Source organism: Rhodohalobacter mucosus (genome assembly GCF_003150675.1).
GTDB classification, from domain to species: Bacteria; Bacteroidota; Rhodothermia; order Balneolales; family Balneolaceae; genus Rhodohalobacter; species Rhodohalobacter mucosus.
Map to the genome: position 1 here is coordinate 115,343 of NZ_QGGB01000007.1, position 230,686 is coordinate 346,028.

Annotated in this window: 191 protein-coding genes, 7 tRNA genes and 1 pseudogene (1 of these 199 only partly in view); 109 read left to right on the plus strand and 90 right to left on the minus strand. The window is 46.7% G+C overall.

Features of this window, described 5'->3' with window-relative positions; all coding sequences use genetic code 11:
• Positions 1-109 precede the first annotated feature (109 nt).
• The 4 genes from DDZ15_RS10020 to DDZ15_RS10035 all read left to right on the plus strand — a co-directional run bounded on the left by DDZ15_RS10020 (position 110) and on the right by DDZ15_RS10035 (position 4,835).
• Complete coding sequence (locus tag DDZ15_RS10020) at positions 110-1,237, plus strand: glycosyltransferase family 4 protein (RefSeq protein ID WP_109646962.1); 1,128 nt, start codon at positions 110-112, stop codon at positions 1,235-1,237.
• Between the two features lie 20 nt (positions 1,238-1,257).
• Positions 1,258-2,367, plus strand: coding sequence for a glycosyltransferase family 4 protein (locus DDZ15_RS10025; protein ID WP_242978979.1), 1,110 nt, complete (start codon positions 1,258-1,260; stop codon positions 2,365-2,367).
• 84 nt (positions 2,368-2,451) lie between these two features.
• Positions 2,452-3,696: an aminotransferase class I/II-fold pyridoxal phosphate-dependent enzyme gene (locus DDZ15_RS10030; RefSeq protein ID WP_109646963.1), complete on the plus strand. Its 1,245-nt coding sequence runs from the start codon at positions 2,452-2,454 to the stop codon at positions 3,694-3,696.
• Positions 3,693-4,835 carry a GNAT family N-acetyltransferase gene (locus tag DDZ15_RS10035; protein WP_242978981.1) on the plus strand — a complete coding sequence of 381 codons (1,143 nt, stop codon included), beginning with the start codon at positions 3,693-3,695 and terminating at the stop codon, positions 4,833-4,835. Before DDZ15_RS10030 ends, DDZ15_RS10035 begins: the two co-directional genes overlap by 4 nt.
• Positions 4,836-4,859: 24 nt before the next feature.
• On the opposite strand, the gene DDZ15_RS10040 is transcribed toward DDZ15_RS10035, so the two are convergent.
• Positions 4,860-6,029, minus strand: coding sequence for a glycosyltransferase (locus DDZ15_RS10040; RefSeq protein WP_109646964.1), 1,170 nt, complete (start codon positions 6,027-6,029; stop codon positions 4,860-4,862).
• Positions 6,030-6,348: 319 nt separating this feature from the next.
• Between DDZ15_RS10040 and DDZ15_RS10045 the strand changes: the two genes are divergently transcribed.
• Positions 6,349-7,743 carry a class II fumarate hydratase gene (locus DDZ15_RS10045; protein ID WP_109646965.1) on the plus strand — a complete coding sequence of 465 codons (1,395 nt, stop codon included), beginning with the start codon at positions 6,349-6,351 and terminating at the stop codon, positions 7,741-7,743.
• Between the two features lie 190 nt (positions 7,744-7,933).
• Positions 7,934-10,345 carry an alpha-ketoacid dehydrogenase subunit alpha/beta gene (locus DDZ15_RS10050; protein ID WP_109646966.1) on the plus strand — a complete coding sequence of 804 codons (2,412 nt, stop codon included), beginning with the start codon at positions 7,934-7,936 and terminating at the stop codon, positions 10,343-10,345.
• Between the two features lie 166 nt (positions 10,346-10,511).
• Here DDZ15_RS10050 and cyoE read toward each other — a convergent pair whose 3' ends face one another.
• Positions 10,512-11,420, minus strand: coding sequence for a heme o synthase (gene cyoE / locus DDZ15_RS10055; RefSeq protein ID WP_109646967.1), 909 nt, complete (start codon positions 11,418-11,420; stop codon positions 10,512-10,514).
• Positions 11,421-11,743: 323 nt separating this feature from the next.
• Between cyoE and DDZ15_RS10060 the strand changes: the two genes are divergently transcribed.
• The gene (locus DDZ15_RS10060) at positions 11,744-12,667 is read left to right on the plus strand and encodes a COX15/CtaA family protein (RefSeq protein ID WP_109646968.1); all 924 of its coding nucleotides are present in this window, start codon (positions 11,744-11,746) and stop codon (positions 12,665-12,667) included.
• Between the two features lie 7 nt (positions 12,668-12,674).
• Here DDZ15_RS10060 and DDZ15_RS10065 read toward each other — a convergent pair whose 3' ends face one another.
• Entirely contained in the window at positions 12,675-13,007 is a 333-nt protein-coding gene (locus tag DDZ15_RS10065) for a MerR family transcriptional regulator (protein ID WP_199222937.1), read from the minus strand.
• A gap of 72 nt (positions 13,008-13,079) precedes the next feature.
• Here DDZ15_RS10065 and DDZ15_RS10070 point away from each other — a divergent pair, with 72 nt between their 5' ends.
• Together DDZ15_RS10070 and DDZ15_RS10075 are read left to right on the plus strand one after the other, a co-directional pair.
• Positions 13,080-14,048 (plus strand): glycosyltransferase family 2 protein, encoded by a 969-nt coding sequence (locus tag DDZ15_RS10070; RefSeq protein WP_242978983.1) that lies wholly within the window; start codon positions 13,080-13,082, stop codon positions 14,046-14,048.
• A 10-nt stretch (positions 14,049-14,058) separates the two neighbouring features.
• On the plus strand, positions 14,059-14,883 hold the full coding sequence (locus DDZ15_RS10075; RefSeq protein WP_109646970.1) for an SAM-dependent methyltransferase: 825 nt from the start codon (positions 14,059-14,061) through the stop codon (positions 14,881-14,883).
• 17 nt (positions 14,884-14,900) lie between these two features.
• Here the strand turns inward: DDZ15_RS10075 and DDZ15_RS10080 are convergent, their stop codons facing one another.
• The gene (locus tag DDZ15_RS10080) at positions 14,901-15,191 is read right to left on the minus strand and encodes a hypothetical protein (protein ID WP_146198568.1); all 291 of its coding nucleotides are present in this window, start codon (positions 15,189-15,191) and stop codon (positions 14,901-14,903) included.
• A 61-nt stretch (positions 15,192-15,252) separates the two neighbouring features.
• Positions 15,253-15,936 (minus strand): SOS response-associated peptidase, encoded by a 684-nt coding sequence (locus DDZ15_RS10085; RefSeq protein WP_109646972.1) that lies wholly within the window; start codon positions 15,934-15,936, stop codon positions 15,253-15,255.
• A gap of 445 nt (positions 15,937-16,381) precedes the next feature.
• Here DDZ15_RS10085 and DDZ15_RS10090 point away from each other — a divergent pair, with 445 nt between their 5' ends.
• Positions 16,382-17,374 carry a c-type cytochrome gene (locus DDZ15_RS10090; protein WP_109646973.1) on the plus strand — a complete coding sequence of 331 codons (993 nt, stop codon included), beginning with the start codon at positions 16,382-16,384 and terminating at the stop codon, positions 17,372-17,374.
• A gap of 60 nt (positions 17,375-17,434) precedes the next feature.
• Here the strand turns inward: DDZ15_RS10090 and DDZ15_RS10095 are convergent, their stop codons facing one another.
• The 10 genes from DDZ15_RS10095 to DDZ15_RS10140 all read right to left on the minus strand — a co-directional run bounded on the left by DDZ15_RS10095 (position 17,435) and on the right by DDZ15_RS10140 (position 22,350).
• The gene (locus tag DDZ15_RS10095) at positions 17,435-18,511 is read right to left on the minus strand and encodes a rod shape-determining protein (protein WP_109646974.1); all 1,077 of its coding nucleotides are present in this window, start codon (positions 18,509-18,511) and stop codon (positions 17,435-17,437) included.
• A gap of 177 nt (positions 18,512-18,688) precedes the next feature.
• Positions 18,689-19,375, minus strand: coding sequence for an SDR family oxidoreductase (locus DDZ15_RS10100; RefSeq protein WP_109646975.1), 687 nt, complete (start codon positions 19,373-19,375; stop codon positions 18,689-18,691).
• Between the two features lie 23 nt (positions 19,376-19,398).
• A complete protein-coding gene (locus DDZ15_RS10105; protein ID WP_109646976.1) occupies positions 19,399-19,563 on the minus strand; it encodes a YqaE/Pmp3 family membrane protein in 165 nt (54 codons plus the stop codon).
• Positions 19,564-20,380: 817 nt separating this feature from the next.
• Positions 20,381-20,453 (minus strand) — tRNA-Glu (locus tag DDZ15_RS10110).
• A gap of 84 nt (positions 20,454-20,537) precedes the next feature.
• Positions 20,538-20,614: transfer RNA gene (locus DDZ15_RS10115), tRNA-His, on the minus strand.
• A 36-nt stretch (positions 20,615-20,650) separates the two neighbouring features.
• Positions 20,651-20,723: transfer RNA gene (locus DDZ15_RS10120), tRNA-Glu, on the minus strand.
• Positions 20,724-20,836: 113 nt separating this feature from the next.
• Positions 20,837-20,907: transfer RNA gene (locus DDZ15_RS10125), tRNA-Cys, on the minus strand.
• Positions 20,908-20,921: 14 nt separating this feature from the next.
• Positions 20,922-20,995, minus strand: a tRNA-Arg gene (locus tag DDZ15_RS10130).
• 130 nt (positions 20,996-21,125) lie between these two features.
• Positions 21,126-21,199: transfer RNA gene (locus tag DDZ15_RS10135), tRNA-Pro, on the minus strand.
• A 191-nt stretch (positions 21,200-21,390) separates the two neighbouring features.
• Positions 21,391-22,350, minus strand: coding sequence for a glycosyltransferase family 2 protein (locus tag DDZ15_RS10140; RefSeq protein ID WP_109646977.1), 960 nt, complete (start codon positions 22,348-22,350; stop codon positions 21,391-21,393).
• A 67-nt stretch (positions 22,351-22,417) separates the two neighbouring features.
• On the opposite strand from DDZ15_RS10140, the gene DDZ15_RS10145 reads away from it, so the two are divergent.
• Complete coding sequence (locus tag DDZ15_RS10145; RefSeq protein WP_109646978.1) at positions 22,418-23,521, plus strand: hypothetical protein; 1,104 nt, start codon at positions 22,418-22,420, stop codon at positions 23,519-23,521.
• A gap of 79 nt (positions 23,522-23,600) precedes the next feature.
• Here the strand turns inward: DDZ15_RS10145 and DDZ15_RS10150 are convergent, their stop codons facing one another.
• The 3 genes from DDZ15_RS10150 to rpsT all read right to left on the minus strand — a co-directional run bounded on the left by DDZ15_RS10150 (position 23,601) and on the right by rpsT (position 28,140).
• Positions 23,601-26,186 carry an ATP-dependent Clp protease ATP-binding subunit gene (locus DDZ15_RS10150; RefSeq protein WP_109646979.1) on the minus strand — a complete coding sequence of 862 codons (2,586 nt, stop codon included), beginning with the start codon at positions 26,184-26,186 and terminating at the stop codon, positions 23,601-23,603.
• A 167-nt stretch (positions 26,187-26,353) separates the two neighbouring features.
• The gene (gene gpmI / locus DDZ15_RS10155) at positions 26,354-27,877 is read right to left on the minus strand and encodes a 2,3-bisphosphoglycerate-independent phosphoglycerate mutase (RefSeq protein ID WP_109646980.1); all 1,524 of its coding nucleotides are present in this window, start codon (positions 27,875-27,877) and stop codon (positions 26,354-26,356) included.
• A gap of 11 nt (positions 27,878-27,888) precedes the next feature.
• Positions 27,889-28,140: a 30S ribosomal protein S20 gene (gene rpsT, locus DDZ15_RS10160; RefSeq protein WP_109646981.1), complete on the minus strand. Its 252-nt coding sequence runs from the start codon at positions 28,138-28,140 to the stop codon at positions 27,889-27,891.
• A gap of 128 nt (positions 28,141-28,268) precedes the next feature.
• Here rpsT and cmk point away from each other — a divergent pair, with 128 nt between their 5' ends.
• Positions 28,269-28,934, plus strand: coding sequence for a (d)CMP kinase (gene cmk, locus DDZ15_RS10165; protein WP_109646982.1), 666 nt, complete (start codon positions 28,269-28,271; stop codon positions 28,932-28,934).
• Between the two features lie 55 nt (positions 28,935-28,989).
• Positions 28,990-30,948, plus strand: a complete 1,959-nt coding sequence (rpsA, locus tag DDZ15_RS10170; protein ID WP_109646983.1) for a 30S ribosomal protein S1 — start codon at positions 28,990-28,992, stop codon at positions 30,946-30,948.
• Between the two features lie 89 nt (positions 30,949-31,037).
• On the opposite strand, the gene DDZ15_RS10175 is transcribed toward rpsA, so the two are convergent.
• Together DDZ15_RS10175 and DDZ15_RS10180 are read right to left on the minus strand one after the other, a co-directional pair.
• A complete protein-coding gene (locus DDZ15_RS10175) occupies positions 31,038-31,289 on the minus strand; it encodes a hypothetical protein (protein WP_109646984.1) in 252 nt (83 codons plus the stop codon).
• Positions 31,290-31,535: 246 nt separating this feature from the next.
• Complete coding sequence (locus DDZ15_RS10180; protein WP_109646985.1) at positions 31,536-32,534, minus strand: AAA family ATPase; 999 nt, start codon at positions 32,532-32,534, stop codon at positions 31,536-31,538.
• 147 nt (positions 32,535-32,681) lie between these two features.
• Between DDZ15_RS10180 and DDZ15_RS10185 the strand changes: the two genes are divergently transcribed.
• The 3 genes from DDZ15_RS10185 to nuoK all read left to right on the plus strand — a co-directional run bounded on the left by DDZ15_RS10185 (position 32,682) and on the right by nuoK (position 34,396).
• On the plus strand, positions 32,682-33,497 hold the full coding sequence (locus DDZ15_RS10185; RefSeq protein WP_109646986.1) for an undecaprenyl-diphosphate phosphatase: 816 nt from the start codon (positions 32,682-32,684) through the stop codon (positions 33,495-33,497).
• Between the two features lie 78 nt (positions 33,498-33,575).
• Positions 33,576-34,097: an NADH-quinone oxidoreductase subunit J family protein gene (locus DDZ15_RS10190; protein WP_109646987.1), complete on the plus strand. Its 522-nt coding sequence runs from the start codon at positions 33,576-33,578 to the stop codon at positions 34,095-34,097.
• A complete protein-coding gene (nuoK, locus tag DDZ15_RS10195; RefSeq protein WP_109646988.1) occupies positions 34,094-34,396 on the plus strand; it encodes an NADH-quinone oxidoreductase subunit NuoK in 303 nt (100 codons plus the stop codon). Before DDZ15_RS10190 ends, nuoK begins: the two co-directional genes overlap by 4 nt.
• 199 nt (positions 34,397-34,595) lie before the next feature.
• On the opposite strand, the gene DDZ15_RS10200 is transcribed toward nuoK, so the two are convergent.
• A complete protein-coding gene (locus DDZ15_RS10200) occupies positions 34,596-35,825 on the minus strand; it encodes an MFS transporter (RefSeq protein WP_109646989.1) in 1,230 nt (409 codons plus the stop codon).
• 283 nt (positions 35,826-36,108) lie between these two features.
• Between DDZ15_RS10200 and DDZ15_RS10205 the strand changes: the two genes are divergently transcribed.
• The 6 genes from DDZ15_RS10205 to DDZ15_RS10230 all read left to right on the plus strand — a co-directional run bounded on the left by DDZ15_RS10205 (position 36,109) and on the right by DDZ15_RS10230 (position 42,180).
• Complete coding sequence (locus DDZ15_RS10205) at positions 36,109-36,864, plus strand: GNAT family N-acetyltransferase (RefSeq protein ID WP_109646990.1); 756 nt, start codon at positions 36,109-36,111, stop codon at positions 36,862-36,864.
• 70 nt (positions 36,865-36,934) lie between these two features.
• Entirely contained in the window at positions 36,935-37,714 is a 780-nt protein-coding gene (locus DDZ15_RS10210; protein WP_109646991.1) for a lysophospholipid acyltransferase family protein, read from the plus strand.
• A 131-nt stretch (positions 37,715-37,845) separates the two neighbouring features.
• Entirely contained in the window at positions 37,846-38,994 is a 1,149-nt protein-coding gene (locus DDZ15_RS16730; protein ID WP_158278677.1) for a hypothetical protein, read from the plus strand.
• Between the two features lie 285 nt (positions 38,995-39,279).
• The gene (locus DDZ15_RS10220; protein ID WP_109646992.1) at positions 39,280-39,987 is read left to right on the plus strand and encodes a hypothetical protein; all 708 of its coding nucleotides are present in this window, start codon (positions 39,280-39,282) and stop codon (positions 39,985-39,987) included.
• A 641-nt stretch (positions 39,988-40,628) separates the two neighbouring features.
• On the plus strand, positions 40,629-41,312 hold the full coding sequence (locus DDZ15_RS10225) for a helix-turn-helix domain-containing protein (RefSeq protein ID WP_109646993.1): 684 nt from the start codon (positions 40,629-40,631) through the stop codon (positions 41,310-41,312).
• Between the two features lie 46 nt (positions 41,313-41,358).
• The gene (locus tag DDZ15_RS10230; RefSeq protein ID WP_109646994.1) at positions 41,359-42,180 is read left to right on the plus strand and encodes an N-acyl homoserine lactonase family protein; all 822 of its coding nucleotides are present in this window, start codon (positions 41,359-41,361) and stop codon (positions 42,178-42,180) included.
• Between the two features lie 341 nt (positions 42,181-42,521).
• On the opposite strand, the gene DDZ15_RS10235 is transcribed toward DDZ15_RS10230, so the two are convergent.
• The 4 genes from DDZ15_RS10235 to DDZ15_RS10250 all read right to left on the minus strand — a co-directional run bounded on the left by DDZ15_RS10235 (position 42,522) and on the right by DDZ15_RS10250 (position 48,634).
• Positions 42,522-45,176 carry a TonB-dependent receptor gene (locus tag DDZ15_RS10235; protein WP_109646995.1) on the minus strand — a complete coding sequence of 885 codons (2,655 nt, stop codon included), beginning with the start codon at positions 45,174-45,176 and terminating at the stop codon, positions 42,522-42,524.
• Between the two features lie 47 nt (positions 45,177-45,223).
• Positions 45,224-46,222, minus strand: coding sequence for a FecR family protein (locus tag DDZ15_RS10240; RefSeq protein ID WP_109646996.1), 999 nt, complete (start codon positions 46,220-46,222; stop codon positions 45,224-45,226).
• Between the two features lie 27 nt (positions 46,223-46,249).
• Positions 46,250-47,923: a DUF5666 domain-containing protein gene (locus tag DDZ15_RS10245; protein ID WP_109646997.1), complete on the minus strand. Its 1,674-nt coding sequence runs from the start codon at positions 47,921-47,923 to the stop codon at positions 46,250-46,252.
• 84 nt (positions 47,924-48,007) lie between these two features.
• Positions 48,008-48,634 (minus strand): RNA polymerase sigma factor, encoded by a 627-nt coding sequence (locus tag DDZ15_RS10250; RefSeq protein ID WP_242978985.1) that lies wholly within the window; start codon positions 48,632-48,634, stop codon positions 48,008-48,010.
• Positions 48,635-48,884: 250 nt separating this feature from the next.
• Between DDZ15_RS10250 and ettA the strand changes: the two genes are divergently transcribed.
• Complete coding sequence (gene ettA / locus DDZ15_RS10255; RefSeq protein ID WP_199222949.1) at positions 48,885-50,528, plus strand: energy-dependent translational throttle protein EttA; 1,644 nt, start codon at positions 48,885-48,887, stop codon at positions 50,526-50,528.
• 193 nt (positions 50,529-50,721) lie between these two features.
• Here the strand turns inward: ettA and DDZ15_RS10260 are convergent, their stop codons facing one another.
• On the minus strand, positions 50,722-51,153 hold the full coding sequence (locus tag DDZ15_RS10260; protein WP_109646999.1) for a hypothetical protein: 432 nt from the start codon (positions 51,151-51,153) through the stop codon (positions 50,722-50,724).
• Between the two features lie 87 nt (positions 51,154-51,240).
• Here DDZ15_RS10260 and aspS point away from each other — a divergent pair, with 87 nt between their 5' ends.
• Positions 51,241-53,016, plus strand: a complete 1,776-nt coding sequence (aspS, locus tag DDZ15_RS10265) for an aspartate--tRNA ligase (RefSeq protein ID WP_109647000.1) — start codon at positions 51,241-51,243, stop codon at positions 53,014-53,016.
• 48 nt (positions 53,017-53,064) lie between these two features.
• The gene (locus DDZ15_RS10270; protein WP_109647001.1) at positions 53,065-53,769 is read left to right on the plus strand and encodes a DUF429 domain-containing protein; all 705 of its coding nucleotides are present in this window, start codon (positions 53,065-53,067) and stop codon (positions 53,767-53,769) included.
• Positions 53,770-53,893: 124 nt separating this feature from the next.
• Here DDZ15_RS10270 and sthA read toward each other — a convergent pair whose 3' ends face one another.
• Entirely contained in the window at positions 53,894-55,339 is a 1,446-nt protein-coding gene (gene sthA, locus DDZ15_RS10275) for a Si-specific NAD(P)(+) transhydrogenase (protein ID WP_109647002.1), read from the minus strand.
• A gap of 210 nt (positions 55,340-55,549) precedes the next feature.
• Between sthA and DDZ15_RS10280 the strand changes: the two genes are divergently transcribed.
• Positions 55,550-56,158, plus strand: a complete 609-nt coding sequence (locus DDZ15_RS10280) for a superoxide dismutase (RefSeq protein ID WP_109647003.1) — start codon at positions 55,550-55,552, stop codon at positions 56,156-56,158.
• A gap of 94 nt (positions 56,159-56,252) precedes the next feature.
• On the opposite strand, the gene DDZ15_RS10285 is transcribed toward DDZ15_RS10280, so the two are convergent.
• Entirely contained in the window at positions 56,253-57,080 is an 828-nt protein-coding gene (locus DDZ15_RS10285; protein ID WP_109647004.1) for a hypothetical protein, read from the minus strand.
• A 134-nt stretch (positions 57,081-57,214) separates the two neighbouring features.
• Between DDZ15_RS10285 and DDZ15_RS10290 the strand changes: the two genes are divergently transcribed.
• Positions 57,215-57,661, plus strand: a complete 447-nt coding sequence (locus tag DDZ15_RS10290) for a BrxA/BrxB family bacilliredoxin (RefSeq protein ID WP_109647005.1) — start codon at positions 57,215-57,217, stop codon at positions 57,659-57,661.
• Between the two features lie 106 nt (positions 57,662-57,767).
• Here DDZ15_RS10290 and DDZ15_RS10295 read toward each other — a convergent pair whose 3' ends face one another.
• The 3 genes from DDZ15_RS10295 to DDZ15_RS10305 all read right to left on the minus strand — a co-directional run bounded on the left by DDZ15_RS10295 (position 57,768) and on the right by DDZ15_RS10305 (position 64,107).
• Positions 57,768-59,552 carry a SulP family inorganic anion transporter gene (locus tag DDZ15_RS10295; protein ID WP_109647006.1) on the minus strand — a complete coding sequence of 595 codons (1,785 nt, stop codon included), beginning with the start codon at positions 59,550-59,552 and terminating at the stop codon, positions 57,768-57,770.
• A 105-nt stretch (positions 59,553-59,657) separates the two neighbouring features.
• A complete protein-coding gene (locus DDZ15_RS10300) occupies positions 59,658-61,784 on the minus strand; it encodes an amino acid permease (protein ID WP_278336128.1) in 2,127 nt (708 codons plus the stop codon).
• A 163-nt stretch (positions 61,785-61,947) separates the two neighbouring features.
• Entirely contained in the window at positions 61,948-64,107 is a 2,160-nt protein-coding gene (locus DDZ15_RS10305; protein WP_109647008.1) for a cation:proton antiporter domain-containing protein, read from the minus strand.
• A gap of 587 nt (positions 64,108-64,694) precedes the next feature.
• Here DDZ15_RS10305 and DDZ15_RS10310 point away from each other — a divergent pair.
• Positions 64,695-68,369 (plus strand): hydantoinase B/oxoprolinase family protein, encoded by a 3,675-nt coding sequence (locus DDZ15_RS10310; RefSeq protein WP_242978988.1) that lies wholly within the window; start codon positions 64,695-64,697, stop codon positions 68,367-68,369.
• Between the two features lie 63 nt (positions 68,370-68,432).
• Here DDZ15_RS10310 and DDZ15_RS10315 read toward each other — a convergent pair whose 3' ends face one another.
• Positions 68,433-69,515, minus strand: coding sequence for a S1 family peptidase (locus DDZ15_RS10315; RefSeq protein WP_109647010.1), 1,083 nt, complete (start codon positions 69,513-69,515; stop codon positions 68,433-68,435).
• Positions 69,516-69,649: 134 nt separating this feature from the next.
• Between DDZ15_RS10315 and DDZ15_RS10320 the strand changes: the two genes are divergently transcribed.
• The 12 genes from DDZ15_RS10320 to DDZ15_RS10375 all read left to right on the plus strand — a co-directional run bounded on the left by DDZ15_RS10320 (position 69,650) and on the right by DDZ15_RS10375 (position 91,452).
• Entirely contained in the window at positions 69,650-70,912 is a 1,263-nt protein-coding gene (locus DDZ15_RS10320) for an NRAMP family divalent metal transporter (protein ID WP_158278678.1), read from the plus strand.
• 78 nt (positions 70,913-70,990) lie between these two features.
• Entirely contained in the window at positions 70,991-72,172 is a 1,182-nt protein-coding gene (gene lysA / locus DDZ15_RS10325; RefSeq protein ID WP_242978989.1) for a diaminopimelate decarboxylase, read from the plus strand.
• A gap of 475 nt (positions 72,173-72,647) precedes the next feature.
• Positions 72,648-75,797, plus strand: a complete 3,150-nt coding sequence (locus DDZ15_RS10330; protein WP_109647012.1) for a glycoside hydrolase family 2 TIM barrel-domain containing protein — start codon at positions 72,648-72,650, stop codon at positions 75,795-75,797.
• Between the two features lie 28 nt (positions 75,798-75,825).
• Complete coding sequence (locus DDZ15_RS10335; RefSeq protein WP_109647013.1) at positions 75,826-77,769, plus strand: Ig-like domain-containing protein; 1,944 nt, start codon at positions 75,826-75,828, stop codon at positions 77,767-77,769.
• A 160-nt stretch (positions 77,770-77,929) separates the two neighbouring features.
• Positions 77,930-78,766, plus strand: coding sequence for a glycoside hydrolase family 16 protein (locus tag DDZ15_RS10340; protein WP_109647014.1), 837 nt, complete (start codon positions 77,930-77,932; stop codon positions 78,764-78,766).
• A gap of 95 nt (positions 78,767-78,861) precedes the next feature.
• On the plus strand, positions 78,862-82,281 hold the full coding sequence (locus DDZ15_RS10345; RefSeq protein ID WP_109647015.1) for a hypothetical protein: 3,420 nt from the start codon (positions 78,862-78,864) through the stop codon (positions 82,279-82,281).
• A gap of 26 nt (positions 82,282-82,307) precedes the next feature.
• On the plus strand, positions 82,308-83,600 hold the full coding sequence (locus DDZ15_RS10350) for a glycoside hydrolase family 17 protein (protein WP_242978990.1): 1,293 nt from the start codon (positions 82,308-82,310) through the stop codon (positions 83,598-83,600).
• Positions 83,597-85,099 carry a glycoside hydrolase family 30 protein gene (locus tag DDZ15_RS10355; RefSeq protein ID WP_199222938.1) on the plus strand — a complete coding sequence of 501 codons (1,503 nt, stop codon included), beginning with the start codon at positions 83,597-83,599 and terminating at the stop codon, positions 85,097-85,099. Before DDZ15_RS10350 ends, DDZ15_RS10355 begins: the two co-directional genes overlap by 4 nt.
• 35 nt (positions 85,100-85,134) lie before the next feature.
• Positions 85,135-86,697 carry an MFS transporter gene (locus tag DDZ15_RS10360; protein WP_109647016.1) on the plus strand — a complete coding sequence of 521 codons (1,563 nt, stop codon included), beginning with the start codon at positions 85,135-85,137 and terminating at the stop codon, positions 86,695-86,697.
• A gap of 43 nt (positions 86,698-86,740) precedes the next feature.
• Positions 86,741-87,649: a glycoside hydrolase family 17 protein gene (locus tag DDZ15_RS10365; protein WP_109647017.1), complete on the plus strand. Its 909-nt coding sequence runs from the start codon at positions 86,741-86,743 to the stop codon at positions 87,647-87,649.
• Positions 87,649-88,566, plus strand: coding sequence for a glycoside hydrolase family 17 protein (locus DDZ15_RS10370; RefSeq protein ID WP_109647195.1), 918 nt, complete (start codon positions 87,649-87,651; stop codon positions 88,564-88,566). Before DDZ15_RS10365 ends, DDZ15_RS10370 begins: the two co-directional genes overlap by 1 nt.
• Before the next feature lie 192 nt (positions 88,567-88,758).
• Positions 88,759-91,452, plus strand: a complete 2,694-nt coding sequence (locus tag DDZ15_RS10375) for a helix-turn-helix and ligand-binding sensor domain-containing protein (RefSeq protein WP_109647018.1) — start codon at positions 88,759-88,761, stop codon at positions 91,450-91,452.
• A gap of 96 nt (positions 91,453-91,548) precedes the next feature.
• Here DDZ15_RS10375 and DDZ15_RS10380 read toward each other — a convergent pair whose 3' ends face one another.
• From DDZ15_RS10380 to DDZ15_RS10415, 8 genes are all read right to left on the minus strand, one after another.
• Positions 91,549-92,361 carry a glycoside hydrolase family 16 protein gene (locus DDZ15_RS10380; protein ID WP_109647019.1) on the minus strand — a complete coding sequence of 271 codons (813 nt, stop codon included), beginning with the start codon at positions 92,359-92,361 and terminating at the stop codon, positions 91,549-91,551.
• Positions 92,358-94,583 carry a glycoside hydrolase family 3 N-terminal domain-containing protein gene (locus DDZ15_RS10385; protein WP_109647020.1) on the minus strand — a complete coding sequence of 742 codons (2,226 nt, stop codon included), beginning with the start codon at positions 94,581-94,583 and terminating at the stop codon, positions 92,358-92,360. The genes DDZ15_RS10380 and DDZ15_RS10385 overlap by 4 nt, the downstream gene beginning before the upstream one ends.
• Positions 94,584-94,843: 260 nt before the next feature.
• On the minus strand, positions 94,844-98,233 hold the full coding sequence (locus tag DDZ15_RS10390; protein ID WP_242978992.1) for a peptidase MA family metallohydrolase: 3,390 nt from the start codon (positions 98,231-98,233) through the stop codon (positions 94,844-94,846).
• A gap of 12 nt (positions 98,234-98,245) precedes the next feature.
• A complete protein-coding gene (gene rnr, locus DDZ15_RS10395; protein ID WP_109647021.1) occupies positions 98,246-100,402 on the minus strand; it encodes a ribonuclease R in 2,157 nt (718 codons plus the stop codon).
• 23 nt (positions 100,403-100,425) lie between these two features.
• Positions 100,426-105,129, minus strand: coding sequence for a translocation/assembly module TamB domain-containing protein (locus tag DDZ15_RS10400; protein ID WP_109647022.1), 4,704 nt, complete (start codon positions 105,127-105,129; stop codon positions 100,426-100,428).
• Between the two features lie 34 nt (positions 105,130-105,163).
• Complete coding sequence (aroB, locus tag DDZ15_RS10405; RefSeq protein ID WP_109647023.1) at positions 105,164-106,261, minus strand: 3-dehydroquinate synthase; 1,098 nt, start codon at positions 106,259-106,261, stop codon at positions 105,164-105,166.
• Positions 106,239-106,802: a shikimate kinase gene (locus tag DDZ15_RS10410; protein ID WP_109647024.1), complete on the minus strand. Its 564-nt coding sequence runs from the start codon at positions 106,800-106,802 to the stop codon at positions 106,239-106,241. Before DDZ15_RS10410 ends, aroB begins: the two co-directional genes overlap by 23 nt.
• Positions 106,803-106,806: 4 nt before the next feature.
• Positions 106,807-108,396 carry an NFACT RNA binding domain-containing protein gene (locus DDZ15_RS10415; RefSeq protein WP_109647025.1) on the minus strand — a complete coding sequence of 530 codons (1,590 nt, stop codon included), beginning with the start codon at positions 108,394-108,396 and terminating at the stop codon, positions 106,807-106,809.
• 110 nt (positions 108,397-108,506) lie between these two features.
• Between DDZ15_RS10415 and DDZ15_RS10420 the strand changes: the two genes are divergently transcribed.
• The 27 genes from DDZ15_RS10420 to DDZ15_RS10550 all read left to right on the plus strand — a co-directional run bounded on the left by DDZ15_RS10420 (position 108,507) and on the right by DDZ15_RS10550 (position 132,642).
• Positions 108,507-109,085 carry a hypothetical protein gene (locus DDZ15_RS10420; protein ID WP_242978994.1) on the plus strand — a complete coding sequence of 193 codons (579 nt, stop codon included), beginning with the start codon at positions 108,507-108,509 and terminating at the stop codon, positions 109,083-109,085.
• Between the two features lie 423 nt (positions 109,086-109,508).
• Positions 109,509-110,864 (plus strand): lysine-sensitive aspartokinase 3, encoded by a 1,356-nt coding sequence (gene lysC / locus DDZ15_RS10425; RefSeq protein WP_109647027.1) that lies wholly within the window; start codon positions 109,509-109,511, stop codon positions 110,862-110,864.
• A gap of 10 nt (positions 110,865-110,874) precedes the next feature.
• On the plus strand, positions 110,875-111,549 hold the full coding sequence (locus DDZ15_RS10430; RefSeq protein WP_109647028.1) for a dihydrodipicolinate reductase C-terminal domain-containing protein: 675 nt from the start codon (positions 110,875-110,877) through the stop codon (positions 111,547-111,549).
• Positions 111,549-112,433, plus strand: a complete 885-nt coding sequence (gene dapA / locus DDZ15_RS10435; protein ID WP_109647029.1) for a 4-hydroxy-tetrahydrodipicolinate synthase — start codon at positions 111,549-111,551, stop codon at positions 112,431-112,433. The genes DDZ15_RS10430 and dapA overlap by 1 nt, the downstream gene beginning before the upstream one ends.
• 26 nt (positions 112,434-112,459) lie before the next feature.
• Positions 112,460-113,206 (plus strand): 2,3,4,5-tetrahydropyridine-2,6-dicarboxylate N-succinyltransferase, encoded by a 747-nt coding sequence (locus DDZ15_RS10440; protein WP_109647030.1) that lies wholly within the window; start codon positions 112,460-112,462, stop codon positions 113,204-113,206.
• Positions 113,207-113,278: 72 nt separating this feature from the next.
• Positions 113,279-113,719 (plus strand): single-stranded DNA-binding protein, encoded by a 441-nt coding sequence (locus DDZ15_RS10445; RefSeq protein WP_109647031.1) that lies wholly within the window; start codon positions 113,279-113,281, stop codon positions 113,717-113,719.
• A 120-nt stretch (positions 113,720-113,839) separates the two neighbouring features.
• On the plus strand, positions 113,840-115,255 hold the full coding sequence (locus DDZ15_RS10450; RefSeq protein WP_242978996.1) for a hemolysin family protein: 1,416 nt from the start codon (positions 113,840-113,842) through the stop codon (positions 115,253-115,255).
• On the plus strand, positions 115,242-116,297 hold the full coding sequence (gene murB / locus DDZ15_RS10455; protein WP_109647032.1) for a UDP-N-acetylmuramate dehydrogenase: 1,056 nt from the start codon (positions 115,242-115,244) through the stop codon (positions 116,295-116,297). The genes DDZ15_RS10450 and murB overlap by 14 nt, the downstream gene beginning before the upstream one ends.
• Before the next feature lie 19 nt (positions 116,298-116,316).
• On the plus strand, positions 116,317-118,194 hold the full coding sequence (locus DDZ15_RS10460) for a DUF2779 domain-containing protein (protein ID WP_109647033.1): 1,878 nt from the start codon (positions 116,317-116,319) through the stop codon (positions 118,192-118,194).
• A 62-nt stretch (positions 118,195-118,256) separates the two neighbouring features.
• Positions 118,257-119,747, plus strand: coding sequence for a M48 family metalloprotease (locus DDZ15_RS10465; RefSeq protein ID WP_109647034.1), 1,491 nt, complete (start codon positions 118,257-118,259; stop codon positions 119,745-119,747).
• Between the two features lie 15 nt (positions 119,748-119,762).
• Entirely contained in the window at positions 119,763-121,055 is a 1,293-nt protein-coding gene (gene purB, locus DDZ15_RS10470) for an adenylosuccinate lyase (RefSeq protein WP_109647035.1), read from the plus strand.
• 106 nt (positions 121,056-121,161) lie between these two features.
• Positions 121,162-121,485, plus strand: coding sequence for a hypothetical protein (locus DDZ15_RS10475; RefSeq protein WP_109647036.1), 324 nt, complete (start codon positions 121,162-121,164; stop codon positions 121,483-121,485).
• An 86-nt stretch (positions 121,486-121,571) separates the two neighbouring features.
• Complete coding sequence (gene guaB, locus DDZ15_RS10480; protein WP_109647037.1) at positions 121,572-123,047, plus strand: IMP dehydrogenase; 1,476 nt, start codon at positions 121,572-121,574, stop codon at positions 123,045-123,047.
• Between the two features lie 61 nt (positions 123,048-123,108).
• Positions 123,109-123,957 (plus strand): M23 family metallopeptidase, encoded by an 849-nt coding sequence (locus DDZ15_RS10485; protein WP_109647038.1) that lies wholly within the window; start codon positions 123,109-123,111, stop codon positions 123,955-123,957.
• Positions 123,958-123,972: 15 nt separating this feature from the next.
• Positions 123,973-124,419 (plus strand): bactofilin family protein, encoded by a 447-nt coding sequence (locus DDZ15_RS10490; protein ID WP_109647039.1) that lies wholly within the window; start codon positions 123,973-123,975, stop codon positions 124,417-124,419.
• Positions 124,420-124,458: 39 nt separating this feature from the next.
• Positions 124,459-124,632: an AtpZ/AtpI family protein gene (locus tag DDZ15_RS10495; RefSeq protein WP_158278679.1), complete on the plus strand. Its 174-nt coding sequence runs from the start codon at positions 124,459-124,461 to the stop codon at positions 124,630-124,632.
• Positions 124,633-125,019 (plus strand): hypothetical protein, encoded by a 387-nt coding sequence (locus tag DDZ15_RS10500; RefSeq protein WP_109647041.1) that lies wholly within the window; start codon positions 124,633-124,635, stop codon positions 125,017-125,019.
• Positions 125,020-125,034: 15 nt separating this feature from the next.
• Entirely contained in the window at positions 125,035-126,093 is a 1,059-nt protein-coding gene (gene atpB, locus DDZ15_RS10505) for a F0F1 ATP synthase subunit A (protein ID WP_109647042.1), read from the plus strand.
• Positions 126,094-126,128: 35 nt separating this feature from the next.
• Entirely contained in the window at positions 126,129-126,350 is a 222-nt protein-coding gene (locus tag DDZ15_RS10510; RefSeq protein ID WP_109647043.1) for an ATP synthase F0 subunit C, read from the plus strand.
• A 35-nt stretch (positions 126,351-126,385) separates the two neighbouring features.
• Entirely contained in the window at positions 126,386-126,904 is a 519-nt protein-coding gene (gene atpF / locus DDZ15_RS10515) for a F0F1 ATP synthase subunit B (RefSeq protein ID WP_109647044.1), read from the plus strand.
• A gap of 11 nt (positions 126,905-126,915) precedes the next feature.
• A complete protein-coding gene (gene atpH, locus DDZ15_RS10520; protein ID WP_109647045.1) occupies positions 126,916-127,458 on the plus strand; it encodes an ATP synthase F1 subunit delta in 543 nt (180 codons plus the stop codon).
• Positions 127,459-127,477: 19 nt separating this feature from the next.
• Positions 127,478-129,094 (plus strand): F0F1 ATP synthase subunit alpha, encoded by a 1,617-nt coding sequence (gene atpA / locus DDZ15_RS10525; protein WP_109647046.1) that lies wholly within the window; start codon positions 127,478-127,480, stop codon positions 129,092-129,094.
• Positions 129,095-129,097: 3 nt separating this feature from the next.
• Complete coding sequence (gene atpG, locus DDZ15_RS10530; RefSeq protein WP_109647047.1) at positions 129,098-129,991, plus strand: ATP synthase F1 subunit gamma; 894 nt, start codon at positions 129,098-129,100, stop codon at positions 129,989-129,991.
• Positions 129,992-130,116: 125 nt separating this feature from the next.
• Complete coding sequence (locus DDZ15_RS17070) at positions 130,117-130,434, plus strand: GIY-YIG nuclease family protein (protein WP_423242073.1); 318 nt, start codon at positions 130,117-130,119, stop codon at positions 130,432-130,434.
• A 27-nt stretch (positions 130,435-130,461) separates the two neighbouring features.
• A tRNA-Ser gene (locus DDZ15_RS10540) sits at positions 130,462-130,546 on the plus strand.
• 99 nt (positions 130,547-130,645) lie between these two features.
• Entirely contained in the window at positions 130,646-132,028 is a 1,383-nt protein-coding gene (locus tag DDZ15_RS10545) for a TolC family protein (RefSeq protein WP_158278680.1), read from the plus strand.
• Positions 132,029-132,045: 17 nt separating this feature from the next.
• On the plus strand, positions 132,046-132,642 hold the full coding sequence (locus DDZ15_RS10550; protein WP_109647050.1) for an MlaC/ttg2D family ABC transporter substrate-binding protein: 597 nt from the start codon (positions 132,046-132,048) through the stop codon (positions 132,640-132,642).
• A 123-nt stretch (positions 132,643-132,765) separates the two neighbouring features.
• Here the strand turns inward: DDZ15_RS10550 and DDZ15_RS10555 are convergent, their stop codons facing one another.
• A complete protein-coding gene (locus DDZ15_RS10555) occupies positions 132,766-133,533 on the minus strand; it encodes an NRDE family protein (protein ID WP_109647051.1) in 768 nt (255 codons plus the stop codon).
• A 113-nt stretch (positions 133,534-133,646) separates the two neighbouring features.
• Here DDZ15_RS10555 and DDZ15_RS10560 point away from each other — a divergent pair, with 113 nt between their 5' ends.
• The 3 genes from DDZ15_RS10560 (at position 133,647) to DDZ15_RS10570 (ending at position 137,519) form a co-directional block, all read left to right on the plus strand.
• Entirely contained in the window at positions 133,647-136,220 is a 2,574-nt protein-coding gene (locus DDZ15_RS10560) for a SpoIIE family protein phosphatase (protein ID WP_109647052.1), read from the plus strand.
• Between the two features lie 79 nt (positions 136,221-136,299).
• Complete coding sequence (locus tag DDZ15_RS10565) at positions 136,300-136,818, plus strand: thioredoxin family protein (protein WP_146198570.1); 519 nt, start codon at positions 136,300-136,302, stop codon at positions 136,816-136,818.
• 41 nt (positions 136,819-136,859) lie between these two features.
• Positions 136,860-137,519 (plus strand): metal-dependent transcriptional regulator, encoded by a 660-nt coding sequence (locus tag DDZ15_RS10570; RefSeq protein ID WP_109647054.1) that lies wholly within the window; start codon positions 136,860-136,862, stop codon positions 137,517-137,519.
• A gap of 14 nt (positions 137,520-137,533) precedes the next feature.
• Here DDZ15_RS10570 and DDZ15_RS10575 read toward each other — a convergent pair whose 3' ends face one another.
• The gene (locus tag DDZ15_RS10575) at positions 137,534-138,358 is read right to left on the minus strand and encodes an NAD(P)H-binding protein (protein ID WP_109647055.1); all 825 of its coding nucleotides are present in this window, start codon (positions 138,356-138,358) and stop codon (positions 137,534-137,536) included.
• A 273-nt stretch (positions 138,359-138,631) separates the two neighbouring features.
• On the opposite strand from DDZ15_RS10575, the gene hemG reads away from it, so the two are divergent.
• Complete coding sequence (gene hemG, locus DDZ15_RS10580) at positions 138,632-139,975, plus strand: protoporphyrinogen oxidase (protein WP_109647056.1); 1,344 nt, start codon at positions 138,632-138,634, stop codon at positions 139,973-139,975.
• Positions 139,976-139,999: 24 nt separating this feature from the next.
• Here the strand turns inward: hemG and DDZ15_RS10585 are convergent, their stop codons facing one another.
• Positions 140,000-141,508 carry a hypothetical protein gene (locus DDZ15_RS10585; RefSeq protein WP_109647057.1) on the minus strand — a complete coding sequence of 503 codons (1,509 nt, stop codon included), beginning with the start codon at positions 141,506-141,508 and terminating at the stop codon, positions 140,000-140,002.
• Positions 141,509-141,593: 85 nt separating this feature from the next.
• Here DDZ15_RS10585 and DDZ15_RS10590 point away from each other — a divergent pair, with 85 nt between their 5' ends.
• The 9 genes from DDZ15_RS10590 (at position 141,594) to surE (ending at position 148,061) form a co-directional block, all read left to right on the plus strand.
• Entirely contained in the window at positions 141,594-141,971 is a 378-nt protein-coding gene (locus DDZ15_RS10590) for a carboxymuconolactone decarboxylase family protein (protein WP_109647198.1), read from the plus strand.
• 20 nt (positions 141,972-141,991) lie between these two features.
• Complete coding sequence (locus DDZ15_RS10595; protein WP_109647058.1) at positions 141,992-142,759, plus strand: M90 family metallopeptidase; 768 nt, start codon at positions 141,992-141,994, stop codon at positions 142,757-142,759.
• Between the two features lie 294 nt (positions 142,760-143,053).
• Positions 143,054-143,515: a YehS family protein gene (locus DDZ15_RS10600; RefSeq protein WP_109647059.1), complete on the plus strand. Its 462-nt coding sequence runs from the start codon at positions 143,054-143,056 to the stop codon at positions 143,513-143,515.
• A gap of 208 nt (positions 143,516-143,723) precedes the next feature.
• A complete protein-coding gene (locus DDZ15_RS10605) occupies positions 143,724-144,365 on the plus strand; it encodes a hypothetical protein (RefSeq protein WP_109647060.1) in 642 nt (213 codons plus the stop codon).
• The gene (locus DDZ15_RS10610) at positions 144,362-144,976 is read left to right on the plus strand and encodes a histidine phosphatase family protein (RefSeq protein WP_109647061.1); all 615 of its coding nucleotides are present in this window, start codon (positions 144,362-144,364) and stop codon (positions 144,974-144,976) included. The genes DDZ15_RS10605 and DDZ15_RS10610 overlap by 4 nt, the downstream gene beginning before the upstream one ends.
• A gap of 52 nt (positions 144,977-145,028) precedes the next feature.
• Positions 145,029-145,718: a bifunctional demethylmenaquinone methyltransferase/2-methoxy-6-polyprenyl-1,4-benzoquinol methylase UbiE gene (ubiE, locus tag DDZ15_RS10615; RefSeq protein WP_109647062.1), complete on the plus strand. Its 690-nt coding sequence runs from the start codon at positions 145,029-145,031 to the stop codon at positions 145,716-145,718.
• Between the two features lie 155 nt (positions 145,719-145,873).
• Entirely contained in the window at positions 145,874-146,311 is a 438-nt protein-coding gene (gene fabZ, locus DDZ15_RS10620) for a 3-hydroxyacyl-ACP dehydratase FabZ (protein ID WP_109647063.1), read from the plus strand.
• Complete coding sequence (gene panB, locus DDZ15_RS10625) at positions 146,308-147,135, plus strand: 3-methyl-2-oxobutanoate hydroxymethyltransferase (protein ID WP_109647064.1); 828 nt, start codon at positions 146,308-146,310, stop codon at positions 147,133-147,135. The genes fabZ and panB overlap by 4 nt, the downstream gene beginning before the upstream one ends.
• 161 nt (positions 147,136-147,296) lie before the next feature.
• Complete coding sequence (gene surE, locus DDZ15_RS10630; RefSeq protein ID WP_109647065.1) at positions 147,297-148,061, plus strand: 5'/3'-nucleotidase SurE; 765 nt, start codon at positions 147,297-147,299, stop codon at positions 148,059-148,061.
• A 216-nt stretch (positions 148,062-148,277) separates the two neighbouring features.
• On the opposite strand, the gene DDZ15_RS10635 is transcribed toward surE, so the two are convergent.
• Together DDZ15_RS10635 and DDZ15_RS10640 are read right to left on the minus strand one after the other, a co-directional pair.
• On the minus strand, positions 148,278-149,108 hold the full coding sequence (locus DDZ15_RS10635) for an esterase/lipase family protein (protein WP_109647199.1): 831 nt from the start codon (positions 149,106-149,108) through the stop codon (positions 148,278-148,280).
• Positions 149,109-149,121: 13 nt separating this feature from the next.
• The gene (locus DDZ15_RS10640; RefSeq protein ID WP_109647066.1) at positions 149,122-149,619 is read right to left on the minus strand and encodes a hypothetical protein; all 498 of its coding nucleotides are present in this window, start codon (positions 149,617-149,619) and stop codon (positions 149,122-149,124) included.
• Positions 149,620-149,813: 194 nt separating this feature from the next.
• On the opposite strand from DDZ15_RS10640, the gene DDZ15_RS10645 reads away from it, so the two are divergent.
• The gene (locus DDZ15_RS10645; protein ID WP_109647067.1) at positions 149,814-150,956 is read left to right on the plus strand and encodes a hypothetical protein; all 1,143 of its coding nucleotides are present in this window, start codon (positions 149,814-149,816) and stop codon (positions 150,954-150,956) included.
• Between the two features lie 242 nt (positions 150,957-151,198).
• Here DDZ15_RS10645 and DDZ15_RS10650 read toward each other — a convergent pair whose 3' ends face one another.
• On the minus strand, positions 151,199-152,287 hold the full coding sequence (locus tag DDZ15_RS10650; RefSeq protein ID WP_109647068.1) for a GNAT family N-acetyltransferase: 1,089 nt from the start codon (positions 152,285-152,287) through the stop codon (positions 151,199-151,201).
• 169 nt (positions 152,288-152,456) lie between these two features.
• Between DDZ15_RS10650 and DDZ15_RS10655 the strand changes: the two genes are divergently transcribed.
• Positions 152,457-153,422 carry an L-lactate dehydrogenase gene (locus DDZ15_RS10655; RefSeq protein WP_109647069.1) on the plus strand — a complete coding sequence of 322 codons (966 nt, stop codon included), beginning with the start codon at positions 152,457-152,459 and terminating at the stop codon, positions 153,420-153,422.
• Positions 153,423-153,537: 115 nt separating this feature from the next.
• On the opposite strand, the gene DDZ15_RS10660 is transcribed toward DDZ15_RS10655, so the two are convergent.
• Both DDZ15_RS10660 and DDZ15_RS10665 read right to left on the minus strand, forming a co-directional pair.
• The gene (locus DDZ15_RS10660) at positions 153,538-154,260 is read right to left on the minus strand and encodes a carbonic anhydrase family protein (protein ID WP_109647070.1); all 723 of its coding nucleotides are present in this window, start codon (positions 154,258-154,260) and stop codon (positions 153,538-153,540) included.
• Positions 154,261-154,494: 234 nt separating this feature from the next.
• On the minus strand, positions 154,495-154,800 hold the full coding sequence (locus DDZ15_RS10665; RefSeq protein ID WP_109647071.1) for a hypothetical protein: 306 nt from the start codon (positions 154,798-154,800) through the stop codon (positions 154,495-154,497).
• Between the two features lie 357 nt (positions 154,801-155,157).
• Here DDZ15_RS10665 and DDZ15_RS10670 point away from each other — a divergent pair, with 357 nt between their 5' ends.
• From DDZ15_RS10670 to DDZ15_RS10685, 4 genes are all read left to right on the plus strand, one after another.
• Positions 155,158-155,547 carry a DUF2914 domain-containing protein gene (locus DDZ15_RS10670; protein ID WP_109647072.1) on the plus strand — a complete coding sequence of 130 codons (390 nt, stop codon included), beginning with the start codon at positions 155,158-155,160 and terminating at the stop codon, positions 155,545-155,547.
• A gap of 57 nt (positions 155,548-155,604) precedes the next feature.
• A complete protein-coding gene (locus DDZ15_RS10675) occupies positions 155,605-156,642 on the plus strand; it encodes a DUF6340 family protein (RefSeq protein WP_109647073.1) in 1,038 nt (345 codons plus the stop codon).
• Positions 156,643-156,771: 129 nt separating this feature from the next.
• Positions 156,772-158,088, plus strand: coding sequence for an alpha-amylase family glycosyl hydrolase (locus tag DDZ15_RS10680; RefSeq protein ID WP_109647074.1), 1,317 nt, complete (start codon positions 156,772-156,774; stop codon positions 158,086-158,088).
• Between the two features lie 257 nt (positions 158,089-158,345).
• Entirely contained in the window at positions 158,346-160,082 is a 1,737-nt protein-coding gene (locus tag DDZ15_RS10685) for a phospho-sugar mutase (protein ID WP_109647200.1), read from the plus strand.
• A 338-nt stretch (positions 160,083-160,420) separates the two neighbouring features.
• On the opposite strand, the gene DDZ15_RS10690 is transcribed toward DDZ15_RS10685, so the two are convergent.
• From DDZ15_RS10690 to mtnA, 4 genes are all read right to left on the minus strand, one after another.
• Positions 160,421-161,020, minus strand: coding sequence for an acyltransferase (locus DDZ15_RS10690; protein ID WP_109647075.1), 600 nt, complete (start codon positions 161,018-161,020; stop codon positions 160,421-160,423).
• A 180-nt stretch (positions 161,021-161,200) separates the two neighbouring features.
• Positions 161,201-162,409, minus strand: a complete 1,209-nt coding sequence (locus DDZ15_RS10695) for an acyl-CoA dehydrogenase (RefSeq protein WP_109647076.1) — start codon at positions 162,407-162,409, stop codon at positions 161,201-161,203.
• 226 nt (positions 162,410-162,635) lie between these two features.
• A complete protein-coding gene (locus tag DDZ15_RS10700) occupies positions 162,636-163,826 on the minus strand; it encodes an acyl-CoA dehydrogenase family protein (RefSeq protein ID WP_109647077.1) in 1,191 nt (396 codons plus the stop codon).
• A gap of 175 nt (positions 163,827-164,001) precedes the next feature.
• The gene (mtnA, locus tag DDZ15_RS10705) at positions 164,002-165,057 is read right to left on the minus strand and encodes an S-methyl-5-thioribose-1-phosphate isomerase (RefSeq protein ID WP_109647078.1); all 1,056 of its coding nucleotides are present in this window, start codon (positions 165,055-165,057) and stop codon (positions 164,002-164,004) included.
• A 309-nt stretch (positions 165,058-165,366) separates the two neighbouring features.
• Here mtnA and DDZ15_RS10710 point away from each other — a divergent pair, with 309 nt between their 5' ends.
• Both DDZ15_RS10710 and DDZ15_RS10715 read left to right on the plus strand, forming a co-directional pair.
• The gene (locus DDZ15_RS10710; RefSeq protein WP_278336127.1) at positions 165,367-165,573 is read left to right on the plus strand and encodes a YgaP family membrane protein; all 207 of its coding nucleotides are present in this window, start codon (positions 165,367-165,369) and stop codon (positions 165,571-165,573) included.
• 156 nt (positions 165,574-165,729) lie between these two features.
• A complete protein-coding gene (locus DDZ15_RS10715; RefSeq protein WP_109647079.1) occupies positions 165,730-166,779 on the plus strand; it encodes a TIGR00341 family protein in 1,050 nt (349 codons plus the stop codon).
• 48 nt (positions 166,780-166,827) lie between these two features.
• On the opposite strand, the gene DDZ15_RS10720 is transcribed toward DDZ15_RS10715, so the two are convergent.
• A complete protein-coding gene (locus tag DDZ15_RS10720; protein ID WP_109647080.1) occupies positions 166,828-167,994 on the minus strand; it encodes a ribonuclease D in 1,167 nt (388 codons plus the stop codon).
• A gap of 203 nt (positions 167,995-168,197) precedes the next feature.
• Between DDZ15_RS10720 and DDZ15_RS10725 the strand changes: the two genes are divergently transcribed.
• Both DDZ15_RS10725 and DDZ15_RS10730 read left to right on the plus strand, forming a co-directional pair.
• Complete coding sequence (locus DDZ15_RS10725) at positions 168,198-169,076, plus strand: hypothetical protein (protein WP_109647081.1); 879 nt, start codon at positions 168,198-168,200, stop codon at positions 169,074-169,076.
• A 112-nt stretch (positions 169,077-169,188) separates the two neighbouring features.
• Complete coding sequence (locus tag DDZ15_RS10730) at positions 169,189-169,542, plus strand: LytR/AlgR family response regulator transcription factor (protein WP_109647082.1); 354 nt, start codon at positions 169,189-169,191, stop codon at positions 169,540-169,542.
• A 234-nt stretch (positions 169,543-169,776) separates the two neighbouring features.
• Here DDZ15_RS10730 and DDZ15_RS10735 read toward each other — a convergent pair whose 3' ends face one another.
• Entirely contained in the window at positions 169,777-170,295 is a 519-nt protein-coding gene (locus DDZ15_RS10735) for a hypothetical protein (RefSeq protein WP_109647083.1), read from the minus strand.
• A gap of 307 nt (positions 170,296-170,602) precedes the next feature.
• Between DDZ15_RS10735 and DDZ15_RS10745 the strand changes: the two genes are divergently transcribed.
• Positions 170,603-171,850 (plus strand): glycosyltransferase family 4 protein, encoded by a 1,248-nt coding sequence (locus tag DDZ15_RS10745; RefSeq protein WP_109647085.1) that lies wholly within the window; start codon positions 170,603-170,605, stop codon positions 171,848-171,850.
• 119 nt (positions 171,851-171,969) lie between these two features.
• Positions 171,970-172,908, plus strand: coding sequence for a D-2-hydroxyacid dehydrogenase (locus DDZ15_RS10750; RefSeq protein ID WP_109647086.1), 939 nt, complete (start codon positions 171,970-171,972; stop codon positions 172,906-172,908).
• 59 nt (positions 172,909-172,967) lie between these two features.
• On the opposite strand, the gene DDZ15_RS10755 is transcribed toward DDZ15_RS10750, so the two are convergent.
• Positions 172,968-174,521 carry a M20/M25/M40 family metallo-hydrolase gene (locus DDZ15_RS10755; protein WP_109647202.1) on the minus strand — a complete coding sequence of 518 codons (1,554 nt, stop codon included), beginning with the start codon at positions 174,519-174,521 and terminating at the stop codon, positions 172,968-172,970.
• Positions 174,522-174,733: 212 nt separating this feature from the next.
• Here DDZ15_RS10755 and DDZ15_RS10765 point away from each other — a divergent pair, with 212 nt between their 5' ends.
• Complete coding sequence (locus tag DDZ15_RS10765; protein WP_109647088.1) at positions 174,734-176,290, plus strand: FAD-dependent oxidoreductase; 1,557 nt, start codon at positions 174,734-174,736, stop codon at positions 176,288-176,290.
• Positions 176,291-176,324: 34 nt separating this feature from the next.
• Here the strand turns inward: DDZ15_RS10765 and DDZ15_RS10770 are convergent, their stop codons facing one another.
• Entirely contained in the window at positions 176,325-177,278 is a 954-nt protein-coding gene (locus DDZ15_RS10770; RefSeq protein WP_109647089.1) for a M23 family metallopeptidase, read from the minus strand.
• Positions 177,279-177,588: 310 nt separating this feature from the next.
• Positions 177,589-180,279 carry a DUF5916 domain-containing protein gene (locus DDZ15_RS10775; protein ID WP_109647090.1) on the minus strand — a complete coding sequence of 897 codons (2,691 nt, stop codon included), beginning with the start codon at positions 180,277-180,279 and terminating at the stop codon, positions 177,589-177,591.
• 306 nt (positions 180,280-180,585) lie between these two features.
• On the opposite strand from DDZ15_RS10775, the gene DDZ15_RS10780 reads away from it, so the two are divergent.
• Positions 180,586-180,804 carry a CsbD family protein gene (locus DDZ15_RS10780; protein ID WP_109647091.1) on the plus strand — a complete coding sequence of 73 codons (219 nt, stop codon included), beginning with the start codon at positions 180,586-180,588 and terminating at the stop codon, positions 180,802-180,804.
• A gap of 215 nt (positions 180,805-181,019) precedes the next feature.
• On the opposite strand, the gene DDZ15_RS10785 is transcribed toward DDZ15_RS10780, so the two are convergent.
• Both DDZ15_RS10785 and DDZ15_RS10790 read right to left on the minus strand, forming a co-directional pair.
• Positions 181,020-181,487, minus strand: coding sequence for an META domain-containing protein (locus DDZ15_RS10785; RefSeq protein ID WP_146198571.1), 468 nt, complete (start codon positions 181,485-181,487; stop codon positions 181,020-181,022).
• Positions 181,488-181,609: 122 nt separating this feature from the next.
• On the minus strand, positions 181,610-182,056 hold the full coding sequence (locus tag DDZ15_RS10790; RefSeq protein WP_109647093.1) for a DinB family protein: 447 nt from the start codon (positions 182,054-182,056) through the stop codon (positions 181,610-181,612).
• Positions 182,057-182,317: 261 nt separating this feature from the next.
• On the opposite strand from DDZ15_RS10790, the gene DDZ15_RS10795 reads away from it, so the two are divergent.
• Positions 182,318-182,950, plus strand: coding sequence for a Crp/Fnr family transcriptional regulator (locus tag DDZ15_RS10795; protein ID WP_109647094.1), 633 nt, complete (start codon positions 182,318-182,320; stop codon positions 182,948-182,950).
• A 156-nt stretch (positions 182,951-183,106) separates the two neighbouring features.
• A complete protein-coding gene (locus DDZ15_RS10800) occupies positions 183,107-183,325 on the plus strand; it encodes a YgaP family membrane protein (RefSeq protein ID WP_109647203.1) in 219 nt (72 codons plus the stop codon).
• A gap of 132 nt (positions 183,326-183,457) precedes the next feature.
• Here DDZ15_RS10800 and DDZ15_RS10805 read toward each other — a convergent pair whose 3' ends face one another.
• The 9 genes from DDZ15_RS10805 to DDZ15_RS10845 form a co-directional block, all read right to left on the minus strand.
• A complete protein-coding gene (locus DDZ15_RS10805) occupies positions 183,458-184,678 on the minus strand; it encodes an ABC transporter permease (RefSeq protein WP_109647095.1) in 1,221 nt (406 codons plus the stop codon).
• Positions 184,679-185,122: 444 nt separating this feature from the next.
• Positions 185,123-186,007, minus strand: a complete 885-nt coding sequence (locus DDZ15_RS10810; RefSeq protein ID WP_109647096.1) for a hypothetical protein — start codon at positions 186,005-186,007, stop codon at positions 185,123-185,125.
• Positions 186,008-186,202: 195 nt separating this feature from the next.
• Positions 186,203-186,871: a cytochrome c biogenesis CcdA family protein gene (locus DDZ15_RS10815; protein ID WP_109647097.1), complete on the minus strand. Its 669-nt coding sequence runs from the start codon at positions 186,869-186,871 to the stop codon at positions 186,203-186,205.
• A gap of 4 nt (positions 186,872-186,875) precedes the next feature.
• A complete protein-coding gene (locus DDZ15_RS10820) occupies positions 186,876-187,439 on the minus strand; it encodes a peroxiredoxin family protein (protein WP_109647098.1) in 564 nt (187 codons plus the stop codon).
• A gap of 137 nt (positions 187,440-187,576) precedes the next feature.
• The gene (locus DDZ15_RS10825) at positions 187,577-189,037 is read right to left on the minus strand and encodes a sensor histidine kinase (protein ID WP_109647099.1); all 1,461 of its coding nucleotides are present in this window, start codon (positions 189,035-189,037) and stop codon (positions 187,577-187,579) included.
• 17 nt (positions 189,038-189,054) lie between these two features.
• Positions 189,055-189,777: a response regulator transcription factor gene (locus tag DDZ15_RS10830; protein WP_109647100.1), complete on the minus strand. Its 723-nt coding sequence runs from the start codon at positions 189,775-189,777 to the stop codon at positions 189,055-189,057.
• Positions 189,778-189,906: 129 nt separating this feature from the next.
• Complete coding sequence (locus tag DDZ15_RS10835) at positions 189,907-190,581, minus strand: ABC transporter ATP-binding protein (protein WP_109647204.1); 675 nt, start codon at positions 190,579-190,581, stop codon at positions 189,907-189,909.
• Between the two features lie 2 nt (positions 190,582-190,583).
• Complete coding sequence (locus DDZ15_RS10840) at positions 190,584-191,843, minus strand: ABC transporter permease (RefSeq protein ID WP_109647101.1); 1,260 nt, start codon at positions 191,841-191,843, stop codon at positions 190,584-190,586.
• Positions 191,840-192,937 carry an efflux RND transporter periplasmic adaptor subunit gene (locus tag DDZ15_RS10845; RefSeq protein ID WP_109647102.1) on the minus strand — a complete coding sequence of 366 codons (1,098 nt, stop codon included), beginning with the start codon at positions 192,935-192,937 and terminating at the stop codon, positions 191,840-191,842. The genes DDZ15_RS10840 and DDZ15_RS10845 overlap by 4 nt, the downstream gene beginning before the upstream one ends.
• A gap of 256 nt (positions 192,938-193,193) precedes the next feature.
• Between DDZ15_RS10845 and DDZ15_RS10850 the strand changes: the two genes are divergently transcribed.
• Both DDZ15_RS10850 and DDZ15_RS10855 read left to right on the plus strand, forming a co-directional pair.
• Entirely contained in the window at positions 193,194-193,472 is a 279-nt protein-coding gene (locus DDZ15_RS10850) for a hypothetical protein (protein WP_109647103.1), read from the plus strand.
• A gap of 50 nt (positions 193,473-193,522) precedes the next feature.
• A complete protein-coding gene (locus tag DDZ15_RS10855; RefSeq protein WP_158278681.1) occupies positions 193,523-194,728 on the plus strand; it encodes a 6-bladed beta-propeller in 1,206 nt (401 codons plus the stop codon).
• Positions 194,729-194,759: 31 nt separating this feature from the next.
• Here the strand turns inward: DDZ15_RS10855 and DDZ15_RS10860 are convergent, their stop codons facing one another.
• The 3 genes from DDZ15_RS10860 to DDZ15_RS10875 form a co-directional block, all read right to left on the minus strand.
• A complete protein-coding gene (locus DDZ15_RS10860; protein ID WP_109647105.1) occupies positions 194,760-196,241 on the minus strand; it encodes an MltF family protein in 1,482 nt (493 codons plus the stop codon).
• A gap of 345 nt (positions 196,242-196,586) precedes the next feature.
• On the minus strand, positions 196,587-196,961 hold the full coding sequence (locus DDZ15_RS10870; RefSeq protein WP_109647106.1) for a hypothetical protein: 375 nt from the start codon (positions 196,959-196,961) through the stop codon (positions 196,587-196,589).
• Between the two features lie 127 nt (positions 196,962-197,088).
• Positions 197,089-198,114 (minus strand): GlxA family transcriptional regulator, encoded by a 1,026-nt coding sequence (locus tag DDZ15_RS10875; RefSeq protein WP_109647107.1) that lies wholly within the window; start codon positions 198,112-198,114, stop codon positions 197,089-197,091.
• Between the two features lie 125 nt (positions 198,115-198,239).
• Between DDZ15_RS10875 and DDZ15_RS10880 the strand changes: the two genes are divergently transcribed.
• On the plus strand, positions 198,240-198,515 hold the full coding sequence (locus DDZ15_RS10880; RefSeq protein WP_109647108.1) for a DUF4242 domain-containing protein: 276 nt from the start codon (positions 198,240-198,242) through the stop codon (positions 198,513-198,515).
• A gap of 27 nt (positions 198,516-198,542) precedes the next feature.
• Here DDZ15_RS10880 and DDZ15_RS10885 read toward each other — a convergent pair whose 3' ends face one another.
• From DDZ15_RS10885 to DDZ15_RS10900, 3 genes are all read right to left on the minus strand, one after another.
• Positions 198,543-199,094 (minus strand): hypothetical protein, encoded by a 552-nt coding sequence (locus DDZ15_RS10885; protein ID WP_146198572.1) that lies wholly within the window; start codon positions 199,092-199,094, stop codon positions 198,543-198,545.
• 135 nt (positions 199,095-199,229) lie between these two features.
• Entirely contained in the window at positions 199,230-202,808 is a 3,579-nt protein-coding gene (locus DDZ15_RS10895; RefSeq protein ID WP_109647111.1) for an ABC transporter permease/M1 family aminopeptidase, read from the minus strand.
• A complete protein-coding gene (locus tag DDZ15_RS10900; protein WP_109647112.1) occupies positions 202,805-203,707 on the minus strand; it encodes an ABC transporter ATP-binding protein in 903 nt (300 codons plus the stop codon). Before DDZ15_RS10900 ends, DDZ15_RS10895 begins: the two co-directional genes overlap by 4 nt.
• 191 nt (positions 203,708-203,898) lie before the next feature.
• On the opposite strand from DDZ15_RS10900, the gene DDZ15_RS10905 reads away from it, so the two are divergent.
• From DDZ15_RS10905 to DDZ15_RS10915, 3 genes are all read left to right on the plus strand, one after another.
• Positions 203,899-205,050, plus strand: coding sequence for a sensor histidine kinase (locus DDZ15_RS10905; RefSeq protein WP_146198573.1), 1,152 nt, complete (start codon positions 203,899-203,901; stop codon positions 205,048-205,050).
• A complete protein-coding gene (locus DDZ15_RS10910) occupies positions 205,047-205,757 on the plus strand; it encodes a LytR/AlgR family response regulator transcription factor (protein ID WP_109647114.1) in 711 nt (236 codons plus the stop codon). Before DDZ15_RS10905 ends, DDZ15_RS10910 begins: the two co-directional genes overlap by 4 nt.
• A gap of 112 nt (positions 205,758-205,869) precedes the next feature.
• Positions 205,870-207,525, plus strand: a complete 1,656-nt coding sequence (locus DDZ15_RS10915) for a serine hydrolase domain-containing protein (RefSeq protein WP_109647115.1) — start codon at positions 205,870-205,872, stop codon at positions 207,523-207,525.
• Between the two features lie 27 nt (positions 207,526-207,552).
• On the opposite strand, the gene DDZ15_RS10920 is transcribed toward DDZ15_RS10915, so the two are convergent.
• Both DDZ15_RS10920 and DDZ15_RS10925 read right to left on the minus strand, forming a co-directional pair.
• Positions 207,553-208,587 (minus strand): serine hydrolase domain-containing protein, encoded by a 1,035-nt coding sequence (locus tag DDZ15_RS10920; RefSeq protein WP_109647116.1) that lies wholly within the window; start codon positions 208,585-208,587, stop codon positions 207,553-207,555.
• Between the two features lie 368 nt (positions 208,588-208,955).
• Complete coding sequence (locus DDZ15_RS10925) at positions 208,956-211,676, minus strand: cation-translocating P-type ATPase (protein ID WP_109647117.1); 2,721 nt, start codon at positions 211,674-211,676, stop codon at positions 208,956-208,958.
• 331 nt (positions 211,677-212,007) lie between these two features.
• Here DDZ15_RS10925 and DDZ15_RS10935 point away from each other — a divergent pair, with 331 nt between their 5' ends.
• Both DDZ15_RS10935 and DDZ15_RS10940 read left to right on the plus strand, forming a co-directional pair.
• A complete protein-coding gene (locus DDZ15_RS10935) occupies positions 212,008-213,225 on the plus strand; it encodes a serine hydrolase domain-containing protein (RefSeq protein WP_146198574.1) in 1,218 nt (405 codons plus the stop codon).
• A 226-nt stretch (positions 213,226-213,451) separates the two neighbouring features.
• Positions 213,452-214,087 (plus strand): DUF481 domain-containing protein, encoded by a 636-nt coding sequence (locus DDZ15_RS10940; RefSeq protein WP_199222940.1) that lies wholly within the window; start codon positions 213,452-213,454, stop codon positions 214,085-214,087.
• 326 nt (positions 214,088-214,413) lie between these two features.
• Here the strand turns inward: DDZ15_RS10940 and DDZ15_RS10945 are convergent, their stop codons facing one another.
• From DDZ15_RS10945 to DDZ15_RS11010, 14 genes and pseudogenes are all read right to left on the minus strand, one after another.
• Complete coding sequence (locus DDZ15_RS10945; RefSeq protein WP_109647121.1) at positions 214,414-214,965, minus strand: dihydrofolate reductase family protein; 552 nt, start codon at positions 214,963-214,965, stop codon at positions 214,414-214,416.
• Between the two features lie 93 nt (positions 214,966-215,058).
• Positions 215,059-215,652, minus strand: coding sequence for a hypothetical protein (locus DDZ15_RS10950; RefSeq protein ID WP_109647122.1), 594 nt, complete (start codon positions 215,650-215,652; stop codon positions 215,059-215,061).
• A 67-nt stretch (positions 215,653-215,719) separates the two neighbouring features.
• Complete coding sequence (locus DDZ15_RS10955; protein WP_109647123.1) at positions 215,720-216,658, minus strand: NAD(P)-dependent alcohol dehydrogenase; 939 nt, start codon at positions 216,656-216,658, stop codon at positions 215,720-215,722.
• Positions 216,645-217,606 (minus strand): annotated as a pseudogene (locus DDZ15_RS17075) (alpha/beta fold hydrolase). Before DDZ15_RS17075 ends, DDZ15_RS10955 begins: the two are co-directional and overlap by 14 nt.
• Positions 217,607-217,638: 32 nt before the next feature.
• The gene (locus DDZ15_RS10965; protein ID WP_158278682.1) at positions 217,639-218,448 is read right to left on the minus strand and encodes a CPBP family intramembrane glutamic endopeptidase; all 810 of its coding nucleotides are present in this window, start codon (positions 218,446-218,448) and stop codon (positions 217,639-217,641) included.
• 25 nt (positions 218,449-218,473) lie between these two features.
• Positions 218,474-219,367, minus strand: coding sequence for an alpha/beta fold hydrolase (locus DDZ15_RS10970; RefSeq protein WP_109647125.1), 894 nt, complete (start codon positions 219,365-219,367; stop codon positions 218,474-218,476).
• Positions 219,368-219,384: 17 nt separating this feature from the next.
• Positions 219,385-219,570 carry a hypothetical protein gene (locus tag DDZ15_RS10975; protein ID WP_109647126.1) on the minus strand — a complete coding sequence of 62 codons (186 nt, stop codon included), beginning with the start codon at positions 219,568-219,570 and terminating at the stop codon, positions 219,385-219,387.
• A gap of 19 nt (positions 219,571-219,589) precedes the next feature.
• On the minus strand, positions 219,590-219,919 hold the full coding sequence (locus DDZ15_RS16735) for a zinc-binding dehydrogenase (protein ID WP_109647127.1): 330 nt from the start codon (positions 219,917-219,919) through the stop codon (positions 219,590-219,592).
• On the minus strand, positions 219,840-220,490 hold the full coding sequence (locus DDZ15_RS10985) for a hypothetical protein (RefSeq protein WP_109647128.1): 651 nt from the start codon (positions 220,488-220,490) through the stop codon (positions 219,840-219,842). The genes DDZ15_RS16735 and DDZ15_RS10985 overlap by 80 nt, the downstream gene beginning before the upstream one ends.
• Before the next feature lie 617 nt (positions 220,491-221,107).
• Complete coding sequence (locus DDZ15_RS10990; RefSeq protein WP_109647129.1) at positions 221,108-222,241, minus strand: serine hydrolase domain-containing protein; 1,134 nt, start codon at positions 222,239-222,241, stop codon at positions 221,108-221,110.
• Between the two features lie 100 nt (positions 222,242-222,341).
• Entirely contained in the window at positions 222,342-222,620 is a 279-nt protein-coding gene (locus DDZ15_RS10995) for a helix-turn-helix domain-containing protein (RefSeq protein WP_109647130.1), read from the minus strand.
• A complete protein-coding gene (locus DDZ15_RS11000) occupies positions 222,617-222,973 on the minus strand; it encodes a type II toxin-antitoxin system RelE/ParE family toxin (protein WP_109647131.1) in 357 nt (118 codons plus the stop codon). The genes DDZ15_RS10995 and DDZ15_RS11000 overlap by 4 nt, the downstream gene beginning before the upstream one ends.
• 318 nt (positions 222,974-223,291) lie before the next feature.
• Complete coding sequence (locus DDZ15_RS11005; protein WP_109647132.1) at positions 223,292-225,001, minus strand: ABC transporter permease; 1,710 nt, start codon at positions 224,999-225,001, stop codon at positions 223,292-223,294.
• Entirely contained in the window at positions 224,998-226,464 is a 1,467-nt protein-coding gene (locus DDZ15_RS11010) for a phytoene desaturase family protein (protein WP_109647133.1), read from the minus strand. Before DDZ15_RS11010 ends, DDZ15_RS11005 begins: the two co-directional genes overlap by 4 nt.
• A 448-nt stretch (positions 226,465-226,912) precedes the next feature.
• Here DDZ15_RS11010 and DDZ15_RS11015 point away from each other — a divergent pair, with 448 nt between their 5' ends.
• From DDZ15_RS11015 to DDZ15_RS11035, 5 genes are all read left to right on the plus strand, one after another.
• Complete coding sequence (locus DDZ15_RS11015) at positions 226,913-227,608, plus strand: Spy/CpxP family protein refolding chaperone (RefSeq protein WP_109647134.1); 696 nt, start codon at positions 226,913-226,915, stop codon at positions 227,606-227,608.
• A 112-nt stretch (positions 227,609-227,720) separates the two neighbouring features.
• Positions 227,721-228,242: an RNA polymerase sigma factor gene (locus DDZ15_RS11020; protein ID WP_109647135.1), complete on the plus strand. Its 522-nt coding sequence runs from the start codon at positions 227,721-227,723 to the stop codon at positions 228,240-228,242.
• Positions 228,243-228,274: 32 nt separating this feature from the next.
• Positions 228,275-228,769: a hypothetical protein gene (locus DDZ15_RS11025; protein WP_109647136.1), complete on the plus strand. Its 495-nt coding sequence runs from the start codon at positions 228,275-228,277 to the stop codon at positions 228,767-228,769.
• Entirely contained in the window at positions 228,766-229,209 is a 444-nt protein-coding gene (locus tag DDZ15_RS11030; protein ID WP_109647137.1) for a hypothetical protein, read from the plus strand. The genes DDZ15_RS11025 and DDZ15_RS11030 overlap by 4 nt, the downstream gene beginning before the upstream one ends.
• Positions 229,210-229,450: 241 nt before the next feature.
• A protein-coding gene (locus DDZ15_RS11035) for a Gfo/Idh/MocA family protein (RefSeq protein WP_109647138.1) crosses the window boundary here: on the plus strand, positions 229,451-230,686 show its 5' portion. The gene runs 165 nt beyond the window's last position; only the first 1,236 of its 1,401 coding nucleotides appear in the window; its start codon is at positions 229,451-229,453; the stop codon falls past the right edge of the window.

Here is a 230,686-nt window from a genome sequence, read left to right on the forward strand (position 1 = left end):
ATTTGCAGCGTGTATACGGATGGCATATAAATTCGATTCGTACTGTGCCCAAAGCATGAGGAGACACTCCGACAGAAGATACAAAGATGGCGCTTGCATTTAAAACAGCATGACTGAAATTCGTGTAGCACTATTTACCGGGAACTACCATCATGTACGCGACGGCGTATCTCTTACACTCAACAGATTGGTGGCCTACCTGATGGAAAATGGCGTGAAAGTACTGGTTTTAGGCCCAACTATTGAAAATCCCGCCCTGAAACATAACGGTACCCTTGTTCCGGTTCCCTCTATTCGGCTTCCGGGCAGGCCTGAATACAGGATCACCACATCGTTTCCGGCTGAAGCGCAAAAGGAGCTGGAGCAGTTCAGCCCCACTCTGGTGCACATTGCCACACCCGACCTGCTGGGTTTTAAAGCACTGAAATGGGCTGAAAAGAACGAGGTGCCCGTTGTATCATCATACCACACCCATTTTACAAGCTATCTGAAATACTACAAATTATCTCTTATTGAACCATTTCTGTGGAAGTACCTGAAATGGTTTTATGCGCGATGCAGGCACCTCTATGTGCCCACTCCTTCAATGGCTGAATGGCTGAAGGAAAAGGGCGTTGAATGCGAACTTAAAATATGGGCAAGGGGGATTGAAAGCTCAGAGTTCAGCCCCCAGAATAGAGACCTCTCGTGGAGAAGATCGAACGGATTTGAGGATGATGATCTTGTCATCACCTTTGTATCGAGGCTTGTTTGGGAGAAAAACCTAAGATTGTTTGCAGATGTAGTAAAACGGCTGATGGAGAAATATGACAATGTGAAAGCATTGATTGTTGGAGACGGTCCTGCAGCTGATGAATTAAAGAAGATGTTCCCCGAAGCGGTATATGCAGGATTTCTGAAGGGGGAGAATCTCTCCAAAGCGTATGCGGGAAGCGATATATTCTTTTTCCCATCCGACACAGAGACATTTGGCAATGTTACCCTTGAGGCCATGGCAAGCGGCCTGCCCTGCGTTGTGGCCAATGCTGCCGGCAGTAAATCGCTGGTGCAAAACAGCGTAAATGGTTATCTGCTTCCGGTTGAGGAACCGGAAGCATTTTATACAGCCCTGGAAAAATTAATATTGGATGATCAGCTGAGAGAGGAAATGGGGGAAAAATCGGTTGATATGGCACAAAATTACTCCTGGGAATCGATTAACGGTAAACTGCTTGAATACTACAGGCAGGTTGTCTGAAAAAAGGATCGTAACAAGATTTGAAAATTCTCTATATATCACATCTTCATCCACCTGCCGGAAAGCCGCTGAAAAATCTGGGCGGAATGCAGAATGTCAGTATGCAGCTGGTAAAAACGATGGAAAAAAGAGATGACGTGGAGCTGTTTACCATTATTCATCAGGCATCCTGGAGAATGATTGGTCTGAAAACATTTCTTTTTCTGTTTACGCTTCTGTGGAAAATACCCGCTGCCATAAAAAAGCATAATCCGGACGTGATTCTGTTCTCATCGATGGTAACCGCTGCAATTCTTCCCTTCCTGTTGAAAAAACCATCTGTACCCTGTGCTACGATCAATCATGGCCAGGACGTAACTCTTCCGGTTAAAATCTATCAATGGTATTTACCCATTGTTTTCAGGCACCTTGACGGTGTAATATCTGTTTCGGAAGCTACCCGGAGGGCATGTATCAGTCGTGGCATGAAGCCAGAGAAAGGAGGGGTGCTTCCAAACGGCATTCATACGGACGTTCTGGCAGAGTTGCCATCAAAAGAAGATGCAAGAAAGCGCATCGAAAAAGAGTTCAATATAAATCTGAGCGGTCGTTATATTCTATTATCGGTGGGTCGCCAGGTAAAAAGAAAAGGTCATGCGTGGTTTATTGACAATGTTTTGCCAAATCTTGAATCAAATGTGATATTCTTGATTATTGGAGACGGCCCGGAACATGAAAAGATTTGGCAGGCGAGGGAGAGAGCTGCGGGGAAACAAAATATACTGATTGCAGGTAAACAACCTGATGCGGTACTGAATGCAGCTTACGCCGCTGCAGATCTTTTTATTATGCCCAACATCCCGGTTGAGGGAGACATGGAGGGTTTTGGAATTGTATTGCTGGAGGCAAACCGTGCAGGTGTTCCGGCTGTTGCGGCCGATTTGGAGGGAATCAAAGATGTAATTGTTCAGGGAGTGAATGGTTACAGGGTCCCGAGCGGAAACGCCGAAGAGTTTGCTGAACGAATAGATGAAACCCTAAAAAATGAATTGAAAGAGCTGTCTTTAAAAGCCAGAGAATTTGTGATAAATACATTCAGCTGGAATTCGGTTGTCGATAAATATGTAACATTTCTGAAAAGACTGAATTAATCGCTTAACTCTGGCGTTTCGATAATTTGATAGAAACGTAATACTAGGTATATTTACCTGTTTAACAAAACGCAACACTCCGACATGGCCGACACTACAGCCAAAACTACATATTCGAAGGTTTTTCAAAAAGCGTACGATTTTACAAAGGCTGATGAAATCAAGGAGATGGGTCTTTACCCGTATTTTAAACCTCTTCAGGCCACCGACGGAACAATTGTTAAAATTGAGGGCCGTGATGTTATCATGGCAGGATCCAATAACTATCTGGGCCTTACCAATGATCCGCGCACCATTAAAGCGGCTCAGGACGTAATTAAGTTTTACGGTACCGGCTGCACAGGATCAAGATACCTAAACGGCACGCTGGATCTTCACCTCGAGCTCGAGGAGAAGCTTGCTGTATTCATGAACAAAGAAGCCTGCGTACTGTTCAGTACGGGCTACCAGACCAATGAAGGGTCTATTCAGACAATTGCCGACAGAAACGACATTATTTTTTCCGATAAGGACAATCACGCTTGTATTGTTGTGGGAACGCAGGTGTCGAATGCCAAAACTGTTCGATACCGTCACAACGATATGGACCACCTCAGAAATCTGCTCGCAAAAGCGGATCCGGATGCAGGAAAGATTATCGTAAGTGACGGAGTGTTCTCGATGTCGGGTACGCTTGCAAAAATTCCGGAAATGGTTCAGATTAAAAATGAGTTCGGAGCAGGCCTTTATCTTGACGATGCGCATGCAGTAGGGGTGATAGGTGAAGGTGGACGAGGTTCTGCCTCTGTATTCGGCCTGATGGATGATGTGGATCTGATCAGCGGCACATTCTCGAAGTCATTTGCTTCACTCGGCGGATTTCTGGTAGGAGACAGAACCGTTATCGAATACATCCGTCATAAGTCACCCGCCCATATCTTTAGTGCGAGCATGCCGCCTGCGAATGTTGCAACTGTCCTTAAATCTCTTGAAATACTGCAAGAAGAGCCATGGAGGCTTCAGCGGCTGGAAGAGATATCTACCTACATGAGAACAAATTTGAAAGAGCTCGGATTTAATGTATGGTCGAGCCAAACCCCCATTATACCTGTTGTAATCGGTGAGATGATGAAGTGTTTCCAGTTCTGGAAAGACCTGTTCGAAGAAGGGGTGTATGTAAATGCAGTGGTGCCACCTGCTGTTCCGAGAGGACAGGCCCTGGTGCGCACAAGTTATATGGCAACCCATACAGATGAACACCTCGACAGGATTCTCGATGCATTCCGCACCGTGGGAATAAAACATGGAATTATTGATAAAAACGGAAAATCGCTGATAGATGTAGAGTGAAGCCAGTGGACCAGGCCCCTGTAACCAACAGCATCACCATCGTTACAACGGATGCGGAGAAAAAAGAATTTATCCGTTTTCCATACCATCATTACCAGGACGAACCCTTTTGGGTCCCCCCTCTGCTGATGGAGCAGAAAAAGCTCCTTAGCACCAAAAAAAATCCCTTCTTCAATAACGCAGAGATGGCTCTGTTTTTGGCAGAGCACAATGGAGAGCCTGCAGGCAGAATTGCAGCGATTATTGATCACAGATATAATGAATATCACAATGAGAAGACCGGCTTTTTTGGGTTCTTCGATGTGATAGATAATCAGGGAACTGCTGACCTCCTTTTCAGAATTGCAGAAGAATGGCTTCGCGAAAGGGGTATGAATGAGGTTATGGGACCTGCCAATCCCGGCATGATGGATGAAATCGGAATACTTGTGGAGGGTTTTGAAAAGTACCCTACCATACTTATGCCCTATCATAAGCGCTATTATGATAAAATACTGCAACAAGGAGGTTATGAGAAGGCGATGGACCTTTTTACCTATCTTGTAACGCAGGATTCGGTTGACCGCGAGCGAGCTAACCGTGCTGTTGAAATTGTAAAAAGAAGGCTTCCTGATATACGAATCCGCCCAATCAATCTAAAAAAGATTGGTGAGGAGATTAAAATTATCAGAAGCATATTTAATGCTGCCTGGAAAGATAACTGGGGCTTTATTCCGCTATCGGAAGAGGAATTTAATTCGCTTGCAGCTCACCTGAAAACCATTGTGGACCCCAATTTTGCCCATGTAGCTGAAATCAACGGGGAAGCAGTGGGGTTTTCCGTGGCGCTTCCTGACTACAATCAGATTCTGAGAGATATGGACGGAAAATTGTTTCCGTTTGGATTTCTGAAAATACTGTTGCGGAAAAAAAAGATCGATAAGATACGCACAGCACTGATGGGTGTGAAGCCGGAACATCAGGGGAAAGGAATTGATGTGCTTCTGCACCGCGAAGCTATTGAGAACGGCCTCAAACAAGGCATGTACTCTTCGGAAGTAGGCTGGATTCTGGAAAACAACGTGCAGATGATAAGGGTGGCAGAACGTATAGGCGGCGAGCTGGACAAGGTTTACCGCATGTACCGGAAAAAACTTTGACGTTGCAAGGGCGGCAATCGCCGGTTAGCTGAGTTTTTTACGGCGCATCTTTTCATATATGCTAAAAAGAAGATCAAAATGTTCATCTACAGTGCAGATCAAATCTTCTGCAGCCTGTAATGCTGCCTGGCAAAGCTCACTTCGATCCCGGTTTGAGATAGACAGAAGGGCTTCGGCGAGCTCATCTTGCTTACCGGTTGCATAGATTTCCGAGTACTCTTTGCCGGCAAGTTCTACAGCTCCTCCGCGGTCGGGAACCACAATTGGCAGACCGCTGCAAAGTGCTTCGGCAACGACAAGACCATATGTCTCAGCTCCTGAGCCGTGTACAAAGAAATCTGCACTTGCCAGAATATCTGCAAGATCATCCCGGTTTGAGGTAAATCCCATCAATTTTACATGGTCAGACTTGTCCGACTTATGTTTAATCCACCTCTTGAGGGGTCCGGACCCGAAAATAATAAGCCCCATCTCTTTTTTTTCAGAAGCCTTAATAAATCCATCAATAATAGTGCTGAGGCGTTTTTCAGGATGAAAGCGGCTAATGCTGACAAAGAGTGATGCATTTTCACCCAATCCAAGCTCTCTGAGTAACTTCTTTCTGAGTTCATTGCTGCGGCGCTGAGGAGAAAAAAAGGATTTATTGATGCCGAACGGTACTGCAACAGGGTTTTTGAGCCCAAATTCACGAACCCGGGCCTGAAGCCACTGTCCGCTTACAATGGTTGCATCAAATTTGTGACTGAGACGCTTCAGGTAGTTCCAGTAAAACCCAAACATCCGGTCAACCTGATCCATAGAAATCAGGTTTCCCAATAGTGTTTGCGGATAGACGGCAACAGGGTCCTGGTGGAAAATGAGGGATTTTACCGCATCGCCCTCCCAGTTTCCCGCAAAGTGACCGCCGGTCCACGCAGATGATCCTTCCACAATGTCTGGTTTTTCCCTGTCAAGAATCCGATGTACCTCCTTTTGTCGCCAGAGAATTACATATCTGGGATCAAGCGGAAGCGGAGGCCCTTGTACCCATATCACCCGACCGCCAAAACGCTCCTCTTCTCCGGCTTCGCGGCCCGGAGCAACCACAATCATCTCATGGCCGAGTCTTGCTGCTGCCTTCAGCTTTTGATTAATATAGGTTTTAACACCGCCGCCCTGGTCGGTATAGAATTCAGCGACGTCAATTACTTTCATAGAATAATGATTGGATGGAACGGCCCGAACGGTCTTGCGGCAGTATAATGACTCCGGTTATAAAAAGTGGTGCTGCAGGCCATTTTCCTCTATAGGGTTTACTTCTGTGACGATTGATGAAAAGTAGCGGTTTTGAATTTGTATGCAAAAGATCTCACGCAGAGAAAGATCAACCTAACCATTCATTGAGAGCATTATGAGAAATATGCAGAAGGAGATGAACGTAATTTAATGAATTATTGAAAGCGCTTTTCTTCAAATTCAGGCGAAAATTCCATACATTTTAAAACTGTAAGTAATGCGAAACCAATAGAAAAAGATGAGCGATTACCGTATCGAGAAAGATTCCATGGGTGAAGTGAAAGTGCCTGTTAATGCTTATTATGGTGCCCAGACACAGCGTGCTTTTGAAAATTTTCCGATCAGCAGAATAAGATTCAGCCGGTCATTTATATCCGCTCTTGGCCAGATTAAAAAATGTGCAGCGGCCGTAAACTCAAAGCTTGGCTTAATTGATAAATCTGTTGCTGATGTGGTACAAGAGGCTGCCGGAGAGGTAATGGCAGGGAAATTTGACGATGACTTTGTACTCGATATTTTTCAGACCGGTTCAGGCACTTCCACGAACATGAATGCCAACGAAATTATTGCCAGGCGTGCCAATGAATTGATTAATGATGCCGAATCGCCCATCCACCCAAACGACCATGTAAACTTCGGGCAGAGTTCAAATGATGTAATTCCGACTGCCATCCGGATTGCGGCCGTAACGGATGTGCGGAAGAATTTACTGCCGGCCCTTGAGCATCTGCATAGCACACTTCTAGAGAAGGGTGAGCAATATAAAGAGGTAGTTAAAACGGGCAGAACTCATCTGATGGATGCTATGCCGGTTACATTTCTGCAAGAATTCAGTGGATATGCCAGACAGGTTGAGCTTGGCATGGAGAGGCTGCGTTCGGCGTTGGGCAGAATGGCTGAACTGCCACAGGGTGGAACCGCTGTCGGTACAGGAATCAATACGCATAAAGAGTTTGGCAGGCGTTTTGCGGCTGAGCTTGCATCCGAAACAGATTTCGAATTCAAAGAAGCATCCAATCATTTTGAGGCGCAGGCTACCGTGGATGCACCGGTTGAGCTTAGTTCACAACTGAAAACCATCGCTGTCGGGCTTATGAAGATTGGCAATGATTTCAGATGGATGAATTCAGGTCCAAACAGTGGTATCGGAGAGGTTCAGCTTCAGGCCCTGCAGCCGGGTTCCTCGATCATGCCCGGAAAAGTAAATCCGGTGATTGAAGAGTCGCTCACCATGGCCTGTGCACAGGTTATCGGAAACGATACAACCATTACCGTAGCAGGTCAATCCGGTAATTTTGAACTGAATGTCATGCTTCCTGTAGTTGCGCACAATCTGCTGCAATCAATTGAAATTCTGGCTAATGCTGCAAGAAATTTTGCGGAACGTTCTGTAAAAGGTTTGAGCGTTCGCGAAGAACGGATACAGGAAATGGTTGGGAAAAACCCGATTTTGGTAACCGCCCTGAATCCGCTGATCGGATACGACAAAGCGGCAAAAATCGCAAAGAAAGCATTTTCGGAAAACCGTGCGGTTTTTGAAGTGGCAAAAGAGATGACCGACCTGTCGGATGAGGACTTGCGCAAAGCGCTGGATCCCATGAACATGACATACGGTGGTTTCACGGAGTCGTAAAATATTTTAGGTACGGGAACAATTCTCCCTTATTTTTCTTTCTGTTGATTTTCAGAAACTTTACTTATCCGAGAAGCCGGACGAGTTAAGTACAATAAATTATTCATCAGGTTGATACAGCATACAGGCTAAACGTTAGCCTGCGGTGCAACGGTTTAACAGGTAAATATTCAGATATAATTACTGATTTATGAAGAGCAAAGAAGCATCTAACACCACCTATTCAAAAAAACAAACCACCGAAATCCTGAATGATTTCAAACTTGCCTGTATGAGCCGCCAGATGTCGTTGCTCGGACGAAAAGAGGTGCTGACAGGAAAAGCCAAGTTCGGAATTTTCGGCGACGGCAAGGAGCTTCCTCAGTTGGTGTTGGCAAAGTTCTTCAAAAAGGGAGATTTCCGTTCAGGATATTACCGCGATCAGACTCTGATGATGGCAATTGGAGAACTTACAGTGGAACAGTTTTTTGCCCAGCTGTATGCCAATCCCAGTCTCGAAGAAGATCCGCATTCCGGAGGACGCCAGATGAATGCCCATTTCGCGACACGCCTGATCAATGAAGACGGTAGCTGGAAAGATCAAACCGCAACAAAAAATACATCCGCAGACCTATCTCCCACGGCCGGACAGATGCCACGACTTTTGGGTCTTGCTCAGGCATCGAAGGTGTATCGCGAAAACGAGCTTCTGAAAGACTGGAATGAATTTTCTGATAACGGCAATGAAATCGCCTGGGGCACGATCGGAGATGCCAGTACATCGGAAGGATTGTTTTGGGAGACCGTAAATGCAGCCGGTGTACTTCAGGTGCCAATGGTTCTCTCTGTGTGGGACGACGGTTATGGAATTTCGGTTGCTAAAAAGTACCAGACAACCAAAGAAAGTATTTCAAAGGTGCTAAGGGGATTCAAGCGAACCAAATCAGAACCTGGATTTGAGATTTTTACTGTGAAAGCATGGGATTATGAAGAACTTCTTACCACGTATCATGACGCTCAGACTGTGGCGCGCGAAGAGCATGTCCCGGTTCTGATTCATGTAGAGGATGTAACCCAGCCCCAGGGACATTCCACTTCAGGCTCTCATGAACGGTATAAAAACGAGGAACGGCTGGAATGGGAAGTTGAACACTGCTGTATAAACAAATTTAAAAATTGGATCCAGAATGAAGGGATTGCAGGCAGCAAAAAACTGCAATCAATTGAAGATGAAGCAAAAAAGGAGGTAAAAGAGGCGCAAAAAAGGGCATGGCAAACTTTCCAGGAGCCCATTAAACAGCAAAAAGAGGAGCTTCTGGCACTTTTCGATAGCCTTTTACAGACTTATGGTGATCAAAACCGGCTGACCGAGATTCAAACTCAGCTAAAAAGAAAGAATAGTCCCCTCCGCAAGGATGTGATCTCTTCGGCAAGGAGAGCTCTATTTGCATTGCGGGGTAAAGAGTCACAGGCCATGTCCGACCTTAAAAACTGGCTGGAGTCTCTGAATGAGGAAAACAATGAATTCTTTAATTCAAATCTTTACAGCGAAACGCCAAAGTCACCCGTTCATGTGGAAGAAGTGCCGCCTCAGTACGATGAGGAAGCAAAAAAGGTGGATGGCAGAATGGTTCTTCGCGATAATTTTGACACCCTGTTTGAAAAAAATCCCAATACGATTGTGTTCGGGGAGGATGTGGGAACACTCGGTGGAGTGAACCTGGGCCTTGAGGGTTTGCAGGAAAAATATGGCAAACTGCGGGTAAGCGATACCGGGATCCGTGAAGCTACAATTCTGGGACAGGGTATGGGCATGGCTCTGCGGGGTCTGCGGCCTATTGCAGAGATACAGTATCTGGATTATCTGCTCTATTGCTTTCAGGGCCTGAGCGATGATGTGGCAACGATCCGTTATCGTACTGTAGGCGGACAGGCTTATCCGCTTATTGTGAGAACAAGGGGCCACAGGCTGGAGGGAATCTGGCATTCCGGCTCACCAATGGGTGTGCTTGTAAATGGCCTTCGCGGAGTTCATGTATGCGTGCCAAGAAACCTGACTGATGCTGCAGGTTTCTACAATACCCTTTTGCAGGGAGACGACCCTGCACTGGTTATAGAGCCCCTCAACGCATACCGCCTCAAAGAAAAACTGCCCCAAAATCTTGGTGAATTTACAGTACCTCTCGGTATTCCGAAAATTATCCGGGAAGGCACGGATATTACCGTCGTATCCTATGGCTCCACCTGTAATATTATTGAGAGCGTGCTCCCGGATCTGGAAGATGCAGGGATTTCGGTTGAACTGATTGATGTGAGGACACTACTGCCATTCGATCGCAACAACATGATCGTTGAATCACTGAAGAAAACGAATCGAATCCTTTTTGTTGACGAAGATGTGCCCGGAGGCGGTACAGGGTTTATGATGCAGCAGGTAATTGACGGGCAGGGCGGCTATCGTTATCTCGACAGCGAAGCAAAATGCCTGTCAGCTAAAGATCACCGCCCGGCATACGCATCCGACGGGGACTATTTTTCCAAACCGGCTGCCGAGGATATTATCGAAGCTATCTACGAAATCATGCATGAGGCGAACCCTGCGATGTACCCTTCAATAAGGTAACATTGCAGGTGAAGTGCATTATGTGAATCCGTGTGAAAGCTCATTTCTCTTAATCTTCTAGGGAAAGGAAATGCCCAAATTCATCTGAGCGGATGGCTTATGTATGGAGCAGGAAGGGCATGCATTGCAGATTGACTGCTGCGCAGCTACGGAGTTATTAAATGGCTCAAAGGATCATCCAGTCGAGGAAAATGAAGATCCAGATAATTGGCAGGTAAACAAACGAGGCGAACATCAGCGATTTGGCTGTAGGGTTGTCGCGGTAATACGAGAACCGGATGCCATACCAGATAAAGCCCAGTGTAGTAATGATTGATCCTGAGAGATAGAGCCAGCCAAGCAGTTCCATCACATACAGCTTGTAAACTGTGGGAATTAAAATTAAGAGCGGAATCATAATCCAAAGCACAGTTTTTAATCCGCCCGGATCATTTTTTGGAAGCATTTTAAAACCTGCGTGCTCATAATCATCCCTGCAAACCCACGCAATTGCCATTACATGGGGGATTTGCCAGCAGTAAATGAGCCCAAACAGAATCCACATCCCGTGTTCAAAAACGGTGCCTGTAGCAGCAGCCCATCCTCCCACAACAGGCAAGGCGCCCGGAACAGCCCCGACAAATACATTAAGGGCGGAAATCCGTTTAAGAGGAGTATAGGCAAACAGATAGATGATGGTTGTGGCAAGGGATACAAGCCCTGCCACAAAGTTCACCAGCACAATCAGGTAGATGAGCCCGGCTAAAATCAGTCCCATTGAGAAAATAAACCCGTTTCTGGCAGAAACCCTAGAATCAGGCAGAGGTCGTTTACTTGTGCGGCGCATCAATCCGTCTACACCGCGTTCCATGAACATGTTGTGTGCGGCTGTACCGGAAGCGATCAGCCAGGTCCCGAGTGTAGCGTGCAGCATCAGTGTAAAGCTGAAACCTGCCGCCGATCCCATAAGGAACCCGATGAGCATGCTGGCCACCACGGTAAAAGTAATGCCGGGCTTGGTCAGCTCAAAGTAGTCGCTGGCTATGTCCAGAAAAGTTCTGGGTGCGCTTCTGATTTCTGTATCGGTTTGACTCATTGATCACTGTAAATTTTAATCGCCAAAAAATAACCAATTTGAATCTGAATTGTTACTCAAAAGTTGGGCAATAGGATCCCGCCCGGTATATGGTTAAAACGGCTTCCCAATAACTCTTGAACCCTATATTACGTATTTAGAAACCTGACTTGATTACACTATGAATAAGTTATTATGTAAGAAATTTTTCGATCTGTGACGAATTCATTTAACAAGCTAATGGTTTAGGTGTTAACTTTAGCATGCACAGGCTGCTTAGTCTTAAAATTGCAGGTCAGCACGTTCAGGGCCAGTTAAGAATCTCATAGTTTCAAACAGATAAAATGACATTAAATCTCTATCAAAAAACGGCTATAACCACAGTTATTGCAACGCTGGTTTTAATTTTTGTAGGAGGTTTGGTGAGAGCGTCCGGCGCGGGACTGGGTTGTCCGGACTGGCCGCAGTGCTTCGGTATGTGGATTCCGCCAACCAGTGCAGCAGAACTTCCCCCTCAATATGATGCATCACTGTTCAATCCGCTTCACACCTGGCTGGAGTATATCAATCGCCTGGTTGGGGTACTGATTGGACTGTTTATTACAGCTACATTTTTGATTTCATTCAGATATCGAAAATCAGACCCTGTAATAACGGCCTTTTCGGGTTTGGCATTTGTGTTGGTGATTTTTCAGGCATGGCTGGGCGGCCAGGTAGTCCGGTCGGGTCTGAGTGCAGGAATGATAACCATCCATATGCTTATGGCCATGACCATACTTGCAGTACTTTTGTATGCAAGTTTTCGGGCGATGAACAGCCGGCTGATTTCGCCTATTTCACCGTCTACACGGAAAACGCTGCTGTGGGTCTCGGGAGGGATTCTCTTCTTTACACTTATTCAGATGGTTCTCGGTACGCAGGTCAGAGAGGAGGTGGATGTAGCAAAAAATGTGCTTGAACTCCCCCGGGAGGGATGGATTGAACACCTGGGTTTTATTTATGAGATCCACCGAAGTTTTTCATGGCTGGTGGTGATCCTGTCGGGTGCACTTATCTATTTTAACCGGAAATTGAACGTACCCGGACGCCTCAGTAAACTGGGATGGATCATCGGTGTACTGGTTTTGCTGCAGGTGATTGCCGGAATAGGTCTCGAAAGGCTGTTGATGCCCGGTGCTCTGCAGGTTGTTCACCTAACCGGAGTAGCCGTGCTGATATGTGCGGAACTGCTATACCTTCTAATCGCGGTATTCTCCAAAAAAACCTGATTTTCGATCAGAGTTTCTCAAGAAGCTTGTTCAGAAATAATTTTACTTCATTCAGATCTTTTTGCATTTCAGCAGTCAGAACCTGATTGCTTTCATTTGCGGGATCCTGGTCTTCTCCTTCAATTATTTTTTTGGCTCCCGCAGTACTGTACTTTTTCTCCTGAACCAGGTGTTTCAGTTTCAGTATCAGCGTAATGTCCTCCTCACGGTAGGTACGGTTGCCCGCCTTGTTTTTACGGGGGGAAAGATCTTTGAAAACGGTTTCCCAGTAACGGAGTACGTGTGGTTCAATATCGGTGATTTCACTTACTTCACCGATTGAGTAATACAATTTCTTCATGGCAATGAAATCCTTTATTTTCAGCTTTGATCAAAAAGATATTCCATTCCAAAGTAATAAATTTGAAGACGATTGGAGGAAAAAAAATCAGATATCGGGGAAAGCGATAAAAGCGGCTCTCCGGAGGTGAGTGTTGTAATACCGCTTCTGAATGAAGAAAGCTCCCTGAGAGAACTTGCTCAACTCATTGGGAAGGCCTTGCAAGGGACTGCCTACGAAATTGTGTTTGTGGATGACGGTTCTACAGATGGTTCATGGGGTGTTATTCGGGAGTTGCATGCCCTGAACCCGAATGTCCGGGGAATCAGGCTTCGCCGAAACTATGGTAAAAGCGACGCTCTTCAGGCCGGTTTTGAGGAAGTCCGGGGTAAATATGTTGTAACCATGGATGCCGATTTACAGGACGATCCCAATGAGATCCCGGAAATGATAGAGATGCTGAAAGGCGGCAGTGATTTGGTAAGCGGATGGAAAAAGGTTCGTCATGATCCGATCACGAAAACGGTTCCCTCACGTTTCTTTAATGCGGTTACGCGATGGACAACCGGCATCAGGCTCCACGACTTTAACTGCGGGCTGAAAGCATACCATCGAAAGGTGACGGACGAGATCTATCTTTATGGTGAACTCCACCGCTATGTTCCTCTTCTTGCAAAGTGGAAAGGGTTCGGGAATATTTCCGAAAAGCCCGTTAAGCATCATGCACGCAAATACGGGAAAACGAAATTCGGACTGTCAAGATTTCTGAACGGTTTTCTGGATCTGGTAACCCTGCTCTTCGTGAATCGGTACATGCAGCGCCCCATGCATTTCTTTGGACTTTTCGGAGTCATCTTTCTCATCGCCGGCGTGGCTATAAGCGGATATCTGGCCGTCATGAAAATCTTTTACGGAGAGAACCTGGGCGACCGCCCGCTGTTGTTTCTGGGCATTCTGCTCATTGTGGTCGGAGTTCAGTTCTTTTCCATTGGATTCCTGGGTGAGATGATCAACAAGGGGCAGGTAGACCGCCAGAAACCCTCTATCGCCTCCATACTCTGACCAGCTGCTTATGAGCCGTATCGCGTACGACCCCGTCAAGGATAAATTTGCACGTATCATCCGTCACTCGGAATTACTGAGGCGAATTTTTTATGCCACACTTGACCTGGTATTTTTGAGAAGCTGGCATATCAGAAAGGTACTACGTGAGCACTGCAGAAAGCTTGACCGGCAGGGCGAGTGGCGTTTACTGGATGCGGGATGTGGTTTCGGTCAGTATGATCGGTTTATTCTCGATGAATTTGATCATGTGAAGATTACATCCATAGATATTAAAGCCGACTACATTGAGGATAATACATCTTTTTTCAGCGAGCAGATTTCAGAGGGTAGAATCCGGTTTGATGTGGCTGATTTGCTTAATTACCAGGACGATACAGAGTATGACGCCGTAATCTGTATTGACGTGCTTGAACACATAGCAGAAGACAGAAAGGTAATGCGAAACCTTAGCCGTTGCATGAAACCGGGTGCATATTTTTTAATGCACTCGCCTTCGCACTACTCGGCTGAGGATGCGGACGAGGATGATTCGTTTGTGGATGAACATGCCAGAGCCGGGTATTCAAAGGAAGAAATCGGAAGCAAGCTGATGGAGTCGGATCTGCATCCTCTGAAGATTCACTATACCTACGGGAAGTGGGGGCATCGCGCGTGGACGCTTTTGGTAAAATGGCCGATGGTATGGTTTACCCGGTTTGGCCTCCCGGCCGCCATTCCTCTGCTGATCTACTATCCGGTTGTAACACCTGTGTCGCTCTTGATGAATGCGGCCGATCTCTACACTGCAAATAAGAAAGGAACGGGGATTTATGCACTTGCCCAAAAGATCTGATCTCCCTGAACATTATTCTATTCGTTGAAAAAAAGCATCTCGTCTACCTCCTGTACCATCTTCCAGGAGATGGTTGACGTATCGAATACCAGGTGGAAATACCTTGCGCTATCCGTTTTTACCACGTAGTGATAGTGAAAACCTTTTCCAACACGCTCTCTGTGAACCTGGCGGATCTGGGCAATCCGGTGTTTTTCCCCTTTTCTGGTTTCAAACCGGTATGGGGTGATGTGATGCCTTAAGGATGGATTTGCAAAACCTCTTACTACATTCAATACATTGATCGGTGGATATTTCTCTTCACTCATAAACTGCTCCGTGTTAATGGAAAAACAGTTTACACATATATCACACATATATCAACCGCGGTCAGGAAAAAAGATCCTGATAGGGCTCAATCAGGCCCTCGCCCGTATTACGAGCGTTGTTAACGCGGGTATCTACCCGGTGATAGGTGATATCGTTATCTGGCCAGGGGTGAAGCAGATCCTGCAGCATATCTTCAGACTGGTTTTCAGGATTCAGCCAAATGCGAAGCTCGCTGTCGGCAAGCATAGCAGGCATACGGTCGTGAAGGTTCTGAATTGGCTTGTTGGCCGGAGTGGTTATGATGGTATAGCTGTTAACCACATCACCGGAATCCGATTTCCACGTCTCATACAATCCGGCCAGGTTTATCAGGGAAGATGCCTTTTGAGTAATATAGTGAGGTATTTTACCCGACGAGGTGTTCTTCCACTCATAAAACCCGCTGGCTGGTACCACGCAGCGCTGTGAACGGAACGGTTTGCTGAAAGACTTTTTCTTTGCAAGAGTTTCGCAGCGTGCATTAATCATTGAATAACCTGTATTGATGCTATCTGCCCAAAAGGGAACCAGACCCCACCGGAAAAGATTGATTACCCGCCTGCCTTCATGAGAAAGCACAACGGGCATCTGTGCGGAAGGGGCCACATTATATTTAGGGCTGAATGTAAACGTGCCTTCCTGAACAGCACCGTATTTACGTTCCAGTTCTTCAAGAGTTGCTTTTAAAACGTATCGTCCGCACATAATATGGTTATTGATTGGATATGGCCTCAATAAACGTGAATTCCATGAGAGGAATTGAACACCAAAAGGGGGGTGCTCATTACTATTCCTAACACCGGGCTGCCGTTAAATTACTAAATAGATCCGACAGAATGCAGATAAACCGGGGTTACCGCAGCTGGTTTGTCGTAATGGCAGGCAGAAAAAAATATAGTTTTTGGTGAGTGATTAAGTATGGTTCAGGGTGCTGAGTTAAGCTGCTGTTCTCTTATTTCTTTTCGATTTACGAGTGAGGTCTGAATTGGTGGTACATGTGTAAATCCATGCTGCCCATTGAGAAATGGAAACGACAAACCTGCTGATTATTGCGGATTTTCAAAAAAATGCATTACTATTGTCTTTGGAGTTGCTATTCCTGTCCGGCCAATATGGTAAAGACCCGGCATAACTAAACAGTGGGGGATTGATGAAAAAAGTAGTGAGAATTGTGCTGTATCTGCTTATTGTGGTGATCGCAGCAACGGCAGGGGTTGTTGCATTCATAGCTTTCGCCTTGCCAAATACGAAACCTGCCCCCGCGATGAGCATTGAATTAACGGAAGAACGCATAGAGAGGGGAGAGTATCTGGCAAATCATGTAATGCTCTGTATGGACTGCCATGCCGTTCGGGATTTCAGCCTTTACGCAGCACCCCCGAAACCGGGAACAGAAGGCGCAGGTGGGGACGTCTTCGATCAGAAAATGGGTTTTCCGGGTCGGTTTGTATCGCGCAATCTTACACCTGCAGCACTTTCGGATTGGTCTGACGGTGAAATCTTCAGGGCGATAACGACGGGTGTATCCCGGGACGGTACAGCACTGTTTCCCGTGATGCCGTATCCCAATTATTCCAGGCTGGCTGAAGATGATATTCAGGCTGTTATTGCATATCTGAGAACGCTGGAACCTATCGAAAATGAATTGGAAGGATCAAAACCTGATTTTCCGGTCAGCGTACTGATCAATACAATGCCCGTGAAGGCAGACCTTCAGCCAAGGCCATCAAAAGACGATGTGGTTAATTATGGAAGATATATCATTACAGCGGCGTCATGTGGTGACTGCCATACCAGAATGGAGAACGGAACGTATGTAGGAGAGCCCTATGCGGGCGGTAATGAATTTATAATGCCGGATGGATCTGTAGTGCGTGCAGCGAATCTGACTCCGCACGAGACCGGTATTGGCAACTGGACGGAAGAGTTGTTTATCAACCGATTCAAGATGTATGCCGATAGTTCGTACAATCCACACCTTGTTGAGGCAGGTGAAATGCAAACCATCATGCCCTGGCTTATGTATGCAGGCATGGATGAGGAAGATCTTTCAGCGATGTTTTCATACCTCCGCACTATTGAGCCGGTGGAAAACAAAGTTGTAAAATTTACACCGCCCCCCGAGTTTCAGGAAGGCGATTAAACTTATGAGGGCGTGCCGTAATAGGGTTGCTTCTCATTCCGCAAAAATATCCCCGGATATTCAGGAAACCACAGCGCGGTAAAAGTCCAGATTGTCGAGAACGGCGCCCGTTCCGCGGACCACGGCTGTTAGCGGGTCTTCTGCAATGTGCACCGGCAGATCGGTCATCTCTGTTATTCTCTTATCCAGATTTTTAAGCAGGGCACCGCCTCCGGCCAGAATGATCCCTCTGTCCAGGATATCAGCTGAGAGCTCAGGAGGTGTTTTCTCAAGTGATTTCACAATAGCCTCGACAATGGCATTAACCGAGATGGAAATGGCTTCCCGCACATCCGCAGAAGTAATGTGAATGGTTTTGGGTATGCCGTTAACCAGGTCGCGGCCTTTAATATCCATCTCCAGCTCTTGTTCAAGAGGAGAAGCTGAACCGATCTCACATTTGATCTTTTCAGCTGTCCGTTCACCTATAAGAAGATTATGGGTCCTTCGGAAGTAGCTGATTATGTCATCGTTCAGTTTATCGCCTGCCAGGCGAACAGATTGTGCATGAACAATTCCTGAAAGAGCGATTACCGCAATCTCGGTTGTTCCGCCACCGATGTCAACGATCATATGGCCTTCCGGCTCATGAACGTTGAGGCCAACTCCGATAGCAGCAGCCATGGGCTCTTCAACAAGATAAACCTCTTTTGCACCGGCATTCTCCGCACTGTCGCGCACAGCTCGTTTTTCAACGTCTGTAATACCGCTCGGCACACAGATCACAATTTGCCGGGTTGTGGAGTACCAGTTTTTCTTTACATTCTTGATCATACCCCTGATCATGTGTTCTGCAGCTTCAAAATCGGCAATCACACCGTCACGCAATGGTCTTACAGTCCTGAGTTTGCTGTGTGTTTTTTCATGCATAAACCAGGCTTCCTGACCTATACTGACAGGCATTCCGTCTGTGTTGAATGCGACAATGGAAGGTTCACGCAGTACAATCCCATTGCGCTTGGAAGAAATCAGAGTATTTGCTGTACCAAGGTCAATTGCAATGTCATTGTAAAAGAGATCCAGCAAACCCGATTTTTTCTCTACAGGGTGAAGATTTCCGTTCTTGTAATGGGGATTTTCGGCTATAGCTGGTTCCATGGAGTGTTCTGATTAAGAGCTGAGAGAGTACGGTGCCATAAAGGTTCAGGCATTTGAGTATTAGTAAAGAGTAATCATGCCTGTATCCGTTACAAAATAATTCAATGCCTGCAGAGCCCGATTGGCTGCTTGTGTGAGGCAATGGCAGTGAAGTACAAAAACCGGATTGGTTACATATTAGCCTGCGGTTTTACCCGGCTGGAGAGACCTGACCTGAATGTTGGTGTAGTGGTGATTTTTAGGCATACTCAGAATGTGAATTACGGATTCAGCAAGATCACCGGGGCTAAGTTTATTCTTTTTTGAATCAGAAAAACCTGTATCAACAGAGCCCGGAGAGAGGCAGCTTACCTTTATTCCATAGTCGCGAAGCTCCAGATGAAGCGATTCTGTTAAACCCACAACTGCATGCTTGGTTGCACTATAGCAGGCCATTCCTGCTATGCCATTTGTACCTGCACCGGATGAGACATTAATAATATGCCCTTCCTTTCTCTCCTTCATATCGGGCACCAGAAGCCTCGTGGTATAGAATATTCCGTGAACATTGAGGTCGAAAAGGTTTCTCCAATCATCGGACGCCATATCTTCAAAACTACCTTTATAACCTGCCCCTGCATTATTAATGAGAATAGGTATGTGCCGGCCAAGTTTTGTTCTTGTATCCTCAAATCCTTGTTGAACGGAAAGCTCTTTTGTAAGATCGACAGAGAAGTGGTGAAAATTTTTGTGTGCAAATGCTTCAGGTTTGGTGCGGCTCCATCCTGCGACGACGGCTCCTTTTTCAATCAATGCCTTGGTTATTGAGAGTCCGATTCCGCGGCTTGCACCCGTTACCAATGCAGTCTTGTCTTTGATGTTCATATGTGGTCGACGATTAATTTTAATCAGGTATCGTGTTTAGCAATAACCCAAACAGCATGAATGATGCCCGGAATATAACCAAGAACGGTGAGCAGGATATTGAGCCAAAATGCTCCTCCGATTCCCACAGTCATAAAAACACCCACAGGTGGCAGAAGTATGGCAAGAATTAGACGGATTATACTCATGAGATATTTGGTGTGGAGGTTAGCAGGTAAATGGAATTCAGCTTTAATAAAGGTAATCGAAGGCTAAAAAGAAAAATTGAAAAGGTGCAGAGGCAGCACCTGCCATAATCCAGGTCACCATCGGAAAATAGATCCTGGAAATTCAAAAAAAGGAGAGGAAGCGGATAAAAGGCTGGAAAAAAGGATATCTCTGAATTAAGAACATTCGAGATAAGGAAGGGAATTGTAAACGTTTCCCATTCAGCGGAGGAATTTTTAAGTGGAACCCGGTGCTGCCGTTGTGAAAGGGTGCGGCAGTGAAAGTTGGAAAGGAAGTTCTTAGGACTGAGAAACCGGATACGGGCTCATGAATTCCAAGCCTATATCATTCGGAGTGTGGGATATTGGAATTTGGAATTATTATCGCTGTGCGAAATTAAAGTACCGCGTACGGGATTTTCCCTCAGGGATCCCTATGGGGGAACCCGGTGCTGCCGCTGTGAAAGGATGCGGCAGTGAGAGCTGGAGAGGAAGTCGTTAGGACTGAGAGTCCGGAGAAGGGCTCATGAATTCCAAACCTATATCATTCGGAGTGTGGGATATTGGAATTTGAAATTATTATCGCTGTGCGAAATTAAAGTACCGCGTACGGGATTTTCCCTCAGGGATCCCTATGGGGGAACCCGGTGCTGCCGTTGTGAAAGGGTGCGGCAGTGAATGTTGGAGAGGAAGTTGTTAGGACTGAGAGTCCGGAGAAGGGCTCATGAATTCCAAACCTATATCATTCGGAGTGTGGGATATTGGAATTTGGAATTATCATCGCTGTGCGAAATTAAAGTACCGCGTACGGGATTTGAACCCGTGCTACCGCCGTGAAAGGGCGGCGTCCTAGACCCCTAGACGAACGCGGCTTATCCGTTGTGAAGCGTGTAAATTTACAGTGAATAATATAAATACGCTATACGCTTGCACACTGAGTAAATGTTCTTAGAAAATGGGGAGCCTGATGGGATTTGAACCCACGGCCTCCAGGGCCACAACCTGGCGCTCTAACCAACTGAGCTACAGGCTCCGTAAATGAAATTATCTTCGCTGTGCAAAGTTAAAGTACCGCGTACGGGATTTGAACCCGTGCTACCGCCGTGAAAGGGCGGCGTCCTAGACCCCTAGACGAACGCGGCTTTGGGTTGTTGATTTTTGATTGTCGGCTGTTGGATGGCAACACATCGCCAACCGGTCAGGCCTATTGACTTATCAATCAAAAATCAACACTCATAAATCATCAATAAAAAAGAGGCGACAGGCGGATTCGAACCGCCGTACGAGGTTTTGCAGACCTCTGCCTAACCACTCGGCCATGTCGCCTGTTAAATTATCAGTACGCCCGTCAGGACTCGAACCTGAAACCTACTGCTTAGAAGGCAGTTGCTCTATCCAGTTGAGCTACGGGCGCCAAACCGGATAATTCAGAAATTTACAGTCATTTCCGGGTCCATACTTCAATAAAACATGTCAAATAGTGAAAAATTTCTGGTCGCTCACATTAAACAAAACCAGAATTTTCTACTGTACAAAAAGTAAAGTCGGGGAGACAGGATTTGAACCTGCGACCCTCTGCTCCCAAAGCAGATGCGCTACCGGGCTGCGCTACTCCCCGAATAAATCATGATGCACTGCATGGCTGCTAACCGAGGCAGTGAACAATCCGGTTTACAAGTATCATAATGTCAATGAGCTGATTTTGCCATTCGGCGGGGCTTCTGCGCCCTTCAAATCAGTTTGTCAAAAGAATTAAAAGATAAAGGATTTGAATTCTGAATGCAACGAGATGAGGTCAAATTCTTTAAGCTAATCTCTTATCTCCCTAAACATTTCCTGTATCAAGCCGGCGCCATAAGCCGTAAGCTGAATGAAAGCTGCGGGCACTGAAAGCAGAGCAACGTTGAGGCTTTTTGATATCCTGTAACTGTCGGTAAATAAGAGAGCGGCGTAGAGGAGATACAATAACGGGAGCATACCGGCAACCGGCACCCTTAAAACAAGAAAAAGCAGTGAAGCAGGTATACCGATCAGAAAAAGAACCGGGAGCAGATGGATTGTTTGAAGCTGGTCGGGATAAAACCTCCGGATATTGACTCTTGCCCGGCCAAAGAAGTGAAGCTGCCGGAAAAACTGGCCAAAATTTGTGCGCCGTTTGTGGTAAACGTAGGCATCTGGAATAAGAGCCGTTCGAAATCCGGACTTAATGATTCGCAGGCTGAACTCAATATCTTCTCCCATTCTTGTAATTTTGTATCCTCCTGTTTGCTCAAAAACCTCCCTTGAAATACCCATGTTAAAACTTCGGGGGTGAAACTGGCCGATTCTTTTCTTGCCGCCACGGATACCCCCGGTCGTCAATGGGGAGGTCATACTGTAACTGATGGCTTTCTGTACCGGTGTAAAAGACGGGTGAGCCCTGTCAGGACCACCCCAGCAATCTATCCTGGCCGACTTGATTTTTCGATTTACAGCTTCAAAATAGTGTTCGGGTATGATACAGTCTGAGTCAAATACGACAAAATATTCGCCCTTTGCGCGTTCAAATCCATAATTTCTTGAGAATCCTTGTCCGCTGTTTTCTTTATAGTAGTATCTTATATTCAGCTTGCCGGAATACCGTTCAGCAATGGATTCACATCGTTCATCCGAACCGTCCTCAATAATAAGAACTTCAAAATCGGTAAATGTCTGACGGGTAAGGCTGCTCAGCAGTTCGTTAATCTCATCCGGGCGATTGTATACCGGAACAATAATCGAGTAAAGCATGTATGCATTTCATGAAGAAATTTTCGTTCTTTAGTGCCATCAATATAAAACATTATAGTTCCTTTCAATGAAGCATCTGTTGGTTTTCGCCGTATTATCACTATCAATTCAATCTGTTATTGCACAATCGGTAACCGTCTCAATTGCCGATGGACAAGCAGGAAGAACTGACGATCAGGTCGTTCTCAAATCCGGGGTTGCGGAAGTTACAGGTAGCGATCTTTCAGTAAAAGGAAACAGGGTAACAAATACCATGTCCTGGTCGGTTTCTCCCGGTGGGAATAAAATCGGGGCGATGACAAGAAATGGTATGGTAGCTTACCGCATGCTCGACTATTACGGTAATTCAGTTGCAAATACGGAACTCGAATTTTTCAACTCTTCCGATGAAAGTATTGCGGTATACCAATTTGATGACGGACGGGCCGTTGCGAGAGACAATATTGCCAACTTCACATTTTTTGATGCGGACGGTTCCGTAGTGTACTCCATATCAAATAGTTCACAGAGCTCAGGCGGAGAACAGATTTCCCGCCTTGCTGCCGATCCTGAAGGAAAAACTATCGTTCTGTATAATCCGGTAATCTCCTACGATAGCCGAACAGGATCAAGAGCCCAGATTGTATATGGGCAAGGGGATGTTACAGAGTTTTTCAGATCTGACTCAAGGGAGATCAAACAGGTGCGTGTAGCGGATGATGGCCTGTTCATTACGGTTTTGACAAGCGGCCAGGCCAGCGACCGCGTGCATGTTTACGACCGCTTTGGAAACGAAATTCATACGATGGATCTTGAACCTGAACGGCTGGGTGTGACCCTGAGCGGGAGAGGAGAATTTCTTACTGCCTACGGTGCAGGGAGAGTGCAGGTATTTAACATCATAACAGGTGAAAGAGTAGGCAGCAGCAGCTCCCGGACAGCGATTCTCTACGGAGAATACATACCTGAAGATGAAACCATTCTTGTCTTTGGAGGAAATGCTTCCGGTTCATCCGTAGCCGATGCAACCGTGATAGCAGTTCATGTGGGAAGGAGACAAATTGCAAGAACCAATCTTGACAGAACTGCGGTTATGCGGGAAAAAGATTATCTCTCTATTGTGCGAACGTCCACGGGAACTTACCGCATGAAAGGTCTGAATCAGGAACTTGAAATACGCACTTCATTTTAAAAAAAATGAAGGAAAACCGGCCGGTTGGACTATCAGTCAATGATGATCCGGGCCGGTTTGCTCAAGGCAAAAGCCGGGTTTATGCGCTGGCTTCTTGCTCAGATTCGGATTCAGTACCTGAATCTTCTTTTTCTCCGCTGCCGGAAGCTGTTTTCTCAGGTTCTGACCAGTCAAACTCTAGTCCGTCCCTGGATTTATTCATCTTTATCTTGACAATTGATCCAGCGGGATGTTCTACGCCTAAGAGCTCTTCTGCAAGCGGATCTTCCACGTACTTTTGAATAGCTCTTTTTAGCGGTCGTGCACCAAACTTGGGGTCAAATCCTTTATCTGAAATAAAATCTTTGGCTCCTTTGGTGATTTCAAGCTCATAGCCGAGATTTTCAATCCTGTTAAAGAGCTCCTCTGCAAGGATGTCAATAATTTTGAAGATATCCTCTTTTTCCAGCGGACGGAATGTAAGTACATCATCTATTCTGTTCAGAAACTCAGGGTTGAAAACCTTTTTCAGTGCATCCTGAATAGTTGATTTCATTTGGGCGTAGTCGAATGCCTCATCCGAGGACGAGAATCCAATGCCTTTACCCATGTTCCGGATGTCACGCGCGCCAATATTGGAGGTCATGATAATTATGGTATTTCGGAAGTCCACTTTTCTGCCCAGACTGTCCGTGAGTATACCGTCATCGAGTACCTGAAGCAGGATATTGAACACATCAGGGTGGGCTTTCTCAATTTCGTCGAGCAATACAACACTGTAGGGTTTTCGACGGACTTTTTCTGTAAGTATTCCGCCTTCCTCATACCCCACATATCCGGGAGGAGCTCCAACCAGCCGCGAAACACTGAATTTCTCCATGTATTCACTCATATCGATTCGTATGAGAGCTTCCTCCTTGTCGAACAGATACTTCGCAAGTACTTTAGCCATTTCGGTTTTACCTACTCCGGTAGGTCCGAGGAAGATAAAGGAGCCTATTGGGCGAGCAGGATCTTTGAGTCCGGCGCGGGTTCTCTGAATTGCTTTTGTAAGCTTTTGAATAGCTTCGTTCTGGCCCACAATCTTGCTGCTGAGCTCATTCTGCATTTTGAGTAGTTTCTGGCCCTCTTTTTGTGAGATTTTATTGACCGGTACACCACTCATCATTGCCACGACCGAAGCCACATCATCCTCACTTACATCAAAAACAATATGCTCTGATTCCTTCTCCCACTCTTTCTGAGCCTGATCAAGTTCTTCCATGAGGCGCTTCTCGGTATCCCGCAACCTGGCTGCTTCTTCGAACCGCTGTTTTTTCACCATGGAATTTTTCTCATGGCTGGTTTTGTCAATCTCCTCTTCAAGCTCCAGAATATGATCCGGTACGGTTATATTTGACAAGTGAACACGGGCGCCTACTTCATCAAGGGCATCGATAGCCTTATCGGGAAGGAAGTGATCCGTTACATACCGGTCGGTAAGTTTTACACAAGCTTCGATAGCTTCCGGTGTATATCGGACGCTGTGGTGCTTCTCATACTTGTTTTTAATCTGGTTGAGAATTTCCTTCGTTTCATCAACGGATGTGGGCTCAACCATAATTTTCTGAAAACGCCGCTCCAGAGCTCCATCTTTCTCAATGTACTGGCGATACTCATTTAATGTTGTAGCACCGATTGCCTGCACTTCGCCCCGGGCCAGAGCGGGCTTCAGCATGTTGGACGCATCAAGGGAGCCGCTGGCGCCACCGGCACCTACAATTGTGTGGAGCTCATCAATAAACAGAATCACATTGTCTGTTTTTTCAAGTTCACTCATCACGGCTTTCATACGCTCTTCGAACTGTCCGCGGTATTTGGTTCCTGCAACAAGTGCTGCAAGGTCGAGTGCTATTACGCGCTTATCATACAGAACTCGTGAGACCTTCCTTTCAACAATACGGGAAGCCAGTCCTTCGGCTATGGCTGTTTTACCGACTCCGGGCTCGCCGATCAGTACCGGGTTGTTCTTTTTCCGCCTGCTCAGTACCTGGGCTACGCGTTCAATTTCTTTTTCCCGGCCAATGATTGGGTCGAGTTTTCCATCTTCGGCCAGCTGGGTTAGATCCCTTCCAAAATTATCAAGTACGGGTGTTTTTGACTTTTCCATTTTCTTTTCTCGTGAACTGCCTGATGATTGAGATCCTCTTGGAGGTTGTGATATGCTTGCAGAAGCTGATCGGGCATCATCCTGATCCGTGTCGCGGGTATTGCCTGAAATAATCATGTCGAGTTCTTCCCGGACTGCATCATAGGAGACGTTGAACTGCTGCAGGATCTGGGCCGCGATGTTTTCTTCATCGCGTAAAAGAGAAAGCAGCAGGTGTTCGGTTCCGATCGTGTCGCTTTTATAAAGTTTGGCTTCGAGGTATGTAATCCGTAAAACTTTTTCCGCCTGTTTGGTGAGGGGAATGTTGCCTACGGTGACTGTACCTCCGGTTCCTCGTACGGTGTCTTCAATGGTCTTTTTAAGCTTGAAAAGATCACAATCAAGATTCTTCAAAATACGAATCGCGACGCCGTCACCAAGCCGGACAATGCCCAGTATTAAATGTTCTGTACCGATGTAGTCATGACCCAGCCTGAGAGCCTCTTCCCGGCTGAACTGAATCACGTCTCGGACTTTACTAGAAAAATTACCCTCCATAACGGGACCTGCAGCGATTTAACTTATTAAAAAAAATTAGTTACTGAAATGGTAACGAGCGAACGAAACCTTTAGTTCATATACAGTACGAAAGTAGTATGGAGCCATACGAAATGCAAACGAATTGGTAGAATATAAGGTGAATTCTGACGGCGGTGAAGTGAGTGTCAGAAGAGCGAACTGCCCGTCATCTCTTCGGGCTTTTCAATATTCATCATGTGGAGAAGAGTAGGGGCAACATCGGCAAGAATTCCCTGGGTAAGATCAACGCTTTTATCTTCACCTACAAGGATTACGGGAACGGGTGCAGTTGTGTGTGCCGTGTGCGGGCTGCCGTCTTTTTGAACAAGACAATCGGCGTTGCCGTGATCGGCAATGATCAGTACCTGGTAGCCGTGTTCGGTGGCTGTATTCACGACTCGTTTCAGCTGATGATCAACCGTTTCGACAGCTTTTATGGCCGCCTCCATAACGCCGGTATGGCCAACCATATCCGGATTGGCAAAATTGAGTACCGCCAGGCTGTAGGTTTCTTTTTCAAGCTCCTCACAAAGACGGTTTGTAACCTCTTCAGCGCTCATTTCAGGTTTCAGGTCATAAGTAGCCACTTTTGGGCTCGGCACCATAATTCTGTCTTCCCCCGGATTGGGGATCTCCTCGCCGCCGTTGAAGAAATAGGTTACATGCGGGTATTTTTCTGTTTCCGCTATGCGAAGCTGCTTTAACCGGTGGGCACTCACTACTTCTCCCAGGGTATTTTTCAGACGAACGGGAGGGAATGCCACTTCGGCAAAGCTGTTGAACGTATCATCGTATGATGTAAACGTAACATAGTGCAGATCGAGTGGCCTGGTTTCAAAAGGAACATCTTCGTTCTGAAACAGAGCTTTTGTGATTTGCCGTGCTCGATCTCCGCGGATGTTATAAAAAATTACAACGTCGCCCTTTCTGATTCGGCTGTTCTCAGTTGTTTTAATGCGATGCGGGAGTATGAATTCATCCGTTATATCGTCATTGTAACTCTCACTGAAAACCTTTTCGGCCGAGTTGTACACCGCTCCTTTGCCGTCAAGAAGAAGTTCGTATGCTTTCCGGGTTCGTTCCCAGCGATTGTCGCGGTCCATAGCATAGTACCGCCCTACGATTGATGCGAGTGTTCCTGTACCGATTTCTTCTGCTTTCTCTTCAAATTGGCGGGCATATTCAGCGCCACCGTGAGGCGAAGTGTCGCGCCCGTCTGTGAAAGCGTGTACAAAAGTATGCTCGATGCCAAAATGGTGCGCCATTTCAAGCAGGGCGAAGAGGTGATTGTTATGACTGTGAACCCCTCCGTCAGAAAATAGCCCCATGATGTGAACGCGATTTCGGGAGGAGGCTTTTTCAAAAGCTTTAGTCAGAACGGAATTTTCAAAGAAATCCCCGTCACGAATTGATTTATTAATTCTGGAGAGCTCTTGCCATACAATTCTTCCGGCACCTATATTGAGGTGACCAACCTCTGAATTGCCAAACTGACCCTCAGGAAGCCCTACGCTTTCTCCGCTTGCAGAAAGCTTCGAGTTGGGGTAGTTATTTATGAGGGAGTCGTAAAATGGTTTATCGGCCTTGTCAACAGCGCTAACGTCGGGATTGTCTGCAATCCCGAATCCGTCCAGAATTACCAGAAGAGCTTTCTTTGTTGTATTGGCCAAAGGAGAGGGGATTACAGATTATTAACGTGCCGGGTAAGTTTCGCTTTTTTGCGGGCCGCGTTGTTGCTGTGGATAATCCCTTTATTAGTAAGTTTGTCAATATAACTGGTTGCAGCTTTAAGATGCTTCTCAGCTGACTCTTTATCAGTTGCGTTGAGAACATTCTTTATCAGTGTTCTCATTCTTGAGCGACGGGTGTTGTTGTGCTTTTTACGCTTTTCGTCTTGTCGAAGGCGCTTGATTGCTGATTTATGCTGTGGCATAATGCATTGGTGATTACAGTTGAATACTCGTTATCTTAAACAGATTCCAAAATTACGGGTTCTGAATCCAACTTACAAGAATGGATTGAATGTTAGACTATAAAAATTTATTTTAACTGTTCTCTGAAATGATCATTGTCATCGATGGGCCGGCCGGGTCCGGAAAAAGTTCTACCGCCAAAGCGATAGCCAACAGCCTTCATATTCAGTTCCTGGATTCAGGGGCTTTGTACAGGGCGTTAACATATCTGTGGTTGAGGCGTGGAAAACCGGATAAAGCCGAATTCTTTGAAAATCTGTCTGAAATTGAATTGCAAACCGATTACAGCAATCAGGTTTTTCATGTTCAAGCCAACGGTGAAAATATCACCGATAAGATCCGGTTACAGGAAGTTGCAAATCATGTGAGTGAAATTGCCTCTGATCCAAGATCGCGTTCGTTTGTAAATGGTTACATGAAAAAATTGGTTGCACAGGGTGTTTTTGTAGCTGACGGGCGCGACCTGGGTACGGCCGTCTTTCCGGATGCCGAACTGAAATTTTACATGGATGCGTCACTCGATGAACGCGCAGCGCGCCGGTTCAAAGAGATCGAAGGCACAGAAAACGACGTTACCCTGGAACAGGTGAAACAGAATCTTGCAGAACGTGATCACAAAGACTCAAACAGGAAAAGTGATCCGCTTCGCAAGGCTGAAGACGCTATTGTAGTAGATACCTCAGGCAAGTCATTTGAAGAACAGCTCTCGGAGATGCTGGAGATCATTGACGAAGAACTTAAACTGAAACCTTAATTAAAAATCCCGTTTCGAACGTCGGGACGTGGCTCTGTTTTAACAAATAACCTAAATGACTGAAGAACTAAACAATAAAGAAGAACTGAACGAAGAAGCTGAAGCTGCAGCTGAAACCAAAGAGACAGAAGCAGCAGAAACAGCCGTGATTGCAGAAGAAGCCGGCAGTGAAAAACAAGAGAATGAAGATGAAGAAGTTGCCGTAGCCGCAGAAGAGGAAAATACCATCCACACATTTGACGGTGAGGTTGAGGGTAAAACCTACACCTTTGATGAACTGCAGGCAGCATCAGAAGACTATACCGATGAGGAATTTCATGAGCTCGCGGGCATGTATGAGAACACGCTCAGTGAAATTGAAGAAAAAGAGATTGTTACCGGAATTGTAGTTTCCGTAGATGAAAAATATGTCATTGTTGACATCGGTTTTAAATCAGAAGGAATTGTTCCCGCCAACGAATTTTCAAACAAGGTACTTGAAAATCTCCAGCCCGGTGATGAAGTGGAAGTGTTTCTCGACAGGGTTGAAGACCGTGAAGGCCAGCTTATTCTCTCCAGAAAGAAAGCTGACATACTTCAGGCCTGGGAGACAATTGAAAAAGCTCACGAGACCGGAGAAGTAATCGAAGGTTATATTCAACGCCGCATTAAAGGCGGTATGGTTGTGGATATTTTCGGCATCGATGCCTTCCTGCCCGGCTCACAAATTGACGTACGTCCTGTTCGCGACTTTGACGCCTATGTGGGCAAAACCATGGAGTTCCAGATTGTGAAGCTCAACATGCAGGCTGAAAACGTTGTGGTATCGCACCGTGCGCTTATTGAAAGCGATCTGGAAGATCAGCGTCAGGAAATTCTTGAAACCATCGAAGCCGGTCAGGTTCTCGAGGGTATAGTTAAAAACATTACCGACTTCGGTGTGTTCATCGATCTTGGTGGTGTTGACGGACTGCTTCACATCACGGATCTCTCCTGGGGTCGCGTAGATCATCCGGAAGAGATTGTGCGGCTTGACCAGCGAATGAACGTAGCGGTTATTGACTTTGATGAGGATTCAAAGCGTGTATCCCTTGGACTGAAGCAGCTTCAGCCGCATCCGTGGGACGATATTGATATCAAATATCCCGAAAACATGCGAGTTCAGGGCCGCGTGGTATCCATAGCAGATTACGGAGCATTCATTGAGCTTGAAAAAGGTGTTGAAGGCCTGATTCACATTAGTGAAATGAGCTGGACCCAGCATATCAAACATCCCTCTCAGCTTGTTCAGAAAGATGACATTATTGAGTGTGTTGTTCTGAACATCAATGAGGAGGAGAAAAAGATTTCCCTGGGCGTGAAGCAGCTTGAGAAAGATCCATGGGAAGATCTTGCAGAGCGCTACCCAATCGGATCCAAGCATAAGGGTGTAGTTCGTAACCTCACCAACTTTGGTGTATTTATTGAGCTTGAGCCCGGAATTGACGGTCTGGTACACGTATCTGATCTCAGCTGGACAGAAAACGTAGATCACCCCAATGAAGTGGTTGACAAAGGTCAGGAGCTGGAAGTCGTAATTCTGGCTATCGATTTTGAAAATCGACGCATTACACTTGGCCATAAGCAGGTTCAGGACAACCCCTGGGAACAGTATGCAGAGGAGTACGGCCTGGGTGCGAAGGTAGAAGGAAAGGTTACCAAAATTACCGACAAGGGTATGTTCATTGAACTGCCTTTGGGAGTGGATGCCTTTCTTGCTGCTGACAAGCTTGCTGAACCGGTCGACAGTCTTAAAGACGCATTCAGTGAAGGTGATACCGTCGCAGGGTTTGTTGCAGAATTTGATGAGCCCAGCAAAACGATTGAAATATCACAAGTTGAAGGCGAGCTGAAGAAAGCCAAATCCAAGACAAGGAAGAAGGTGAAAAGCGAAAACGTTGAAACCGGAACACCGACACTTGGTGAAGTTTCAGGTCTTGCCGAAAAGCTTGCTGAAAAGGAAAAGAAAGACAAAGAAGCTGATGAAGAGGAGTAAGAGACTCTGACATCGGTAATTTGTAAAGCTTGCACAAAAAAGGCTCCATTCAGGAGCCTTTTTTTTTATCCACTAAGTTTATCAGTGATTCACTTGTCGATATAGAAATAGATCAAATTCTTTGAGCTGTCAGAATTACTGCGGATCTTCGTATTGTTCTCTTTGTTGTACGTGTAGGCAATATTTCTGATAGAGTTCAACTCTTTCTTGTCACTGTACTTAATTTGCAGTGCATCCCCGCCCGGCTTTAAATCACCCAGTTTCTCTTTTAATTTGGAATATTTGGAACTGCTTTTTCTGGAAACACGTACTTTTGAGCGGGGAACAAGTTTTACTTTCATGATATGGAGGTCAGTTATTTGATATAATTAAAAATATATCCTGACATAAAAATATAAAAATCTCTCAAAATCAACCCGAACAACCCCGAATAATAAAAGTATTTGATTACGGTCTTTACTTAATCCGGTTTTATATTTTTGATATAAATGCCGACAGACCTGAACTATAGAGAGATACTATTGTTTGGATGTAAACTAGCTTGAAGTATTTAATGACGGTTCGAAATCGGTTGAAAAATAAACCGTTTATGGAACCTGTACAGATGAAAGGATCTTTTGTACAATATCTTCAGGTGAAATATCTTCTGCCTCAGCCTCAAAAGTGGGTATAATTCTGTGACGCAAAACATCCTGTGCAATCACTCTTACATCCTCCGGAGTAACATAGGCACGGTGTTCCATGAAGGCATGTGCCCGTGCTGCAAGATTCATATTGATGGAGGCTCTTGGTGAAGCACCGAAACTGATTAACTCCTTCAGATCGGCCATATCGAAGCGGTCAGGATATCGGGTCGCGAAAATTAAATCAACGATATAGCGCTCCACTTTCTCGTCTGTATAAATTTCATTAATTACGTCACGGGCTTTTAGAATGGTTTCGGCATCGGTAACCGGTTTCAGTTCCGGTTTTTGCCCTGTTTTAGCCATACGACGCATAATCTCAAGTTCTTCACTCTCGGTTGGATATCCAACTTTGAGTTTCAGCATAAAGCGATCAACCTGAGCTTCAGGCAGATTATAGGTCCCTTCCTGTTCAACCGGATTTTGCGTGGCAAGAACGAGAAAAGGTGCTTCAAGGGGAAACGTGGTTTCGCTTATGGTAACCTGCTTCTCCTGCATTGCTTCAAGGAGTGCACTCTGCACTTTGGCCGGAGATCGGTTGATTTCGTCAGCCAGTACAATATTTGCAAAGATAGGACCCTTTTTGACGGTGAACTGCGACTCCTTCTGATTATAGATCAGGGTTCCGATCAGATCGGCCGGCAAAAGATCGGGTGTAAACTGGATCCGTTGAAATTTGGTGTTGATCACTTTTGCCAGGGATGAGACGGTAAGTGTTTTCGCAAGTCCCGGAACGCCCTCAAGCAATACGTGCCCGTCGGCAAGCAGACCGATCAGCAGGCGGTCAATCATATACCTCTGACCTACAATTACCTTATCAAGTTCACTGTATATGTCATCGATAAATGCACTGTGGAGCTCAATTTTCTCGCCCAGTGCGCGCATATCCACATCGTTGCTCATTAGGAATCTTTACTATGGGTTAACTTTAATTTTTGATACATTCATCGGCTGTAAATGGCAACTAAAGAACGAATAATTTCAATCAGCTGCAAAGAGATTGCACGTAAACGGGTTTCGTTAGGGTGTTCTGCATAAACAGTATTCACTATGGATTTATTACAGGCAATTTTATTGGGGATACTTCAGGGAATTACCGAGTTTCTTCCCGTCAGCAGTTCAGGGCACCTGGCCCTGGCGCGGGCACTTGTCGGCAGAGAGCTGGTTCCGGGGATAACATTTGAAATTGTTGTCCACTTCGGTTCTTTCTGCAGTATTGCATTCTATTTTCGGGAACGGTTATTCGCTATTCTGAAAGATTTATTTACAAGCTTGACACCGTCAGGAATAAAAGCAGGAAGACTTCGCACTGACGGAAATACACGGTACAGTTTCATCATTCTGCTAAGTATGATACCTGCCATGCTGGTAGGTTTTACACTAAAGGATCAAGTGGAAGAGATCTTTATGAATCCTGTAATGGTATCGGGTATGCTGCTTGTAACCGGTACACTTCTCTTTTCGACAAAATTTGTTAAGCACCCTAAAAATGAAGTGGATGTAAAAAGAGGTCTGATAATGGGCGTGGCACAGGCATTTGCCATCCTGCCCGGCATTTCGCGATCCGGTTCAACCATCTCTGTGGGGCTTTTCAGCGGAGTAAAAAGGGAGAGCGTGGCTGATTTTTCCTTTTTAATGGTTCTTCCCGTACTGGCTGGTGCCATGCTGCTTGAGCTACTGGAAATAGCACAAAACGGGATTGAATATGGAGCGGTACTTGCTTTAATCGGTGGATTTGTTGCATCCTTTACGTCCGGTTACCTGTCTCTGAAATATCTGATTATCCTGCTCAGAAAAGACAAATTCTATTTATTCTCATTCTATTGCTGGGCGGTTGGTATTGCAGGATTGATTTATTTCATTTAATCACTAAAAGTGCAAGGGTTCCCTTGATGCCATTTTTAAATTTGGCTACCTTAGATGCCGTCTAATCAAACCTGAAAAATGGAAATATACATTTTTGTCGTTCTGTCTGTTCTCGCCATTGCATCGGCACTGGGCATGGTAATGTCGAACAGCACAGTAAACAGTGCACTATTGCTCGTGGTAAATCTGGTAACTCTTTCGGGTGTATACCTTCTGCTCCAGGCTCAGTTCCTGGCACTTATCCAGATTCTGGTCTATGCGGGAGCAATTATGGTGCTTTTTCTCTTCGTAATTATGCTCTTGAACGTTGACAAAGAGGAGAGCCTTTTTGACAAGTTCAGAGTGAAATACCTTTTGGCCTTTTTGTTGGGTGTGATTGTATTTGCACAGATTTTATACAGTATTGGCGGTGTAACGGATATGCTGCCGGAGATCTCCTCCGAAATGATACAGGTGGGTACCGTCGAATCCCTGGGGGATGTGCTTTACACAGACTATCTTTTTGCATTTGAAATGACCGCTATACTGCTAACCGCTGCCGTTGTAGGAGCTCTTATGGTTGCCCAATTTAAGACGAAGCAAACCGGAGAAACAGAATGATAGGAATTGATTGGTATCTTGCCCTAAGCGCTGTCCTCTTTGTGATTGGCATGATCGGTGTACTTATTCGGCGGAATGCGATTGTCATTTTTATGTGCATTGAATTGATGCTGAATTCCGTGAACCTCGCTTTGATCTCTTTTAGTGCCTATCATGGTGATGTGGCAGGTCAGATTCTCGTATTTTTCTCGCTTTCTGTAGCTGCTGCAGAAGCTGTTGTGGGACTGGCTATTATCATTGCAATCTTCCGGAACAATCTCTCCGTAGACATTACAAGGGTGAACCTGCTGCGTTGGTAAACAGACCATGTTCTGTGTTACCGCAAATCTGAATATTCATTTGCAGTTGCCTATCTCAGAGGCTTCAGAATATAGTTTGTGCTGTCCGTTTCAACCGTCTGTGTGAATGGAATATGTATCCGTGTGGGTAAGAGAATGGAGCGTGCAGTATTGCAATTTCCCGGAATCCCATGGGCTCTAATCTAACCGCCGGTATTCACTATTCCATATCGTGTTCAGCGGGGGTATCGTCAATGGTATCAGCATGCGCTTTGCCGGGTCGAATCAGAAAGATGCAAACCAGCAGAAATAGAACACCGGCCAGGGCTGTGACATAGAATGTACCTTCGAGGCTGATATGCAGATAGACCAGCCCCAAAACATAGGGCCCCAATGCCTGTCCGACCCGCATAACCATCCAGTTCACGGAAAGAAAAGCAGCCCGGAAATCGCTGGGGGCATAACCTGTAAGCAGATTCAGAATGCTTGGAATATTCATACCCTGTGCTACACCGAAGAGGCTGATCGGCAGAATAAAGTACCAGATATTATCAATTACAGGTACCATAAAGAAGATAATGGAATAAAGCAGTGCAGCTGCTGTAATGAGGTTTTTTTCACTGAATCGCAGTGCAAGTTTTCCAAGCTGAGCGGATGTGATTGCCGTAACCAGGGATGAACCCGATAAAATCACACCTATGGCAAATGAACTCTGACCAAATTTTTCGTCCAGCAGAATTGTAAAAAAGGTAATGTAACCTCCATAAAGTATGATGAATGTAAGGAACATACCCAGAAACAATCCAAGCACCATTTTTGACATCAGCGCGGATCTGATTTCGCGGAAGTAAAGCTTCATTTCCATTCCGTTTCCCGTGTTTTCCTGTTTGAGAAAGAAAAGGGCAACGAGTCCAACAGGAAGTGCCAGCAGGCTGAGAAAAAACGGGTAATACCATCCCATTATCGCGAGCGCGCCTCCGATAGCCGGATATAGTGCCGTTCCTATACTGAGAACGCTCCCGTTATATCCCATTACAACCGCGCGTTTATGCCCTTCGTAAAGATCACCGATAAGGGTGAGATTAAGAACTCCCAGGGCTGCACTTCCAATACCCTGAAATACCCGAAAAAGAAGCAACTGGTTAAAACTGTCAGCGTAGGCACAAGCCGTTCCTGCAATTCCAAACAGGAATAGTGAAGGGACCAGGATAACTTTTCTGCTGTACCGGTCGGCCAGAATTCCAAATATAGGCGTGAAAAAGATTCCGGGCAGGGTAAAAAATGTAATGAGCAGCCCGATTTGTGCAGATGAAACGCCTAAAGAACGCGCTATGGATGGGAAAGCTGGAGCAATACTTGAAACTCCCATTACTGCAGAGAGCGTTATACCAAAAATGATATAAACGTTGAACTCCTTAAAGGGTGATACTTGCTGCCTGGTCGTATTCAAAAAAAATGAGGATTGTAGTTGGGTTAGTTTAACCTGTCATAGTTAAACTGCCGTCTATGCAGGGCCGGTGCAATATAAAATAAAAAACAGTCAGGGTTCGACTCTTCATATGTCCGTTCAGTTTTATTGGATTGGATGGGTTGCGTTGGCAGCCTGATAGAACGTATTTTGTAAATTGTGAGTTACAATTAACCCTGAGCATAAAATTAGGTTAAAAAGTTTCAGGTAATCTTTGTACAATTGCGGGGATTGAAATACTAATAAATAGAATCACAGACACGATTTGCTAATAAAAAATCAGGTGCTCTCTGATATAGAAAGCAAAAAGTATACGATAAAATTTGCCAGAACAGAAGATGAGGTCGATGCTGCCCTTCAGCTGAGGTACCGTGTTTTCAAAGAGGAACTGGAGCGTCAGTTTACTTTTTCCGGGGAACGGGATAAAGATGAATATGATGATCAGGCCCATCACCTGATTGTTGTGGATAATGATTCAGAGCAAGTTATCGGTACCTACAGATTGCAAACATACGAGCAGGCCAAAGCGGGCAACGGTTTTGTCAGCGAAAAACGTTTCAGGCTTGATCAGTTTCCGGACCATGTAATAAAAAATGCAGTGGAAGTGGGCAGAGCCTGTATTAGTCCGGAGCACAGAAGCGGAAGAGTTCTTTTTCTGCTTTGGAAAGGTTTTGCCGGTTATTTGACTCACTTCGAGAAACGCTATCTTTTCGGGTACGCAGCTTTTGGAACAACCGACTTTGGACTCATTCTCAATACCTGCAGATACCTCAGGGAAAGGGGGTATTACCATCCGGATTTTTACATTGAGGCAAAACCCGAATACAAGATCAACCCGGACCTGAAATATGAAAAATCGGACAAGATTGACCTTCCTCCACTTTTTGAAAACTATCTGAACGTTGATTCCACCGTTTGCAGTGAGCCATCCTTTGATAAAGAGCTGATGCTTGCCCACTGTTTGATTCTGCTTGACGTTGAAAACATATCCGACAGAACCAGAAAACTCTTTTTCGGCTGATTTTTTTTGGATTTGAGCGGTAATCATCCGTGCTTTTATCTGCACGCTGTCAAATCAACTTACACTACAGATGCGAAAATTCAGATCCATATTCAGGGTTTCATTGCTGATAGTGTTCACAATGATGACGTATCTGCTCTACCTGGTACCCTATCTTTTTTTCAGGTTGGCCGGATTTAATTACCATCCCCTGCGTAATCTCCATATGCGCACCTGGTCGAGAGGGGTGTCGAGAATCCTGAATATCAAAATCAATGTAGAGGGCAAAGCCCCCGAGCCGCCGTTCTTCCTGGTGTCGAACCATCTGAGCTATATTGATATCGTACCCATGTTTCTGAACCTGAAATGCACATTTGTTGCAAAGAAAGAGGTAAGAAGCTGGCCTGTACTTGGCTTTATGGTTGCAACCATGGGGGTTATATTTGTAGACAGATCACGTAAACGGGACGTAAAGCGCGTAAATTCGATTCTAACGAATAGTCTTACCCGGTACCAGGGTGTGGTTGTATTCCCGGAGGGAACCACTTCTGGGGGAGAGAAGATACTGCCATTCAGGCCGCCGCTTCTTGAATTCCCTTCAACCATGGAGATTCCGGTTTACTATGCATCGATTCGCTATGAAACAGATACCGAAAGAGGCGACCTGCCGGCAGAACGCAGTGTTTGTTTCTATGGTGCAAGGGATCCATTCCACAAACATGTGATGATGCTTGCGGCCAATCGCAGAATAAATTGCACGATGAGTTTTTCAGATACGCCGGTTACCAGAAAAAACCGAAAGGAGCTGGCCAATGAACTTCAGGAAAGGGTGAGTGAACTATTTGAACCAATGGAATCATCAAAGGGATAAATACTTGTCAAGCCGGGCTTTTAAAAAAAAATTAAACATGACTAGGGGGGAGGGTGCGTGTGATCTGTACTATACACACATGACCATACACGCATAATAATAATTCAATCAAATCACTTAACCCCAGAATTATGAACATGTTTAAAAAAATACTCCCATTCTCACTGCTTGCAGCTGTGCTTTTTGCCGGATGTGATGTAATGGACACTAACCTGGACACAGAGCCTAAATTGCAGGTTCAGATGCAGGTCAATTCCACAGGTTCCTTTGCTAAACAACTAACAGCAAGCCAGGATGTTACCAGCTTAGAGATCACAGAAGTGAAGCTTTATGTTGAAGACTTTGAACTTGACGGAACGCGCGGTACCGAAGATTTTGAGCTGGAAGATATCATCGTAAATCTGCCGCTTGACGGTACCCCTCTGGTAATCACGGAAAAGGAGATTCCCGCCGGCTTTTATGATGAATTTGAGCTGGAAGTGGAACGACCGGACGATGATGAATTTGTATCCGATACCGATATCATTGATGAATCTGGTCGCTATTCCATTGTAGTAAAAGGTGCCTTTAACGGTGAAAACTTCATGTATCGCTCGAAAGAGGACTTTGAAATTGAAATGGAATTGCATCCGCCTCTCGAAGTAGGTGAAAACGAGAATACAGCGGTTGTCGTTGAAATTGATATTGACAAATGGTTCCGTGACTCATCAGGCAACCATCTGGATCCGAATGACGATAATAACAGGGACAATATCGACAGCAATATTGAAAATTCATTCGAAGGGTACGAGGATGATGAGGATGATGACGACAAATCTGAAGATTCTGAAAAGGCAGAAGCCAAGGCTTACTTCAATAATACAGGTGTTGATTCAGACGCCAGTGGGTATGCTGAGCTTGAGAAACGCACGTACCGAACCGAATTCAAGGTAGAAATTGAAGACCTGGATGTCGGAACGTATGAATTATGGGTTGCCGGTGAAATGCGTGCTGAAATTGAGGTAAAGCAGGATGAAGACGGCACAGAAGGTGAGATCGAATTTCGCAATCCTGCAGAATCTGGTAAGCCAATGCTGGACTTTGACCCGTTGGGTGAGCTGATTACCATTGAACAGGACGGCACCGTGTTCCTTTCAGTTGAGTTCCCTGCTGAATTGACATACGACGACGACGATGACGATGATGAAGAAGATGACGATGACGATGATGATGACGACGATGATGAAGATGATGATAACGACGACGATGACGACGACGATGATGATGAAGATGATGACTAAGTCGGCGTTTTAAATCGAACCTTTCAAGCCTGCCGGAGTAGTACCCGGCAGGTTTTTTTATTTCATAACGGGACGCTGCCGGCTTAAGCAAGAAACGATTCTGATGAAGGTGGTTTTTTGCCTCCCGGAATTGCTAACCTCCTGCTGCATCTATGGGATTGCCCGCAAATAGACTGATAAATCTGAGGTGGATAATAAATGAGTTTGCGATTAGGGGTAAGGCGGGTTCTCATCTGTAATACTTACACAACACAATACATAGAAACTTTACCTAAACAGAGAACGATGTTTCGAATAATAAAAACCATACCCCTTATACTGCTTACAGGCCTGATTGCCGCATCATGTGATTCAACCAGCTCCGTACCTGGAGAGGAAGCCTCACTGATGCTGCAGATGCAGGTGCAAACACAAAACATTACTGCCAAATATGTCCAGGGTCAACAGGATGTGTCCGGGCTGACTATTGATGAAGTGAAGCTTTACATTGATGAGATGGAGCTGGAAAGCATCGAGAATGATTCACTCGATTTTGAGATAGAAGATTTCATCGTAAACCTGCCACTGGATGGTTCCCCGCTTACGCTTACCGAACAGGCACTGCCGCAGGGCATCTATGATGAATTTGAACTCGAAATTGAAAAAGCTGAAGATGACATAAACGTCAGCGATAGCGATTTCAGAGACGAAACCGGCACATATTCACTTGTTGTACTGGGAACTTTTAACGGTGAAAGCTTCATATTTCGGTCTACGGATGACTTTGAGCTGGAACTGGAGCTGAATCCACCTCTTGAGCTTACCGGGGGAGAGAGCTCGATTCTTCAGGTAACAGCAGATGTATCAAGCTGGTTCAAGGGTGCATCCGGTGAAGATCTGGATCCAAATAATGCTGATAATTTTGAGACCATCAATCAGAACATTGAAAACTCATTCGAAGGATATGAGGATGATGTTGATGACGATGATGATGACGATGGTGATGATGACTAATTCAAGTTTGTAATACCCCGAATAAGCCAAGGGCCAGCCGGTAGATCATCGGCCGGCCTTTCTTTTTTTCTCCAAATGTTGATCTCTTGAGAGTGCAAAATTAAGTCTGTTTAAGTTGCTTCAATAAAAAAATAAGTAAAACAAGCTTGAAACAACCTGATTCAGATAGATTTCAGATAAGTGTCTTGGAGCAGTTAAATGGGGAGAATGTCTGTCTGGTGAAGAAGGGGTGTTCGCTCCCGAACTAAAAATATTTTTTTCGGAGATGCCCTAAAGCCAGACATGTGCGCTAATTTAGGCACCGGGCAGGTATGAAGTGGCAATTATCGGTAAGGCAAATGCAACAAAACGGAAAAAAGGTTTCATTTCATTGCTTGACTACCTTTTAATATGTTAATACTACTTCAATGACCTTTGACCGTAACACTTATTTGGAAGAATTGAGCATGCAAAGGCTTCGCCCATAACTCTGCGTTTTTCATCTCATGTAATGGTCAATTTTTGAAATCATAAATCATTGTTATTTCTTCAATGATTTATTGAAACATATATTTCCATAAATTTTCGCAAAAACAATCCAAAATACACTTTGTATTCTAGATGATTGTCTGATTTTTCAGGGTCAGCATGGCAGATCAGAAATGCATGCTCATCACTATGTTCAATATGGTCTGAGTAATTCTGATTCTATTAAACTCAGCTCCGAAGAATGGGCTGAGTCAATACGAGTACGGGCATTTATTGTGCCTTCTGATGTATCTCATCAGATAGAGTTAGACGGTTCAGAAAAAGTGCTCATGATTTGGCTGGATCCTGAATTTTCAATCAAGAGGTCGATGACTGATGCAGATATTATAAATACTTCCTTAGGGAGTCTTGAATCTGATTTAAAACCATATGCTGTGCAAACTTTGAATTGTGAATCAGCAAATCAAATTCGGGGGATTATTACAGGTTGGCCTGCAGCAGACGCTATGGATAAACTGGACAACCGGATTTCTGAAAGTATTAAGTGGATTAAAAGTCGCGTAAAAGATCAAACGATAACGGTAGAACATTTGGCTGAAACTGTCTATCTAAGTCCGGGAAGGTTGATGCATCTGTTCTCTGAGCAAATAGGTATTCCGATACGTAAATACATTTTGTGGCAGCGACTACGGGCCGCACTCCTCAAGCTGGCTGATGGAGAGTCTATCACTGAAGCTGCCTACTATGCCGGTTTCACGGATTCTCCTCATATGAATAGGGTTTTTAAAGCAAATTTTGGCATTACTCCATCAAAAATATTCAAGAACAGCAGGTTCATACAAGTGATTGGCTGTTGACCATGATATCCTATAGCTGAACAATAAATCAGTTATAGGAGGTATTATGGAAATTTTCCCACTACAAACAGGGTCTGTTAAGGTAAAGAAAGCTCAAAAATCACGTGAAAAAGGAGGGATGTTACGTGTTCTCACTTCTGAAAAATGGACAGACTGGTTGCCTATTTATGCCTGGTTGATCAAGCACCCTGAAGGAACATTTGTAGTTGACACCGGAGAAACTTCTTTAACATCCCGTAGCGGTTATTTTCCCAAATGGCACCCTTATTATCGATATGCGGTCAAGATGGATGTATCCAGAGATGATGAAATTGACCGACAATTGGCTCGATATAATGTTGACTCCAAAGATGTTGATAAAGTAATACTCACACATTTTCATACAGATCACGCAGGTGGACTGTATCATTTTTCAAACAGTGATATCCTTGTACCCAAATCAGAATATCAGAATGCAAAGGGCACAATAGGAAAATTGAGAGGTTACCTGCCGCAGCATTGGAAGGATTGGTTTAAACCCGATGAAATTGAATTTAAAAAACAGAATTATGGTCCGTTTGCAGAGTCATACCCTGTAACCAAAGATGGAAGCATTATGGCAGTACCAACTCCAGGTCATACTCCGGGTCATCTTTCAGTGGTTGCTGATACCGGTGATAAAAAAGTATTCCTGGCCGGAGATACCAGTTATACAGAGCAACTACTAATAAATCTCCAACCGGACGGAGTAACTCCTGACACAAAACAGTCGTTAGATACACAAATGAAGATATTGAAACTGGCTGAACAGGGTCCGGTTATATATTTACCTTCACATGATCCTGAGGCATCTCGTAGACTCAGTACAAATAAAACTTTAGCTGTATAAAGAATTAAAAAATATGGGAGTGAAGTATAGGTTGGTTCATAATGAATGATTATAACCAGGTTAAAACTATAAGTTGAATAGGATTCCCATACGCCGTGATTGCAGCATAGCGGGGATTGATGGAATTTTGCGCTGACCAATAAATCCATCTTTGATTTCCCGGTAGTAATTAGAGCGAAAAAAGTTCTTGATTTATAATCATGAATATACACGTAGGCCTATCAATGCAAATACGCTTACACCGTTACTCTATGCGTGACAGGTCAGTCTGAAATGATCAGCCCTTTACGCCTTATGACTTGCTAAGGATTCAATAGATAGGACTGAGAGAGTACAAACATTCAAAAACTGACAGAAATCTTAAAAGAGGGCTGAAATCCCAGGTCAAGAACATCAACCGGTATGGGACTCAGGCGGGGCACAGGTTGTGTGTCATCAAAATTAAATGCGTAATCGCGGTACCAAACATTGTCGTTGTCGAGCAGATTATAAAGTGTAATTTCTGCCTTAATATTGGTGTTTCCGGCCGTTACAGCGTAAGAGATTCCCGCGTCAAGGCGCCGGTAGGAATCAAGTCGCCGCGTTGTGGTGTCACTGCCGAATGTATAGAGTTTATTTGGCGCTCCGCTCATCATAAGCCAGGAGAAATACAGATTTGGGCCATTATTTACAGAGTATTCGGCCGTGGCCGTGTATGTGTGGGTTCGATCCCAATCGGCAAAGAATGGCTCCCCTTCAAGAAGAAATGGGTTGGTAAAGGTCATTTCTGAGAGTACATATGTGTGCGTAAGCCTTAAGCGGTTCAAACTATTACGAAGCAGAAGCTCGATGCCCCGTGCTTCTCCGTTATTTTGATAAAACCAGGGAGTTTCTGAGAATGTGTTTGCAAGCGATCGGGTATTTAATTCATGACTTCTCAGATTTTCGTACTCTTTCAGGTAGGCTTCAGCCTGAAGGTAAAACCAGGATGCAGGGGTAAATGAAAAGCCTGCAAGATATTGATCCGATGCAGCTGGTGGCTGGTTTGCGGTCGAAAGTGTCCAGACATCAGCGGTTGTATTATTCTGGAGGGTTACTTTATGAAGGAACTGAATATTTCTTGAATACCCGGCGTAAAGCTTCAGTTGTGAAACCGGAAGTAAGGTGAGCTTCCCCCGGGGGGCATAATAAAAATCTTTACCCAGTGTGTAGTAGTGTGTGCGTATTCCTGCCTGCAGCTCCAGAAATGAAAATGGTTTCCACCGATTTTGAAGATAAAAATCTGCCAGATGCGCTCCCGTTTCGCTTGAATAAGATGGGCGGTCAAAAGATTGTTCACTGTATTCGGCATAATAGTAGTTCCAGTTTGCACCGATATTCAGCGTAAGATTGGTCAGGTTTAGCTGAACATCCTGATGCATGCGAAATTCATTCATTGCGCTTCGGTTAAGGAAAGGATATGCAAAAACCAATACAGACTCAGAACCACCTGAATCGGAGATCCGGCTGTAAATAAAATCATCCTTCCCAAAATCAGTTGTATAAGCGCTAAGGCCTAATAGAGTGGAACTGAAGAGCGATCTGCTCAGTTCTCGTTCATACCTCATGCTTGCAAGTGCATTGAACCACTCATTGCGCGACTCGATATCTTCTAATACAAATCTGCTGTCAGCTGAAAGTGATCTCGTCTGCCGCTGGGCGGTTTGAGATATGTTGTTACCTCCAAAATATCCGCTGAGTATTAGCCTGTCAGCTTGTTTGCCTTCCAGATAGAGCTTACCGTGCAGATCATAAAAATGAGCCGACTGATCGCCGGGCTCTACAACGTCATTGGTAAAATCGGGCTGATCTCCGGGCACTTTTCTTGGCCGCTCAATATTGAGTCCCCATCGGATCAGTTCCGGATTGTTGAACCAGGAAATCTGGTCCAGATAGGAGGTTCTTGCAGACAGGAGCCAGCTGCCGCGGTTTCCCAGCGGACCATTCAGTGTGCCATTGATGCTTGTATTGCTGATTCCTGCACTTATTTCAGTTTGGTTCATTGATCCTGTACGGGTAATCAGGTTCAGTGTGCCGCCGGTAGGTGTGTCGATTTGAGCAGGGGATACACCGTAGTAAAAACCTGCCGATTGAATGGCATCGGGATTAAAACTGTCGAGCAGCCCAAACAGATGGCTCTGATTGAAGATGCTCATACCGTCCAGTAGTACCCTGAAACCGTCCGGAGTTGATCCCCGAATGTTGAGCCCGTTGTTGATAGCTGCACTTTTGGATACGGCCGGGAGGCTCTGAAGAGCCCTGATGGAATTTGCTTCACCCAGCGGGCTGAAGCGTGCTGCATCCAAAAGCCCGGAAAGCAGTGAATCAGACGGATTGTATCCTGTAAATCCGGATATCACGATCTCCTTTCCCGTATAAGAGGTGGGTGAAAGTCTTACGGTTAAATCGTTGACGATGGGCGTTTCAGCGGGCTTGACGGTTAGAGTGCGTTTCTCAAAACCAAGGTATGAAACAGTAAGTGTCAGGGAATCGCCGGGAGATCTTTCCCGAATGTTAAAAATTCCGGAAGTATTCGTTGTTACGCCCTTCAGATTTCCATCGATCTGCCAGCTTACAGTGGCGAATGGAAGCCTTTCCCCGGTACTTGCATCTACTACCTGTCCGTTGATGCTTACAGATCTTGATCTGTTACTTTCTGAGTGGAACCTGACCAGCAATACCTGCTTGCGATCATCGTCAACTACAGCATCTATATTCTGCTCTTTAAGACGGCTTGTAAGACGGTTAAGTATGTCGGTTGTATCACCTGAGGTCGAAAAATCCAGGGTTATCCCTGCCACTTGCGATTCGCGATACAGAAAGTAATACCCTGTCTCTTCCTGAATGGAAATAAGAATTTTTTTAAGGGGAGCAGGGTCCGGAGAGCCATTTGATTGACTATATGCAGAGGACGGCAGTAAAACAAAAAAGATAAGCAGATATACTGCCCATCCCCGGAATTCTGGCTTAGTCGTCATAGCTTATACGAGTGCCCCTTTCGCTGCTGTTATAGTTTTATTGACCGTCAATTTACCCTGAATTCATACTCTCCGCTATCTGTTTCAATGAAACTGCCGCCAAGAACGGTGCCAAGATCCCTGAGGGTTTGTTCCCGGTTGTCAAGCATCACCGAGCCTCCCAAAAGTTCATTTTCAAGAGATGAGGGTACATCTATGCGAATGCCGTAGTGAAATTCAAGTTCATTGAGAATATCGTTAAGAGCGCGGTTACGGAAGGTGAGGCGGTTCTGTGTCCACTCTGTTATTTCGTCAGCGTTCGAGGTAAAAGGACCACTCAAAGTTAGAGCATCCGTAATCTCAGCTGCCTGTCCCGGTTCAAGGACGACCTCTTCGCTTGATTCTGTGTTAGCAAAACGAACTGATCCTTCAATCAGATCCACTCTTGTCCGGTCATCCCTCTCATAGAGGTTAAATCGGGTTCCCAAAACGGTTACCTCACCCCGTCCGGCTAAGACGCTAAACTCCCTGGAAGTGTTTCTTGAAACTGAAAATAGAGCCTCACCGTCGAGCCTGTACAGTTGTTTATTTTCAGAAAGGGATATTTCGTATATGGAAGAGTTGGGCCGCAGTGTAACCAACGATCCGTCAGTCAATTCAACTACCCGGACAGAGGTATCGGCGGAAGCAAGAAGCTCAGGGCCGGACTCCCTGATGAGCATGACCGTAATCAAGGATGAAACTACAAGCAGCAAAACCGCAGCCGCTGCTTTAAACCACAAGCTTCCTGTATCAAATGGCAATATACGGGCATTCCTTCCTGTCCTTTCGTTGGTTTCCGATGTGACGTTAATTTCAGACTGAAGCTGCTCCCAGACACGATCTTTGCCTGTGATTGTAACGGAAGATTCCAGCCGGTCAAATTCCTCTTTGGATGTTTTGAGAAGGCGGTAGAGCGGATCCTGTATCTCACCGGCCGACACAGCCCCTTCAAGCATCCTGGAATGAGCTTGTGCAAGCACTCTGTCGGGGCTGTTTTCCGGTAATATGTCGGTATTTTCGGTCATTCCTGCTTTACTTGTGCCTATAGTCTGTTAGTCGTCTCCTTCCCCTTCACCTTCATCATCGTCATCATCATCGCTCTCATCAAATTCTACCTGGAGAGCAATCCATAAGTTGTTGGAAGAATCAAAGTAGATAGTTGCTGCAGCCTCTACGTTGATTCCTTGTGAAAGTGCGGTTTCCACATCCTGCAGGGTTGCGATTTTGTCCGGATTGATCACAGTTTCGTCTGTGATTTTGATCGTCTTTCCGCTTAGAACGGTGAAGGTATTATCGGTACCGTCAACAGATACAACCGGTTCATCAATTTCCTGTACATTGTACGTAAATTCCACTTCCTCAACGATGAGCCTGCCCGTTGTTGTTTCAACAACGAATTTTCCATCAGCAAATACGGGTAGGCTGTCTTCAATAGCATTCTGTACTTCCTGGAGGGATAAGAAATCACTGTCGTCATCAATTTCTGAGGTTTCAGTCAGATAATAAGTATCACCCGACTGAACGGTGAAGGCATTGTCGTTCAGGTTCACCGATAGTATGGCTTCTTCAAACTCGTTGGAATCATCTTCAAATTCCACTTCAGAGGCTGTCCAAAGGTTCTCGCTCTCTTGATCTCTGATATAATCACCCTCCGCTTTAACGCGATTGTTTTCGCTGAGTGCAGCTGCCACCTCCTGCAGTGAAAAGTAGTCACCGTCATCTTCAATCAAGGTTTCTGCTGTCAACCTGATTCTTTGTCCGTTCGCAAGGACAAAAATATTCTGAGTCAGATTCACTTCGGCAATCCGCCCTTCAAACTCATCATCATCAAAAACGGTGCCTTTATCCAGGCGGACCCGGAAAACATCAAAAAAGTTTCGAAATTTTAGCAGTGCTGTACCATCGCCTGCAAACTCAAGTGTTCCGTTTACGATCTTGGTACCTTCAGATGCAGATCCGTTTTCTCTTATTGTGGATTCATAGCTGAGAGCTCCGGTTACTCCCGATCTGAAATTCCTGTTAGCTTCCACATTCTCTTTGTTGATGGAGACATTCAGAAAATTCATATCCAGTATATACTCTCTTTCGAGACGGCTTCCGTCTGGTTGAATGATCGAGAAAAATCCCTCCCCCGAGTGAATGCCATCGATCAGTAAATTCGGACTTGCACCTGATATCCCGTCAATGAAAAAGCGGTCAACCCGTGAAAAAACGGAGAGCTTGTCTGTGGTTTCAATGCTTCCTGATTTAGAGGATAAAAATTCTACGGATTCAATGGAGCTGAAATTTTCGACAGGATTTTCAATCAGGTTGCCCTGGCTGTTTCTGAATGTGTAGGTAAGTGAAACATCACTGCTCACCTGCTGACTACCGATCACTTCTTCTTTAACGTACCCCACATTATGCTTTCCTGTGACAGGATCATATGAATAACTGTAGTTCTGCAGGTTCGTTTCAGATCTCAGGGAAAGAATGGAGGGGCCTTGCCGCAATCCTTCAGCATCAGGAACCGCAAAAGCTTCTGTAAAGTTGGAGAGTACTCCGTTCTCGCTTTCTGAAACAGATTCACCGATAATCTGTCCGGCAATTCTGAATTCGTTTTCATTTACCGGCAAGGCGCCATTATTGAGGTTATCAATTGTGCATGCATGCAGCAGAATGGCTGCTGAAGCCAGTAAAAGCGGGAAAATAAATGAGTTGAACCGTATTTTGGTTGATTGCATCATGTTTCTGAATCAGGATATTAATATCGCGTCTACCTTAAGTACAGATGAAGGGGCAGTGTCCCCCTAATGCCAAGGACAAATTTATTACAAAAATCGATTCAAAATTTCGTCACCGTAAACTGTTTTAAGGCCTTCTCGTATATCTCTGAATGCAAGCGCCATATGGTTTTCAACGGTTTTAATACTGATGCCTATTGTTTCTGCAGTCTCCTTGTAGGTAAACTCTTTCATAAAACAGAGCTGAAAAACGGTTCCGCGCTTTTCAGGCATAGCAACAATTAATCGCTGAATCTGATTAAGCAGCTCCCTGTGCTCCATTTCTTTTTCCGTAGTTTTTGCTGAACCGGAAGCTGAATCCTCAGCAGGGTCTGTATTTTGGTCAAACTTTGAATGATACTCAATGTGGTTTAACATTCTGGTGTAGGCTATGCGAAAAAGAAAGGCTCTCAATGATTTGGTTTCATCAATCGTGTTTCTTTTTTCCCATATCATCAAAAAAGCTCGTTGTGTGAGATCCTGTGCCTCATCATGATTCATGCCCCGGCTTATCAGAAAGCGATAAACGGGCTCATAATGACGATCAAAAAATGTTTCAAAAGCTTTCTGATCACCCTTCCTTATCGCAATCGATAATTCGCGATCGTCCAGTTCGCCGCTTTTTGAAAGAGCGAGAATCAGGAAAACAGATTCTATTCCGGGCAGGTGTAGCACGTGTGTAGGTTTGGCTTATGTTGCTAAAAAAATAAAATCTACACTATTTTTTTGTGTAACTGCAAATAAAGCTGATAGAATGATATGCAGTAGCGATTGACCTCTTTTGATTTTCAGTTTTATCATGTGCAGACAGACTCAATACAAGGCTTCAGAAATTTCTATCTCTTTACTCTGAACCACATTATATTTGACAACATTTTTAACGTAACGGAGTGTAAGTTTGAGCGATCAGAAGATTATTTTTTCGATGGTTGGGGTAAGTAAGGTCTACAAACCGAACAAAACGGTATTGAAAGACATCTACCTCTCATTTTTCTATGGCGCCAAGATCGGTGTTCTTGGTTTAAACGGTGCAGGGAAAAGTACATTATTGAGGATTATTGCCGGAGAGGACGAAGATTATCTTGGAGAGATTTCGCGGCAGAAGGGAATTTCGTTCGGCTATCTTTCACAGGAACCACAGCTCGATGATTCCAAAACGGTAAAAGAGATTGTGGAAGAAGGTGTGCAGGAAACCATAAATCTGATTAAGGAATATGAAGCCGTAAATGAGGGTTTCAGCGATCCGGATGCCGATTTTGATGCACTTATTGAAAAGCAAACAAAACTTCAGGAGAAGATAGACAGGATAGGGGCGTGGGATATCGATTCGAAACTTGAACAGGCAATGGATGCACTGCGGTGTCCGCCGGGCGATACAAGTATAGAGGTGCTTTCGGGCGGTGAGCGGCGAAGAGTAGCGCTCTGCAGGCTGCTTCTTAAAAAGCCCGATGTTCTCTTGCTCGACGAACCTACCAACCATCTGGACGCGGAGTCAGTAGGCTGGCTGGAACAGCATCTGGGCCGCTATGAAGGAACCGTTATCGCCGTAACCCATGATCGCTATTTTCTGGATAATGTGGCGGGATGGATCCTGGAGCTCGACCGGGGTGAAGGTATACCGTTTAAGGGTAATTACACTTCATGGCTGGAACAAAAGCAAGAGCGGCTGGCTGTAGAGGAAAAACAGGAGTCGAAGCGCCAGAAAACACTGAAACAGGAGCTGGAGTGGATACGGCAAAACCCTAAAGGGAGGCGCGCGAAGAGTAAAGCAAGAATAAATTCCTATGAGGAGCTTCTTTCAGAAGAGCATCAAAAAGTGCGTGATGAGATGGAAATATTTATTCCTGCGGGCCCCAGGCTTGGCGATAAGGTGATTGTTGCCGACCACGTTAGCAAAGGGTATGGTAATAAACTGCTGGTAGAAGAGATGAATTTCGATCTGCCTCCCGGAGGTATTGTTGGAGTGATCGGTCCGAACGGTGCGGGTAAAACCACTCTTTTCAAAATGATTACCGGCGAAGTAAAACCTGACAGCGGAACCATTTCAATCGGAGATACGGTAAAATTGGGATATGTGGACCAGAAACGTCCGCTCGATCCATCCAAGTCCATTTGGGAGGAGATATCGGGAGGCCAGGATTTGATTAAACTGGGAAATCGTGAGGTAAACTCAAGGGCCTATGTGGCACGATTTAATTTCAGCGGGGGGGATCAGCAGAAAAAGGTCAATGAAATATCAGGTGGTGAACGAAACCGGGTGCACCTGGCAAAAATGCTTAAGGAGGGGGCCAACGTGCTGTTGCTGGATGAGCCTACCAACGACCTCGATGTAAATACGTTGCGGGCGCTGGAAGAAGCCATGCTCGAATTTGCAGGTTGTGTTGTTGTTATTTCGCATGATCGTTGGTTTCTCGACCGTGTTGCAACCCACATACTCGCTTTCGAGGGGAACAGCCAGGTTTATTGGTTTGAGGGCAATTACCAGGAATATGAGGAAAACAAACGTCAACGGTTGGGAATTGATGAAGATCAACCGGTTCGGATCAAGTATAAAAAGCTAACGAGATAGGCATTGAAAGCGCGCTGCTCGATTCTCTGAGGGATTGGCATTTTTTTTGGATCCCGCAGAAGAGTCACAATGATAACATTCGGAGTCTCGCAGATTGGATTTCTGAAGAGGGAAATGTGCTTTAGGTTGATTTTTCAAAAATCTGCGAAAGCACCTGAAGCGCAATATCAGGCCGGATTTGCAGATAACTATCTTAAAGGCCGATTAACCTGAATAACAGGTACATCCCCAGAATGGATTTCAGGCTCCATAGAAGGGTCCGCCAGCGATTGGATGAGACCAGCTTTTTCGCAATGCTCTCTTTGTATCCCCCGGCCAGTTTTTCATGCAGGGGTACCTGGATAAAAAAGGTTATGAGCCATACCAAAACGACCACTCCAAGGCCTATTCGGTGCAACATCAAATAAGGAATGGTGCTGAGTGAGAGTAAAATCGAAGATCCTAGCTCAACCAGCATCACGGGAACCACGACAATCGATATTCTGGATTTGTGGAAGCTCATCCATGTTGAATAACTTTTCTTTTCAAAGCCGTGAAAAGCCGGGTAGTGCACAATCTGGACTGTCCATATCAACCCGCATAAAAAAAAGCTGCTGAACAGATTAAGAATCAGGGTGAGTTCCACAGTGAGGTAAGCGAATGGTTTCAGGATTCTGTATTTTTACCGTCTTGAATAGGAAACGACTTTATAAGCACTAAATCAATATATTTTATGAGCTGGAACCGAACCCACACCTGTGGTGAACTTACAAGCGATGATAAAGGAGAAGAAGTTGTACTGAACGGGTGGGTTTCAACGCGGCGGGATCTTGGCGGATTAATCTTCATCGATCTTCGCGACCGTTACGGAATTACTCAGATCCGTTTCGATGAGACCAACAGCAAGCTTCACAGTATGGCTGAAAATTTACGGTCGGAATATGTAATAGGTGTCAGGGGCACGGTAATCAACCGCAGCAAGGAGACTATCAACCCGAATATGAAAACGGGTGAGATTGAGGTTGATGTATCTGATATGCAGATCTACTCAAGGGCGGAAACCACGCCTTTTGAGATCAAAGAGGATATATCTACAAATGAAGAGATCCGAATGCGGTACCGCTATTTGGATCTTCGCCGCCCCGACCTCCAGAAGAATATGCTTCTGCGATCGCAGGTAACACAAACGGTACGGAATTTCTATCATGACCGGCAGTTTGCTGAGATAGAAACGCCGGTTCTGATGAAATCGACGCCGGAAGGTGCGCGGGATTACCTGGTACCAAGCCGGGTAAACCCGGGTAAATTTTTTGCACTCCCCCAAAGCCCGCAAACCTATAAGCAGATCCTGATGGTTGCAGGCATGGATCGCTACTTCCAGATTGTTAAATGTTTCAGGGACGAAGATTTACGCGCCGACAGGCAGCCTGAATTCACCCAGATAGATGTTGAAATGTCGTTTGTTGACGAAGGCGAGATTTTTTCTATCCACGAAAAACTGATGAAAACGATCTGGAAAAAGCATCTGAATACAGATATTGACGCGTCATTTCCCAGAATGACATACCGTGAGGCTTTGGAAACTTACGGAACCGACAAACCGGATCTCCGGTTTGGAGTGCCGATTCACGATATTTCGGATGTTGTAAAAGATTCCGGCTTCAAGATTTTCAATACAACGGTGCAGAAAGGAGGCCGTGTGGTTTCGATAACCGTGCCGGGTGAGGGAACGCTGGGCCGAGGGGCGCTCGACAGGCTTACAGACAAGGCTGTATCTCAGGCAGGTGCCGCAGGCATGATATTTATGCGCCTGGATGGTGGAGAAATCACGTGCAGCGTTGGCAAGTTCCTGGATGATGAAACCATGCAAAAAATGGCTGACGAATCGGGAGCAAAAGACGGAGACCTGGTACTGATCCTGGCAGGTCCGGCGCCCGATGTATACAAGCAGATGGGTTCGCTGCGTCTCATAGTGGGTAATGATTTTAACCTGATCAACAGATCCCTATTAAAGTTTCTTTGGGTAACGGATTTTCCGCTTGTTGAGTGGTCGAAGGAGGATAAAAGATATTATGCCCTGCACCATCCGTTTACAGCGCCCAGACCTGAAGACATCGACAAACTGGAGTCCGATCCTGAACAAGTGAATGCAAGGGCATACGATTTGGTTCTGAACGGTAACGAAATTGGAGGTGGCTCAATCAGGATTCATGATCATGAGGTTCAGCGCCGGGTATTCCGTGTGCTGGGCATTGATGAGGAAGAAGCAGATGAGAAGTTCGGTTTTCTTCTGGATGCCTTCAAATATGGCGCCCCGCCCCACGGAGGGATTGCTCTCGGACTTGACCGAATGATTATGCTGATGGCAGGAGCCAACAGTTTAAGAGACGTCATTGCGTTTCCAAAAAATCAAAAAGCGCAAAGTCTGATGGACAACTCACCGAGCGAGGTGGACGAAAAGCAGCTTAAAGAACTGCATATCGCCCTGCGTAAACCTGCTCCAGACTGAGCAAAACGTACAGATTGCACTTAATTTTAATACAAAGTTAAAGAACCATTGAAAACTGCCGGAATAGATGGCTGTAAAGCCGGTTGGCTTTTGATCACATTTGACAAGGAGCCGGCCTACAACGTATTGAGAACGGACGAAGATCTGAAGAAGGCGCTTGAAGAGTACGAGCGTGTTTTTATTGATATGCCAATCGGTTTGGAGGATGAAAACTATACGCGTGAATGCGACAGACTGCTCCGCGAAAAACTCGGTTCGGAATACGCTTCAAGCGTGTTCAGCCCGCCCATACGCCCGGCACTGCATGCTCCCTCTTATGCTGAAGCCAATATGCAGAGTTATGAATTCACTGAAAAGAAACTGACTTTGCAGGCATGGAACATAACGCCTAAAATCAGGCTGTTGGATCAGCTTCTGATTCAAAATCCATCCTGGCGGGAAAAGGTACTGGAAAGCCATCCTGAAATCCTGTTTATGAAGTTGAACGGGGGGATGATTTATCAAAAGAAGAATACAAAAAAGGGGATACGGCACAGGCTTGACCTGGTAACCGGCCGCGAGCCTGTGGCAGCGGACTTTTTCCGCGATATCAAAGAAGAGTATCGTAGAAATGAAGTGGAAGAGGACGACATTGTGGATGCAATGGCGCTTGCACTCGGAGCTTTGCAATCGATAAAGAAGGGAATTAAAACACTTCCTGAAAACCCGGAAAAAGATTCAGAGGGCCTGCCAAAGGCAATTCACTACGTATAGATGAAGGCCATTCATCAAAACCTATTCATCACTTGCGGGCTTACAGAGTGAGAATTATTGTTAGGGCGCAGAAAATTTAGGCCGGCAGAGGTTTGAAATATCTATGTAGTCTTTTTTGGTGGATTTACCGGTTCAGAATCTTTTTGTACTTAACACCTGCCTGGTAAACCCGGTTCACGCCATTAAATGCCGCTATTCGGTATGCCTCCGAATAGGTTGGATAATTCAGAACGTTCTCGATAAAATACTTGATGGATCCCTCGTTCGACATAACCGCCTGACCCAAGTGAATCAGATCTGTTGCCTGGCTGCCAATAATATGCACCCCGATAAGTTTGAGGTCATCGGTCTTGAAGACCAGTTTTAGCAGACCTTCCGTTTCATAACTTACGTCGGCCTGGGTGGTATTCTGGTATTGGGCTCTTCCTACCGTAACATCAATTCCCATCTCTTTTGCCTTCTGTTCGGTGAGCCCGATTGCAGCAATTTCCGGAATAGAATAGATCCCGAACGGAGTGTCGCCCGAAGGAGATTCATTCGGCATATCGAACATTGCGCAGGAAGCCAGACGCCCCTGTACAAATGACGCTGCAGCCGAAGAGGGGTTTCCAATTACATCGCCCGCAGCATATATGGACGGTACCGTGGTTCTCAGTGAGTCATCCGCTGAGATATAACCGAACTCATCGACCTCGATATCCAGTTTGTCGCTCCACAATGATTCTGTATTGGGTTTTTTGCCACCAACATAGAGGATATGATCGGTTTCCGAAACCTGCATACGGTCTGTATCGTTTTGTTTGAAGGCAACTTCCATGCATGTTCTCAGGGCATTCCTGCTGACGCTTTTCACCTCCGATTCCCAGAATATCTGGATATTCCTTTTGTTCAGAATATGTACAAGTTCATCCTTTATTTCACTGTCAAGAAAAGTGAGAATATCTGATGTATCACTTAAAATTGTAATGCGTGTGCCAAGGGCTGCAAATATGGTTGCGTACTCAAATGCAATTACACCGCTCCCCACAATCACCAGCCGCCGGGGAATATGCGTAAGCCCCAATATGGAGTCATAATCCAATACGTTTTTGTGATCGATCTCAAAATTGTCTGGTTCTTTGGGACTGCTTCCGGTAGAAATGAGGATGTGATCGGCTGTGTAGGTCTGTACTTTGTTGAGGTGGTCGCTCACTTCCACAGTGTGTTCATCCAGAATAGTACCGCGCCCCCTGGCCGTATCAATTTTATTCTTGATGATATCCCGTTTTACTTTCTTGTTCTTACTCTCCAGGATTGTTTTTTTGTAAAGAAGCAGGTCCTCCATCCGAAACTTTTCGTAAGGCTTTCGCCCTTTTTCATCCCCAAATTGAGCATGAAACTTTTGAATCAGATTGGCCGCTTCACGCAATGCTTTGCTGGGTACGGTTCCTTTATGAAGCCATGTACCGCCCAAACGGCTTGTGTCTGCTTCTACGATTAATACGTTTTTATCGAATTTTGTGCTCTGCATTGCACAAGAGAAACCGGCAGGGCCACTGCCGAGAATGATTACATCGTAATCGTAAGCCATATTTGCCGTTTAGAATTATGAATATTGATGAGTTGAATTTACCGATGACGCATTCCCTCATCAAACAAAATGTAATGTTTAATTTAAAAAAGTTTGATGGAACGTTTTTTACGCAGTAGTTTTTCTTAATAGAGGATGGAATTACGTAACGCATTGCTCTCAATAGCGTTGCAGAAATTTAAATTAAAACGAATAAACGGAAAAACTGATATGTCTTTCAAACTACCAGACTTACCTTACGATTTTGATGCTCTTGAGCCGAGCATAGATGCGCGAACGATGGAGATTCACCATGGAAAACACCATCAGGGGTATACTAATAAGCTGAATGCCGCTTTGGAAGGGCATGAATTTGCCGATCTTCCTGTCGAAGAGGTGCTTAGAAGGATCAATGAAGTGCCTCAGGAAGTGCGTCAGGCCGTAATTAACAACGGCGGCGGTTATGCCAACCACAAATTATTCTGGACAGTATTGTCTCCGAACGGCGGCGGTGAACCTTCAGGTGAGCTTGCTGATGCCATAGACAAGGCTTTCGGCAGTTTCGATGAATTTAAGGATACATTCAAAAGTACTGCTACCTCACAATTCGGATCCGGTTGGGGATGGCTTTGCGTAGATGGAAACGGCGGTTTGAAAGTACTTTCAACCGCTAACCAGGACAGCCCGCTTATGAATGGCCTTACGCCTATCCTTGGTGTTGATGTCTGGGAACATGCATACTACCTGCACTATCAGAATCGCAGACCGGATTATGTGGATGCATTCTGGAACGTAGTAAAATGGGATCAGGTAGCAAAAAACTATGCAGACGCCAAATAAGGTGACCTGACATTCTGCACTAGCGTGCAGATAAATGATGTACTATAAATGCCACCCGCTTCAACTGCGCGGTGGCATTTTTTTTGCAATCGGTCTAACGCAGATCCAGTCTTACCCATTTTTCAAATTCCCCAAGACTCCGGCTTATATCCTGTCTTCTCGGCTGCCGCTGTCTTTGATTGCCATAAATGCCGCGCTGCCGATCCATCGTTGGGCTGTAGTCGCTATCGGTATTTATTCTGAAGGAGGGGGTTTCAACAGCCAGCCCAAGCCAAACGTCATTACCGTTGAATCCATAAATGGAGTCACCGTTTCTGGGGATTTTCAACTCCAGTGAGATATACCTGCTTCGATTATCAGCCGCAATTTGCATGCCATCCACTTCAATCCGGGTCTGATCTACAAACGCGTATTCCGGATTTCTTCCATCCGGTCTTTCCACAATCAGAATTCTGTCGAATATCTGTTCTTCAAGATTTTCCAGCATGTCCAGGTTCGCAGGCTTCGAAAACCAATCCGACTCTGTGAGAAAATCATTAAACACCGCAGGATTTTCGCGCAGCAGATTAAAAGAACCCGATGGATAACCCACTCCGGTTTTATTTCGCTCCTCTTCATTATCGCTCAGATACACAATCAACCCCGACTGCCTGATTGTGCGATCCCTGAACGGGCTGGTAATTTCAATGAAGAGATACAGATTCTGTTCATCATACCTCGCGTAGTAGTTAATGCCCTCTTCAGGCATGATGAGTGTCTCGCCCGTGTCCCAGTCGGACAGGCTGCCGTCAATTACAGGAGTATCCGATGTCTCCGGAGGGGTAATGGTGCTTGTACTTCCACATGCTGCAAAAAAAATCAGTGATGCAGACAGCAAAAAAAATAAAGCAAAAACATTAAAATTGAATTTTCTGCGAATCATATGTGGTTATTTATTGCTTTGAAATTGAAAAATGACAGAACCGGAAACCGAATCACAGGCTCCAAAAAATGATGAATTTTTCATATCTTAAGCCCGAATTAAAGATAACAATCTAATTTTAATCAACACATAATATGCAATTTGGATTTGGTGTAGGCCCCGACACGTCCTGGATGAGAAAAGAACTCACCGACCTTGGCATTGAGGAACTTAAAACTCCCGAGGATGTTGACCGGGCCATGAAAGAATACAACAATGGAACCATGTTAATGGTGATCAATTCAGTGTGCGGCTGTGCAGCAGGCAATGCACGACCCGGTGCCGCCATAGCACTGGAGCAGTCTGAAATCAAACCGGACCATTTGGTTACTGTCTTTGCCGGCCAGGATAAGGAAGCAACGGCACGTGCAAGAGAATATTTCAGTGAGTACCCTCCATCCTCACCTTCATTTGCTTATTTCGTAGATGGTGAGATTAAAGCGATGGTTCCGCGGCACCGCATTGAAGGCCGTACACGCGAAGAGGTTGCACAGGATCTTAAAATGGTATTTGACGCCTTTAAAGGAAAAGAGTCTGCATAAGCGCTGCTCGATCTTCCTGTAAACCTGATTAAAAAGCCTTTCAGAACTCTGAAAGGCTTTTTTTATTTTAAACAATACCATCTGAGCCCCCGCTGTGAAAGCCCATTCAATCCATACGATTCAGGTACGCATCCAATCTGCTCTCTGATTTTTCACTGCCGGATTCGTCATCAGAGCTGTCGCTGTCTGACTGATCCAGTTTTTTCAACAGGTAGGTAACAGCTGCATGGGGACTTCTGTGAAAGTGGGTACCCCCAAGCTCCCGTGCGAGACCCGATCGGGTTAACAGGACCTGCACAGGTGTCTTTAAGCCTGCAAAATGCAGCTCTATCTGCCAGTCCTCCAGGGTTCGTGTAACAGACCGGAGTGCGTCAATTGCGGTCGTATCCATATCATTAATGCTTTTTCCATCGATGATTACAGCACGAATCTGTTTGCTTCGCTCACCGCTCTGCTGCAGTATAAAATCTTTTATGTAGTCTGCATTGTTGAAGGCCAGTGATGAATCAAAACGAAGAATCAGAAGCTCATCAACGGGTTCTGCGTTTTCGTTTCGGTTCATATCCCTGAACGTCCGGGTGCCTTTTATGTGGCCAAGTACAGCCAAATTGGGCCGGCTTGTCCGATACAGCATCATAAAAAGAGAAGCTCCAATACCCATCAGTATCCCTTCCTGAATGCCGATAAATATAATGCTGAAAAACGTAAAGACAGCTATATATGCATCATCGGGTTTGGTTTTGAAAAAATATCTCAACTCACTGATACTGATCAGTGAAAGAGAAGCCATTATAATAATTGCAGCGAGAGCGGGTACGGGAATAAAATAGAAGAGCGGTGTTAGGAACAGGAGTGTAAGCGCAATGACAGCAGCACAAACAACATTTGAAAGGGAGCTTTTGGTACCGGCCTGATCACTTACAGCCGTTCTGGTAAAACTTGCCGAAATGGGTGGGCTCTGAAAAAAACTGCCGACCATATTTGCCATTCCCAGCGCAAAAAACTCTCTGTTAGCACTAATCGGATACTTATACTTGTTGCCGAATGATTTACCGAGTGAAATCACAGACATCAGCTGTATAAGCACCAGTGTGGTAACGGTTGGAATCAGACGTCGAACATCTTCAAGCGTGAACTCATGAATGCGAAATGACGGAAGACCTGAAGGAATAATACCAATTACATCTACCTGATTTTTGTCCAGATTGAAATACCACACTGCAAGTCCGCCTGATGCAAGCAGCAGAAGTGCCCTTGGAAACAGGGGGTTGATTTTTTTCAGTATCAAAAGGAGCAAAATGCCTGAAAAACCAATTCCAAATGCGGTAAGATTGATCAGTTCAATCTGATCGAGCAGCTGTAAAAACAGAACTGTAACATATTGTGATCGCTCAAATTCCAACCCCATCAGGTTGCCCAGCTGACTGAAACCGATGATGATAGGTGCAGCAGCCATAAATCCATATATGACAGGTTTTGAAAGCAAATTCACCAAAAACCCCATGCGCAAGAGTGAAAATGTTACATGCACGATGCCAACAAGAAGGGTAAGCAGCAACACGACAGAGACGTAGGCATCTGACCCGGGTTCAGCTATCAGAGAAGCTCCGGAAGCGATAATGATCATATCAGTAGCTACAATACCCAGGGCCAGATGGCGGGAAGTTCCGAACAGTGGATATACAAGGAGCGGTATGAGAGACCCGTACAGGCCATATATCGGAGAGAGCCCTGCAATAACCGCGTAAGCCATAACCTGGGGAACTTCAATCACCCCAACGGTGATACCCGATTTAAGATCTGCGGAAAAATCTTTTTTAGTGTAACCCGGCAGCCAATTAAGTATGGTCAATTGGTTTTTCAGCCAGGAGATGAGATCAGAAACATTCATCTGGTAAAATGCGTGAACGAAACGAAACGGATGCAGCTACTGAAAATGTAAAATATATTTTCCCATTCAAAAAGAGTTGCGCGGGAATACATTGCAAAAGGTATGTCAGCTTTTCAGATACTGTTTCTTAAGTTCCTCGATGTCGTCCTTTTCACCAATAATGGACAGCTCGTCATCTTCTCTAAGAACCGTATTACCATGCGGAAATATGATTTGCCCGCTGCGTTTGATTATGGTGATCAGACTTTCTCCGGGCAACACGAGATCTTTAACTTTTTTGTGAATAAGTTCACTTGTGTTGCCTTTTGAGTAGATCGTCAGGTTTATAAACCTCTCATCCCTGAGAAGGATTTCACGCAGTTCAGCTTCATCTTTTGCATCATTCCAGCGGGAACAGAAATCAACGCTGTCTATCATTTCTGCCAGGTGAGCAAGTATCCTGAGATGCTGTCCAGATTTCTTATTGGAGCTTACAAGATAGATCAGTGCGTGGAGCACATCGTCATCACTCTCTTCGGTATCTGCTACATTTACAACATTCTCATTATCTATTCTGATTCCCTCTTTTACTCTGACCAGTACGATTTCCGTATCAGTACCGGAATCTATGCGAATGTGCTTAAGGCCTGTATTATTGCCGACGGGAAGCACGCCCTCTGATGATTCATCATGAAAAAGTTCAACCAGGGTATTCGTGGGCAGGCCAACACGATCTGCGAGTCGTTCTGATACTCGCTCGGTTATCTCTTCAATCTGCTCAGCTTCCTGAAGCTCAATCACGATAGATCTGCCGACAGCTCTTTCGTATGGATCTTCTTTTCTGAGTCCTTTTTCGCGGAGAATACCCCTCATCTCCCATTCCAGCTCTTCATACTGCATTTTACCCAAACGGGCATGAACATGGAAAATGGCTCCAGAGCGTTTCACTTTTTTTGAAGCATAGTAGTGGAAGTATGCAATGCATGCTATAATCAATCCAAGAGTGAAAAGTACCGAAAGCACGCCCATCTCGGCAATCAGCCATATACTGATTAAGATGCCTGCAACCTGAGTCCAGGGATAGAGAGGAGATTTGAAACCGGGGTCGTACTCTTCAATACGGCTTTCCCTCATGATAATAACGGCCAGGTTCAGCAGGCCGAATATCAACAGCATAAAGGCGCTGGCAAGTTTGGCAATATCCTCCACATTCAGAACCAGGATAAAAAAGATCATTACCGATGATGTTACCAGAATTGCAATGGTTGGTGTACTGTGCCTGCCTATTGCGGACAGATCTTTCCAAAGCAGATTGTCTCTGGCCATTGCAAACGGATATCGTGCAGCCGACATAATTCCTGCATTTCCGGTTGATGCAAAAGCGGCGATAGCTGCAATTACAATAAGTATGATTCCCGCCTGAAATGGCATCCAGTCGAGAAATTGGCCGGCGGCAGTTGCTACGGGAGTAAGATCTTCTCTTAGGCTGTCGGGGTTTAAAACAGCGACCATAATGAAAACCCCAACCACATAAACAACGGTGGCCGTTATGAGAGAGAGGATCATTCCCAGCGGAATATTACGGTCGGGATTCTGTACCTCCTCCGAAACACTGGCAACCTGGGTCAGACCTGCATAGGAGACGAAGACAAGCCCAACTGTGCCTATTAACCCCTCAAATCCAAAGGGGGTGAAGGGCTTGAACTGGTTTTCCACAGTATCATAAAATCCAAGGCTGAATATTTCTGCCAGTCCGGCAATCACGAAAAAAATCAGTATGGAGACCAGAGTAACAACAAGTATGCCCTGCAGCCCGGATGTTTTCTTGACGCCGAAGATGTTTAAAGCGGTAAAAAAAAGCGTGAACGCAACAGCTACGGGTTTGATCGGAATCTCGTAGAATATGGCGAGGTAAGCCCCCATTCCCACCAGGGCAAATGCACTTTTAAAAATAAGCGCCATCCAGGTGCCAAGCCCGCCAACCGTGCCCACCATGGGTCCCAGACTTCGGTCGAGAAAGTAGTATGGCCCTCCGGCTCTGGGCATGGCGGTAGAGAGTTCAGCTGCGCTGAGCATGGCAGGTAATACCATGATACCGCCAATCAAATAGGCCAATACTACAGAGGGCCCCGCCTGGGCGCTAGCAAGGCCGGGGAGTAGAAAAAACCCTGAGCTAAACATAGCCCCGGTGCTGATCGCGTACACATCGAATAGGTTCAGCTCTTTTTTGAGTCTCTTTTTATTGAGTAAAATGGCTGCTTCAGTTAGGTTAAGCCGTACACATCCAGCGTGCTATCGATATCAATTCTGAATAACCGGCGTTGGTTCGGTTTATATTAATCGCTTGACCTTTTCAAATCAACCAGAAACAATTCCGTTCCGAAAAAAGAAATTTAGTTGGCTTTTCTCTAAAAAACTATGTGTTGAATACAATTACGGGGCAGTCAGACATCTGAATAATGTTTTCAACACGTGGACCCAGGTAGAGTCTGCTTGAACCCGGCCGGATATTCGTCCCGATAATAATGAGATCCATCATGTTGCTTTCTGCAACTTCCCTGATTACCTCTTCCGGTGCGTCACCCCAACGAACCATAGCTTCCGTAGATACTCCAAATGCGGTGCCCAGCTCCTTTAGTTCATTTACCATTTCGTGTGCAAACAGATTCTTGTTCTGAACCTGCTGTTTCTTGAGATAATGATTCGGGCTGGCATCATTCATGATCACATTAAGAGCGAGCACCTCTTTCGATCTGTCCGGTCTGGCAATGAAAAATGCAAGTTCAGCAGCATTTTTGGATGCTTTACTCCCATTTGTAGGAACAAGAATCCTTTGTGGGGACCATGATTCGGGTATGCTGCCGGCTTTTACAATCATGGTGGGGCAGGGTGCAAAGCGCGTTATGAAATCGACAATGGGGCTGAAAAGGTGATTGCTGTCATCGCTCTGTTCGGTAGCACCCAAAATTATCAGGTCATAATCCTTTTTGGATTCATCCAGGATCACATCACCCGGTTTGTCGCTCACAACGACTTTCTTCAACACCTCTTTGATATTGAACCCGGAGGCAAGCTGGTTCAGATATTTTTCGCACTGTGATTTATTTCCTTCCTCAACCACGGAAATCAAGGTAAGCGATAAATCGGTTTCCTTGCCAATCAGCTCAAGTAGTTTGGCTTCGGTTGTCTGTATCTCGTTCTGCATGTCGGCATCCATTTTACGCGACCGTACCGGAAGCAGCACGCGGTGGATGTCGGCTACCATGCTTTCTGATTCAAGCTCTTCTTTCTTCAGCCTCTCTTTTTCTTCTTCTCCTATTTCAACGCGTTTCAGAACGTATCGAAGGGCAACGGGTGCCATCAGTGAGGTGGCAATGGCCATCACCACAATGATAGAAAACATATCCTGGGACAAAATACCCAGCCGGAGGCCGATCGTGGCAATAATAATTTCCATGGCTCCGCGTGCATTTAATCCTGCCCCGAAACTGAGTGAGGTCCAGTGATCCTTCCCGCCGATTACACGCGCACCAAAATATGTGCCCACCACCTTTCCGATGGTAGCAATGCCGATCACCACCAGGGTTATCAGGATCAAAGTTGTATCAAAAAGATTGATAATATTGACCTTTAAACCCGCAACCGCAAAAAAGACCGGGGCAAAAATACCAAGAGCAAGGCTTTCCAGTTTGTGGATAACATCTTCCGGAAGCCGCGGCATCATGCCGAAGATAATTCCCATCACAAAAGCACCCAGGATGGCTTCAAGATTTAATAGCTGGGTAATGGCACCCCACAGAAATGCAAGTATGATGACCAGCGACAGGAGCCTGTCAGAACTGATAATTTCATCCTGAACATATGTGAGCAGCTTTCTCACCATCCACCGGCCAATAGTGAAGCTGAGTATCAGAAAGGCCAGCACGCTCCCGACCGTAGTAAGCACAGTACCGGTAGTTACGGCATCGCCGGCTGCGATACCGGCAACTGTTGAGAGCATAATCCAGCCAATGGTGTCGTCGCTCATACCGGCAGCCAGAATGGTTTGACCAATGTCCCGACGCATCAGGTTCATATCCATCAAAACCTTTGCAATAACGGGTATGGCTGAGATTGCCATTGCTGTAGCTACAAAGAGAGAGAAAACCAACCGTTCATTCGAATCGGCAAGCAGAAAGTCGGGAAGATTCTGGCCCAAAAAGAATCCGGTAATAAAGGTAACCGTAATACCCCCGAATGAGACCCCAATGGCTGTTTTGGCGTGACGTTTAATCAACTGAATATCGGTTTCAAGGCCCGTGATAAGCAGGAGAAACATGGCGCCCAAAAGCGATATGACCTCCAAAAGATAGCCCTGTACCTCTGTTTGGGGGATAACGAGCTCGTTCACAACCGGGAAGAGGCCGGATAAGAGGGATGGCCCAAGCAGTATACCAGCCAGAATTTCACCGATTACAGAGGGCTGACCAAGCCGTGTGGCTATCTCTCCGAGTGCCCGGGCAACAAAAAGTAAGATAGCAACCTGCAAAACAAGCAGAAAAATGTCATGATGCGGAGCAGCTGAAAATACGTCCATTACAAATGAAGTTAGGGTGAATCGGGATGGTTAAATGATTAAATTTTCGTCACTAGATGATAGAATCAAGTTTTTACAACACACCCGTATAATATAGCATTTCCAAGGAATAGTAGAATGGCCGGAATATTAAAATATTTGGTGAACCTGCAATCCAGACACACATTTTAAGGGTGCACAAGGATATCCGGAACCCGACTAAGCCGATAAGCTTCAGCAGTTTTCTTTCATTAAGTCGGAGAAGCATGTGCCGGATAACCTGGCTGACTCATTACAAATAAATTTCAGGCTAAAGTGAATCGGATGTGTATATTTGACCCCGGCTGCAGGGATATCATTTGGTGTGCCCGGAAATATTTTCGCAGAAAAATGAGGACAGAAAAGATTATGCCAGATCCATGTTGAGTGAGGGCCAGAACACTCCTTTCAAACTCTTTATTGATACGGGCGGTACATTTACGGACTGTATTGCTGTGGACGCGAATGGAAACACACATCGATGCAAGGTACTCAGTAACAGTACAATACGGTGTTATGCCACCATTGCGAATAACAAAAAGACGGTTCTTACAGATACCGGGTATAGCGTGAAAAAGGATTTTTACGAAGGCTATACGTTTGCTCTTACAGGCCGGCCGGATGATGCATATAAAATTATCTCTTCATCCGAAGGTGGTTCATCGCTGGAGCTCGACAGGGAACTTACTTCGATATCCAGTAACAAATTTCCCGCTATCATCAGCAGTCCCGAAGAGGCACCTGTATTTGCATCAAGGCTGATTACAAAAACCGCCCTCAACGAGAACTTCCCGGATATACAGATGCGGCTGGCTACAACCAAAGGCACCAACTCGCTTCTGGAAAGAGAAGGAGGGAAAACCCTTTTTTTGATAACGGAAGGATTTGCTGACCTGCTTCGGATCAGAAATCAGCAGCGTCCAGATCTTTTTACACTTAATATCAGAAAGCCGCAGCCTTTCTTTCATTCCCTCTTGGAGGTGCCCGCCCGAATGGACTCAGAGGGCACTATCATCAGGCCGTTGGATACCGCCTTGCTCAGGAAGAGGCTGCAGCCGCACCTTGAGGGAGTGAACGCCGCCGCCGTTTGCCTTATGCACGGATACAGAAATCCGGATCATGAGCGTCAAGTCCGACAACTATTAACTGAACTGGGAATTGAACGCATATCCCTTTCATCTGATCTCAGTTCAGCCATTAAAATCGTACCCCGTGCCATTTCATCAGATATCAATGCATTTTTAGCGCCCGTAATGGAGTTGTACCTGGAAAATATCTCTCAAACTGTGGGTGGAACATCACTCAGGGTGATGACCAGCGCGGGGACCCTGGCTGCTTCCGAAACCTATAAACCGGTAGATGGTCTTCTCAGCGGGCCGGCCGGCGGAGTTACCGGAGCAGCAGCCATTGGGAAACGGAATGGATTTCACAAAATAATTACGTTCGACATGGGCGGCACAAGCACCGACGTGTCCAGATATGACAGCGGAATTGACCAGGTTTACGAACACAGAGTAGGCGATGCTGAACTTGTTTCTCCGGCCGTGGATATCGAAACCGTAGCAGCGGGCGGCGGGTCTGTTTGTGGATTTGATGGCATCAGCCTTACTGTTGGACCCGGAAGTGCGGGGGCCGATCCCGGCCCGGCATGCTATGGGTTGGGTGGCCCACTTACGCTCACGGATGTAAATTTGCTCTCAGGCCGTCTTCATCCGGATAATTTCAGGATATCCATTCAGATTGAAGCTGCAGAAAGTGCCCTTGAAAAAGTACTGAATCAGGTGAATGCTTCCCGTGAGACGGCTCTTGAGCGCAAGGACCTGCTTTCCGGATATCTGGAGATCGCAAATGAGCGTATGGCCCAGGCAATACGGAGTATCTCTATCCAGAAAGGATTTAATCCTTCGGAATATGCGATGGTCGCTTTTGGAGGGGCAGGGGCACAGCATGCTCTGTCAGTTGCAGACAAGCTGGATATGCTATCCGTACTGATACCGTCAGATGCAGGACTCCTGAGCGCATATGGCCTGAAACGGGCACTCAGGGAGGAGATCGCACTGAGTCAGGTACTAATGAATTTAAATGAGTTTGCCTGTGAGATTGAAGAACGTTTCAATCAGCTTGAAAAGAGTGCACAAAGCCGTCTGACGAATCAGGGTGTTGACCCGAATTACATGGAAACAGTACACCGATTGATTTTCCTTCGATTTTCGGGACAAGACACCTCACTTGAAATTGAATGGAGCCCTTCTGATGATGCAGTATCTATTTCAAAAAAATTCAGTGCTTCATACAAAGATCAGTATGGGCACATGCCGGCAGGTCGTGTAATCGAGGTTGAAGCTGTTCGTGTTATCGTGAGAGAGCTGGATATGGAGAGTGAATCTGTTTCAGATGAGACGGCATCGCATGGAATGGACACATCGGCGCCCTTGGAAACGGCAGATATGAACAGTGAAACAGACGTTGCGTGTAAGGTATATCATAACCGCGATCTGAAGCCCGGTGACAAGATATTGGGGCCCTCCATGGTATTAGATCCTTTCAGCACACTGCTGATCGACAAAGGGTGGCGAGCCCGCATGCTGCAGGATCGAACATGGCATATTGTTAAACAGAATACCGCTCAGAATGTGCACGATAAATCTTCAGGCCGCTCCCGCGAAGTGAATCTCCAGCTTTATATCAACCGTTTCAGGTCCGCAGCTGATCAAATGGGAGAGATGCTCCGTAAAACAGCTCTCTCCGTTAATGTAAAGGAGAGGCTTGATTATTCGTGCGCTCTTCTCGACCGCAACGGATACCTTGTTGTGAATGCGCCTCATATCCCGGTTCATCTGGGAGCCATGGGAACATGTGTGAGATCATTGATTCAGCAAATCGAAAACGGTTCAGAGTCGTTTATAAACGGAAGCGGAGAAGAGACAGATTTTGAAGAAGGTGATGTTATCATTACCAATCATCCGGGATATGGAGGGTCTCACCTGCCAGACGTAACCATTGTAACCCCTGTTTTTTTTAAGGGAGAAAAAATAGGGTATGTAGCAAGCAGGGCTCATCATTCTGAAATTGGGGGGAAGCGGCCGGGATCGATGCCGCCCGATGCCCGCAACCTGGAGGAGGAGGGTGTTGTTATTCCCCCGGCATTTCTGGCGCGAAGAGGTAAATTTTTCTGGAACGAAATTCGCCATATGCTGGAAAACAGTCCATGGCCAAGCAGGGCGGTAAATGAAAATATTGCAGATATGGAAGCTGCAGTTGCAGCCAATCACAGGGGGGTTGCTGAACTCAACAAGCTGGCCGGTACCTATGGAAGTACGGAGCTGGTTCAGTACATGGAAGAAATTCGTCACTATGCATCCCGGAGAATGAAGCGCGCGCTGAGTAAACTTGGAACGGGTTCGTATTCTGCATCGGAACGGCTGGATGACGGATCAAAACTGGAGGTACTCTGTGAACTCACAAAAAACGGCCTTCGTGTCGACTTTTCCGGAACTTCTCCTGTAACGGATGGGAACCTGAATGCGAACCCCTCTATAGTGAACAGCGTACTGATGTATGTTCTGAGGCTGATTATCGATGAGCCGCTTCCTCTCAATGATGGAATACTTGATCCCGTAGAGGTCATTTTACCGGAGTGCATGCTGAATCCAGATTTTTCAGGCAGCGCAGCAGAATGTCCTGCCGTAGTCGGAGGCAATACGGAAACGAGCCAGCGCCTTACCGATACACTCCTGAAAGCCTTCGGTCTCTCCGCATGCAGTTACGGAACCATGAATAATGTGCTATTTGGAGATGATACATTTGGCTACTACGAAACGGTGGCAGGAGGAACCGGAGCAGGCGACGGCTTTCATGGAGCGGATGCCGTTCATCAGCATATGACCAATACCCGTGCAGCTGACCCGGAAGTTCTTGAGTACCGATATCCGGTCAGACTTGAAAGGTATGAAGTACGGAGAGGGTCCGGCGGTATCGGTGCCTGGAATGGCGGAAACGGTATTACACGGGAGATGACCTTTTTGAAGCCTGTGAGCCTGTCTGTTCTTACCCAGCACAGAATCATAGAGCCCTATGGTCTAATGGGGGGCGGAACGGGCAGCAGCGGAGTACAGTATGTGGTAAGAAAAGGAAAGGATAACGAAGATAAACTGTCCTGGCGCGATGGCGCTGAACTGAATACGGGCGACAGATTTATACTGAAAACACCTGGTGGGGGCGGATATGGTAAAAAGGACAGCTGAAGTCAGTAAGCTTACAGATACCCTTGAAAAGTGCCCGGAATTATGATCACAGAGATTAATTTATCAGTTTGAAAAATCGGGTTGGGGGATCCCATTTCGGCGAAGTACCGTTCTGTTGTCTTCATAAAAATCAGCAATCTGATTGATGTCCACTCCAAAGGAAATCCCGTAATTTATGCGCGAGGTTTCCTGAATGATCGGTATTCCGGTAAAGGGGCGACCGTGACTCATTTCAATACCCTGTCTATAATCAGGGGAAAGATAAAACTCTTTTTCAGCTGAGGCGGATGTGAGCACTCCCATCCACTCAAGCCCGCGTCCGTCATTGCGAACCGTAAACATGGGACCCCCGCTAAAACCACGGTTGAAAATGGCATCTACGGCAAACGTTCTGCGACTGTTGATCTCTTGCTTGCTTACCATTCCGCTGGTAACCATTCGGACTCCCCTTGGATAACCAAGCACATATACTCTGTCGGTCCAGTCCAGTTTATCAAAATCTCCGGCAGAAATAGCCAGTGGTTCAAGGCCGGGGTCACCATCTCGTCCCCATCTGTAGAGTAAAACGGCCAGATCCATTACAGGATCATTTGCAAGAACCTCAAACTCAAAAACACTGTTGCCTCCAAAAAAGAAGTGGCTTACAGATTCTTTAATCGACACCGCTTCTACCCATCGATCGTCTTCCGATGGGTTTTGGGGAGCGTAGTGGTAAACCGTATCGGGAAAGGTAACCGTATGGGAAGCAGTAAAGAGCGATGAGTAACCGTTTCCGTTCGACATGATAATTGCGGTGCCCGCATTGGAATGCGACTCGATAAATGTATGTGCGGATAGTGATTCCAGATTCACCGTATCTGCCTGCGTTTCAGTAAGCCCTGAACCTGAATGAAGCTGATACGTTCGATAGGTAACCGTATTCTGAATACGCACAACCGAGTCGAAGCCTTCTTTGATCTGATCTCTTATCAGGTCCGAGCCTGTATCACTCAGGTAAGTGTTTGTACGGTCGGTGTATGGAATGATGGTTTCGCCGGAGCCCGAACAACCCGTAACTGCCGGCAGTACAGGCAGTAAAAAAATGATGAGCCCAATAATTTGGCAGCAGTATTTGTTTTTATCCGATCCGAACACGTTCTTCAACATTACGTTTCAGCCAGCATGGATCACGGGTTCCAGGATGCATGCTTTTCATTACCATAATAATCAGAATCTATCAAAGATTGTAAATAAGCAGATATTACCTGAAGGATCGTTTACTACATATTCTATTCTGGTCGGTGATTTCGGCAGCTTTTATCGGTCCCGGCACGGTAACTACCGCTGCATCTTCCGGGGCAGGTTATGGTTATGCACTCATCTGGGCTCTCATATTTTCAACATTTGCCTGCTATATTTTGCAGGAAACATCCGCCAGAATAACGGTCGCATCGGGGAAAAACCTTGGAGAGGCCATGAGGCTTATTTACGGCGGAACAGTTCCGGGCAAGATTCTCATCTATCTGTCGCTCGCTGCAATCATAACCGGCTGTGCAGCTTTTGAGGCGGGTAATATATTGGGGGCGGCTGCAGGAATTAAACTGGTTTTACCCGGTATACCGAATGTACTGATTGTTTCGGCCATCGGGTTAACGGCAGGATTGCTGCTGTGGGCAGGTTCCGTTCGGCAGATTGCACTTGTGCTTGGAGTGATTGTAGCGTTTCTGGGTGTCTGCTTTCTGATAACGGCATTTATGGTACCTGCGGATCCCAGAGGCCTTATTACAGGGGCTGCCGTGCCGTCTATTCCCTCCGGGTCGGAGCTCCTGGTACTTGGATTGATAGGCACAACGGTTGTACCCTATAACCTTTTTCTCGGGTCGGGAATGAAGCACGGCCAGACTGCTGCTGAGATGAAGGTGAGCCTCTTCATTGCAATCGGACTGGGAGGACTCATCTCAATCGCGGTGCTTATAACGGGTACGGCCATTGCGGGATCATTCACTTTTGGAGCCCTCGCGGATGAATTGGCCAGGCTGATAGGCCCTGCCGGTCCATGGCTTTTGGGTGCCGGTCTTTTTGGAGCAGGACTCAGCTCTACGCTTACGGCTGCACTTGCGGCTTCTGTAACCGCATCTTCCATTTTCGGACAGGTTGAGAATACCGGCAACTGGACCCCAGAAAGTGCGAAATTCAGACTGGTATGGGGATTTGTGCTTGTTACGGGTATGGTATTCGGATTACTGCAAGTACAACCCGTTCCTGTAATAATCCTTGCACAGGCCCTGAACGGAGTTTTTCTGCCGCTCATCGCGGTTGTACTGTTCCTGCTGATCAATCATTATGGGCTGATACCGCCTTCATATCAAAACGGATGGCTCTATAATTTACTTACATCCATTGTGGTGTATCTAACATTCCTGATAGGATGCACGAACCTGATACGAGTCTACACATCATTGACGGGAAGCACGCAGCCGGCACAATCCTGGATTGTCGGGATCTCACTGGTACTGTTTTTAATCATTTGCGGTCCTGCTATCGGCAGAATTGTGCGGTCATAATCGGATAGGGTCTGTTTTTCCATTTCGGGTATAGCTGAATTTTAAGGGGTAATTCCGTATTCTTTATGCCCTTTCAGAATGAACTATTACCTGATGTTTGAACCCGGCCTTATTGAAAAATTTAAGGAGTTAAAAACCCCTTTTTATTACTACGACCTGGAGCTGCTTAAGCGTACCCTGCAGGAGGTAAAAGTACACGGAATCGACAAGGGATTTCATGTACACTATGCAGTAAAAGCAAATTTTAATGTTGAACTGCTTAAAATAATACGTCAGTCGGGGATGGGTGTCGACTGCGTGAGCGGTCCTGAAATTGAACGTGCTGTCGAGACGGGGTTCAGTCCGTCCCAGATTGCATTTGCCGGGGTAGGTAAAACCGATGATGAAATTCGAACGGGGTTGAAGCACAATATCTTCTCTTTTAACTGTGAATCGCTTCAGGAGCTTGAGGTGCTTAACGGGCTGGCTGAAAAAGAGGGACGCACAGCCAGTGTGTCAATTCGACTGAATCCAAATGTGGAAGCGAAAACGCATCGATACATCACCACAGGTCTCAATGAGAATAAGTTTGGTATTACAATCGAAAAGTTACCGATGCTATTTTCCATTCTGCCTGAACTGGATCATTTGAAACTGACGGGGATACATTTTCATATAGGATCGCAGATCACCGAGCTGAAACCATACTACGACCTTTGCGAAAAAGTTGAAATTGTTCAACGCCTTTTTGAAAAGGAGGGACACAAACTGCAGCACATAAATGTGGGTGGAGGATACGGCATTAATTATCTTGAACCGGATGCAGAACCCATTCCGGATTTTAAAGCATTCTTCCAGGTTTTTGAAGAGAATCTGACTCTTAGAAAGAATCAGCAGCTGCATTTTGAACTTGGAAGAAGTGTTGTTGGCCAGTGCGGGAGTCTTATATCGAGGGTACTCTATATCAAAGAAGGTCTTGAGACCAATTTTGCAGTACTTGATGCCGGGATGACTGAACTCATTCGGCCTGCTCTCTACCAGGCAATGCATCGTGTGGATTCGCTTACATCAAACATGTCACCAAAAATGTATGATGTAGTGGGCCCTATTTGCGAATCATCGGATACATTTCGTCAGGGAGTCTGGCTTCCGGAACTCAGGCGCGGCGATTTGGTGGCTATACGCAGTGCGGGCGCCTATGGGGAGGTAATGAGCAGCGGGTTTAATCTCAGGGAGAGGATTCGTTCATATTATTCGGATTTTGCAAAATCCACATTATAGAAACCGCCTGAATAAATAGTTACCGAAGATTTTATTTTTCCGGACCCATTTCAGGTCAGGGTGTGCTGTCTGGTGCAATCAATTTACACCGGTATGCAGCTTATAAAAAAATATCTCCGTGTATGTTCTAAAGATATTGGTGATCGTATTCGAAAAGGGTAAACCATGAGCTCCTTCTTACGAAGACCCTCTTGTAATCAACCGGATTCTGCATTGATTTATCTTTAAAAACTATATACAAAATCAAAAATTTTGCACTTTATGAAACGATCAGAAAAGCACCCTATCTGCTGATATACAATAAAATATAGCAGTTTCACCTTTAAAAAAGCGCTTTTCTGACCACTTGTATATGAGATATATATATTGCGTTAACAATTCCGGGTGATTACTCTGTACATTATAACTGGTTGTAATATCAGTTGTATACAAATTCACACGTAATTGGTGAACAGATCAAACAAATGGGATTTTTATGAAAGCAAAGACATTCCTCTTTTCTCTGGCTCTTCTTTTTTCAACTGCTGCCATTGCATCAAGTTCGTATGCGCAATCCACAAATGTAGAGGTGGTGGAAAGCAGCGATGGCTGGCGTTTGATGGTTAATGGTGAAGCGATGATGGTGAATGGCATGAATTGGGATTATTTCCCGATTGGAACCAACTTCGATTACAGCATCTGGAACCAGCCTCCAGATATCATCCAGATGGCTCTTGACAATGAAATGAGCATGCTCAAGGCCATGGGTGTTAACGCCATTCGCGTTTATACCGGGATTCCGAAACAGTGGATTGAGTATATCTATGATAATTACGGAATCTATACCATGCTTAATCACTCTTTTGGGCGGTACGGACTCACCATTGATGGTGTATGGATGCCAAATACGGATTATTCCGACCCTAAAGTAATTGACCTTCTCATTAGTGAGGTAACCGAACTTGCCGAAGAGTACAGAGGTACGCGCGGGCTGCTGTTATATTTGCTCGGGAATGAAAACAACTACGGGCTTTTCTGGGACGGTGCTGAGACTGAGGATATTCCGATCGAAGACCGCGCATCCACGATCAGGGCACGGCACATGTACAGCCTCTTTAATGAAGGTGCGCTTGCTATCAAAGAAGTAGATTCATCTCGCCCTGTAGCCATGGCCAATGGAGACCTCCTTTTCCTCGATCTGATTACCGAACTGGTGCCGGACGTTGACATTTTTGGTGCAAACGTGTACCGCGGTGTTTCATTTACCGATATGTATACACGCGTACAAAATGAGTACGGAAAACCGGTGCTGCTCACGGAATTTGGTGCGGATGCATTCAATGCCAAGACAAATCAGGAAGATCAGGTTTGTCAGGCATACTATTTCCACGGCAATTGGAAAGAAGTATATGAGTATGCGGCGGGATTGGGCAAAACCGGTAACTCAATCGGTGGATTCTCATTCCAGTTCAGTGATGGCTGGTGGAAGACTGGACAAACCGTGGAACTGGATATTCATAACACGGAAGCCTCATGGGCAAACGGCGGGTATCAGTGCGACTACGTTGAAGGCCAAAATAATATGAATGAGGAGTGGTTTGGAGTAGCTGCGAAAGGTCCGACCGACCATCGCGGTATGTACGATCTCTACCCAAGGGCGGCATACTATGTATTGATGGAAGTTCATGACTTTGATCCGTATGCACCGGGAACCACGATGGGAGAGATTGAGGAATATTTTGAGTCGATATCCTTACAGGAAGCACGGCTGAGAGCCCGTAGTGATAAAGCAGCGCTAGAAAGTCAGCGCAGCAGTTTGATCAGGCTCAGTCGGTTTACTGCTGAATTTTCTACATTCAATACGGGAGGAAGTTTGCTTACAACCCCTGAGGAAGCCAATCCCCGTAACCCGGTTTATCCCAATCAACAGGGTTTTGATCATATGCAGTCTATCTATCTCGGCGTTGAGGCCAATCCTGCTCCAAATGTGAGGGCAGAGGCGGAGTTTAACATTCTGGGAAACGTGGCTCAGAATCCAATTGATGAAATATTTTATGAAAACCGCGGACGCCCGGTATTATTGGAAGGAGTAAATGAGGAAGTTACGGTTGAATCACTAAAAAGGGTGCAGCTTTACAGGGCTACGTACGACTGGAACCATCAATGGTTCGACCTGACCGGTTTTTATCGAAGCGGAAGATATCACTGGGGGTATGAAGGGGACTTTTTTGGTCTGTACCCCGAAGCCAACTACGGCCCGAATATTGATATTTATAACGGTATAGCACCGTTCGGTTTTGAAATGGAAGGGAAGCAAAGTCTTGATGGTTTAAAGCTGGCTTTTGGACCGGAACTATGGTGGGGAGCGAACCCCGCTGTGCTTCTAAAATACACCAGAGAGGTGTCGGGATATGAGGTTACCGGTATATTTCATGAAGACATTGAAAGACAGTCAACGGCAGTCAGTTCGTTTGCCATACCGCAGCCCAAAACCAGAAGGTTTACGCTTGCCGTATCTAAAGAGATTGGCAAACTGGGTGTTGATGTTGGCGGCATGTGGGGAGGCCAGCCTCTGAACGGAAGAGTATTTCAGCTTGTAAGGGAGCAGGAGGACGGAAGCTTTCGGGTTTTCCAGGATGAGATCAAGCCGATGGATAACTGGGGCGGTAAAATCAAAGTTACCTATGAGGGCGGACGTTTTAACTGGTATGCACAGTCTGCACTGATGGGCCTTGTAGCAAGAGGCGGATACGATCAAACTCAGACATTTACCGGATGGAGACTGAAAGATACCGGAAGCGGAAATCAGTATAACGTTCTCTCGGGGCTTACATACAGTTTTGGGAATCTTCAGATCGCACCGAACTTCTTATGGCAAAAGCCGATTGAAGGTCCTATTCCGGGTGATGTACAGGCACCGGGTCGTCCCAGGAATATCATCGACGACCCTTTTGCTGTTCGCGAAAACCGTGAGACCATTGCCGGAGAGATTCTTTTTACGTACGACCCCACACCGGCTACCTGGATGTATCAATGGGATAGCGACAATGCAGAAAATGCAGACTTTGCCATCAGTGCGGGTTTCGTCTATCGCCACCATCCAACCACACAGGATGCGGCTATTGGTATTTTCCCTGACGGACGCACCACGTTTGCCTTTCCGGGAGCACCATCCGCAGAAGACCTGTGGGAAGTGCATGCACGGGTAGTTTCAAAACCGACTCGCGAATTTGGGGTAATTGCTATGCTGTACGGTGGCAAGGGGCAGGCCAACGGTGACGATGAACGCATTATATACCGGTATGGCGCGGATATGCGTGTTCTTTATAAAAACCTTATGCTAAATTCTTTTGTCAGAGTGGATGACTGGGGTCCCTACGATTATCATCGTGACTTTAACCTCACATTCCCGCTGCAGACGATGGCAGACCTTTCACTCACACTGGGTCAGCCAGACTGGTGGAATATGCCTGCAACACGGATTGGAGTACGGGGTACATGGCGCTCGCTCGACAGGTTTTCACCCCGGTACGCGCCTGTGCAAAGTGTAGATGCAAACGGAAATACAGTTATCAACCGTGATATCACCGGTTTCGATAACGGCACTGAGTGGGAATTCAGAACCTACGTTCAAATACATATTTAATTCATTTCAAATTAAGCCGGTCAGAAAAATGAAGACAGAAAAACAAAACGGTTATCAAAAAATTATTTTTTCCGGTCTGATACTGCTTCTTGCAGTCTGGGGCTGTGAGCGGAGCGTTAGCGATCTGGAGGAAGCAGATTTTCCCGACAATCCGAACGTATTCCTTGATACATTCAGTTCAAGCCTGAATTATGCTGTATTTGAGGGGGCCGTTCCTGAAGCGTTTCAGGTGGATGAAGAGGAAACCTACGACAACACCATTGCATCCATGCGGTTCGATGTTCCCGATTTTGGCGATCCGAGGGGAAGCTATGCTGGAGGAGCATTTTTTACCTCTGTGCCACGGGATTTAACCGGTTATAATGCACTTACCTTTTGGGCCCGCGGCGATCAATCAAGTACGATTGGTGTGATGGGGCTTGGTATTGATCTGGGTGAAAACAGGTTTCAGGCCTCGGTCACAGACATTCAGGTATTTCGAAACTGGAAAAAATATATTATTCCGATTCCCGACCCGGAAAAACTGGTTGAGGAGAGCGGTATGCTGTTCTATTCTTCAGGTCCGATAGATGGTGAAGGCTACACGTTCTGGGTGGATGAAGTGAAATTTGAAAACCTGGGAACCATAGCTTTCAGATCGGCATCCATTTTCAATGGAGATGACAGAAATGTAACAGCTCAAAATGGCCAGACGGTCAATATTGAGGGGCTTGTTTCGACACACGGACTACCTGACGGAACCGATCAAACCGTGAACACGTCACCATTCTATTTCACGTTTACATCTTCAAATGAATCAGTTGCCCAGGTAGCCGATAACGGTGAAGTTACCGTTGTGGGAGAAGGTCAGGCTGTAATTACCGCACAGTTCAGAGGCAGTGATGCCAATGGCTCACTGACGGTAAATTCATCGGGTGAAGCTGTAGAGCCTGAGGATCTGCCCCCGGCGCCAACGCAGGATCCGGCAGACGTCATTTCAATGTATACAAATGTCTACGATAATGTTACCGTTGACACATGGAATACAGGTTGGGAATTCTCTACGGCCCAGGAATCATTTATCCAGATACAGGGTCAGGATGTAATTCGTTACCAAAATCTCAATTTTGTCGGAATTGAATTTGCATCAGAAACCATCGATGCCTCGGGTATGACACATTTCAGGCTCGATATCTGGACTCCGGATCCAACGGATCTGCCGAATGAGTTCAAAGTACTGCTGGTAGATTTCGGTGCAGATAATGTATTTGGCGGAGGGGATGACTCGCAGCACGAAGTAACATTTACCAGCCCTGTGCTGTCCACAGAAAGCTGGGTTACACTCGATATTCCACTGAGTGATTTCAGCGGACTTCAAAACCGTGAAAACCTTGCGCAGCTTGTTCTTTCAGGGGATCTGCCGAATGTATATGTGACCAACGTATATTTCTACGCAGGCGAAACAAGCGAACCAGAAACACCTGAGGCGCCGGCGCCAACTCCTACTGAAGACGCTGCAGATGTAATAAGCCTCTTTAGCGATGCTTATTCTGACGTAGCTGTGGATACCTGGAGAACAGACTGGTCTTCTGCTGTTCTGGAAGATATTGATATACAGACCAACGCAACGAAGAAATATTCAGCGCTCGATTTTGTGGGTATTGAAACCACAGGCCAGAATCTTGTGGATGCATCGAGTATGGACTTCATGCATATTGATCTCTGGACACCGAATATGACTACAGTTCGAATCAAGCTTGTGGATTTTGGTGCCAATGGGGCATTTGATGGCGGTGACGACTCGGAACATGAAATTATATTCGACAACCTGCCTACTTCACAGTGGAATTCACTGAAGATCCCGATGTCTGATTTCACCGGGCTGCAGGCACAGTCGAATCTTGCTCAGTACATCCTGTCGGGCTTACCGGCCGGTCAGGGTATTCTGTATGTCGATAATGTTTACTTTTCAACGGAAAGTGCGCAGCCTTAGGCCGTTGGGGATGATTATTTGAACTACACGTAGTAAAAAGGATAGATTTATCCATTCAAGACAAAAGACAGATATTTCCGGGGAAGTCGGATCACGTACTGATACTTAACCGGGAATATCTTCATTTAAAAACAAGTTCTCAGAAACTAATAAGCATACAATGACCAGATCAGCTTTATTTTGTGCAGTACTCATATTGACATTTCTCACAACAGCTTGCGGAACGGAAAGCAGTTCTGAAACTGATGGGGAAGAAAGCTGGCAGCTTGTATGGAGTGATGAATTTGACGGAACGGCCGGTACTGTTCCCAACAGTGATAACTGGACCTACGATATTGGAAGGGGCAGTAACGGCTGGGGTAATCAGGAGCTGCAATACTACACGGATCGTCCTGAAAATGCGTCACTCGACGGTGACGGAAACCTGGTAATTACCGCAATAAGAGAGTCATTTGGCGGTGCATCATACACCTCGGCCAGAATTCTGACTCAGGATCTTTTCGAGCAGCAATATGGCCGATTTGAAGCGAGATTGAAAACTCCTTACGGACCGGGTATATGGCCTGCATTCTGGATGCTGGGTTCAAATTTTGAAACCGTTGGCTGGCCAACGTCAGGAGAAATTGACATTATGGAACTGCGAGGCCAGGAGCCCAGTAAAATAGCCGGCTCCATACACGGTCCCGGATTTTTTGCAGGTAATGCGATTACAAGATCCTATACTCTGCCGGACGGCCGGTTTGATACCGATTATCATCTGTTTGCCATAGAGTGGTCGCAGGATAAAATTGATTTTTATGTGGATGACGTACGCTATCAGACGATTACCCGGGCCGATGTAAGCAACAGAAATGGTACGTGGGTATTTGATCAGCCATTTTTTATGATTATGAATATTGCCGTTGGAGGTACTTATGTAGGTCCCCCGTCTCAGCAAACTACATTTCCACAAGAAATGGTCATCGATTACGTAAGAGTGTATTCTAAGGCTGAATAAAAGGGGACAATTCTGCCGGGGACGGGGTATATTAAAGGCTGGCTGTTTGGCTATTGTTAATCTATAAATACATTAATACTAAAACGGGATCTATTTTGAGCAGCGACATTTCCATTCTGGAATCTGGAAACGAAAAATGGTTTAAAATTACCAATTTTGATCACCAGCGCCCTTTCTTTATGAGCGTGGTGAGCGATTCAAATCACTGGATGTTTATTTCAAGCAACGGTGGGCTTACCGCAGGCCGGAAAAATTCGGAATTTGCCCTGTTTCCGTACTATACAGATGACAAAATTACGGATTTAGCAGAAACTACAGGCAGTAAAACCATTTTCCGAGTTGGAACCGGTGATGCCGCACTGACCTGGGAACCCTTTTCAATCAGGAACCAGGGAAAATTTGACATTACCCGCAATCTCTACAAGAACAAGTACGGCAACAAGGTCCGGTTCGAAGAGGTAAATCACACCCTGGGGCTCTCTTTCAGCTATGAATGGAATTCAAGTAACCTGTTCGGATTTGTAAAAAAATCCGCCTTGCAGAATTTGTCAGGTGAGACTCAACATGTTGAATTGCTCGATGGTATTCAAAATGTGCTGCCCTATGGAATTGAAAGTGCCATGCAGTCTGCCTCGAGCAACCTCGCTGATGCGTACAAGCGCAGTGAGCTGGTCAAAGATACAGGGGTGGGTATCTTTGCACTGAGTGCAATTATTGTGGACAAAGCTGAGCCTAGTGAGGCACTCAAGACTAATATTGCCTGGTCGCTGGGCCTCGATAATCCGACGTATCTTCTCTCGTCACTGCAGCTAAAGCATTTCAGAAGCGGGGAGAACGTACAGCAGGAAACAGATATAAAAGGAGAGAAGGGAGCCTATTTCGTTCAAGCCGGCATAACACTTGGTTCTGACGAACAGAAACAATGGAACATCGTTGCCAATGTAAATCAAAATCAGTCGCAGATTATCGCATTGAATAAAGCAATCGGTGAGGACGAAGATCTGAAAAGCCGCCTGGAAGAGGATATTGACAGAGGAACGGATAAGCTCTTCAGGCTCACGAATGCAGCCGACGCCATGCAGCTCAGCTCTGATGAATTGAAGAATGCGCGGCACTACTCGAATGTGCTTTTCAACATTATGAGAGGGGGTATATTTGATGATGATTACAGAATAGAGAAGCGTGATTTTCTGTCATACCTTGAGGGAGCCAGTCGTGACGTATACCGGAAGTACCACACTATTGCGGACTCCCTCGATGAGATATTTGACAAATCTGATCTTGAGCGCGTTATATCTCAATATGATGACGCAGATCTGAAGAGGCTTGCGATAGAATATCTGCCACTGAAATTCAGCCGCCGTCACGGCGATCCTAGCCGCCCATGGAACAGGTTTTCGATTAACACGCGCAGCGAGGTTGATGGATCCAAAATCCTCGACTATGAGGGAAACTGGAGAGACATATTCCAAAACTGGGAAGCTCTTGTCCACTCCTACCCCGACTTTATTGAAGGAATGATCTACAAATTCCTGAACGCCTCTACTTTTGACGGATACAACCCGTACCGGGTAACAAAAGGCGGATTCGACTGGGAAACCATCGACCCGGATGATCCATGGTCGTACATCGGTTACTGGGGTGATCATCAAATTATTTACCTGCTCAAATTCCTGGAGTTTTACAGAGACTTGCAAGCTGATGCAGCAGACCGGCTTTTCAAAACGGACTGTTTTGTATATGCGAACGTACCCTATCGCATCAAGTCGTATGGAGAGATATCAAAAGATCCTAAAAACACCATCGATTTCGATGAAGAGAGCGATAGTGAAATTCGTCAGAAAGTTGATCAAAAAGGAGCCGACGGGGCCCTTCTGTCGAGTTCCCGCAACGACATTCATCATGTAAATTTTCTTGAAAAGATACTTGCTACTGTCCTGTCGAAAGTATCCAATTTTATACCGGAAGCCGGTATCTGGATGAATACACAGCGACCCGAATGGAATGATGCCAATAATGCTTTGGTGGGGAATGGCGTTTCGATGGTTACCCTGTACTACCTTAGAAGGTTTTTGAATTTTCTGGAAGACGTTTTGACGGATTCGGATACGGATGAGGTTCTTGTATCGGAAGAACTGGCAGGTTTTTTCAACAGGATTTCTGAAATTCTCAGTCAGAACCGTGATCTGCTTGACGGTCATTTGGATGACGGGAGCAGGAAAGCTGTCACAGACGCTTTGGGAATGGCAGGAAGTGATTACCGGCACAACATATACGACAATGGATTCAGCGGCGACAAACAGACTGTTACCACAGATGAAATAGCTGAATTTGTTCGGATAGCGTTGGAGTGGACAGATCATACTATCTCTTTGAACCGAAGAGATGATCATCTATTCCACGCATATAATCTGATGAGTATAAAACCGGACGGAATATCTGTTTCAAGGCTTGATGAAATGCTTGAAGGGCAGGTGGCCGTTTTGAGCTGCGGCATTCTTGATGCGAATGAGTCGCTGCAGCTCCTGGATGCTCTTCGAAATAGCAAGCTGTACAGGCCGGACCAAAACAGTTACATGCTCTACCCGAATAAGGATCTCCCCGGGTTTTTGGAAAAGAATACCATTCCAGAAGAGCTGGTCAAAAAATCCCGCCTGCTGATGCAGATGGTAAGTGATGACAACAAGAGTATCATAAACAGGGATGTTGAGGGAGGGTATCACTTCAACGGGAATTTCAGGAATGCAGGCGACCTGAAAAAAGCACTCGAAAAACTCAAATCCACCAAGTATGGAGATTTGATTCATGAAGAGGAGGAGTTGATACTCGATATTTTCGAAGAGGTTTTCAATCATAAAGCATTTACCGGCAGATCGGGGACTTTTTTCGCTTATGAGGGTTTGGGCTCCATATACTGGCATATGGTATCCAAACTGCATCTGGCCGTAACTGAAGTATGCCTGAATGCGGTGGATAAGCAGGCTGATGCGGATGTAGTCGGTCAGCTAAAAGAGCATTTTCATGAAATTGGAAAGGGAATAGGAATTCATAAATCACCTGAACGGTATGGAGCATTCCCGACAGATCCCTATTCTCATACACCGTTTCACAGAGGAGCCCAGCAGCCCGGTATGACGGGGCAGGTGAAGGAAGATATTTTGGTACGACAGGGTGAACTGGGACTATCGATTGAAAACGGACAGCTGTTTTTTGAGCCTGTATTATTGCAAAAAGCCGAATTTTTACAGGAAGAAGCTTCTTTTAAAGCAGTTCCGGTCGGGAAAGATGAAACGAGCATTGAGCTGCTCCCCGGATCTCTTGGTTTCACCTGTTGCCAGGTTCCGGTCATATACAGGATATCAGAAAAAGAAGGGATTGAGGTTCAGTTCGCGGACGGACAACGCAAGCGATTTGACAGCCTGAATATGGACGAAGAGACCAGCAGGATGATATTTGGGCGAACCGGTGATGTGCAGGCCATTCATGTTGAGCTGCATCAGAGCCGCTTATCATGATGATATGAACGAATAAAAATGAGATAATGATGGTGAAATGTAAGCTTTTCGCAGCTGTGCTGGCAGCTTTCGTTATTATGACATCCTGTTCGCAGGAACAGCACTCAGCAAATGATTCGGGTGGTATCACGGCAAGCGAGATACTGGGGGATCCCTACTATCGAGCGATTTCTTTTGGAGCGTATCGTGAAGACACAAGAGAGATTCAGCCTACAATTCCACAGCTTAAAGAGGATGTCAGGATTTTATCGGCTATGGGCATTCGGTTGCTCAGAACCTATAACGTTCATTATGATGAAGCGGCCAATTTGCTTCAGGCAATCCGTGAAATAAAAGAGGAGGATCCGGATTTTGAAATGTATCTGATGCTGGGTGCCTGGATAGATGCAAAAAATGCCTGGACGGATCAGCCCGACAGAATACGCGATGAGGATGCTGAGCAGAATGCCGTTGAAATAGATCGCGCAGTATCACTTGCCATGGAGTACCCGGATATTGTTAAGGTGATCGCAGTGGGTAATGAAGCTATGGTGCACTGGCAATCGGAGTACTATGTAGAACCTCAGATCATTTTAAATTGGGTGAAGCACCTTCAAAATCTAAAAAATGAAGGAGTGTTGCCTGAAGATCTGTGGATCACAAGTTCGGATAACTTTGCCTCGTGGGGTGGCGGCGACAGTGTTTACCATAAAGAAGCCTTAAATGAGCTGATACGTGCAGTGGATTTTATCTCCATGCATACCTATCCCATGCACGACACTCATTACAATCCGGAATTCTGGGGCGTTCGCGAAGGTGAAGAGAACCTTTCTGATATGGAAAAGATCGAATCGGCCATGCTCAGATCCCTGGATTATGCAATTTCACAGTATGAGAGTGTAGTTGATTACATGCAAAGTATCGGTGTGGACAAACCTGTTCACATTGGAGAAACGGGTTGGGCAACGATCTCAAATGAATATTATGGACCCGATGGGGCCAGGGCTACCGATGAGTATAAATCAGGGCGCTACCACGAGCTGATTCGTGACTGGTCTGATCAAAACAGGGTAACGGTTTTCTATTTCGAAGCATTTGATGAGAAATGGAAAGATGCGGAGAACCCCATGGGATCAGAAAATCACTTTGGCCTCATTAATCTTCAGTCGCAGGCCAAATATCCAATCTGGGATCTTGTGGATGAAGGGGTTTTCGACGGACTCACCCGGGATGGAAAACCCATCACCAAAACGTATGGGGGTGATTTTGAGGCTATGATGCAGGATGTATTGGTTCCGCCCCATGAAAGCGAAATTGAGGCTAGAATGGAGGGCCAATGAACCGTCTTGTATTCAAACATATGGCATGGCTGGTACACCTCTCGTTGGCGTTGGTTTTTATTTCAGGGTGTGAAAATGAATCGGAACAAATGAATGCACAAATTTTTGAAACCTCAGCAAACGGGAACCAGCTAACAGAACTGACTGAATTTGTTGATGCAGAGCAGCGTGTTGAGATATCGATTTTTCCAAACCAGGAGTTTCAAACAATTACAGGTTTTGGGGGCTCATTTACTGAAGCATCAGCTTATTTACTGAATCGGCTGAGCAGGGAAAACCGAATGAAGATCATTGAAGCCTATTTTGGTGAATCGGGTGCGAGATACTCATTGACGCGTACCCATATGAATTCAAGTGATTTTTCTCTTAGAAACTACTCCTATGCACCGGTTCCCGGAGATACCCAGCTTGAACACTTTTCAATTGATGAAGATCGTGAGGATATCATCCCCATGATCAAGGACGCCATGGCGGTTTCTGAAGAAGGGTTTAAAATCATTGCTTCACCCTGGACGGCACCACCATGGATGAAAGACAATAATGACTGGCGCGGGGGAAGGCTTTTGCCGCAATACTACGATACCTGGGCGCTCTTTTTTGAGAAATATCTTAAGGCATATCGTTCGGAAGGAATAGATATATGGGCATTCACAGTTGAGAATGAACCGTTGGGCAACGACAGTAACTGGGAGAGCATGCACTTCACACCAGAGGAGATGAATGAGTTTGTTAAGAATCATTTGGGTCCGGAGCTTAGAGACTCGGGTGAAGAGGTTAAAATTTTTGGTTACGATCAGAATCGTGATGCAGAATTGATTGAGTGGGTTGATGTGATGTACGATGATAAAGAAGCTGCAGCCTACTATGACGGAACAGCGGTGCATTGGTACGGAAGCACATTTAACTACTTTCCGGATGAACTTCAGTATGCACACAGCAAAGCACCTGAAAAGCACCTTATACAAACAGAAGCAACCGTAGATGCAGAAGTGCCAAGGTGGAGAGAGGATGCATGGTATTGGTCAAAAGAAGCGACAGACTGGGGCTGGGACTGGGCACCTGAGGAGAGAAAACACCTTCATCCAAAATATGTGCCCGTGTATCGTTATGCGCGTGACATAATCGGCACATTGAATAACTGGGTTGACGGGTGGGTAGACTGGAATATGGTACTCAACAGACAGGGTGGTCCCAACTGGGCCAAAAACTGGTGTGTGGCTCCTGTTATTGTAGATCCGGATGCGGATGAGGTCTATTTCACTCCCCTCTATTACACGATGTCACATTTCAGCAGATACATTCGCCCCGGAGCGGTTCGAATCGGTCATACCCATACTGATGAAGATCTTATGGTAACTGCCGTAAAAAATCCGGACTCCTCCATCGTAATTGTTGTGCTGAATCAACATGAGCAGCCAAAGGCTCTGAATATATCCCTTGAAGGAAAAACGCTGAACCTGGCTATCGATCAAAGGGCACTGCAAACCATTGTATTGTAAAAAGTAAGTAAGCAACTGAAATTTAATAGAAACTGATGTCAAAATATAAAACGCCAAAAAAAGATAAGGTCCCGTTTTTTGAAAAAATGGCATTTGGTTCAGGGCACTTTGTAATAAATATGTTACCCGGTGCATTGGGCTTTTTTATGTTCTTTCTGCTCACGGCTTTTGGCATAGACCCTCTTTATGCGGGAATCCTGGGCGCTCTTCCCAGATTGTTTGATGCGATAAGCGATCCGATTATGGGCTTTATATCGGATAATACAAAGTCGCGTTGGGGACGCAGGAGACCCTACATTTTTGTAGGTGCTATTTTAAGCGGGGTCTTTTTTGCACTCTCGTGGCAAATGTATCCCGAAAATTCCCAGCTGTATAACTTCTGGTATTTCCTGATTCTCTCCATTTTCTTCCTGGCCGGCAATACGATGTTTGCAACACCGCTGGTTGGGCTGGGTTACGAAATGACTCCCGACTATAACGAGCGCACACGACTGATGGCGTTCGCAAATACGATGGGGCAAATCGCCTGGATGATTGTCCCGTGGTTCTGGGTTATCATAGCTGATCCCCAGGTGTACGCTGCACAGGACGTTGGGGTTCGGGAAATGTCGATAACGGTGGGAGCTATCTGTATCGTGCTTGGAATATTGCCGGCCATTTTCTGTAAGGGTATTGATTCATCGAAAATGGAGAACAGAAAGGAAATTAATTTTCATACACTTGCAAAAAATGTGAAAGAGCTTTGGGAGGGCATCAAAATGGTGTTCCAAAATAAGCCTTTCGTGAAACTTTGCGGCGCCACATTTTTGGTTTTTAACGGATTCCAGATGGTGGCGGCATTCAGCGTATACATCATTGTATTCTATATGTTCAACGGCAGTTATGAAAATGCGGGTACATGGCCGGCATGGTTTTCGACAATAACTGCAGTGATGACGGCGTTCGTCGTAATTCCCATCGTGACCTGGCTGGCCAATACGTTTGGGAAAAGAAAAGCATTTATCATCTCAACTGCGCTTTCCATTATTGGATATATCCTAAAGTGGTGGGGATTCAGCAATGAGCTCAATGCCAGCTTCAATGAAACTCAGCTCGCAGCATTTCTCAACAGCTTAGTAGGTTCAATATTCAATTTTCTCAATCCAATGCTGGAATCTTTGGGAATGTCGTGGTTCAGTATTGATGCCAGTGCCGGTGCTCCCTGGCTTATCTTCCTTCCTATACCGTTTATGGCGTTTGGACTGGGAGGTTTGTTCACCCTCATGATGAGTATGACGGCCGATGTCTGTGATCTGGATGAACTGAAAAACGGAATGCCCCGTAAGGAGGGCACATACGGTGCAATCTATTGGTGGATGGTTAAGATTGGGCAGTCTGTAGCCCTTTTCCTGGGGGGACTTGTTCTGAAGCTGGTTGGTTTTGTTTCAGATGCTCCCACCCAAACCGCTGATACGATGTTCAGCCTGCGCATTGCTGATATCGTAATCCCGTCTGTAACTGCAGCAATCGCGATTTGGGTCATGTACAGCTACAGTCTTACGGAGGCAAGGGCACGAGAGATTAAGAAAGAACTGGAAGCCCGAAGAGGTGAATTGTAGGTTCAGCTTTTACTAATTTGAAAAACGATTAAAGGTATAAACCATGTCATTTAGAAAAGAAAAATTCCTTTCATACCGTGAGTCGGATGTTATCTCACGGGTGAATTATCTGGACGACCTGTCGGATGATGAAATAAAAAACCTTTTTCTGGAAGTGCTGTACAATGGAGTCCATGGATTTTGTTTCAGCCTGTACGAAGAGGGACAAAAGCCCGGCGACATCATATCCGGAGATCAGATTCGCAAGCGAATTGAGATCCTGAACAAATACACGGGATGGATACGGTCATTTTCATGTACGGAGGGTAACGAACTTATTCCAAAAATTGCGAAAGAGTACGGGATGAAAACACTCGTTGGTGCATGGCTTGGAAACGATGAAGAGAAGAACAGTGAGGAGATTGAAAATTTAATCAAACTGGCTGAAGAAGGTTATGTGGATATAGCCGCGGTTGGTAACGAAGTACTTTACAGGGGAGACCTGACCGAAAGCAAGCTTCTTGAATACATGAATCAGGTTAAGTCCGGATTACCGGATATTCCTGTAGGTTATGTTGATGCGTATTATGAGTTTGTACAGCGGCCTGAAATAAGTGAAACCTGCGATGTAATACTCTGTAACTGCTACCCCTACTGGGAAGGAACTCACTTTAAGCATTCGTTTCAGCATATGAGACAAATGTATCATCAGGTTGTAGATGCGGCACCCGGCAAGCGGGTTATTATCACCGAAACCGGCTGGCCAAGCAGGGGAGAAGGTTTGGGTAATGCAGAGCCATCCGAACGGAACGCGATGATGTATTTCATCAATACCGAACTTTGGTCCAATGATGAAGATATTGAGGTTTTCTATTTTTCTTCATTTGATGAGGACTGGAAAGTGAGCGCAGAGGGTGATGTGGGCGCTTACTGGGGAATCTGGGATAAAGTCGGCAACCTTAAATACGGATGATGAATACATTTCAAAAACTGGGCTTAGAACCGGGTATGGCAATCTGTTATTCCGGTTTTAGGGAGGGCCAGAATCCAGGGGGTGTTTATCCTTCATATGATGAAGTACGGGAAGATCTTCAGCTGTTAAAGGGCCGTTGGAAATACCTGCGGCTATTTGATTGCGACAAGCATGGGGAAACCGTTCTGGAAGTCATAAAAAATGAGCAATTTGACTTCAAAGTTATGCTTGGTTCCTACATTGAAGCGGAACTGAATAATTTTAACTGCCCCTGGAACGGAGGCGTATATTCAAAAAAACAGCTTGAAAAAAATGCTCGCGTTAATGAGGAAAAAATAGCCAAGCTGGCCGAATTTGCTAACCTCTATCCTGATATCATCTTTTCACTTTCTGTCGGCAATGAAGCCTGTGTTGACTGGACCGACCATTACGTACACGAAAGCAGGGTTCTGGAATTTGTCAAAACCGTGCAAAATAGAGCCAATCAGCCGGTCACATTTTGCGAAAACTACGCTCCATGGCTCTACAAACTTGAAAAATTAGCCCACGGCGTCGATTTTATCTCTATTCACACATATCCCGTATGGGAATATAAACACATTAGTGAAGCACTTGATTACACAAAAGAAAATTACCATTCAGTTTCGCAAAAATATCCTGATATTCCGGTAGTTATAACTGAAGCAGGCTGGGCAACCAATTCCAATGGAAGGGGAATCCCGCCCGATAACGTAAACGAAGAATTTCAGAAAATCTATTTTGAAAAGCTGATGGAGTGGTCAGAAAAAGAGAACATTCTGGTCTTTTTCTTTGAAGCTTTCGATGAACCGTGGAAAGGCTCGCCTGAGCCCCTGGAGCCTGAAAAACATTGGGGATTGTATAAAATTGACCGTACTCCAAAGCTCGTTCTGAAATAAGAATGTTCTGTAAAAAAACGGTTCAGGGTGTCATTGTAAATGAGACGGTAAAAAAGCGGAAATTATCTATTCTATCTCAACAGGTATTTGTGAACCGCTAACCGGATAGAAAGGAATAAAGGAGCAGGAGCTTGCATTTGCCGGATCAAATATTTTTCGGTCAGAGCTATAATCATTTATTACTTTTTATTCTTGAAAACAGCATTCATATATCTGATTTCGCTCCTATGCGGAATTGCAGCGGCATCCGCACAGCAGCTTCCCGAAAAAGGTGTACCTGAGCTAAAAAGTTATACTCCTTCGGAATATAAAAACAGCGGTAAAATTTGGGATATTGATTCCGCTTCAAACGGTATTGTCTACATGGCAGCCGATAAAGGTCTTCTGGAATATGATGGCAAGAACTGGAAGATTTATGAAGGAAGCAGCGGTTTCACCCGTTCTGTCAATGTAGTCAGCGATTCACTTATCTATACGGGATCGGATCTTGATTTCGGCGTGTGGCAAAAAAATGTCTATCAGGACTTTGAATACAGATCACTCTATCCTTTCAGGGAAGATCTGGCCGAGATAAGTGAGGAATTCTGGGAGATACATCGCGTTGGTGAAAATATCCTGTTTGTCTCAGATTTTAATATCTATGCTTACCGTGATGATGCCCTTACAAAGATTGCGGCTCCGGAGGAATTTGTTGGCAGCTACTCGCTTAACGGAGATGTCTATTTTGCAGACAAGAGCGGCGGCTTGTTCCGTATGATCGACTTGTCGCTGGAACAGGTGGCCAATTTGCCGGCAGGGTCCGATTTCGAAATTACCGGAATGTATGAACATGATGAGGCAATTGTGCTGGTGACCTACAACTCCGGGCTTTATCGATACTCATCGGGTAATTTAGCTCCTATAGACACCCCGTTGTCACAGGAGCTTAAAGCTGCAACAGTTTTTAGTTTTGAACCTGTTGAAAATAATTACCTTGCTTTTGGAACCGTACAAAAAGGGCTTTTTATCAGTGATCTGAACGGGAACATCGTACATCATATAAACCGGAACAAAGGCCTGCCCAATAATACAATTTTGAGTACCCACTTCAACGTTGCAGGCCAGCTTTGGCTTGGAATGGATTACGGTATTTCATCCTTAAAGCTGCGCGATGAACTGACGTTCATTTACGATTACGAGGGTAATTTTGGAACAGGCTATACTGCCTTGCTGAAGAATGGACGTTTCTACCTGGGTACAAATAAAGGGCTTTATCAATCCAGCTGGGAACAGCTAAACAATAATTCAGAAGCATACAATTTTGAACTAATACCGGGAAGCGAAGGGCAGGTTTGGACCCTGGAAAATATTCGCGATGATCTCTTTGCAGGCCACGATCGCGGACTCTTTCTAATTAACGATAACAGACTGGAAAGGTTAAGCAGAGAGAGGGGTTTCTGGACATTGGTTCCTTACAGAGATGTACTGCTAGGAGGCACGTACAATGGAATTTTTGCTTTTGAAAAAACAGGCGGTACCTGGTCATTTAAAAAGCAGATTGAACTTATTGCAGGATCAGCCAGCCAGATACTTGTCGAGGCGGATGATATCGTATGGGTGAATATTCCAAACTACGGTATCATACGAATGGTTATGGACGATACCCTTTATCCGGAAGAGAGATCCATCTTTCTAAGCGATACCTTTCGGGGTGACGATCCATATCTGGTAAAAGAAGGGAACAGAATAACGGTACGTACGGATCAGTTTCAATACGCCTATTCTGCTGCCGACAGCACATTTAACGAAGAAAGGGTGCCCGATTTTACTGCGAAGCCAGAAAATTCACTACCCGGGATATTTCAGCCGGACAGTCTGAATTCACAATTTGAGTTCCTCCCTCTCTATAACGGTTTTGGATTAAAAAATACCGGTCAGGATCAGGATACGCACGTTGTAAACGGGGAAATTATCTTCCGCAGGTTCGAAGCATTCAATAACGAAGAGCGATTGGAACTACACCGCGGACAAGCCGTTCCATATCGCTATAACAATGTGCATATTACATATCTGATCCCAAACAGGGAAGATCTGCTCTACCAATACCGTCTTGGCGATGAAGGAAACTGGAGCTCCTGGTCTGCTGATACAGAACTTGAACTGGTTGACTTGCCCTACGGTGAACATCAGCTTTTTATCAGGGCAATGGTAAACGGTTCTCCAACCGAGGCTGCTGTATTCATGTTTGAAATAACCTCTCCCTGGTATTTCAGCTGGTATGCCTACGTTGTATATGTTCTCCTGCTTATCACTATGGGATATCTGATCTATTTGTGGCAAAGTGTTACACTTAAACGACAGGAAAAATCATTGCAGGAAAGTCAGCAACGGTCGCTGCGGGAGCAGGCCGAAAAACACAGGCGTGAGATACTTTTGATGGAGCAGGAGCGCCTTCAGACTGACTATGATAAACTGGAAAAGCAGTTAAAAAACAAAACAATAGAGTTAGCAAATAAAGCAAAGGAAAATCAGGACAAAAACCGGCTTTTGGTACGGCTGAAGAACAAGCTGGAGGCTGCACAACAGAAACCGGAAGTACCGGCCTCTTTCTGGAATGAGATACACAGGCTTCTTGACTCTTATATCAATCTGGAGGACAATACATTTGAGATTCAGATGGATGAACTTCATCAGGAATTTTTCCAGAGGCTGAAAGATCGCTTTCCCGATCTGTCAAGCAATGATCTGCGACTCTGTGCATACCTGAAGCTTGGTTTCAGCTCCAAGGAGATAGCCGAATTTTCGAATATTAAGCCATCAAGTGTGTATATAAATCGCTCGCGCCTGCGGAAAAAACTCAACCTGGACGCTGACGAGGATTTGACTGACTTTTTAAATGCGATTTAAAAGCAACGTCAAAGAAAAAAGCCTCCACGTCAGGGTAAGTCAGTTATAAGATGAGGCACCTGTTACGCAACAGATAAATCATGCAGGTGCAGAATGTCATTTTTTATATACCCTTACGTAGTCAACCTCAAGCGCCTGGGGAAACGGGGTGGTTTCGTCAGGGTTTGGTAAAAAATTACCGCCGACAGCCAGGTTCAGAATGATATAAAATGGCGTGCTGAAAGGATCAAATCTGGCATCAATGTCAGTGAAGGGTACGTGCAAAAATTCGGTTTCATTTAAAAACCAATGCAGGCCTGATTCGTCCCATTCCAGCGCATAAATATTAAAGCTCTCGCTTAGTTTGGCTGACTGCACGGTATGTGTGTCGGTTATATATTTACGGCACTCAAGAGAGGTGCCTTCACAACCGCCAACCCAAAAATGAACCGCAGCACTCGTTGTATAGGGTTCGTTCCCCCGATACTCCATGATATCAATTTCCCCGCCGCGCGGCCAGCCGTCATCCCTCATAGGCATCAGCCAGAAAGCAGGCCAGAATCCTTTACCCTCAGGCATGCGTATACGGGCTTCAAAGCGGCCGTACTGCCATCCTATTGATGTACTGTCAGTCGATATCCGCGCGGATGTATACTCTTTCCCTCCGAATGCTTCGCGCTGTGCAACAAGGTGCAGAACCCCATCCTCAACGTATGAATTTTCAGGTCTGTCGGTATAATATTGCAGCTCATTGTTATATGCAGGCCCTTCCCAGTGAACCCAGGTTTCTCTGTCAATGCTGTTTTCCTCAAATTCCTCGCTCCACACAAGCGTGTATTCCTGCCCGTTGTCCTGTACGCACGATGAGACGATAAAAAGAGAAATGATAAGGAGTGGTGTGGCGGAACCAAGGATTCTGGATCGGGTCATTTCAGTATAAATGTTTCTGTTAGCGGACCGGCATTAACCGTAAAACGGCCCGGTTCAAGTATGGGAATCCCCTTGCTGTCGGGATATGAGAGAATTTTTTCAGGTTGAATTTCAAATGTGAGAGTGGCTTTTTCACCGGGTGCCAGTTCTACTTTTTCAAAGTGTTTAAGTATTTTTACCGGGCGTGTAATTCGCCCCGCAAGATCGCTGATAAACCAGAGAACGCTCTCCTTGCCCGTAACATCACCCGTATTGGTAATTGTCACCGATGCAGTCAGTACCTTTCCGGCTGTAATTTCGGTAGCTGAAAGCACAAGATTATCGTATTCAAAGGTAGTATAGCTGAGTCCGTCGCCAAATTCAAAAAGCGACGTGGTTGCGTTGCTATCCTGTATGATGACATTGGCCTGATCCCTGTTAAAAAAATAGACGGCGCTTGGTTTATGATGGTAGTTTACAAAATGGCCCGTATGCTGCGGGTAGGAGAAGGGCAGCTTACCGCTGGGTACGGTTGTACCGCTCAGAAGGTTAGCAATGGCATCCGCACCTTCAAATCCGGGCAGACCGGCAAAGATAAATGCATCCGTTTCTTTGATGATATCCGTAATGATTCGCGGCCTGCCTGCAATCATAATCAGTACGGTTGGTGAAGCTGACCGGTTCAAAAGGGCAATTTCATCAAGCTGGCGGCCCGGCAGCCGTAAGTCGGTAACATTGCCCACAAATTCCGTATAGGGCTCTTCTCCGGCGGCGTAAATAAGGAGGTCAGCACTTGAAGTACTTTCTAAAAAAGTTTTTTGTTCGGTTGGAGTACCGTCAACCGGAATTGAGTCCGCATAGTGAATTGAGGCATTTGGATACTTTTTCTGCAGTGCATCGCAAAGTGTATTCATCCCTTCAGGATACTGATCCTCACTGCCTCCCTGCCAGCCAATGGTCCAGCCACCTGCCAGGTTCCTTTTACTCTTTGCACAGGGGCCGAATAGAAGGATGTTGTCGGGATTCTTCAACGGAAGAACATTCCCGTCATTTTTTAAAACAACCAGTGATTCTTCGGCAGCCCTGAGTGCCTTCTGCCTATGACTTTCCATCCCGATTCGGTTCATACGGTCGTTGCGCGGGTAGGGATGTTCAAAAAGTCCCAGATCAAACTTTAGTTTTAATATCCGCCGTACCGATTCATTAATTCGTTTCTTGCTTATCCGTCCATCTTTCACGAGCGACAGCAGTGCCTTATTGAATTCGAGGGTTGTCGGAGTCATATTCATATCAATACCGGCTTCAATAGCCATATAGGTAGCCTCCTGATAATCTTCGGCAACTTTATGAAAGTCGACCAGTTTTCCGATATCATCCCAGTCGGTAACCACAACACCGTCAAATCCCATCTTTTCGCGAAGCAGGCCGGTTACAATCTCTTTTGAAGCGTGAACAGGTACGCCGTTGATTTCACCGCTGTTCAGCATCACCGTTTTGAGGCCTGCATTAATAGCAGCCTGAAATGATGGCCTGTGCATCTCATGAATCATCTGCATGCTGACCTGTACGGGTGATCTATCCCATCCCGATGCAGGGTTCGAGTACGCAAGAAAATGTTTCGAGGTAGCTGCAGTACGATACGGTGCGATATCTTCATTATTCTGGTAGCCGCGTACATAGGCCGCTCCCATCACCGAGGCAAGATGAGGATCTTCTCCATAGGTTTCCCAAAACCGCGGCCAGTAAGGGTTGAGCCCTAGGTCGAGTACGGGAGCAAATGTCCAGTGGTGGCCAAGATCTGCCGATTCAATTGCGGTTATTCTGGCTGTTTCAAAACTGTGAGATTCATCAAAGGTGGCCCCCAGATTGATATTGTGGGGAAAAATTGTGCTTCCGCTCAGATAGCTTGCGCCATGCATGTGGTCGATACCGTAAATAATCGGGATTTCAAGCCGGGACTCTTTTACAGCTATCCTGGTCAGACGGTTCATGAATTCGTACCACTGATCAGGTGCAACAGCTTCACCGTTTAAGAATGAACCAATGTGATGGTCACGGATCAGTTCAACAGCTTTTTCTTCTACAAGCTCAACGTTGCGCTGGTTACCCGTTTTATTGATTAGGGTAATGTCGAGCTGAGTCATCTGCCCGATCTTCTCATACAGAGTCATCCTCTGCAGAAGGTCTTCCACACGTTCATCGATGGGGGCGTCAGGATTTTTATAGAGAGCTTGTGCAATCATCTGAGAGGGTCTGCAGGCAGTTATGGCCAATGGCAAAAGATGGGGAAATAATAAGCAAACGTTGCTATTTCAGTGCTGAAAAAACGGAGAATTGAGACATTGAAGACAGTTTCAACGGTTAGTATCAGTGAACCCCCGCAACAATGTAAAAAGGAATTCCTTCAGATGGTAAACAAACTGTTCCTTGAGGTGTCTGATGAGATTGATGGTGCGATGCCTCACAGGAAGGCATCGCACTGTAAGTGAAATCAGAATCGGGATTAAAAGTCGATCCCAATGGTGAAATAGTGAATTGGATTACCGCCAAATCCTCCTCTCTGATAAGGCCAGCCGATATCATACCGGAAGGGAAGTCCAAGCAGAATGGTTCGAAGTCCAAAACCGGCGCCAATCAGAACATCTCCGTCTACAAATGTAACCGGAATATCACCTTCCTGGGCGGGACCGTCGCGCAACAGTCCGGTTTGTGGATTCAGAAACTCGTTTCGTTTGTTACCAATCTTGAAATCAAGATCGGATTGGTTTTCAAAATAGACTACCGGATTCCCATTCTGGTCTGAGAAACGGGCGTAAGGGATGTCGAAACCCCAGGCGGCGCCTGCATCCACAAAAGCCACGGCGGTAATATTCCAGAGCGGCAGTATGGGAAGTGGGCCCGGAAGTACTGCGGCAAACAGAGGAAATCGGAATTCAGCGTTGATAAGTGAAAAACGATCACCAAAAATGGTGTTGAACTCGTGGCCGCGGAGAGGTGTGGCCGGTAATGTGAAAAACGTATCGGCCAGACGCTCAAAAGGTATTTCCGCATCAGACCACTGCTGATTTATCCAGCCGAGCATACCTCCCATGAAGAAAGTTTGTGAATCACGGCCATGGCTGACCGCACCTGCTCCTCGAAGCGCGATGGAGTATTGTGAGCCGAGGTCAATGTATTTTCGATAGTCACCCAGCAGTGTGGCAAATTGTGGTGTTTCAGGCCCGAGCGGCGGACTTGCGGATAGCTGCAGGGAGTAGCGGCTGCCTCCGCGGGGTGTGATAAAGCCCGGAATGGTGTAGTCGCCTGTAAACGTAACCTGGGGATAGAGAAAATAGCTGCGGTCATTGCTCAGGGTTGCATCACCGAAACTTTGTACCGAGCTGAAATCACGCGCAATTCCGATCCCGGATATTCCGTAGTCGAATCGCTGAAAACGGTTCAGCGGGTACTGAAAGTCAACGGAAAACCCAAAGGTGCGAAAACGCAACAGCTCGCCAAAAAAGGTCTGATAATTCCTTGACTGATGGAAAAACGAGGTAAAGAAATTCGTACGGTTCTTCTTATACGCATACTGAACCGTGTAGTCACTATTTCTGAGATCAAAGACAAGGTTGGATCCGAACGAAAGTTCATGGTCCCCGAAAAGATCGGTAAGCGTTACAAACGCAAACGCTGATGATCCGTAATAGGTACTGAGCTGACCCGCTGCATAACTAAAGTCGGGAGTAAACCGAAGCCGGTACTCTTTTGGCTGATATAATCCTTCGTCGGTAACGTTATCGTCGGGCTCAAATTTTTCCGGATCGTCAGTAAGCTCAATTGTTGAATCACGCACCACTGATTCACCAAACTGATAGTTCCGGAAATCAATCCGCTCGGTTTGGGGTCTCTCAGCCCGGACGGTATCCTGATTGGTTGTGTCCGGTGCGGCTTCAATCATCCTTTCAAATCCGGTGGGAGGTGCATCGGTAAGGGTTCGGTAGCTGATCATATTCCCGCGTTCACGATTATCAATCATCTCCTGTGCAAATTCCACTGCAGGCACACGATCTCCCGGAGCAGTTGACGCGCGCTCCTGAGCCCATTGATTGGGTCTGAGCTGGCGATCCATTCTGCGCTCAAAAGGTCCGCGAAGCATGAAGATGTCTGGAAATCCTCTGTTCAGCGAATTAAAGGCCAATCGTGTACCATCGTTCGAAACGGAAACTTGCATCACACCTGATTGCAGGTCGGTAATAGGATAAACTGTACGACTGGCCAGTTCATACTCATAAACATTGGGTATTCCGTTTTGATCGGAAACAAACAGCATTCTGCCATCAGAGGTAACCGTTGGCTGAGTTTCAGACCAGGAAGGAGTATTCGTAAGACGAGTTATCCGGCCACCGCTGTCATTGATACGGTAAAGGTCTGTCTCGTAAAACTCGGCATCCTGCAGGATGGAAAACCCGGCCAGAGCATCACCTGGCTGAAGCTTATCGCTTCGGTTTGAAACGAAGAAAATTGTTTCGGAATCAGGTCCCCACTCCGGGTCGTTATCGCTGTACACGTCATTGGTCAGATTTTGAAAATCACCTGTTTCCAGGTTGTAGACAAAAATATCCTGATAGGGGCCAATGTTTCCGTCAAAGGCAATTTTACGGCCGTCAGGCGACCATGCCACAGAATTAATGGCGTCCACGTCCGGAAATTTAATGGTTCTGGAATTGCCGGATTCATATTCAACAATGGCCAGGTTATATGTGCCTTCAGATTTACTGGAAAGCGCCAATCGGGTACCGTCAGGAGACCAGGAGAGATTGGGAATCAGAATATTCAGTTCCTCAAACATTGGATTATCAGCGCTGCTTACCAGTGTCTTCAAACGTTCGCCGCTGTTTGCATCCACGACCACAATATCAAATACTCCTCTTCTGTTGGTGATCATTGCAATCCTGTCACCCCGGGGAGAGATTGTTGGGCTTGTGTTGTAGGAACCTGATCGGGCGCGAGTCGTAATCTGGGTAGCTACACTATTCAGTGACTGACGGTCGGCTACCTCGGGGAAATAGCGCTGCCGCCAGTATTCCAGCCAGCGGTCGGAAAGCTCATCTATTTCAAGCCCAAGCGATTGTACCAGGGATTGCTGAATATTTCTTGTGGTTTTTATTCTCTGAAGAATCTCAGTGATTTTCGGCCTGCCATATTGATCTGCAATGTAGTACCAGAAAGCCTGTCCGCCCCGATACGCAAAAAACCCACTGAGCTGGGTGATGGGAGGGAGGTACTGGTTCAGAACCGCGTCCCTCATAAACATATCGGTCTGAGTATCCCATCCAAGCGCCAGGTACTCTGCAAGTCCCTCTTCAAACCACAGCGGGAACCGCAGCTGAATATTGTTTTGCACGATCGACTGTACCGACCCCCCGTAGTACACGTCATTGATATAGGCATGGGTCAGCTCATGCTGAAGCGTCCGGCGGAAATCAGCATAATCGCCCATAAAGGGCTGTGTCATCCTGTTCTTAAATTTATCTGTAACACCACCGATACCCTGTGCATCGACCGGCAGCCTAACAACATTCGTTTGTGAAAAATCGCTGTGGGAATCGTAGATAATAACCGGAATCCGGTCGGTGAGCTGATCGCCGAAGTCCTGATTCAGCTGTTTGAGAGAACTTTCAAGTGTCTCGGCCGTAAACTGAGCCAGATGATAATTCTTGGAATCGTAATAGTATATATCGAAATGATCGGTTTCGATATACCTCCAGTCAAATTGTTCGTACTGAACCCTGTTTTTGCCGAAGAAGAAGTACTGTGCAAAAAGGTTTTCAGCAGCCAGAGAGACTATGAAAATGGAGAGGAAACCGGCAATGAGTGATTTTTGAAGCAAACGCATGGTGATAAGGTTCACGAAATAATAATTTTAGGATCGGGATAATTCCAGGTCAATCTGGCGTTTTTCAAGATCGGTTCGAACTACTTTTACGTTGATTGCATCGCCCAATCGATACTTCTTACCCTTTGATCGTCCTGTCAGGCAATGCAGTTTAGGGTGATAAATATAATAATCATCCTTCAGGTCGCTAACGCGAATCATGCCTTCACAGTATATATCATTGATCTGGACATAGATTCCGTTGTCTGTTACACCACTGATGGTTCCCGCAAATGTTTGCCCAAGTCGTTCAGATAGATATTCAACCTGTTTGAGTTTCACGGAGTCCCGTTCAGCTTCTACAGCGTAACGTTCTCTTTCACTGCAATGTTCACCGTTTTGCGTAAGCTGTTCATAGGTATATTCGGTTGCACCTGCACTATACCTCTTCAGCAACCGGTGAACAATGACGTCAGGATAACGGCGTATAGGGCTTGTAAAGTGTGTATAATTTTCAAAACCAAGACCGAAATGCCCGATATTTTTTGGCGTATACTCAGCCTTCGCCATTGCACGAAGCATGAGTCCGTTAATAATCTTCTCCAGGGAGGTCTCTTCAACCTGCTGCAGGAGCGAGTTTATTTTTTTGGGAGTAACATTCCCATTCAGGTCAAAATTGATTCCGATCGGTTTTACGGTTTCCCTGATATTATTCAGCTTTTCAAGGTCGGGTTTATCGTGCACCCGATAGAGAAAGGGGTGGTCGTTTTTTGAGGTTTTACCCCCGCCCTTTTGTTTTCGCAGAGACTGTACATGTGTGGCAACGGTCTTGTTTGCCATCAGCATGCACTCTTCAATCAGGCGGTGTGCAAACAGTCGTTCTTTTACAATGACGTCCACAGGTTTCCCGTTTTCATCCAAAACAAATTTTGGTTCCGGTGTTTCAAAATTGATCGAACCCTCATTGAAACGCCTTTCCAATAGTGTTTTGGCGAGTTTCTCAAGAATCTGAAGTTCATTAATAAATGGATGATCTGCGTTGCCGTCCAGAATATCCTGTACTTCGTCATAAACAAATCGCTGCTTGGAGTGGATTACGGTCTCCTCGATACTGTAATTGACCAGTTTGCCATTGGGTGCAATTTCCATGAAGCAGCTGTAGGCAAGCTTATCTTCATTGGGGCGAAGACTGCAAACTCCGTTGCTCAGGCGTTCGGGCAGCATGGGAATGACCCTGTCTACCAAATAGACGCTTGTGCCCCTGTGAAGGGCCTCTTCGTCGAGTATGGATCCGCGCGGCATATAGTGGGTAACATCTGCAATATGCACACCCAGGTAGTAGTTTCCGTTGTTCAGTATTGCGATGCTCAGGCCGTCGTCAAAATCTTTTGCATTGGCCGGATCGATGGTCATTACGACTTCATCGCGCATGTCTCGCCTGCGTGCAATCTCATCTTCCGTGATATGGTCCGGAATACGTTCCGCAAACTCCTCTACATGATCAGGAAATGAGGATGCAAACTGTTTCTCAGCCAGGATTGACAGTACATTGGCTTCATTGGTGCCGGCATCTCCCAGGGATTGTACAACACGTGCTTGAGGATATCCCCGAACATCATCCCACTGCACCAGGTTGAAAGTTACTTTATCACCCGGTCGTGCGCCGTTTAGATCGTCAGGGTCTACAAAAAAGTCTACACGTGAAGATTGCTGGTCCGACTTGATGAGGTATGTGTTTTGGGCAACCTTTTCAAGCGTACCCACAAAAAGGGTTCTTGAACGCTGTACCACTTCTTCAATGCGGCCCATCGGCTTATTGCTCTTACGGTGATAGCCCATCAGTTTTACTTTTACGATATCACCATCCAGTGCGGTGCCAAGAAACTTATGGGATATTTTAATGTCCTGGTCACGCCCTTCCACAATCACATATCCGTCGCCATGACTTGTTACGTCGAGCTTACCCTGTACAAATGATTTGTCGGCCTCCGCAACTTCATTGAGCCGTACAAGATTACCTTTGGTAACCCTGATATGACCAAGCTGTTTTAGACGATTTATCGATTTTTTTAGTTTTTGACCACCCTTCTTCTTTTTTAAAGAAAGGGCATCTTCCAGAAGGGGGATAGGTATGGATGCATCCGGGTAGGATTTGAGGAGCTCAATGATTTTACGTTCGAGGGAGCTCAATTTATTTTGACTCATAGAGATATTTTGATATTAAATTATTAATTAATGGCAGCAGAATTACCGGTAGAATCTCCGGTTTCATCTTCAGTTTCCTCTTTTCTCTGTATTCCGAAGAACTTTCTGATACTTTCAGATATATTTCTGCCAAAGTCTTTCCAGGTATTGAACTGAAAGCGGGCTTCAAGACCTACCCCGTTCATTTCCTGAGTTTGTGTATTGCCTGATGCAGCGTTTCCTTCACGTGCAATAAGCGTAGGATCCTGTCTGTGGAACGCTGTGATTGAAAAAGTGCGGTTTATCCTGTAGGTGGCACCCAGGTCGCCAATATCGCCTTGTTCACCGGTAATCTGGCCTTCGCGCCTCAAAATTACTCGATCGTCAAAAAGCCTGAGCGCAACACCCAGGTCAACTTCATCAAAAGCCGTCAGGTTCAGGTCAATATCGAATGTAATATCACTCCGCAAAAGGGAGTTGATCTGGTTTGACAGCAGCGGATTGATAACCTGACTTGTCAGAAGTGGATTCACCACAGCAGCCGTACCCGAGATGCCTTCAAGGCCAAGGCCCTGTGCCTGGGATGATGGCAGGAAATTACCGCTAAGCAAAATACTGGTGGCCTGGATCAGTTTTTCCTCCTCATTCTGATTCAGGCTGTTGATTTGCGTGGCGAGTGCGGGATCAAGTGTCCCCTCAATGCCGGTTGGTACACGGAAAAAGAAATTGTTTTCCACAGCCGAAATGGTGCCGCCAATCTGGAGAACAAGCTCAACAGGAATTCTCTGGCCAACCTGCTGCGTGCCGGTTGATCCGAGCAGGGATGAGATAGAAGGCCTTGCCCTGTACACAGCAGTCACATTAAGGCTTGCGTCTATCAGATCACCCTGCCAGCTGATCGCCCCGCCTTCCTGAAGCGTAAACCGCCGTGTAAAGATGTCGCCGCTTACAAACTGATAGTCTCCGCCCTCAATATTGAAGCGGCCGAACATGCTGACATCCTGGTCTTCCAGCCGCAGACTGATCTGACCCGTACCGTTTGCGCTGAGAACTTCATTTGTAACGCGGTCAAAAATTAAATCAACATTGAGCGGATTGGGTGCGGTAAACTGAAGATCCATCGTAAAACGTTCAGCAAATGTGAGATCGTCAGGGATTTCCTCTCCGTCACCGTTTCCTGTTCCGCCGCTCCCGGAAGCCCGTCGCTGGAGGGCTTCATCGAAAGAATCAACAAACTGGATGAAACGCCTGTCCTGCTCAAATTCCGTCTGCTCCTCAAGAGGAATGGATATTCTGGAATTCTGTGAAAGTGTAACGGCAGATAAAGTCCGGATATATGGGCTGAAATTTGTACCTGTGATCTGAGCTTCCCCGGTCCCATAAAGCTCTCCGTAAAAGGGAATATCCGGATCATAGGGGTTGTTCATAAACTGAAGGTTGTTCAGCTCAAGATTCAGGTCGATATATGTGGTGGGTGAAAAGTTATCGAGGTCAACCTGACCTGTAAGCTCGCCGGTACCACCAAAATTATCAGTCAATTCAAGACTTCTGAACAGCAATCCTTCTGTCTTATTGAACTCAATCAAGCCGTCAACCATGTACTCAACATTGGTAAATGCAGGCACACCATAGACGTCGGCGACGGTGAAGGTTGCTTCAAAATCAAAATCGTCTCTGTTCCCTCGAATAAACCCGGAGCCATTCGCATTGCCCTCCATATCCGTAATTATATTGGGAGTAATGACGGGAACGATCCACATATCGATTTCTCTCAGATCAGCGTCAAAATAGTAGAGGTCTTCTTCGGAATTTGCGTCATCCGGAAGGCGGAAGTACCCGTTAAGTCGGATATCCTGGCCAATGCCGTCATTGCTGCGGATATAACCCGAATATTTATCGGGATCTGTAAATATTCGAATATCGGTATCAAATCGCTGTTCCTCTGAATTCAGCACACTGTTGAGGGACAGATCGCCAACCAGCCGGCCGTTAAGACGTGTTTCTTCAACCTGAATATTTCCCTGAACGGAAGGTATTTGTGTAAGTGAACGTGTGGTAAACTCACCGTTCATGAATCCGGAGAACGAGACCCGGGCTCCGATCAGATTGGATATGCGCGACAGGTCCAGATTGGAGACACGATATTGTACCGCATCTTCGGGATCCGGACTGAGCGTACCGCTGATTTCAATCAGATCTTCGTCACTGGTCAATATCATGTCGGTGACCGTAAGGGTGTTATTGTCACGGAACTGAAGAAGCGGGCTTCCCTGAGTAGCCCAGCTGTACTCTTCTGAGCCAAAATCGAACCGGTCAATCTGAAGTTCAATCAGGTTCTCGCTGAGCACACCGGTTATGGATGACCGTACACTGATACTGTCTGACCGTACCAGCTGCTGCTCAAGCTCAATAAAATCATTCCTGGTTGTCAGGTTGAGGAAACTTTCGGTAAAGTTCATATCTGAAACCGATGCCGAAGAAGCATTTACCTGAAAATCGATCAGGCTGAATGCACGAAGCGGCCGGTCGTGACGCAAATTGAGCGTCAGGCTTGAATTCAGATTTTCAAACCGTGCATTTTCAACTGTAAGTGATTCATCGAACAGGTTTCCCGAGAGCTGAAGCCGATTGGTGTTTGCGGTAAGAGAAGCACTGAGCCGGGAGCTGCTCTGCGTTTCGGGCAGTGCAGGCAGGTAATTACGGAGCAGATTAATATCCTTTAGCGTGATCATAAGATCCAGGTCAACATCCGCTATCTCTTCGGATTGTGGAGAGCCGGCTGCTCGGGCCAGGTTAAATGAAAAATTGTCGCTTAAGAGTATCTCTTCGTTGATCCTTTGTTCAAGGTATCTGCCCCAGTAATGCATCGCCTCAATCAAAAGTGAAGGGGAAAGGGTGCCTGATATTTCGCCATCAAAAAAAGAGCTGGTGAATCGAAGGGTTTTGTCGCGCGGATCAGGCTGATTGATGTCTGCATAAAGCTGGTGAGCCCGGAGCCGGTTTGGGCCGATGGCAGAAGGGTTCATCTCCAAATTGATACGGCCCCAGATATCCTCGAAAGAGCTGCCCATGATGTTGGCCGTAAAACTGCCGTTCAGATCCGTTTCCTGTCCGTCAAAAAATTCTGTGTAGGGTAACAGATTCAGATTATCAAAAATGGTTTCTGCAAAAAGATGATGCCGGGAGTCGTTGTTACTGTAAAAACCGCTGCTCCGGACCGAAGAAAATATATCCCGGGCTGAAAGGGTGTAGTCGTAACGGTTTTGGCTGTAATCTACGCTGCCTTCAAGCTGTCGGAGCGTGTGTCCTGCAAGCACCGATTCATCCAGATTTACGGTAAGTGAGTATTCCGGAGAATCCGTAATACCCATTCCGGAACCTGAGATGAGGCCCGTGAGCATTGTTGTTTGCACCGTATCGCGCAGAAATGGTGAGAGCGTAAGCGAATCGGCTTCAATGCTGAATTCATAGGCGGTTTTCTGACCCGCTGGCAGCTGAACAGAGGCATTCAGATTGAGGCCGCCCAGCCCGGTTTCCATCGAAAGTTCTGACCTGAGCTCTGTTTTGCTACCGTTCAGGTCACCACGAAATGTTGTTATGTCGTATCGTGAAAGGTCCGTTTCAGGCAAATAAGGCAACAAAGCGAATGTTAGGTTATCCGGGTGAAGTACCAGGTTTTCGAGCTGAATATCGTAGCTGAGATCATCGGTTAGCAAATCCCTGCCAACACCGCTGAACGTAAGAAAGGATTCGTCGACGGAAGCCTGAAAACGGTCGATAAAAAATTCGTCTCTGTTCCCTTCAGCGATCAGTTCAAAACTCAGTTCTTGTTCAAAATCAGGATAGTCCGGAAAATATCTGCGGATAAATGGAGTACTGAGAGTAGAGTTTCTGAACTCCGCAGTAATATCGGCATTGCGAAACTGCTCAGCCGGACTATTGCCAAAAAGGTTTACGGGAGTTGCTTCAAGGCCGAATTGCAGCTGACCCAATCCGGTTCTGATCCTGAAACTGTTCAGTTCAAAAAAGCGATCGTCACTGTAAACTTGTCCGCTGGTGGTGATATATTCGTAGTCTGAGTCAGGTATTGTGGCGTTGATATTCAGAATATCTGCAAAAATCTGAGAGTCTGTAATTTCTATAAACAGAGAGGCATTAACTTCACGAAAACTGAAAGGGGTTCGGATCTCCAGACCTTCAGGTATATTGATCGATTCCTCAACCTGCACCGTGCCATTGATAATGTTCAGATTGGGTGCGAATATATTGAGTTCGCCAACAAGCACCGGTTCACCGGTTTCAAGCAGGTTTTTGCTTCGAAACTCTTCCTTTTCACGAACTGCCTGCCCAAAATTGAATACACCATCGGTTCTGTTGAGGACAATGGAGGGCTCGTAAAGTTCAAAGGATGAGATCGTAATATTCTGCTGAATCAGTTCCCACCAATCGAAGGTTGCTTCAGCCCGGCCGAAGGAGAGTACGGGATTCAATGTGTCGGATGGAGCAAAAATACGGCCGTTCGTTACCTCCGCCTTCAATGGAAGGAACCCCGAAACATTCTCTATCTCAAGCGTACCTTCATACTGTTCATTAAAACGGTCCACCACTTCATCTTTCATAAACTCCCTGGTTTGAGGCAGCTGCAGAATCAGAACGGTGGCCGTAAGGATACAGAAGGCAGTAAGCAGTACTACTGCAACCGTAATCCAGAAATATCGCCAAAGTTTATAAAGCCAGCGGTATATCAAAGGTTATGTCTGTAAATACATTAGTAATTGGATATCAGAGGCGGTCAAAAACAACGTCCCACGACTCTTTCAAATAAGACTCCTTATTAACTGTCTTAACTACAGGATGTTGCCATGAATCGAGGAGCACAAAATGAATATCCCGATTTTTGTTTTTTTTATCGGCTTTCATGTGGGCGACCAGCCTTTCATAAGATAAGGCATCTTTATCAACTCTGTAACTGTACAGGCTGCCGTACTTTTCGAGCTTGTCACCCGCGGCGTCACCGCCAGTCAGAAGTGAAAGCTTCTGTGCCGCCAGCATCCCCAGGTAAACGGCCTCCCCATGACTGATGGTTTTATAGCCGCACTCTTTTTCAAGTGCGTGGCCAAAGGTATGCCCGAAATTCAGAAATGCCCTGACTCCCCGCTCATGTTCATCTTTCTCTACAATATCGATTTTTACCTCTGCACACGTACAGATCAGGGATATCAGATCGTCATGATCGTGCTCATAGTAGGGGAGTGAGGAATCGAGAAAAAATCCGGTCTGCCTGAAAATTTCATCATCGCTGATGGCTGCATATTTCAAAATCTCGCTTAATCCATTAATCCACTCGTTGCGCGGCAAAGTCTCAAGAAAGGAGATATCTGCAATGACACCGGCGGGCTGATAAAAAGAGCCGATCAGATTTTTCCCGATCTGATGGTTGATTCCCGTTTTTCCCCCGATGGAACTGTCGACCATGGCAAGCAGGGTGGTTGGAATGTGGTAGAGCGGTACACCGCGCAATGCCGTCGCAGCCGCAAAACCTCCCAGATCGCCGGTCACGCCCCCGCCTATTACAAGCACCGGTGAATTCCTGCGGACTTTATTTTCAAGCAGGAAATCAACAACCCTCTTCCATTCGGAGAACGACTTGCTGCTTTCGCCGGCGGGAACAATAAACGTTGAAAAATTTTCAGATCGGTTTTCAATAATACCGCGAAGGCGTTCTCCATGAAGACGGTGCACGTTTTCATCGATAATTACAAACAGGTTCCGGCAATCGTGACGGCTGCAAATGTCAGACAAAGCACGGCTGAGAATGCCATTGCCTGCTGAGTAAATGTATGTGCCCGTGCGGGTATTAACTTCGATGTCTCTGTTCATAAAAAGCCAGTTTGTCAACGATCACTGCTGCGATTTTGGGCGGTGTAAGATCCCCGGTTTTAATTGTTAGATGCGCCTGCGAATAATACGGGATTCTTTGCTCCATTAATGAACTGATTTTATCGAACAGATCACTCTTTTCCGCACTATTTTCGGCAATCATGGGACGTCCGTCTTTACGGTGTAGCCGTTCTGCGATGTCATCAATCGGAGTCTGGATAAAAACCAGCCAGCCGTTCAGCTTAATGTGATCGGTTAGGTGCTGGTTTTGCAGAGATCCGCCTCCAAGGGCAATCACTCCGGAAAGACTTGCAGTAACATCAAGAATGGTTTCTCGTTCAATTTTACGGAATGCTTCTTCACCTTCTGTTTTGAAAATCTCCGGTATGGAATTTCCGGTTCTTTGTTCTATTAATCTGTCCAGATCATGAAAGGAAACATTCAGAAGTTTTGCGAGCTCCTTTCCAACGGTTGTCTTGCCTGAACCCATCATACCGCACAGGAAGACAGCTTGTTTAATTGGTTTAATGTTAACATTCATGCTATCACGACAATTTATGAGGCTTCACCATTTCCACTTCTTCACGCTGTACCCGTACAGTTCCGGCGGGGGCCCCTTTGGGTTTGGTTACGTATTTTCTTTTCGTAATGATTACAGGGGCGAGCCTGCTTCCTCTCGCTTTTGAGTTCCAAGCGGCGGCAGATGCTGCTTTTAGAAGCACAGATTTGGGAGGCATCTCTTTTCTGTTATCCATTCTGATAACTACGTGTGAACCGCTCACACCCCTTGCGTGCAACCAGATATCTTCTTTATGAGCGCTGGTCGTAAGGGCATCATTGCTTTTCGCGTTTTTCCCGATCCAGACGTCAAAACCGTCAATCTCGGTTTTTCTGAATGGAAGCGGGGCTTCGCTTTGTACTTTACTGAGAATGCCCAGCCGTTTCAGCGAATCTTCATAATGGCTGTACCAGTCGTCAAACTCGTAAACCCGTTGCAGTGAATCGAGTGAGTGCAGTAACTCCGTGAGTTCTTTATACTCTTTTTTCATCGTTTTCAGCCTTCGTTCCGATTCTTCCACGTTTCGAACAGCCTTGGCGGATTTATCGTAATATCTCTCCGCATTTTCAGCAATGGAGAGGGAGGGCTTCACCGGGATGTTTACCGGCTGATTGTTATTGTAGAAATCGGGCAGCTCTATGGACCCAGACTCAGCAGGTAATGATTCATGGGCATGAGCCATCAGTATATGTCCGAATTTTTCATATTCATCCGCTCGTTGCAATCCTTTTTCAGCGTTCGAGAGCTGTGCAATGGCAGCTTCATGCTTTTTAACCGAGTGTTCAATTTTCGGGCGAAGATTGCTGATTTTAGCTGAAAGGCGCCGTTCGGAGGATGTTTTGTAGTATGCGAATTTTATCGCTTCGTTCACGTTTTCAAACTCCCTGCGTGTGGGTAACGGCAACAGCGATTCCGGAATAAGGCAGAGATTCCCGTCTTCAAGAATTCTGAATGCGGGCCTGTTTTCCATCGCATCTACAATCTTATCCGTTATGCTCAGTACCTCCCCGGCCTGCATGTCATCAAACTCATAGTGACTGATTAGTGGATCAATAAGGTGGCGGGGGAAGGCGGGATATTTTGTTAAAATCATTTTGCGCGGCGAATCTTTTTCGGCCGCCCGCGGGGATGTTTTTCTTGGAGCTCTGGGCGATGGGGGAGGATTATCTTCAAAACGGATGCTTTGCTTAAAGGCTTCTGTAACGCGGTCATTTTGAATGAGAAATACGTTTGGATGGTTTCCAAAGGGTAAAAAAAGCAGTTTTAACCCCGACTGAAACAGAACGGTAACAAAACGGTCATTCTCTGCCAGTAAAATTTTTATTAATTTATCTTCACTTAGTTGATCAAAAAAAGTTTTTACGTTACTCTTTTTAGGAGATCGGTAGTCATCAAGAAAAAGAGCTGTCTCACTTGAATTTGTGCTGAATATCAGCCTTTTTTTTAATGATTGAGAGGTCTCCAGATAGAGTTCCCATACATCCTTATGTGGAGAATAGCTGAACAGGTACCTGCCACCAGCCAGGGTGCTTTGGAGGTATTCTGACAAATGGTGTAATGCGTAGTAATTATTCATCTGAGTGAACGAGAACCATAGTCTTTAAAAAGCAATTTATGCAATATCCGATTTTTCAGTCAGTGGTAAATAAAATAAACAGCTCACTGACCAAGAGAAACATCGACGTTTTGAAGTTAAAAACATGGGAAGAGTCAAAAATTAATGCTGCAGGTCTGGAAATTGTCATTGACCTGAAAAAATCCACGAATCATCTGAAACAGCTCAATATTAATTTTGACTGGGACAGATTCAGGGAAGCAGCTCTTGCAAATCAGCTAAATGGTACTGACGAGCATCCAATGCTCAAACAGAAGCATCTTACGTCTGCGCGTGTTTCACCGAGCATTGATGTTGAACTGGTATGGCATTTTGACGAACAAACGTCGCAACCCGCAACTTCAAAAGGCGATGCAGACTATCGGATTCAAATGGCTGGTGAATGGATGGAAATTGTGAGCCGGGAGGTGAATGAGTTTCTTGCCAGCGATGACATCATAACCCGGTGGCACCTTGAAATAGATGGGGACGCAGAAGGACGATACCTTAGTGCCATAAATCTGATTTCCTATTTTCAGTTTTCCATGGAAAACCTGGAGAGCCTGAATGAAGTGCTCACATTTGTTGATCGTAAACTTACACACCTGCTATTTAAGGCAAACAGAATTATCAAGATTGCTGACAAAAAAGTAGACCTGGCAGCAGCCTGATCTTATTCTGAGTTTCGGATATAAAAAAAGGACGCATGATCCATGCGTCCTTAAAATCCTTGAAGCGCCTCAGCTTACTTTTTCTTCTTATGCCTGTTTTTTCTCAGGCGCTTTTTCCTTTTATGCTTAGCAATTTTTGCTCGTTTTCTTTTCTTTCCGCTTGGCATGAATAATCACCCGGTCTGTTACTGTTAAACTTGCAATTATGTTTACGTTAGGCAACTATGCCTTCGTACAGAATTACAAAATACAAAACTTTCCGGTAAAACGATACCATCCATCTCTCAGCGTTCCGTACTCGCGAAGCCGTAAGATAATCAGGGGAGCGAGTATAATATTGGGAGAACACTTTTCAGACAATATGAGATTCAGAAAGAGAGGTTTTTTTTGTATTTTCTAAAGCTGTGAAAATTGATCAAAAAAATGCCTGACCTGCTAAAAGTTGCCAAGTTTGGGGGTACCAGCATGGCCGATCTGGACGCCATGAAACGCTGTGCCCGTATCGTCACTTCCGATCCCGATAAAAAAGTTATTGTTGTCAGTGCCACATCAGGCACCACAAATCTACTGTCCTCACTTTTCGATCATGTTGAGACCGATCAAAAAATGGAAATCGTAGATAAAATTCGCAAAAAACATCTTGAGATTTGCACCGGACTCGTTCACTCAACGGAGGTGGAAAAAGCAATTCTACAGGTGATGGATTCACTGGTCGCATTGGTTCAGAATCAGCATATGATGACACCGCGGATACAGGATGAGATCCTGTCACATGGAGAGCTGCTGTCTTCGGCTATTTTTACGGGACTGCTGAAAGAGTATGATACGGGGGAGGTGGACACCAGGTGGCTGGATGCCAGAAAAATTATTACCACAGATCGGTCGCACACAAAAGCTCAACCCGACATATCTGCGATTGCAGGCAATGCGGAAGATCAACTGATTCCGCATCTTGAATCGGTCCGTTTCGTAACCCAGGGGTTTATTGGGAGTTCCCCCGATGGAACTACAACGACACTTGGGCGGGGCGGGAGTGACTATTCTGCAGCCCTGTTTGCAGAAGCCATACACGCAGATGTACTTGAAATATGGACGGATGTTACGGCAGTGTACACTACAGATCCGCGTGTGGTGCCGGCAGCCAGGCCAATCACTGAAATAAGTTTTGATGAAGCGGCCGAACTTTCCGTTTTTGGAGCGAAAGTTCTTCACCCGGCGACCATGGTTCCTGCTGTCAGGAAGAACATCAAAGTGTATGTGGGGTCAAGCATGAAGCCTCAAAAACCGGGAACATGGATCATGAAAGATACACGCAGCAAGCCGGTAATCCGAGCCATAAGCCTCAGGAGGAATCAGACTCTGGTTACGGTAAAAAGCCCCGACATGCTTCACCGCCACGGATTCCTTGCAAAACTTTTTGATGTATTGTCAAGGCATCAGGTGAGTGTTGACCTTGTTACAACCAGTGAAGTGAGCGTATCGCTGACCGTTGATACGGATATCCAGTCGACTGAACGCGATTCCCTGAACGAGGACGTTTTATCGGAACTTAGAACCTTCAGCCAGGTTGACGTAGAGAAAGACCTTTCGCTTGTTGCACTGATCGGTAATAACCTGCATGCAACCTCAGGGCTTAGCGGACCTGTTTTCGGTTTGCTTGAGGATGTCAACGTAAGGCTCATTTGTCACGGTGCAAGCTCACACAATCTCTGTTTTCTGGTAAGTCAGACAAGTGCGGAAAAAGTGGTTCAGGTACTTCATAATCGTTTCATTAAATAACAGGCCCGACATGAAAATTTCAGTAATTGGAACCGGAAAAACGGGAAGTTCCGTAGCCGAACTTCTGGGCGGAGATGCCGTCTGTTTTAACCGGTCAAATCCGCCGGATGCAGAGAAGGTCTCGAATACGGACGCTGCGATCGTATTTGTGCCGCCGGATGCCGCAGCCGAAATCTCGGATGTACTGCTCGAAGCAGCCATTCCGTCCGTCTGGGGAACCACGGGTTATGCATGGCCGGAAAATTTACCGGATCGCGTTAAAGATGCCAATTCAAGATGGATTATCGGTTCCAATTTCAGCATGGGAATGAACCTGATCCGAAAAGCACTTCGGATGCTCGGCAGCGGAAGCAGCCTGCTCGATGATGCAGAATTTCATATTCATGAAGTTCATCATAAAGAAAAAAAAGATGCACCCAGCGGAACGGCATTATCGTGGCAGGAGTGGCTGGGTCAGGATGCACATATTTCATCCGACAGGCAGGGTGATGTAAAAGGTATTCATTCTCTTCACATCAAAACCAAATATGAATCCATAACATTAAAGCATGAGGCGCATTCACGCAAATTATTTGCAGAAGGAGCCGTTTGGGCAGCTAAATATCTGCTCAGACATCCGCATATTGATCCCGGTGTATACACCTTCGCATCCATTTTTGATAAAGCATACAGGGGAGGTTTGTGATGACTGACTCACCCGTTCTTTGGACCGCACTTATCACCCCGTTTCATGAAGATGGGTCGGTTGACGAACAGACTCTTGTAAAACTTGCAGAATTGCAGAATAAATCCGGAAACGGAATTCTGCTGGCCGGCAGTACGGGCGAGGGACTGGCATTGACGCATGATGAAAAACGGCAAATTACAGAACTCGTATGCAATCTTGGGCTCAACGTTCCGATTATGGCCGGAGTGGGTGGATTTAACCTGAAAGAACAAACAAGCTGGATAAAAGAGTGTAACCGGATTGGAGTGGACGCATTTTTGCTGGTTACCCCTCTCTATGCAAGACCGGGTATTGAAGGCCAGACAGAGTGGTTTATGAAACTTATGGACGCTGCAGAAAAACCGTGTATGGTCTACAACATTCCATCGCGGACGGGGGTTAAGATGCCTGTCCAGGTTCTGAAGAATATACGGAATCATAACCGTTTTTGGGCTGTTAAGGAGGCGAGCGGAAGCATCAGCGACTATCTGGAGTTTAGCGAAACCTGCCCTGATGTACCTCTTTTCAGTGGTGATGATGGCCTGCTCCCCTTTTTCTCAGCTGCAGGCTGCAGCGGACTGGTTTCTGTTGCTGCCAATGTTTGGCCCATGGAAACCGGGCTCTATGTTAAAAAATGCCTGGAGCGGAATACGGAAGATCTGTTTCCTGTATGGAAAAGAGCGTCCGCAGCCCTTTTTACCGCACCCAATCCGGTACCGGTAAAGGCGCTGATGAAAGAGAAAGGCATTATTCCGCGCATTCAACTCAGGCCGCCGCTGTCGGAAAAGGATTTGTCCGGTATTTCAGTTTTAAATGCTGCCGATATGAATGTTGCGGAGTGGTATAAAGAGAATACAGAATAAAAAACGAAACGACAGGTTGATAATTTATGAGCTGGAAAGAGATTCTGGATAAGCTGGAAAGCGGTGAAATACGCGCTGCTGAACCTGAAGGTGAAGGTTGGAAAGCCAATGTGGAAGTGAAGCAGGGTATTCTGGACGCATTCAGGGAGGGTAAAAATGTTAACTATGGTGGAATCTATGAGGGTTTCGTAGACAAGAGCAACATTCCTCCCAGAATGTTCGAGGCAGAAGATGGAGTACGGCTTGTTCCGGGAGGTTCCTCCGTACGAAGAGGCGCCTACGTGGCAAAAAGTGTTATCATCATGCCGCCCGCCTACGTCAATATCGGCGCATACGTTGATGAGGGATCAATGATCGACAGTCATGCGCTGGTCGGCTCCTGTGCACAAATCGGCAGAAATGTCCATCTTTCAGCGGGAGTACAGATTGGCGGTGTTTTAGAACCCGTGGGCCTGAGTCCCGTCGTGATTGAAGACGATTGTTTTATTGGTGCAGGTTCGGTTATTGTGGAGGGTATACTGGTGAAAAAAGGAGCTGTAATCGCACCGGGAGTAACGCTCTCAAAGTCGGTTCCGGTTTATGACTGTGTAAATGAAAGGCTGCTTGGAAAAGGGTCACCTGTACCCAAACGTGCGGTAGTGATTCCGGGGTCACGTCCAATCAATAACGAATGGGCAAAATCGCAAGGTTTATCTGCTCAGTGTCCTGTTATTATTAAATATAGAGATGAAGGAAGTGATGCATCGCTGGAGCTTGAAACTGCACTCCGATAAAAAAGTGTGTAAGGGAATTGAAATTTTCAGTTCTTACAAATAGAACATTAACAAAAAAATTGAGGATTCGATATGAGTTCATTAAACAAGGCAATGGTTATAGGAAGGCTTGGTGCAGACCCGGATGTGCGGTACACACAATCCAACACCGCTGTGGCTACCATGAGTGTGGCTACAACGGAAAGATATAAAGACCGTAACGGAGAGCTGCAGGAAAATACTGAATGGCACAGAATTGTAGCGTGGGGCCGACTGGCTGAGATTTGCCAGCAGTATCTCAAAAAAGGATCTTTGGTTTACTTTGAAGGCCCTATTCAAACACGAGAGTGGGAAGATAAAGAAGGCCAAAAGCGGTATACCACTGAGATTAAGGCATTGAACATGCAGATGCTCGACAGCCGGGGTGACTCGGGCGGAAGCAGTGCACCGGCATCAAAAAGCAACAGGCCGGCGAAAGAGACTGTAGAGATAGACGACAGTTTTGACGATATGGACGATGACCTGCCTTTTTAAAGGTAATCTCCATAAAATTTGAATGAAGTTTTGTACATTCAGAGATGGCGTTCAATTTTTTTGATCGCCATCTTTTTTTGATCATATTTCATCAAATCAAAGTTAATTCAGGACCAGTTTTTGGAAAAAAAAGACGAGCCTCCGAGTACGAGGTCGGGATTAAGCTTATTGTTTATCCCGGCATTCATTATTGCGGCCAGCGGCGCACAAGCCATAGTGATGTCAGAACTCGCCGTTCAAACCGCTCTTATGATTATCGGATTGGTATTGAGTGCAACATACTCGGGATCTGAAGTGGCATTCTTCTCCCTTGTCAATCAGATCGATAAACTGAATACGGATGGTGATTTTGGGAAGAAAGACACCCGCATTCTCAAAATGCTCCAAAAACCGAGAAAGCTGCTGGCCACTATCCTGATCGGAAATACATTTGCGAATATTGTTAGCTCCGTTCTGGCTGCGGTGATAACCGGTAAAATTGTGGCCTATTATGGATTTCCCGCCGCGATAGTGTATACCGTTGAGATTGTGGTTCTCACCTTTATGATTCTGATTCTGAGCGAAATCACACCAAAAATAATTGCAATCAATAACCCGCTGAAGGTGTCGCGGAGTATGAGCGGATTTATCTATGCCAATTTTATTCTGTTTACCCCTGTTTCGAAACTGATTGCAGAAAGCACAATGAGCCTTGAGAAGTCTCTGCCTAAACCCAATATCAGAATGACGGCAGAAGACCTTAAAACAATGGCGGAAATGAGTGAACAGGAGGGGTCTCTGAAAGGTGATGAAAGGGAAATAATTGAGAATGTGATTGAGTTCGGAAACATTACCGTTCGTGAGATAATGACATCCCGCGTCAATATTGTGGCGGTTCCGGTTACCGCAGGCCTTCCTGAAGTACTGGAGCTCATACAGGAGAAGGGTCTGTCAAGAATGCCCTTATTTGAAAATGACCTGGACAATATTATGGGCGTAATTTATTCCAAAGACATACTGCCTTATATCAACACAGAGTTGATTGATAGCCCTATTAACTGGAAAACCATTGCCAGAAAGGCACTTTTTATTCCGGCAACGAAAAAGCTCGACGATCTTTTAAGAGATTTTCAGCAGGAAAAAACACACATTGCCATCGTTGTGGATGAATACGGCGGAACAGAGGGGATTGTAACCCTCGATGATATTCTGGAAGAGATTGTGGGGGATATTGGCGATGAATATGATGAACAGGAAGAGAAACTGTTTACCAAATTTAAAAACGGCGTTTATATTTTTGATGCCAAAATCGACCTCGATGATCTCGATGAAATTCTTGGAACAGAAATTTCAACGGATGAGGATGAATACGAAACCCTTGGGGGATTGGTCTATCATCTCACAGAGCGAATTCCAAATGTAGGTGAGAGGCTCAATTACAAAAACCTTGAGCTTACCGTACATTCGGTGAAAAATAACCGTGTAAAAAAACTTCGCGTGAAACCGGATTTTACCATACAAGCCAAACCTGATAAAAGGCAGGATGAAGGCATCTGAGTTACCCGAAAAAGGTAAGCCGAAAATAAAACACCGGGTCAGTCTGCGCCCATTCAATACCCTCAGTGTGGAGGCCACTGCAGAGACCTTCATCGAGATTCTTGAAAAAGAGGATCTTCAGACTCTCTATCGTGAAGGTTTTTTCAGGAAATTTGACCCGTTTATCCTGGGAGGCGGCAGTAACGTGCTGTTCAGGGATAATCCTTCCCGGCCGGTTCTGAAAATCTCGCTGAAAGGAATCGACATCGTGGCAGAAAATGACAGCAGTGTTCAGGTTCGGGCCGGTGCCGGTGACGTGTGGCATGACCTGGTTGAGTTTGCCGTACAGAGAGGATATGGCGGGATTGAAAATCTGGCACTTATTCCCGGCACAGTGGGGGCCGCCCCCATTCAGAATATTGGAGCCTATGGTTCAGAAATTGAACAGGTATTCAGCTCTCTTGAGTTTTTTGACGTGCAGGAGGGCACTTTCAGAAGCTTTACCCGCGAGGAGTGTCATTTTGGGTACCGTGACAGCATTTTTAAGCGTGATTTGAGAGGAAGGGCCATTGTTACCTCGGTTACGCTGAATCTTACGAAGAAAGATCATAACCTGATTACGGACTATTACTCACTTACACAACGTCTCAGGGAAAAAGGAATTGAAGATCCGGGAATAAGAGATATTTTTGATGCGGTTGTTTTCATCCGGAAATCCAAACTGCCCGACCCGAAAGAGATCGGAAATGCAGGAAGCTTCTTTAAAAATCCTGTGATACCCCGCGATCAGTTTAAGCAGATTCAGAGAAATCATCCGGACATTCCCTTTTTTGAAGCTGCGGAAGGGTACATAAAAGTGCCGGCCGGCTGGCTTATTGAACAGTGTGAGTGGAAGGGAAAAAAAGTAGGTAAAACAGGCACGTACGAGCACCAGGCTCTGGTTATCGTAAATCATGGTTCCGCTTCAGGAAAGGAAATTTATCAGCTTGCAGAGAGAATACAGTCCTCCGTATTCGAGAAGTTTGGCATTGCACTCACACCGGAGGTTAACATTGTGGGTTAAAACCAAATCAGACATATAGATGCGGATTTATGACAATACATTTCAGCAGGCAATATCGTGTCCTCTGAAAATGTACCATGTTGCTTCTAAATCCGGGGGTTCAAACAGCAAGGTAGCTTTCCGGCACCGGAATAAGCTCCTGCTCAGGGATGTGATTTCACTCCAATTCAATAACCGCAGGTTCACTTCCGACTCTCTTTCCGAAGCGGAAAAAGAAACATCTGAATGGCTTCAGGAAGATTCGGTGACCATCTGCGGAGCGGTATTGAGAAAAGGTATTTTTGTTACCAGAATACCGATTCTGGTTAAAGAAAAGGATAACTATACCATTATTCAGGTTCATGGTAAACTCAGGAAAAGATCAGAGCATGATGAAGTACAATTTCCTGTAAGGAGCCGCAGTATGGCAAATTATCTGTTAAAAGCCGCATATCGCTCATTTGTGCTGAATGAGTGCATGCATGCCTCATCCTTGCACACCACGCTCTGTTTTCCCAACAAAGCATACCGCAGTACCGATGCAAATCTTTTTCAATCATTGAGCCGGATACGGGAGAATTCAGATACTTCTGATCTTGCGGAACAAACAGAAGAACTTTTTGTGACTGTTGACGCCACCAAGGCCGTAAATAATGTTGGAAATGCCATTCCCGAGTTGGTCTCACATCGAACATTTACAGGAATGTCTGTGAAAGAATCCTGCAAGTTTATCGAAGACACACCGCTTGAGGACGGCAATATTCTTGATATAGGCATTCACAGAGAATGTAAATACTGTGATTTCAGGCGAATGCCTGCCGGGAAAGGAGATGGTGACGGGTGCTGGAGGTTGTTTTTTCCGAATCATTCTGTTGTTTTTCCCGACCTCCACGTATATGAGCTGATTGGCCATGGCAATGACACAGAGACTGCAAACGGATTTTATTATCAGGAGCAGGTACCCGCTTCGGAGCCCTTCAGTTCCTTCGGAAATATTGAAAAACTCAGCGGTGAGAAGTTTACGATTCATAAGAGACGCATGCTTCAGCTACTGAAGTCGAAAGAGGTCCGGCTGCCTTCCCTTTGGGCCCGGGCAGGAATCCGTGAATTAAACCGGTTAAACTATCCGCTTCATTTTCTGGATTTTGAGGCAGCTACCTTTGCATTGCCCCTTGAACGCGGCGAACACCCGTATCAGCCCGTTTATTTTCAGTTTTCCTGCCATACACTTCACAAAAATGGCACCATTCATCATCATGACTGGCTTGACCTGGATCCGGAACGGACCGATGTGCACGTATCATTAATTGAAAAACTGAGTTCAGTGCCTGGAATCGAAGAAGGAACGGTAATTCAGTATTCTCAATTCGAATATCGCGCCATGAAGAATATTCTGAAACGCTTCAAAAAGAATGCAATGCGATATGAAGCCGGAATAGATGCCCTGGAGCAGTTAATGAGAGGTGCCGGATCAGGCAATCCATCAAGATTTCTTGACCTGAGCCGGGTAATTGAGGAGTACTATTACAACTGTTACATGAATGAGGGAATCGGACTAAAACATGTTCTGAAAAGCATTTTGAACTGGCAGAAGCATGAGGGATCCGATACTGAGAAAAATGTTAAGATACATGACGTGAATATTGACCTCTTTGAGGCTCATTCACCGGATGGTCAGCCCGACCCCTATTTATCACTCTCTGAAAACGATGAGAGGATCGGTGACGGTTCGGAAGCGATGAACGCCTGGCTCAGTCTGAAAAGCGGTTTGCTCGGCAGTGAAGAAATGAACGTGATTCCGGCGCTTCTTCGAAGATATTGTGCTCTCGACTCCTATGCACTGGTAATCCTTTTCAGGCATCTTCGTAGTTGTTCTGTACAGGTAAAAGGAGATAAGGATCTCATTATTTTTAAATGATCATCGATAATGCGGAGCTTAACCCGTAACTTTACTGCGAATTCTTATACAAAGCCAATATCATGAAACAGTTATTGTTACATCTGATTGCCACTCTTACTCTGTTTGCGTTTGTATCGTCCTGCTCGATTCAGGAAAGCCCGATTACAGGATCAAAAAGAGCTTATGCCTACAGCTGGGAGCAGGAAATAGAATTAGGACGAAATGCCGACAGTGAAATTGTAGCACAGTTTGGGGAATATCCTGACGAACAGGTGGCTGGTTATGTTGACAGGCTGAGCCGTGAGATTCTCGGTGAAAGCCATCTTCGCAGGGAGGATGTACCGGAAAAATATCAGAATACGGAGTTTACGTTCCGAGTTCTCGACAGCCCGGTTGTAAATGCATTTGCCCTGCCGGGCGGTTACGTTTATGTAACAAGGGGGCTGCTTGCCCATCTGAATAATGAAGCCCAGCTGGCTGTTGTTCAGGGGCATGAAATCGGACATGTTGCCGCCCGGCATGCTTCCCAGCGAGGGCTTCAGCAAACGATCGGGCAGTTTGCAGTTGTTGGAGGTGCAATTCTGGGCCAGGAACTTCTGGGGCTGCCGGGTGAAAGCCTGCTGAACCTGAGCAGTACTGCTGCACAGCTCCTTTTTCTCAGCTACAGCCGTGACAATGAGAGAGAATCTGACAAACTGGGAGTGGAATATGCCGCGATGAACGGTTATGCGGCAGAAGAGGGAGCTGAATTTTTCACAAGCCTGAAAAGAATCTCGGAAGAATCGGGGCAAACCATACCAAATATGCTATCGAGCCACCCGGATCCCGGTGAACGCGAGCAGAATATTCCGCGTATGGCCCGTGAGTGGGAGGAGAAAGGCTATGAACAAACCATTCGCAACACGGAAAGCTACATGCAGATGCTGGATGGTATCATCTATGGTGATAATCCGCGGAATGGTTATGTAACCGATGGGCGATTTGTACATCCTGAAATGCGTTTTCAGTTCAATGCGGCCGAAGGATGGCAGGTGATAAATGAAGCATCGCGTGTAATACAGGTGAATGAAAATGGAAATGCAGTCATCATTTTCAGTATCGATTCAGAAGCAGACGGTGCGCGGCAGTCGGTTGAGAAGTATGAGGGTGAGGAAGGCTTCACAACGCTTGAAAGCGGAGACGTGGTGACAAGCGACAGATGGCCGGCATACCGCGGGGTCTACAGCGTTCAAACTGACAGCGGGGAACTGACTGTGCATGTAGTCTCGGTAGAGTTTAACTCCAGGGTGTATCAATTTTTGAGTTATACAAGTTCTGAGGCCTATGATGATTTTGAACCCGCATTTGATGGTGTGTCACTCTCTTTTGATGAACTGAGTGATCCGTCAATACTGAATATTGAGCCTGTTCGCCTGCGGATTGAAAGAACATCAGAGTCCGCACTGTTCCGCAATCTGCTTCCCGGAACCCTGCCAATGGATATTACACCCGAGGAGATTGCCATTTTGAACCAGGTAAATCTGGACGAGCGGATTGAAGCGGGCACCTTTATTAAAATTCCAACTCAATAACGTAAAGACCTATTTATGATTGATCGATATTCCAGAAAAGAGATGACCGATATCTGGAGTGAGCGTAACCAGTTTCAGGCATGGCTCGATGTTGAACTGGCAGCTTGCAAGGCGTGGAGCCGGATTGGAAAAATTCCTGAATCAGATGTTGAGAAACTCTACGAAAAGGCTTCCTTTGATATCGACAGGATCCATGAAATTGAAAAGGAGACACGTCACGATGTGGTTGCCTTTACGCGTGCTGTATCGGAAACGCTGGGTGATGAGAAAAAATGGGTTCACTACGGATTAACATCCACAGATGTTGTGGATACTGCAAACGGATTTCGGCTGAAACAGGCAAACAGTCTTCTGCGGAAGGGTTTGGAGAGGTTTTCGGAAGCACTCGCTGAAAAGGCAAAAGAGCACAAGTTTACCGTAATGATGGGCCGCACGCACGGTGTGCATGCTGAACCAACCACTTTCGGACTCAAGTGCGCCCTCTGGTATGCTGAGATGCAGCGGAATATGGAGCGATTTGAGATGGCTGCAGAAGGCGTCGAATTCGGAAAATTGTCGGGAGCGGTAGGTACGTTTGCGCATATACCACCCGAAGTTGAGAAACTGACGTGTGAATTTTTAGGCCTGAAACCTGCACCGGTTTCCACACAAACGCTTCAGCGCGACCGGCATGCCTTCTACATGGCTACCCTGGCACTGATTGGCGGCACCCTCGAAAAAATTGCCGTCGAAATCCGTCATCTTCAGCGAACGGAGCTGCGCGAAGCAGAAGAGTTTTTCAGCAAAGGCCAAAAGGGTTCATCGGCTATGCCTCACAAACGAAACCCGATCAGCTCGGAAAACATCACCGGCTGTTCACGTGTTTTGAGGGGGTACATGATGTCTGCATATGAGAATGTACCGCTATGGCATGAACGGGATATTTCACACTCCTCCGTTGAGAGGATTATACTCCCGGATGCAACGATATTGCTTGATTACATGCTTCACAGGTTTTCCGGTGTGATTGAGAAGCTGATGGTGTATCCTGAGAATATGCTTCAGAATATGGAAAAAACGCACGGTCTTGTATTCTCCCAAAGACTTCTGTTGATGCTTATTGAAAAAGGATTATCCCGTGAACGGGCATACGATACAGTGCAGCCCCTGGCAATGAAAGCATGGGAGGAGAAACGGCCATTCAGAGAGTTGGTCCAATCGGATAGTGTAATCAGCCGGAATCTCAGCTCTGATGAAATCGAGGAAGCTTTCAATACGGACCACCATACCCGCAGGGTGGACGAAATCTTCAGGCGGGCAGGATTGTAAAAAACCGGTTGAAAACATCTCTTAAAAAAATCTGAGAGGGGGTGACACATAGATGTCACTTAGCGGATTTACATTGTGAATAAAACATAAACAAACGGAGTTCACAATGACAAATCAGGCTGTTAAAACAAAACCGGTATTCAGGGCAGAGCCCATTCTCAGAAGCATATTCAGGAAAGCGGAGGTTGAGTACAAAAAAACGGACGAAACGTTCCGCATGCTCGGATGGTCGGAGCTGCCGACAGAATTAAAAATCGCAATTGAAGATGATGTGAAAGGATATGTAGAAGAGCTGGCCGGAAGCTATTCAACGAACTGCCCGTTTGTTCAAAAAAGACGGGAGAGCATCGACTTCTGGATAAACAGTTATCTTGACGGTATCTGCACACTTGACACCGCAATGGAAGCACTTCGCCTGAAACGTTTGTGATGGTGTTTTAAATCATGGAATTGGGGTGAAGAAGTTCATGATGATTTGTTATCTTTACCAAAACGTGAACGAAGCGAAGTATTTTAATGAACAACTCTTCTCCTTTCTCAAGGATAACCCGCCAGGGGTTAACCTACGATGATGTATTGCTTGTACCCAATCATTCCAAAGTATTGCCCCGCAATGTGGATACGTCCGTGCAGCTTACACCAACGCTCAGGCTGAATGTGCCCATTTTCAGCGCGGCCATGGACACCGTTTCCGAATACAGGATGGCTATTGCGCTTGCAAGGGAGGGTGGAATTGCCATGCTCCATAAGAATATGACAATCGAGGAACAGGCCGAACATGTACGGCTTGTGAAACGGAGCGAAAGCGGAATGATCGTGGACCCTGTAACCCTGCCGGCAGACGCCACCGTCAAAGATGCCAGGGCATTGATGCAAAAGCATAAAATTGGCGGAATTCCCATTGTTGAGAGCGACAACCGCCTGATAGGAATTGTGACCAACAGGGATCTGCGTTTTGAACATTACGTAGATAAAAAGCTGGGAACCATCATGACCAGCGAAAACCTGGTAACGGCCAAGGAGAATACCAATTTGGAGGAGGCGGAAGAAATTCTGCAGAGGTATAAAGTTGAAAAGCTGCCAATCGTTGACAGTAAAAATATTCTGGTCGGCCTGATCACCTTTAAAGACATTGAGAAAAAGATGAATTTTCCCAACGCCTGCAAAGACGATATGGGAAGACTACGCGTGGGAGCTGCGGTTGGCGTAACGCCTGATACCATGGATAGGGTAAATGCCCTGGTCGATTCCGGTGTGGATATTATAACGGTGGATACGGCCCACGGCCACTCAAGCGGCGTAATCGATATGGTTCGAACCATTAAATCTGCTTATAAAGATCTGAACGTGGTAGGAGGCAACATTGCCACCCGATCGGCAGCCGAAGCTCTTGTAGAAGCGGGGGCTGACGTGGTGAAAGTAGGGGTTGGGCCCGGATCGATTTGTACCACACGGGTTGTAACCGGTGTAGGGGTTCCGCAGCTTTCGGCCGTGATGGAAATATCAGAATTCACTTCCAAAAAGGGGATTGGTCTCATTGCTGATGGCGGGATCAAACAAACAGGTGATATTCCCAAAGCAGTGGCCGGCGGAGCGGATGCGGTGATGATGGGTTCCATGTTTGCCGGTGTGGATGAAAGTCCCGGGGAAACGATTATTTACGAATCCCGCAAGTATAAATCATACAGAGGTATGGGCAGCCTCAGTGCCATGAGCAGAGGGTCGAAAGACCGGTATTTTCAGGATGTAGAGGACGATCTGAGAAAACTGGTGCCTGAAGGTATCGAAGGCAGGGTGCCTTACAAAGGCTATCTGAGTGAAGTGGTTCACCAGATGATCGGAGGCCTTCGTGCAGCTATGGGCTATGTTGGTGCTGCCAATATCGATGAGCTGAAAAACTCTGAATTTGTCCAGATATCGGCAGCCAGTTACCGGGAAAGCCACCCTCATTCAGTTCAGATTACCAAGGAGGCTCCCAACTATTCTGTCTAATTGGTAACGAATACCGCATAAATCTCTCTTTTATGAATAGACTGTACAACCAGACAGAGTTATGTGGGATTTTCTGAGAAAAATTTTTTCCGAGCGTGACGGAGACGTAACCGTTGTGGTTATTGATGAACAGGATCCAAATGGGTCCAGCTCATTTAAATTGAGAGCGGCTGATCTTGTAAAACTGGCGCTGCTTGTGGTGATGATTTCGGTGACTATCACGATAGTCATGTTTTTTGCGACGCCTCTCGGATCTCTCTATCAGCACCAGCAAGACGCCGACCTGAGACAGAGTGTCCTTGATATCAGCGATAGGGTTATAGCATTGCAGGATTCGCTGGAGGCAAGAGACAGCCAGCTAGCAAATATGAGAGAAGTACTTCGGGGCTCGCGAGACACCACATTTGCGGTGAACAACAGTGAACTCCAGATGCAGGATAATGAAGTTGTTTCTGTTTCGGCTGGCGAGGATCTTGTACAGGCTTATGAGATGCTGTCGCAAAATGAAATTATTCTTTCCGGAAATGTTGGCAGTACGTCCGACTTCCCCGCAGACGCACCTTTGCAGGGTACCCTCACTCAGGGATATGATGCATCGGTTGGCCACTATGGATTGGATATTGCAGCACGACCGGGTACGGAATTCAGGGTTCTGGCAGACGGTACCGTTATTGACCACGGCTGGTCGGTGAACTATGGCTATATTGTATATGTACAACATGCGGGCGGTATCATCAGCGTCTACAAACACGGTGCAAGATTATCGAAACAAAAAGGGGATTTTGTTTTAAAAGGTGATATTCTGGGCGTGATTGGCGATACGGGAGTGGTTAGCTCCGGTTCTCACCTTCACCTCGAAATCTGGAAAAACGGCGTTCCCCAGAATCCATCAATGTATCTGCTTAACTGAGTATCAATTAATCTTATGTTTAACAATAAAAACGACAATAAAGTGAACGGAACACAATCATCTCAATCACCAGCACTGAACATGGTCAGTGAGGGAACGACATTCAAAGGTACCATCGATTCATCCAACGACATTCGCATAGCCGGTGTGGTTGAAGGTGAAGCCATAACAAAAGGAAAGCTTATTATCACCTCTTCCGGTGTGGTAAACGGCGATTCAAGGGTAGGAGATGCTGACGTAGCCGGTAAAGTGGAAGGCACCCTGCACGTGGGAGGCAAACTCAATTTGCGGCAATCTGCAGTGGTAAATGGTGATGTGTACACGAAAACACTGATCGTTGAAGAAGGCGCGCAGATTAACGGAGCTTGCAGAATGGGGACTGAGGGCAAAACATCATCTTCCGCCGGTTCCACTGTTTCAAAATTGGGCGCCGATTCCAAGGAAAGAACAGAGAGTAAATAATTGCTGCGGGGACCCGGATTTAAGTCATATCTGCAATATGTGTCATTCGGCACTGAGATTGCTGTTGCAGTGGGTGCCCCGATACTATTGGGTTACTGGCTCGATACAGTTTTTGATACATCACCCTATCTTACACTTTCAGGGGTGCTGTTGGCGGTGATTTTGTTCATACTCATGCTGATCCGTCTTATTCGAAAACTAAACGAAGAATAAATGGGGAACTCTCAGAAGCAGATTCCAGCCCGGATTGTTGCTGCTTTGGGTATATACGCATTTTTACATCTGATTACGGCTTTATTCTTACCCGAAGGAACAGTTGCCGGATGGATAGCGGGTTATATTCTTGGATTGCTGGCTGTTATAATGCACTATTTATTCTCACTCTTTACCCGCAAGGTGGATGACGCCCATTTTGCTCCGGTCTTTTTGGCGGGTCTGCTGCTTCGCTTTCTGATAGTACTTTCCCTGTTTCTCGTTTTAATTCTGACTGAAAAATTTGATCAATTTAGCTTTACTGTTGGTTTCTTAATTTCTTATATTTTCCATTCTGTAAACGACGTGATTTTATTAAATAAGAAACTAACAAACCTTTCAGGTTAAAATCCTGCTGTTGTAATGACCCAAATTGTGCGCCGAGTTGTTGCCGCTGTACTGTTCTTACTGGTGCTTAATCCTGTTTTACTGGCTGCCGATCAAACTGATTCCGAGAGTGAAGAGCCCGTTATAGATGTGATGGGCAAAGTGGCTGATCATGACTATTTTGAAACGGCGGTCGGCAAAATCTATCTTCCCAGAATTCTTTTTGTAGGTTCTACTCCCTATTTCTACTCCAGTACAAAGAGTATGCTCGAATCCGGCGAATTCACGGAGACCGAGCAGGGGCTGATGCGTGCAGATGGTGCAATGATCACTTTAGACATGTCGATTACATCACATCTGGTTTACGTATGGTTGGGCCTGCTTTTTACGCTATTCATTACTTTATGGGCAGGTAGAAAATACAGGTCAGGTACCGGTCGCGAAACCGAACCCAAAGGTGTATTGTTTAATATGTTTGAGGTGGTATTCGTCTTTATTCGAGACGACATCGCCAAGGAGTTCATACCGCACAATAAGTATGAGAAGTATGTGCCGTACCTGTTTACCATCTTTATGGCCATTGGCTTTATGAATATGGTAGGTCTTCTGCCATGGGCCGCAGTGGCAACCGCTGATCTTACCGTAACGGCTACTCTGGCCGCAATCACTTTCTTTATCACTCAGTTCAGCGGAACGAAAGATCACTGGCAGCACGTATTTGTATTTCCCGGAGTGCCTGCCTGGACGAGAATCATCTTAACGCCCGTTGAAATTATCGGGTTGTTTACCAAGCCGTTTGCCCTGGCTATTCGTCTTTTTGCCAACATGCTCTCCGGTAAGATCATGATCATCAGTATTCTGGGGCTGATCTTTATCTTTACGGACATGTTTGGGGCGGCGATCGGTGCAACCTCAGGGATTGTTTGGGTTGCTCTGACAGCGGCCATCTATTTCCTGAAAGCATTGGTTGCTCTGATTCAGGCATATGTATTTACGCTTCTTTCAGCGGTTTTCATCGGTATGGCTGCAGAGGAGCATCATCACGAACATGATGAAACGTCGGTTGCTCATGCACAGGACGTACAAATTCAATAACAATCAATAATCAAAACAAACAAAAGGTAAAAACTATGGGTTTTTTAGCAGCAGGCATTGGTGCCGGAATCATTGCAGTCGGTGCAGGTATCGGAATCGGAATGATCGGTAAAGGTGCTACAGAAAGTATTGCAAGACAACCTGAAGCGGCCGGCGACATCCGCGGTGCCATGCTTCTTACCGCTGTATTCATTGAGGGTGTTGCACTTATCGGTGCGATTGTATGCCTTCTCCTTGCACTCGGCATTGGCCAGTAATTAACTGATACAACACTCAATAAAGAGGATGTAAGATGCTACACTTTTTGGCAGGTGGAGGGGGACTTCTCTCATTTAATACAGGATTTGGAATCTGGGTGGCAATTTCCACTCTGGTGTTTCTGTTTTTGATGAATAAATACCTGGTTCCCCCCATCATGAAAGCACTGAATGAGCGGGAAACGAGGATCAAGGACTCTCTTGAATCTGCCGAAAAAGCTCTTGCTAAAGCAGAGCAGGTCTCAAAAGACAATGAGAAAGCACTGCGGGAAGCAGAACAAAAGGCACAAAAAATTCGCAAGCAGGCTTTGGAAGACGCAGAGCTGATGCGATCTGAAAAGATCGAAAAAGCAAAAGAGGAAGCTGAAAAGATTCTTGAAAATGCGCGAACAACCATCGAGCAGGAGAAGCAAAAAGCACTTGTTGAATTGCGGAATGAAGTGTCGGAACTGGCAATTAATGCGGCTTCGATGATTATGAAATCAGAGCTGGATCAGGCAAAGAATAAAAAACTGGTTGATTCATTCATCAACGACCTGTCTAAACAGAACTGATCGATATAATTATGGTTTCCAAAGCAGCTCGCAGATACGCCAATGCCCTTCTTGTTACAGCCATCGAGCAGGATATGCTTGAGGATATCAAGGAAGATATGGAGTTAATTCATGAGACCATTGCAGGTTCCTCGGAACTCTCCCTGTTTCTGAAGAGCCCGATCATCAGGAATGATGTCAAGAAATCGGCACTCGAGATGATATTTGACGACAAGGTTCAGCAACTGACTTCCAGCCTCATTGCTATCCTTTCTGATAAGAGCCGGGAAGGACTGCTTTTCGGCATAAGCGAAGGATTTATGAAGCTCTATAATGAGCATCACAATATCATTGAGGTGGATGTTGAAACAGCATTTGAGCTCAACGAGGCACAGCAAACAAGCCTGAAAAACGAATTGGAAACCGTTACAGGCAAAACCATTAAAATGCGGATCGAAAAAAATGAAGACCTCATTGGAGGTCTCTCTGTCCGCATTGAAGATACCGTTTACGACGGTTCAGCCAAGTATAAATTAAATCAGCTTAAACGAAAGTTTACTACTGCTGTAGAATAAAAACCATTTAGGATACAAAATGAGTCAAGTCAGACCAGACGAAGTTTCGGCCATTTTACGAAAACAGCTTTCCGGATTTGAATCTGAAGCCGATGTTTACGATATGGGTACCGTTTTGGAAGTGGGTGACGGTATCGCCAGGGTATACGGCCTGTCGAAAGTACAGGCGGGTGAACTGGTTGAGCTTCCCGATTCCATTGACAGTGAAGGCCAGCCGGTGCGGGGTATGGTACTTAACCTTGAAGAGGACAATGTGGGTATTGTACTCTTTGGTTCCTCGAGCGTTGTTGAGGAAGGTCATACCGTAAAGCGTACAAAAAGTATTGCATCACTTAATGTTGGTGACGGTATTCTGGGACGTGTTATTGACCCGTTGGGTCGTCCGCTTGACGGACAGGGAGAAATCACGGGCGATACTATAGAATCACCGCTTGAAAGAAAAGCTCCGGGCGTAATCTACCGGGAACCGGTAAGTGAGCCGCTTCAGACCGGTATCAAGGCTATCGACTCCTTAATCCCCATCGGGCGAGGTCAGCGTGAGTTGATTATTGGTGACCGTCAAACCGGTAAAACGGCGGTAGCTATCGATACGATAATTAACCAAAAAAATACACAGCAAACGGACAAGCCTGTATTTTGTATTTACGTGGCCGTAGGTCAGAAAGGATCCACCGTTGCGTCTATTGTGAATACCCTGAAAGAGTATGGTGCCATGGATTATACCGTGGTTGTATCCGCACCTGCCAGTAGTTCTGCTCCGATGCGCTACATTGCACCCTTTGCCGGTGCCGCGATTGGTGAGTACTTCAGGGATACCGGACGACACGCCCTTGTAATTTATGATGACCTCTCAAAGCAGGCTGTTGCCTATCGTGAACTCTCCCTGCTGCTGAGACGTCCACCGGGACGTGAAGCGTATCCGGGTGACGTATTTTATCTGCACAGCCGCCTTCTGGAAAGAGCGGCCAAAATCATCGACAATGATGAAGTGGCGAAAATGATGAATAACGTTCCGGAAAGCCTGATGCCCAAAGTGAAGGGCGGTGGGTCTTTGACGGCCTTGCCGGTTATTGAAACGCAGGCGGGCGACGTTTCAGCGTATATTCCGACCAACGTAATTTCGATTACTGACGGTCAGATCTTTCTGGATACGGATCTTTTCAACAGCGGTGTACGGCCTGCCATTGACGTGGGTATTTCCGTATCGCGTGTGGGTGGTTCTGCACAGGTGAAGTCGATGAAGAAACTGTCTGGTACGCTGAAGCTGGATCTTGCACAGTACCGTGAACTGGAGGCGTTTGCCAAATTCGGTTCAGACCTGGACGCTGCTACCCAGCGCCAGCTGAAGCGGGGTGAGAGAACGGTGGAACTGATGAAACAGGGCGAATACCAGCCGCTGCCTGTCGAGCAGCAGATTGCTCTGCTGAAAGTTAACAGTGAAGGTATCCTTGATAAGCTTCCTGTAACCAAAATTCAGGCGTTCGAATCGATGTTTCTTGAAACACTCAGTGTGCGTTTCTCCAAGAAACTGGATGCACTGGCCGACAGCGGGGTTCTGGATGATGCGTTTGGAGAAGAGATCATCGAGACTGCCAATACAACCGTAGATCAATTGATGGCAGAGGTTGAGGCATAACCCATGGCAAACCTTCGTGACATACGGAACCGGATTTCATCCATTGAAAACACGCAGCAAATCACAAAGGCTATGAAAATGGTTGCTGCTGCCAAGCTCAGAAAAGCGCAGCAGCGTATGCTGGCAACACGGCCTTATGCCAACAAGATACAGTCTGTTGTCGGAAGGTTGGTGGATGGGTCAGGCTCGGATAATGTGTTACTGCGACAGCCCGAGTCAACCGAACGCGTCCTCATGATTGTAATAGGATCCGACCGGGGTCTTTGCGGTGCTTTCAATAACAATTTGTTCAAGGTGGTTGAGGAAAAGATCCGTACCAAGTACGCTGAGTTTCACGAAGAGGGCAATCTTGATATTATCACTGTTGGCCGCAAAGCAGATGCGTATTTCAAAAAGCGTAAATACAATGTTACCGGATCGAATGTAGGTTTCTTTGATAAGCTGAATTATGAGTCGACGGCTGAAATCATGGAGAATGCGATTGCATGGTTCAGCGATGGATCATATGACAAAGTGGTTCTTGCCTACAATGAATTCAAATCTGTGATTGCGCAAAATAGATTGGTTGATGAAGTACTGCCGATTCAGCCGGATAAGATCGCAGGAGATAACGAAGAGCCCGATTCCGGCAACGGTGATTACTTATTTGAACCGGATACGGAGACCATTTTGCGTGATATTCTTCCTGCACACCTTAATATGCAGCTTTGGCGTGCGGTATTGGAATCCAATGCCTCCGAGCAGGGAGCTCGTATGGCGGCAATGGACAACGCCACCGAAAATGCCAAGGAACTTGAGCGTGAACTGAGACTCGAGTACAATCAGGCTCGCCAAAGTGCTATTACAACAGAGATATCTGAAATTGTATCAGGTGCTGCAGCTCTGGAGGATGCATAAAAAGCTTTTTTGCAAGGTGATTAGGTAAAAATTATACAACCTGTTATTTTTAGTTTTTCCGGAGGGATGGCAGAGTGGTCTCCCATAGGGATCCCTTCGGGGGAATGCGGCGGTCTTGACACGTAGTGATCCGCCGGTTGGCGGAAAAACCGTTGAGGCGCAAGTCTCCGGTAAGCTCTTTAAACATACTGAGGTTGAGCTTGTACAGCGCGTATATTTTGCAAAGTGAGAAAAATTTGTCTCATTACTATGGTCACAGCGGTGACTTAGATAAAAGACTTAAAGAACACAATGCTGGTAAAGTGCGTAGCACGAAAGCTTACAGACCCTGGAAATTGATCTATTTTGAAGAGTTTCTGACGAAATCGGAAGCATACAAAAAAGAACAATTTTTCAAAATTATTGATGGTTATAACTATTTGAAATCAAGTGGTATAATCTGATTTAGTAGTTAACGAATCTCTATTTTTGGAGGGATGGCAGAGTGGTCGAATGCGGCGGTCTTGAAAACCGTTGAGGCGCGAGTCTCCGGGGGTTCGAATCCCTCTCCCTCCGCTTTTAAAAGCCCCGGCTTTCAGCATGGGGCTTTTCTTTTTAAATAAAACTGAGGTATTTGCGTTTGTGGCTTTGAAATGTGAACACCAATCCTCCACCATGATCAAAAGAATTCTGCTTGTCCTGATGCCTGCAGTATTGTTTATACAGCCGCAAATCCGAGCACAGGATACAGTTCGTGTAAATCTAACTGAATTTATTCAGCGCGGTCTTGAGAAATCCGGACAAGTTGCCTACCAAAGGGGTGCAGTCGATCTTGCAGAAAATAGAAGCGATCAGGTTCGGTCCCAGCGATTTTTGCCCAGCTTCCAGCTGAGTACCCAGCATGGTGTGGTGCCGGGTGTTAATTCGCCCCTGGGACTGCCTGACAGCCAGCTCTATCTGGATCCAAATTTGGAAAACGACTGGGAAAACTGGGCGGTTTTTACACGGGCTGAAGTTCGTGCAGTACAGCCTGTTTTCAGTTGGGGAGCCATCACAAAAGCGATAGAAGCAGCTGAAGCCGGTGCTAAAGCGGCCCAACATCAATTTAGTGCCGCCCGATCGGAGGCAGAGATACAGCTTTATGATCTGTACTACAGTTTTCTCCTGGTAAAAGAGATTCAGGTTATTTTGGATGATGCATCTGAACAGATTACCAGGGTGGAAGAGCAGATAGAAGAGATGCGCGAAGAGGGTAACCCGGATCTGGAAGAATCTGACGTATTCAAATTCGAAATATACCGGTCAGAGTTTGAGATAAGAAGAAAAGAGGTGGAGGAGAGTGCTGCTAGAGTGCGCAGGGTCTGGGAATATATACTGGGTGATGAAAACAATGAGGTATTCAGGCCCGCTCAGCAATTTCTCGACCCGGTTCCTTTTGAACTTGAAGCTTACAGCTACTATCAGCAGATGGCTATGAATGAACGTGCAGAGCTGAAAGGTGTTGAGTACGGCATTGATGCACTCCAGAAAACATCTGAAGCGGTGCGTTCTCAGCAATATCCGCTACTATTTATGGGCTTGTCGGGCAGCTACGCCAACACACCGAATCGACCGCGACAAACCAATCCGTTCATTATAAACAGTACCAACTACGCATCTGCAGCGGTTGGCTTCGGAATAAGGCAAAACCTCAATTTTGGATCCATGAAAGCTTCCGTGGAAAAAGCCGATATTGAATACAGAAGGGTCCGGGACCTGAAAAAAGCACTTACGGACGGCATTGTGCTGGAGCTCACTGAATCTTATCAGGAAGCTGTTGTTGCCGATGAAAGGGTTAAGCGTACAGACGAAGCGCTGGTCACAGCACGTAACTGGGTTAGAAATGAACAACTTAACTACGATATCGGTTTTGGAGACGTGGAGAACCTGCTTGAAGCTGTTCAGAAAGAATTAGAATTACGTGTTGAGCTGAAACAAAATGTGTTCGATTTTAATAAGAAGGTTGCAGCACTGTATAAGGCTTCGGGTATCCCCATTTATCAATTGAGCACGAATTAACCATCAGGAATAGCGACATGACAAAGAAATTCTTCTTTTTAATTACAGTTTTTATGTTCATTGGCAGTACGCTGATTGCGCAATCTGCAGAGCAGGAAATCAGAAGCATGCTGGATGAGCGTGACGAAGAGATAAAGGAGCTTCTTGGTCCCGAAGGAAATCAGTATTCCCAGGAACAGCGCGACAGGTTAAAAACCATTATCAATGATATTATAGATTACAGGGCCATGGCAAGGCAGGCTCTGGGATCTACCTTTGATGAGATTTCCGATGAGAAGAAAGATGAATTCGTTAACCTTTTTTCCACAATTATCAGAGACAATTCGCTTAACAGGCTGGATATCTATCGCGCAGAAGTGACCTACGACGAAATCAACATAAGCGATGGAAGTGCAAATGTGCGAACCACCGCACAACTCGACAATGTTCGAACTTCCGTTGATTATGTAATGGAACGCAACAATGGCAACTGGGTTATTACGGATATGTCGATAGATGAAGTTTCCACTGCAGAATCGTATAACCGCCAGTTTCAGAGCATAATCAGACAGCACGGGTTTGACGCACTCATGGAAAGCCTGCAGCGCAGAGCTGCCAGATCCTCCACTACGTAGCAATTGCCTGAATACATACTGCTAAATGCTCGATAAGCTGTCAGAAATATTCGCTGCCCGAATGCGGCCAGCCTCAGGTTGATTGAGAGATAACTGATCGTCCGGACACAACCGGTATCAAAGTTAAAACTTATACGAAACCGTACCTTCTGCCTCGTCCGTGCTCTTCTTGTAGGTCTTTTCGGTGAACGTGTTTAATTTCCCGGTATTTGAACCGGCTTTGATTAGCGTGGAACAGCGCGTTCCATAGGATTCGGATGTGATAAATATCGATGATACCAGCCGTTCCATCTGCGGCGATAAGCCTGTTGACGGAAGGCGATCGTCGGGAAAAATTTCCCGGTCTCTTAATAGCTCAAAAACTTCATTGTCCAGGTCTGCCCGCCTGTGCTTAAGGATTTGCCTGAAACAGCCTTTAGCCTTTTCTGTTTTTGGCCAGGGTGTGTCCAGAAAAGCATTGCTCAGGGTATGTATACCGGGCGCTACTTTTGATATTTCGTCAAGCTCATTTGAGTAGTACCAAAGTTCGGTTGTTGTACCGGCAATAAGATTAAACCCGTTATACTGATCCGCAGTGCCTCTGAGTTTTTTTAAATAATCCGGTGCCTCCATTCCGGATGTCAGATAGGCGGTTACGATATCGCCGCGACTGGGTGCATTGTCCTTGATATTCTCAATGTCTCTGTAGTTGGTGATTGCAGCAAAACGATGATCACTGGTGATCCCCAGCCAGGTGCCGCCGGCCTTAAGATCCCGTCCCGCAAGCAAGCCGGGGTGATCATACCAAAACGTTGCAGGCTGGGCGGGCCGGTCGTAAAATTCATCCCGGTTGGATGCAAAAATCAGAGGATAATCGGGGTCTGCCTGAAATGCAAAAACTGTAAGGCACATTTTGAATAGAAACCGTTTTTTATAAACTTAAAAATTATGAAACATATCCATGTAAAATACGATGTAATCCGGCGGATATCATTTTTTAAGAATCGGGATTAAAAAAGAATAGTTTGGCCACTTTCAGTGATAGTACAAAACGGGATTGGGGACTGGTAATAGCCGGCTTTTTGGGCCTAGGTCTTTTCTTTTGGTTTTATGGCATCTACCATCCTTTGAGTGTATCTGAGAATCAACTCTCAGAAACCGATGCTATTCAAAAATCGGAAGTAGTTTTCAGAAGCCTGGGCTACACGTCCGATTTTGAACCAAAAGCAAGGTTTATGGCGAATCCGCGGCTTCTGGATTCCCTGCAGGTAAGGATGGAACTGGACGAATACGGCGAAAATAATGAGATGCGCAGGCGTCTTCCTGCATACTTTTGGGAGTCCTCTTTTTTCGTAGGTGAACCGCAAGGCGATAATCCGCTTCTCGATTTAAGCGCCACGCGAGTAGTTCAGATCCTTCTGAATGAGGATGGCGATTTTCTGGGTATCAACAATAACACCAACGTACTGCCATCAGCAGGATTTAATTCTGATCTTCTGGAGGGAATATTGGGTACAGAGATATCCGGCTCATTGCCTCCCGATTCACTCCCGGTAAACCGCATTCAGTTCAGGTTCGACCCGGATGATGAAGAAACGGAGACTGGTCCGTCTTCAATTGATCTCAGTCAGATCAATTATCTGAACAGGGTAGCTGCTGAAGATATTGCGCGTTATTACCTGGGTTTGTCTACCTGGGAAGAACAGGAATTGATCGTCTCGAATGTCGAGGCTGTAAATGCGGATGGAACAGGAGCCGCCCTGGTTACATTTGTCAGGGACAATGAGATACCAGGGTATCCTACGGAAGTAAACCTGACGGTTCTGGCAACGGGTCAACTGATCTCGATGGGTTACACGCTTTTGGAAAGTCCGCCTACCGGTATCGCTCAGAGCGAGCTTGTGAATAATATTCGCATAGGAGCTGTACTTCTGGGGATATTCTGGATTTTAATCCTGTTGATTATTCGTTTCCGGATGAGGCTTATCGACATGAAGGCTGCAGTGCTTGTTGCCGTTCTTGCTGGATTCACTCTTCCGTTTATCGTGCTCATGCAGCTGCTGTACCAGTTTTTATACAATTTCGGTTCTTTCTCACTCTCATATCTGGTCACCGTCCTTACAATTCTTGGGATAACTGCTGCACTCACATCTGTGATCTACTTTATGGTAACATCGATTGCAGATTCCATTACCAGAGAAAAGTGGGTTGACAAACTCAGGACCGTGGACCTGATAAGGATTGGTCATTTTGCAAGCCGTCCCGTGGGCCTGGCGCTTTTGAGGGGTACACTCTATTCGTTTGTTTTATCAGGCTTGTGGGCTCTGATGTATGCCCTTTTACCGGGTTATCTTACAGTAGAGGAGGCCTTCTACGGGTCGAGTACGTATCTGCCGGGCGTGGTAACAACTCTTGGCAACCTCCTCTGGATCTTTATTATCTGTGAGGCGGTATTTCTGATAGTAATCTCATATTTAAGATCATATAAGAAGTCAGCAGTTACAGTAATTCTGGCTGCAGGAGTCATATTCGCTTTAATGAATCCTCTCGCAGTTCAGGTTGGACCGTTTAGCACCGAGATGTTGCTGCTTGGATTGATAGGGATTTCAGCGGGTTTAATCTACTATTACGAAGATTTCCTGACCGTATTTGTTACCCTTTTCTTTACAACCGGATTTCTTTATTCCCCGTCCGGCTGGCTTGTGGATCATTCGCCCGATGTAACGCTGATTTATATTCACATGGCACTGATCGTTCTTACGCTCATTGCAGGTATATACTCCATAAGGAAGGGAAAGTTAAACAGTGATATACCTGAATTTATTCCAGAGTACATTGAGGAGCTCGCACAGGAAGAGAGAATAAAACAGGAGCTGCAGATTGCAAGGAAGGTTCAGCAGTCATTTCTGCCGGTAAGCACACCCGATTTCAGGGGGCTGGAAATTGCTGCAATATGTAAGCCTGCATATGAAACGGGTGGGGACTATTACGACTTTATTGAACTGGATGATGACACACTGGCTGTAACGATTGGCGACGTTAGCGGAAAGGGCATTCAGGCTGCGTTTTACATGACGTTTACTAAAGGTGTACTTCATGCCCTTTGCAACGATTTCTATTCAACCATTGATGTGCTCTCTAAAAGCAATACACTGTTCAGGAAGAACGCGGATAAAGGAACATTTATCTCACTTATTTTTGGGGTTGTTGATCTTAAAAACAGCCTGTTCAGGTTCTCGCGCGCAGGTCATAACCCCTTACTCTATTACAGTATCAAGGAAGAAAAGCTTCATGAGTATACTCCCCTTGGCATAGGTCTTGGTATGGCGGATCAAGAGGTCTTTGAAAAGAACACAAGTGAACAGTCCATTAAGCTTGAAAAAGGCGATGTGCTGATCATGTTTACGGATGGTGTGGTTGAAGCAGTTAACAACAATGACTCGTTTTATGGTGAGGCACGGCTTCAAAAACTGATTCGTGCAAATTGTCATTTATCTCCGGAGAAACTGCTTAAGGTAATTGTGGATGATTTGGAGAGATTTTCTGATGGTGCCAGTCAGCATGATGATATGACAATGCTGATTATCCGGAAGCAGTGACCGGCCGCAAAACAGAGGAAAAAGTAAGAATAAGCCTCAAACATCACTTTTTTGCGGGAACTTCGTTATTTTGAATGTTATGAAACTTTCCGCACTCTATTTCACACTGTTTTCATTGATTTCGGTAGTCATGCTGAGCTCTACCGCACTGGCACAGTCTCAAAGCATGGAAGCTGTTGACCGGAATATCAATCCCGTTAGCCTGGAGGAAGCTTTAAAAGCAGCCGCCAGGGAGGAGAAAAAGATACTTATCGACGTTTATGCTGAATGGTGTCCCTATTGCCAGAGAATGCACAGCAACGTATATACAAGCGAAGAAGTGCTAAAAGCCATTTCAGAGTATTTTATCTGGGTGAAAATCAATGTGGAATCACCTTCGCCGGTTAGCTATTTCGGTACAGAAATGACGGAATCACAATTTGCATCGGCACTTGAAAATGAGAGTGTGCCAACAACCTATTTTCTCAATTCGGAAGGTGCAATCATAGGTTCTCAACCGGGCTTTATAGAAACAGAGGTCTTTGCAGCACTCCTTACGTTTGTGGGCAGCGATGCATACCTTGAACAGTCTTTTCAGGAGTACACCGGGCGCAGGTAAACAGACCACCTTTTTATTTCAGAATTTATCCTACTAACCACATGTCCCGCAGTCAGTCAGTTGAAGATTATCTGAAAGCAATTTACAAGCTGGAGAACGAAGAGGAGGGAGGCGTCTCCAACTCACGGCTGGCCTCTGAGATGGAGGTGTCAAATGCATCGGTTACAAATATGGTGAAACGACTCTCGGACAGAGGGTTAGTTGACTATACCTCGTACTACGGATCCAGGCTTACCGCTCCGGGCAGAAAAATTGCTCTGGAAATTATTCGCCATCACCGTCTTCTTGAGCTGTACCTGAAGGAGATGTTGGGATATTCCTGGGATGAGGTGCATGAGGAAGCTGAAAAGCTGGAGCATCACATTTCCGAGCAATTTGGGGATAAAATTGCGGAGATGCTAAATGATCCGCGATTCGATCCGCATGGAGATCCCATTCCAAGTAAGGACGGAGAGATGCCTGTCATGAAAACCTATCCGCTGTCAGAGTTCGAAAGCGGCCTGCATTGCATGATTAGCAGGGTAAAGGATCAAAACCCTGAATTGCTGCGCTACCTGGAAAAGCTGGGGCTGATTCCCGGTGTAAAACTGAGAATTGTTGACAGGGAGCCTTTTGATGGACCCATTACACTTGAAATTGCAGATAAGAAAATATCCATAGGCTACAACGTAGCCGAAAGCATTTTTGTGATTCAGGAGTAATAATCAGTCTCTGCTTATGGAGTGTGATCCATGGGATTGGGGTAGGTAAAGCTGAAATTCAGCTCTTTCTTCAGCTTTTTATTCGAAACCACCCGATAATCGATGGCCGGAGTATCTTTGAATTCAGGCGGCGGAAGTTCAAAATGCCGTGCAGCTGACGTATAGAATTCACCTCGCGGCGGATGTCCGTCCGATACCACATTGAAGATCTCATTTTTTATTTCCTTTCCAAGCACTTCAGCAATAACCCGTATGCAGTCATCCTGATGGATCAGGTTAACCGGTTTCAGCGGATCACGGAGCCCTTTTCTTCCGGAAAGATATTTGATGGGGTGCCGGTTGTATCCGTAAAGACCGCCAAGACGCAGGATCACGTATTCGAGACCTGACTCCATAATGACGTTTTCGGCCTTCAGAACAGCCTCACCGGATGGTCTTGCTGCAGTACCGGGTTTGGCGTGCTCCTCGGTTGTTAACCCTCCTGTGCTGCTGTAAACAGATGTGGAGCTGGTAAAGATGATTTTAGAAATGCCGCCCTCTGCAGCCCGTTTCAGGATATCTGAAATAAGTTGGGGGTATGAGTCCGGTGTCGGATCTGTACCGGCGGAAGGTGGTATATTCAGAATCAGGATATCGGATTCCCAGAAGGATGCGGAATCAGAATCGTGTAAATCGTCAGGCAGACGAATCAAATACGATGTTATACCTGCCTGTTTGAGCAGCGGTAATTTACTTTTTGAGGTGGTAGATCCTTTCACTGCAATGCCGGACACCTCTTTTTTTAAAAATTGTGCAAGCGGCAATCCCAGCCACCCGCATCCCAATATTGATACAACCATTTGAAAAAACGTTTAATTGGGCAGAAAAGGTAATCACTGATTGATGATAAATAAAGAAAAAGTGGCGATCGTTCAGCAGGTCAGATTTGCATTGTACAGTTTGCCGTAAAACTGAGAATGCGGCGTAAGGCAGAAATGACAAAGAGATTTAAATTTATACGGAACAAAGAATAGGAATCCATGTTTTTTCCATGATAAAGAAGCTTATTTTATACAAACCGGAAGTAAAGGTAAATTAACGGCCGAAAGTACGGTCCAAAAAGCTGAAGTGTCTTGTCTGAAAAAAAAATAGCCGTCATCGGAGCGGGGATTACAGGTCTTGTTACTGCCTACATTCTGCAGCAAAACGGAACCCAAACCCACCTTTTTGAAAGAAGGGCAGAAGCGGGCGGTTCAATAAAGACAGAAAGAAAAGAGAACTGGCAGTATGAATATGGACCAAATACACTGCTTCTGAAAGACAGAGAGGTGGCCGACTTTTTGAGCCGGATTCAGTTGAATGATGCGATTGTAGAAGCCAACCCTGCCGCTTCAAAACGCTTTATAGTAAAAGACAACACCCTGATGGCGTTGCCATCATCTTTAGCTTCCGCAGTAAAAACCCCGCTTTTTGGATTTGGGTCGAAGCTGCGAATTCTGGCCGAACCTTTTATCGGGAGATCTCAGGACCCCGATGAAACAGTGGCATCATTTGTGGAGCGAAGACTGGGCCGTGAGGTTCTGGATTACGCCATCAATCCATTCGTAGCGGGTATATTTGCATCCAATCCGGAGGATCTGGCTGTACGGCATGCATTTCCGCTTCTGTACAATCTGGAAAAAGAGTACGGTTCACTTGTAAAAGGAACGGTTTTGGGCCGTAAAAAACGAAAAGAAAGCGGCCGTGTGAAACGGAAGCTTATTTCGTTCAAAAACGGGATGCAAATGCTCACTGATACTCTCTCAGAGAAGATGGAGCACCTGAACCTTGAAAGTGAGGTTACCGAAATTCTGCAGTCATCCGATGGGTGGACTTTGCGTGTGAACGGAAAGGTGAAAGGTCCGTACTCCGATGTTGTAGTGAATATTCCGTTGTACAGGTGGGGAACCGATTTGCTGCCGGTACCGGATTCGATGCTCAGTAAGCTTCAGGAAGTGACATATCAGCCACTTTCGGTTATGATTGTGGGATATAAAAAAGCCGATATCGATCATCAACTGGATGGGTTTGGTTTTCTTGTACCTGAAGCTGAAAAGAGGTCGATTCTGGGGGCGCTTTTTTCATCGACCCTGTTTCCGGGCCGCGCACCTTCCGATTCGCATCTTCTTACCGTGTTTATTGGTGGCGGACGCCAGCCCGAAGCAGCTGCCCTTTCGAGCGAAGAGTTGTTTAAAAGAGTGGAAAAAGAGCTTTTTGAGCTTATCGGGCTAACAGGCGAACCTGTCATGAAAGACCATATTTACTGGCCAAACGCAATACCATCGTATCATCCCGGTTACGATGAAATACTGAACGTGTTCGATCAGATAGAGAGTGAACTTCCGGGGCTGCACCTTGCAGGAAATTTCAGGGGTGGGGTTTCAGTACCCGATTGCATCAAAAACGGAATGGAGCTGGGCGACAGACTTTCGGGGTGAAACGGAAAGTGATAGCAATCAGTATCAATTCTGCTCTTCCGGCCTTGACGAAAAAGTCTCCACCACCTGCTGCAGCAGATTTTTTCCGAAAAGCATCACGCGTTCCTGATTGCCCAGCGCCAGGAACCGGAGAAGAAGCCTTAAATCATCCATCAGCTTCGGCGGATCGGTGACCAGGGTTTCATGTTCGATCACAAAATCCCAGTCGATAGGGTGGTCGAATTTCACACCGTGTTTCTCCATGGATTGACGGTAGATATTTGCAATTAATCCATAGCCGATGGTTGTAGGATGAAGTCCGTCAAGACTGAAAATGCCGCCGCGGTCAATCTTGCCTGTTTCACGGTTGAGGCGCAGGTAGTCGGTCGAAATCTTCGGATATCCGTTTTCATCAACCATAAACGATGTTTTGGGGTTGCGAATCAGCGCGTCGATAAAATCAGTGGGGTAGGGCTGGATGCGCTCTCCCTTATGTCTTCGGCGCGCGGCAGCTTTCACATACCGGCCTACGGGAACCGTGATGAAACCAAACTCATCAGCCTGTTTTCTGATGATCTGATTGTACTGATCCACAATTTGGTCGAGAAGGATGGCGTCATTTCGTGTAAGGTGAGGATGCTTTACCGGATCAAAATCTTCATCCCAGATCCAAAACCGTGCATAGTAATCATAGTAACCGCTTTCAGGTTTGCTTCCGTCCAGATTTACACCCCGAATAGCGGGTGGAATGGTGATGTAGGGGATGGTGGGTACAAAAACGCGTTTGATATCGAGGCCTGACAGTGATGTATAGAGTGTTCTGAGCTCCTGCTCAAAATGCTCGGGTCTGAACACCGTGCACTTGCGGTCAGGATAGGGTGCATTCAGGTCACTCTCTTCCGAAAAGGCGATCTGAAGCTTGGTGGCGGCGCCTACGACATTATTATGACCGATACATACAATAAGATTTTCGATACCCCCGTCTTCCTGCAGTTCGATAATGTTATCGACCATGGTATTTTTCTGGTAATGATCACTGAATGACGGGTTAAGTACCATTCGTGCTGTGGTATACATCGCCTTGTCGGGCAGTACACTGAAAACTGAGTAGCGCGTTTTCTTTTCCTGAATGTGAAAACGGCAAAAATCATCATTAATCAGCCAGCAGTCACTGATTGAAAAACCCCAGACTCCCTGATTGTGGAAAAGCTTGTGCTGATCTGTAAAGAGTTCCTTTTTATTCCCTTCCCAGTAGGATTTTATTCTCCGGAGAGTGTTATAAACGTATCGTCCGGCCTTTACCGAATTCCAGAGATTGACGGAGCTGCCCAGTTCCTGCTCAAGTCCACGAATAAGCACCTCCATATTAATGGGAATGCCCGCCTGAGCAGTAAACGAAGGGAGGTCGAATACTGCTTTGTTGTTCATCGATCGCGCCAGAATGGCCGGGAAACTGAGATCGGTTCGGTAGATACCGCCGTTTTTGAATCCCTGGGCCATACTGTCGCCCATGGCTACCAGCTTATGTTTGTATGAATTGCGCCTGAAAAACACGTGATGAATTGCTTACCTTGATTTTTGTGAGTTTGTTATCAGAAACCCTCCGCCGTTGTACAGATCTCAAATAATGAATAAGAATATGTCGTCAAAACCAAATCCTCTTCAGGAATTTCGTGATACCCGAAAGATAATGAATGAAAAGATCATGAACCTTGATCACCTGGGTATCAAGCGGTTCTTTAACCTCGATACAAATACCTATAAGGATGGTGCTCTGCCGGGTAAGACTAAAGAGCTGCTTGGCCTGGTTGCCTCGGCTGTTCTTCGGTGCAATGACTGTATCGATTATCATCTTGAGCAATGTGCTGAAAGCGGATTCTCAAAAGAGGAAATTGTGGACGCACTGAATGTGGCGCTTGTGGTGGGCGGCAGCATTGTGATTCCGCACATGCGTCACGCCATCGCTACACTCGAACTGCTTGAGGAAGAAGGAACTCTCTCAGCGCCTCTGCGGTGAAAAAAAGATGAAGAATCTGTATGCCCCTGTTTCAATATCTGCGACGAAAATGGATTGCACGCAAACCGTTTCCCGACAGCTGGAAGAAAGTCCTTGAACAGAAGGTGCCCGTCTGGAGAAGGCTGCCCTCAGCGTACAGGGAAGTACTGCAACAGCACATACCTATCATCATAGCCGAAAAAAACTTTGAGGGTTGTGCCGGTCTCGATCTCACTGAGGAGATGAAGGTGATCATCACCGCCTATGCGTGCGTACCAATCCTGGAGGAAACCGCAAATTACTATGAGGATCTTCAGGCGATCCTGGTTTACCCCGACAGCTATGTGGCACCGGTTATGGAGTATAATGAGGGCGGTGTGGTAACTGAAGGCTTTGAGCCGAGAAGCGGGGAGTATTGGGGCACGGGGAATATTGTGCTGGCATGGAGCGAGATTGAAAAAACACTGCAGGGTGAGGCATCCGGACAAAACCTGATCTACCATGAATTTTCACATCTGCTCGATGATCGATACGGCCTCACATCGGGTGTTTCGGATGAGGGTGAAATAATGCGCGAAGACGAATGGACCCGCACACTGGCCAAAGCGTACAGAAAGCATCTCAGCAATATGCGAGGGAATCGACGATCGGTTTTGGATGAGTATGGGGCCACCTCGCCCGCCGAGTTTTTTTCGGTGGCTTCTGAAGCCTTTTTCGAAAGCGCCGATGAATTGTTCAGGGAAATGCCTGATCTCTACCGCATCCTGAAGGATTTCTATGGCCTCGATCCCATCTCGTGGAAGGGGTAGCGGCTTTTCAAAAAATGAATCACCGCGGAGGCGCAAAGGGCGAAGAGGAGGAATAGGTGAGCCGTTGGATAATATTTACCCTAAACATCGCTCCAGCCGGTTTCAATGAACCGGGAATAGATATAGTAATCATATCGACTTTCAGAGCAGTACACACCTGAATGCACCACAACCCGTTTTCGAAACCCCTATATACTCCGCGGCCTTTGCGCCTCTGCGGTGAACCAAGCCGTTTTAACTCCTGAAGGGAGATGCGTATTTTTACCTGTTCACAAACAGCAATTAATATAATCCATGCGAAATAACGACATTCTGAAAAGCCTGCGGTATATACTTGATATTAATGAGGCCGAAATGGCACAGATTCTGAAACTGGCCGGCTATCAGCCCAAACGCTCCGAGATCGAATACATTTTTGAAGAGCATGACGATGAGGCACCCGACACAACCCATGAGCTGACGGCCCATTTTCTGGATGGGGTTATCTTTCACAAAAGAGGCAAAAGCGATAAGCACCCGCCTCAGCCCATTCGCTATCCGGTAACCAATAACATGGTGTTAAAAAAATTACGCGTGGCGTTTAAACTAAGGGAAGACGATATACTGGAACTTTTAAAACGTACGGGATTTAAGATCTCATCAACAGAACTGAGTGCTTTTTTCCGAAAAGAGAATCAAAAAAATTACCGTCCGGCAGGCGATCAGGTTCTCCGCTATTTTTTGAGAGGCCTGGCGGAAAGAGAAAGGGGGAGTTAGGGGTATTGAGTAGTGTGTATTGAGTGTGAAGCGGATGCGATGCGGATCAATTTCAGTAGTAGCTTACAACGAACAACGATATAACGGCTATCCCGAAAAAGTCATAATTCTGGACATGAAACCCTCCTGTTCCCAAACAGGGTAACGGATTGATGCTCCAGCACTGTATCTATGATCTTATGCAATATCGGGCTATATTTAGTGCCCTATGAATAAAAGGACGTCACACTCCCTCAATATACTTGAAACCCCTTTTTCAACGGTAACATCTGCCGGCCATTGGTTTCATGCCACACGAAAAACAATTGAAGATTTTGTGCCCGGGCTTCTTAAAAAGTATGAGTACGAAACCCTGATTGCGAAGGCTGTTGCATGGATCGATAGTGCCGATTCGATTGCCATGCTGCTCTATTTTATCCTGGCTTATACCACCGATGTCTGGGTGGCCGCTGTGCTTGCCCCGATTTTTCATTTCTTCTGGTATCACAACAAAAGCGGATTTGTCAATATCACGGTCACACCCATTCTATCGCTGATTAATAAGGATCTCTTTCAAATTACTGTCGCCGCCATTGCGCTGAGTTTTATGGGTATTTATGGCATGTACACTGCACTGATTTTTGGCATTATTTACTTTTTTCTGTTTAAAGTGGGGCTGCTCCGAAGATTATGGGACAGTTTGGACAGGCGTAAAACATCCAGGGGGAACGGGCTGCCGCTCAACGATCGTGTACTGAAGATGATAATGGTGCGTTATGCACTGTACGAAAATATGCCGCCACCCGAGGTAGAGAGACTTGAACGGCATGTTGAGCAAGCCGTTATTGATTTTAACACCAGGAAAAAATGAAAAAGATACGGTTATTCATCGCACGGCACGGACAAACGGATTATAACAGGAGAGGTCTGCTGCAGGGGCGCGGTATCGATGCGCCGCTCGACGAGACCGGATTCCGGCAGGCTGACCTGCTTTCAACATACTTGAGCGGATATGACACGGACGGTTTGTACTCCAGTTCACTGGTGCGAACGTGGCAAACCGCTGAACCTCTTCGAAAAGCCAAAAAAATGGACATTGTCCGTGAAAAAGACCTGGATGAGATGCATTTTGGTGAATTTGAGGGCAAACCGTACCTGGACGCCGCCAGGGAGTTGGACAATATCCAGAAATTCTGGAAACGGGGAGACCTGGACGTGCCTGTACCCGGAGGGGAGTCGCCCCGTCAGGTTTTTGACAGGGCCAACGCTGCTTTTCATGACATTGTAAGGAAATTTTCCGGTACGAGCCTGGTAATGATATTACACGGGCGGCTGATCAGGATACTTGTTTCGGAATGGCTGGGGATGGGACTGAAGAATATGCATAAAATTGAGCATCAGAACGCGGGAATCAATCAGCTTGTTTATGATGGCAGCTTTAAAGCCGTTTATCTGAATAAAACCGATCACCTGGTTTCATAAACGGCATGACTGCTTTGAACAAGTTGAATTTAAACATAGTGATTTAAAGAGTATGAGTGAGAAAGTAAGATCCATGTTTGCAGATATTGCTGACGATTATGACCGGATCAATAGTATTCTGTCTTTTGGTGTACATAATGCATGGAGAAAAAAAACTGTGCTGGAAAGCGGTGCTGCACCGGGCGATCGCGTACTCGATTGTGCAACCGGAACCGGTGATCTTGCCCTCGAATTCAAGAAAACTGTAGGGCATGAGGGATATGTATTGGGTACGGATTTCTGCAGGGAGATGATAGAGCACGCTCCCGGCAAGGCTGAAAACCGAAAGCTGGTTGTAGATTTTGAAGTTGCCGACGCCATGAACCTGCCCTATGAGGATAACGGTTTTGACATAGCCAGTATCGCATTTGGAATCCGAAATGTGGATGATCCGTCCGTGGCACTGAAAGAGATGGCCCGCGTCGTAAAACCCGGTGGCCGCGTGGTGGTTCTGGAATTCGGGCAGCCTGAGGGGATGATGAGCTATCCGTTCAAAATGTACAGCAGACACGTTATGCCCGCAATCGGTGGGTGGATCAGCGGTAACCGGGAAGCTTACACATATCTGCCGGAAACCAGCGCAGCATTTCCGGCCGGTGACCTTTTTTTAAAGCTCATGGAAGAGACCGGTTCATTCGCTTCTCAGCGTGCCGTAAAACTTACAGGTGGAATTGCTTACGTCTATGTGGGTACCGTGGCTTAGATTTACTATATTCAAATCCTGCCGCCGGCCTTGATTGTTGTGACAGACTGTAATCAAAATACACCAGGCGTCGGTGCCGGGCAGCAGTTTCGGGAAGTACCCGTTTCCTGCTGATGGAAAATATTGAAATGTGTTTCAAACTATAACGACGACAGATGGATGTAGAAGAGATCAAAAAGTATATACCGCACCGGTATCCGTTTCTATTAATCGACAGGGTTCTCGAGCTGGAAGAAGACCGTATTGTTACCATAAAAAATGTCACCGTTAACGAAGATTATTTTAACGGCCACTTTCCGGGCTCTCCGATCATGCCGGGTGTGCTCCAGGTGGAAGCCATGGCGCAAAGCGGAGCGCTGATGATTATGAAGAATTCGGTTGATGATCCTGAAAAAACCCTGATGGTTTTTACGGGAATAAAAAACGCCAAATTCAGGAAATCGGTGGTTCCGGGAGACCAGCTGCGTATGGAAGTTCAGATGGTGAACCGGCGTCGAAATTTTATCACAATGATCGGAAAGGCGTCTGTTGATGGGAATGTGGTTTGCGAACTGGAAGCTTCAGCGGCGCTCGTACCAAAAGAGAAAGCATGAGCACAGAATCAGGAAACGACCGTCCCGAGAAAGTAACTACGCAAACCGTTGTGGAGATGAAGCGCAACGGGAAAAAAATCAGCATGCTCACCGCATATGATTATACCATGGCGGGAATCATTGACGGAGCCGGAGTAGACGTTATACTGGTGGGTGATTCGGCAAGCAACGTCATGGCCGGATATGATACAACCGTACCGATGACGATTGAGCACATGATTTACCACACCTCTTGCGTGGTTCGTGGTGTGGACCGTGCACTGGTCATTGCAGACCTTCCGTTCATGAGTTACCAGGTTACGGCCAAGGAAGCGTTGATTAATGCGGGACGAATGATGAAAGAAGCCGGTGCGCATGCTGTAAAGCTGGAGGGCGGGAAACCGATTGCAGCAACCGTGAAGCGAATTGTAGAAGCCGGTATACCGGTTATGGGCCATCTTGGGCTGACCCCGCAGAGCATCTATAAATTCGGAACCTACAAGGTGCGTGCCAAAGAGGATGAAGAGGCCGAACAGCTGCTGAAAGATGCAAAGGTTCTTGAAAAAGCAGGTGTATTTTCAATTGTACTCGAAAAAATTCCTGCGCCACTCGCCAAAAAAGTAACTGAATCTGTGTCTGTTCCAACAATAGGTATTGGGGCGGGTCCGCATTGTGACGGGCAGGTTCTGGTTTTACATGACATGCTTGGGCTGAATAAGGATTTTTCACCCCGTTTTCTCAGGCGCTACGCCGATCTGCATGAGTCTATGACAAAAGCCGTACAGCACTACATCCAGGATGTGAAGAGCGGTGACTTTCCCAATGAAAATGAACAGTATAAGTGATTTGGGCAGACGTCAGACGTGAGCCGGAGAATCAGTACGAAGTACAACGCATTCATTTGCAAAGCAGTGAAACTGTAAATCTCTTTCTTGCTTTTACACTTTATCACATCATCACATACATACTCTTACACATTAACACGTAAGCACATTGGTTTTTAGAAATGCAGCAATCCTCAAAACCCCTTATCCTTGTCTGTAACGATGACGGGATTTTTTCACCCGGTATCAAAGCGTTGGCTGAGGTAGCCGATGAGTTCGGGGATGTGGAAATTGTTGCCCCCGACAGGCAGCAGAGCGCAGTGGGACATGCCATTACGGTATCCACACCTCTCAGGGCGCGACCTTTTCTTATTGACAACAGATTCAGTGGCCAGGCGGTAACCGGTACGCCCGCCGATTCTGTTAAGCTTGCCCATAATCAGCTTTTAAACCGTAAACCGGACCTGGTGGTAAGCGGCATTAATCATGGAAGCAACGCAGGAATCAATATACTCTACTCCGGTACGGTCAGTGCTGCAACTGAGGGCACCATCCTGGGATACCCCTCCATTGCTTTCTCCTGTACCGATTTCAAGGAAGATGCGGATCTGGCCGGATGTCAGGACGCTGCACGTAAAGTGATCGGGTATGTACTGAACCATGGTCTCCCGAAAGGTGTAACGCTTAATGTGAATGCTCCGGCCGGTTCGCTGAAAGGAATTAAGTGGGCGAGACAGGCCAACAGCCGTTATGTGGAGGAATTTGAGGGACGCGTGGACCCGCAAAATCGCTCCTACTACTGGATGACCGGAAAATTCCAGCTATTGGATGAGGATGAACAAAATGATATCGCCGTACTGGATAAAGGATTCGCCTCAGTTACGCCGATTCAGTACGACCTGACCGCCTATTCACTCATGAATGATTTGAAGGATATTCAGCTGTAGGAGACATTGATCAGAGTATCAGGGTTAAAGTGTGTCGGTGTCATCAGGCAGAGGTCAAACTTCAGACGGAAAATCCTATAAAAAGCCGTCTGAAATATTCTATCTCATTACTCACTACTCACTACTTCATTCTGCCTTTTCCCTTTTCACTACTCTCTACGGCCGTCTGACGTTTGAAGTCTCCCTTTCAAAGACTCATAACTCAGCACTCCAATTTCACAGCCCTTTCTCTCTCAGATTGATCACAATATCCTTCCACATCTCTTCCACAAGCGGCTTGCGCTCTTTGCTTACCTGGATGTCGATCTGTTCAAGGTGACTGATGGGCTTGGTGCCCAGATGTTCGCCCCATATACCGCTCTTTGCAGTCACGAACGCATCATTTTCTCCTTCCCGCTGATAAATGAGCTGATTTTGAAGACGATATATCGGGTTTAAAGGATGCTCTGTACCCTTGCCGACAGCAGCGCTTACTGAGAAATAGGCAACAGACTCCTGGTCGGGCGTCTCCGGGTTGAACTCGTTTTCCACATACTGCGGGGTAAGCTGCTCCACGGCTGCTGCTGCGTCACTTCTGCTTCCGGGCAGTATATTCTCACCCAGCCAATTCATCAGCTCATTCAGCTTGTCTTTCAGAAGTTCCGGGGCGGTTAATACAATATCTGCAAGGCTTGTTCCGTGGTGGGGTGTAGAAATCGTGGTAAGGGAAGCAACGGAACCATCCATGCCAAGCCGTGTAATAGCAGCTCTCATATCGAGCCCGCCCATGCTGTGTGCCACCACGTTCATTTTTTCGTAGCCGTATTGTTGTTGAAGCTGCACAATTCTTTCAGCCCACTGTTCGGCACGTACCTGAATAGTTGAATAAGGGACAATATTGGGTGCAAAGGCTTCTACTCCGTAGGATCTAAGCCTCATGCAGGGGTCATGAATCGGTGAAGGCTTTATAAGCATTGAAATACCGCCATAACCGTGACAGAGCAGTACCGGATATTTCAGCTTAATTATTTCAGGCTGCGGAAACTCCTTCAGCTGAAATTTTTTCATGTATTTTTGGGGTTCAATCCACTTCATGGGAAGCCTGACCGGATGAGGTTGAGGTTTGAGACTGCCGCACGCGCAGTTCGGGATCATCAATAATGATAACGGAGCTGAGAATATTGTCGTTTAGCATAAAATGTAAATTCAGTGTGCGTGCAGGGAACTCTACAAGTCCAACTGTGGATACTCCGTAGGGCCAGACTGCCTGCTGTAAAGAGTAGTGCAGGGAAGTTTTTGAATATCCGGGCGCTACATACACCCGATACACGCTTCGCGAAAAAAGAGAGTCGACACGTACCGTATGTTTTTGGAGCTGTGAGCTCGAAAGCCCGGTCTCCTCAAGTGCAGATGAAAGAAGGGAGTCGAGCTGGGAAGCTGATTGCAGCCTCTTTTGGACTACGGGCTCACTTTTCCATAGTAACAGGGCTGAAAGCAGGGTGCTCGCAAAGAGCAACCCGGTGATCCAGCGTCTCTTTTGAATGCTTTTCTTCAGATTGTAAGATGAATCGTCAGTCAAAACCGTCCATTTAATGTTTGTACATACCGTACTCTGCTTGTACTTTCTGATGATAGTCAGGCCTGAGTAACAAGATACTTAAAAAAACAACGCAGAGTTGTTCTCCGGAGTAGCTGGCGCGATATTCTTGCCGGTTGCCTGTGAGTACATAACAGGCCGGATACACCGGCAAATGTAAGCATTGAATCTTATTGATGGCATATACTTTTCAAAAGGTAAGCAGCAAAAAACAGGCTGATCTGTTTTATCAATTTCCCTTTCAGATCTACCGGGATTATCCGAAGTGGGTGCCGCCATTCAGGTTTGAGCTGGAAAACATTTTTGATCCAGCAAAAAACCCCCTTTTTGAACAGGGCGAGTGTGAACGCTACCTCATGTTTGAGGGAAATGAACAGGTGGGGCGGTTTGCGGTAATGAACCACGCCGAGCGCGATGCAGTGTTCGACCCGCCTCTGGGTGGTTTTGGATTTCCGGAGATGGTCAATGACCAGGCGGTTGCAGATTCTCTGATTGGTTTTGTGAAGGAGTGGCATGGTAAAAGAGGATACAAAGCATTTCGGGGGCCCGTTAACTTTGGTGAAAACATAAACTGGTGGGGGCTGCTGGTTGAAAATTTTGAGGAACCCCCTATTTACGGCATGCACTACCACCCACCCTACTATCGTCGGCTGCTGGAAGCTACCGGCGCCGAAAAAATGGACGATCACTGGAGCTACAAACGTGATTTTTCAGATCCGCTTCCCGAACGTCTGGTACGCATTACAGATAGAATTGAGAGCCGGCCCGGTGTTAGCATACGTTCATTTGATATGAGCAATCCGGAACAGGATGCGGAGCTCATTCGGAAAATATACAGCAGAGCCTGGAGAGACCAGGATATCGAGGAGCGTGAGCATGAGTTTACAGAACTGACACGTGAAGATGTGCAGCAAATGGTAAAACAGCTCAAAAAAATTATGATTCCGGAAAGTGTTCTGCTTGCATTTGTTAATGGAGAACCGGCTTCCTTTATCGTTTGCGTGCCTGACTTGAATGAAATTTCAGCCGAGACGGGCGGCAGGCTGAAATTGTGGCATCTGCCGAAACTTTTTCGATTCAAAAAAAGGGCCAGGCACTTGAGAACAACGGTTTACGGAACGTTGCCAAAGTATCGCAAACTGGGTTTAGAGGCGCTTACGTTCGTTCGCGGCATTCAGATGACCCACGCCGCTGCTCCAACGCTTGAGTACCTTGAGGGGGCATGGGTGAGTGAAAAAAACTGGCTGATGCAGCGAAGCCTCGAAGCACTTGGCTGTCACCATCATAAAACGCACAGAACGTACCGCTGGGAGGTGTAATGTTATGCCACGAATCAGCTTGCCCCGATACAGGGTTGTCAATTAACGGTATTAGTGGTTGGCAGGGGGGGCGATGTGAGTTTCGAACCGATAAAAAATGTCCAGAAAACCAATCCAGACTTTCCCGGTTTCACTGTTTGTCGGTTTCCCCTTGCTAATGAAAACTAAGGGTCGCAAAATATCAATCACTAACATATCATTTTACTCCATACTCCATACTCGATACTCACTACCATCCCCCATCACACAGTCAGTTCCAGGTTCAGCCAGTCAGGACGCCCGTCATCCTGCAGCTCTTTGTAGATTGCCGGATTCTGTGCGTAGAGATACATTTCGCTTTGAACCGATACACCCCTGCATGATTTTAAGAGATCGAAAACAGGATCCTTTTTTTGCGCATAGAGGGTAATCAGGGTGTATTCGGATCCCCGATACGTGTTGTTTACATGGTGAAAAAGGGTTTTAAGCGCATCAGGACTGTCCTTGTGAGCGTAAAGAACCATAGAGAGCTGTTTCAATGGTTGATTGAGCCGGATAGGCGATGGCAGATTCATGACAGGAGAAAATAGCTTCAGTGCACCATTTACGAGACGTATAGCGGGAGTCAGTTCCAGTACCTGATAGCTTTTATAGAGATGCTCATCCCATAGTGCGGTAACCGCTTTGATCCGCCCGTTTTCACGTGCTACCAGAAAATTGTTAAGGGAAAGGTTCTCCAGTGCACCCAAATAATGTGTAAGGGTGGATTCATTGATTACCGGAGCAATCCGGAAACGTCCGGCGTACGATTGGTACACCTGAACAAGCTCCGAAAGATCCTCAACGGTGGGATGGCCAATGGTAAACCGGGGGTCTGTTTTCAGATTGAACAGCGGCAACAGGTTGAAGATGCGGTTGTCTCCAAGATGAAAAGCCTCCGGAATTCCTGCCCGACCACTGGCAAAAACAAGAGAGTTCTGATTGGATTTCAAAAAATTACCGACTACAAAGTCAGTATCTGAGGATAGTACATGATCAATTGCTTTTTTAACCATACGGAAAGCGGTGAGCCCTTTACGATATGCATCGTCGAGCCGAAGATCCATCATATAGGCAAACTTTCTGGGTACTCCGAGTACGGTTGCCATGTAATGAATGACGCCCACCTGACCCACAATCTTGCCATCATCCTCCACCACATAGTGCCATGAATCCGAATCAAGAAGCTTGTGAAGGGTATTAAAGCGCGGCGATCTGTTTACAAAAAATGTGATCATCCCTTCCTGATGGCATCGTTTGGAAAGAGCCTGTATCTGATCATTATCCGATTTCCCGGCAAGACGGATCTGCATGTGGCTTGTACCTGAGTTTTTTTAACACATTCAATAACATAGGAAATTTGAGATAAAGCATCGACGATACCAACACCATGTTGTGAAGTTCGAAACGTATGGGACAAGGATGCCGTTGTGTATTCAGGGCGAACAAACCGCAAAATTCAATCAATAATCAGGTATACGAATGGAAAAAAGCGAACATCAAAACTGGCGTTCAAGAAAAGTGGCCATTGTAGGGGCGGGAGCCGTAGGAGCCACATTTGCATATGCCATGGCCCAGAACGGGTCGGCTGACGAAATCTGTCTCATCGACCTGAACGAGGAACTATGCAAGGGGCAGGTTCTGGACTTGTCGCACGGGCTTCCGTTTTACCCGACAATCAATATCTACGCCGGTTCCGAAAAAGATTACGCTGATGCGGATGTGATCGTAATCACTGCGGGTGCAGCCCAGAAAAAAGGCGAAACCAGACTCGATCTTCTCAAAAAAAACAGTGTTATCATCGAAGGTATCGTTGATCAGATTACGGCACAAAACTCACAGGCGGTTATTGTCGTTGTAACCAATCCGGTGGATATCCTTACAAAAATTGCTCTCGAACGATCGGGATGGGACCGGAGCCGGGTTATCGGTTCGGGTACGGTACTCGACAGTTCACGTTTTAAATATCTGCTCAGTGAGTTTTTTGATGTTTACGTGGGAAGCATTCATGCGTATGTTCTGGGCGAACATGGTGACAGTGAGTTTGCAGCATGGTCGATGGCCAATATCTCCGGTGTTCAGCTGGATGAATATTCCAGACAACTTGGAATAAAAGACTGGGATCATGAAAAGGAAAAAATTGAGCACGAAGTCAGAAATTCCGCCTATCACATTATTGACTACAAGGGTGCAACCAATTTTGGAGTCGGACTTGCCCTGGTTCAGATCGTAAGTGCGATTCTGAAGAATCAAAGAAGGGTGTTGACGGTATCGTATCACCTTGAGGGTGAATATGGTATTGAAAACATAAGCCTGGCAACTCCCTGCCTGATCACACAACACGGTGTAGAATCCATTGTGGGTACCGAACTTACTGATGATGAGCAGAATAAGCTGTTTCGATCTGCAGAGGTGTTAACATCGGAGTATGACTCCCTTAAAGCGTAACCGTATCAGTTAAACGAAGCATCTGCTAAAAAAAGTGCGCCCCGGCTTTGCATGTAGCAGCAATGCACCGGCGACGCACCTGAGTAAGTGACGTATACTTAATTACTGCACGAGTTTAGTCGAGCATGGTAACACGGCCTGTATCCAGATCATAAAAGGCACCGGCAATCACAACATCACCGTTTCTTTCCAGTTCTGCAATGATTGGGCTTCGCTCACGCATTTGCTCGATGGTGTAGCGAACATTGTTGTTTACTACATCGGTTACAAAGCTGTCATTTTCCGTGGTGGTTTCACCCTCGTAACCTTCCTCTGTACGTTCTACAGCAGGCTTGATTTTAGAAAGCATGGCCGTAATGTTGCCCATCTGAACGTCGTCAATGGCTGATTTAACAGCACCACAATGTTCGTGGCCCATAACAAGTATCACTTTGGATCCCGCTACGGCAGTGGCAAATTCCGTGCTGCCAAGTATATCCTCGTTTACGAAGTTACCGGCGACACGCGCTACGAAGATGTCGCCAACGCCTTTGTCAAACACATGCTCAACGGGCACGCGGCTGTCAATGCAGGAGATGACAACAGCTTCAGGGTACTGACCATCCGCGGTTTTGCTGACTTGAGCAGAGTAGTCGCGCGGTGTAAGATTATTGTTTACATAGCGCTCGTTTCCTTCCTGTAAATCCTGAAGGATTTCATCGGCTGTCAAAGCCTGCTGATCTTCCTGCGTCATGACGTCATCAACAAGTTCAGCTTCAGCTGATGCGGACTGTGAATTCATATCAGCGCCCGAACAGGCTGCGAAAAAGAGAAGAATTGCCGGAATGATTAATTTCATGGCTATATGTAGTTGTTTCATTGTGTGTATGGTTTTGATTGTGTTTACTTGTTTTTGATGTTTGTTTAACATGCTTCTGCAGGTCAGACTCAGGACATACGAATCGGACCTGTTTATAACGGATTTGCCGGGATAGCGAAGCCTTTGGAGGCCATGCAAGCAGGGCAGGGTCCTTTGTTTGCCTGCTATCTTACCCCGGCCTGTATAGAATAATCCGTGGATTTAGGGCAGGTATCAGACTAAATCGGGGGGAGGAGTGGGCACTACCACAACGGTCCTGGCCCTGGGGTCAGTGAAAAATGCGCCGCTGCTGTACGGAACAGCTTGTGGTTGGAATGATGTATTGCGGATATGGACATCATCTTCTTTACTCAGCTCTTCCACCGTTTCGGAGAGTGTGTTAACGAGGTTATCGGATTGTGACTGTTCAACCGGCGCCGGGGCAAAATGCTCCGAATCCAGCGTATGCTGAATACTTATCCCCAGCAAAAGCGGGACAAGCAGCATAAGAACAAAGCCGTATTTCCGAAATAAATGCATTATAGTAGAGTCGGTTGTACTGAGTACCTCAATTTCGGCAGTTCTCAGATCATGGTCAAATAATCAATTCAGAAAACAAATCGTTCTCTGCACAAAAAATAAATTCGAATGGTTAAATCGTTGACCTGAAAGATCTAAACGCATTCTTCCGTTACTGAATATCCTCTGTTAAAAAATTTGCCGCAAAAATTTCCGGATAAACCTCCGAAGCGTATTGGTAAGGCAATATACCCATTCTGAAAATGCACTACATTTTGTATACTGAAGACTAAGGGAGAATAGTTAACTGCCCATGATTTATGGTGTTTTGCTTACAAATAAATAGATAAAACAGACAGATTCTTAAATCAGGTGATTATGATGAAATCAATTTTAGGTACTGCTATACTACTTCTTGCTTTTCAGTCTGTTGCTTCAGGCCAGACAATAGCTGTAGAGGAATTTGAATTCGGAACGGCTGTTGAAAATCGTCAGATCGTAAATGCAGACTCCGCCTTTTCAGCCGATGTAGGGCAGGTTTTTTGTTTTACACGAATAACGGGTGCAGAGTCGGAAACATCCGTAACCCACATCTGGTATCTTGATGGGGTTGAAATGGCTACTGTTGAGCTGCCGGTTCGCGGAACCGACTGGAGGACCTGGAGTTCCAAAACCATATTCTCTGACTGGACGGGAGAATGGAGTGTGGATGTGCTCGACGCTGAAGGGAATATGCTGATGAGCAAATCATTTACGGTTGGGATGTAAGAATAAGGCAACAGGGATGGAAATAGCATTAACTATTACCGCTAAAAAATACGGTTGATGAAACAGACGCTGTCCGTTTTTTTACTGATGTTATTTACAGGATGCAGTGCGACCAACACTCTAACACTCAGCGTGATGGAACCTGCGGCTGTTCATTTATCTCCTGAAGTTGAGCGGGTGGGAGTGCTCAACAGAACGCTCTCCGAAGAGCCGCAGAGAGCACTGGAAACCCTTGATCAAATCTTTTCTGTGAAGGGTCCCGAACTTGATAGCCTGGGGGCCGAAGCCGGCCTTGACGCACTGAAAAGGGAGCTCTCTATGAACAACCGGTTTAGTGACGTTGTGTTTGTACGGGCAGTTTGGCTTGAGAATACGCCATACGGTACTTTTCCCTCTCCGCTTAGCTGGGATCATGCAGAACGTATCTCCCGCGAGAATGATGTGCAGGCGATCTTTTCACTTGAGTACTATGATACGGACTCCAACATCGGATACTCCACCAGAACTGTGATGGTAGAAGGACCGCTCGGTATCGAAGTACCGGTTCTTGAGCATATTGCAGAAGTGCAGACATCGTTGGAAGCCGGCTGGCGAGTGTACGATAGTGAGGCCATGCTGATCAGAGATGAGTTTCTTACGGGAGATGAGGTCCTTACCATAGGCAGCGGAATCAATCCCGGTGAAGCAGTAAAGGCACTTAGCGGACGCACAGAAGCTGTTCAGGCGGTAAGCCGGGAGATGGGTATGGCTTATGCACAGCGGGTTCTTCCTTACTGGATACGTGTTGAACGGGACTATTTTGTAAAAGGCAACGATCAGTTTGAGCTTGCAAAACGACGGGCACAGACCGGCAACTGGGAAGGGGCAGGGGAGATTTGGTTCAGACAAACGCTGCATTCGGATCCCAGGATAGCCGGCCGGGCTCATTACAACATGGGCATCATTTCGGAAATAAACGGCAATCTGGAAGAAGCTATCGATTGGGTACGAATGGCCTATGAAGATTACGGGGAAAAGAGAGCACTCGACTACCTGCGGATTTTGCAGAACCGCCTTGCCGCTGACGCAGTACTGAAACATCAGCAGACTCAATAGTCCCTCTTGATTTATTATTCACCCGCCTGCCACCGATTTGAACAAAGGACTCTGCACACTTGATTGCCGCCTTTTGAGAACCCCCTTGTTATTTAAGCAATCTTAAAATAATATTTTTCAGCATTCACAATGGAAAACCCCTATAAGCCTCAACCCTTTGTTACCATCTCAACCCCTGAATGGGCGAAGGAAGCTGCAATCTATCAAATTAATACGCGTCAATTTACCCCAGAGGGAACCTTTCAAGCAGCTGAGAAGCACCTGCCGCGGCTCAAAGAGCTTGGAGTGGATATTCTCTGGCTGATGCCTGTGCATGAGATCGGCGTTCAAAACCGAAAAGGATCGCTGGGCAGTCCCTATTCGGTGAGGGACTATTACAGCGTGAATCCGGAATTCGGTACAAAGGATGATCTGAAGCATTTTATCAGCCGGGCCCAGGCTTCAGGCTTCAGGGTGATTCTGGATTGGGTACCCAACCATACGGCCTGGGATAACCCGCTTGTGCAGGAACATCCCGAATGGTATGCGCGTGACTGGAAAGGGGATTTCAGGCCTACTCCGTGGTGGGATTGGGACGACATCATCGAACTGGATTACAGCCACACGGGGCTCCGTGAATATATGGCTGAAGCCATGACATACTGGATACGTGAAGTGGGATTCGACGGGTTCAGGATGGACGTAGCCGGTTTTGTGCCAAACGATTTCTGGGCTCGCGTCAGAAAAGAACTGGATGAAATCAAACCGGTATTTATGCTTGCAGAGTGGGATGCGCGCGATCTGCATGCGAAAGCCTTTGATATGACCTACGCCTGGAGCTGGTGGGATGCGGTGAAAGCAGTGTCAACCGGCGGAGGTTCGCTTCAGCAGCTTTTCATGTACTATTCATGGAATGAACGGGCATATCCAGATGAGGCCATACGGATGACCTTTGTGACCAACCACGACAAGAATGCATGGGAGGGAACCATGTTTGAGAACTTTGGCCATGCGCTGGAAGCGGCCATTGCTCTCTCTGTGGTGGGTGAAGGGATGCCGCTGATCTACAACGGACAGGAAGCGGGCAACGACCGTGCGCTGGCTTTCTTTGAAAAAGACCCGATCGAGTGGAAAGACCATCCGATTGGTACCCTCTACAGGAAAATGATCCGCCTCATGAAGGAAAATCAGGCTTTATGGCATGGCCGCTGGGGCGGGCGGATGATACGGGTGCCGAATAGCTCCGAGGAAAAGGTTATCAGTTTTGTGAGAATGAAGAATGGAAACAAGGTTTTTGCTGTGATTAACTTTTCGGAAAAAGAGAAGGAAATTCAGTTCAGTGGCGATCTGTTTCCCGGAAGCTATCTGGATACAGAAGCTGGCAATAAACTGACTCTGAAAAAGGATTCAACACTCAAGGTTCAGCCCGGAGGATTCCGGATTTTTACGGCTAGGCCCGGTTCATAAAAAGTTGCTTTCAATCACGATCGGATGTTCGTATCCGATATACACTCTAAGAATAATCTAATTTCAATTTTATTGGCAGTTGTAGATTATGAAATATCATCAGGAGCGCGTTGAGTTAGCAAAGGGAAGGAGCTGAAACAGGCTTCTTCCTTTTTTTGGCAATCATCTTTTCAGGAACCACACTTCATTCAGCAACATCATTTCTTTACCTTAACCGTAGCAGTTCAACCCATAAATCAGGAAAAGATACTTTGTCCATGAAAGAACTTGACCAAAACGTGCAAAACCGGGTGAATGCCTGGCTGGAAGGGAATTATGATGAGGAGGCCCAGGCTGATATCCGAAAAATGCTTGATGAGGAAAAATACGATGAGCTGACCGATGCCTTTTATAAGGATCTGGAGTTCGGTACCGGCGGACTCCGGGGGATTATGGGTGTGGGTACCAACCGGGTAAACCGCTATACGCTGGGCATGGCAACGCAGGGGCTAAGCAACTACCTGAAAAAAGTGTATCCTGATGACGAGATCAGCGTGGCCATCGCTCACGACAGCCGCAACAATGCCACGATCTTTGCACGCGTTGTGGCGGATGTTTTTTCCGCAAACGGTATCAAGGTATTCTATTTCGAATCTCTGAGACCAACTCCCGAGCTTTCGTTTGCCATTCGCGAACTTGGATGCAAGAGCGGAGTGATGCTGACAGCGTCCCACAACCCGAAGGAGTACAGCGGATATAAGGCGTACTGGGATGATGGCTGCCAGGTGCTGCCGCCGCACGACAAGAATATCATCCGTGAAGTTCAGGCCATTGAAAGCGTTGACCAGGTAAATTTTGAGGGAGATGAAGATCTGATAGAGCTCATTGGTCCGGACATGGATGAAAAGTTCATCGATACGGTTGTCTCCACATCCGTGAACCGGGATGTGATCAAAAAGCAGCACGACCTCAATATCGTCTTTTCCCCCATCCACGGTACGGCTGTTGATATCGTGCCCCGCGCTCTAAGGAAGCTCGGTTTTGACAATGTAAACCTGGTGGAAGAGCAGTGCACCATCGACGGTGATTTTCCAACCGTTGTCTATCCGAATCCTGAGGAAGAAGAGGCACTCAGCATGGCGCTGGAACAGGCCCGTGAATCCGACGCCGACCTGGTGATGGCCACCGACCCGGATGCCGACCGCGTGGGCATTGCGGTAAAGAACGAAAAAGGGGAGTTTGAGCTGCTGAACGGCAATCAGACGGCTGTACTCCTGTTTCACTACCTGCTGACGGCCTGGGAAGAGGCAGGCAAGTTTCGGGGAAATGAGTACATCGTCAAGACCATTGTAACCACCTACCTGATCGATAAGATTGCCGCTTCAATGAACGTAACCTGTTACAATGTGCTCACAGGGTTCAAGTATATTGGCGACCTTATGACGAAAAAACTGGGTGAAGAGGTCTTTATCGCAGGCGGTGAGGAGAGCTACGGCTACCTGGTGGGCGACCACGTTCGCGATAAGGATGCGGTGGTATCGTGCACGATGATTGCAGAGATGGCCGCGCACTATAAAGAGCAGGGCCGGTCCCTGTATGAAGCGCTGATTGATGTCTACACCGAATACGGATTCTACAAGGAGGAGCTGATCTCCCTTACAAAAAAAGGAAAGAAGGGCGCGGAAGAGATCAAGGCGATTATGGAAAAACTGCGGTATCAGCCGCCGTCCGAGATTGCGGGCTTCAAGGTGAAAGCCATTCGCGACTATCTGATGCAAACCGAAAAGCATGTGGAGTCGGGACGGGTGAACAGTATCGATTTCCCTGCATCCAACGTACTGCAGTTTATCACTTTGGATGATTATATCATCTCCGCCAGGCCCTCGGGAACCGAACCGAAGATCAAGTTCTACATCAGTGTGAATGGCAGGCTAGATTCACGGGAAGAGTACCGGCAGAAAGAGAAAGAGCTGGATCAGCTTATCGGGAAAATAAGGAAGGGTCTGGATTTTTAATCAAGATACAAGGCTCACGGTGCAGTCTACTACGCTAAAGCTTCGCAGATCAGGAAAGCTACGTAGACCAGGGGGGCAGGGTGCAAGGTGTCAGCTGTTAGTCCGCAGGACGACAAACACGAGCGGGGAATTCATTCCCCGTGGCGACAGGGTGCATGCTGCAAGCGACAAGCTGCGCGCAACAGGGCGCAAAATATTTTTGAAATCACAAATCGCAACTTCATGCGTCTCACTTTCTCTTCACGGTTCTAGGATACGCTTCGGATCATTTTTGCCATATGCCATTTCACTTGACAAATCTGCGCAAATCCTCGAGAAATAACCAGGTATGAATTTTTTTAAGAGGACTTTTTCCTTGATTTCCAGGTTTGGTAGCCCGGCTCCTGATCGTTTCTGTCTTCGGGAATTTCGCGAAGCGGTTCACACTCTTTTAGCGTTTCGTGCAGCTGCTTCGGCAGGCGCTGATACCAGCCGGTACCCTCTGTTTTCCAGGCTGCCATCTCGTCGGTGACATCCTTCACGATTTTAGCGGGATTGCCCACCACCACCTTCCGGTCCGGAATGGTCATCCCTTCCTTCAGAAATGCGAGTGCTCCGATAATACACTCTTTCCCGACCGTCACATTATCCATTACCACCGCGTTCATGCCCACCAGGGTGTTTTCACCGATGGTGGAGCCGTGAATAATGGCCCCGTGCCCGATGTGTGCCGCCTTGTGCAGCGTTACCGTCACGCCCGGAAACATATGAATGGTGCAGTTCTCCTGAACGTTGCAGCCGTCTTCAATCACGATCTTGCCCCAGTCGCCCCGGATCGCCGCACCGGGACCGATATAGACATCCCGCCCGATAATCACATTTCCGGTCACTGCAGCGAGAGGATGGATGTAGGCCGATTCATGAATGACGGGCTTGTAGCCTTTGAATTCGTAGATCATGGTTCAGGGTACAAGGTACAAGGTTCAGGGTTTCCCGAAGTCTCGGGACTGCGAACTGTACGCAGCAGGGTTTAAGTTTCAGGCAGCAAGCGTCAGGCTACAAGCTGCAGGCGACAGGACTTACGCATCATCAAATAATCAATCATCAATAATAAATCATCAATCATAAATCGCCAATCGTCAATCGTTCCCTTTCGGCGTAAACGCCTGGATGCCGGTAATTTCGCGGCCCAGGATGAGTCCGTGGATATCGTAGGTACCCTCGTAGGTGTTTACGGACTCCAGGTTCACCATGTGGTGGATCACGCGGTACTCGCCGGTGATGCCGTTGCCGCCGTGCATATCGCGGGCTACACGGGCAATTTCGAGTGCCTTGCCCACATTGTTTCGCTTTGCCAGGGAGGTCATGGAGGGATGATCGCGTCCCTCATCCTTGAGCTTGCCCAAACGCCATGCCAGCATCTGCATCGAGGTGATGTCGGTAAGCATATTGGCCAGCTTGGTTTGAGGCAGCTGGTTGGCCGCTATCGGCTTGCCGAACTGCTTGCGGTCGAGAACGTACTGCCGGGCCTTTTGATAGCAGAATTCAGCGGCTCCGACCGCTCCCCATGCGATGCCGTACCGTGCGCTGTTCAGGCACATAAAAGGGCCTTTTAACCCTCGTATATCGGGAAACACGTTCTCGTCGGGAATGAATACATCCTCGAACACCAGTTCGCCGGTGGAAGAGGCGCGGAGGCTCATCTTGTTGTGTGTAACCGGCGCTGAGAATCCATCCATGCCCTTTTCCACGAGGAAACCGCGGATCACCGGCTTGTCATCCTTGTGCTCTTTGGCTTTAGCCCAGACCACGGCAACGTCCGAAATGGGGGAGTTGGTGATCCACATTTTGGCGCCGTTCATGATCCATCCGCCATCGGTCTTTACGGCAGTGGTTACCATAGATCCCGGGTCAGAACCGTGATCAGGTTCCGTGAGTCCAAAGCACCCGATGATTTCACCGGTTGCAAGACGCGGTAAAAAACGCTGTTTCTGGTCCTCGGTACCAAAAATGGAAATGGGATACATCACCAGGGATGACTGCACCGACATGAATGACCGGTAGCCCGAATCGACCCGTTCCACCTCGCGGGCAACGAGTCCGTAGGCCGTCTGGCTGGCACCCACGCCGCCGTACTTGGGATCGATGGTGGCACCCAGCAGGCCGAGGTCGCCCATCTCTTTGGCGATCTCCATATCAAAAATTTCTTCCTGGTTGCCTTTCAGGGCACGCGGTTCCAGCTTCGACTGGGCATAATCGCGCGCGGTTTCCATGATCATTTTGTCATCTTCGGAAAGCTCCGATTCAAACAGGTAGGCGTCATCAATATTAAAGGGGTTTCGTGCCATTTAAACAGGTGATTAGCTGTCAAAAAATTTAAGTTTCTGAAATGTAAAGAAACTAGAATTGAATACAGAATGGTTTTCACCGCGAAGAATGGTTTGGTTTTACCGCAGAGGCGCAGAGTATCGCGGGGAATTAAATTAATTCCTTAGAAATATTTGAGTCAATTAGAGCTCCCCTTAATACTCTCTGCGACTTTGCGCCTCCGCGGTGAGTTCCTTAGGTCAGAGCTCAGGAGTTATAACCCATTTCATTCTTCAATTCTCTTGCAAGAATCAACCGCTGGATCTCGGACGTGCCCTCGCCGATGGTCATCAGTTTCACGTCGCGCATGAACCGCTCTACGTGGTACTCCTTGGTGTAGCCGTAGCCGCCGTGAATCTGTACCGCATCGAGCGTGGCTCGTTCGGCCATTTCGGACGCAAAGAGTTTGGCCATGGAGGCCTCTTTGGTGAAGGGACGTCCCTTATCCTTCAGCCATGCGGCTTTGTGAACCAGCAGACGTGCCGCTTCGATCTCCACCGCCATATTCACCATTTTGTGTTCAATTGCCTGAAAATCACCGATCGACCGGCCAAACTGCTTGCGCTCTTTGGCGTACTTCATCGACTCTTCCAATGCGCCGCGGGCAATACCCACCGAAAGCGCGCCGATACCGATTCGTCCGCCGTCGAGTACTTTCATCGTATCCACGAAGCCCATGCCCAACTCGCCAAGCAGATTGCCTGCCGGTATTTTTACATTATCAAAAACCACCTCGGTGGTGTCGGAGGAGTTCATCCCCAGCTTATGCATCGGCTCACCGGGCTTCACTCCCTCCATGGACCGCTCCACGATGAACGCACTGATGCCCTTCGTGCCTTTATTGGGATCGGTCTTTGCCAGCACCACATAGGTGTCGCCCACAGAGCCCTGAGTGATAAATATTTTGGAACCGTTGATGATCCAGTGGTCGCCATCCCTGACGGCCGTTGTTTTCATACCGGAGGCGTCGCTGCCTGAACCCGGCTCGGTCAGGCACCAGGCGGCCAGCTTTTCACCCTGTGCCAGGGGGGTAAGAAATTTCAATTTTTGTTCATGTGATCCGGCAAGGGCGATGTGTCCGCTGCCAAGTGATGTATGCGAAGCGACGGTGAGCGCCAGGGATGCATCCCACCTGCCGATCTCTTCCAACGCCAGGCAGAAGCTGACGGTATCGAATCCGGCACCGCCGTACTGCTCTTCGTGGTAGATGCCCATCAGGCCCTGATCGGCCAGCATTTTTACAATATCATGTGGAAATTTCTTGGAATTGTCGCGCTCGATCACGCCCGGGGCGATGTGGCGATCGGCAAAGTCGCGAATGGTGTCGCGAATCATCGACTGATCGTCGGTCAGGTCGAATGATAGTGAAGCTGTGTTTTCAAGTACGTCTAAGGCCATGTATAAAAATCTTTTTGAGTTTATTGGAACCGCTTCCAAAAGGTAACGAATTTGAGCGGGTTTTCATTTACAGAATTCTTTAAAGTTTACAGATTGAGTGTCATCGGGCTGTCTGAGACGAGTGTTTCCCTGAAACGGCATTGCGATGCAGGCAGATAGAGCTGGAGGGTTCTTTTTAGTCCTGAAAAAGTGTCCGAAGGCTTTTACTGTAATCGGGGTGTACTATTCCTTTTTCCGTTATGATTCCCGAGATCAGCCTTCCAGGAGTTACATCAAATGCGGGATTGTAAACCTCCACTTTTTTGGGGGCTGTGCGCTTATTTCCAAAATGGGTCACTTCGTCCTCATCGCGAAGCTCTATTTCAATGCTTTCGCCATTTTCCAGTTTTAGATCGATGGTGGAGTAGGGTGCTGCGATGTAGAAAGGGATATCATGCTCTTTTGCAAGCACTGCCAGCGTATAGGTACCTATTTTATTGGCTGCGTCCCCGTTTGCGGTGATGCGGTCAGCCCCGGTTATGACCAGGTCCACTTTTCCGGTCTGCATCAGGAATCCGGCCGCCGAGTCAATATTAAGGGTAAAGGGAATTTCCGCCTGCTGAAGCTCCCATGTGGTGAGCCGTGCTCCCTGCAGAAGCGGTCGTGTTTCATCCACCCACACGTGTTCCAGCTTGCCCGCATGGAAGGCGTGAAGGATAACGGAAAAAGCCGTTCCGAACTCGCCCGTCGCCAGTCCGCCCGTATTACAGTGGGTGAGAATGCGTGCGCGGTCGGGCACTATCTCAAGTCCATGCTCTCCGATTGATTTGCAGAGCCTGCGGTCTTCGTCGTGAATTGTTTTTGCCGTTTGAAGCGCCAGCTGTTTCAGCTCGTCAATGGATTGATCCTTTTTGGCGTAGATCACGTCCATCATTCTCTGCAGAGCCCATGATAGGTTCACTGCAGTAGGCCTGGAAGAGTTGAGGTAGTCCGAAATGCGTTTACACTCCCGATAAAAACTGTCAAAACCATTCAGATTGGTTAATTCACGGATTCCAAGGTAAAGGCCGTATGCACCCGCAATACCGATGGCCGGAGCGCCGCGCACGCGAAGCTTTTTGATGGCTTCCCAGACCTGTCCGGCAGAATCAAGGTCAGCGTAAACTTCCCTTTCGGGCAGGAATGTCTGATCGAGGATGCGCAAGCGATCGTTCTGCCATTCAAGGGATTTAAATGGGGATGTGAAAGTCATACGTCAAGTTCTGATTACGCTACAAAAGAGTGTATTTAAAAATAATGATAATAATTGACTATACCGGAATGTAACACGTATAAGGGAATCCCTTATGCGCGATTAGGTGCGAGCATGACTATCGATTCAGGGTAGCGACTCTAATCTTTAAATGGCGCATAAGCTATCATATGGATGAATCAAATACAGATCTCCGGGTAATCAGGAACCTGTTTACCCGGTGGTAAAAAACCCTTAACCGGTTTTTTGGAGTTTTAATCAGGAAGGTCCGGTAAGTAACATAAATAAAGATAGAGAAAGGTGATTGTTATGATTTTGAAAAAGAATGTAGGATATATGGATTCCATCATCCGCGTTATTTTAGGTACGCTCATTATAGCAGCAGGGCTATATTACGATAGCTATTGGGGATTTATCGGATTGATACCCGTGATTACCGGTGCAATATCGTTCTGCCCGATTTACAGGCTCTTTAAACTGGAAACGGTTAATCCTAATGCTGAACGAGCGAATTAGAAAAAACTTCACACGTACTTACTCTAAGAAGGCAGGTTTAAGCCTGTCACCATATCTGTCGAGATAGGATAAGGGGCGGTTTCTGATTTGGAACCGTCTCTTTTTTTTTGATATTCTGCCTGGATAACATCAAAACTACCATTGTATCTGATCCATATGGCATTACGTCTTATTCAAATACTGCCGCCGCCTGATTTTAAGGATCATGAATCGCTTATCGATCACGATGCTGTTGTTGACTCATGGATTGAGCACGAGGAGCAGGGACGTACGACCATTAACATGCTTGCAGATGTTGAGCTGACTGAAAACATCCTCAACGAGCTCGATCAGCAGTTTACCACAGAAGAGGACTACAGGATTATCCTGCTGCCTGTATCCGCTACGCTTCCGTCGCATGTACCGGACGATGAAGAGGATGAGGAAGAAGATGACGGACAGGGAAAGCGTACAATGCCCGGTACAAAAGGCGATGAGAAGGAGAAAGAGGAGGATAAGCGCGTAAAACGAATTTCCAGGGAGGAGCTTTACGAAGAGATCAAGAAAGTAGTTGACAGTTCCTGGGTGTATATGTTACTGATTGCGCTATCAGTGGTTGTGGCAGCAAACGGCCTTATCCGGAACAGTGCCGCCATGGTAATAGGCGCGATGGTCATTGCTCCCATTCTGGGGCCGAATGTTGGACTCTCCCTGGCAACTACGCTGGGCGATAAATCCCTTTTAAAACGATCCCTGAAATCAATTTTTTATGGCTTTTCACTCACGCTGCTCCTCTCTGTTCTGATGGGGCTTGCTATTGAATTCGATGAAACCGTGTATGAGATCGCATCAAGAACGCAGGTCAGTTTTGCTGATATTGCACTGGGGCTCGCAGCCGGTGTAGCCGGATGTTTATCATTCACCAGAGGCGTTTCTGCAGCCGTTATCGGCGTGATGGTTGCAGTTGCATTGCTGCCGCCTCTGGTTGCAACGGGCCTTTTGCTGGGTAGCGGTCAGATTGAACTCGCGATGAGGGCAGGGCTGCTTACCGTAACATATATTATTTGCGTAAACCTGGCAGGGGTTCTCACGTTTTTCCTTCAGGGGATCAAGCCCCAGAGCTTCATCAAGCAGAAAGAAGGTGAGGAGCTCAGCATATACGCCATAATTGTTTGGGCGGGAATGCTGATTGTGCTCGCATTGATTATCTATTACGAATTTATGTAATTGATCCAAGAAGCAGAACACTACAAGCGCCCGGAATGTGAGCAGTAACTATGCGGAGAGCAATTCATCCACCAGGGAACGGTCAATTTTAAGTTGTTTACTGTACGATTTCAGTAAATCAACTTTGTATTCTTTCAGCTCGGAAGTGTCGCCCACCACGATCTGCTCTATGATACGGTTACTGAAGATAAATGTAGTGGCCTGCTCACCATACTCTTCCCGAAGTTTATCTTTCACAGGCTTAAAGATTTGAGTATTGAACCGGTTCACCTCACTTTTTCTGCGCTGCATAGCACGAAACTCCTCTTTACTGAGCGGTTTCTGAGCCGGTTTTTCAGGTGACAGTCCCATTTTTCTGGCTTCATTCTCCTTTTGCCGAATTAACTTTTTCAGTTTCTGCTGGAAGTGAGGTGTCTTGATTTTGCGAAAAATGCCGTTAAGGCCCAGAAAATTATCGGCCAGCTGCCGGTTAACGGCCATCTTCTTTAACAGTTTGTTTGGAATGACCTGAAATCCGGGTTTATTGTATGAACGTGCGGTTTCTTCTCGTAAACTGACGAGAGCTTTATAGATATGCCATTCAGTTTCGCTGAGGTTTCTTTTGTCCTTCTCCTTGAGAACACCATTATGGTCCTCGTCTGAATAGTCCAGATCATCCCAGACTTGATTTTCCTCCTGAATCCAATGGGAGATATTTTTCTGCTCTGCTTCGGAGTGCAGCAGCGAGTGCAGGTCAAGAAGATGCAGCACATCCTGAGCTGCATACCGGATCTGATTTTCTGTAAGCGGACGCTTAAACCAATTGCTTCTTTGCGAGGAGGCTCCCGTATCCACATTCAGAACATCTTCAAGAAGTGCATTGAGAGAGCAGGGAGGATAGTTGAGAAGACTTGTGGCAATATTCAGATCATAAATATTGCGGGGGAAGCAGCCCAGCGAATGTAAAAGCCGCAGGTCCTCACCAAAAGCAAATGTAATTTTTTTGATATCCGGATTTTCAATGACCGGAAAAACCTGTTCAATATCGACTTTACGGCTTAGCGGATCGATCAGGTAACAGGAGCTGCCGTCAAATATCTGCATAAGGCAGAGATTGAATCCGTACCGGTAAAAATTGCGGTCAAATTCGAGGTCAATTGCAATCCTGGATGCCTTTGAGAGGGTGCCGGCAACACGGGACAGGTCGGAGTCAGAATTAATATAGTGTACGGACATATAAGCGCTTATTCAGATGCGCAGACAATGTAGCAAGATGTACGCGAATTCAAAAAAACAGGGCCTCTGATTCAGAAACGAGTAAATAAGGGATGACCCTATACCGAAAGGTTTCAATGGTTTGTAATATGAATGCATCGTTGATTGATAACCGGATGTACGGTGACATTACCCTGTACAAGTAAAATTTAAACGTAAAAATCATGCGGGATTCCGGATTAAAGGAAAAAGATCGAATCGTAACTGTATTGGTGATATTCATCGTTTTGCTGGCGGGTGTTGCCGCTTCAGCAGGCATCTTTTCAGGGTCGGGGCCGGGATCATTTGAGATAGAGAGTGTTCGGGGTGAAACGGTTCAGATTTACGGGAAAGGAATATATAAACACATGTCGGCAGACGTTGCTCCGCAAGGTATTGCACAGGATGTGGTAACTCTGTTTATTGGCATTCCGTTGCTGCTGATTGTTTTCTGGCAAACCCGAAAGGGTTCGTTGAGAGCACGGTTTTTGCTGGCCGGAGTACTCGGGTACTTTTTGGTGACCTACCTTTTTTACCTGGTGATGGGTATGTATAATGCACTGTTCCTGGTGTATGCAGCCCTTCTGGGGCTGTCTTTTCATGCATTCAGTCTTGTCATGATCAGTCTCGGTTCACTGGATTTACAGCAGCTGTTTACTGAACGCACGCCGCATAAAGCCGCAGGTGCTTTCCTGATGATTGACGCCGTGCTGATTGGCGCTCTCTGGCTGCAGATTGTGGTGCCTCCGCTGCTCGACGGCACAATCATACCCCTCCAGGTGGAGCACTATACCACTCTGATTGTTCAGGGGCTTGATCTGGGGTTGCTGCTTCCGCTGGCTTTTGTCGCCGGCTGGCTGTTTTACAGGAAAAAACCTTTTGGATACCTTCTGGCGCCTGTATATCTGGGGTTTCTTTCGTTAATGATGACAGCACTTGTAGCAAAAATCATTGGCATGGGAATCTTGGGACAGAATATTATCCCGGTGATCTTCATCATTCCGGCGATCACACTGATATCGGTTTATTTGCTGGTCAAAACTTTAAAAGTTATTAAACCGTGAATAAAACCGGGATTCGGGGTAACCAACCGGCGAATCTTCCGTACTACTTGTCGATACCACAGCAGGGATTGGATCCTGCTACAAGAGTGTGTGCAACTAAAAGCCGGATGGAATGAATGAGCCAACACGCTTATCGCTTCACGACAAGGTGCTTTTTGAAGATGGCAGCCACTGCTGCCTGGTAGCACTACGGGAAGTCAGATACTTTGAAACATTCGGCAATTACAGCAAAACTTTTTTCCCTGAAGGATCGCTGCTGATCCATCGGTCATTGAACTATCTTGAGTCCAGGCTGCCTTCAGATCACTTCTTCAGGGCCAATCGTCAGTTTATTGTCAATTTTTCACATATCCAAAACGTACACCTGCTGAAAGATTCCACCTATTCTATCGTAATGAGCTGTGGGAAACAGATCAATATATCCAGGAGGCGGTCTGCGGCATTCCGTGAGTTGCTCTGCTTATAGCACGGACCGGATCAAAAAGTGATTAAACGTTCAGGTATAATGGAGGGGCCTTTCAAGGGAGTGAATATCTAAAATACATGTTTGAGAGGATAAGATGGGAACCCTGCCACGTCAGTGCAGGCTTCGGTCAGATTCGTGTTGGTTTGGAGGGCTTATGCGACTACTCTTCTGGCCGAAACAAAACAGGGTTCCATTTTATAGTTGGATTATTAAAGAACTGATTAAAATTCAGATTCATGAAATGCGATCAATCGGTTTAGCGTACTGGTCAAAATGCTCTACACGGACTTCACCATCCCGGCTCAGTACCACTTTGTAGGTAATTTTATTTTTGTCAAAATTGCGGATCTCGACCTCATTGCCGATCATGGTCCACGATTTGAATTCATCCGAAACAAGTACTTCACAAAGGTGTTTGGGAAGTGCAACGTTACGCTGAATCACGGTTGCCCTGAGAAGTTCCCCGCGTGCGTTGTAGACGGCATAAACCTCCTCATTTTTCGATTTGCCTTCTACCACATAGTTGCCGGTCATGTTGCTGCCGAGAATAACCTCTTCGAGATTACTTTGATTGAAGGGATTGTTGCTTTTAAGGCAATTCAGATCCTGAAAGCAGGCCAGGTTCCCTTCATGAATCGTTAGCGAGTTCACAAGGGTGTCAGGGTTCGAATGTTTATTCGGGTTGTTATCGTACGAATCCGATGTGGCTGCAAAAGCAAGCACAGTGGATAGAATTAAATTGCTGAGAGTCATAATATTGGGTTTTAATTGAGGGTTAATGGCAGATACGATCTTTCAATTCAGGCTGTTTCGCTTTTAGAGCTTTCTTTTTTTGAACGGCATTATCAGGTGATGAACGGATCCCGTAATCGCTGTCCGGATGAGTTTTTTGAACCTAAAGGCAATGGTGAGGAAAAAACTGTTTCAGCAGCAAAAAAGCATCTGCTGCTATCATAGCTGTTTCATTGATTCAGGCTTCAGTTTAATCAATAGTTTTCGACAGGTATTGCATGGAATTAATAGAACCTGATTCTTACAAGTGAATTGAATAGCTTTCAGCATGAAAGATTCAAAACACATTCTGATAATAGGTACTGTATGGCCTGAGCCTGATTCTTCAGCTGCAGGAAGCCGGATGATGCAGCTGATCAATCTGTTTCAAAAAAGCGGCTGGAAAGTAACCTTTGCAAGTCCATCTGCAAAAAGCGAACACTCGGAAGACCTGGAACAGCTGAACATTCGATGCGCCGCCATTGAGATGAACAGCTCGACATTTGATGACTTTATCAGGAAGGAGAAGCCTGATGCGGTTATGTTCGACCGGTTCATGATTGAAGAACAGTTTGGGTGGAGAGTGGCCGAAAACTGTCCGGAGGCAATCCGGATACTCGATACGGAAGATCTTCACTGCCTTCGTAATGCCAGAAAGAAAGCCGTTGAAGAAGGCCGCTCGTTTGCGGAAAAGGATCTCTTTCTGGACAACATGGCCAAACGGGAAATTGCAAGCATCTACCGGTGCGATCTCTCTCTGATTATTTCAGTTTATGAGTACGACCTGCTTCGATATCATTTCGGCATTGATAAATCATTGCTTTGTCATTTGCCCTTTTTGTTCGAACCTATTGAGGAATCCCAAAAAAATTCGCTGCCCTCATTTGATGAACGCTCAGGATTTATTACGATAGGTAACTTTCTACATGAACCAAACCGGGATGCGGTTATACAGCTGAAGGAGCAGGTATGGCCGCTGATTACCAAAAAACTGCCGGAAGCCAGATTGCACGTTTATGGTGCGTACCCCTCTCAGCATATTTTTGATCTCCATAATGAAGAAGAGGGCTTTTTAGTGCATGGCCGAGCAGATGATTCGTTCGACGTGGTAAGCCGGGCAAAAGTATTGCTTGCCCCTCTGCGTTTTGGTGCAGGCCTGAAGGGCAAACTGATCGAGTCGATGATTTGCGGAACACCAAGCGTGACAACCACGATCGGTGCAGAAGGCATCAACGGGTATCTGCCCTGGCCCGGTGCAGTGTCTGAAAATCCGGAAATATTTGCAGCATCAGCTGTGGAACTTTATCGCGATAAATTCACCTGGCAAAGGGCCAGTGAATACGGATTCAAAATACTGGAACTGCGTTTTTTAAGAGAACGGCATGAAAAGCGATTTAAGGATACCCTTAGGGAGCTTATGTCGGGGCTGGTTGAGCATAGAAAAACGAACTTTACAGGTGCCATGCTGATGCACCACACCATGGCGGGTACGAGATACATGTCGAAGTGGATAGAAGAGAAAAATAAAATCAAATGAAGTCAACCTAAGAAGGTTAAAGCAAAGGAAAGAAAAAGAATTCTTCTCAGCGATCTTATTGGATAATTCTGCAACTGTGCAGGCGACCAGGCCGAAATTCAAATATCAGTCATATTACAATGAAAATCGTATTTCTCGATGCCTCTACCGTGGGTGACGTTCCGAATCTGGATTCTCTTAAGGAGATGGGTGATGTGACACTCTACCCGGTAACCAGGCCTGATGAAACAGAGGAACGTATCCGTGACGCAGAGGTCATCATCACAAACAAGGTGGTACTCGACAGGAAATTGATGAGCGGAGCGGCAAATCTGAAACTGATCTGTGTGGCCGCAACCGGAATGAATAATATTGACAGGGAAGCTGCAGAAGAACTCGGGATACCTGTGAAGAATGTGGCAGGTTATGCGTCGAACAGTGTTGCGCAAAGTACGTTTGCGATGGTCCTGCATCTGATGCAGGGAATTTCATACTATGACAGGTACATAAAGAGCGGAGAGTACTCGAAAAGCCCCATTTTCACACATCTGGGAAGGCCATTTCATGAAATTGCCGGCAAGCAGTTCGGTATTATCGGCCTGGGAAGCATCGGCCGCAGAGTGGCATCGATAGCGGAGGCCTTTGGGGCGAATGTAGTTTACTATTCAACAACAGGTAAAAATACCGATCAGCCTTATGCGCTTCTGGGTCTGACAGAACTTTTAAAGAGCTCGGATTTTGTATCTGTCCATGCGCCGCTGAATGAGCAAACTGAAAACCTGATAGGGTACAAGGAAATGAAGCAGATGAAATCATCCGCACTTCTGATCAATACGGGTCGCGGAGGCATAGTTAACGAAGAGGATCTGGTCAGAGCCATCGATGAGAAGCTGATTGCAGGTGCTGCCCTGGACGTATTTGAGAAGGAACCTCTGCCCTCTGATCACCCGCTTCTGAGGGTTCAGAATCCGGAGAGGCTGCTGATGACCCCGCATATGACCTGGTCGAGCGTGGAGGCCAGGACGGAGCTGATTGAGGGGGTGAAGAGCAATATTGAGGAGTTTGGTCAGCGGAGCTGACAGCTTTGTTTGGGAGAGCAGAGCTCTCCCAAAGCATCCCTCCAATAGCCCCTATCACATCAATTGAGTCCGCCACGGCGGTTCGGTGTTCTGGGATTGGGCCAGGTCATCTGTTCACCGGTTCGCGGGTTTATGGGAAGTACTCTTCGTTCACGTGAGGTTTTCTCCGGATCCTCACTGGCCATATAGGCAAGCGTGGCTATCAGGATCACGTTATTACGCACGTCATCAAATACCAGCTTATCATAGGTATCGCGGTTGGTATGCCAGGTGTAGTTCCAGTACGACCAGTTGAGTGAACTCAGGAAAAATCCCGGTGCACCGGCGCTTACAAAGGAGGCGTGGTCGGAACCGCCTCCGCTTGGCATGCCCGGAAAGGTAGTTTCAATATGTTGCGTTACATCACGCGGAGCGGCCGACAACCATCTGCCGAGGTAGTCGTAGGAATTCACAAAACCCTGACCGCTGATGCTTACTACACGGCCGGTGCCGTTGTCCTGATTAAACAGAGCCTGAAGCCCCTCAACAATGTCAGGATTGTCCTCCACAAAGGCAGCAGATCCGTTCAGGCCCTGCTCTTCAGCTCCCCAGAGCCCGACCAGAATGGTTCTTTTTGGGTTGGGATAGATTTTCTTGAGTATCCTGGCCACTTCCATCATGGTAATGGAGCCTGTACCGTTATCGGTGGCGCCGGTGCCAGCTTCCCAGGAATCGTAATGTGCAGAGAGAATAATGTATTCATCGGGCTTCTCGGTTCCGCGTATCTCCGCTATCGTATTGAAAGTCGGAACCACACCATGATCTTTGGATTCTGCCCGAACACGGATAACGGGATCGTGTCCGCTTTCAACCAGCCGGTAGAGCATACCGTAGTCTTCGAGCAAAATGTCGATGGTGGGGATGTTTTCCGTACCGGCCCCGAAAATTTTATTGGTACCGAATCCCTGGCTCCAGTTCGACATGATGATACCCGCCGCACCTGCTTCTTCGAGAGCCTGAACCAGGGTTCTGTTGTTGTGGCCGGTATTGGCAATTCGCTCTCTCCAGGCACGTGTTGCATCCTGTCGCTCCTGACGTATTTTCTCCAGCGATTCCTCAGTGGCAAACTCCTCCCAGTTATAGTCGGGACGGCCGGTTGGCTGGTGCATGGAGATCATGACGAATTTGCCTTCCGCATTCGGAAGCCAGGCACTGAACTCTTCTTCATCAGACACTTCCGGAATAATTACCAGTCCGGCTTCCACGCCGCCTTCAGGAGTGGGAGGGCTCCACGCAAGCTGCATCGCTTCGAGGGTTACAACGCGGGGTGAAATCATGTCTACATGAGTTATGCCGCGCTCCCAGCCTCTCCATTCTCCAAATTGTTCATTTCTGGCGGTTATTCCCCAGTTTTCAAACGTTTCGACAGCCCAGTCGTGTGCGTGCTGCATCTGCGGGGTGCCGACCAGACGGGGACCAATTACATCCATCAGGTGATGAGCCATCTCTTCGATCTGTGAATTTTCGGTGGCTTCCAGTACAATTTGTTCAACAATTTCGTCCTGATTCTGTGCAACGGCAGTAAAAACGAGGCAGAGAATCAGAAGGGCAGACATCAGGCTTTTTTGGATCATGGGTGAATAGGGTTGGTTGATGTTGGAATCGGTAGCATTCATAGGCTGAAAGTACTGTAATTGAACGGAAAAAAATCGTAAAAAACGGCTAACGGCAGAAGCACGCCGGATCCCCGCGCTGCTGAAAAAAATAAAACCTCCCTGCCGGCAGAATTCCGGATGATTCTGCCTACCTTTAAAAGATCATTCAACTTCTGAAAAAGACATTCAGCGTGAAGAAAGAAATCAATATTCGGGTGGATCCTCAAACGGCGGCCGAACCCGGATTGCTAACATCATTTATTGCCGCAAAAGAGGATCTTCCGGAGGATGAGATCCGTCATGTAGAGATACTCAGGCGCTCAATCGACGCGCGGCAGCGCAACGTGATCATTAACCTGAGGGTGGAGGTGTATATTGATGAACCGTTCATGGAAGAACCGGTTACGCTACCCGACTATCCGAATGTTCGAAATGAAGAGGAGGTGCTGATCATCGGAATGGGTCCGGCCGGACTCTTTGCTGCACTCAAACTGATCGAATGCGGCAAAAAGCCGGTGATTCTGGAGCGGGGGAAGGATGTAAAAGACCGGATTCGCGACCTCAAGGCGATCAACGTGGATCATATTGTAAATGAGGATTCCAACTACTGTTTTGGCGAGGGCGGTGCGGGCACCTACTCCGACGGCAAGCTGTATACCCGGTCGCACAAGCGCGGCAACGTGGAGCGAATTCTTAAGCTGCTTGTCGGCTTTGGTGCGGTGAAGGATATCATGGTGGATGCCCATCCTCATATCGGCACCAACAAGCTGCCGCCGATTATCGCTTCCATGAGAGAGTGCATCCTGCAGCATGGCGGTGAGATTTATTTCAATACCAGGGTGACAGACTTCATTCTGGAAAGTGACTCCATAAAGGGCGTAAGAACACAAGGCGGCGGGTCGTTCAAAGCAGACAGTGTGATCCTGGCAACGGGTCACTCAGCACGCGATATTTTCAGGCTGCTGGAGCGCAATGAGATTGAAATTGAGCTGAAACCGCTGGCGGTCGGAGTACGGGTTGAGCATCCGCAGAAACTGATCGACTCCATACAGTACAGCTGTGATGTGCGCAGCGACTACCTGCCGCCTTCGCCTTACAGCATTGCAAAACAGGTGGGCGATCGCGGCGTTTACAGCTTCTGTATGTGTCCCGGCGGGGTAATTGCTCCCTGTGCCACAAGCCCCGGAGAGATTGTGACAAATGGCTGGTCGTCATCGAGAAGGGCGCGGGCTACAGCCAACTCCGGAATTGTAGTGGAACTGAGCAAAGAGGACTTCAAACCGTTTAAAGAGCACGGAGCACTCGCAGCCGTAGAATTTCAAAAAGTGATTGAGAAAAGGGCGTGGGAGGCAGGCGGTAAAACTCAGACCGCTCCGGCTCAGAGGCTGACTGATTTTCTGGAAGGCAGAATCTCGCAATCTCTGCCGAATACCTCCTATACGCCGGGTGTCCGCTCCGTTGAGCTGGCTGAAGTTCTGCCCGGATTTATTCATGAAGCACTAAAACGCGGATTTGTCAAATTCGAGCAGTCGATGAAGGGATACATCACGGAAGAGGCCATTGTACACGCACCGGAAACACGAACGTCCTCACCGGTTCGTATTCCGCGCGACAGGGAGACCCTGCAGCATATCCGGATCAAAGGACTCTATCCCTGCGGGGAGGGAGCAGGATATGCGGGTGGAATCATTTCTGCCGCAATGGACGGTGAAAAATGTGCCGCTGCTTGTGTTAATCAGAATAGGTAAAAAGTGCCGGGTGCATGGAGCCGGATGCACGTACTCAGTTGCTTCTTGACCACTTTCTTCGTTCCCGCCGGCTCATTTCGGATGTAATCACTTCTTCAGGGTGTACACTCTCGTAAAGTTCGTTGCTTGTTACATGCAGCGATCTGTTTTGTGTGGTTCTGAAGACTGGCTTAATGTATCGCCAATTGCTGACACCATCAGCATCCGCGGGATTGAAAACCACCGAATCGTCATTTCGATAGTATACCAGCATGCGTATCTGATTGCCGAGTTCAAATTCATCTCCTGCCATTTTGCCGAGCGGCTGACCCGGATAAACGGTTTCGCCTTCACTTACATAAATTTCATCGTCTCGGAATACGGAGTACCGGGCGAAAGTACAATCTTCATGAACCACGGTAACCGTGTTTCGGTTGCTTGTATACAGCAAATTTGAACCCGGATCATTCTCACCATCCTGTACATCGACCACCACACCTTTCCGTGCCGAATAGATCTCTGTTTCATTTTCGGTTCGGAATGAGATGGAATACCAGTCATCGGGTGCTTCCCGGTTAACCATTTCACCCAGGTAACTCAGTTCGGAAGCCCTGGCAAACGTCCCTTCCCTGAATGGGAGCAGATACTCTACATCATCGGGATCCGTATCCAGACAACCAGAGTGGTACCGCGTACTGTAACGGAAATGGCTCTGTTGGTCGGACCACTGCTTTGACAGTGTGAGCAGGCGGACTCTGGCCCCGCTTACATTTCGCGAGAATGGCAGAGCTTCCGACGCATCGAGGTTTCTGAGATCGGAAAAACCAATAGTAACGATCATCGGTATGGGAGTCCTGTTTATGGCATAAAAAGAATAGCCGTCACGGTTATTTGCTTCATAAGTTACTTCAATGGGGCGGTGCTGGGCATTGGCGGAATGTGAGAGTCCACTCAGCATAATTGAGCACAGAATCCATGTTGAAAATGTAAGAATCTGTTTCATATCCATTATTTCAATTCCATTCAGATAATAATTTCAATATGATATATATCATATCCATTATAAATAATCAAAGCACATTGGCGGAAACAGGTTAGGCCCCGGAGGTTTAAGGTGGATCAATCCTGAAGTGCATATCGGTTGCAAACTAAGCGTCGTCTGCAGGGTATCCAGAGGGATTCACCTCAGTCAAAATGGTCGCTTTAAAGAGTGACGTTTCTTATGAATGCGTGCACACAGAATTGATATCTATTCAATAATAAATCATCTCCTCTTTGATCATAGAGGAGATGATTTCAATCTGCTTGCAAGTAGCAGGTTACGATCCCAGCCAATAGGAGAATTTGACCAGGAAGGTGTGAGTGGCCGGCGTGCTGAAAAGATCGCTGAATGTATCGCCTACGTCCAGGCTGCCGCTGTTACGGTAACCAGATCGGGCCTGCGACCAAACAAAAAAGATGGTGGACCCCGGGCGATATTCCCATCGGACTACGGCATTTCCGAGCAGCGAATGGATATTAAAATCGGGATTTGGGAGCTGAAATGCATTGCTTGAACCGGCGGGACTCACTTCATAGCGGTTGCTTGCCGGGTTAAACGATATGTTCCCGGTATCTTCACCGTATACCTCATAATCCATAGAGCCGGGACGGTCTAACTCTTTAAACCCGCTGAAATGTCCGGATGAAATAAACGGCTGTGCAAACATCTGGAAGCTGAGAGAGGGACTGAATGTCCACTCCATTCGTACGGTCGCGGAAACTGTCTGCTGACGGAGGTCTGCAAAGACGTACCTGTTCCCAAACGTGGCTGTCTTCTCGGGGGTTGCTACGCTCGACACATACTGGGTTTTATTTTCTCTCACGGAAAATGTCGGTTCAACGGAGATGTTTGCGGCAGGGTGAGGCCGGTACTGAAAGCGTACAGAACCGGTTCCTGAAAAACCGCCAAGTTCATCTGCTTGCCGCCGGGCAAGAATGCGAACCCGCAGGGCTTTTCTGTTATCTGAACTGAGTATCATTGCAGATGACATAGAAGCGGGTCGTCGTGCAACGGGCCCGCCTCTGGTCAGCTTGTCGTCGACGGAGCGCACAGAAGCAAAAACCTCCGTATTGAGCGACCAGAAGTTGCTGAAGCGGAATGATCCTCCAACCCCGTGCAAATTATTCACGTAGTCTCCACCCGAGTTGAATGTATTGGCAGAAAACAGATACGTGTTGAAGTTGCGAAGCCAGCCCAGGCCGGAATTGGGCTGCTGATAGATCTGCATGGCGGTTGTGGTTGTCCGGTCTGCTATGGTCTGAAAACCAAGGTCATTCACTTCAAAGCCCGGGGTGACGTGATAGGCACGAACCTGCGAAATCCAGTGTCTTGTTTGGCGGGTAATCATTACATCCCCATACATTCCGGAAAGAGAGGTTTTTTTTTCATTCAGTGAAAGGTTGTCCGCATCGGGCCTCTGAAAGTAGCGTGCACTGCTTAGCTGCAGAGAACGAATTACTTCGCTGCTGCCGCTTACATGGCTGGCTGCAAACCGTCCGCTGATCATGTATTTGTTATTATTCCAGCGGTGCTGGCCATCCATTCCTGCCGTAAAGGCGTTGTCGGCAAGCAACCTGGTGAGGTTGGGGTCACTGTTTTCGCGAAGCACGGAATTGAAGATGATTCCGGCTACGCTGTTGCCGTCATTGAAATCCCGCTGAAAGCGAGCTACACTATAGTTTGTAAACGGCTCTACGCTTGCTGAAAGGGTTTCACCGCTGCCATTGGTGTAGGCTGCCTGCTGTTCCGTGGTTACGGCGTTCAGAAAACCCAAAGACCAGCCACCCGATGTTTTGCCGCTTAGCTTCACCGCACCGATAATAGGCGTTGATTCCGGCATGTTACTGAATTCGGCTCCGGAGGGAATACGGCCCTGTGGCGCCCTGCCGATTCTTCTGGAGTAAAAAATGGTGGGTACATCACCCAAACGCAGCATGCTGTTGGTGCTGAAATCGAAAATTTCAGTTCCCTCAAGGAAAAAGGGCCTCCGCTCTGAAAAGAACGTTTCAAATGCTGTCAGGTTCACCTCAGCCGGGTCTGCCTCAACCTGGCCAAAGTCCGGATTAAGGGTAGCGCTCAGCGTAAGGTTGGATGTAAGCCCGTAGGTAACATCTGCTCCTGCCTGCAGGGAGGATTCATATTCATTCAAAAATGGATTGCCGTTCGAAAAAGGTGAGCGATTTAACTGTGATGAGAGGTATGGAACAATTTCCAGCTGGTTCTTTTTCGGCAGATTATTGAGTTCCGTTAGCCTTCCGAACTTAGATACAATTCCTGCATCATCGGGCGGCGTGGGCGCCCAGTACGACTCTTCATCACGGTCTGCAATATACCGGGAAAAGTTAACTCCCCATCCTTCGCGCATCTCCTCAGATGACTCATCATATCGCAGCTGGGAAAGCGGTATTCTCATCTCAAGGGTCCATACATTGTTTTCAATAACAGATTTACCCTGCCATACGGCATTCCAGCTGATATCCTCCCGGCTGTCATTGTAAATCAGCACATCCTTTTGGACACCGCGCGGGTTGAGTGCAAATACAAATGCGGTGCGCTGGTCGTTATAGCTGTCGATGCCCGCAAAAAACCAGTCGCTGTATCCGTCTCCGTCTCTTCTGAAAAGAGTCGAAGCAATTGAGTCGGCAGAACTGTAACGGAGAGTGGCACCAATGTATATCGCGTCATCATCATACAGAATCTTTACGTCAGTCTGTTCAGAAGAGGGTTTGCCGGTGTCGGGTGTTCTCTGTGTGAATCCGCTGATAGTTTCGGACTGCTGCCAGGCTGACTCATCCAGTATCCCGTCAAGCTTTACGGACCCTTTTTCCAGGTGGGTCGCCTTGTAGGTAAAAACGGTGGACGGCTTGTGCGGACCAAGATCTGTGGAGTCAGGATCATCTGTATCAGCAGGTGCAAAAGCCAGAGCGGAAATGGCCGCTAAAATGATAATAGATATTGTAGATTTCATGATAGGGTAGATTTATTGATAGATCACACATCGAAGAGAGGAGCGCCGGCAAGTTCTCCAATCCTCTTGCTGGCAATCGATTACGGGATGCCGCCCGAATAAGTTTCAAAATTATTTCAGAGGGTATCTTTGCTGTTCAGAAACAGAACAGTAGAAGGAAATTGCGGAGAAATCATTTGGATGAACCGAAATGAATAACCAAAAGAATACGCCTGCACAGATTTGGATAGGTATATAAATAAACGATACGAACTGCTTATCCGTTATGTATAGAAAGGCTAACAGCAACGAAAAACAGGAGAAACCATGAGTAATCTGGACCTAAAAGGAAGCTGGAATGAACTGAAGGGAAAACTGAAACAGGAGTACGGGGAGCTTACCGATGACGATCTTGCTTACGTTGAGGGCAAGGAAGATGAGCTGATTGGCAGAATTCAAAAAAGACTTGGTAAAAAACGCGAAGAGATTGCGGCTGAGATTAAAGACTGGCTTGAGGAGTTTGAGGGAGAGCAAGAAAAGGCATAATCAGTTAAAATCGGCCGGAAATGGATAACATTTCTTCAATAAGAGTTTTTCTTAAGTTTTCAGTTATCGTATTGCTTCTGCTTACAGCCGGTGTTTAGGCTACTGGCATGCACACCGTTTTTCACGGTGCGAATAAGCCATTCGAATTATGCAACAGACATAGGCGGGCAGCCAAAATGATCTGAAAGCAGCAAATTTAATCTTGAGCAGGAAGGCTATATCCTCTTTATCCGGGTCTTGGTGAATGTAAGCAGAACGTCTCCGTCAGGTTTCAGCAGTGAAAGCTCTGTAAAGTCCTCATTGAATTGATAATGAGTGACGGTATTCAGCCTGTCGAAAAACGCTGTCTCGGAAGCCTGGTTGACGCATGTCATTTGGGTGGCAACAATATCACCGAATGTGAGAGTACCATCATCGCCGGGCAGATATGCGCCTGAAAAACGGTTGCATCCTCCTGAACCAAAAATTCGGTTCTCCTCCAGACCGAAAATAAGCATTGGAATCTCTTCCGCGGATGTTGCCTCTTGAGAAAGTTTGGTATCTGATGACCCAATCAGCTGCCATTCCGTATTAAAGAACTGATCCGGAAGGCCGGTTTTTTCGATGGTACTTTGATTGGCTGCCGTACTGCATCCGGTGAGGACTGCAAACAGCATCAGGACGATGACAATGGGTAAACGCATGATAAACGAAGTGGCAAAGAGAGATAAAAAGTTACATTCTACAGATCCTTTCACTCATGCTATGTAAAAAAGTTCCCTTGGAAGGATGTATTTGAGAAGAAATAGAAGAAACGGATCAGACCCTATTTTTCTTCCAGAACTCTTCGCAGATAGTTGATCTGTCCCAGGTGATAGGAGAGGTGCGTGGAGAGATGAATCAGCATAAAAGAGGTGGTCATCTCATATCCGAATACGGGTTCGGGATACGGCTTGGACAGATCACGCTCACTTAGACTGCGAAGGGTTTGTGAAACCGTTTGGCTTGCCTTATCCAGGCCTTCCAGAAGTTCTGCAACCTGCACATTCTTTGAGTCGAATTCTGCAGTGCGGTTCCGCACATAGCCTGTATTACCGAGAATGCTCCCGATGTAGTGATTCAGGTTGCCCGTCAGGTGCAGGGCAAGATTGCCTGCTGAATTGGAAATACGGCCGGTTGTTTTCCAGAGGTTTTCTTCTTTCTGAAAGGATTCGATTTCCAGTTTCAGTTTTTGAAGATCCCGTTCAAAAATTGTGATGAGCTCCCGGATCATAGGTCAGATCTGTTTTGGTTCGTTGAGAAGTTGAGTTGCAGACAGAATACCCCGCTCTTGCGAAATATAAAACAGAAAGATGATGTTTTTGGATAATCTGAAACCAAACAATTGTCCAGCGGGATGGCGGTAACGGAAGGTACAGGATTTCTCCGGTTTAACTTGAATATTGACTTACATGGAAATTATTTCTAACTGTTCATCCTGACAGAAAAAGAACCGGTATTTATTAGCTCCGAAAAATATAACCTTCGTTTTCTTATGACAATAACACAAAAGCTTCGACACGCTTTTCCTCGCCTGAATGATGAATTGATTTCGGAAATTGAGTCGAGTGCCCTTAAGAAAGATATCCCCAAAGGCACCGAAATATTGAGAGAGGGCCAGTATGTGTCGGCCGTACCGATTGTTCTGAGCGGGCTTATCAAAGTCTACAAACAGTATGAAGCTAGAGACCTGCTGCTTTATTATATCAAGCCGAATGAAAGCTGCATTATGTCGTTTGCAGCCGGTTTAAGAAACGAACCGAGCAATGTTTTCGCCTTAACAGAAGAGAACACCACAGCCCTTCTGCTGCCGGTTGATAAGATATCGGGGTGGATGAACCGGTACCCGGACCTGAACTCCCTTTTTTTCCAGCAGTACAACCTGCGTTACGCTGAACTGCTCGAGACCATTCAGAATGTACTGTTCAATAAAATGGATCAGCGCCTCTATGATTATCTCAGGGAAAAATCGGAGCTGCTAAACAAGAACCCGTTGAAAATCTCCCACAGGCAAATTGCAGCCGATTTGGGAACTGCGCGGGAGGTGGTGAGCAGGGTTATGAAAAAGCTCGAAAATGAAGGGAAACTGGAGCAGAATACGGATGGAATTAAAATTTCAGGGTTGTGACTTTGGTCACTGAAGCGGGGATGTAAGGAGTGTATGTTCTGGTAAGAAAGATGTAGTGAGGGTATTAAAAGCTCTCACAAATCAGTCGCCTGCAAATGTTTGATCACAGGCGACAATTCTTTGATTCAAAACCTGAACATGAAAAATACCGGAACAATGAAAAAAAATATGGGAAGTGCAGACCGCATTATCAGAGTGATTTTGGCTGCCGTAGTTGCAACACTCTACTTTACAAACGTAATCACGGGAACGCTGGGAATCGTACTGATGGTGGTTGCCGCTGTTTTTGTTCTTACCAGCCTGATCAGTTTTTGTCCGCTTTATGCTCCTTTTGGACTTAAAACCTGTGCAGTGAAAAGTGATCAGACGGCTTAAACTGGCTTGGTTTGAAGCAGAATTTAGCGGCTCAGCCGGGATTGTTCTATAGCTTGAATCCGGAGGCAAAGAGGGTGGTGGAAAAGCAATAAGATTATGATTCAACATGATCCTTATTGGAATTGAATCGAATCACTCTCTTCTCAATGCATCAATTGGGTTTAACTGGCTCGCCTTCCAGGCAGGAAAGGTACCGAAGAGTATTCCGATAAACATTGATATAACGGTAATTAGGCCTATCGTGAGAAGCGAGAATGCGGGGCTAAAAGAAACCTCAACGATTCTGTGGACTATGGGGACCACCGCAAGTGATACCAATATTCCAAACAGGATTCCGACCACTGTCCCGAAGAGGGAGATTACCATCGATTCGGACAGAAACTGGATATAAATATCCCGCTTTCTTGAACCGACGGCTTTACGAACTCCAATTTCTTTGGTTCTCTGGGTCACAGAAATCAGCAGTACATTCATTACCCCCACGCCACCAACCACTACGGAAATACCGACGATTAGTCCCATGATAATTCTGAAGAGCTGAAAGCCCTGCATTGTCTGAGATACACGAAAATCCTGACTGAAGATCCTGAAATCATTGTCGGTATATGGGGAGGAAGCAAGCCATTCGGTTATGGATTCTTTGATCACCGGGACATCTGCAACATCCGTTGCTTCAAGGGCTATAAACGGTGGATTATCGAGCAGCAACTCCCCCTTCAGGTGATCTATCGGCACCACCAGTTCAGGGCTTGGTGAATAACCGTCCACAATCCCTATCACTTCAAAGTTCACGCCGTCCAGGGTCAGCCCGGAACCGACAATTTCTTCCGGCTGATATGACGGGCCGCCAATTCGCGCGGCCAGGGTTGTATCCACAACGGCAACCCGGCGCTCAAAATCCGTGGAATCTTTTCCAAAGAAATGGGTACCGTAATTAACGATGAATTTATCCGTGTTCCCGGAGTCCGAATAATAGACCAGTGAACCGGTGGTCTGTTTCCCTATGATTATTTCTCTTGCCACCTCTGAAACTCTGAAAGATGATACCGGTACTGTAATATTGGAGATCAGCTCACGATGAATGCTGCGCGTAAGAATAGCCGGATCTGCTTTTTTGATCGAAACGCCATCAATAGTCTCTGAAGTTGCGCTTGAAACCTCCACAACTTTCACCGAAGTTGTATTGCTGATCTGCTCTCTTGCATATTTTTCAAGCCCGTCGATCATGGACAGGATCACAATAAGAGCTGAAACTCCAATGATAATCCCGAGTACAGAAAGAAGCGTATGGAAAAAATTGGTGCGGATATTTTCCAGGGCATACAGCAGGGCGGATTGGAAGGATTTCAGCATGGGGATCCAAATTATGGGTTAAATCCTGAGTGAGAGCGTCAGGTTCCTCGGAATTTTTTTTAAAATGCAGAAATAGGTCATAAATCAATCAATTCATGCATTTCAGGCGTTGTTCTAATGAATAAAACTGCCGGAACCAACAGGTCAATATCAGATGGATCCAACCGTTGGAAGATCTGTTTTGTTAAATCCATTATCTCAGATGATGCCTTTATGGCCCAGATGATTACGTTTTAGGGTAATACGGCACCGCTACCCAAAAAGTTATAAGGGCTTGTTACTTTCCAACTTCATTTATAGGCAAGCATCCGGGTGTACCTTTTAAATTTTCCCGAAAAGAGAGCCGGCCGCCAATCGAAAAAGGGTGCGTTATGGCGGCATTTATTACCTGATGGCAGTTCCGGTGTTGAAGATTGCACTAGGGCAGTTCGCAAATCCGTCACATTACTCTCTGAGATTGTTTCGAAGCTTGAAGGATTGAACATCAGAATCCTGATTATCATCAGGAATTTCAATTTCAGATGCAGATCTGCTCTTGCCTGAAGAACTCTCTTTACTCTTGCTAACCGAGGATTGTAAAACAAAATCAGAAAGCTGCCTTGCGGTCTCGGCCACTTCATTTTTGTGCTTCTTCAGAAATTGTTTTGTTAAAAATCGCACGATCGGATAACATCCCAAAGCAAGCAGTAGTCCCGCCGTTATTCCCGGCCACTCAATTCCCAAAACGCTGGAACTTGTTAATCCACCCAGAACGGCAAATACTACAGCTACCGGAACAAGCGGAATGAGGTAATTCAGGGAGTTTCCCCACTCCAGGCCCATGAATCGGCGTTTGCTTACCCGAATGCGAAAGCGATCACCCCGGCGCTGCATCAACACCCGGGTAGAGTACATTCCCGCTTCCGTTTTGTAGTCCCACTCCGTGGTGCTTGCCGTTTTTGTTACTTTTGCCTTACCCTCGTGCGTACCCCAGAGATTATCCCACCAGTTAAGCTCATCGGTGGTTCCATACATGTGGTTCAATTCTGTGACAAGCAAATCCACGGTTTCCCGCGAGGGCTGATAATCGAGCCAGACTTCGGATGAAATCTCTTCCCTGTTTACCCGTACACGCTCTTTTGGGTGCGTTTGCTCACTATCCAGTTCCAAGGCAGCTTTTACAATCAGCTCAGGGTCGAGCCCGGCTTCGGATGCAACGGCTTTCAATTCATCGATGGTCAGGCCGTTTCTGCCGCTATCCTTACCGGATACGGACCTTTCGGCTTCGAGTTCAGCAGCCCGTTTAATAAGCTTTTGAACTTCACCCTCATTAAAAATGCGGTCTGACATGCAGAAGTGCTGTTTATTAACCATTGAATCGGAATTCACAATATATGTAAACCAATGATATTTTACACTTTCAGGACACTTTTCCAGTATATATGTTTAGGAGCTTGTCTCATATTAACGTGAGTTTCCCGAGGGGATCCCTGCGGTGGAAGGGGGACACTCTTCAACAAACTCTTATATCGAACTGAGCTTATTCTAAAACAGGTACATTTGATAATAAATCACATACCCGCCCGCACCGATCAGAAGCCAGCCGGTAACCGTTTCCATATAGGGGAGAACCTTTCCGAGAAATTTCATCAGGAAATCCCTCGCCAGTACCGAGAGAAGGATCGCCCCGACCATCATCAGGCTCATGCCGCCGAAATAGGCCAGAAAATAGCCCGCGCCGGTAAATACGGAAGGCGCAGCCATCGCCTGGGTAGCCACCACCAGGAAAAGAGGGAAGAGGCAGCCCAATGAACCGATGGCATAGGCCGTACCGAAAAGAAAAGCTTCTTTCGATTCCGAACCTGCAGATGTTCGATTCACATTCAGGGTCATCGACACGCTCTTTCCGGCTGCCATCATTATTCCAAGTACAATGAGTATCCCGCCCATGCCCATGGTGATCCACTTCATATAGGCTTTCAATACCTGGGCTGCCAACAGAATGAAAACTCCTGCCAGGGCGTAAACAGCCAGAATGCCCAAAATGCTCAGAAAAGCGAGCTTTAGCCCGCGGATGAATCGTGATCTGCTGCCGGGTGCGTTATTTTCAGGCCGTGATATAAATGCTGTGATGTACGCCGGCAGGAGGGCAACTGCGCAGGGTGCCAGGAATGCCAGCACTCCCTGCATGAAGGAGAACGTGTAAAATTCCATTCTTTCAGTTCAGCAGCCCGGAGAAGAGCTCCCTGAACTCATCGGCGGTGAGGGCTTGTTTGGACTTTTTGAATGCAATGTTACCGTCAAGATTAACTCCCACTGTTGTTGCCTGACTTTCAACGCCGAAATCAATCATGATTTCGGGGCGACCTGCCGTACTTGGGAATAAAAAATCTTCATTTTCGGCCAGTTCACGCATTACATCTTCCGTGTCGGTAGGGTCAATACTGACCGCAACCAGCGTCAGGCGGTCTTCAAATTCCGGGTACACCTCTGAAAGCACCGGCCAGTTGCGCGCACAAACGGGACACCAGGACGCCGTAAAGTAAACGACAACCGGCTTCCCACTTTCAAGTGATTTTTGCAGGCTGATGGATTCGCCTTCAAGTGTTGTAACCTCAAAATCAGGTGCGGCCATAAGCGTGTTCTCGCTATGCGAAGCAGTCTCCGAGTCCGCCGCTTCAGACGTATCTGCGCCCGGCCGGCTGTCAATGTTGGAGCACGACACGAGTATGAAGGCAAATGCTGTGATTGTATGAATAAGAATAGAACTATAGTGCTTCATCGGGATGTAACTCCGTTAATTGCGTTGATTTTTAAATCCGTTTGTTTGATTAGGTAAAATCAAACTAACCTATTGGCGGATATGAAGTCTCCCGAATCTGTAACGAATTGGTAATCAGTTGAGAACTGTGGGCAGGATCATGTGTGGGTTGGCAGATGTACGGTAAATGTGGTGCCCTCATTTGTGATACTGCTCACCGAGATTTCCCCGCCATGGAGAGCAAAAATTTTGCGTGCAATGGCCAGTCCCAGTCCGGCGCCGCCCGTGTCGGAACGGCTCTTGTCGGCCTGGTAAAACCGGTCGAAAATGTGTGGCAGATCCGTCTCCGGAATGCCGGAACCCGTATCTGAAATCTCGAGCACTACGTCTTCGCCGTTCATGACAGAGGAGACCGTGACGGTACCGCCTTCCGGGGTATGTGTAATGGCGTTGTCGATCAGATTGGTGATGGCGCGGTTCAGCATGCTGATGTCGGCCTCAATAAGTACGTTTGGATAGTCGGGAAACACCGCTTCCAGACGAATGCCCTTGTTATCGGCCAGCGGTTTGAACTGCTGTACCAAATCCTGAACAAGCTCAGGCAGGGAAATGGGTTCTATGCTAAGGCGCACCTGCTCGGTATCGAGTTTGGTGAGCTCAAAGAGATCATCAATGAGCCTGTTCAGCTTTTGGGTGTTTCCCAATACGGTTTTCAGATAGCTGTGAAGATCGTCTCTGGACAATGATTCCCTTTTCATATCGATGGTTTCCAGGTATCCCTGAATGGATGCAAGCGGGCTGCGGAGGTCGTGAGAGACGTTTGCAATCAGCTCCCTGCGCATGCGATCCGACTTTTCGATCTCTTTCATATTGTCGACCAGGGTGTCGGCCATGCGGTTGAAGCAAACGGCCAGATCGGTCAGTTCATCGCTCCCTTCCGTTTCAATCCGCTCGGTAAGCTGTCCGCGCTCAAACTTTTTTACCGTTGTTTTCATTTTGTCGAGACGGCGTGAGATGCTTGAAAAAAGAAAGAGTCCGGTTGCAAGGCTGATAGCCAGAACAATTCCGATCACCCAAAGGGTGCCGCGGGTGATATAGCTTTCGGAAACCATTGCCGTTGCTTTGGTAAACTGATCACCTTCCAGAACCACATAGAGATAACACCCTTCGGATCCCATGATGCTGATATTGGCCGCGCTGAACGTTTTTCTCTTATCCGGATTCAGGGGGTCCTGCGCTACGATAGGAAGTGCCTTACCCTGAATAAATGCATCGAGCGGGCGCGTGTCGATCATGGAGTTTTCGAGCACCACCAGCTCGCGGCTGGCCGGTATCACGCTTTTTACCTTTCCTTCATAGTTGAGAAGGTAAAAATCGAACTGCGGGTTCTTGCCGCTGAGCTCGGTAAGCTTTTGTTCAATTTTCTGCTGATCGAATTCGTCGATCAGCATCGGCTGAAACTCTTTGGCAAGAAGCGGTGCCAGGTCTTTGTTTGTTGTCTGGATGGCCTCCTGCACCACATCGGATGAAGCTTTTGTTGTGATCAAAGCAACGGCAATGCCGAATACGATCAGGATGACTGAAAAAATGGCCGCTATTTTTAAATAAAATCTGTTCATCTGCCGTGGTATTGGATTTACACTTCTGCTTCTTCAAGGTCAGCGAACCGGTATCCGACCCCCCATACCGTACGGATATAGTGTGGATCTGAGGCATCGTCCTCAATCTTGCTGCGAAGCCGGTTGATATGAGAATTAACGGTATGGCTGTATCCCTCAAAACTGTACCCCCAGATTGTGTTGAGGAGTTCCTCACGGCTGTACGCTTTGCCCGGATTGGAGAAAAAAAGGTGCAGCAGATCATACTCTTTGCTGGTAAGCTCTATGGGCCGGCCGTTCAGGGTGACCTTGCGCTTGGATACATCCAGCATCAGTCCGTCAAACTTGTACACTGAATTCTCTCTGACAGAGCTGTCTAAGCCAACCTCCACACGACGAAAGATGGCTTTCACCCTTGCCAGCAGTTCCCGGATACTGAACGGCTTGGTCATATAGTCATCAGCGCCGATTTCAAGGCCCAATACTTTATCCACCTCTTCGGTTTTGGCGGTCAGCATCAGAATCGGAACCTGCTTGTTTTCACTTCGGATGGCTTTACAGACGTCAAACCCGTCCATTTCGGGCATCATTACATCCAGAATAACCAGGCCGGGCTGCTCCTGATGAAACGCCTCCATTGCTTTTTTTCCGTCAGTAGCGGTAATAACCTGATAACTCTGATCGGTGAGATTGATTTTAAGCAGGTTCAGAAGATCCCTGTTATCTTCAGCAATAAGAATCGTTTTACCGTTGTTGTCCATGGCTTCGATATTTAAATGACGTGAGAAACTCACGTTAAGTAACAAAAAATCCGTTAATCAGACGTTGAAATCATCACGCTTTCGTAACATGAGACCCGCCGCCCAGATGATACCACAAAGTCCGTGTGATTATTTCTCGATCCTGCCGTCCAGCATCCGGATCTGGCGATCGGTTTTTGAGGAATAGGTGTCGTCGTGTGTTACCATCAAAATGGTCTGATCAAAGGAGCGCGTCAGTTTTTTCAACATGTCGAAGACGATGGATGCATTTTCCGAATCCAGGTTGCCGGTGGGTTCATCACAAAAGATAATTCGGGGTTCGTTGATCAGTGCACGGGCAACGGAGACGCGCTGCTGCTGCCCGCCCGACATCAGATTTATCTTTTTACCTGCCTGATCAGCAATACCCAGAAGATCCAGCTTCTCCATCGCTTTTTCTTCCAGCTCTTCATGGGAAAGCTCCCCCAGCTTCAGCCCCGGGAGCATCACATTGTCGAGCGCAGTAAAGTCGGACAGGAGATAGTGAAACTGGAAAATAAAGCCGATGGACTTGTTGCGGAGGGTGGAGAGCTTGTGGTTGGTGAGTGTCTTCAGTTCCGTACCATCGATGTGCACGCTGCCCTCGTAGTCTCGGTCAAGCGATGAAAGTACATACAAAAGCGTCGATTTACCGCTGCCGGAGGGACCTATGATGGAGACGAATTCGCCCGATTCAATTGTCAGGTTGATATCTTTCAATACGTGAAATTCCACCGGTTCGCGGAAATATTTGTTTACATCTATGGCCTCTACGACGTTACTCACGGTCACTGGGTTCTGATGATCTCAATGGGATCGATTTTGGATGCTTTCAATGCCGGCAGGTAGCCCGCTATGGCTGTAGCCACCAGGCCGAAGGCGAATGCAAGCAGGTAAAATGCGGGATCAAAGTTGATGGTCAGGTATTCGGAGGTGACAAACCCTTCTATGTTGGCGGGAATGACCGATGTGACCCAGGAGATGATGAATCCCGTCACCAGGCCGACAAGACCTCCTGCAAAACCGATGAACAGGGCTTCCAGCAGAAAGATATTGCGAACATCTTTATCGGAGTACCCGATCGACTTCAGGATGGCGATATCGTTCATCTTCTCGTATATCATCATCGAGAGCACGTTGAAAATACCGAAACCGGACACCAGCAGGATGGAGATGATGACCAGGTAGGTCACGATATTCTGTATGCGGAAGACGCTGAAGATGCCTTCGTTCACCTCTTTCCAGTCTTCCGCGGTATATCCGAACCGCTTTTGAAATTCATCGGCAAGAACACCCGCACGGTCAATATCATGCAGTTTCAGGTTAATATCGGTGATGTAGTTGCCGGTCACGCTCATCAGTTTTTGCGCGTTTCGAATGCTGCTGTACGCGCGGGAGTTGTCCAGTTCGCGCAGGCCGGTTTCCAGAATTCCCACCACCTTCATTTGAAGGGTAATGCCCCCGGGTGAAACCACGGATAGATTATCATTGAGTTCTGCTCCGAGCGACTCTGCCAGTCCCGAACCCATAATCACTCCGTTGGGCACGGTCTCCATCCGGATGATGGAACCAGCGGTCAGATCCTCCTCGAGGCTGAAGAGGCGGTTCTCCCTGCGAATATTCACTCCGTTGATGATGCCGGATACGTCGGCAATGCCCAGCTTGAAAATGGCCTGTGTGCTGAGCCCGGGCGATACGCCGGAAACCTCCGGGTACTCCTCCAGAATATCCACGATCTGCATGCCGCGTTTCAGTTTCGGGAGTTGATCCTTGCTGCGGATATTGGAGACCGATACCCAGGTATCGTCTCCCGTATACAAATCGTTAAGCAGCGGGTCCGATTTCAGGTTTGTGTCACGGTAGATGTGAATATGAGCCGTTGAATCAATTGTTTTCTCAATAAAAAAGTCCTGAAGCCCTGTAATCACGCCTGCCTGGAAAATAAACACGGTGATACCGAAGGTAACTCCCAGCATGGAGACCAGTGTCTGGCGCTTTCGGCCCGTCAGGTGGGTCAGCACAATTTTTAATATGGGAAATCGGCTCATGGTTCCGGTTTTAATACGATGTCTCCTTCTTCAAGTCCGTCTGTGATCTCCACATAGCTCAGGTCGCGGATTCCCGTTTCTACGGTTTTACGGGATCCGTCTTCCAGGATCACCTCATTCGATTCACTCACATAGAGCACGGGCAGCACCAGCACACCCTCTTTTTCGCGAATCACGATGTTGGCTTCAAGCGACATCCCGGGATAGAGCCGATGGTCTTCGGGGTCAATGGAAGCGACGACCCTGGCTGTCCGCTCAACGGGGTCGATTCGCGGATAGATCCTCATAATCTTTCCTTCCAGAACGGAATCTTCCAAAGCATCCAGCTCAAAAAAGACGGACTGGCCCTCTTCAATCAGCGTGATGTCCGTCTCGTCCACGTCCAGTTCGGCTTCAAACCGGCCGGATGCGCCGATCTCCATAATGGGCTGATTTGGGGAAATCAGCTCTCCCTTATTCGGATGGATGTCATAGACGGTACCCTCAATGACGGAGAGCAGCGTGTAATCACCCGTCCTGCTCTGTTGCGCCAGATAGCTGTTTCGAGCATTTTCAAGCTCAATCCGGAGGCGGTCGCGGGTTTCCCGCAGGTTGCTCTTTGCAATCTCGTAGCTGCTGAGTGATGTGCGGTACTGCAGGCGTGCGCGGTCATAAGCCTGACGTGAACCGATATCGTCATCCTGCAGCCGTCCGAAACGTGCAAAATCGAGAGAATCCTGACTGAAGACAGCATATGCTTTATCCACCTGCTCCCGAAGCCGGTTCAGAATATCCGAATCGGGTGCAGCATGTTTCCGCGCCAGCTCCAGCTGATTTTCTGCAATCTCCAGGCTGCGTTCGCTCGGCTCGTTTTCAATTCGCAGAAGCGGTGTTCCCATTTCCACGTCACGGCCGACCTCTACCAGGATCTCCGACAGCACGCCGGAAACCTTGCTGTTTACACGGTAGTAATTTTCCGGAAGCACCTGTCCCGATGCGTAAACACCCTGGACAAGGTCCTTTGTCTCCACCCGGGCTTCTTCACGATCCGAACACCCCGCGATTCCCAAAAGCAGAAACAAAAGTATAAAAAGGCTGATTTTCGTTGCTCTCATCGATTATCCCATTTTTTGCACATACACTCAATGTAAGAAAAGCAGAGTGATCCTGAAGAATAAGTCCGTTAGAAAAGGTGACCCAAGAAAAAAAGGAGGGTTTACACTGCCCATAAAGTTGGATAATGTATTTGAGCACTACTGCAACATTCTTTAGTGAATGAACCAAATTTGTCCAGCAGTGATAAAAGACTTGACTTTCAAAAAAAAAAAAAAATGTTATTTCTAACTCAACACAAACATAATACTTAGAGTTATGAAAATAATTGCAAAGTCTTTAGCTGTTGCGTTAATTCTGATATTAACCACATTGAACCTAAATTTTGTTTATCAACTCAACCCATTTGATCTTCAATTTGGAGTTGAAATAAGTGATATTCAAGCATCTTCCACACTGGAGCATGACCATATAATGGAAGAAGAGATTTGCTGGGTTACCGGAGAAGAAATTGATATCTGCAGATATAGTCCTAATATGATCTGCGATGTACCGGCTCAGGACACATGCAGTGATTCAAATCCGGGTGAAAATTAATGATAATCAATAACCCTCGAACCAAATTCGGGGGTCTATTAATATCCAAAATGAAATATTACTTATTGATCTTACTGTTAATTACCGGATGTACAAATAGATCTTCTGACAGATCTATAAACAGACCAGGAGATATTCAGGAAATTTTTATTGATGTTGATCAAGCCGAACCCATATATATGTCTGATTTTTTTTCAGGTATAACATATATCCCACTGAAAAACCCTGGCAAGAGTCCTATGGGTATTATTACTAAAATAATGCCTCAAGGCAATATGATAGCGCTCTACGACCGAACAAAAAAAAGCGTATGGATTTACAAGGAAGGAGGTGCTTTTATTGGAGAGGTTAAGATTCCTGAAGGAAAAGGACCAGGTGAGCTTGAACATATATCAGATGTTTATTTTGATGAAGATTTCAAAATTCATGTCCTGGGTGCATTTAAAATTATGACCCTGAACATGAATGGAAATTTGATAGCGGAGTCATCAATGGACCTCTTTGCCAGGTATTTTACCTACGATGTAAATTCAAATAGGTATTATGGATTTGGAAGTGGAAATTCAAATGTGCGCATTCCGGATGAATTTAAAGGATTTGATCTGTTCAAATTCGATGATACCGGTGTTATTGAAAAAAGCTTTATTCCGATAGAAAAGAATAAGCAGGGGATATCCTATGGTATCCCCAACTACTTTCCCACATTCAACGGGGAGTACTATTTTTTCAAGCATCTTCATGATACCGTTTATAAAATCGAAGGTGATGAAGTTCAACCTGCCTATGCTCTTGATTTTGGGGATTATGCATTGCCGGATGAAGTGTTTGAAAGAAGGAAGGATTATGGAAATGAAATTTGGCAATGGACCGAATTTTGGGATAATGAGATAGAACCTTATGATTACATTGTATATAAGACAAACTTTGAAATCACTGAGAAATATATTCATATGAGAGTTGGGAATAACGACTCAAAGTATATGATACTTTATCATAAGGATAAGAAAGAGACATATGTTGGAGAAGATAGGTTTATAAATGATATCGATTTTGGTCCTAGCCCATTTATTTTTATGAGCTCTGATAAACATTTGTATTCCTATGTGAATGCAAATGACTTTTTAAGGCATATGAATTCAGTATATGAAAGTAATCGGGAAAGATATTCCAGTAATAGGATGATTGAATTAAGACGGTTAGCGAATTCAATGAGTGAAAACAGCAATCCGGTTTTAATGAGACTGGAATTTAAATAGAATTCCCGGTTCAATTCATGTCAGAGAAATTTCACTGAGCAGATAGCGCCATCACACTCCTGTACCGGTTGTACCTGGAAATCACCCGGTCTACATATTGTACGGTTTCCCTGCCGCGGACGTATCCGTGCTCGGCGCGTTCGAAATGCCGTCTTTCCATCAGCATCAACAGGGCATTGGCCGTGGACGGCCAGTCGTTGGGATTGCGGTTTTGCTCCATCACCAGCCGGCGGGCATCCACCAAGTGGCCGATGCCTGCATTGTAGGTGGCCAGCGCAAATTTCACCTGGTCCAGGCTGTCGAGGTAGGCGTAGTGGTTCAGGTGGCTCTTCAGAATGGCCGCTCCCTCACGGATATTGGTTTCCGGGTCGTACAGTGTGGGGTAGTCATTTTCAGAGTAACGGGGAAGGATCTGCATCAGTCCCACGGCGCCCGCAAAGCTTTTGGAACCCGGGTTAAAAGAAGACTCCTGTGCAATCACAGCCGTGAGCAGCAGCGGATCGATACCGATGGAGTCGGCTGCCGACTGTACAAGACCGGAGTACGGAGAAAAAAGCATGCCTCTCTCTATAGCTGCAGTCGTCGTGTCATAGTAGGCGGAGAGCTGCGGGCTCTCCTCAAAGTAGTGCCTCTTCAGAATATTCAGAAATGCGGAACTGTATCCCGCCTCTCCGGTGTCGGAAATCCGAAAATGTTTCTGCAGATAACGGCTCAGTTCCTGTTCAAGTTCCGGTGCATTCGGCCGGACCGCCCACGCGATAGAGTCACTTTCTGCAATCACAGGGCCCCTGGACAGACCCGGATGAAGCCCGGCTGCTTTTTGGAAGGAGTAGCTGTTTGAAACGGCAGCCAGTGCGCGTCCGTCGGCCAGCATGCGGTAGATCATATCCTGGTCTGCATTGCCGGAAAGGGGATCCAGATTCAGGCTGATTCCGTTTCCCCGGATCTTTTCCAGATGGTAAGCGGCATCGCTGCCGGACAGCACGGTAATTGGAATGCCTTCTTCAGCCAGTGCAGCCAGAGAATCCGGTTGCTCCTCCAGGTGCGGAGAGTAGACCAGAAAGCGGTCGGTCAGAAGATACGGGTGTGTGAAAATTGCACCGTTGGTCCGGTGCGGAGAAGCGGCCAGTCCCATGGCAATCACGTCACCCTGTCCGCTCTTGAGAATAGTTATGGGGTCATCATCCTGACTCATAATCTCAACTTCAAGCAGCAAATTGTGTTCGCGAGCAAAGGCGTGAAGCAGTTCAAATTCGAAGCCCGCGTCCATTCCCCGGTTGAGAAAGTAGGTATCCGGGCCGTAGCGGGTAATCATACGCAGCACACCGCTATTGGAGATCTCCGGAAAGTCGCGCTGAACGGTAGCAGCCGGCATGGCTTTTTCGGCCTGCATCTGCTCTATAAATTGATCGACGTCCTCGAAAGTGATGCAGGAGGGGAATATCAGTGCGCAAAAGCAGACCGCCATTGCTGCAGGAAGACCCGTTCTGACATTGAAAGGGGGTGTTTTCATCAGATTCCGCTATTTATGAGAACATTCCGGTACGAAAATGACCGGTTCAGGCTAAAAGGAAGTGGGCGGATGGGGTTTGTGACAGGATTTAATGTTTGTAAAGTGTTTTTTAGCTATCAGCTATCAGCTATCAGCTATCAGCTGTCAGTGGTCAGTTGTTGGTTGTTTGTGGTTTTGAGAATTGGATAGAGATAAGAAATTTATTTTTGGTGCTTGGTGCTTGGTGCTTGGTGCTTGCAATCTATACGCAATAAAATTTACCTTCAAGACTCAAGACTCAAGACTCAAGACTCAAGACTCAAGACTCAAGACTCAAGACTCAAGACTCAAGACTCAAGACTCAAGTCACTCTTCCAAACCGGTCGAGTCGGGCTCCAAATCCGTTAATATCCGCTTATCGGCAAATATCTGAACCACCCCGTTTTTTCCTTTTTCACCATAGGCCTCAATCGCGGCTTCTTTATGCAGGATAACAATCGAGTCGATATAAGCCGGTTTCATGCGTTGAAGCGGGGATTCGGTGATAATCTCTCCGTTGATAACCCATAATGGCTGGCTCTCGTAGTTGATTCCGGGGCTGCGCTTGTCAAGTGTAACGGTGAAACCCTCCAATTGTTCACCCGAAATACTGGTGACATCGGAGCAGGAGGGAAGTACCAGGAGGGAACCGAGGATGATAATCAGGTTAGATATTGCGATTGGTGCAGAATGATTTAACATCAGTTCAGGTATATTGTGATTGAATTACGCCCTTATAATTCAGGAGTTGCCAAACAGATTCGGTAATTACAACAAGGTATGCAACTGATAATGCTTGCTGTGCCCGGAATCCATCTGACTTACCGTATTAGTGATGATGAACTCTCTCGCCATAACGGACGTGCTCCGACAAGTTGACTGAAAACCTTTTTCGGTAATCCGAGGGGTTCAGTCCGGTGATTCGCCTGAACAGCTTGCGGAAGAAACCGATATCTTCGTAGCCGACTTCAAGGCATACCTGCCGAACGGATTTCAGGTCATTTTCAAGCAGGTGCCTGGCCGCGTTGATACGAACTCTCTGTACATAGACGATGGGTGTTACCCCGGTAGCCTTTTTGAACCGGCGCATAAAGGTGCGTGGACTCATACAGGCTCTTTCAGCGAGCTTGTTAACGGTGATTGGCCGGCTGAAATGTTTGAACAGCCACTCCTGCAGGCTTCGGATTTGCTTGTCATCATGATGAATCTTCGGTGTTTCCGGTGAGTAACCGGCTTGCCATACCCTCGGGGTTCTCACAAGCAGCGCTTTAGCGGTCTTCATTGCCGACTGATGACCGCAATATTTTTCAATCAGGTAGAGACATAAATCTACCCCGCTGTATACGCCGCCGCTGCAGAAAACCCCATCAGATTCCGTGACATATCGCTCTGGCTGCCAGTCAACCTCCGGATACCGTTCCCTGCAGTCATCCGAAAGTGCCCAGTGGGTGGTGGCAGGTCGGCCGTCCAGTATCCCTGCCTCTGCAAGCTGCACAACGCCCGAACAGATGCCTGCGATTGCAGTGCCATGATCATAGGCCCTGCGCAGGAAGGAGGGAAGACCTTGATTTCGCCTGCATTCAACGTCCAGGTCTCCTCCTCCCGCGGAAACCACCAACAGGTCGGCCGCCTGAATTTCATCAATGGAACCATCCGGATAAAGCGAAAGTGCCGACAGGGTTTGAACTCTTTTGCCGCTCAGGGATGCTGTTTTTACATCAAACATTCGTTCACCTTCCAATCCCTGAAGAGTTTGATAAAGGTATCCCGCGCTGCCCAGTATCTCTACCGGCGTTACAGCCGTGGATGGCGTTCCTCCTTCAAGAAAAATAACGGTGACATCAATCGTTTCCATAGATGGCAAGATTCCCCCGTTCCTCTGTCGCTATAGCCTCTTCAAAAAATGTCGATATGAAGTCATATTCATACCGTGCACTTGACGCAAACATTAGAAATAATAATAAAACAAAAGGTTAGGTTATGCCAAAATATGTCATTAAACGGTCCATACCGGGTATAGGCAAGATGTCTGATGATGAGCAGAGAAAAGTTGCAGAACAGTCAAACCGCGTACTGAACAGTCTTGGACCCGATATCCAGTGGCTGCACAGTTATGTGAGGGAAGAAGGCACGCACTGTGTCTATATCGCCAAAAACGAAGAGATCATACATAAACACGCCGAAATCAGCGGGGCCTCCGTGTTGGAAATTACCAGGGTGGAGACGATCATCGACCCCACTACCGCAGAAGGTTAGGAAAACATTGTTTCAAAGGCTGATATTTTATCTGCCCAACCGGATTCCGACTCTTACGGCCGGAGCACCCGATATGTTCGAACGTGACTGTATTCGGGCAAAAAAAGCATTGAGTCCCACGTTCAGTTGCAAAACGTCTGAGAACTTGTAGCGGATACCCATTTCAGGCCTGAACCCGATTAAAAAACCACCGGTAATGGCTGTACCGAATTCGGCCTCTGTGTAGTTTGTTGAACCCAGACCTACCGTTCCTCCGCCAAACCATGAAAGTTGATTAGAGAACTGAGAACTGTATTGCAGCCTTGGACCCGCATACCATAATGAAGAAACACTCTCCTCAAAATTGGCCGAGGATCTGTTGACACTGTTGACTAAAAAGTGAGCGGCTGCGCCGTACGAAAACCCTCCTGCAAGCTGTCTTCCGGCCTCAACCCCGATGAAGCTTGCGTTACCGCCAAACATTCGGGTTAGCTGGTATTCCGGCTCAAAGTAATTGTAGGAGGATGACTGGCTCAGGGCGTAATCCGGCATGCAAACTGCAAGAATGAATGCGAAACATGAAACAATGAGTGTTTTCAAACCTGATTACAATAATCTTTTCTTAGGACCCGCTTTTATTACCATTCCACAGGAAACCCTGTTTTTTAATGCGTTACATAGTAACTCAAATCCAGGTGACAGGCAAAAAAGTGCATATCTTGGCCTTTTCAACGGTTAATCTGCCTCCACCGGCAATTGCAGCGTATTGTCACGTCGTACCGGATCGGGACGGGTTCCGTAGGGATCGATCGAAGCGTAGCGGGGCAGTGAGTTCACCTTCAGCGTAATCTGCTGACTGCCGGACCGGATCTCCAACGGATTGAGCCAGAGAATTTGATCACCTGACGCTCTGGAAGGGTGTTCGCTGAACAGCGCGATCGGTACGGGTTCATTCATTGAACCCGGCGACTCCACTCCGTCAACCGATTCCAGTTTTTCCGCTTCGATAGTGAGGGTGATGTCATAGGAACCGTCCGGGAGGCGATCATACTCTGCTCCTGTCACCGATAAATCATAGGTTATAATCTTTTTGAACCAATCGTCGATCAGACTGTGATTCTCTTCCGGAGTGACCCGGTATAGTTCATCCAGAAAATCGGGAGCAGTGACGGTGGGATCGGTTTCGTCTTTATGACGTTCGACCAGCGTTCTGAGCACCCCGTTAAGTCTGGTTTCGCCAATCAGCTCTTTCAGAGCCATCATCACAAAATAGCTTTTGCCGTACAGCATGTAGCCCTCGCCCTGTTCCAGGTAGAGCGGTTGCTCCGGTGTGGATGCGTATGATCTGCCGGTGAAATAGCGATGGCCTGCCGATTCACCCAGCTGATAAAGAGACGGCATGCCGTAATGTTTTTCCATTACGACGCCTTCGGTGTATTTGGCGAATCCTTCCACGAAAATGGATCCACCGCTGATATTCTGGGTTGCCAGCAAATGACCCCACCATTGATGTGCCACCTCATGTATTGTGCGTTTCGCCACCAGACTGAACGCCTCCGGATCCCGTTCGTCTACCAGATAAAGGCGGTCTTCGGTCATGCTGATGGTACCCGCGGGAGCATACCCGCCGAACCGCCAAACCGAGGGCACCTGCACGATGCGAAGATGATCATGCCGGTACTCTCCAAACTCCCGAAGGGCATAGTCAAGAGTGTGACGTGCACTCTCACTGATGGTACACATATTGTAGTCATGCCCGGGGTGGGTGTAGTATTCCATTCGGATGCCCCCATAGAATTCCATATCCACGTCATAGGCTGCCGATTGGTAGGTGATGGCGGGCATGACCGGAACGTCAGCCTTGTACCTGTAATAATTTCTACCGTTCTCGGTCCACTCCTCTTCCAGGCTGCCGACAGAGATGCCGCGCTGCGAAGCGGGAACGGAGAGTGTTGTCTCAAACTGTACCCGGCCGAACCCGGATTCAGGAACGTCAAAGTCGGCATCAGAAGGGATCTCCTCGATGCGATCAGGCAGGCCGCGTTTGCGGCGCTCGGATCTGTCCCTGATCTCCCGGCTGTCGGCGTAACCCAGGAATGGACTGAAATCGGCCAAATGCACCAGGCTTCCGTTATCTACAAGGTCATGTCCGGAAAAAAGGCCCAGGTGTGTACCGTCGGCGGTATAGCTGAATGCAACGGTATCGCCGGGCATGACAGGCGAGTGAAATTCGTATTCAAAAGTTCCGAGAGCGGCGTCCTGTCCGGTGAGAGCAGCGCCTTCGAGCCGGACATCCGAAGTCGGCTTTTTCTCTGTGATGAGCACGCGTTCAACCGGCATTTCACTCTTGTTGATGAGGAGATACCGGGCATCCACCCGATAGCTTCGGTCAACAGGATAAAGATCCATATCGGTTGTGATCGATACAGGAAAGAGCTGCCCCAACGATTCATACGGCTTGTACTTTTTTTCGTACTCTGCAAGCAGGTCAAGTCGTTTGGCGGTTGACAGGTAATCCACCTCAATATTTGTTTTGTAGAGGATCATCGAGGATGTGCCAAGAAAGGCCAAAATCAGCACAATCAGGATGATTGCGTGTTGGGCCGGCCAGCCGGTTACAATCTGTCTGACGCGATCCATGAATCGTTCCTCCACACCCCGGCGCCATCCGCGGAAGGCAAGAAGTGACAGGATGCAGCCCAATATCATCCAGTGTCCGGAAAGCAGATAAAATGCGTAAGCATTGTTATCAACTCCCGTCATGCCGGAGAAGGTGACATCGGGCATGGCTCCGATTCTCAAGAGAGGATGTTCAATCCCCAGGGTTCCGGACAGATTTGTGCCAAATGCAGCGGCCAGAAGTCCCGTGACGGCTATGGCCAGGTATTTGTTCGGCAAGAGAGATTGTAAGAACAGTGCGAGCAGGATATAGAAAAGAAGAGGGACCCCCTGGAAATAATAGAGGGCAAGATAGACGCCCGTATGGATCTGCGGGGCACCCAGCACCAATTGGAAAGCAATGGCAATCACGATCTCAAGGGTAATAAGGAGTATCGGAATGCAGATGAGTACAGATACCTTCGACAGAAAGAAACCGGTGTTTGAGAAAGGGGTGGCATCCAGAATTTGGTGCATGTTAATGTTCCGTTCTTTCCACACCCACTCGCCGCTGAAAAAGATGATCAGCAGAAAGCCGAACAGGAATATGGCCATATTGTTCAGATCGGCCAGTACGGAAGTTAGCGGGTACAGGCTTTCAGAGTAGCTGCCGCCTTCCACCAGTGTGGAGTAAAATTCAGACCCCATTACAAATGCGGTACAGGCCAGTATTATCTGAAAGGGCAGACTTTTCAGCAGCTGTTTTACTCCCAGTCTGCTTTGTGCAAAAAAGCCTGCCCAAAGGGCCCTTTTTGTTTTTAAAACAACGCTCCGCGGTTCATAGGTACTTTTCGATGCCGGAGCGTCGTCGGCTAAAGCTGAAGTTTTCTGATTTCTCTCCTGAAGGGTGCGAAATGAGAAGAGACGGTAGGTGATTCCGAGCAGGACAAATGAAATTGAAATCCAGAGGGTGCGGTTAAGCAGGAAGTACCCCTCCATGGAAACCCATACCGAGTTTTTTTGGACAGGGGTGAGGTACCGGCTCTGTTCCATAAAAGCGGATATGCCAAAAGGATCTCCCAGTGCTGCAGCCGTCAGGTCTTTGGAATGTGCAGGAGCGGAACCGGCCAGTATGGGTGATTCAAAATAGAACGAGCAGACAAAATAGAGCACATACACGAGCACGGCCGATGCATAGATCGCCATCCGGTTTTTGGAGAGCAGGCCCACAGAAAAGATCAGGACGGTGCAGATAAATACATTCGGCACCACAAAAACCAGCCAGTTCCAGGCATAGAGCATCCCGCTGAAAGGGGCCATCCGGCCGGGATCATGATCGAAAAGGTGGGCTCCCGTCATCATTCCGAGCACGAGCGGACTCACGGCAATCAGGCTGAAGAGAAAGCCCCCGGAAAACCTGCTGATGAAAAAGTGATGCTTGCGAATTCCGGAACTGAATACAATCTCCTCAAACGTGTGGGTGCGGTCGCGCAGTACACCGCTGATTACAAAAAACATGATGGCGAATACAGCCCCCAGTGTAAAAATGGAGGTATAGTAACTGATTTGGTACGGTGCGTTGTAGTTGATCAGGTCCGGTGCAAACCCCTGTCCGCCTATTTGAAGCCCCGTGACAAAGAAAAGCAGAATGGCTGCAAACAGCGCCCACTGTTTTCTTTGATAGAGCCATTCGAATGAGAATAACGAGATAATCATAGTACAGGATTTTCATTTGCGGGTTGCTTTGATGAGGTCACGGAGAAGTAGAAATCCTCAAGCGTGGGATCCACCTCCTTAAATCCGCCCCCGGGGGAGGATTCCGCCTTCACGTGAACCTGTTTCTTTCCGGCTACCAGCCGGGTGGATATCACATGATGCTCCCTGAGAAGGCGGGTCAGTTCATCGTTGGTTACGGTTTTGCTCCAGATCGTGCCTTTAAGCGTGCCAACCAGATCGGAAGGTGTGCCGTGTTCGATAATTCGTCCCCGGCTCATCACTGCCATTCGGGTGCAGAGATTATAGATGTCGGCCACGATGTGGGTGGAGAGGATCACGATCTGTTTCTCACCGATGCTGCTGAGCAGGTTCAGAAACCTGTGCCGCTCTTCGGGATCAAGCCCGGCAGTGGGTTCATCCACAATGATGATCCGCGGCGACCCCAACAGGGCCTGCGCAATCCCGAAACGCCGGCGCATTCCGCCCGAAAAGGTGTGCACATGCTTTTTGCGGTGTTCCCACAGATTGGTCTGTTCCAGCAGGCTTTCCACCTGCAGGCTCCGGGATGCTTTGTCCGTCAGCCCCTTCAGCACTCCGATGTGGTGTAGCAGTTCCTCGGCTGACACACCCGGATAGACCCCGAACTCCTGCGGCAGGTATCCCAGGCAGGAGCGTACGGAGTTGGGGTGTTTCCCAATATCGTCGCCGTTAAAGAAAATTCTGCCTGAAGTAGGTGTCTGCAGCGTGGCGATGGTCCGCATCAGGGAGGATTTACCGGCCCCGTTCGCTCCCAGCAAGCCAAACATGCCATTCGACAGGGTGAGGCTGATGTCATCCAGAGCCTTCACGCCGTTGGAGTAGGTTTTGGAAATATTTTGAATCTGCAATGTATTTTTCATGGCCCGGATTGATTGATTACTTGAAAGTTTTGACCCCAACTTACGCGGACGATACCGGCTTGTTTAAGGAATTGGACGAACAACAGGTTTTTGAATGCAGATCAAGTCAAATCCATCATCAAGGCAAATGGTGCGGAAAATGGGCTGATCCAAAAGGAAAATGATACTGTTCGTCATTGAACCGGGAATGAGTGTGCGAATTCCTCTATTTTGAGGCCATGAAAAGCACCCTTTTCAGATACCGGGCCTTTCCTGTGGGTTTTGCGGTCACGTACCTGCTGATTCTCTTTATGGAGTATATCGGCCTCATCCGGATACCGCCCGATAGCTGGATCTCCAATTTCCTTGGATTTTTCTTCTATGCGTTCTTTATCTCCCTTGCCATGCACAAGTACCTGCAGAAAGGCGGAACTCTGCTCAGAGTAGGCGCCGGTCTGCTGATCCTGGTGATCGTTATCTTTACTACCGGTTACTATACCGGCCACCTGCGTGACAATCCGCTGGTGATACTGCTTCTGGTCTTTTTCTGGCTGATGCTCTTCTACTTCATACTGCCGGACTTTTTCAGAAAGTACAGTATCCTGATCCTGATCTTGTATTGTGGGTCCGCGATCTTTTTTCTCTACGCGAGGCTATTTACCGGGAGTTTTGAAATCTATGAGAGCGAGTACAAAATGTGGGCGCTGACGCTCTTCGTACTGCCTGTTCCCATTTTAGTGATCCTCTGGATCTATGAGCAATGGAAGTGGTTCCGAACGCTTAAGGCTGAGAAATCAAAGGCGGAACTGGCATTACTGAGAAGCCAGGTAAATCCGCATTTTTTCTTCAACACTCTGAACAACCTCTATTCCCTGGTGGTGCAAAAGTCGGATAAAGCGCCTGATGTGATCCTGAAATTATCGGATATGATGCGCTACACAATTTATGAAGGAGACAAGGAAAGTGTGAGGCTGGAGGATGAAATCGGCTATCTTCAACAATATATTGACTTGCACAAAATTCGCTATAACAAAAAAGTGGATGTCCGTTTTAATGCACCGGATGCGGCTGATACTTTTGTGGCACCGCTGCTGTTTATTGTGCTCCTTGAAAATGCGTTCAAACACGGGGTGGAAACGATGCGCGAAGGGGCGTACATCCACATCACACTGGAGAACGAAGGCGGCAACGTGCGTTTTGAGATTCGTAACAATTTTAATGAATTCACTGTAGAAGAAACAAGCGGGATTGGTCTGGAGAACCTGAAGAAACGCCTGAGACTCCTCTATCCCGGCCGGCACTCACTGGATATTGTGAAGGAGAATAATAACTTCACGGTCACGCTTGAACTGAATACCCTATGATCCGATGTATCCTTGTTGATGATGAACCGCTGGCTCACGAGCTGCTGAATACGTACTGCGACCGCCTGCCGCATTTGGAGGTAGTGGCTGACTGCTATGATGCCATGGAAGCCCTGGAGTGGCTGAGTTCCAACCGTGCAGACCTGATGTTTCTGGATCTGAACATGCCAAAGCTTAAAGGGTTTGATTTTTTACGGACCCTTCAGAATCCGCCTAAGGTGATTGTCACAACTGCCTATAATGAGCACGCTTTGGAAGGTTTTGAACTGGCTGTGGCCGACTACCTGGTAAAGCCCTTCAGTTTTGAGCGATTCCTTAAGGCGGTGAACCGGGCGGTTTCAGCTGTGCCTGATCCGCGTCCGGTCGTGAATGATAATCATGAATCTGGACCGAACACGGGTTTCTTTATAAAGGGGGATAACGGGTATTACCGGATTGATATGCGAGAGCTTTTATATGTGGAAGCCAGTGGCAATTACTGTAAAGTGAATCTCACGGATGGACAGATCGTAGTGCATGAAAAAATCTCGGATCTGGAGGAGCAGCTGCCGGCGGACCGTTTTATCCGGATCCACCGGTCATTCATCGTTGCACTCGATAAGATCAAAACCCTGCACAGTGACACGGTCACCGTTGGTGAGACGGAGATCTCGATCGGCCAAACCTACAGCAAGGCAGTAAGGGACGTGATTTTGAAGAGGGAATAGATAATTCAGTGAATTAATTGTGCGAACCATTTTTCCATGGTTCCCGTAATATGCGTTGATAGGTCTGTCTGATTTGACTATTTAGAATCAATACCCAACAAATCCTACCCAAATGACCACACGAAACTCGTTTCTGATAATCTTTATCGGCCTGCTAATTGCGGGCACGGCTTGTACTAATCAAAGCCAATGGTCCGGCCTTGAACGGGAAATCGATGAATTGATCCCTTCAGCCGTCAACGATACGACACCCGGACTGATCATTGGTGTGGTACAAAATGGGGAGATCATCTTTCAAAAAGGGTACGGACTTGCCAATCTGAACTACAGCATCCCCAATGATCCGGAAATGGTCTACAACATCGGTTCGGTGGCCAAACAATTTTTGGGGTATGCCTTTGCCATGCAGCACGATGCCGGAACGCTGAATATTGATGATCCGGTCAGTGATTATTTAGATGACTGGCCTGAATTTGAGGAGACAGTGACGATTCGGCATCTTCTGAATCATAGCAGCGGGTACCGTGAGGCGTACACCATGTCGAGCCTCGCGGGGAGAGAGATCGGGGTGGATCGTATGGCGGCTTCTGAAGCGATGGAGGTGGTTAGGAGGCAGCCGGTACTGGAGTTTTCGCCCGACTCAAGGTATACCTACAACAGCACGGCATGGGTAATTCTGTCCGAAATCTTTAAAGAAGCGACGGGAATACATGCAGCAGCATGGGTTGAGGAAAATATCCTGGACGCACTCAGAATGAACGACACGCAGATTGAAACACACGTGGGTCAGGTGATTGAGAACGCAGCCGAGTCATACTCCTTCAGTGATGAGACCGGTTACACCAATGAGAAGAGCAATCGTGCCATTTTTGGCGCAGCCGACGTTTTCATGAATGTGCCGGATGCGGCAAAGTGGATCAACAATATGAAAACCGGCGAACTCGGCGGGCAGGAGGTGCTCGACCTGTTCCTGGAACCTAACGAACTCACCAACGGCATCAACTCGGGTTATGCCATGGGGATTGGCGTGGGTGAGTACAGAGGACTCAGGCGCTATCGCCATACCGGCGGACACGCCGCCTTCGGAACCCAGCTGAGCTACTATCCCGATTATGACCTGGGAATTTTTATCGTCTCAAATTACAGCCGCGGCTGGCTGCCGTCGGAAGATATAGCAGAATTGATCCTGGGAGATCAGATGGATCCGGAAGCCAGCTACGAGGAAGAACGGATTGCACTAAGCGATGACCTGCAGGCAGCTCTTCCCGGAAGGTACATTAATGAAGACCGCAACGACATGGTGGAATTGCAGGTGGACGAAGGGAAATTGCTGGCGGACGGAAGAACGGAAATGATTCCCATAGGTGGCGGCATGTTTCGTGTGAATGGCAGCACGAACCGCTATGACATTGAAGCCGGTAATGAAGGTACCGGACCTTCTCGGATTATCGCCAGCGGAACCAACGGCATAAGAATCTTTACGAAGGTGGATGCCTGGGAGCCGGTTGAAAACGAACTCAGAATGTATTCAGGCGAATACAGGAGCGATGAGATTGATTCCATCATGCGCCTCAGCGTGAATGAAGAAGGCTCGCTGCAGGTGAATCATCGCTGGCTGGGAACGGCGCCTTTGCGTCCTCTGGCAAGAGATATTTTCCAGGCCGGTAACGGCATGATGCTCGAGTTTGATCGCGATAGTTCCGGCAGGGTGACCGGATTTTATATTAACTCCGGCCGGACCCTGGATGTGTGGTTTGAACGGGAATAGGCTGGTTCGCTGTTTCGGTACGCTCGACTATTGCCTTTTCAGAATACTCACAATACGATCATACAGGATCTCCGAGAGCGACCAGTTATATCCTTCAAAATCCGTTGTGTTCGTGAACTGAATGACAACCGTATCGATATCCCGGTGGTATTTGGCAATGCTCTGATAGCCGGGGATGAGTCCGGTGTGATCATAAGCATAGATCGATGAATAGATCTCCTGCTCACCTTCTTCAAACAGTGAACCGTCGTTAAGTGCTCTCAGGAAGATGCCCACATCCTCTGCCGTGGCAATCATGGAGCCGTAATCGGCTGTTTTGATATCCTCCTCAACCCCCACGTAATACCCGCTCATCAATCTGTTGATATCCACCTCTTGGAGTGAGCCAAAAGTATTGTTTAGTCCCAGCGGGTTCAGAATCTCTTCTTTGATAAACTGAAATTTGCTCATTCCCGTCACCTGCTCAATGAGTTCGGTGAGAATAACATAGTTGGTGTTCGAATAGGAATAGTCTGTGTCGGGCTCAAAATCTGCGGGCAGGTCCAGTACCCGTTCAAGGGCTTCCTCGTTGGTTTCAGGCGGGTCTGTCCAGAAATTTGGCGTATCCGTTACATTGGGAATGCCGCTGCGGTGCTGCACCAGCATTCGCAATGTGATAACATCGGCATTTTCAATTCTTCCCTGAAGTCCCGGAAAGGTTTCGGCGACGGTATCGTCCAGAGAGAGACGGTTATCATGGATCAGCTTGGTGATCGCAACGGCGTCATACAGCTTCCGGATACTGGCAATTTTGAAAAGGGCCTGCGGATCGGCGGGAATCATCTGTTCGCTGTTGTGCCAGCCGGCGGCATACGATGCGGGTTCTTTTCCGCCCTGATTCACATAGACGATGATTCCGTCAAAACCAAGATCCGTCGCATTTTCGACCTGTTCCTGAACCGTATCGGGCAGTGGCGTGATCCAGGCCCATAGCAGGGTCCAGGGTACGAAGTAGAGGGAAATGATGGTACCAAGAGCGAGTGCTGCTCTGATACTATTTTTAATGTTTTTCTTATCAGACATCAAAAGACTAAGCCCCCCTGCTCACTCGTTCTCTGGTTCGGTTTAGGATTCATTATTTCCCTGATTATCCTGTTCAATGATCCGGTAGACCCGGCGAAGAGTTGTGACAGGATTTAATCCTTTTAAAGTGTTTCTTTTGCTATCAGCTATCAGCTATCAGCTATCAGCTGTCAGTTGTTAGTTGTCAGTGGTTGGTGGTTTGTGATTCACGGTCAACACATCTACGTTTTTACGAATATATGTGTTTCAATATTTCCGTTTACGGTTGCAGTTCATGATCTGTGCAAGCACCTTGTACCGGTCATTCGGTCATTCGGTCATTCGGTCATTCGGTCATTCGATCGTTCGGATCCTCTGTTCTTCCGTTCTTACACTTCACCTTTTGCCTTGAATGACCTGACCAGCTGTCCCCAAATAAACGGAATGAGACTCATCCCCAGCAGCAGATACCAGCCGGTTTTGCCGGGATCGGCTGTCTGAAGTACATCCGACAGTACGGGCAGATAAACGGTGGCCAGGAGCAGGAATATGCAGACAACAATGGCACCGGCCACATAGGGGTTTCGTACGATCTCATTGGAAAAAAATGTAGACTGCGGACTCCTCAGGTTGTAGGTGAACCACAGTTTACTGAAGCCCAGTGTGAGAAAGGATATGGTTACAGCCTGATCGGTTTCGAATCCAAATTGATAGATGGCTACTGTGAGCGCTGCCAACACGGATGCGGAGATGATCAGCGACCAGCCGCCGATTGCTTGCCAGTGATCGGCAGTCAGTACCGGCTCATTTTTGGGGCGCGGTTTCTCTTCCATTATGTGTTCCTCACCCTTGCCAAATCCCAGCGCCAGTGCGGGCAATACATCGGTTACCACATTCAGATAGAGTATCTGAAGGGGGAGGAGCGGCAGCGGGAAGAAGTAAAAACCTCCGATTACCGTAGCGATGGTTACGGCAAGTACCTCGGCTACATTGGTGCAGAGCATAAACATCACCGATTTGCGGATATTCCCAAAGATCACCCGTCCGTATTTAACCGCGGAAACAATCGATTTGAATGCATCGTCGAGCAGCACCATGTCCGCAATCTGCCTGGCGGCATCGGTGCCCCGCTGCCCCATTGCAACCCCGATATCGGCTTTTTTCAGTGCGGGGGCATCATTAATTCCATCGCCGATCATCGCAACCGTATAACCGTTTTTCTGCATCAGGGTGATCAGCTGAAGCTTCTGCTCGGGGCTCACCCTTGCAAAGATATCCGTCTCAAGGATTTTTTTCTTCTCCTCATCGTTCAGCTCTTCCGGAGCCCTAAAGTCCTCACTATGGATATAGTCGGGGTTTTCTTCTTCCGCAATGCCGGTTTCAAATGCGATCGCCGATGCGGTCGGACCCTGGTCGCCCGTAACCATAATCACACGAATTCCGGCTGAATGACACTGTTCAATGGCATTTTTCACATCGCTCCGGGCAGGATCGAGCAAGCCTGCAAGACCCAGAAACCGTAACTCCTTGTAGGGCTCTTCATCTTTATCGCTGAGGTATTTATCTGCCACCGCCAAAAGCCTTAACCCCTTTTTTGCAAGCTCTTCTGACCTTTTCAGCCACTGTTCAGTCTCTTCCTCTGTCAGCTCCGCTTCAGAATCATCCTCTCTGAAACGTACAGTGCAGGCCCGCAATACTTTCTCGGGAGCCCCTTTTACGGCTGCATAATAACGGTCTTCCGATTCATGGATGGTTGCCATCATCATGGTGTCGGAGTCGAATGCGATTTCCCGGACTTCCGGATACTCCGATAGCAATTCCTGGCGGTTCATGCCAAACCTGAGTCCGGCCCGTAAAAGCGCTGTTTCGGTGGGATCGCCCTGTTCGTCCTCGGCAATCAGGTCGTTATCGACGTCTGTGACGGATGCATTATTGCACAGAACAGTGGTTTTAAGCAGCTGATTGAGGGCGGGTGATTTGATTTCCGGGTCTGACGGTCTTTCGGATTTTTCCTCTTCATAGTCATCATCGTCTTTAAGGCGAAACTCTTCTTCATCGGCAGTATGTACCGCCCGTACCGTCATTCTGTTTTCAGTAAGGGTGCCTGTTTTATCGGTAAAAATGACGCCGGTAGCCCCGAGTGTTTCCACAGCCTGCAGTTTGTTGATCAGTACATTCTTTTTTGCCATGATGTACATGCCGCGGGCAAGGGCAATGGTTGCCACAATCGGCAGACCCTCGGGTATGGCCGCAACGCCCAGCGCGATGGCTGTTTCAACCATTTCCATCGTATCCCGGCCTACCATCAAACCGGTTACTGCAATCAGAATGGCAATGGAAATGGTTATCCATGCCAGCCGCCGGCCCAGCTGATCCAGCTTTTTCTGGAGCGGTGTTGTGTCTTTCTCAGCCTCTTCCGCGAGATCGGAAATGTGGCCCAGTTCGGTATTCATGCCCGTTCCGGTTACAACGCCTTTCGCAGAACCATCCGTAACCACGGTTCCCTTGAACAGCATGGATGTTCGGTCGGACAGTGCGGTCTCTTCTCCCGTTGCATCGGGTGATTTTAAGACGGGCACCGATTCTCCGGTGAGTGCAGACTCGTTTACCCTCACATTGTTGGCCTCCAAGATGCGTACATCGGCAGGAATCAGGTCTCCGCTTTCTATGATAATAATGTCACCCGGAACCAGGAATCTGGAATCTATCTCTTTTTCTTCTCCATCACGCCTCACCCTGATTTTGTCCACGTTCATTTCATGCAGCGCTTCCATCGAACGAACAGCTTTCCACTCCGTATAGAAACCGATAATGGTATTTACAATGATGACGGCGCTGATTGCGATTCCCTCGGTCCAGTGGCGAAATGAAAAAGCAGCGATAGCTGCAAGGAGAAGAACGAGGATCACTACGCTGAGAAACTGCTCCAGAAGGATTTTCCAGGGGTTTTTCTTCTTTCTCTCCCTTAGCCGGTTTTCACCGTATTTTTCACTTCTCTTCTTTGATTCCTTGTCAGTTAACCCCGATTCCTCAGATGTTTCAAAATGCCTGAGAACCTCTTCCGGCGTTGAAGCATGAAAATGAAGATTGTCATGGTTTTGACTGTTCATGGATAGGCCTTTGATCTTTCATCGTAAGTAAATGATCTGTCTGAAAACACAAAAAGCAGGTATGCTGCTTTTTATTTTTGTTTTTTCAGTCTGATGATTCATTATCGGGGCTTCAGCCTTAACAGGCTCTATGGAAAATTCGATGCTTTTAGCCCGATATGCAAATTTATTACCAACAGGATAGATCGCATACGCATGCCGGAAAAATGCATTCTGAAGTTTGAACCTCATTTTTAACATCAAATGTGTTTATTAAAGTCTCTTTTTAGTATCCTTGTGGGTGTTTAAGCATAAACCGGAACCATTTCCTGCTGCCTCAAACCGATATTCTGTGAATCGTATTTTTTCCGCGCTTTTATTACCCATCGTGATTCTTGCCTCGTACCTGGCATTTGCAAGTCCGGGTACCGAACCGCCGGCAAACGATCCCGAATCGGATGAGTGGGTGATGGATGATGAGCTGGCCGCATACCTAAACCAGTTTGAAAAGGATTTTAAAGAGGGGCTGGATGGCAAACGCATACCGGGGGCAGCGGTAGCGATTGTGAAAGACGGCCGCGTGGTGTTTCAAAAGGGATTTGGGGTGAAGGATACCGGATCGGAGGAACCGGTAAACGAGCATACCGTCTTCCGGCTGGGCAGCGTTTCCAAGGGCTTTGCATCGGTACTGACGGGTGTACTGGTGGAAGAGGGGCTGGTAGACTGGGATGATTCCGTATCGGATTATCTGGATGAATTCAGGCTGAACGACCCGGAGCAGACCGAGCGCGTTCAGGTCCGCCATCTGCTGTCTCATACCTCCGGACTGCCGCGCCATGCCTATACCAACCTTGTGGAAGACGGACTGTCGCTCGAGCGCATTATTCCCCGGTTCGAGTCGGTTCCGTTAATTTCAAGGGAGGGCGAACAAATTGCTTACCAGAATGCAGCCTACTCAACGATTGAGAAAGTCCTGGAAGGACAAACCGGATCGGATTTTAACACGCTGCTGGAGCAAAAGCTGTTTGGTCCCTTAGGGATGGATTTTGCATCGGCTACCCGGGAAGGCATTCAGTCTTCGGAGAACCGCACACTGCCGCACATATACCACTCCCGCAGACGCGGATACGTGCCAGTCTCAATCACCGGAAAATATTATAACGCGGTTTCATCAGGAGGCATCAACGCGTCCGCCTCCGATATGGGCAAATGGATGCTACTGTTAACCGGGAATGCTCCCGATGTGATTTCTAATGAGACGCTTGATGAAATATTTAATCCGCTGGCCGATATCAACAACCGGCGGTTCAGCAGGCATTGGAACGGTGTGAACCGGTCGCACTACGCAATGGGCTGGAGAGTTCTGGATAACCATGGACAGAAAGTGGTTTACCACGGCGGATACGTAAACGGGTACCGCAGTGAAATTGCATTCGCGCCCGCGGATGGGGTGGGGATCTGCATCCTGATTAATACCAGTTCCAGCTATCCGCTGGAGGTGATTCCGGACTTTTTTAATTATTTCAGGAATGAAGATATTCCTGATTACCGAAAGGGACAGGCCGGTTAGATCTCAGGGCAGAAATCTGCCGGATTGAACGTCAGGCAGAAGAGAATTCGCAAACCAAAGGCTGGGCATGCAACTGTTTATCAATAAAAATTGCTTAAGCAAAATAAAGGTACTGTTCATTTTCGTTTACTTATCTCCTTTAACTCTGTTTGCCCAGTTCAATGAAAGTGATACTCTCAGGACCAAAGCCAGCCTCTCCCTGACAGGGTTTTTCCAGGAGGGAAATGTGGAAACCTTAATTTTCAGGGCACAATCGGATTTCAGTTTTCATCCGTGGAAAAGCACCGTTTTTAAGACAAGCAACTCGTATGTGTACCAGGAGTTTGGTAATCAAAAAGCGGATGAAGATATCCTGAGCCGAAATTTTCTCTATATCAAGGAGGAGAATAGAATACATCCGCTGGTGCTGGGATTTGTAAGCACCAACTTTCGAAGGAAAATCAATCTCAGATATCTGCTGGGTGCAGGGTTGACATTCGGGGTCCTGAAAAGAGAACACCAATGGCTTGAGTTTTCAATATCCAGCGAGATAGAGCGGACGGAATTTGCTACAGCCGATTTCAACCGGCCACAGTATTACGGTGATAAAACACTGAGAACGATCCGGGGTACTTTATGGATCAGCGGGAAACATCACGTGGTACGCGACAGGTTAATACTTAATCATCAAAGCTATATCCAGCCCTCCCTTGAGAAAAGAAACAACTTTCGCTGGAGAACAGATATTGGATTGGAGTTTCCCGTATGGGAATTTTTGAATTTAACTGTGAACTATCTGCAGTCTTTCGAGAGTATCGTTGTTGCAAATGAAAAACAACAGGACAGATTTTTAACCTTTGGTTTTACACTGAAAAGTTATTGAATAGAGAACTGACCGGGATTGAGCCACGAGACGGGATTCTGAACAATTTTTCGATTTGTATCCGGGAATTCTGAAGTTTCCTGCATAGAAATCCTTACAAGGATGGTCTATGATCTTTCTCTTGTAGGTTTTTAATGATCTTACCGATGATTCGGGGCTAAAATCACAGGCGAAAAGATTCTCAGGCGGATACATCCGGTGCAAGACGGGAAAGAATCGATGGTGCATCAAGATCGACTTGTTAAATAATATCTCACCGGTATGATTTTACAGAAAAGTCTTGCAGCATGTTGCATGCAGCTTATGGCCAGCAATATGAGCGCTCGTCACTCCACCGGTTTTACTTTGTATCGTTTCTGAATCGTCCCGCCGGGTGACGCAACCACGTCAAGGAGTTCGAGCTTCTGCTCCACAGTTTCGTTGCCAAACAACGGGATGCCGTTGCCCAGCAGGATTGGTATTTCGGTGATGGTCAGTTCATGAATCAATCCTGCATCCAGAAATCGCTGAATGGTGATTCCGCCGTCAATATAGAGATGCTTTTTTCCCTCTTCCGAAAGCATCGCCGTGATTGCATCCGGGGACCCGGACTTGAACCGCACCCTGGCCTTGCCGGCAAGTGTTTCGGGCAATCTCAGATCGCGTGTGGTCAGTACAATGACTTCCGTATACCCGTAATGCCACTCATCAAAAGAGAGTACCTTTTCGAAGGTATGCCTTCCCATCACGATGGCATCCACGGTGGAGATAAAATCATTGTACGTCAGGCCGAGACGGGCTGCATCCTGGTATTCCGGCCGGGTCAGCCATTCAATATTCCCGTCGGTTTTGGCGATAAAACCGTCTGTGCTGGTGGCTATGTAAACGGAGCATTTCATGGGCGGTTGAGTAGGTTGCCAGATAATGACCTTCAGGATAAGCGGTGCGATGCACTCAAAATTAATTTGGCTATCCTTCTTTTCTTTTCCGGATTATTCGGGTTTAGAATATTCAATGAGCTCCTCTACATAATTAAAATCCCCTTGAGACTGAGTCAGTTTAATAAAGGTTTTTACCGCCGGAGCATACAGCCAAATTTCCTCTTCATCTGCATTATAGCCTCGTGAATTCGTAGTATTACCGGAGTATTTAATGGTATAAGCCATGAAAGTTCCGGCTTCTACCGTTTCCTCCTGATAGGATAACACCTCCGCAATTTGATTTTGTGTTCCGGTAGTACCATCCTGACTGGTCCAGTTGTTTTCGTATCTCCATGTTTTACCAACTTCCAATGGCCAGTCGTACTTAGGCGTTTCACTTACATCCGGTTTTACGATATCAGCGAGGGGAATGGTGTCATTGCCTACGGTCATTCCCAATCCTTCATTCATTTGTACGATCATTCGTGTGTCGGTGCCATCCGAACGGACTTCTCCTTCCGTAGTTACACCCCTATATTTCCAAACCCATTTTTCTCCAACTTGATAATCAGCTAAGGTGGGTTGTTGGGTAAGGTCAGGTTTTTTTGGGCTGGCGCAAGCACCTAATATAATCAAGGATAAGAGTGCTATAAGTTGAGTTTTCATCTTTGGTTTATTTGATAATGATTTAAGTGTTGAATTCAAGGTTGTTTATATTTTTTAATCAGATATGTCAAAGGGAAACACGTATGATAACATTGCCTCGCTTATGCCCGAGTTCAACATAATCGTGGGCCTCGGCCATTTTTTCTAATGGGTAGACTCGATCAATGACCGGTTTGATTTTCCCTGCTGCGAGGTAGTTTTTCAATTGTATAAAAGCACTTCTTGGGGTTTTGGGTACGCCGGTATCAATGGATATGTATTTACCATTTACAGTTAACGCCTTTTTGCTTATTTCTTTAAGTAGTGAAGACTTTGAGTTTCCGACTGCGTCTATTACATATGTATAAGTTGATAACTGTTTTTCAGCGCCTTGCAGGGTGTAATCAATCACCCGATCACTACCCAGCGATTTGACCAGGTCAACGTTTTTGCCGCTGCAAACAGCGGTTACCTTTGCGCCGGCAATTTTGGCTAATTGCACCGCCATTGTCCCAATACTGCCTGAAGCCCCGTAGATCAGGACTTCATCACCTTTCTGAATGGAGGTTTTGCTTAGCAGATGCATAGCCAGTAAGCCGCCATAGGGAGTCGCGGCAGCCTCATTATGACTGATGTTGGCCGGTTTCAGGGCGATACTCCAGTCTTCGGGCAGACATATATACTCTGCATAAGACCCAAAACGGTGATTTGTAGCCGAAACAGAACCGTAGGCAAATACTTCTTCACCAATCTGAAAGGAGGTTGCGTTTTCGCCCTTCGCTACCACCACTCCGGATGATACCATCCCCAAAATGGGGTTGCGTGGTTTCCCAAAACCGAAGACGATTTGGAGTATAAATTTTGGAATAAGCGGCTCATCCAATCTTCGTATCAGTACATCACTGGCGGTGACTGATGTAGCTTTTATTTCTATCAGCACCTCATTGTTTTTCGGGTTTGGCTTTTCAACATCTGCCAACACCAGGTTTTCAGAACCTCCGTATTTCAAACATTTAATCGCTTTCATCATTTTTTGTTTTATCGAGCCAGTTTAGAATATGCTGAGTTGTCTTTTCGGGTGCTTCCTGTTGAATCCAGTGTCCACAATCAATACTTACTTCTTCCACATTGGGCACGAAATCTGATAGTCTTTCAGATTTTGGAATCATATCCCGATCCCCATAGATCATGAGTGTGGGTTGTTGAATGACCGGATCTACGTCCGCTAAGACACGCCAGTTGCGATCGAGGTTTCTGTACCAGTTTATGCTACTGGTAAACCCGGTTGACTGAAAAGAAGAAACAAAAACGGCTAATTCCCGGTCACTCATAATCGGTTCCCCTTGTGGCTCGTATGCCCTGGCAAGATTGATCATCAACATTCCAGGCTCAGGCGGAGACGGAGGAACATTTTTTCGGAAAAGATTACGCATAAAACGGGATACATTCTCATCCAGAATTGCATCGGCTACACCCGGCTGTCTGTTGAAGTGAACAAAATAGTTGTCACTCCCCATATATTTTTCCATAAGCTCAATCCAGGGAATTTCACCTCTCTCCTGATACGGTAAAGCCAGGTTTATAATTTATTTACCCGTTCCGGATGTAGCTGTGCCAGGCTCCAAACGACATTTGCTCCCCAGTCATGACCTACAAAGGTGGCATCCTCATATCCATAATGATCAAGCAATCCGATCAGATCATCGGTCAGGTGTACAATATCATAATCGGTAACTTCTGCCGGACGTGAAGAGTACCCATAACCTCTCTGATTTGGTGCGATCACATGATAGCCTGCATTAACTAAAGAAGGAATCTGATGCCGCCAGGTAAAGGCGTGTTCGGGCCAGCCATGACAGAGAACAATCGGTTTTCCTGCATTTTGCTCACCTGCTTCAAAGACTTCCAGTTTGATGCCATTTACATGAATAATACGTGGCTTTGGGAATCCTTTAGTACTTGACAGTGATTTCATAACTCATATTGATTTTTGGTTATCGTGACTCGTTAAGAGTATGGTGAGCCGATTACATGAAAAACCAAGTCGAATACAATATGCGACAGTATCGCTACCAACAGACCTCGTTTCCAGAATATCCAGCCAAATGTTGAACCCGTGATTAAATTTCCAATCATTGTTACGGAAATTGTAAAAGGGGTCAGATCTACAAAATTATTGGATAATGGAAGATGCATCAGGCCAAAAAACAGGGCTGAAATAATGATGGCTGCCCAAACCGTTCCATTACCTGGGTTATCTGCACTTTTAAATGAATGGATTACTGTCACTATAAACGACATTAACCCCAATCTAAACATGATTTCTTCAGTAATGCCGGCAGAGAACGCCACGATTAAATAATACATTTTGGATGGACGCGGTAGCTTATTTGGAACAGGATAAACTTCGCTTTGAATTTCAAACAATACCAAAAGTATTAAAGCAATTATTACAGACAGGAAAATACTCGACAGGATAGCCTTTCTGTCAATTATCTCACTCATCGGTTTATTCGAGAAGTACCTGGCAATAAGCGGGGCTCCCAAATTGGCATTTGACGAAACCCATAGACCGATGAACACAAGTATAGATCCAAGGATGAGACCACTGATACCAATTGTTAATAACTCGCTAAAAATAGATTCATTTAAGGTGATGTCCTTCTTACCGGCTTCAATAGCTAAGTTTTTTACCTCTCTGCTGAATGGCAGATTAATTATCGCGCCAAAAATAAATAGGAGAAGAACCGTGAAGGACACCTTCCATCGGTACTTTTTCTTTTCATCTTGGTTCTGAACAACTGATGAGGCAAACATGCTTATTATCCGGGACATGATTTTTTCATTGAATAGTAATGGCTGAAATTTGTGCCGCCTTTGCTTGGTTCATAATTTCTTTTTCAATCACCTTATTCTGGGCTCTGTTTTGCACATGTTTAGAATGTTCTAAAAGGCTGCTTTCATTGAGTGAAGGGAATATTTTCTTCGCTCTTTTCAACATTTTCTGCCCGGGAAATAAAATGTCATGTTTGGCGGCGAAAATGGTGATAGGGGTATTTATTGCCTGAGCTTTTTTGGTGTCGATTACCGGAACCGGAGTAAAGTCCATTTTAAATTCTAAAAAGACTTTAGAAAGAAATTCGATAGCAAATTCATCCCGGTCAGTGAACAGGTGGGACAGAAACTTCTCAACATACTTTACTTTTTTAGTCTTCATGTACCTCTTCATCGGGATGAACACTTTGAAAATGGCTTTCAATGGATTTCCATTTACGATATAAGCCGGTGCTGATAAGTACACTTCTTTGATCCTGGTCTCATCATTTTCCAGTGTTTTCAGAATGATCAATCCGCCAAAAGAGAATCCTGCCATCGTTACGGACTCAATCTTCAGGTCAGTGATGATTTCATTCATCCATTTTCCATAGGAATCATCTTTCATACTCAGGCGAGTCTCGGCACTTTTATTGGGTTGAGCCAATACATCAATAGCATAAACTCTATACTCTTTATGCAGATTAGCATAGGTCTCAAGTGCAATAGGTGCACACCCATTAGAACCATGAACAAGTATGACCGGCGGATTCGCAGGATCTCCCGCAGCTATGATATGGGTGTGTCCAAAACTGGTTTGTACCGTTATGTATTCATAGTCAATGTTTAGACTTTCCAGTTTTGCATCGTATAGCTGGAGAATTTCACTCTTTCCCTGTTCGGATTTAAATAATGAGCTCATATTTTTGAGATGTTTAACTATGATTCACTATTCTGATTTGTTGCGACATCTTTTTGTTTTCCATATCCGATAAAAGCACCGATAGCAATCCCGACAGATATTCCAATACCAGGGTTTTCTATACCAATTCCTATTGCTGCGCCGATGGCTGTTCCAATTGCCATTCCTGCGGCTATATAATTTGTCTGCTTATTTTTCTTCATCTTGCTGGATTTATTAAGATTACAGAATTGGATTTAAAACTACATACCCTTTTTTGCGGCCTGTATCCACGTATTTATAAGCCTGTGCAAACTGCTCCAGCGGATACGTTCGGCAGAGAATTCCTCTCAGCTTTCCGGCTTCAATGATCTCAAGAAGCATGTGCAATAAACGCCTGGTTTCCTTTACCGGCAAAGCTCCGTTTGCTGAGAACTTTGCTTTCGTCTTTCCTGATACGCAAGTCACCAGCATATATCTGTGTAACCATACTTCAGAAATTAATCCCAACGTAAATATTGGGCTCAAAGAGGAAGTAATTTCTCCATTTGTCATCCAGTGCTTTAAATTCATCCGGTGTGTTGGTATCGAATACCCAGAATTGGGAATGGACCTGTGGTTCGATGAAGAATCGTTTTTTCTTACCAAGTGAAATATGATAGCCGAGATGGAAGGAATTATACAGCTTAAAGCCATTAGCGATTTTATTATTGTCTAAATCCAGATAGGTTTTATACTGCGGCAAGACTTCAACCGACGTAAACAGACCTTTCCATAACATGCGCTGATAAGACATACCTATTCCTGTATGTCGCACATAGCCGGGGTAGAATTCGCTTTTAGTGTCTAATTTATCCAAAAGTCCGTCCCACCATACAATGCCCATAGGTTGAAATAACCGCCACGTAGCCAGCTTCAACCCAATAATGTTCTTATCATCTACATTGCGCTTGATATGAAATTCGATGTGCTGTGTATGCATCCTGTCATTCCATGAGTCCATCGCCAGCTGAGGTAAAATGATTACGGGTAAGCTGACACTGTATTTTTGGGCTACGTCAGTTTCTTTACCCAAAGGAGAGATTTCTTGAGCAAAAGCGCTAAATGAGGCTAGAGTAAAAACAATTAATATCAGGTATTTCATGGTTCTGAATTTTTATGATCAAAGATCGGTTTGATGTTTGTCGATAAATTCAGTCTTAAAAAACCACTTTATCGAATCGACAGATCAATGATCGTAAGAAATAGCAGGGCAAACGTCCTGATATGAAATTGCGGACGTATTGGTGAGATTTAGGACTTTTGGGGGTGTATGGAGAAAAATTAAACCAATGGTTGCATTTTTTCACTTGTCCCCGAACCGGAGCTCTGTTCCCGGATGCTCAATTGAGGCTGTGCATCATTTTCAATGTCTGTTGCTTGATTCCCATGATTTTATATCTTCGTCCTTTATAAATGAATAACGGCTAGCACTCAAACACCTTTATATTTTTGATTGATAACACATCCATAGCTATTCTGCCTTTTCTGAACCCCAGTTCAGATCCCGGAAATGAATATTTCAGTTATGGCATCATCGATTCAGCATGAGTACCCAGAAAACGGATGAAAACTTGTCCGTAGTCATACGGCCTTGCGCAATAGCTGCACAGGCGTGAATGCTGAATTAGCAATTAACGAAAGTAGAAACTCAAACCCGAGAGAGGCAAAGACTTGACGAGGCGTGTCCGCTTAATGCGCTGGTTATGCGGCACAAGGTTTTTATTTAGTGTCGAAGACGAAATGACTAAGAAATAACTGAGCAAAGAGTGATCCTTCAACTTTTGCTTCATTTAGTGGATTACCCCACCATATTCCTTCACTGTTTGCCAGCAAAATTAGCGTCAGATTTCTTTCAGGTACTTTCAAATAAAGAGCAGAAAATCCGGCTTTTTCATCCCAGCCAGAATGCCAGATCAGTTTTTCACCTTTGTAATATTGAACATACCAGCCAAAAGCATAGGGAAGATTAGACCCATCTGGAGCTACGGCGGGAGTGAATAGCTTTTCCATTACTTGGTCTGAAGCAAGTGTACCGTTATCAAGGGCAATGTCATATTTGGCAAGGTCATTGACTGTTGAAACGATACCCGCGCCTCCTGCAAAATGTCGTTCGAGGTGCTTTTTTCGACTATAACCTCCCTCTGTATATTCAAATCCCTGTGCCATATCAAAAAATACCAATGCCTTTTCGCGCTGCCACATGCCGGCCATCGTCCGATCCATTCCGGCAGGACCAAGAATGTTCTCCTGAGTCAATTGTGCCATGGTATTATGACGGCCTTCAGCGGTTGAAATAGGGTTGCTGTAAACATATTCAATGTATCGCGAAAGCCGGGAATACATGATGGGATTGTATAAAAACTCGGTTCCCGGTTCTCCATTGACGGTGTGGTTAAGGACGTTTCGGATGGTGATTGGCTTATCACAGTGAAGATTCTGGCCAAAAATAATGTTGGAATTTGAAAGCCAACCGCAAAAATTTTCCCAGCCAGGCATATCGTTGATCTTACTGTTTAGGTCAATTTTGCTTTGTTCTTCGAGCTGAAGAAATAGTAGTCCCAGAAATGTTTTTGTTACCGATGCAATCCAGAATGGAGTATCAGGCGTTACGGCTTTAAATGTGGCGCCATCACCGGTATCAAAATGGGAGCTTCCATAACTTTTTGACCATGCGAGCTCCTGATCTGTTACCACGGCAGCAGCAAGTCCGGGAATATGATTCGCTTTTCGCAATGAATCTAATTCTACAGAGAATGTCTTAAACAGCTGCTCAGTATCTTTTTGTTGACTAACATTTTGAGAAATTGCTACGTATGGAAAGGATAAAAGTACCGCTAAAATTATATATCGCAAGGGGGGGTAATTGCTTGTTTGAAATTCTGTGTACTAAACGAAGAGTTGAAGGTTTAGTTGCAGTTTTTATAGTGCCGGATAACGGTATATTATGCCTGTCTCATTCTACGAGTTCAACTTTGAGCTTTTTCCCAAATGCCTGGGCATATTTTTCAAGAGTTGATAGCCGAATATCTTCGGCATGGTTCTCGATTCGTGAGATGGCGGTTTTTTTCGTGTTTAATTGTTTGGCGAGTTCATCCTGCGTCAGTCCCGCTTCTTCACGGGCTTGCTTCAGTAGCACACCAATTTTAAAACTTCGGAATCCTTCATCATACCCCTCGGCAAATTCAGGGTCACGTTTCTTTCTGTCGCTGATATATGCTTGAAGATCACTCATTGTTTACCTCCTTTTCGGGACAGATAATCAGCTTTACGCTGCTCTGCCAGTTTAATTTCCTTTTTTGGTGTTTTCTGTGATTTTTTGGGAAAACCATTTGTAAGGATGATAAACTCATCCCCATCAATAAAACCAAGAATCCTGAAACTGTTCGATCCGATTCTTGCTCGAACCTCCCAGATGTCATCTGTGCTTTTCAATTTCTTAAAGTAATGAACAGGGACCTGATCCAGTCTTTCAACCAATTCAAGAACCCAAACAACCTTTTGGGCATGTTTCGAACTCAAAGAATCTAAAAACTCTTTGACCGGGACTTTGCCAGATGCAGTTTTATAGAACTTGATTTCTTTCACAGACTAAATGTTAACATTAATGTTAACTTAATCAAGTAGGTTTCTATTGTAGAAGTGAGGAGGCATAACATGTATTTATTTACAGCATCCGAGTTGCCGGATATATTTTATAATAGGTTTCAGGTGCTAACAAAGCAATAAAAAACATCATTATGTCCGGATATAATTTATCAGGTCGTAATGAATGTCCGGATAAAGCGCCGAATAAATTTTATTTTTTTATGTGGCTTTATGATGCGTTCTATGGAGCATGAATGTGCCGCTATAAAATGCACGCTACAAAGATCCGCTAATAGCAGAAAAAAAGTACCGTCTTGCCTACTTCCCTTCTCCCTCGGTCTTCCGCGACCGGGTGATGGATCGGCTAAGAATGATGACCGGAACAAGACCCACCAGGATGATAGCAAGGGCGGCCCCTGAAGACTCGGCCAGCCGCTCGTCGGATGCCAGACGGTACACCTGCACCGCAAGGGTGTCGAAATTAAATGGACGAACAATAAGAGTGGCCGGCAGCTCCTTGATTACGTCAACAACCACAAGCATGATTGCCGCAAACAGACTTCCCGACATCATCGGGATGTGGATTTTGCGCAAAATCTTCCCGAAACCATAACCCATGCCCTCGGCGGCTTCATCCATATTCTGTGTGATTTTGCCCAGGCTGGCCTCCACCGTGTTATAGGCCACCGCAAGAAACCGCACCACATAGGCGAAGATGAGTGCAAAGATGGTTCCGCTCAGAATCAATCCGGAAGAAAAACCGAAGGTGTCCCGAAGCCAGCCGTCGATGGTGTTATCGGCCCAGCCGAAGGGGATCAGGATACCCACCGCAATCACGGAGCCCGGTATGGCATATCCCATCGCTCCGATGCGGGTGGCTGTTCGGGTGAGCAAATTGGGGTTCAGGCGTACGCCGTAAGCCATGATCAGGGCAGTGATCAGTGCCACAAAACCCGCAAGCAGAGCCACCAAAATGGTATTGAAGCTGAATTGAAAGAAACGGGCGTCAACGGCCGCACTGAAGTTGGAGATCATCATTTCGGCCAGTATCAGCGTGGGAATCAGGAAACCAATCAGAACCGGCAGGGCGCAAAACAGGGTTGCTCCCCAGGCTTTCCAGCCCTTCAGTTGATAGACGCTGAGGCGGCGAAACCGTCCGGTTCCCTGCGGACGCACGTTCATACGGCTGCGGCTCCAGCGCTCCATAAGGATGAGGATCAGGATAAAAAGCAGCAAAAAAGCGGAAAGCTGTGCCGCCGCGGCGCGTTCGCCCAGGCCGAACCAGGTACGATAGATGCCTGTGGTGAAGGTCTGAACGCCAAAATAATCAACGGTTCCGAAGTCGTTCAGCGTCTCCATCAGTGCCAGGGCCATACCTGCGGCTATCGAGGGACGCGCCAGCGGCAGGGCGATCTTGTAAAAGCTTTGAAGGGGAGTAGCGCCCAGGCTGCGGCTCGCCTCCAGGAGGGAGGACGACTGCTCCAAAAAAGCAGTACGGGTGAGCAGATAGACGTAGGGAAAAAAGACAAACGACATCATCAGGATGGCCCCGCCGAGTGAGCGCACGTCCGGGAACCAGTAGTCTCCGAGTCCCCAGCCGGTAATATCGCGCAGAAGGCTCTGAAAGGTGCCGGTGTAGGCAAGAAAATCAGTATAGGTATAGGCCATCAGGTAGGCGGGCACGGCCATGGGCAGAATCAGCATCCAGTTGAACCAGCGGCTGCCGGGAAAACGGCACATGGTTACCAGCCAGGCGGTGCCCACGCCCAGAATAAATACACCGCTGCCAACCCCGATCATCAGCCAGAACGAATTTTTGATATAGCCGGGTAAAACCGTGGAGGCAAGGTGCTGCCAGATATCCCCGCTGGGCACAAAAATGTTCGCCGCAACCGTCAGCACCGGTATGGAAACCAACAGGGCTACCGTAACGGTTAGGATATTCCAGAGCCCGGAGCCGGGTTTTGAAACGGAGGGCTGCAGCCTGTTCAGGTTGTCGCGGGTGAATTCAAGAAGATTCTGGATCATATCGTAAACTTCAGATCGGATCCGGCGATGCCGAACTCCTGTTTCAGTGCATGGGTGGCTGCATGGTAGCCGCACATTCCGTGAACGCCTCCCCCGGGTGGGGTGGAGGATGAGCAGAAGTAGATGCCGTTTGCCGGCGTGGCATAAGGGCTGGTGAAGGATACGGGCCGTGAAAAGAGCTGCCTCACATCCTGGCTTCCCCCGTTGATGTCGCCGCCTACATAATTTGAATTGTAAAGCTGAAAATCGAGCGTATTCATGATGCGTCGTTTTTCAATCACATCCCGGAAACCCGGAGCGAACCGCTCAATTTGCCGCTCGATGGCAGCAGTCATATTTACGGTTGAGGCGTTGGGAACGTGGCAGTAGGCCCAGAGCGTATGGCGGTTGTCGGGAGTGCGGCTCTTGTCGAAGATGCTCTGTTGCGCCACCAGAACAAAGGGTTTATCGGGGTGCCCGCCGCCGGCCATCTGTTTCTCCGATTCAGCAACTTCATCAAAAGTTCCGCCCAGATGCACGGTGCCGGCTTTTTTGCATTCGGGATCTCTCCACGGTACAGGCTCTTTCAGGATATAGTCGATCTTGAATGCACCCGGACCATACCGGAATTTCTTCAGTTTTCTAACATAAGATGCCGGGAATGCATCTCCCACAATATCCATCACCTGAAAGGGAGTCAGATCAAAGAGCACTGCTTTGGACTCTGGGAGCTGGTCAAGTCGCTCAATTTTCATATCCGTCTCAATCTCACCCCCAAGGTTTTTGAGGTAGGAGGCCATTGCACCGGCAATAGACTGCGAGCCGCCTTCCGGAAGAGGCCATCCGCCCGTGTGTGCCGTTCCAAAGAAAACCAGTCCGATTGCGCTCGTGGCAAAGGATGAAAGCGGGAGCATGCTGTGGGCCGCAAGGCCTGCAAAAAGAGCCTGAGCGCGCTCAGTTTTAAATCTTTTTCTGTAAAGAGATGCAGGCTGCAGGCCTTTAAAACCAAAAGAGGCCATTTTGAGCGGGTTTTTCGGCAACCCGAGCGGCCCCAGGAAATCTTTGGTCAGCTCATCCCAATTCTCAACCAGCGGAGTCACGATCGATTTATACCTTTTTTCATCCTTTTCCAGCTTGAAAGCCGTTTCATGTAAGTCGTGCGACAGGATGGCCGCGGGCTCATCATCGAGCGGGTGTGCTGCGGCGTAGTCCGGATGGATCCATCGCAGTCCGTACTGGTCGAGAGGCAGTTTTTTCAGGAACGGGGAGGATATGGCCATGGGATGAATGGCCGAACAGACATCGTGGTGAAATCCCGCTTGTATGAGTTCTTTGGTGCGCATGCCTCCGCCTATCGTATCGGAGGCTTCAAACACCTTCACATGCAGCCCTTCAAGGGCTAGCCGGATCGCAGCAGAAAGTCCATTGGGGCCTGAACCCACGATAACTGCGTCGTAAGCATCTGTTACTGATGTTAAACTCAAAGGTGTAAAAAGATGAATTTGAACCTGTTTTCAAATGTGAGTGAAAGGTACGGAAACTGCCGCCAAACCTGAAAAAGAGAGGGGGATTTAAAACAGTGAAAAAAGGGAACCGCAGAGGCGCTGAGTGCGTGGAGGATGGCAGTGGAGGTTTTAGATAAGAATAGAGTACAAACCGGGGAGCCACGGAAACACAGAGGGTTGTATGGGGAAGGAGCGTGAAGGAATCGGGTACCCGGGACAGACTGTTCAGAAATGCGTGTCAAAAAATCTGCGAAAATCAGCGGTAACATCCGCGTTTATCTGCGAGAAATTGTAAGGGTATGACCTAACCGCAGAGGCGCGGAGGAGTTTGGATGAAAGTTATAGCCGAATTTTTTTCAAACGATAGCGGATTCATTGCGTCTAAATGAACAGAAGCAACCCACAACCCCAAACAAACAAGGTGAGAATGATGTTTAAAAAAATTGGATTAGGAATAGCAACTGTATTGATACTCGGAACAGGCCTCTTTGCAACAGCAGCGGCACAGGGCCAGAGAGGCGGAGGCCAGTTTATTCTGACATACGGCGAAGAGCTTGAGCTGACCGATGCACAGAAAATGCAGATCATGGAACTGCGGCTTGACCGGCGCGCTGAAATGCAGGAACGCCGGCGGGACAATCGCGGGCGCGCAGCACAGCAGGGTCAAAGGAACCGGCCCGACAGGCCTCAAATGCGACAGAATATGATGGAAAACAGAATGGAGCTGCGCAGTGAACTCCTTGATATCCTCAATGATGAACAAGAGGCCAGGCTGAAGGATATCCTCGTAGCCGAAGTGGACGAGCGTGTAGAACTGGTGCGTCTGCGTCATGAGGTGATGGTCGAAAAAGCGGGCATCGAAGGCGAGAAAGCACGCAGTGTGCTTGAAGTGATGAATGCACAGCATGCGATCATGGCTGGACTGCAGAAGGAGAGAATCCTGAGCGGCGAACCGTTCACTTCCGATGAGATGGAAGACATTCGCGAACGCAGACAAGAGACCCGGGAACGGATTAAAAATTTGCTTACGGCAGCTGAATACGAGAAACTTCAGGAACAGATGAGGTCCAATATGCCGCAGCGGCCAGCAGAGCGTATGCAAAACCGCAGGAACAACAGGTAGTTCAGACGGAAGACACACCGGCAGGTACAGATCGTTGAAACCGATTGTTGCCTGCCCGTGTCCACGCCTGCCGATCCGTATTTGTGCCAGGCAGTTATACGATGAAACGTCTATGGAAGATGTCCGGAAAGAGCAATTCAGGCGAAACGTGGGTGAAATTTACCCGCGTCTTCATCGTGCCATGCGGGCCTACCTGGCCGGATCATCGGTTGACGCTGAAGACCTGGTACAGGAAGCGTTTTTGAAAGCATATAAAAACCTGGACTCATTTGAAGGAGATTCCGGATTTTATACATGGGTTTATGCCATCGCACGGAACCTGGCCATTGATGAATTCAGGAAGCGAAAATATGAAAAGATGAGGGTAAGCACTCCCTCCGATGAGCTCAGTATTGAATCAAGCGTATCGGATGACGAGCGGGATAGGGAGGAGATCCTGTTGCTGCGCAAAGCGGTGGCCATGCTGCCCGAACTGCTTCGATCCGTTGTAGTGATGAAACTGATTGACGGCCTTACCTATCCGGAAATTGCTGAGGTAACCGGTCTGAATGAAGAAACAGTGAAGAACAGAATGTTCAGGGCCAGGAAAGAGCTGGCCATACTGATGAAGCGAATGGGCGTCCATCAGCCCTGAATAAATAGTATTCACAACTGACAGTGATAGATATGAAACGCAATGAACTTGAGAACAGAATAAACGATGCCGCCGACGGGCTTCTCACCGATGCTGAACGGGTGGTTCTTGAGCGGGAACTGGAGCAGTATCCTGACCTGATGCAGGATTACCGTGACATTATGGCCTTGCCGGATATATCAGGTATCTACGGAACCGAGGATGAGCACAGAGATGCATCCTCGATCAGAAGCATCCGGGAACGCCTTATCGAACACGAACCGTTTTCAATGGCGTCCGTTTTCTGGTTCAAAAAGTTTGCGCTTGCCGCATCACTGCTCATTCTGACGGCCTCATCCCTTGCAGGTTTTTTGACGGGTGCATTTTCCGGGGCAGCGTATACCGATGCGATAACCGCGGATGAATTGATCTATCCGCAAGATCCCAGCTTTGCGGATGAGTATGTAAGCTACATCTCCGACTGGCCCGGTGAAGGTGGAATTGAAGACACTCAGGGCGAAGAAACCAATACAACAGGAGCTCAATGAAATCAAAAACAAAAGCCATACTGGCTTATACAGCCATCTTTGTGATCGCATTTATATCGGGTTTTCTGGCAAGCCGCTCAATTGGCGGATGGGGACCGGAGCATCGCGGTGAACCGCGGGGCTGGGAGCGTGGCGGCGGACCCGGACCTGAAATGCGAGAGAGGATGGAGCAAAGATTATCACGGTACCTGGAACTTGAAGAAGCTCAGGAGGAGCCGTTCTTTGAATCGATGGAAGAATACAGGGTGGATGTAGGGCAGGCGATGCGTGAACGCAGGATGGCCGAACATCAGCTGATCAGAGAGTACTATGAATCATTTCGTTCAGATCTGACCGGCATCCTCGACAGTGTTCAGCTTCAAAAAATGGACAGCCGGTTTCATCCCGATTCGGTTCGACAGCATCGCAGCCCGAACCGTTACGGAGAACGGGGTCGCTGAGCAGATAATGCGTTTTACCAATGCAGTTTTCAACCCTCAGCAGAAGAGTCTTAGAGAGAGCGCAATTTTGGCCGGATTGCTCACCGCAAAGGCGTTTATAGGCGGTTTTTCAATTTTTTTCACATCAAAATGTAAGCCCTTACAAAAAATTGAGCGGTTCATTTATAAATGAAGTTCATTTTTTCTACTTTCACAGACAGTTCTGAAAAAACAGATAATCAATAAAGAGTTTAAAGGCTGCATGAGCAACAAAGAAAAACCGGAATTGTCGCGTAAATCATTTCTTAAAAAGGCCGGTTTCGGAGCTGCTGCACTGATGGGTTTGCCGGTTTTCACTGAAAAGTCCCATGGCAATCATTTTTTGCTGAGCCGTAGTAAACGAAAGGCTGAAAAGTTTTCAGCAAATGATCAAGTGAATCTGGCACTGATCGGAGCAGGCGGTATGGGCCAGGGTAATACCTTCACGGCTCTCAATGTCGATGGAACCCGCCTGGTTGCAGCCTGCGACCTCTACGACAGCCGGCTGAATCGCTGCCGTGAGCATTGGGGAGATGATCTTTTTATCAGCCGTGATTATCGCGAGATTCTGAACAGGAGCGACGTGGATGCGGTGATCGTGGCAACCACCGACCATTGGCATGAAAGAATTACCGTTGCCGCACTTGAGGCGGGTAAACCGGTCTATCTTGAAAAGCCGATGACCCAGACCGTGGAAGAGGGACACCGACTGATTGAGGCCGAACGCCGAACCGGTGTTCCGCTGATTGTCGGGAGCCAGCGTACCAGCTCTATACTGTATGAAAAAGCGCGCGACCTCATTGATGATGGGGAGATCGGCGAACTTAACTTTGTGGAGGCGTACTGGGACCGGCGCTCAGCGATAGGCGCCTGGCAATACTCTATTCCTCCGGGCGCAAATTCGCGTAACGTAGACTGGGAGCGCTTCCGCCAAGGACTGCCGCCCATGGATTTTAATGCCACCCACTTTTTCAGATGGAGAAATTACGATGATTATGGTACCGGGGTTGCGGGTGATCTTTTTGTACACCTTTTTTCAGGCCTGCATCTGATTACGGGTTCTGTGGGACCCAACCGGGTGATGGGTACCGGCGGGCTTCGCTACTGGGAAGATGGCCGCGACGCTGAGGATATGGTTCTGGGCCTGTTCGACTACCCGGAAACGGAGAAGCATCCTGCATTCAACCTCGCACTGAGAGTTAATTTTGCGGATGGCTCAGGCGGCGGGTCCAGCATTAAACTGGTGGGTTCCGACGGGGTGATTGAGATCGGATGGAATACCGTGACGCTTCGGAAATGGAGGGAACCTGACGCACCCGGAATGAGCATCGGTGATTTTGACGCGAGTACCCGCGAGGAGTTCCAGGAGTATTATGCGGAACGGTATCCGGAAACACGTGCCAAAATTATTGAACCGAACGAGTTTGTATACCGCGCACCCGATGGCTATAACGATCGG

Excerpts from the sequence above, each read along its gene's own strand:
- DDZ15_RS10020 (WP_109646962.1), top strand. The coding sequence starts at position 110 with ATGACTGAAATTCGTGTAGCACTATTTACCGGGAACTACCATCATGTA.
- DDZ15_RS10030 (WP_109646963.1), top strand. The coding sequence starts at position 2,452 with ATGGCCGACACTACAGCCAAAACTACATATTCGAAGGTTTTTCAAAAA.
- DDZ15_RS10040 (WP_109646964.1), bottom strand. The coding sequence starts at position 6,029 with ATGAAAGTAATTGACGTCGCTGAATTCTATACCGACCAGGGCGGCGGT.
- DDZ15_RS10045 (WP_109646965.1), top strand. The coding sequence starts at position 6,349 with ATGAGCGATTACCGTATCGAGAAAGATTCCATGGGTGAAGTGAAAGTG.
- DDZ15_RS10050 (WP_109646966.1), top strand. The coding sequence starts at position 7,934 with ATGAAGAGCAAAGAAGCATCTAACACCACCTATTCAAAAAAACAAACC.
- cyoE (WP_109646967.1), bottom strand. The coding sequence starts at position 11,420 with ATGAGTCAAACCGATACAGAAATCAGAAGCGCACCCAGAACTTTTCTG.
- DDZ15_RS10060 (WP_109646968.1), top strand. The coding sequence starts at position 11,744 with ATGACATTAAATCTCTATCAAAAAACGGCTATAACCACAGTTATTGCA.
- DDZ15_RS10065 (WP_199222937.1), bottom strand. The coding sequence starts at position 13,007 with ATGAAGAAATTGTATTACTCAATCGGTGAAGTAAGTGAAATCACCGAT.
- DDZ15_RS10075 (WP_109646970.1), top strand. The coding sequence starts at position 14,059 with ATGAGCCGTATCGCGTACGACCCCGTCAAGGATAAATTTGCACGTATC.
- DDZ15_RS10080 (WP_146198568.1), bottom strand. The coding sequence starts at position 15,191 with ATGAGTGAAGAGAAATATCCACCGATCAATGTATTGAATGTAGTAAGA.
- DDZ15_RS10085 (WP_109646972.1), bottom strand. The coding sequence starts at position 15,936 with ATGTGCGGACGATACGTTTTAAAAGCAACTCTTGAAGAACTGGAACGT.
- DDZ15_RS10090 (WP_109646973.1), top strand. The coding sequence starts at position 16,382 with ATGAAAAAAGTAGTGAGAATTGTGCTGTATCTGCTTATTGTGGTGATC.
- DDZ15_RS10095 (WP_109646974.1), bottom strand. The coding sequence starts at position 18,511 with ATGGAACCAGCTATAGCCGAAAATCCCCATTACAAGAACGGAAATCTT.
- DDZ15_RS10100 (WP_109646975.1), bottom strand. The coding sequence starts at position 19,375 with ATGAACATCAAAGACAAGACTGCATTGGTAACGGGTGCAAGCCGCGGA.
- DDZ15_RS10105 (WP_109646976.1), bottom strand. The coding sequence starts at position 19,563 with ATGAGTATAATCCGTCTAATTCTTGCCATACTTCTGCCACCTGTGGGT.
- DDZ15_RS10140 (WP_109646977.1), bottom strand. The coding sequence starts at position 22,350 with ATGCTTTACTCGATTATTGTTCCGGTATACAATCGCCCGGATGAGATT.
- DDZ15_RS10145 (WP_109646978.1), top strand. The coding sequence starts at position 22,418 with ATGAAGCATCTGTTGGTTTTCGCCGTATTATCACTATCAATTCAATCT.
- DDZ15_RS10150 (WP_109646979.1), bottom strand. The coding sequence starts at position 26,186 with ATGGAGGGTAATTTTTCTAGTAAAGTCCGAGACGTGATTCAGTTCAGC.
- rpsT (WP_109646981.1), bottom strand. The coding sequence starts at position 28,140 with ATGCCACAGCATAAATCAGCAATCAAGCGCCTTCGACAAGACGAAAAG.
- cmk (WP_109646982.1), top strand. The coding sequence starts at position 28,269 with ATGATCATTGTCATCGATGGGCCGGCCGGGTCCGGAAAAAGTTCTACC.
- rpsA (WP_109646983.1), top strand. The coding sequence starts at position 28,990 with ATGACTGAAGAACTAAACAATAAAGAAGAACTGAACGAAGAAGCTGAA.
- DDZ15_RS10175 (WP_109646984.1), bottom strand. The coding sequence starts at position 31,289 with ATGAAAGTAAAACTTGTTCCCCGCTCAAAAGTACGTGTTTCCAGAAAA.
- DDZ15_RS10180 (WP_109646985.1), bottom strand. The coding sequence starts at position 32,534 with ATGAGCAACGATGTGGATATGCGCGCACTGGGCGAGAAAATTGAGCTC.
- DDZ15_RS10185 (WP_109646986.1), top strand. The coding sequence starts at position 32,682 with ATGGATTTATTACAGGCAATTTTATTGGGGATACTTCAGGGAATTACC.
- DDZ15_RS10190 (WP_109646987.1), top strand. The coding sequence starts at position 33,576 with ATGGAAATATACATTTTTGTCGTTCTGTCTGTTCTCGCCATTGCATCG.
- nuoK (WP_109646988.1), top strand. The coding sequence starts at position 34,094 with ATGATAGGAATTGATTGGTATCTTGCCCTAAGCGCTGTCCTCTTTGTG.
- DDZ15_RS10210 (WP_109646991.1), top strand. The coding sequence starts at position 36,935 with ATGCGAAAATTCAGATCCATATTCAGGGTTTCATTGCTGATAGTGTTC.
- DDZ15_RS16730 (WP_158278677.1), top strand. The coding sequence starts at position 37,846 with ATGAACATGTTTAAAAAAATACTCCCATTCTCACTGCTTGCAGCTGTG.
- DDZ15_RS10220 (WP_109646992.1), top strand. The coding sequence starts at position 39,280 with ATGTTTCGAATAATAAAAACCATACCCCTTATACTGCTTACAGGCCTG.
- DDZ15_RS10225 (WP_109646993.1), top strand. The coding sequence starts at position 40,629 with ATGCATGCTCATCACTATGTTCAATATGGTCTGAGTAATTCTGATTCT.
- DDZ15_RS10230 (WP_109646994.1), top strand. The coding sequence starts at position 41,359 with ATGGAAATTTTCCCACTACAAACAGGGTCTGTTAAGGTAAAGAAAGCT.
- DDZ15_RS10235 (WP_109646995.1), bottom strand. The coding sequence starts at position 45,176 with ATGACGACTAAGCCAGAATTCCGGGGATGGGCAGTATATCTGCTTATC.
- DDZ15_RS10240 (WP_109646996.1), bottom strand. The coding sequence starts at position 46,222 with ATGACCGAAAATACCGACATATTACCGGAAAACAGCCCCGACAGAGTG.
- DDZ15_RS10245 (WP_109646997.1), bottom strand. The coding sequence starts at position 47,923 with ATGATGCAATCAACCAAAATACGGTTCAACTCATTTATTTTCCCGCTT.
- ettA (WP_199222949.1), top strand. The coding sequence starts at position 48,885 with ATGGTTGGGGTAAGTAAGGTCTACAAACCGAACAAAACGGTATTGAAA.
- aspS (WP_109647000.1), top strand. The coding sequence starts at position 51,241 with ATGAGCTGGAACCGAACCCACACCTGTGGTGAACTTACAAGCGATGAT.
- sthA (WP_109647002.1), bottom strand. The coding sequence starts at position 55,339 with ATGGCTTACGATTACGATGTAATCATTCTCGGCAGTGGCCCTGCCGGT.
- DDZ15_RS10280 (WP_109647003.1), top strand. The coding sequence starts at position 55,550 with ATGTCTTTCAAACTACCAGACTTACCTTACGATTTTGATGCTCTTGAG.
- DDZ15_RS10285 (WP_109647004.1), bottom strand. The coding sequence starts at position 57,080 with ATGATTCGCAGAAAATTCAATTTTAATGTTTTTGCTTTATTTTTTTTG.
- DDZ15_RS10290 (WP_109647005.1), top strand. The coding sequence starts at position 57,215 with ATGCAATTTGGATTTGGTGTAGGCCCCGACACGTCCTGGATGAGAAAA.
- DDZ15_RS10295 (WP_109647006.1), bottom strand. The coding sequence starts at position 59,552 with ATGAATGTTTCTGATCTCATCTCCTGGCTGAAAAACCAATTGACCATA.
- DDZ15_RS10305 (WP_109647008.1), bottom strand. The coding sequence starts at position 64,107 with ATGGACGTATTTTCAGCTGCTCCGCATCATGACATTTTTCTGCTTGTT.
- DDZ15_RS10315 (WP_109647010.1), bottom strand. The coding sequence starts at position 69,515 with ATGTTGAAGAACGTGTTCGGATCGGATAAAAACAAATACTGCTGCCAA.
- lysA (WP_242978989.1), top strand. The coding sequence starts at position 70,991 with ATGAACTATTACCTGATGTTTGAACCCGGCCTTATTGAAAAATTTAAG.
- DDZ15_RS10330 (WP_109647012.1), top strand. The coding sequence starts at position 72,648 with ATGAAAGCAAAGACATTCCTCTTTTCTCTGGCTCTTCTTTTTTCAACT.
- DDZ15_RS10335 (WP_109647013.1), top strand. The coding sequence starts at position 75,826 with ATGAAGACAGAAAAACAAAACGGTTATCAAAAAATTATTTTTTCCGGT.
- DDZ15_RS10340 (WP_109647014.1), top strand. The coding sequence starts at position 77,930 with ATGACCAGATCAGCTTTATTTTGTGCAGTACTCATATTGACATTTCTC.
- DDZ15_RS10350 (WP_242978990.1), top strand. The coding sequence starts at position 82,308 with ATGATGGTGAAATGTAAGCTTTTCGCAGCTGTGCTGGCAGCTTTCGTT.
- DDZ15_RS10355 (WP_199222938.1), top strand. The coding sequence starts at position 83,597 with ATGAACCGTCTTGTATTCAAACATATGGCATGGCTGGTACACCTCTCG.
- DDZ15_RS10360 (WP_109647016.1), top strand. The coding sequence starts at position 85,135 with ATGTCAAAATATAAAACGCCAAAAAAAGATAAGGTCCCGTTTTTTGAA.
- DDZ15_RS10365 (WP_109647017.1), top strand. The coding sequence starts at position 86,741 with ATGTCATTTAGAAAAGAAAAATTCCTTTCATACCGTGAGTCGGATGTT.
- DDZ15_RS10370 (WP_109647195.1), top strand. The coding sequence starts at position 87,649 with ATGAATACATTTCAAAAACTGGGCTTAGAACCGGGTATGGCAATCTGT.
- DDZ15_RS10380 (WP_109647019.1), bottom strand. The coding sequence starts at position 92,361 with ATGACCCGATCCAGAATCCTTGGTTCCGCCACACCACTCCTTATCATT.
- DDZ15_RS10385 (WP_109647020.1), bottom strand. The coding sequence starts at position 94,583 with ATGATTGCACAAGCTCTCTATAAAAATCCTGACGCCCCCATCGATGAA.
- rnr (WP_109647021.1), bottom strand. The coding sequence starts at position 100,402 with ATGAGTCAAAATAAATTGAGCTCCCTCGAACGTAAAATCATTGAGCTC.
- aroB (WP_109647023.1), bottom strand. The coding sequence starts at position 106,261 with ATGAACAGAGACATCGAAGTTAATACCCGCACGGGCACATACATTTAC.
- DDZ15_RS10410 (WP_109647024.1), bottom strand. The coding sequence starts at position 106,802 with ATGAATGTTAACATTAAACCAATTAAACAAGCTGTCTTCCTGTGCGGT.
- DDZ15_RS10415 (WP_109647025.1), bottom strand. The coding sequence starts at position 108,396 with ATGAATAATTACTACGCATTACACCATTTGTCAGAATACCTCCAAAGC.
- lysC (WP_109647027.1), top strand. The coding sequence starts at position 109,509 with ATGCCTGACCTGCTAAAAGTTGCCAAGTTTGGGGGTACCAGCATGGCC.
- DDZ15_RS10430 (WP_109647028.1), top strand. The coding sequence starts at position 110,875 with ATGAAAATTTCAGTAATTGGAACCGGAAAAACGGGAAGTTCCGTAGCC.
- dapA (WP_109647029.1), top strand. The coding sequence starts at position 111,549 with ATGACTGACTCACCCGTTCTTTGGACCGCACTTATCACCCCGTTTCAT.
- DDZ15_RS10440 (WP_109647030.1), top strand. The coding sequence starts at position 112,460 with ATGAGCTGGAAAGAGATTCTGGATAAGCTGGAAAGCGGTGAAATACGC.
- DDZ15_RS10445 (WP_109647031.1), top strand. The coding sequence starts at position 113,279 with ATGAGTTCATTAAACAAGGCAATGGTTATAGGAAGGCTTGGTGCAGAC.
- murB (WP_109647032.1), top strand. The coding sequence starts at position 115,242 with ATGAAGGCATCTGAGTTACCCGAAAAAGGTAAGCCGAAAATAAAACAC.
- DDZ15_RS10460 (WP_109647033.1), top strand. The coding sequence starts at position 116,317 with ATGCGGATTTATGACAATACATTTCAGCAGGCAATATCGTGTCCTCTG.
- DDZ15_RS10465 (WP_109647034.1), top strand. The coding sequence starts at position 118,257 with ATGAAACAGTTATTGTTACATCTGATTGCCACTCTTACTCTGTTTGCG.
- purB (WP_109647035.1), top strand. The coding sequence starts at position 119,763 with ATGATTGATCGATATTCCAGAAAAGAGATGACCGATATCTGGAGTGAG.
- DDZ15_RS10475 (WP_109647036.1), top strand. The coding sequence starts at position 121,162 with ATGACAAATCAGGCTGTTAAAACAAAACCGGTATTCAGGGCAGAGCCC.
- guaB (WP_109647037.1), top strand. The coding sequence starts at position 121,572 with ATGAACAACTCTTCTCCTTTCTCAAGGATAACCCGCCAGGGGTTAACC.
- DDZ15_RS10485 (WP_109647038.1), top strand. The coding sequence starts at position 123,109 with ATGTGGGATTTTCTGAGAAAAATTTTTTCCGAGCGTGACGGAGACGTA.
- DDZ15_RS10490 (WP_109647039.1), top strand. The coding sequence starts at position 123,973 with ATGTTTAACAATAAAAACGACAATAAAGTGAACGGAACACAATCATCT.
- DDZ15_RS10500 (WP_109647041.1), top strand. The coding sequence starts at position 124,633 with ATGGGGAACTCTCAGAAGCAGATTCCAGCCCGGATTGTTGCTGCTTTG.
- atpB (WP_109647042.1), top strand. The coding sequence starts at position 125,035 with ATGACCCAAATTGTGCGCCGAGTTGTTGCCGCTGTACTGTTCTTACTG.
- DDZ15_RS10510 (WP_109647043.1), top strand. The coding sequence starts at position 126,129 with ATGGGTTTTTTAGCAGCAGGCATTGGTGCCGGAATCATTGCAGTCGGT.
- atpF (WP_109647044.1), top strand. The coding sequence starts at position 126,386 with ATGCTACACTTTTTGGCAGGTGGAGGGGGACTTCTCTCATTTAATACA.
- atpH (WP_109647045.1), top strand. The coding sequence starts at position 126,916 with ATGGTTTCCAAAGCAGCTCGCAGATACGCCAATGCCCTTCTTGTTACA.
- atpA (WP_109647046.1), top strand. The coding sequence starts at position 127,478 with ATGAGTCAAGTCAGACCAGACGAAGTTTCGGCCATTTTACGAAAACAG.
- atpG (WP_109647047.1), top strand. The coding sequence starts at position 129,098 with ATGGCAAACCTTCGTGACATACGGAACCGGATTTCATCCATTGAAAAC.
- DDZ15_RS10545 (WP_158278680.1), top strand. The coding sequence starts at position 130,646 with ATGATCAAAAGAATTCTGCTTGTCCTGATGCCTGCAGTATTGTTTATA.
- DDZ15_RS10550 (WP_109647050.1), top strand. The coding sequence starts at position 132,046 with ATGACAAAGAAATTCTTCTTTTTAATTACAGTTTTTATGTTCATTGGC.
- DDZ15_RS10555 (WP_109647051.1), bottom strand. The coding sequence starts at position 133,533 with ATGTGCCTTACAGTTTTTGCATTTCAGGCAGACCCCGATTATCCTCTG.
- DDZ15_RS10565 (WP_146198570.1), top strand. The coding sequence starts at position 136,300 with ATGAAACTTTCCGCACTCTATTTCACACTGTTTTCATTGATTTCGGTA.
- DDZ15_RS10570 (WP_109647054.1), top strand. The coding sequence starts at position 136,860 with ATGTCCCGCAGTCAGTCAGTTGAAGATTATCTGAAAGCAATTTACAAG.
- DDZ15_RS10575 (WP_109647055.1), bottom strand. The coding sequence starts at position 138,358 with ATGGTTGTATCAATATTGGGATGCGGGTGGCTGGGATTGCCGCTTGCA.
- DDZ15_RS10590 (WP_109647198.1), top strand. The coding sequence starts at position 141,594 with ATGTCGTCAAAACCAAATCCTCTTCAGGAATTTCGTGATACCCGAAAG.
- DDZ15_RS10595 (WP_109647058.1), top strand. The coding sequence starts at position 141,992 with ATGCCCCTGTTTCAATATCTGCGACGAAAATGGATTGCACGCAAACCG.
- DDZ15_RS10600 (WP_109647059.1), top strand. The coding sequence starts at position 143,054 with ATGCGAAATAACGACATTCTGAAAAGCCTGCGGTATATACTTGATATT.
- DDZ15_RS10605 (WP_109647060.1), top strand. The coding sequence starts at position 143,724 with ATGAATAAAAGGACGTCACACTCCCTCAATATACTTGAAACCCCTTTT.
- DDZ15_RS10610 (WP_109647061.1), top strand. The coding sequence starts at position 144,362 with ATGAAAAAGATACGGTTATTCATCGCACGGCACGGACAAACGGATTAT.
- ubiE (WP_109647062.1), top strand. The coding sequence starts at position 145,029 with ATGAGTGAGAAAGTAAGATCCATGTTTGCAGATATTGCTGACGATTAT.
- fabZ (WP_109647063.1), top strand. The coding sequence starts at position 145,874 with ATGGATGTAGAAGAGATCAAAAAGTATATACCGCACCGGTATCCGTTT.
- panB (WP_109647064.1), top strand. The coding sequence starts at position 146,308 with ATGAGCACAGAATCAGGAAACGACCGTCCCGAGAAAGTAACTACGCAA.
- surE (WP_109647065.1), top strand. The coding sequence starts at position 147,297 with ATGCAGCAATCCTCAAAACCCCTTATCCTTGTCTGTAACGATGACGGG.
- DDZ15_RS10635 (WP_109647199.1), bottom strand. The coding sequence starts at position 149,108 with ATGAAAAAATTTCAGCTGAAGGAGTTTCCGCAGCCTGAAATAATTAAG.
- DDZ15_RS10645 (WP_109647067.1), top strand. The coding sequence starts at position 149,814 with ATGGCATATACTTTTCAAAAGGTAAGCAGCAAAAAACAGGCTGATCTG.
- DDZ15_RS10650 (WP_109647068.1), bottom strand. The coding sequence starts at position 152,287 with ATGCAGATCCGTCTTGCCGGGAAATCGGATAATGATCAGATACAGGCT.
- DDZ15_RS10655 (WP_109647069.1), top strand. The coding sequence starts at position 152,457 with ATGGAAAAAAGCGAACATCAAAACTGGCGTTCAAGAAAAGTGGCCATT.
- DDZ15_RS10660 (WP_109647070.1), bottom strand. The coding sequence starts at position 154,260 with ATGAAATTAATCATTCCGGCAATTCTTCTCTTTTTCGCAGCCTGTTCG.
- DDZ15_RS10665 (WP_109647071.1), bottom strand. The coding sequence starts at position 154,800 with ATGCATTTATTTCGGAAATACGGCTTTGTTCTTATGCTGCTTGTCCCG.
- DDZ15_RS10670 (WP_109647072.1), top strand. The coding sequence starts at position 155,158 with ATGATGAAATCAATTTTAGGTACTGCTATACTACTTCTTGCTTTTCAG.
- DDZ15_RS10675 (WP_109647073.1), top strand. The coding sequence starts at position 155,605 with ATGAAACAGACGCTGTCCGTTTTTTTACTGATGTTATTTACAGGATGC.
- DDZ15_RS10680 (WP_109647074.1), top strand. The coding sequence starts at position 156,772 with ATGGAAAACCCCTATAAGCCTCAACCCTTTGTTACCATCTCAACCCCT.
- DDZ15_RS10685 (WP_109647200.1), top strand. The coding sequence starts at position 158,346 with ATGAAAGAACTTGACCAAAACGTGCAAAACCGGGTGAATGCCTGGCTG.
- DDZ15_RS10690 (WP_109647075.1), bottom strand. The coding sequence starts at position 161,020 with ATGATCTACGAATTCAAAGGCTACAAGCCCGTCATTCATGAATCGGCC.
- DDZ15_RS10695 (WP_109647076.1), bottom strand. The coding sequence starts at position 162,409 with ATGGCACGAAACCCCTTTAATATTGATGACGCCTACCTGTTTGAATCG.
- DDZ15_RS10700 (WP_109647077.1), bottom strand. The coding sequence starts at position 163,826 with ATGGCCTTAGACGTACTTGAAAACACAGCTTCACTATCATTCGACCTG.
- mtnA (WP_109647078.1), bottom strand. The coding sequence starts at position 165,057 with ATGACTTTCACATCCCCATTTAAATCCCTTGAATGGCAGAACGATCGC.
- DDZ15_RS10710 (WP_278336127.1), top strand. The coding sequence starts at position 165,367 with ATGATTTTGAAAAAGAATGTAGGATATATGGATTCCATCATCCGCGTT.
- DDZ15_RS10715 (WP_109647079.1), top strand. The coding sequence starts at position 165,730 with ATGGCATTACGTCTTATTCAAATACTGCCGCCGCCTGATTTTAAGGAT.
- DDZ15_RS10720 (WP_109647080.1), bottom strand. The coding sequence starts at position 167,994 with ATGTCCGTACACTATATTAATTCTGACTCCGACCTGTCCCGTGTTGCC.
- DDZ15_RS10725 (WP_109647081.1), top strand. The coding sequence starts at position 168,198 with ATGCGGGATTCCGGATTAAAGGAAAAAGATCGAATCGTAACTGTATTG.
- DDZ15_RS10730 (WP_109647082.1), top strand. The coding sequence starts at position 169,189 with ATGAATGAGCCAACACGCTTATCGCTTCACGACAAGGTGCTTTTTGAA.
- DDZ15_RS10735 (WP_109647083.1), bottom strand. The coding sequence starts at position 170,295 with ATGACTCTCAGCAATTTAATTCTATCCACTGTGCTTGCTTTTGCAGCC.
- DDZ15_RS10745 (WP_109647085.1), top strand. The coding sequence starts at position 170,603 with ATGAAAGATTCAAAACACATTCTGATAATAGGTACTGTATGGCCTGAG.
- DDZ15_RS10750 (WP_109647086.1), top strand. The coding sequence starts at position 171,970 with ATGAAAATCGTATTTCTCGATGCCTCTACCGTGGGTGACGTTCCGAAT.
- DDZ15_RS10755 (WP_109647202.1), bottom strand. The coding sequence starts at position 174,521 with ATGATCCAAAAAAGCCTGATGTCTGCCCTTCTGATTCTCTGCCTCGTT.
- DDZ15_RS10770 (WP_109647089.1), bottom strand. The coding sequence starts at position 177,278 with ATGGATATGAAACAGATTCTTACATTTTCAACATGGATTCTGTGCTCA.
- DDZ15_RS10775 (WP_109647090.1), bottom strand. The coding sequence starts at position 180,279 with ATGAAATCTACAATATCTATTATCATTTTAGCGGCCATTTCCGCTCTG.
- DDZ15_RS10780 (WP_109647091.1), top strand. The coding sequence starts at position 180,586 with ATGAGTAATCTGGACCTAAAAGGAAGCTGGAATGAACTGAAGGGAAAA.
- DDZ15_RS10785 (WP_146198571.1), bottom strand. The coding sequence starts at position 181,487 with ATGCGTTTACCCATTGTCATCGTCCTGATGCTGTTTGCAGTCCTCACC.
- DDZ15_RS10790 (WP_109647093.1), bottom strand. The coding sequence starts at position 182,056 with ATGATCCGGGAGCTCATCACAATTTTTGAACGGGATCTTCAAAAACTG.
- DDZ15_RS10795 (WP_109647094.1), top strand. The coding sequence starts at position 182,318 with ATGACAATAACACAAAAGCTTCGACACGCTTTTCCTCGCCTGAATGAT.
- DDZ15_RS10800 (WP_109647203.1), top strand. The coding sequence starts at position 183,107 with ATGAAAAAAAATATGGGAAGTGCAGACCGCATTATCAGAGTGATTTTG.
- DDZ15_RS10805 (WP_109647095.1), bottom strand. The coding sequence starts at position 184,678 with ATGCTGAAATCCTTCCAATCCGCCCTGCTGTATGCCCTGGAAAATATC.
- DDZ15_RS10810 (WP_109647096.1), bottom strand. The coding sequence starts at position 186,007 with ATGTCAGACCGCATTTTTAATGAGGGTGAAGTTCAAAAGCTTATTAAA.
- DDZ15_RS10815 (WP_109647097.1), bottom strand. The coding sequence starts at position 186,871 with ATGGAATTTTACACGTTCTCCTTCATGCAGGGAGTGCTGGCATTCCTG.
- DDZ15_RS10820 (WP_109647098.1), bottom strand. The coding sequence starts at position 187,439 with ATGAAGCACTATAGTTCTATTCTTATTCATACAATCACAGCATTTGCC.
- DDZ15_RS10825 (WP_109647099.1), bottom strand. The coding sequence starts at position 189,037 with ATGAACAGATTTTATTTAAAAATAGCGGCCATTTTTTCAGTCATCCTG.
- DDZ15_RS10830 (WP_109647100.1), bottom strand. The coding sequence starts at position 189,777 with ATGGACAACAACGGTAAAACGATTCTTATTGCTGAAGATAACAGGGAT.
- DDZ15_RS10840 (WP_109647101.1), bottom strand. The coding sequence starts at position 191,843 with ATGAGCCGATTTCCCATATTAAAAATTGTGCTGACCCACCTGACGGGC.
- DDZ15_RS10845 (WP_109647102.1), bottom strand. The coding sequence starts at position 192,937 with ATGAGAGCAACGAAAATCAGCCTTTTTATACTTTTGTTTCTGCTTTTG.
- DDZ15_RS10850 (WP_109647103.1), top strand. The coding sequence starts at position 193,194 with ATGAAAATAATTGCAAAGTCTTTAGCTGTTGCGTTAATTCTGATATTA.
- DDZ15_RS10855 (WP_158278681.1), top strand. The coding sequence starts at position 193,523 with ATGAAATATTACTTATTGATCTTACTGTTAATTACCGGATGTACAAAT.
- DDZ15_RS10860 (WP_109647105.1), bottom strand. The coding sequence starts at position 196,241 with ATGAAAACACCCCCTTTCAATGTCAGAACGGGTCTTCCTGCAGCAATG.
- DDZ15_RS10870 (WP_109647106.1), bottom strand. The coding sequence starts at position 196,961 with ATGTTAAATCATTCTGCACCAATCGCAATATCTAACCTGATTATCATC.
- DDZ15_RS10875 (WP_109647107.1), bottom strand. The coding sequence starts at position 198,114 with ATGGAAACGATTGATGTCACCGTTATTTTTCTTGAAGGAGGAACGCCA.
- DDZ15_RS10880 (WP_109647108.1), top strand. The coding sequence starts at position 198,240 with ATGCCAAAATATGTCATTAAACGGTCCATACCGGGTATAGGCAAGATG.
- DDZ15_RS10895 (WP_109647111.1), bottom strand. The coding sequence starts at position 202,808 with ATGATTATCTCGTTATTCTCATTCGAATGGCTCTATCAAAGAAAACAG.
- DDZ15_RS10900 (WP_109647112.1), bottom strand. The coding sequence starts at position 203,707 with ATGAAAAATACATTGCAGATTCAAAATATTTCCAAAACCTACTCCAAC.
- DDZ15_RS10910 (WP_109647114.1), top strand. The coding sequence starts at position 205,047 with ATGATCCGATGTATCCTTGTTGATGATGAACCGCTGGCTCACGAGCTG.
- DDZ15_RS10915 (WP_109647115.1), top strand. The coding sequence starts at position 205,870 with ATGACCACACGAAACTCGTTTCTGATAATCTTTATCGGCCTGCTAATT.
- DDZ15_RS10920 (WP_109647116.1), bottom strand. The coding sequence starts at position 208,587 with ATGTCTGATAAGAAAAACATTAAAAATAGTATCAGAGCAGCACTCGCT.
- DDZ15_RS10925 (WP_109647117.1), bottom strand. The coding sequence starts at position 211,676 with ATGAACAGTCAAAACCATGACAATCTTCATTTTCATGCTTCAACGCCG.
- DDZ15_RS10945 (WP_109647121.1), bottom strand. The coding sequence starts at position 214,965 with ATGAAATGCTCCGTTTACATAGCCACCAGCACAGACGGTTTTATCGCC.
- DDZ15_RS10950 (WP_109647122.1), bottom strand. The coding sequence starts at position 215,652 with ATGAAAACTCAACTTATAGCACTCTTATCCTTGATTATATTAGGTGCT.
- DDZ15_RS10955 (WP_109647123.1), bottom strand. The coding sequence starts at position 216,658 with ATGAAAGCGATTAAATGTTTGAAATACGGAGGTTCTGAAAACCTGGTG.
- DDZ15_RS10965 (WP_158278682.1), bottom strand. The coding sequence starts at position 218,448 with ATGTTTGCCTCATCAGTTGTTCAGAACCAAGATGAAAAGAAAAAGTAC.
- DDZ15_RS10970 (WP_109647125.1), bottom strand. The coding sequence starts at position 219,367 with ATGAGCTCATTATTTAAATCCGAACAGGGAAAGAGTGAAATTCTCCAG.
- DDZ15_RS10975 (WP_109647126.1), bottom strand. The coding sequence starts at position 219,570 with ATGAAGAAAAATAAGCAGACAAATTATATAGCCGCAGGAATGGCAATT.
- DDZ15_RS16735 (WP_109647127.1), bottom strand. The coding sequence starts at position 219,919 with ATGAATTTAAAGCACTGGATGACAAATGGAGAAATTACTTCCTCTTTG.
- DDZ15_RS10985 (WP_109647128.1), bottom strand. The coding sequence starts at position 220,490 with ATGAAATACCTGATATTAATTGTTTTTACTCTAGCCTCATTTAGCGCT.
- DDZ15_RS10995 (WP_109647130.1), bottom strand. The coding sequence starts at position 222,620 with ATGAGTGATCTTCAAGCATATATCAGCGACAGAAAGAAACGTGACCCT.
- DDZ15_RS11005 (WP_109647132.1), bottom strand. The coding sequence starts at position 225,001 with ATGATCCAGAATCTTCTTGAATTCACCCGCGACAACCTGAACAGGCTG.
- DDZ15_RS11015 (WP_109647134.1), top strand. The coding sequence starts at position 226,913 with ATGATGTTTAAAAAAATTGGATTAGGAATAGCAACTGTATTGATACTC.
- DDZ15_RS11020 (WP_109647135.1), top strand. The coding sequence starts at position 227,721 with ATGGAAGATGTCCGGAAAGAGCAATTCAGGCGAAACGTGGGTGAAATT.
- DDZ15_RS11025 (WP_109647136.1), top strand. The coding sequence starts at position 228,275 with ATGAAACGCAATGAACTTGAGAACAGAATAAACGATGCCGCCGACGGG.
- DDZ15_RS11030 (WP_109647137.1), top strand. The coding sequence starts at position 228,766 with ATGAAATCAAAAACAAAAGCCATACTGGCTTATACAGCCATCTTTGTG.